The 230,686-nt window shown below is 49.2% G+C and carries 216 protein-coding genes, 1 tRNA gene, 1 pseudogene and 2 riboswitches (2 of these 220 only partly in view); of the genes and pseudogenes, 167 read left to right on the top strand and 51 right to left on the bottom strand.

Annotation, left to right across the window (positions count from 1 at the left end; translation table 11 throughout):
- The 11 genes from H9Q79_RS05650 to H9Q79_RS05600 form a co-directional block, all read left to right on the top strand.
- Positions 1-23, top strand: partial view of an ABC transporter substrate-binding protein gene (locus H9Q79_RS05650; RefSeq protein WP_118643970.1) — the end only. It extends 1,711 nt beyond the left edge of the window; 23 of the gene's 1,734 nt are visible here — the last part of the coding sequence; the start codon falls outside the window, past its left edge; the stop codon is at positions 21-23.
- Between the two features lie 77 nt (positions 24-100).
- Positions 101-1,063, top strand: a complete 963-nt coding sequence (locus H9Q79_RS05645; RefSeq protein ID WP_118643972.1) for an ABC transporter permease — start codon at positions 101-103, stop codon at positions 1,061-1,063.
- A gap of 13 nt (positions 1,064-1,076) precedes the next feature.
- On the top strand, positions 1,077-1,946 hold the full coding sequence (locus H9Q79_RS05640) for an ABC transporter permease (RefSeq protein WP_249329373.1): 870 nt from the start codon (positions 1,077-1,079) through the stop codon (positions 1,944-1,946).
- 15 nt (positions 1,947-1,961) lie between these two features.
- The gene (locus H9Q79_RS05635) at positions 1,962-2,957 is read left to right on the top strand and encodes an ABC transporter ATP-binding protein (RefSeq protein ID WP_249329372.1); all 996 of its coding nucleotides are present in this window, start codon (positions 1,962-1,964) and stop codon (positions 2,955-2,957) included.
- 2 nt (positions 2,958-2,959) lie between these two features.
- Entirely contained in the window at positions 2,960-3,970 is a 1,011-nt protein-coding gene (locus H9Q79_RS05630) for an ABC transporter ATP-binding protein (protein WP_118643976.1), read from the top strand.
- Positions 3,971-3,999: 29 nt separating this feature from the next.
- Positions 4,000-6,111, top strand: a complete 2,112-nt coding sequence (locus tag H9Q79_RS05625; protein WP_249329371.1) for an alpha-L-rhamnosidase — start codon at positions 4,000-4,002, stop codon at positions 6,109-6,111.
- Positions 6,112-6,281: 170 nt separating this feature from the next.
- Positions 6,282-7,631, top strand: a complete 1,350-nt coding sequence (locus H9Q79_RS05620; RefSeq protein WP_249329370.1) for an MATE family efflux transporter — start codon at positions 6,282-6,284, stop codon at positions 7,629-7,631.
- A 143-nt stretch (positions 7,632-7,774) separates the two neighbouring features.
- Positions 7,775-8,041: a 30S ribosomal protein S15 gene (rpsO, locus tag H9Q79_RS05615; protein WP_118643759.1), complete on the top strand. Its 267-nt coding sequence runs from the start codon at positions 7,775-7,777 to the stop codon at positions 8,039-8,041.
- 172 nt (positions 8,042-8,213) lie between these two features.
- Positions 8,214-10,349, top strand: coding sequence for a polyribonucleotide nucleotidyltransferase (locus H9Q79_RS05610; protein ID WP_249329369.1), 2,136 nt, complete (start codon positions 8,214-8,216; stop codon positions 10,347-10,349).
- A 154-nt stretch (positions 10,350-10,503) separates the two neighbouring features.
- On the top strand, positions 10,504-10,992 hold the full coding sequence (nrdG, locus tag H9Q79_RS05605) for an anaerobic ribonucleoside-triphosphate reductase activating protein (protein ID WP_249329694.1): 489 nt from the start codon (positions 10,504-10,506) through the stop codon (positions 10,990-10,992).
- Positions 10,993-11,013: 21 nt separating this feature from the next.
- A complete protein-coding gene (locus H9Q79_RS05600) occupies positions 11,014-11,445 on the top strand; it encodes a dUTP diphosphatase (RefSeq protein WP_118643568.1) in 432 nt (143 codons plus the stop codon).
- Between the two features lie 25 nt (positions 11,446-11,470).
- Here H9Q79_RS05600 and H9Q79_RS05595 read toward each other — a convergent pair whose 3' ends face one another.
- Positions 11,471-12,340 (bottom strand): YitT family protein, encoded by an 870-nt coding sequence (locus H9Q79_RS05595; RefSeq protein ID WP_249329368.1) that lies wholly within the window; start codon positions 12,338-12,340, stop codon positions 11,471-11,473.
- Positions 12,341-12,503: 163 nt separating this feature from the next.
- On the bottom strand, positions 12,504-12,875 hold the full coding sequence (locus H9Q79_RS05590; protein WP_118643572.1) for a DUF1292 domain-containing protein: 372 nt from the start codon (positions 12,873-12,875) through the stop codon (positions 12,504-12,506).
- Positions 12,876-13,110: 235 nt separating this feature from the next.
- Here H9Q79_RS05590 and H9Q79_RS05585 point away from each other — a divergent pair, with 235 nt between their 5' ends.
- From H9Q79_RS05585 to H9Q79_RS05450, 28 genes and pseudogenes are all read left to right on the top strand, one after another.
- Positions 13,111-14,142 carry a branched-chain amino acid aminotransferase gene (locus tag H9Q79_RS05585; RefSeq protein WP_249329367.1) on the top strand — a complete coding sequence of 344 codons (1,032 nt, stop codon included), beginning with the start codon at positions 13,111-13,113 and terminating at the stop codon, positions 14,140-14,142.
- A gap of 445 nt (positions 14,143-14,587) precedes the next feature.
- Positions 14,588-16,036, top strand: coding sequence for an aminotransferase class I/II-fold pyridoxal phosphate-dependent enzyme (locus H9Q79_RS05580; protein WP_249329366.1), 1,449 nt, complete (start codon positions 14,588-14,590; stop codon positions 16,034-16,036).
- 27 nt (positions 16,037-16,063) lie between these two features.
- The gene (locus tag H9Q79_RS05575) at positions 16,064-16,813 is read left to right on the top strand and encodes an exodeoxyribonuclease III (RefSeq protein ID WP_118643578.1); all 750 of its coding nucleotides are present in this window, start codon (positions 16,064-16,066) and stop codon (positions 16,811-16,813) included.
- 107 nt (positions 16,814-16,920) lie between these two features.
- Positions 16,921-18,774 (top strand): alpha-amylase family glycosyl hydrolase, encoded by a 1,854-nt coding sequence (locus tag H9Q79_RS05570; RefSeq protein WP_249329365.1) that lies wholly within the window; start codon positions 16,921-16,923, stop codon positions 18,772-18,774.
- Positions 18,775-18,784: 10 nt separating this feature from the next.
- Complete coding sequence (locus H9Q79_RS05565) at positions 18,785-19,321, top strand: DUF5662 family protein (protein ID WP_118643582.1); 537 nt, start codon at positions 18,785-18,787, stop codon at positions 19,319-19,321.
- Between the two features lie 5 nt (positions 19,322-19,326).
- Positions 19,327-20,496 carry an aminotransferase class I/II-fold pyridoxal phosphate-dependent enzyme gene (locus H9Q79_RS05560; protein WP_249329364.1) on the top strand — a complete coding sequence of 390 codons (1,170 nt, stop codon included), beginning with the start codon at positions 19,327-19,329 and terminating at the stop codon, positions 20,494-20,496.
- Positions 20,497-20,595: 99 nt separating this feature from the next.
- The gene (locus tag H9Q79_RS05555; RefSeq protein WP_118643763.1) at positions 20,596-21,915 is read left to right on the top strand and encodes an aspartate kinase; all 1,320 of its coding nucleotides are present in this window, start codon (positions 20,596-20,598) and stop codon (positions 21,913-21,915) included.
- A gap of 164 nt (positions 21,916-22,079) precedes the next feature.
- Positions 22,080-22,523, top strand: coding sequence for a GNAT family N-acetyltransferase (locus H9Q79_RS05550; protein WP_118643584.1), 444 nt, complete (start codon positions 22,080-22,082; stop codon positions 22,521-22,523).
- A gap of 117 nt (positions 22,524-22,640) precedes the next feature.
- Entirely contained in the window at positions 22,641-23,339 is a 699-nt protein-coding gene (gene pyrH / locus H9Q79_RS05545; protein ID WP_118643586.1) for a UMP kinase, read from the top strand.
- A gap of 48 nt (positions 23,340-23,387) precedes the next feature.
- Positions 23,388-23,939: a ribosome recycling factor gene (gene frr, locus H9Q79_RS05540; protein WP_118643588.1), complete on the top strand. Its 552-nt coding sequence runs from the start codon at positions 23,388-23,390 to the stop codon at positions 23,937-23,939.
- A 69-nt stretch (positions 23,940-24,008) separates the two neighbouring features.
- Complete coding sequence (gene uppS / locus H9Q79_RS05535; RefSeq protein WP_118643590.1) at positions 24,009-24,743, top strand: polyprenyl diphosphate synthase; 735 nt, start codon at positions 24,009-24,011, stop codon at positions 24,741-24,743.
- On the top strand, positions 24,734-25,525 hold the full coding sequence (locus H9Q79_RS05530) for a phosphatidate cytidylyltransferase (RefSeq protein ID WP_118643592.1): 792 nt from the start codon (positions 24,734-24,736) through the stop codon (positions 25,523-25,525). Before uppS ends, H9Q79_RS05530 begins: the two co-directional genes overlap by 10 nt.
- A gap of 126 nt (positions 25,526-25,651) precedes the next feature.
- On the top strand, positions 25,652-26,938 hold the full coding sequence (rseP, locus tag H9Q79_RS05525; RefSeq protein WP_118643594.1) for an RIP metalloprotease RseP: 1,287 nt from the start codon (positions 25,652-25,654) through the stop codon (positions 26,936-26,938).
- 113 nt (positions 26,939-27,051) lie between these two features.
- Positions 27,052-28,326: a peptidoglycan-binding protein gene (locus tag H9Q79_RS05520; protein ID WP_249329363.1), complete on the top strand. Its 1,275-nt coding sequence runs from the start codon at positions 27,052-27,054 to the stop codon at positions 28,324-28,326.
- A 1,543-nt stretch (positions 28,327-29,869) separates the two neighbouring features.
- Positions 29,870-30,100, top strand: a complete 231-nt coding sequence (locus tag H9Q79_RS05515; protein WP_118643608.1) for a hypothetical protein — start codon at positions 29,870-29,872, stop codon at positions 30,098-30,100.
- Positions 30,097-30,717 carry a recombinase family protein gene (locus H9Q79_RS05510; RefSeq protein WP_249329362.1) on the top strand — a complete coding sequence of 207 codons (621 nt, stop codon included), beginning with the start codon at positions 30,097-30,099 and terminating at the stop codon, positions 30,715-30,717. Before H9Q79_RS05515 ends, H9Q79_RS05510 begins: the two co-directional genes overlap by 4 nt.
- 225 nt (positions 30,718-30,942) lie before the next feature.
- Complete coding sequence (locus H9Q79_RS05505) at positions 30,943-31,728, top strand: zinc-ribbon domain-containing protein (protein ID WP_249329361.1); 786 nt, start codon at positions 30,943-30,945, stop codon at positions 31,726-31,728.
- A gap of 121 nt (positions 31,729-31,849) precedes the next feature.
- Positions 31,850-32,431 carry a hypothetical protein gene (locus H9Q79_RS05500; RefSeq protein WP_118643614.1) on the top strand — a complete coding sequence of 194 codons (582 nt, stop codon included), beginning with the start codon at positions 31,850-31,852 and terminating at the stop codon, positions 32,429-32,431.
- Between the two features lie 21 nt (positions 32,432-32,452).
- Positions 32,453-33,688 (top strand): zinc ribbon domain-containing protein, encoded by a 1,236-nt coding sequence (locus H9Q79_RS05495; RefSeq protein ID WP_118643616.1) that lies wholly within the window; start codon positions 32,453-32,455, stop codon positions 33,686-33,688.
- Positions 33,689-33,770: 82 nt separating this feature from the next.
- Positions 33,771-34,838: a zinc ribbon domain-containing protein gene (locus tag H9Q79_RS05490; RefSeq protein WP_118643618.1), complete on the top strand. Its 1,068-nt coding sequence runs from the start codon at positions 33,771-33,773 to the stop codon at positions 34,836-34,838.
- Positions 34,839-35,112: 274 nt separating this feature from the next.
- Positions 35,113-35,505: pseudogene (locus H9Q79_RS05485) on the top strand (peptidoglycan-binding protein); the annotation flags it as partial.
- A 463-nt stretch (positions 35,506-35,968) separates the two neighbouring features.
- On the top strand, positions 35,969-37,129 hold the full coding sequence (locus H9Q79_RS05480) for a 1-deoxy-D-xylulose-5-phosphate reductoisomerase (RefSeq protein ID WP_249329360.1): 1,161 nt from the start codon (positions 35,969-35,971) through the stop codon (positions 37,127-37,129).
- An 822-nt stretch (positions 37,130-37,951) separates the two neighbouring features.
- The gene (locus H9Q79_RS05475) at positions 37,952-38,479 is read left to right on the top strand and encodes a hypothetical protein (RefSeq protein ID WP_118643622.1); all 528 of its coding nucleotides are present in this window, start codon (positions 37,952-37,954) and stop codon (positions 38,477-38,479) included.
- Between the two features lie 19 nt (positions 38,480-38,498).
- On the top strand, positions 38,499-38,996 hold the full coding sequence (locus tag H9Q79_RS05470; RefSeq protein ID WP_249329359.1) for a signal peptidase I: 498 nt from the start codon (positions 38,499-38,501) through the stop codon (positions 38,994-38,996).
- A gap of 39 nt (positions 38,997-39,035) precedes the next feature.
- Positions 39,036-41,762: a SpaA isopeptide-forming pilin-related protein gene (locus tag H9Q79_RS05465; protein WP_249329358.1), complete on the top strand. Its 2,727-nt coding sequence runs from the start codon at positions 39,036-39,038 to the stop codon at positions 41,760-41,762.
- A gap of 251 nt (positions 41,763-42,013) precedes the next feature.
- Positions 42,014-42,496, top strand: a complete 483-nt coding sequence (locus tag H9Q79_RS05460) for an Lrp/AsnC family transcriptional regulator (RefSeq protein WP_456341164.1) — start codon at positions 42,014-42,016, stop codon at positions 42,494-42,496.
- A complete protein-coding gene (locus tag H9Q79_RS05455; RefSeq protein WP_249329357.1) occupies positions 42,493-43,665 on the top strand; it encodes an aminotransferase class I/II-fold pyridoxal phosphate-dependent enzyme in 1,173 nt (390 codons plus the stop codon). The genes H9Q79_RS05460 and H9Q79_RS05455 overlap by 4 nt, the downstream gene beginning before the upstream one ends.
- An 86-nt stretch (positions 43,666-43,751) precedes the next feature.
- Positions 43,752-44,087: a hypothetical protein gene (locus tag H9Q79_RS05450; protein ID WP_118643630.1), complete on the top strand. Its 336-nt coding sequence runs from the start codon at positions 43,752-43,754 to the stop codon at positions 44,085-44,087.
- On the opposite strand, the gene H9Q79_RS05445 is transcribed toward H9Q79_RS05450, so the two are convergent.
- Positions 44,075-45,055, bottom strand: coding sequence for a D-isomer specific 2-hydroxyacid dehydrogenase family protein (locus H9Q79_RS05445; RefSeq protein WP_118643632.1), 981 nt, complete (start codon positions 45,053-45,055; stop codon positions 44,075-44,077). The two genes, H9Q79_RS05450 and H9Q79_RS05445, sit on opposite strands and share 13 nt — an antisense overlap.
- Before the next feature lie 197 nt (positions 45,056-45,252).
- On the opposite strand from H9Q79_RS05445, the gene H9Q79_RS05440 reads away from it, so the two are divergent.
- From H9Q79_RS05440 to H9Q79_RS05430, 3 genes are all read left to right on the top strand, one after another.
- Positions 45,253-45,336 (top strand) — tRNA-Leu (locus H9Q79_RS05440).
- Positions 45,337-45,669: 333 nt separating this feature from the next.
- Positions 45,670-46,026: a hypothetical protein gene (locus H9Q79_RS05435; protein ID WP_118643634.1), complete on the top strand. Its 357-nt coding sequence runs from the start codon at positions 45,670-45,672 to the stop codon at positions 46,024-46,026.
- 233 nt (positions 46,027-46,259) lie between these two features.
- Positions 46,260-46,517: a heavy-metal-associated domain-containing protein gene (locus H9Q79_RS05430; protein ID WP_118643636.1), complete on the top strand. Its 258-nt coding sequence runs from the start codon at positions 46,260-46,262 to the stop codon at positions 46,515-46,517.
- 536 nt (positions 46,518-47,053) lie between these two features.
- Here H9Q79_RS05430 and H9Q79_RS05425 read toward each other — a convergent pair.
- Entirely contained in the window at positions 47,054-48,532 is a 1,479-nt protein-coding gene (locus H9Q79_RS05425) for a PucR family transcriptional regulator (RefSeq protein WP_118643638.1), read from the bottom strand.
- A 133-nt stretch (positions 48,533-48,665) separates the two neighbouring features.
- Between H9Q79_RS05425 and dcuC the strand changes: the two genes are divergently transcribed.
- The 4 genes from dcuC (at position 48,666) to H9Q79_RS05405 (ending at position 53,268) form a co-directional block, all read left to right on the top strand.
- Positions 48,666-50,027, top strand: coding sequence for a C4-dicarboxylate transporter DcuC (gene dcuC, locus H9Q79_RS05420; protein WP_249329356.1), 1,362 nt, complete (start codon positions 48,666-48,668; stop codon positions 50,025-50,027).
- Positions 50,028-50,101: 74 nt separating this feature from the next.
- Positions 50,102-51,112 carry a uroporphyrinogen decarboxylase family protein gene (locus tag H9Q79_RS05415; protein ID WP_249329355.1) on the top strand — a complete coding sequence of 337 codons (1,011 nt, stop codon included), beginning with the start codon at positions 50,102-50,104 and terminating at the stop codon, positions 51,110-51,112.
- A gap of 11 nt (positions 51,113-51,123) precedes the next feature.
- The gene (locus H9Q79_RS05410) at positions 51,124-52,395 is read left to right on the top strand and encodes an SLC13 family permease (RefSeq protein WP_118643648.1); all 1,272 of its coding nucleotides are present in this window, start codon (positions 51,124-51,126) and stop codon (positions 52,393-52,395) included.
- A 27-nt stretch (positions 52,396-52,422) separates the two neighbouring features.
- Complete coding sequence (locus tag H9Q79_RS05405; protein WP_249329354.1) at positions 52,423-53,268, top strand: arylamine N-acetyltransferase family protein; 846 nt, start codon at positions 52,423-52,425, stop codon at positions 53,266-53,268.
- Positions 53,269-53,315: 47 nt separating this feature from the next.
- Here the strand turns inward: H9Q79_RS05405 and buk are convergent, their stop codons facing one another.
- From buk to ptb (H9Q79_RS05390), 3 genes are all read right to left on the bottom strand, one after another.
- The gene (gene buk, locus H9Q79_RS05400) at positions 53,316-54,386 is read right to left on the bottom strand and encodes a butyrate kinase (protein ID WP_118643652.1); all 1,071 of its coding nucleotides are present in this window, start codon (positions 54,384-54,386) and stop codon (positions 53,316-53,318) included.
- Positions 54,387-54,494: 108 nt separating this feature from the next.
- On the bottom strand, positions 54,495-55,406 hold the full coding sequence (ptb, locus tag H9Q79_RS05395; protein WP_249329353.1) for a phosphate butyryltransferase: 912 nt from the start codon (positions 55,404-55,406) through the stop codon (positions 54,495-54,497).
- A gap of 91 nt (positions 55,407-55,497) precedes the next feature.
- Complete coding sequence (gene ptb / locus H9Q79_RS05390; RefSeq protein WP_118643655.1) at positions 55,498-56,394, bottom strand: phosphate butyryltransferase; 897 nt, start codon at positions 56,392-56,394, stop codon at positions 55,498-55,500.
- Between the two features lie 144 nt (positions 56,395-56,538).
- Here ptb (H9Q79_RS05390) and H9Q79_RS05385 point away from each other — a divergent pair, with 144 nt between their 5' ends.
- From H9Q79_RS05385 to H9Q79_RS05275, 23 genes are all read left to right on the top strand, one after another.
- Entirely contained in the window at positions 56,539-57,330 is a 792-nt protein-coding gene (locus H9Q79_RS05385) for an MBL fold metallo-hydrolase (RefSeq protein WP_249329352.1), read from the top strand.
- A gap of 402 nt (positions 57,331-57,732) precedes the next feature.
- The gene (locus H9Q79_RS05380) at positions 57,733-60,210 is read left to right on the top strand and encodes a glycyl radical protein (RefSeq protein WP_249329351.1); all 2,478 of its coding nucleotides are present in this window, start codon (positions 57,733-57,735) and stop codon (positions 60,208-60,210) included.
- Positions 60,211-60,231: 21 nt separating this feature from the next.
- Complete coding sequence (locus tag H9Q79_RS05375) at positions 60,232-61,131, top strand: glycyl-radical enzyme activating protein (RefSeq protein WP_249329350.1); 900 nt, start codon at positions 60,232-60,234, stop codon at positions 61,129-61,131.
- 46 nt (positions 61,132-61,177) lie between these two features.
- Positions 61,178-62,674, top strand: coding sequence for a sugar ABC transporter ATP-binding protein (locus H9Q79_RS05370; protein ID WP_249329349.1), 1,497 nt, complete (start codon positions 61,178-61,180; stop codon positions 62,672-62,674).
- Positions 62,658-63,635, top strand: a complete 978-nt coding sequence (locus H9Q79_RS05365; protein ID WP_249329348.1) for an ABC transporter permease — start codon at positions 62,658-62,660, stop codon at positions 63,633-63,635. Before H9Q79_RS05370 ends, H9Q79_RS05365 begins: the two co-directional genes overlap by 17 nt.
- A gap of 61 nt (positions 63,636-63,696) precedes the next feature.
- Positions 63,697-64,947: a substrate-binding domain-containing protein gene (locus H9Q79_RS05360; protein WP_249329347.1), complete on the top strand. Its 1,251-nt coding sequence runs from the start codon at positions 63,697-63,699 to the stop codon at positions 64,945-64,947.
- A 114-nt stretch (positions 64,948-65,061) separates the two neighbouring features.
- Entirely contained in the window at positions 65,062-66,621 is a 1,560-nt protein-coding gene (gene xylB / locus H9Q79_RS05355) for a xylulokinase (protein WP_249329346.1), read from the top strand.
- A gap of 115 nt (positions 66,622-66,736) precedes the next feature.
- Positions 66,737-67,879: an acyl-CoA dehydrogenase family protein gene (locus H9Q79_RS05350; RefSeq protein WP_118643666.1), complete on the top strand. Its 1,143-nt coding sequence runs from the start codon at positions 66,737-66,739 to the stop codon at positions 67,877-67,879.
- A 17-nt stretch (positions 67,880-67,896) separates the two neighbouring features.
- The gene (locus H9Q79_RS05345) at positions 67,897-68,634 is read left to right on the top strand and encodes a hypothetical protein (protein WP_118643668.1); all 738 of its coding nucleotides are present in this window, start codon (positions 67,897-67,899) and stop codon (positions 68,632-68,634) included.
- Between the two features lie 45 nt (positions 68,635-68,679).
- Positions 68,680-69,660 (top strand): DUF4037 domain-containing protein, encoded by a 981-nt coding sequence (locus H9Q79_RS05340; RefSeq protein WP_118643670.1) that lies wholly within the window; start codon positions 68,680-68,682, stop codon positions 69,658-69,660.
- Between the two features lie 143 nt (positions 69,661-69,803).
- Positions 69,804-70,763: a thiamine pyrophosphate-dependent dehydrogenase E1 component subunit alpha gene (locus H9Q79_RS05335; RefSeq protein ID WP_249329345.1), complete on the top strand. Its 960-nt coding sequence runs from the start codon at positions 69,804-69,806 to the stop codon at positions 70,761-70,763.
- Between the two features lie 14 nt (positions 70,764-70,777).
- A complete protein-coding gene (locus H9Q79_RS05330; RefSeq protein ID WP_118643767.1) occupies positions 70,778-71,752 on the top strand; it encodes an alpha-ketoacid dehydrogenase subunit beta in 975 nt (324 codons plus the stop codon).
- Between the two features lie 13 nt (positions 71,753-71,765).
- Complete coding sequence (locus H9Q79_RS05325) at positions 71,766-73,001, top strand: dihydrolipoamide acetyltransferase family protein (RefSeq protein ID WP_249329344.1); 1,236 nt, start codon at positions 71,766-71,768, stop codon at positions 72,999-73,001.
- 11 nt (positions 73,002-73,012) lie between these two features.
- On the top strand, positions 73,013-74,401 hold the full coding sequence (gene lpdA / locus H9Q79_RS05320) for a dihydrolipoyl dehydrogenase (RefSeq protein WP_249329343.1): 1,389 nt from the start codon (positions 73,013-73,015) through the stop codon (positions 74,399-74,401).
- Between the two features lie 197 nt (positions 74,402-74,598).
- The gene (locus tag H9Q79_RS05315) at positions 74,599-75,594 is read left to right on the top strand and encodes a lipoate--protein ligase (protein WP_118643674.1); all 996 of its coding nucleotides are present in this window, start codon (positions 74,599-74,601) and stop codon (positions 75,592-75,594) included.
- A 43-nt stretch (positions 75,595-75,637) separates the two neighbouring features.
- Complete coding sequence (locus tag H9Q79_RS05310; protein ID WP_118643676.1) at positions 75,638-76,606, top strand: sugar-binding transcriptional regulator; 969 nt, start codon at positions 75,638-75,640, stop codon at positions 76,604-76,606.
- A gap of 181 nt (positions 76,607-76,787) precedes the next feature.
- Positions 76,788-77,279: a pantetheine-phosphate adenylyltransferase gene (coaD, locus tag H9Q79_RS05305; RefSeq protein WP_118643678.1), complete on the top strand. Its 492-nt coding sequence runs from the start codon at positions 76,788-76,790 to the stop codon at positions 77,277-77,279.
- A 57-nt stretch (positions 77,280-77,336) separates the two neighbouring features.
- Positions 77,337-78,518 carry an acetyl-CoA C-acetyltransferase gene (locus H9Q79_RS05300; RefSeq protein ID WP_118643679.1) on the top strand — a complete coding sequence of 394 codons (1,182 nt, stop codon included), beginning with the start codon at positions 77,337-77,339 and terminating at the stop codon, positions 78,516-78,518.
- A 78-nt stretch (positions 78,519-78,596) separates the two neighbouring features.
- Complete coding sequence (locus tag H9Q79_RS05295) at positions 78,597-79,373, top strand: enoyl-CoA hydratase-related protein (RefSeq protein WP_118643681.1); 777 nt, start codon at positions 78,597-78,599, stop codon at positions 79,371-79,373.
- Between the two features lie 52 nt (positions 79,374-79,425).
- Positions 79,426-80,265, top strand: coding sequence for a 3-hydroxyacyl-CoA dehydrogenase NAD-binding domain-containing protein (locus H9Q79_RS05290; RefSeq protein ID WP_118643683.1), 840 nt, complete (start codon positions 79,426-79,428; stop codon positions 80,263-80,265).
- 20 nt (positions 80,266-80,285) lie between these two features.
- Positions 80,286-81,437: an acyl-CoA dehydrogenase gene (locus tag H9Q79_RS05285; RefSeq protein ID WP_249329342.1), complete on the top strand. Its 1,152-nt coding sequence runs from the start codon at positions 80,286-80,288 to the stop codon at positions 81,435-81,437.
- Between the two features lie 15 nt (positions 81,438-81,452).
- Positions 81,453-82,235: an electron transfer flavoprotein subunit beta/FixA family protein gene (locus tag H9Q79_RS05280; protein WP_249329341.1), complete on the top strand. Its 783-nt coding sequence runs from the start codon at positions 81,453-81,455 to the stop codon at positions 82,233-82,235.
- 18 nt (positions 82,236-82,253) lie between these two features.
- Positions 82,254-83,297 carry an electron transfer flavoprotein subunit alpha/FixB family protein gene (locus H9Q79_RS05275; RefSeq protein ID WP_118643685.1) on the top strand — a complete coding sequence of 348 codons (1,044 nt, stop codon included), beginning with the start codon at positions 82,254-82,256 and terminating at the stop codon, positions 83,295-83,297.
- Positions 83,298-83,401: 104 nt separating this feature from the next.
- Here H9Q79_RS05275 and H9Q79_RS05270 read toward each other — a convergent pair whose 3' ends face one another.
- The 6 genes from H9Q79_RS05270 to aroF all read right to left on the bottom strand — a co-directional run bounded on the left by H9Q79_RS05270 (position 83,402) and on the right by aroF (position 89,870).
- Positions 83,402-84,883 carry an L-fucose/L-arabinose isomerase family protein gene (locus H9Q79_RS05270; RefSeq protein ID WP_249329340.1) on the bottom strand — a complete coding sequence of 494 codons (1,482 nt, stop codon included), beginning with the start codon at positions 84,881-84,883 and terminating at the stop codon, positions 83,402-83,404.
- A 15-nt stretch (positions 84,884-84,898) separates the two neighbouring features.
- A complete protein-coding gene (locus tag H9Q79_RS05265; RefSeq protein ID WP_118643689.1) occupies positions 84,899-85,519 on the bottom strand; it encodes a DUF4867 family protein in 621 nt (206 codons plus the stop codon).
- Positions 85,520-85,604: 85 nt separating this feature from the next.
- Positions 85,605-86,444 carry an AraC family transcriptional regulator gene (locus H9Q79_RS05260; RefSeq protein ID WP_249329339.1) on the bottom strand — a complete coding sequence of 280 codons (840 nt, stop codon included), beginning with the start codon at positions 86,442-86,444 and terminating at the stop codon, positions 85,605-85,607.
- Between the two features lie 16 nt (positions 86,445-86,460).
- The gene (gene aroA, locus H9Q79_RS05255) at positions 86,461-87,741 is read right to left on the bottom strand and encodes a 3-phosphoshikimate 1-carboxyvinyltransferase (RefSeq protein WP_118643691.1); all 1,281 of its coding nucleotides are present in this window, start codon (positions 87,739-87,741) and stop codon (positions 86,461-86,463) included.
- A 13-nt stretch (positions 87,742-87,754) separates the two neighbouring features.
- On the bottom strand, positions 87,755-88,855 hold the full coding sequence (locus H9Q79_RS05250) for a prephenate dehydrogenase (protein ID WP_249329338.1): 1,101 nt from the start codon (positions 88,853-88,855) through the stop codon (positions 87,755-87,757).
- 1 nt (position 88,856) lies between these two features.
- Entirely contained in the window at positions 88,857-89,870 is a 1,014-nt protein-coding gene (aroF, locus tag H9Q79_RS05245; protein WP_118643695.1) for a 3-deoxy-7-phosphoheptulonate synthase, read from the bottom strand.
- 243 nt (positions 89,871-90,113) lie between these two features.
- Here aroF and H9Q79_RS05240 point away from each other — a divergent pair, with 243 nt between their 5' ends.
- From H9Q79_RS05240 to leuS, 3 genes are all read left to right on the top strand, one after another.
- The gene (locus H9Q79_RS05240) at positions 90,114-92,204 is read left to right on the top strand and encodes an elongation factor G (protein ID WP_249329337.1); all 2,091 of its coding nucleotides are present in this window, start codon (positions 90,114-90,116) and stop codon (positions 92,202-92,204) included.
- Between the two features lie 27 nt (positions 92,205-92,231).
- A complete protein-coding gene (locus H9Q79_RS05235) occupies positions 92,232-93,134 on the top strand; it encodes a zinc-ribbon domain-containing protein (RefSeq protein WP_118643697.1) in 903 nt (300 codons plus the stop codon).
- Positions 93,135-93,392: 258 nt separating this feature from the next.
- On the top strand, positions 93,393-95,807 hold the full coding sequence (leuS, locus tag H9Q79_RS05230) for a leucine--tRNA ligase (RefSeq protein WP_283245094.1): 2,415 nt from the start codon (positions 93,393-93,395) through the stop codon (positions 95,805-95,807).
- A gap of 216 nt (positions 95,808-96,023) precedes the next feature.
- Here leuS and H9Q79_RS05225 read toward each other — a convergent pair whose 3' ends face one another.
- Positions 96,024-97,277, bottom strand: coding sequence for a glycosyltransferase family 2 protein (locus H9Q79_RS05225; RefSeq protein WP_249329336.1), 1,254 nt, complete (start codon positions 97,275-97,277; stop codon positions 96,024-96,026).
- Between the two features lie 194 nt (positions 97,278-97,471).
- On the opposite strand from H9Q79_RS05225, the gene H9Q79_RS05220 reads away from it, so the two are divergent.
- The gene (locus tag H9Q79_RS05220; protein ID WP_249329335.1) at positions 97,472-99,814 is read left to right on the top strand and encodes a glycoside hydrolase family 3 C-terminal domain-containing protein; all 2,343 of its coding nucleotides are present in this window, start codon (positions 97,472-97,474) and stop codon (positions 99,812-99,814) included.
- A 197-nt stretch (positions 99,815-100,011) separates the two neighbouring features.
- On the opposite strand, the gene H9Q79_RS05215 is transcribed toward H9Q79_RS05220, so the two are convergent.
- A complete protein-coding gene (locus H9Q79_RS05215) occupies positions 100,012-101,079 on the bottom strand; it encodes a uroporphyrinogen decarboxylase family protein (RefSeq protein WP_118643705.1) in 1,068 nt (355 codons plus the stop codon).
- 36 nt (positions 101,080-101,115) lie between these two features.
- Entirely contained in the window at positions 101,116-102,675 is a 1,560-nt protein-coding gene (locus tag H9Q79_RS05210; protein WP_118643707.1) for a xylulokinase, read from the bottom strand.
- A gap of 748 nt (positions 102,676-103,423) precedes the next feature.
- Here H9Q79_RS05210 and H9Q79_RS05205 point away from each other — a divergent pair.
- From H9Q79_RS05205 to rpsA, 13 genes are all read left to right on the top strand, one after another.
- Positions 103,424-104,014 (top strand): glycerol-3-phosphate responsive antiterminator, encoded by a 591-nt coding sequence (locus H9Q79_RS05205; protein ID WP_249329334.1) that lies wholly within the window; start codon positions 103,424-103,426, stop codon positions 104,012-104,014.
- A gap of 143 nt (positions 104,015-104,157) precedes the next feature.
- Positions 104,158-105,267 (top strand): Ldh family oxidoreductase, encoded by a 1,110-nt coding sequence (locus H9Q79_RS05200; RefSeq protein WP_118643709.1) that lies wholly within the window; start codon positions 104,158-104,160, stop codon positions 105,265-105,267.
- Between the two features lie 21 nt (positions 105,268-105,288).
- On the top strand, positions 105,289-106,464 hold the full coding sequence (locus H9Q79_RS05195) for an NAD(P)-dependent malic enzyme (RefSeq protein ID WP_118643711.1): 1,176 nt from the start codon (positions 105,289-105,291) through the stop codon (positions 106,462-106,464).
- Between the two features lie 111 nt (positions 106,465-106,575).
- Positions 106,576-108,048 (top strand): sugar ABC transporter substrate-binding protein, encoded by a 1,473-nt coding sequence (locus H9Q79_RS05190; RefSeq protein WP_249329333.1) that lies wholly within the window; start codon positions 106,576-106,578, stop codon positions 108,046-108,048.
- A gap of 157 nt (positions 108,049-108,205) precedes the next feature.
- Complete coding sequence (locus H9Q79_RS05185) at positions 108,206-109,174, top strand: ABC transporter permease (RefSeq protein WP_118643713.1); 969 nt, start codon at positions 108,206-108,208, stop codon at positions 109,172-109,174.
- A gap of 40 nt (positions 109,175-109,214) precedes the next feature.
- Positions 109,215-110,234 (top strand): ABC transporter permease, encoded by a 1,020-nt coding sequence (locus H9Q79_RS05180; RefSeq protein ID WP_249329332.1) that lies wholly within the window; start codon positions 109,215-109,217, stop codon positions 110,232-110,234.
- Between the two features lie 131 nt (positions 110,235-110,365).
- Positions 110,366-111,883, top strand: coding sequence for a sugar ABC transporter ATP-binding protein (locus H9Q79_RS05175; RefSeq protein WP_249329331.1), 1,518 nt, complete (start codon positions 110,366-110,368; stop codon positions 111,881-111,883).
- Positions 111,884-111,947: 64 nt separating this feature from the next.
- Positions 111,948-112,019: riboswitch (Fluoride riboswitch) on the top strand.
- Positions 112,020-112,067: 48 nt separating this feature from the next.
- A complete protein-coding gene (locus H9Q79_RS05170; RefSeq protein WP_249329330.1) occupies positions 112,068-113,276 on the top strand; it encodes a cation:proton antiporter in 1,209 nt (402 codons plus the stop codon).
- Between the two features lie 183 nt (positions 113,277-113,459).
- The gene (locus H9Q79_RS05165) at positions 113,460-114,386 is read left to right on the top strand and encodes a MurR/RpiR family transcriptional regulator (protein WP_118643721.1); all 927 of its coding nucleotides are present in this window, start codon (positions 113,460-113,462) and stop codon (positions 114,384-114,386) included.
- Positions 114,379-115,665, top strand: coding sequence for a BaiN/RdsA family NAD(P)/FAD-dependent oxidoreductase (locus tag H9Q79_RS05160; RefSeq protein ID WP_249329329.1), 1,287 nt, complete (start codon positions 114,379-114,381; stop codon positions 115,663-115,665). Before H9Q79_RS05165 ends, H9Q79_RS05160 begins: the two co-directional genes overlap by 8 nt.
- Positions 115,643-116,308: a (d)CMP kinase gene (cmk, locus tag H9Q79_RS05155; RefSeq protein ID WP_249329328.1), complete on the top strand. Its 666-nt coding sequence runs from the start codon at positions 115,643-115,645 to the stop codon at positions 116,306-116,308. Before H9Q79_RS05160 ends, cmk begins: the two co-directional genes overlap by 23 nt.
- A gap of 42 nt (positions 116,309-116,350) precedes the next feature.
- Positions 116,351-117,202, top strand: coding sequence for a 4-hydroxy-3-methylbut-2-enyl diphosphate reductase (gene ispH, locus H9Q79_RS05150; protein ID WP_249329327.1), 852 nt, complete (start codon positions 116,351-116,353; stop codon positions 117,200-117,202).
- A complete protein-coding gene (gene rpsA / locus H9Q79_RS05145) occupies positions 117,183-118,268 on the top strand; it encodes a 30S ribosomal protein S1 (protein WP_118643727.1) in 1,086 nt (361 codons plus the stop codon). The genes ispH and rpsA overlap by 20 nt, the downstream gene beginning before the upstream one ends.
- Before the next feature lie 97 nt (positions 118,269-118,365).
- Here rpsA and H9Q79_RS05140 read toward each other — a convergent pair whose 3' ends face one another.
- Positions 118,366-119,442 (bottom strand): ribonuclease H-like domain-containing protein, encoded by a 1,077-nt coding sequence (locus H9Q79_RS05140; RefSeq protein WP_249329326.1) that lies wholly within the window; start codon positions 119,440-119,442, stop codon positions 118,366-118,368.
- A gap of 288 nt (positions 119,443-119,730) precedes the next feature.
- On the opposite strand from H9Q79_RS05140, the gene rsxC reads away from it, so the two are divergent.
- The 20 genes from rsxC to H9Q79_RS05040 all read left to right on the top strand — a co-directional run bounded on the left by rsxC (position 119,731) and on the right by H9Q79_RS05040 (position 137,641).
- Entirely contained in the window at positions 119,731-121,047 is a 1,317-nt protein-coding gene (gene rsxC, locus H9Q79_RS05135; protein WP_118643731.1) for an electron transport complex subunit RsxC, read from the top strand.
- A gap of 15 nt (positions 121,048-121,062) precedes the next feature.
- Complete coding sequence (locus tag H9Q79_RS05130; protein WP_249329325.1) at positions 121,063-122,034, top strand: RnfABCDGE type electron transport complex subunit D; 972 nt, start codon at positions 121,063-121,065, stop codon at positions 122,032-122,034.
- Positions 122,031-122,651, top strand: a complete 621-nt coding sequence (locus tag H9Q79_RS05125; protein ID WP_118643735.1) for an RnfABCDGE type electron transport complex subunit G — start codon at positions 122,031-122,033, stop codon at positions 122,649-122,651. Before H9Q79_RS05130 ends, H9Q79_RS05125 begins: the two co-directional genes overlap by 4 nt.
- On the top strand, positions 122,651-123,337 hold the full coding sequence (locus tag H9Q79_RS05120; protein WP_118643737.1) for an RnfABCDGE type electron transport complex subunit E: 687 nt from the start codon (positions 122,651-122,653) through the stop codon (positions 123,335-123,337). Before H9Q79_RS05125 ends, H9Q79_RS05120 begins: the two co-directional genes overlap by 1 nt.
- Before the next feature lie 12 nt (positions 123,338-123,349).
- The gene (rsxA, locus tag H9Q79_RS05115) at positions 123,350-123,925 is read left to right on the top strand and encodes an electron transport complex subunit RsxA (protein WP_118643739.1); all 576 of its coding nucleotides are present in this window, start codon (positions 123,350-123,352) and stop codon (positions 123,923-123,925) included.
- Between the two features lie 19 nt (positions 123,926-123,944).
- Complete coding sequence (locus H9Q79_RS05110) at positions 123,945-124,745, top strand: RnfABCDGE type electron transport complex subunit B (RefSeq protein ID WP_118643741.1); 801 nt, start codon at positions 123,945-123,947, stop codon at positions 124,743-124,745.
- Positions 124,733-125,680, top strand: a complete 948-nt coding sequence (locus H9Q79_RS05105; RefSeq protein WP_249329324.1) for an FAD:protein FMN transferase — start codon at positions 124,733-124,735, stop codon at positions 125,678-125,680. The genes H9Q79_RS05110 and H9Q79_RS05105 overlap by 13 nt, the downstream gene beginning before the upstream one ends.
- Positions 125,681-126,240: 560 nt before the next feature.
- Complete coding sequence (locus tag H9Q79_RS05100; RefSeq protein ID WP_118643745.1) at positions 126,241-126,597, top strand: NusG domain II-containing protein; 357 nt, start codon at positions 126,241-126,243, stop codon at positions 126,595-126,597.
- A gap of 13 nt (positions 126,598-126,610) precedes the next feature.
- A complete protein-coding gene (locus H9Q79_RS05095; RefSeq protein WP_249329323.1) occupies positions 126,611-127,102 on the top strand; it encodes a Gx transporter family protein in 492 nt (163 codons plus the stop codon).
- Positions 127,103-127,104: 2 nt separating this feature from the next.
- Positions 127,105-127,713: a Holliday junction branch migration protein RuvA gene (ruvA, locus tag H9Q79_RS05090; protein WP_118643747.1), complete on the top strand. Its 609-nt coding sequence runs from the start codon at positions 127,105-127,107 to the stop codon at positions 127,711-127,713.
- 21 nt (positions 127,714-127,734) lie between these two features.
- Positions 127,735-128,739, top strand: a complete 1,005-nt coding sequence (gene ruvB, locus H9Q79_RS05085; protein ID WP_249329322.1) for a Holliday junction branch migration DNA helicase RuvB — start codon at positions 127,735-127,737, stop codon at positions 128,737-128,739.
- A 102-nt stretch (positions 128,740-128,841) separates the two neighbouring features.
- Positions 128,842-129,249, top strand: coding sequence for a cell division protein ZapA (locus H9Q79_RS05080; protein WP_118643749.1), 408 nt, complete (start codon positions 128,842-128,844; stop codon positions 129,247-129,249).
- Positions 129,250-129,323: 74 nt separating this feature from the next.
- Positions 129,324-131,552: a U32 family peptidase gene (locus H9Q79_RS05075; protein WP_249329321.1), complete on the top strand. Its 2,229-nt coding sequence runs from the start codon at positions 129,324-129,326 to the stop codon at positions 131,550-131,552.
- Between the two features lie 9 nt (positions 131,553-131,561).
- Positions 131,562-133,025, top strand: a complete 1,464-nt coding sequence (locus H9Q79_RS05070; RefSeq protein ID WP_249329320.1) for an FtsW/RodA/SpoVE family cell cycle protein — start codon at positions 131,562-131,564, stop codon at positions 133,023-133,025.
- Complete coding sequence (locus H9Q79_RS05065) at positions 132,943-134,421, top strand: peptidoglycan D,D-transpeptidase FtsI family protein (protein ID WP_330596990.1); 1,479 nt, start codon at positions 132,943-132,945, stop codon at positions 134,419-134,421. Before H9Q79_RS05070 ends, H9Q79_RS05065 begins: the two co-directional genes overlap by 83 nt.
- Before the next feature lie 76 nt (positions 134,422-134,497).
- The gene (locus H9Q79_RS05060; RefSeq protein WP_249329319.1) at positions 134,498-134,950 is read left to right on the top strand and encodes an NUDIX hydrolase; all 453 of its coding nucleotides are present in this window, start codon (positions 134,498-134,500) and stop codon (positions 134,948-134,950) included.
- 74 nt (positions 134,951-135,024) lie between these two features.
- Positions 135,025-135,372: a hypothetical protein gene (locus H9Q79_RS05055; protein ID WP_249329318.1), complete on the top strand. Its 348-nt coding sequence runs from the start codon at positions 135,025-135,027 to the stop codon at positions 135,370-135,372.
- A 114-nt stretch (positions 135,373-135,486) separates the two neighbouring features.
- Positions 135,487-136,521 carry a DUF2953 domain-containing protein gene (locus H9Q79_RS05050; RefSeq protein WP_249329317.1) on the top strand — a complete coding sequence of 345 codons (1,035 nt, stop codon included), beginning with the start codon at positions 135,487-135,489 and terminating at the stop codon, positions 136,519-136,521.
- Positions 136,522-136,523: 2 nt separating this feature from the next.
- A complete protein-coding gene (locus H9Q79_RS05045) occupies positions 136,524-136,925 on the top strand; it encodes a GerW family sporulation protein (RefSeq protein ID WP_118643755.1) in 402 nt (133 codons plus the stop codon).
- 254 nt (positions 136,926-137,179) lie between these two features.
- Positions 137,180-137,641 carry a GlcG/HbpS family heme-binding protein gene (locus H9Q79_RS05040; protein ID WP_118643757.1) on the top strand — a complete coding sequence of 154 codons (462 nt, stop codon included), beginning with the start codon at positions 137,180-137,182 and terminating at the stop codon, positions 137,639-137,641.
- Positions 137,642-137,759: 118 nt separating this feature from the next.
- Here H9Q79_RS05040 and H9Q79_RS05035 read toward each other — a convergent pair whose 3' ends face one another.
- Positions 137,760-138,230 carry a methylglyoxal synthase gene (locus tag H9Q79_RS05035; protein WP_249329316.1) on the bottom strand — a complete coding sequence of 157 codons (471 nt, stop codon included), beginning with the start codon at positions 138,228-138,230 and terminating at the stop codon, positions 137,760-137,762.
- Positions 138,231-138,525: 295 nt separating this feature from the next.
- Between H9Q79_RS05035 and H9Q79_RS05030 the strand changes: the two genes are divergently transcribed.
- From H9Q79_RS05030 to H9Q79_RS04975, 12 genes are all read left to right on the top strand, one after another.
- The gene (locus H9Q79_RS05030) at positions 138,526-138,990 is read left to right on the top strand and encodes a prepilin-type N-terminal cleavage/methylation domain-containing protein (RefSeq protein WP_249329315.1); all 465 of its coding nucleotides are present in this window, start codon (positions 138,526-138,528) and stop codon (positions 138,988-138,990) included.
- Between the two features lie 50 nt (positions 138,991-139,040).
- Positions 139,041-139,493, top strand: a complete 453-nt coding sequence (locus H9Q79_RS05025) for a hypothetical protein (RefSeq protein ID WP_147371431.1) — start codon at positions 139,041-139,043, stop codon at positions 139,491-139,493.
- A gap of 109 nt (positions 139,494-139,602) precedes the next feature.
- Positions 139,603-140,367 (top strand): prepilin peptidase, encoded by a 765-nt coding sequence (locus H9Q79_RS05020; RefSeq protein ID WP_249329314.1) that lies wholly within the window; start codon positions 139,603-139,605, stop codon positions 140,365-140,367.
- Positions 140,368-140,393: 26 nt separating this feature from the next.
- Entirely contained in the window at positions 140,394-141,590 is a 1,197-nt protein-coding gene (locus H9Q79_RS05015) for a type II secretion system F family protein (protein ID WP_118644410.1), read from the top strand.
- A gap of 13 nt (positions 141,591-141,603) precedes the next feature.
- On the top strand, positions 141,604-143,064 hold the full coding sequence (locus tag H9Q79_RS05010) for a type IV pilus biogenesis protein PilM (protein ID WP_249329313.1): 1,461 nt from the start codon (positions 141,604-141,606) through the stop codon (positions 143,062-143,064).
- A gap of 5 nt (positions 143,065-143,069) precedes the next feature.
- Positions 143,070-143,777 (top strand): hypothetical protein, encoded by a 708-nt coding sequence (locus tag H9Q79_RS05005; protein ID WP_147371432.1) that lies wholly within the window; start codon positions 143,070-143,072, stop codon positions 143,775-143,777.
- A 9-nt stretch (positions 143,778-143,786) separates the two neighbouring features.
- Complete coding sequence (locus H9Q79_RS05000) at positions 143,787-145,469, top strand: GspE/PulE family protein (RefSeq protein WP_249329312.1); 1,683 nt, start codon at positions 143,787-143,789, stop codon at positions 145,467-145,469.
- 19 nt (positions 145,470-145,488) lie between these two features.
- Positions 145,489-146,538: a type IV pilus twitching motility protein PilT gene (locus H9Q79_RS04995; RefSeq protein ID WP_330596927.1), complete on the top strand. Its 1,050-nt coding sequence runs from the start codon at positions 145,489-145,491 to the stop codon at positions 146,536-146,538.
- Positions 146,539-146,611: 73 nt separating this feature from the next.
- A complete protein-coding gene (locus tag H9Q79_RS04990) occupies positions 146,612-157,885 on the top strand; it encodes a discoidin domain-containing protein (RefSeq protein ID WP_249329311.1) in 11,274 nt (3,757 codons plus the stop codon).
- A gap of 65 nt (positions 157,886-157,950) precedes the next feature.
- Positions 157,951-158,616, top strand: coding sequence for a hypothetical protein (locus H9Q79_RS04985; protein ID WP_118644424.1), 666 nt, complete (start codon positions 157,951-157,953; stop codon positions 158,614-158,616).
- Between the two features lie 13 nt (positions 158,617-158,629).
- Positions 158,630-159,013 carry a type IV pilus modification PilV family protein gene (locus tag H9Q79_RS04980; protein ID WP_249329310.1) on the top strand — a complete coding sequence of 128 codons (384 nt, stop codon included), beginning with the start codon at positions 158,630-158,632 and terminating at the stop codon, positions 159,011-159,013.
- A gap of 68 nt (positions 159,014-159,081) precedes the next feature.
- The gene (locus H9Q79_RS04975; RefSeq protein ID WP_249329309.1) at positions 159,082-159,804 is read left to right on the top strand and encodes a prepilin-type N-terminal cleavage/methylation domain-containing protein; all 723 of its coding nucleotides are present in this window, start codon (positions 159,082-159,084) and stop codon (positions 159,802-159,804) included.
- Positions 159,805-159,879: 75 nt separating this feature from the next.
- Here H9Q79_RS04975 and rpmB read toward each other — a convergent pair whose 3' ends face one another.
- A complete protein-coding gene (gene rpmB / locus H9Q79_RS04970) occupies positions 159,880-160,065 on the bottom strand; it encodes a 50S ribosomal protein L28 (RefSeq protein WP_118644430.1) in 186 nt (61 codons plus the stop codon).
- Between the two features lie 193 nt (positions 160,066-160,258).
- Here rpmB and H9Q79_RS04965 point away from each other — a divergent pair, with 193 nt between their 5' ends.
- From H9Q79_RS04965 to H9Q79_RS04950, 4 genes are all read left to right on the top strand, one after another.
- Positions 160,259-160,615 carry an Asp23/Gls24 family envelope stress response protein gene (locus H9Q79_RS04965; RefSeq protein ID WP_118644432.1) on the top strand — a complete coding sequence of 119 codons (357 nt, stop codon included), beginning with the start codon at positions 160,259-160,261 and terminating at the stop codon, positions 160,613-160,615.
- A gap of 21 nt (positions 160,616-160,636) precedes the next feature.
- The gene (locus tag H9Q79_RS04960) at positions 160,637-162,295 is read left to right on the top strand and encodes a DAK2 domain-containing protein (protein WP_249329308.1); all 1,659 of its coding nucleotides are present in this window, start codon (positions 160,637-160,639) and stop codon (positions 162,293-162,295) included.
- 16 nt (positions 162,296-162,311) lie between these two features.
- The gene (gene recG, locus H9Q79_RS04955; RefSeq protein ID WP_249329307.1) at positions 162,312-164,369 is read left to right on the top strand and encodes an ATP-dependent DNA helicase RecG; all 2,058 of its coding nucleotides are present in this window, start codon (positions 162,312-162,314) and stop codon (positions 164,367-164,369) included.
- A gap of 122 nt (positions 164,370-164,491) precedes the next feature.
- Positions 164,492-164,965, top strand: coding sequence for a DUF6465 family protein (locus H9Q79_RS04950; protein ID WP_118644434.1), 474 nt, complete (start codon positions 164,492-164,494; stop codon positions 164,963-164,965).
- A 104-nt stretch (positions 164,966-165,069) separates the two neighbouring features.
- Here H9Q79_RS04950 and H9Q79_RS04945 read toward each other — a convergent pair whose 3' ends face one another.
- Positions 165,070-165,291 (bottom strand): alpha/beta-type small acid-soluble spore protein, encoded by a 222-nt coding sequence (locus tag H9Q79_RS04945; RefSeq protein WP_118644436.1) that lies wholly within the window; start codon positions 165,289-165,291, stop codon positions 165,070-165,072.
- A 314-nt stretch (positions 165,292-165,605) separates the two neighbouring features.
- On the opposite strand from H9Q79_RS04945, the gene H9Q79_RS04940 reads away from it, so the two are divergent.
- The 4 genes from H9Q79_RS04940 to H9Q79_RS04925 are packed head-to-tail and all read left to right on the top strand — an operon-like array spanning position 165,606 to position 167,706.
- On the top strand, positions 165,606-166,010 hold the full coding sequence (locus H9Q79_RS04940; RefSeq protein WP_118644438.1) for a methylglyoxal synthase: 405 nt from the start codon (positions 165,606-165,608) through the stop codon (positions 166,008-166,010).
- 6 nt (positions 166,011-166,016) lie between these two features.
- The gene (gene rsmD / locus H9Q79_RS04935; protein ID WP_118644440.1) at positions 166,017-166,583 is read left to right on the top strand and encodes a 16S rRNA (guanine(966)-N(2))-methyltransferase RsmD; all 567 of its coding nucleotides are present in this window, start codon (positions 166,017-166,019) and stop codon (positions 166,581-166,583) included.
- Positions 166,583-167,065, top strand: a complete 483-nt coding sequence (gene coaD, locus H9Q79_RS04930) for a pantetheine-phosphate adenylyltransferase (RefSeq protein WP_118644442.1) — start codon at positions 166,583-166,585, stop codon at positions 167,063-167,065. The genes rsmD and coaD (H9Q79_RS04930) overlap by 1 nt, the downstream gene beginning before the upstream one ends.
- Positions 167,066-167,085: 20 nt before the next feature.
- On the top strand, positions 167,086-167,706 hold the full coding sequence (locus tag H9Q79_RS04925) for an ATPase (RefSeq protein ID WP_249329306.1): 621 nt from the start codon (positions 167,086-167,088) through the stop codon (positions 167,704-167,706).
- Here H9Q79_RS04925 and H9Q79_RS04920 read toward each other — a convergent pair.
- The gene (locus H9Q79_RS04920) at positions 167,689-168,621 is read right to left on the bottom strand and encodes a hypothetical protein (RefSeq protein WP_249329305.1); all 933 of its coding nucleotides are present in this window, start codon (positions 168,619-168,621) and stop codon (positions 167,689-167,691) included. The two genes, H9Q79_RS04925 and H9Q79_RS04920, sit on opposite strands and share 18 nt — an antisense overlap.
- A gap of 210 nt (positions 168,622-168,831) precedes the next feature.
- On the opposite strand from H9Q79_RS04920, the gene H9Q79_RS04915 reads away from it, so the two are divergent.
- From H9Q79_RS04915 to hisIE, 15 genes are all read left to right on the top strand, one after another.
- The gene (locus H9Q79_RS04915; protein ID WP_118644448.1) at positions 168,832-170,289 is read left to right on the top strand and encodes an aminoacyl-histidine dipeptidase; all 1,458 of its coding nucleotides are present in this window, start codon (positions 168,832-168,834) and stop codon (positions 170,287-170,289) included.
- A gap of 113 nt (positions 170,290-170,402) precedes the next feature.
- Positions 170,403-171,287: a M23 family metallopeptidase gene (locus H9Q79_RS04910; RefSeq protein ID WP_249329304.1), complete on the top strand. Its 885-nt coding sequence runs from the start codon at positions 170,403-170,405 to the stop codon at positions 171,285-171,287.
- Between the two features lie 163 nt (positions 171,288-171,450).
- Positions 171,451-172,263 carry a GTP pyrophosphokinase gene (locus H9Q79_RS04905; protein ID WP_118644450.1) on the top strand — a complete coding sequence of 271 codons (813 nt, stop codon included), beginning with the start codon at positions 171,451-171,453 and terminating at the stop codon, positions 172,261-172,263.
- 17 nt (positions 172,264-172,280) lie between these two features.
- Positions 172,281-173,642 (top strand): RsmB/NOP family class I SAM-dependent RNA methyltransferase, encoded by a 1,362-nt coding sequence (locus H9Q79_RS04900; RefSeq protein ID WP_249329303.1) that lies wholly within the window; start codon positions 172,281-172,283, stop codon positions 173,640-173,642.
- Positions 173,642-174,355 (top strand): pseudouridine synthase, encoded by a 714-nt coding sequence (locus tag H9Q79_RS04895; protein ID WP_249329302.1) that lies wholly within the window; start codon positions 173,642-173,644, stop codon positions 174,353-174,355. Before H9Q79_RS04900 ends, H9Q79_RS04895 begins: the two co-directional genes overlap by 1 nt.
- Positions 174,356-174,372: 17 nt before the next feature.
- The gene (locus H9Q79_RS04890) at positions 174,373-176,205 is read left to right on the top strand and encodes a YgiQ family radical SAM protein (RefSeq protein ID WP_118644452.1); all 1,833 of its coding nucleotides are present in this window, start codon (positions 174,373-174,375) and stop codon (positions 176,203-176,205) included.
- Between the two features lie 88 nt (positions 176,206-176,293).
- Positions 176,294-176,917, top strand: a complete 624-nt coding sequence (locus tag H9Q79_RS04885; RefSeq protein WP_147371436.1) for a hypothetical protein — start codon at positions 176,294-176,296, stop codon at positions 176,915-176,917.
- Positions 176,918-176,925: 8 nt separating this feature from the next.
- Positions 176,926-177,918 carry an RluA family pseudouridine synthase gene (locus H9Q79_RS04880; RefSeq protein ID WP_249329301.1) on the top strand — a complete coding sequence of 331 codons (993 nt, stop codon included), beginning with the start codon at positions 176,926-176,928 and terminating at the stop codon, positions 177,916-177,918.
- Entirely contained in the window at positions 177,905-178,483 is a 579-nt protein-coding gene (gene lepB, locus H9Q79_RS04875; protein WP_118644456.1) for a signal peptidase I, read from the top strand. The genes H9Q79_RS04880 and lepB overlap by 14 nt, the downstream gene beginning before the upstream one ends.
- A gap of 17 nt (positions 178,484-178,500) precedes the next feature.
- Complete coding sequence (locus tag H9Q79_RS04870; RefSeq protein ID WP_118644458.1) at positions 178,501-179,034, top strand: Holliday junction resolvase RecU; 534 nt, start codon at positions 178,501-178,503, stop codon at positions 179,032-179,034.
- A gap of 59 nt (positions 179,035-179,093) precedes the next feature.
- The gene (gene hisZ, locus H9Q79_RS04865) at positions 179,094-180,350 is read left to right on the top strand and encodes an ATP phosphoribosyltransferase regulatory subunit (RefSeq protein ID WP_118644460.1); all 1,257 of its coding nucleotides are present in this window, start codon (positions 179,094-179,096) and stop codon (positions 180,348-180,350) included.
- Between the two features lie 20 nt (positions 180,351-180,370).
- The gene (gene hisG / locus H9Q79_RS04860; protein WP_249329300.1) at positions 180,371-181,033 is read left to right on the top strand and encodes an ATP phosphoribosyltransferase; all 663 of its coding nucleotides are present in this window, start codon (positions 180,371-180,373) and stop codon (positions 181,031-181,033) included.
- 16 nt (positions 181,034-181,049) lie between these two features.
- Positions 181,050-182,351 (top strand): histidinol dehydrogenase, encoded by a 1,302-nt coding sequence (gene hisD / locus H9Q79_RS04855; RefSeq protein ID WP_118644462.1) that lies wholly within the window; start codon positions 181,050-181,052, stop codon positions 182,349-182,351.
- A gap of 1 nt (position 182,352) precedes the next feature.
- Positions 182,353-182,943 (top strand): imidazoleglycerol-phosphate dehydratase HisB, encoded by a 591-nt coding sequence (hisB, locus tag H9Q79_RS04850; protein ID WP_249329299.1) that lies wholly within the window; start codon positions 182,353-182,355, stop codon positions 182,941-182,943.
- Between the two features lie 14 nt (positions 182,944-182,957).
- Positions 182,958-184,229: a bifunctional phosphoribosyl-AMP cyclohydrolase/phosphoribosyl-ATP diphosphatase HisIE gene (gene hisIE / locus H9Q79_RS04845; RefSeq protein ID WP_118644464.1), complete on the top strand. Its 1,272-nt coding sequence runs from the start codon at positions 182,958-182,960 to the stop codon at positions 184,227-184,229.
- Between the two features lie 24 nt (positions 184,230-184,253).
- Here hisIE and H9Q79_RS04840 read toward each other — a convergent pair whose 3' ends face one another.
- Positions 184,254-184,532 carry a type II toxin-antitoxin system HicB family antitoxin gene (locus H9Q79_RS04840; RefSeq protein WP_118644466.1) on the bottom strand — a complete coding sequence of 93 codons (279 nt, stop codon included), beginning with the start codon at positions 184,530-184,532 and terminating at the stop codon, positions 184,254-184,256.
- Between the two features lie 71 nt (positions 184,533-184,603).
- The gene (locus H9Q79_RS04835; RefSeq protein ID WP_249329298.1) at positions 184,604-185,203 is read right to left on the bottom strand and encodes a PepSY domain-containing protein; all 600 of its coding nucleotides are present in this window, start codon (positions 185,201-185,203) and stop codon (positions 184,604-184,606) included.
- 248 nt (positions 185,204-185,451) lie between these two features.
- On the opposite strand from H9Q79_RS04835, the gene H9Q79_RS04830 reads away from it, so the two are divergent.
- The 15 genes from H9Q79_RS04830 (at position 185,452) to rsfS (ending at position 196,716) form a co-directional block, all read left to right on the top strand.
- Entirely contained in the window at positions 185,452-185,682 is a 231-nt protein-coding gene (locus H9Q79_RS04830) for a hypothetical protein (protein ID WP_249329297.1), read from the top strand.
- Positions 185,683-185,783: 101 nt separating this feature from the next.
- Positions 185,784-187,649: a TIGR03960 family B12-binding radical SAM protein gene (locus tag H9Q79_RS04825; RefSeq protein ID WP_249329296.1), complete on the top strand. Its 1,866-nt coding sequence runs from the start codon at positions 185,784-185,786 to the stop codon at positions 187,647-187,649.
- A complete protein-coding gene (locus tag H9Q79_RS04820; protein ID WP_118644472.1) occupies positions 187,633-188,340 on the top strand; it encodes a TIGR03936 family radical SAM-associated protein in 708 nt (235 codons plus the stop codon). The genes H9Q79_RS04825 and H9Q79_RS04820 overlap by 17 nt, the downstream gene beginning before the upstream one ends.
- Positions 188,333-189,559, top strand: coding sequence for a ribonuclease E/G (locus H9Q79_RS04815; RefSeq protein WP_147371437.1), 1,227 nt, complete (start codon positions 188,333-188,335; stop codon positions 189,557-189,559). The genes H9Q79_RS04820 and H9Q79_RS04815 overlap by 8 nt, the downstream gene beginning before the upstream one ends.
- Positions 189,549-190,562 (top strand): CPBP family intramembrane glutamic endopeptidase, encoded by a 1,014-nt coding sequence (locus H9Q79_RS04810; RefSeq protein ID WP_118644476.1) that lies wholly within the window; start codon positions 189,549-189,551, stop codon positions 190,560-190,562. Before H9Q79_RS04815 ends, H9Q79_RS04810 begins: the two co-directional genes overlap by 11 nt.
- Before the next feature lie 72 nt (positions 190,563-190,634).
- Positions 190,635-191,513 (top strand): DegV family protein, encoded by an 879-nt coding sequence (locus tag H9Q79_RS04805; protein WP_118644478.1) that lies wholly within the window; start codon positions 190,635-190,637, stop codon positions 191,511-191,513.
- Between the two features lie 139 nt (positions 191,514-191,652).
- Positions 191,653-191,961, top strand: a complete 309-nt coding sequence (gene rplU, locus H9Q79_RS04800) for a 50S ribosomal protein L21 (RefSeq protein ID WP_249329295.1) — start codon at positions 191,653-191,655, stop codon at positions 191,959-191,961.
- A 15-nt stretch (positions 191,962-191,976) separates the two neighbouring features.
- Positions 191,977-192,309 (top strand): ribosomal-processing cysteine protease Prp, encoded by a 333-nt coding sequence (locus tag H9Q79_RS04795; protein ID WP_118644482.1) that lies wholly within the window; start codon positions 191,977-191,979, stop codon positions 192,307-192,309.
- Between the two features lie 3 nt (positions 192,310-192,312).
- Positions 192,313-192,597, top strand: a complete 285-nt coding sequence (gene rpmA, locus H9Q79_RS04790; protein ID WP_118644484.1) for a 50S ribosomal protein L27 — start codon at positions 192,313-192,315, stop codon at positions 192,595-192,597.
- 69 nt (positions 192,598-192,666) lie between these two features.
- Positions 192,667-193,965, top strand: a complete 1,299-nt coding sequence (gene obgE, locus H9Q79_RS04785; RefSeq protein WP_118644486.1) for a GTPase ObgE — start codon at positions 192,667-192,669, stop codon at positions 193,963-193,965.
- A gap of 14 nt (positions 193,966-193,979) precedes the next feature.
- Entirely contained in the window at positions 193,980-194,657 is a 678-nt protein-coding gene (locus H9Q79_RS04780; protein ID WP_118644488.1) for a hypothetical protein, read from the top strand.
- A gap of 94 nt (positions 194,658-194,751) precedes the next feature.
- A complete protein-coding gene (gene yhbY / locus H9Q79_RS04775) occupies positions 194,752-195,048 on the top strand; it encodes a ribosome assembly RNA-binding protein YhbY (protein WP_118644490.1) in 297 nt (98 codons plus the stop codon).
- An 11-nt stretch (positions 195,049-195,059) separates the two neighbouring features.
- Complete coding sequence (nadD, locus tag H9Q79_RS04770; protein ID WP_118644492.1) at positions 195,060-195,722, top strand: nicotinate-nucleotide adenylyltransferase; 663 nt, start codon at positions 195,060-195,062, stop codon at positions 195,720-195,722.
- Positions 195,723-195,740: 18 nt separating this feature from the next.
- Positions 195,741-196,352 carry a bis(5'-nucleosyl)-tetraphosphatase (symmetrical) YqeK gene (yqeK, locus tag H9Q79_RS04765; RefSeq protein WP_118644494.1) on the top strand — a complete coding sequence of 204 codons (612 nt, stop codon included), beginning with the start codon at positions 195,741-195,743 and terminating at the stop codon, positions 196,350-196,352.
- Positions 196,339-196,716, top strand: coding sequence for a ribosome silencing factor (gene rsfS / locus H9Q79_RS04760; protein ID WP_118644496.1), 378 nt, complete (start codon positions 196,339-196,341; stop codon positions 196,714-196,716). The genes yqeK and rsfS overlap by 14 nt, the downstream gene beginning before the upstream one ends.
- A gap of 97 nt (positions 196,717-196,813) precedes the next feature.
- Here rsfS and lexA read toward each other — a convergent pair whose 3' ends face one another.
- Positions 196,814-197,473 (bottom strand): transcriptional repressor LexA, encoded by a 660-nt coding sequence (gene lexA / locus H9Q79_RS04755; protein ID WP_118644498.1) that lies wholly within the window; start codon positions 197,471-197,473, stop codon positions 196,814-196,816.
- A gap of 199 nt (positions 197,474-197,672) precedes the next feature.
- Between lexA and H9Q79_RS04750 the strand changes: the two genes are divergently transcribed.
- From H9Q79_RS04750 to H9Q79_RS04715, 8 genes are all read left to right on the top strand, one after another.
- Positions 197,673-198,026: a LysM peptidoglycan-binding domain-containing protein gene (locus tag H9Q79_RS04750; protein ID WP_118644500.1), complete on the top strand. Its 354-nt coding sequence runs from the start codon at positions 197,673-197,675 to the stop codon at positions 198,024-198,026.
- A gap of 353 nt (positions 198,027-198,379) precedes the next feature.
- The gene (locus H9Q79_RS04745; protein ID WP_147371438.1) at positions 198,380-198,625 is read left to right on the top strand and encodes a hypothetical protein; all 246 of its coding nucleotides are present in this window, start codon (positions 198,380-198,382) and stop codon (positions 198,623-198,625) included.
- A gap of 142 nt (positions 198,626-198,767) precedes the next feature.
- Positions 198,768-199,079, top strand: coding sequence for a hypothetical protein (locus H9Q79_RS04740; RefSeq protein WP_118644504.1), 312 nt, complete (start codon positions 198,768-198,770; stop codon positions 199,077-199,079).
- Between the two features lie 167 nt (positions 199,080-199,246).
- On the top strand, positions 199,247-199,411 hold the full coding sequence (locus H9Q79_RS04735; RefSeq protein ID WP_249329294.1) for a major coat protein: 165 nt from the start codon (positions 199,247-199,249) through the stop codon (positions 199,409-199,411).
- Between the two features lie 58 nt (positions 199,412-199,469).
- Positions 199,470-201,038, top strand: coding sequence for a hypothetical protein (locus tag H9Q79_RS04730; RefSeq protein ID WP_118644506.1), 1,569 nt, complete (start codon positions 199,470-199,472; stop codon positions 201,036-201,038).
- 4 nt (positions 201,039-201,042) lie between these two features.
- Positions 201,043-201,264 (top strand): hypothetical protein, encoded by a 222-nt coding sequence (locus tag H9Q79_RS04725; protein WP_118644508.1) that lies wholly within the window; start codon positions 201,043-201,045, stop codon positions 201,262-201,264.
- Positions 201,265-201,277: 13 nt separating this feature from the next.
- Positions 201,278-201,991, top strand: coding sequence for a zonular occludens toxin domain-containing protein (locus tag H9Q79_RS04720; RefSeq protein ID WP_118644510.1), 714 nt, complete (start codon positions 201,278-201,280; stop codon positions 201,989-201,991).
- 93 nt (positions 201,992-202,084) lie between these two features.
- Positions 202,085-202,858 carry a rolling circle replication-associated protein gene (locus tag H9Q79_RS04715; protein ID WP_118644512.1) on the top strand — a complete coding sequence of 258 codons (774 nt, stop codon included), beginning with the start codon at positions 202,085-202,087 and terminating at the stop codon, positions 202,856-202,858.
- A gap of 79 nt (positions 202,859-202,937) precedes the next feature.
- Here H9Q79_RS04715 and H9Q79_RS04710 read toward each other — a convergent pair whose 3' ends face one another.
- Positions 202,938-203,198 carry a hypothetical protein gene (locus H9Q79_RS04710; RefSeq protein ID WP_118644514.1) on the bottom strand — a complete coding sequence of 87 codons (261 nt, stop codon included), beginning with the start codon at positions 203,196-203,198 and terminating at the stop codon, positions 202,938-202,940.
- A 13-nt stretch (positions 203,199-203,211) separates the two neighbouring features.
- Positions 203,212-203,388: a hypothetical protein gene (locus H9Q79_RS04705; protein ID WP_249329293.1), complete on the bottom strand. Its 177-nt coding sequence runs from the start codon at positions 203,386-203,388 to the stop codon at positions 203,212-203,214.
- 159 nt (positions 203,389-203,547) lie between these two features.
- On the opposite strand from H9Q79_RS04705, the gene H9Q79_RS04700 reads away from it, so the two are divergent.
- Positions 203,548-203,733 carry a hypothetical protein gene (locus tag H9Q79_RS04700; protein WP_118644516.1) on the top strand — a complete coding sequence of 62 codons (186 nt, stop codon included), beginning with the start codon at positions 203,548-203,550 and terminating at the stop codon, positions 203,731-203,733.
- 358 nt (positions 203,734-204,091) lie between these two features.
- Positions 204,092-205,159, top strand: coding sequence for a tyrosine-type recombinase/integrase (locus H9Q79_RS04695; protein ID WP_249329292.1), 1,068 nt, complete (start codon positions 204,092-204,094; stop codon positions 205,157-205,159).
- A gap of 169 nt (positions 205,160-205,328) precedes the next feature.
- On the opposite strand, the gene H9Q79_RS04690 is transcribed toward H9Q79_RS04695, so the two are convergent.
- The gene (locus H9Q79_RS04690; RefSeq protein WP_249329291.1) at positions 205,329-206,666 is read right to left on the bottom strand and encodes an AI-2E family transporter; all 1,338 of its coding nucleotides are present in this window, start codon (positions 206,664-206,666) and stop codon (positions 205,329-205,331) included.
- A 178-nt stretch (positions 206,667-206,844) separates the two neighbouring features.
- Here H9Q79_RS04690 and H9Q79_RS04685 point away from each other — a divergent pair, with 178 nt between their 5' ends.
- Positions 206,845-207,579 carry a tRNA 2-thiocytidine biosynthesis TtcA family protein gene (locus H9Q79_RS04685; RefSeq protein ID WP_249329290.1) on the top strand — a complete coding sequence of 245 codons (735 nt, stop codon included), beginning with the start codon at positions 206,845-206,847 and terminating at the stop codon, positions 207,577-207,579.
- Positions 207,580-207,659: 80 nt separating this feature from the next.
- Here the strand turns inward: H9Q79_RS04685 and H9Q79_RS04680 are convergent, their stop codons facing one another.
- The 24 genes from H9Q79_RS04680 to H9Q79_RS04565 form a co-directional block, all read right to left on the bottom strand.
- The gene (locus tag H9Q79_RS04680) at positions 207,660-208,316 is read right to left on the bottom strand and encodes a cytidylate kinase-like family protein (protein WP_118644520.1); all 657 of its coding nucleotides are present in this window, start codon (positions 208,314-208,316) and stop codon (positions 207,660-207,662) included.
- 93 nt (positions 208,317-208,409) lie between these two features.
- A complete protein-coding gene (locus tag H9Q79_RS04675) occupies positions 208,410-209,327 on the bottom strand; it encodes an RluA family pseudouridine synthase (RefSeq protein WP_118644522.1) in 918 nt (305 codons plus the stop codon).
- Between the two features lie 3 nt (positions 209,328-209,330).
- Positions 209,331-209,852, bottom strand: coding sequence for a signal peptidase II (lspA, locus tag H9Q79_RS04670; protein WP_118644524.1), 522 nt, complete (start codon positions 209,850-209,852; stop codon positions 209,331-209,333).
- A 1-nt stretch (position 209,853) separates the two neighbouring features.
- A complete protein-coding gene (aroB, locus tag H9Q79_RS04665) occupies positions 209,854-210,954 on the bottom strand; it encodes a 3-dehydroquinate synthase (RefSeq protein WP_118644526.1) in 1,101 nt (366 codons plus the stop codon).
- Between the two features lie 30 nt (positions 210,955-210,984).
- Positions 210,985-211,737 (bottom strand): YlmH family RNA-binding protein, encoded by a 753-nt coding sequence (locus tag H9Q79_RS04660; RefSeq protein WP_118644528.1) that lies wholly within the window; start codon positions 211,735-211,737, stop codon positions 210,985-210,987.
- A 1-nt stretch (position 211,738) separates the two neighbouring features.
- On the bottom strand, positions 211,739-212,308 hold the full coding sequence (locus tag H9Q79_RS04655) for a cell division protein SepF (protein ID WP_118644530.1): 570 nt from the start codon (positions 212,306-212,308) through the stop codon (positions 211,739-211,741).
- 19 nt (positions 212,309-212,327) lie between these two features.
- The gene (locus H9Q79_RS04650) at positions 212,328-213,026 is read right to left on the bottom strand and encodes a YggS family pyridoxal phosphate-dependent enzyme (RefSeq protein WP_249329289.1); all 699 of its coding nucleotides are present in this window, start codon (positions 213,024-213,026) and stop codon (positions 212,328-212,330) included.
- 14 nt (positions 213,027-213,040) lie between these two features.
- Positions 213,041-214,366 carry a biotin/lipoyl attachment domain-containing protein gene (locus H9Q79_RS04645; RefSeq protein ID WP_118644532.1) on the bottom strand — a complete coding sequence of 442 codons (1,326 nt, stop codon included), beginning with the start codon at positions 214,364-214,366 and terminating at the stop codon, positions 213,041-213,043.
- 161 nt (positions 214,367-214,527) lie between these two features.
- Positions 214,528-216,291: a LysR family transcriptional regulator gene (locus tag H9Q79_RS04640; protein WP_118644534.1), complete on the bottom strand. Its 1,764-nt coding sequence runs from the start codon at positions 216,289-216,291 to the stop codon at positions 214,528-214,530.
- 14 nt (positions 216,292-216,305) lie between these two features.
- The gene (locus H9Q79_RS04635) at positions 216,306-217,073 is read right to left on the bottom strand and encodes an ABC transporter ATP-binding protein (protein WP_249329288.1); all 768 of its coding nucleotides are present in this window, start codon (positions 217,071-217,073) and stop codon (positions 216,306-216,308) included.
- The gene (locus H9Q79_RS04630; RefSeq protein ID WP_249329287.1) at positions 217,060-218,007 is read right to left on the bottom strand and encodes an ABC transporter ATP-binding protein; all 948 of its coding nucleotides are present in this window, start codon (positions 218,005-218,007) and stop codon (positions 217,060-217,062) included. The genes H9Q79_RS04635 and H9Q79_RS04630 overlap by 14 nt, the downstream gene beginning before the upstream one ends.
- A 20-nt stretch (positions 218,008-218,027) precedes the next feature.
- The gene (locus H9Q79_RS04625) at positions 218,028-218,849 is read right to left on the bottom strand and encodes an ABC transporter permease (RefSeq protein ID WP_249329286.1); all 822 of its coding nucleotides are present in this window, start codon (positions 218,847-218,849) and stop codon (positions 218,028-218,030) included.
- Positions 218,846-219,796, bottom strand: coding sequence for an ABC transporter permease (locus H9Q79_RS04620; protein WP_249329285.1), 951 nt, complete (start codon positions 219,794-219,796; stop codon positions 218,846-218,848). Before H9Q79_RS04620 ends, H9Q79_RS04625 begins: the two co-directional genes overlap by 4 nt.
- Positions 219,797-219,798: 2 nt before the next feature.
- A complete protein-coding gene (locus H9Q79_RS04615; RefSeq protein ID WP_249329284.1) occupies positions 219,799-221,487 on the bottom strand; it encodes an ABC transporter substrate-binding protein in 1,689 nt (562 codons plus the stop codon).
- A gap of 146 nt (positions 221,488-221,633) precedes the next feature.
- A riboswitch (cobalamin riboswitch) is annotated at positions 221,634-221,825 on the bottom strand.
- A gap of 179 nt (positions 221,826-222,004) precedes the next feature.
- Positions 222,005-222,430 (bottom strand): twitching motility protein PilT, encoded by a 426-nt coding sequence (locus tag H9Q79_RS04610; RefSeq protein WP_118644538.1) that lies wholly within the window; start codon positions 222,428-222,430, stop codon positions 222,005-222,007.
- A 107-nt stretch (positions 222,431-222,537) separates the two neighbouring features.
- The gene (locus tag H9Q79_RS04605; RefSeq protein ID WP_118644540.1) at positions 222,538-223,563 is read right to left on the bottom strand and encodes a D-alanyl-D-alanine carboxypeptidase family protein; all 1,026 of its coding nucleotides are present in this window, start codon (positions 223,561-223,563) and stop codon (positions 222,538-222,540) included.
- Positions 223,547-223,942 carry a methylglyoxal synthase gene (gene mgsA / locus H9Q79_RS04600; RefSeq protein WP_118644542.1) on the bottom strand — a complete coding sequence of 132 codons (396 nt, stop codon included), beginning with the start codon at positions 223,940-223,942 and terminating at the stop codon, positions 223,547-223,549. The genes H9Q79_RS04605 and mgsA overlap by 17 nt, the downstream gene beginning before the upstream one ends.
- Entirely contained in the window at positions 223,917-225,077 is a 1,161-nt protein-coding gene (locus H9Q79_RS04595) for an FtsW/RodA/SpoVE family cell cycle protein (protein ID WP_118644544.1), read from the bottom strand. The genes mgsA and H9Q79_RS04595 overlap by 26 nt, the downstream gene beginning before the upstream one ends.
- Entirely contained in the window at positions 225,061-225,318 is a 258-nt protein-coding gene (locus H9Q79_RS04590; RefSeq protein WP_118644546.1) for a cell division topological specificity factor MinE, read from the bottom strand. The genes H9Q79_RS04595 and H9Q79_RS04590 overlap by 17 nt, the downstream gene beginning before the upstream one ends.
- A gap of 10 nt (positions 225,319-225,328) precedes the next feature.
- Complete coding sequence (minD, locus tag H9Q79_RS04585; protein ID WP_118644548.1) at positions 225,329-226,108, bottom strand: septum site-determining protein MinD; 780 nt, start codon at positions 226,106-226,108, stop codon at positions 225,329-225,331.
- Positions 226,109-226,171: 63 nt separating this feature from the next.
- The gene (locus H9Q79_RS04580; protein ID WP_118644550.1) at positions 226,172-229,090 is read right to left on the bottom strand and encodes a penicillin-binding transpeptidase domain-containing protein; all 2,919 of its coding nucleotides are present in this window, start codon (positions 229,088-229,090) and stop codon (positions 226,172-226,174) included.
- Positions 229,075-229,602 (bottom strand): rod shape-determining protein MreD, encoded by a 528-nt coding sequence (gene mreD / locus H9Q79_RS04575; protein WP_118644552.1) that lies wholly within the window; start codon positions 229,600-229,602, stop codon positions 229,075-229,077. Before mreD ends, H9Q79_RS04580 begins: the two co-directional genes overlap by 16 nt.
- On the bottom strand, positions 229,603-230,454 hold the full coding sequence (gene mreC / locus H9Q79_RS04570; protein ID WP_118644554.1) for a rod shape-determining protein MreC: 852 nt from the start codon (positions 230,452-230,454) through the stop codon (positions 229,603-229,605). It abuts the gene before it with no gap.
- 17 nt (positions 230,455-230,471) lie between these two features.
- Positions 230,472-230,686: the 3' portion of a rod shape-determining protein gene (locus tag H9Q79_RS04565; RefSeq protein WP_118644556.1), read on the bottom strand. The gene runs 802 nt beyond the window's last position; 215 of the gene's 1,017 nt are visible here — the last part of the coding sequence; its start codon lies off the right edge, out of view; the stop codon is at positions 230,472-230,474.

The raw sequence follows: 230,686 nt of genomic DNA, 5'->3' as shown, positions 1-230,686 counted from the left end.
ACTGGGAGCTGCTCAGAGAATAGTTGAAACATATCAGGTGAAATGCAAAAGGCCTGTGCGGGAGAAGATTTCCGGGCTGTTTCGAGGAAAGGATTGTTGTATGACAAAGTATTTTTTTAAAAGGCTGATTTCTCTGATTCCGAAATTACTGATTATTTCTCTGATAATATTCGTCGGCTTGCAGATGGTTCCCGGGGATCCCATAACTCGGACGATTTCACCGGATGCGTACGCGAATATGTCCCCGGCACAGCTGGAGGAATTGCGTGAGAGTCTGGGACTCAATGACCCTCTGCCGGTGCAGTATCTGACCTGGATGGGAAAGATGCTGCGGGGAGATTTCGGATACAGTCAGGTGAATGGCAGCAGTATTGGCCAGATGTTGGCGCAAAGGCTGCCGGCGACTCTGGAATTGGCAGGTCTGGGGCTTCTGGTCGCTACGGTCTTCGGGCTGGCGTTGGGTTTTCTGGCGGCGGTCAAACAGAATACGGCTTTTGATCATGCCAGCAGCTTTTTGGGGATGATCGGAGTGTCAGTACCGGAATTTTTTCTGGGCATGGCGGCCATCCTGATTTTTGCCATCCATTTGAAATGGTTTCCCACAGGAGGGAGAATGGCTCCGGGACAGGAGGCTTTTTATGAGCGGATCGAATATCTGGTGCTTCCAGTTTTGTGCCTTGGGATTTCCTATACGGCCACGCTCATGCGCTTTACCAGAAGTTCCATGCTGGATGTACTGAATAAGGATTACATAAAAACGGCCAGAAGTAAAGGGCTGTCCGAATTTAGTGTGAATCTCAAGCACGGCTTTCGGAATGCGCTGATTCCGATTATGGTAATCATTGTATTCCGGATCCCAATTCTCGTGAGCGGGACGGTCGTAATAGAAAGTGTGTTTAATTATCCGGGAATGGGCAATATGCTGCTGAGCGCCATATCTGGAGGAGATATGCCGGTGGTCATGATGTCTACCTTCATTATAGCCGCCGTGATCCTCCTGGTAAGCTTTCTGTCGGATATAATTACAGCCCTACTGGATCCCAGAGTACAGTTTGAGGGCTAAGAGGAGGATGAATATGAAGAAGCAGAAGGCCGGAAGAGCAGCTAAATCAGATCTGGCAAAAAGAAATATTTATAAATTTATGACAAACCGTCTCGCCATAATTGGTTTGATATTAATTATTCTGATTCTGGTTGTGTCTCTGCTGGCGCCGGTCCTGACACCTTATGACCCAAATGCGCTGGACACTGCCAACCGGTATCAGGCTCCGTCCGGGGCTCATCTGCTGGGAACCGATCAGCTGGGCCGTGATTTGCTGACCAGGCTGTTTTACGGGGGAAGGGTGTCTATCTTTGTGGGATTTGTAAGCGCTGCGGTTACCGCGGTCATAGGTGTGGTTCTCGGATGCATCTCAGGATATCTTGGCAAAAGGCTAGATGCTGTTATTGTGTATATTTCTGAAATATTTACAGCCTTTCCACAGACCTTGCTGATATTTATACTTGTGGGATTTGTAGGTCAGGGGATTGGAAATCTGATTTTGATTTTCGCCCTGACGGGCTGGACCAGCATCTATCGCCTTGTAAGAAGCCGGATACTTTCACTGAAGGAGGAGCCTTTCATTGAATCCTGTCGTGCTAATGGGATCGGTAACAGTTCTATCATGTTCAGACATATGCTTCCGAATACCATTGGACCGGTGATCGTCAATGTAACACTTTTAACTGCCGGATATCTTCTGCAGGAGTCTGCGCTCAGCTTTCTGAATATCGGGGTACCTGCGGATATTCCCACCTGGGGCAATATTCTGAATGCGGCAAAAAATCTGACAGTGATACAGAATTACCCGGTTATGTGGATCGGGCCGGGTGTGGCAATCTCTCTGTTTGTGCTGGGAGTTAACTTTCTGGGGGATGGACTTCGGGACGTACTGGACCCTACATAAAGGCGGGTGGTGAATATGAATCAGGATGTGATCTTGCAGGTGAAGCATCTGCAGACAAAATTTAGAGTAGGCAGAAAAATCGTTAACGCGGTCAACGATGTGAGCTTTGAATTGAAAAAAGGCAGAACTCTTGGAATTGTCGGAGAATCCGGCTGTGGGAAAAGCGCGAGCGCTCATTCAATTATGCAGCTTCTGCCCAGATCAGGGAATATTACCGGCGGAAGTGTAATTTACCATGGGCCGAAAGGGGATATAAGGCTGGAACAGCTGAAACGGAACGGGAAAATGATGAGGAGTCTGAGGGGCAAGGAAATCTCTATGATTTTTCAGGATCCTATGTCATCTCTGAATCCGGTTTATACTGTGGGGAGGCAGATGGAAGAAAATCTGATCCGCCATGAGAAGCTTACGAAAGGGGAGAGGAAGAAACGGATTGTCGCCATGCTGGAAGAGCTTGGCATTCCGGATGCGGAAAGGAGGTGCGGGGAATATCCACATCAGTTTTCTGGGGGAATGAAACAGAGAGTCATGATCGGCATTGCAATGATCTGCAATCCACGGATCATGATTGCAGATGAGCCGACGACCGCTTTGGATGTTACTATACAGGCCCAGATTTTAGAGCTGATGAAAGATATGCAGAGAAAACACGGGACTTCTATTGTCCTGATCACTCACAATATGGGGATTGTAGCTGAGGCCTGCGAAGAAGTGGCTGTCATGTATCTGGGGAAGGTGGTAGAATATGGCACATTAGAGCAGATTTTCGAAAACCCTCTTCATCCTTACACAAAAGCGTTGATGCGTTCCGTGCCGGTGATCGGCATGGACAGGGACAGAGAGCTGATGACAATACCAGGCGCAACCCCGGACGCATCGACAGTCTTCAGGCACTGTGAATTTGTGGAACGGTGCGGGTCAGCCTGCGGGCGCTGCTGGCAGGAGATGCCAGAGGTTATATGCATGGCGGATGGCCATCAGGTGAGGTGTCTGAGATATAAGGAGAGCTAACTATGATTCAGAAACAGAAGCATCAGGAATTAATGAGGGTGGAGCATCTGAAAAAATATTATCCGATCAGCCGCGGGGCGCTGAAAAAGACTGTCGGTTATGTAAAAGCTGTGGATGATGTCTCTTTTTCCATTTATAAAGGAGAGACGCTGGGGCTGGTGGGTGAATCCGGGTGCGGGAAGAGTACTCTGGGCAAATGTATCGTAAGGCTTCATATACCGACAGAAGGTAAAATATTTTTAAACGAACAGGAAATAGGGATGAAGAATGTTCTGTCTCTGGATAAACGGGAGAGCTTTTCCGCCCGCAGGCGTGTTCAGATGGTTTTTCAGGACCCTTATGCATCTCTGAATCCGAGAATGAATATATATCATGCGTTTGATGAGCCCATGAGGATACATGGGATCGGAGACCGGAGGGAACGAAAAGAAAAAATCGCCCGCGCACTGGAGACTGTGAATCTGCAGCCGGATTACATGTACCGCTATCCACATGAATTTTCGGGAGGCCAAAGGCAAAGGATATGTATCGCGAAGGCTCTGGCGTTAAATCCGGAAATGATGGTATGTGACGAACCTGTTTCGGCGTTGGATGTTTCGATACAGGCTCAGCTCATGAATCTTATGAGAAAGCTGCAGAGAGAATTTCAGCTCACATATATTTTCATCGCACATGATCTCAGCGTAGTCCAGTATATGAGCGACCGTGTGGCTGTTATGTATCTGGGGAAAATTGTGGAGCTGGCAGATTCTGGGGAGCTGTACCGCCGCCAGGTGCATCCATATACCAGAGCGCTGCTATCGGCTGTACCATCTCCGGTGCTGCAGGAACGCCGCGGGCGTATTATTCTGAAAGGGGACGTACCTTCGCCCGCGAATCCGCCTGCCGGGTGCCGGTTCCACACGCGTTGTGAGCAGTGCCGCGAAATCTGTACCCGGCGGGAGCCGGAATTGAAGCCGTTAAAAACTGATGAAAAACATCTGGTGGCCTGTCATTTTGCAGAGCAGCCATGAATGTACAGGAGAAGGAGAAGCAAAGAAATATGCGGAAATTGTGGTTCGGAAAATGGATAGAATGTCCCTGGTGCGGAGAAAATACAGCTCCGGAATTTCTTGGGGAATTTTTGCTGGACCGAATTCCCGGCGGGGCTGTTCTGGAGATTAGCGGCCTGGGATTTTATTCAGCCAGGCTCAACGGGGTGAGGGTGGGAGACGCGCTGCTGCAGCCCGCGTTTTCCAATTATACGAAATCTGTTTATTATAACAGGTATCCAGTATCTGCATTGCTGAAAGAAGGTAGAAATATTTTAGAAGTGACGGTGGGGAACGGCTGGTTTCACGAACCGGGGGAGGACAGCTTTGATTTTGAACATGCGTCCTGGAAAATGCGGCCGGTGCTTCTGTGCCAGCTGCTGACTAAGGAGAAAGTGCTGCTGGCATCAGGTAAGGATTGGAAATGCCGCGGAAGCAGGTGGGTGTTTAACTCTCTGAGGCTGGGAGTGTCCTATGATGCATCCAGAGAAGAAGAGGAATATCTTCCCGCAGTTATTGCCAAGGGACCAGGCGGACAGCTGAAGGAACAGACGATTCCTCCGATCCGGATTGAAGAATATTTGCAGCCGAAGCGCGTGTTGGGCCGGGTGTATGATTTTGGGAAAAATATGGCGGGAGATGTCAGAATCACTGTCAGTGGGGAAAAGGGCAGTAAACTGGCGGTAATATACGGTGAACGTCTGAATGAAGATGGCAAAATTGATCAAAGGTGGATCAAACGTCATCCGGAGATTCCCAGGATACAAGTGGATGAGTACACGCTGTCAGGGGCAGGGCCGGAAGTGTTTCAGAGCGATTTTACATATAAAGGGTTCCGTTATGCAGAAGTCAGAGGGGAATGCAGAATTGAAAACGTAACAGCCCGCAGCTTTCATACTTACGTAAAGGAGAGAGGAGGGTTTCAGTGTTCTGACAGCCGCGTGAACCGAATTATGGAAGCTGTCCGGAATTCGACACTCAGTAATCTGCACCATACGATCACAGACTGTCCCCACAGAGAGAAAAACGGATGGCTGGGAGATGCTCATGCCTCTTGCGAACAGGCTCTGCTGCAGTTTGATATGGAAAAAATCTACAGGCATTATTTGGATGCTGTTGCGGATTGTCAATGGCCCAGCGGACAGCTGCCATGTATAGCGCCTACAAGCGTATACGGCTATAATTTTCAGAGCGGCCCTACCTGGGATGGCGCGTTGTTCCGCATACCATGGGCGCTTTACGTATACACAGGAAAAACAGGATGGCTGAAGCGCTGGTATCCCGCTATGAAAAAATATATGGATTACCTGCCCTGGATTTGTGATGAAAAGGGTATTTGTGAAAGCGGGCTGGGAGATTTTCTGCCGATGGAGGGAGTTCCGGTCTGTCCGGACGGGATGATGCTGACGGGACACCTGAAAGAGATACAACAGCTCATGAGTCAGATCAGCTGTGCATTGGGCAAGTACCGGGAAGCTGAAATATACAAAGAGCAGGCGGAATCTGCCAGGAAAGCTCTCCGAAGGGAATATGGCGTCAGACAGGACAGAAATATCAGCTATTTGGCATCGGCGCTTCATTTTGATCTTGCCGGCTCAAAGGCTGAGGCTAAAAGGTGGGCGGCGGAACTTGCGGCGCTTCTGGGAGAAAATCAGTACAGGGCTGGTACGGGAATTTTCAGTTCTGTCTATATGCTGGAAGAACTCACGCGGTACGGTTATTTTTCAGAAGCCCTGCGTACGGCACTTCAGCCGGAGTGCCCCGGATGGGTGTATATGACTGAACAGGGGGGCGCGACTCTGTGGGAACATTGGGATGGAAAGAGAGGTTCATTAAACCATCATATGAGATCCGGGATCGCAAAATGGTTTTATCAGGCACTGGCAGGGATCTCCCTGGAAGGAGTACAGCCTGGGTTCCGGCATCTGGTTCTGAAACCTAATTTTACAGAGGAAATTGAATGGGTAACAGTATGGCTGGAAAGTCCGAAAGGAAGAATAGAAATATGCAGGCAGGGAGACGAGTACCGGTTAAAGCTGCCGGAAGGGATAGGCGCGACAGTACTGATAGGAAGGCAGTGCTATGAGGCTGAAGGAGAATGCAGGTTCAGAAACAATCTATGAAAAAATGCTTGTAAAATTTGCTGGAGTTTGATATCGTATAAACATACTTTAGTGTTACCGGGTGAGCACCTACCGTATGCAAGGCTATATTTGCATACGGTTTTTTTATTTATGGAGGTAGGCAAACATGGTGCCGTCAAAGTTTAGTTACAGCGGCAGGGGTGAGAAGAATGAGATTTACAAGCAGGGAAGGCTGCTCAGAAAGCATTGCATATATTCTGATAAAGTTCAGCTTACCGCTCATACTGAGCGGAGTGCTGCAACAGCTCTATAACTGGGCGGATGCTTTTATTGTAGGGAATGTGGTGGGCGAGCTGGCATTGGCAGCTGTCGGGGCCACTACTACGGTGATTAATTTTTATCTGATGGCGGTCACTGGATTTACATTGGGGCTATCCATACTGTTCGCGCAGAAATACGGCAGCGGTGAGACAGAACACATTCCTGAGATATTATCTACGTTTTCCATAGTATTTGGCGGTGTATTTATAATACTTTCAGCCCTGGGGATTGCGGCGGCTTTTCCACTTCTCGGCCTGCTCCACACCACTCGGGATACGGTGCTGCTGGCGGGGAGCTATTTGAAGATTATTTTTGCGGGCATCCCTTTTCTTGCTGTGTATAATGTCTATGCCGCCGCGCTTCGCGGGATCGGTGACAGCCGGGCGCCTTTCCTGGCAATCCTTTTTTCCTCAGCCATCAATGTTGGGTTAGACATTTTGTTCGTGGCCTTCCTGCATTGGGGGGTGGAAGGAGCGGCGGCAGCCTCTGTTCTCTCACAGGCGGCCATGGCCGCATTTCTGATCATCTATGCGGTGAAAAAATATCCCTTACTCCGTTATCGTCTGGGAAAACGGGTGATATGCAGAAGAGCGCTGAGGCAGGGCGTCCATTTCGGACTGCCGCCCATGATACAGTCCAGCGTCAGTGCTTTTGGAAGCCTGCTGCTGCAGAATTTTATGAATGGTTTTGGCACGCAGACCGTGGCGGCTGTCACCACGGCGTATCGGGTGGATTCCATCATATTGCTTCCGATCATCAACCTGGGCTCCGGGATTTCTACGATGACTGCCCAGAGCCATGGTGGAGGAGACGGCAAAAAGGCCAGGAAAATATTCGCAGTAGGTACGGCTATGATGACCGTGGTATCGCTGCTGTTAACGCTGCTGATTATTCCGACGGGAGGACATTTAATTGCGCTTTTTGGCGCAGGAGCGGCTGCGGCTGAAATTGGAACACAGTTTTTCCGGCGGATCGCCGGCTTCTATGTGTTCTATGGACTGGCGAATGCCATGCGGGGATATCTGGAGGGGCTGGGGGATGTTCTCTATTCCAGCATTGCCGGAATTCTGTCATTGGGCTTCCGCATCGCTGCATCCTATGCACTTGCAGCCCTGTTTGGAAATATGGTAATCGCTTACGCAGAGGCTTTTTCCTGGGTGCTGCTGCTGTTGCTGTATTTGTTTCGGATGATTTGGAAGAAACGTCAAATAAAAAGGCAGGCGCATGTCGGGATATGAGTGTGGAAACGAAAAAACAGTTTACAATCCTGTCCGCTTATGATATAGTAAAACAGTATGAGATCAGCCTTGATTCAGAATCCGGACACTCCGACCGTTTCTTAATCAATGGCGTTTATAAAATTTTAAGGAGGCAATCAATTATGATCGCAAAGGACAAGAAACAGGCAATTATCCAGGAATACGCAAGAACAGAAGGAGACACTGGTTCACCGGAGGTACAGGTAGCGATCCTGACAGCGAGGATTCAGGAGCTGACCGAGCATCTTAAGACGAATCATAAGGATCATCATTCCAGACGTGGTCTGCTGAAGATGGTTGGTAAGAGACGTGGTCTTCTGGACTTTTTGAAGAAAACAGATATTGAAAGATATCGTGCTTTAATTGAAAAATTAGGCATCCGTAAATAATTGCAAGTTTTCAGGGCGGAGAATTTCCGCCCTGTTTCACTCTGAAAAAGATCATTCTCCTGGCAGGAGTCATATCCGGGACCACTGAAAAGCGCATCCGGCGCGGTGCGTTTTTCAGTTGTTTCGGGTCTCATGCCAGGTGAAAATATATTTATAATTTAAGGAGAAACAGATGGAAGACAACAAAACATTTTCCACGGAACTGGTCAACAATTACAAGACCTATTCGATGGATCTGGCGGGAAGGAAGCTTTCTGTAGACATCGGAAGAGTAGGAAAACAGGCGAACGGCTGCGCGTTCATGCATTACGGGGATACTACCGTTCTGTGTACGGCGACTGCATCCGACAAGCCCAGGGACGGGATCGATTTCTTCCCCCTTTCTGTAGAGTATGAGGAAAAGATGTATGCAGTCGGTAAAATCCCAGGCGGATTTAACAAAAGAGAGGGCAAGGCCAGCGAGCATGCGATTCTGACCTCCCGAGTGATTGACCGCCCGATGCGCCCGCTGTTCCCAAAGGACTACAGGAATGACGTGACTCTGAATAACCTGGTAATGTCTGTAGATCCGGAGTGTAATCCGGAGGTGGTGGCGATGCTGGGGTCTTCTATTGCCACAACGATTTCAGATATTCCTTTTGACGGCCCCTGTGCGGCGACGCTGATCGGTATGATTGACGGTGAGCTGATTGTGAATCCTACGCTGGACCAGAATGCAGTTTCTGATCTGAAGCTGACCGTGGCATCCACAAGGGATAAAGTAATCATGATTGAGGCCGGAGCCAACGAGGTGTCAGAGGACAAGATGATCGAAGCCATCTATATGGCGCATGAGGTCAACAAAGAGATTATCGCATTCATCGATACCATCGTGGCAGAATGCGGCAGGGAGAAGCATTCCTATGAGAGCTGTGCGATTCCGGAAGAGCTGTTTGCAGCTATCAAAGAGATTGTACCGCCCGCCGAGATGGAAGAGGCTGTATTCACCGATGAGAAGCAGGTGAGGGAGGAGAATATCCGCCAGATCACCGCGAAGCTGGAAGAGGCTTTTGCTGAGAATGAAGAATGGCTTGCCGTGCTGGGCGAAGCAATTTATCAATATCAGAAGAAAACAGTCCGGAAGATGATCCTGAAAGATCACAAGCGTCCGGACGGCCGTTCGATCCGCCAGATCCGTCCGCTGGCTGCGGAGGTTGATATCATCCCGAGAGTCCATGGTTCCGCCATGTTCACCCGTGGACAGACTCAGATCTGTACTGTGACAACTTTGGCTCCGCTGTCGGAAGCGCAGAGACTGGACGGGCTGGATGGCAATGAAACAGGAAAGCGGTATATGCATCAGTATAATTTTCCGTCCTATTCCGTAGGAGAGACAAAACCGTCCCGCGGGCCGGGAAGACGTGAGATCGGCCACGGAGCGCTCGCAGAGCGGGCTCTGCTTCCGGTGCTGCCGAGTGAAGCTGAATTCCCCTATGCGATCCGGACAGTATCTGAGACCTTTGAATCAAACGGTTCTACGTCACAGGCTTCTGTCTGCGCATCGTCCATGTCACTGATGGCGGCAGGCGTGCCGGTCAAGAAGGCAGTGGCAGGCATCTCCTGCGGCCTGGTGACCGGAGACAGCGATGATGATTATTTGGTGCTGACGGATATCCAGGGGCTTGAGGATTTCTTCGGTGATATGGACTTTAAGGTGGCCGGTACCCATGAAGGAATCACCGCGATTCAGATGGACATTAAGATCCATGGCCTGACCCGCGCCATTGTGGAAGAGGCCATTGCAAAATGTAAGGAAGCCAGAGAGTATATTCTGACAGAGGTTCTGGAGAAGACAATACCGGCTCCGCGCCCGGCTGTCAACGAATATGCGCCGAAGATTATCCAGATTAAGATTGATCCGGAGAAGATCGGAGATGTGGTCGGACAGAGAGGCAAGACGATTAACGCGATCATCGACCAGACTGGTGTGAAGATTGATATTGATGACACTGGAGCTGTCTCCATCTGCGGTACCGACCAGGCGATGATGGATCAGGCAGTAGAGGATATCCGGATTATTACGACAGATTTTGAGGCAGGTCAGATATTCGTAGGCAAAGTTGTCAGCATTAAAGAATTTGGAGCATTTCTGGAGTTCGCTCCTGGTAAGGAAGGGATGGTTCACATCTCCAAGATCGCCAAAGAGCGGATTAACCGTGTCGAGGATGTGCTGACCCTCGGAGATATTGTGAAAGTGGTCTGCCTGGGCAAGGATAAGATGGGCCGGATCAGCTTCAGTATCAAAGACGTTCCGAAGGAAGAGAAATAAATTCAGGAAATGGAATCCCGGATGGGGCTGCCCGCTGTTACTTATAGGTTTGGGCGGCCCCGTTTTTATTACGCGGAGCCGAATTGCCAAACCGGCCGGCCGCAGGCGTATAAGCTTGCTTTGCAAGCTTTCATCAAATGAAAGGAGTTACATGATGCGGTATCATGACATAACAAAAGACGATATGCTGAACGGGGACGGGCTGCGGACCGTACTCTGGGTGGCGGGCTGTTCCCACCATTGCAGAGGATGTCAGAATCCTGTCACCTGGGCTCCGGACGGAGGCCTGCTTTTTGACGGGCGGGCGAAGGAGGAGCTGTTCGCGCAGCTGGAAAAAGACTATATTGAGGGAGTGACATTTTCTGGAGGGGATCCGTTGTTCGAGAGTAACCGCGGAGAGATAACCAGTCTGGCGAAGGAGATCCGGCAGAAATACCCGGATAAGACGATCTGGCTCTATACAGGGTACCGTTGGGAGGAGATCCGGGATCTGGAGATTGCAGCGTTTGTGGATGTGATCGTAGACGGAAGATATATTCTGGAAGAACGGGACGTGACACTGGAATGGAAGGGCAGCGCGAATCAGAGAGTCATTGATGTGAAGAAGACTCTGCAGTTGGGGCAGATTGTGCTGCATGCGTGATAAGGCTGAAAGGAGAGGCTCATGGAGAAAATAAAAATACAGTATTTGAATGATACAATTGAGAGGCTTTGTTATATTGATGGGAAGTCAGACTGGATCGACCTGCGGGCGGCTGAAGAAGTGGAACTGAAGGCCGGAGAATTCCGCCTGGTTCATCTGGGGGTTGCGATGCAGCTTCCGGAGGGCTATGAAGCGCACATCGTCCCCAGAAGCAGCACGTTTAAGAATTTTGGAATCCTTCAGACCAATCATATGGGCGTGATCGACGAGACGTACTGCGGCCCTGGGGACTGGTGGAGGATGCCTGTATATGCGGTGAGAGATACTGTGATCCATGTGAACGACAGGATCTGCCAGTTCCGCCTGATGAGGCATCAGCCGGTGATCACCTTTGAAGAATGCAGACTTGAGGGTGAGAACCGGGGAGGTTTTGGAAGCACCGGGGTACGCTGAATTCCGCGTATACTGCGTGTCTTCCCTATTGGTACATTTTATTTAGGGAGAATCCCCGTCCCCGCACTTCATTGACATGGCTTATGACCATGAAGCTTTCCGGATCGATAGACCGGATCAGCTTCTCAGCTTTCGGGAGCTCGCGTCTTGATACAATGCTTAATACGATCTGGGTTTTGTTGTGCAGGTAACCGCCTTCTCCGTCTATTACGGTCACGCCCCTGTCAATTTGCTGCAGAATTGCCTGCCGTATTTCATCAGATCTGGCGCTGATGACTTTTATTTCAGTTCTGGCAGTTCCCATTATCAGTACTTTATCCAGCACGATGGTATAGATGAGCACCAGCAGGATGCCGTACAGAATGTTTTCCGCCGGCCGGAAGAGAGCCTGGGCAAGCAAAATACACACGTCAAAGGCATACATGCCGGCGGAAACAGGAACCCGGAAATATTTCTGCAGGATCAGAGGCGGAATATCCATTCCCCCGGTAGAAGACCCCGACCGGATCACCATTCCGAGAGCAATTCCAATGCCCAGCCCGGAAAAAAGAGTGCAAAGCACCGGGTCTTCTGTCAGCACACAGTCACCCAGCAGCCGGGTTAGCAGCTCCAGTGAAAGCGGATAGAGGAACGTGCTGGCAAGCGTTGTGGCGGCGAATTGCCGGCCAAATACAAAGTATCCGATGACCAGCATGCACACATTGAAAAACAGTACAAATTGCGTGACCGGAATGCCCAGAAAATGGTTTACGGTCAGGGCGATGCCGGTTGATCCTCCGGTTCCGAAGCCTACGGGCAGAAGAAATAATTTTACCGCCAGAGCGTATAGAAAATTACCTGCCGCAACCCATAAGAAAGCTGACAGTGCCTGCAATAAATGGTGTTTTCTGTCCATCTCAAAACCTCCCGCTGATTACATATAATTTCACAAAAAAACCACGCTTGCCAGGGATATTTTCCCTAACAAACGTGGATCGAGGCTATGCCTAATACAGAGACACTATACAATATGCTGCTTCAATTGTCAAGCATTGGTTTGTCTCTAAAAGGTAATCGTTTTACTGCTCTGTTTCTTCGATCTCATCGAATTCGGCTGCATCCATCATCTCATCAAATGCTTCCGCTGCCAGTTCATATTCCTCATCCGATTCAATATTTTCCAGGTTGGGGTTGCCCTTATCATCCTCGTAGAAACGGTAGAGATATACTTCCCCCTCTTCGTTCTGGCCATTCTCGTTCAGCGGCAGCAGAGCGATGTATCGTCTGTCACCCGCCGGAAAGATGTTGATGACTGCACAGGTGACTTCTGTGTCGTCGTCCAGTGTCAGGGTTACAGTGGGTTGGTCAAGATCAATATCGCTGCCGCAGTCGCTCCCACAAGAGCTGCAGTCGCCGCTGCAAGAGCCTGTTGCTTTCAGTTCGTCGCTCATAATTTTTTCCTTTCAGTGGATTGTACATCCATTTGTTTGTGATACGCCGGAATCCGGCTATTCCTATTTTATCAGAAGGGCGGGGGAATTGCAACGAACAAAGGAAGTTTCCGGTAAAATTATTGTTTTCTGTAAAAAGCAGGTTGGAAAATGTCCGGAATGGGTGTATAATATACGAAATTTAGTTTTAGGTCCTGCAGCATCAGGGACAGGATAGAAAGAAAGGAGCATTATTATGGAGAAAAAAGACATTGACTGGGGCAACTTGAGCTTTGCATATATGCAGACCGACCAGAGATATGTGTCAAACTACAAAGATGGGGCATGGGATGAGGGCACAATGACCGGAGATGCTAACGTTGTGATGAGTGAATGCGCGGGAGTTCTGCAGTATTCCCAGTCTTGTTTTGAAGGGTTAAAAGCATATACGACAGAAGACGGAAGAATTGTCACCTTCCGGCCGGATCTGAACGCCGAGCGGATGGAGAATTCGGCGGTCAGGCTCCAGATGCCTGTGTTCCCGAAGGAGCGCTTCCTGGATGCGGTGGATCAGGTAGTTGCTGCGAATGCTGCCTATGTTCCGCCTTATGGGTCCGGAGCAACCTTTTATCTGCGTCCCTATATGTTCGGAAGCAACCCGGTAATCGGCGTGAAGCCCGCGGATGAATACCAATTCCGCATGTTCGGCACTCCTGTTGGCCCCTATTTTAAAGGCGGGGCCAAACCGATCACCATTAAAGTCTGTGATTACGACCGGGCGGCGCCTCACGGAACCGGGCACATCAAAGCGGGACTGAATTATGCAATGAGCCTCTATGCGATTACCCTTGCTCATGAAGAGGGCTATGACGAGAACATGTATCTGGACGCGGCCACCAGGACGAAAGTCGAAGAGACCGGAGGAGCAAATTTCCTGTTTGTCACAAAAGACAACCGGGTAGTCACCCCGAAGTCAGACACGATTCTTCCCTCCATCACCCGCCGTTCACTGATGTATGTCGCCAAAGAATACCTGGGGCTGGAGACAGAAGAACGGGAGGTACATGTGGACGAATTAAATGAGTTCGCAGAATGCGGCCTGTGCGGCACGGCAGCCGTCATCTCTCCGGTAGGCAAGATTGTGGATCACGGCAAGGAAATTTGCCTGCCCAGCGGCATGAAGGATATGGGCCCTGTTACCCGGAAGCTGTATGATACACTGACAGGAATCCAGATGGGAAGGCTTGAAGCGCCGAAAGGATGGATTCGTGAAATAAAAGTGAAATAACTGTATGTTTTTAAAGCGGATACCCGGAAAAAAGGTTATGATCTCCGGAGTATCCGCTTTTCAGTCTGGAAAAGAGAACCTTTCTGGTGATCTAAAACGCTTCACCCAGGTTCTCCGAAAGTGTCATCGGTATGGTTACAGACAGTAATCACTGGCTGATTGTGGCCTGGTGGCGCCAGTATTTTTTTATTGCATATCAAAATCTACCGTCTGAGACCATCGGGGTTCCCTCTCTGGCGAGAGCCATTGTACCGTCTGGAACAGCCTGAAAAGCAGCGGGAGGTCTCCCGTTGCTTTTCGTCCAGGTATCCACGCACCCCTCGCCACAAAAACCGTAATTTTATGGCTCTGGATTGACAGGCTAAAAAGGCGGGTGCTACAATGGGGGAAAAAACAGCCGGAGGAGTTGGCGATAGGACCGGCGGGGAAGGCGACAGGAGGAGAGATGGATCAGAATCAGACGCCGCTTCTGGATGCCCTGGAGCGGTTTGAAAGGGATAGGCCTGCTTTTTTCAGAATTCCGGGTCACCGGTATGAGAGGGGCATTAGCGGCAGGCTGCGAAATATGATGGGGGACGGGGTTTTCCGGTTTGACCTTACGGAAGCTGAGGGGCTGGACGATCTCCATCATCCGGAGGGAGCGATCCTGGAGGCACAGCGGCTGGCGGCAGAGCTGTACGGAGCGGATTGGAGCTGGTTTCTTGTGAACGGAACAACCTGCGGGAATGAGGCGATGATCCTTTCGGCGGTGGGGCCTGGGGAGAAGATTATAGTTCCCAGGAATGCCCACAAGTCGGTACTGATGGGACTGATTTTAAGCGGGGCCGTACCCGTATGGGTCACTCCCGGATATCAGGAGGACTGGGGCGTGTTCGGAGATGTTTCTCCGGAGTCGGTAGAGGAGGCGTTTTGCAGAGAGCCGGACAGCAGAGCGGTGTTCCTGGTAAGCCCTACCTATTACGGGATCTGCAGCGATATCCGGCGAATTGCCGGGATTTGTCATGAGAGAGGCGCGCTGCTCCTTGTGGATGAAGCCCACGGCTCTCATCTGTATTTCTCAGACAGGCTGCCCCAGGGCGCCCTGCTCCAGGGTGCGGATCTCTGTGCCCAGAGCACTCATAAGACTGCCGGCAGCATGACCCAGAGTTCTCTTTTACACTGTAAGGGTAATCTTGCAGACAGGGAGCGGATAGATGAGAACCTGAAGCTGGTGATGAGCACCAGCCCTTCTTACGTACTGATGGCATCACTGGACGCCGCCCGGCATGAGCTGGCCATGAACGGCAGGGCAATGATGGAGCGGGCGGTGGAGCTGTCGCTGGATGCTTCTGAAGGGTTAGAGAGGATACCGGGATTTTCTGTCATGAGGGAAGCAGGGGACAGAAGTGCAGAACTTGACCGAACCCGTCTGGTGTTTTCCGGGCGCAGGCTGGGCATTGGCGGCTATGAGTTGCAGGAACGTCTTTATACTAACTCAGGCGTGAGTACGGAGCTGGCGGATTATGAAAATGTCGTGGCGGTGATCACCTGGGCAAATGAGCGCAGCGAAATCGAACGTCTGGTGAGCGCGGCAGGACAGGCTGCACTTCTGGCAGGGAGGAAGCGGGGCAGACTGAAGAAGCTGAATCCGAGGCTTCCGGATATACCGGAAGCGGTGATGACGCCGAGAGAAGCCTATTTCCGCCGAAAAAGGACGGTTCCCTGGGAAGAAATGAAAGGAAAAATAGCCGGTGAGATGGCAGCGCCTTATCCTCCGGGAATACCGCTGATCTATCCTGGGGAGATTATAACAGAAGAAATCTATGATGCCCTGGAAAGGTGCAGACAGGAGAAAATCCCACTGCACGGGCCGGCTTCAGCGGATTTTTCCACGTTCCGGGTGCTGGAGCCTTAATATGCCCGGATTCAGAAAGGAGACAGAATGAAACTGATTTCATGGAATGTCAACGGCCTGCGCGCCTGTGTGACAAAAGGATTTATGGATTATTTTGAAGAGGCGGATGCCGATGTTTTCTGTATACAGGAGAGTAAGCTGCAGGAGGGACAGATCAGCCTGGAGCTTGAGGGATATCATCAGTATTGGAATTATGCGGAGAAAAAGGGATATTCCGGCACGGCTGTCTTTACGAAGGAAAAGCCGCTGTCAGTAGCGTATGGGATGGAAATAGAAAAGCATGACCAGGAAGGGCGCGTGATTACGCTGGAATTTAAAGACTTTTTTCTTGTGACTGTGTATACGCCAAATGCCCAAGAAGGCCTTGCCAGGTTAGACTACCGGATGGAGTGGGAGGACGAATTCCGCGGCTATCTGAAGAAGCTGGATGAGCAGAAGCCTGTGATCGTCTGTGGGGATATGAACGTCGCTCACCAGGAAATTGACCTGAAGAATCCGAAAACTAACCGCAAGAGCGCCGGATTTTCGGATCAGGAAAGAGAAAAATTTGGATGCCTGCTGAATGCGGGATTTATTGATACCTACCGCTACTTGTATCCGGATAAAGTTGAGTATTCCTGGTGGTCCTACCGTTTCAAAGCAAGGGAGAAGAACGCGGGATGGCGGATTGATTATTTCCTAATCTCTGAAGGCCTCAGAGACCGTCTGAAAGACGCGAAAATCCATACATCTGTCATGGGCTCCGACCATTGTCCGGTGGAGCTGGATCTGCAGTAATGAAATCAGCCTTTGTTCCGGCCGCGGTATCGGAAAAGGCTGTTTTTCCGCCGCAAAGTGTGATATGATATACCTGATTGCAAAAAAAGGAGGCGGAGTTGCAGGTGATGACGGACTTTAAAGTATTGACAGGAAACCCCACACAGCTGGGTGTGGATAAGACGCAAAGCGGATATAATTTCGCGGTCTCAGTTCCGGACGGGGCACCTGCTGACCTGCTGATATACAGGTATGGCAGCAGAGAACCGGAGCAGGTGATTCCCTTGCCGGAACCGGAGCGGACAGGGCAGGTGAGCGCTGTCCTTTTGGAGCTTCCTTCCGGACAGAAGTGGGAATATAATTACCGGATCGGAGAGCAGGTGGTGCCGGACCCCTATGCCAGAGAAGTCAGGACTCTGCCTACGGACCATGAAACGGACAGAGGGGAGGAATTCAGATGCAGCCTGGAATGCCCTGCCGGGGCTTCCTCCAGGCCACTGGAAATCGCATATGAGGACAGTGTTATTTACAAAACACATGTCCGCGGCTTCACAAAACAGAGCAGATCAAAAGTGAAACATAAAGGTACTTTTTTAGGTGTTAAGGAAAAAATACCCTATTTAAAAGAGCTGGGCATAACGGCGCTGATGCTGATGCCAGTTTATGAGTTTGAGAAAGTTCCCCGAAACGGCAGGGAATGCCGGCATATCATGGATATAGGGGAGATGTCTGAGACCGGAATCCGGGAAAACTACTGGGGGTATACGGGAGGGCTGTATTTTGCACCCCGCAGGTATTACTGCGCGACGGAACATCCGACGCAGGAATTTGCGGATCTCGTAGACGCTCTCCATGGTGCGGGGATAGAATGCATACTGGAATTTTATTTCGGGGCGGATATGGCGGTGCAGGCCGTTCTGGACGTTCTGCATTACTGGAGGCTGAATTACCAGGTGGACGGTTTTCATCTTCTGGGCCAGGGACAGTGGATCGGCCCGGTCGCTGAAGACGCTTTGCTGAAGAAGAGCAAGCTGCTCTATCTTTCCTTTGACGCAGAGCATCTGTATGAAGGGGGTAAGGTTCCGTATTACAGAAACCTTGCAGAACTGAATCTGGGATATGAGGGAATGATGCGGCGGTTTCTGAAGGGGGACGGTGAATGCCTGGAGGGCGCCGCCTGGTATCTGAGGAAAAATGGAGACGCGGTTGGCTGTGTGAACTATTTTGCCGATCAGGACGGATTTACCATGGCAGATATGGTTTCTTTTGAACAGAAGCACAATGAAAGGAACGGTGAAGGCGGACGGGACGGAAGCAATTATAATTACAGCTGGAACTGCGGTGTTGAAGGGCCGACGAAGAAAATGTCTGTCCGGAAGCTGCGGAGACAACAGCTCTATAATGCGTTTCTGATGCTCTTCACCAGCCAGGGGACGCCCCTGATCTATGGCGGGGATGAGTTTTGCAACAGTCAGTCTGGCAATAATAATGCCTGGTGCCAGGACAACGAGACAGGCTGGCTGAGCTGGGGCAGGACGAAAGACGGGGAACAGTTGAAAAAGGTCGTCCGCCAGGCGATAGAATTCCGCCGCGGGCATCCAATCCTTCACAAAAAAGGGCCTGTGCGCCTGATGGATTATAAAGCCTGTGGCTGTCCGGATCTGTCCTATCACAGCCGCAGGGCCTGGGTATTTCCGGCAGACAGCAGCGGACGGAGCCTCGGAGTCATGTATTGCGGAGCTTATGCCAGGAGAGCTGATGGGAAGGAAGATGATTCCATATATATCGCCTACAATTTGCATTGGGAACCATACACGTTCGCGCTTCCGAACCTGAAAAAAGATATGAAGTGGAGTGTGAAAGCGGATACAAGCCGTGATGAGGTCTTTTATCCTGAGGGAGAGGAAAAAGTGTTGAAAGATTCCGATGAGAAAAGTATTCTGGTGCCGCCCAGAACAGTGATGATTTTAATTGGAAAGTAGGAATTGATACATGTACGGATGGCAGCATTTTAAGACTATTACCAGCCACAGGTTTCGTGTAATGTGTTATTGCTTTCGGATTGGCCTTTATTGGCAGGGCCTGACCCATGACCTGTCGAAATATTCCTGGACGGAATTTTCCAAGGGCAGGAAATACTGGCAGGGGACGAGAAGCCCAAACAATGCGGAGAGAGAGGACACCGGGGTATCCCTGTCCTGGCTGCACCATAAAGGAAGAAACAAGCATCATTTTGAGTATTGGATCGACTATGGGATCAACTGTGATACAGTGATTCAGGGCGTGCCGATGCCCAGAAAATATGTGGCGGAGATGATCATGGACCGGATCAGCGCTTCCAGGACGTACCTGGGAAAGGGGTATACGGATCAGGCACCCTATGAATATTATATGAAGGGTAAAGACCATCTCTGGTTCGTTCACGAACAGACAAAGGCGCAGTTAGAGCAGCTGCTGGGCATGCTGGCCGGCAAAGGGGAAAAAGAAACGCTGCGCTATATAAAAGATACGTTTTTAAAGGAAGGTTAAGTACAATGCGGTTTTCAGAACGAATGAAGCACTTTGGAGAGAATATATTTACCGTCCTGCTGAACATGAAGCGGGATATGGAGAAGGAGGGGAAGCGCGTGATCGATCTGAGCGTAGGTACGCCGAATATCCCTCCATCAGATGCGGTGATCCAGGCTCTGGTTGAGGCCGCCGCCGACAGGAAGAATTATATCTATGCGATTAAAGACATGGATGAGCTTCATCAGGCGGTCGCGGACTGGTACAGGAGGAGATACGGCGTGGAGATCGATCCGGACAGGGAAGTGGTATCACTTCTGGGTTCCCAGGAAGGGCTTGCCCATTTCGCGCTGACGGTCATAGATGAAGGAGATACAGTGCTGGTGCCGGACCCCTGTTATCCGGTGTTCGGCGACGGCCCTGTGATCGCAGGCGCGGAGCTTTATCCGATGCCCCTGCGGAGAGAGAACGATTATCTGATCGATTTCAGCGAAATACCCGATGAGGTGGCAGACCGGGCGAAGCTGATGGTCGTCTCCTATCCGAACAACCCCACAACGGCGATGGCGCCAGACTGGTGGTATGATGAGTGCGTCGCTTTTGCCAAAAAGCATGATATTCTGGTGCTGCATGACAATGCCTACAGTGAGCTGGTCTTTGACCGGGAGCCTGCCGGCAGTTTCCTCGCACATCCGGGCGCTAAGGATGTGGGGGTGGAATTCAATTCACTCTCAAAGACCTACGGCCTGGCCGGGGCCCGGGTGGGATTCTGCATCGGTAATGCGGAGGTGGTGTCTAATCTGGCAAAGCTGAAATCCAATATGGATTATGGGATGTTTCTTCCCGTTCAAAAAGCTGCGATTGCGGCCATCACGGGAGACCAGTCTTGTGTGGAGGCAACCAGGGAAGCTTACCGCAGAAGAAGGGATTGCTTCTGCGACGGCTGTACAGAAATCGGATGGAAGATCGGCAGATGTCCGGCCACGATGTTTGTCTGGGCAAAGATTCCTGACGGCTTCTCTTCCTCTGAAGAATTTGTAAAAACGCTTCTGTCCCGGGCGGGAGTCCTGGTGACGCCCGGCAGCGCCTTCGGCGGCTCTGGTGAAGGTTATGTGCGGATCGCTCTGGTTAAGGATGAGGCCGAGATGAGAGAAGCGATTGAAAATATGCGGAAAAGTGGGATTTTTCAGCAATAAATCGCATATTTCGGGTTGACGGGGCTTCTTTTTTGAGATAAATTAGTAGCAGACCTGTCTGATGGGACGGATTGCGAGATAAGAGGAGATGCGTTTATGATGAAAAAAGTGGTGAAATTTGGCGGAAGTTCCCTCGCCAGCGCAGAACAGTTTCAGAAAGTGGGAAAGATTATCCGCAGCGATGCGGCAAGAAGATATGTGGTGCCTTCCGCGCCGGGCAAACGTTTCGGCGGAGACACGAAGGTGACCGACATGCTGTACGGATGCTACCGTCTGGCAGAGGAAGGGAAAGATTTCAGAGGGGCTTTGGAGAATATCAAAGCGCGTTATATGGAGATTATTGAAGGTTTATCCTTAAATCTTTCCATGGATGAGCAGTTTGAAGAGATTGCGAAGAACTTTCAAAATAAGGCCGGGGAGAACTATGCGGCGTCCCGCGGCGAATATCTGAACGGCATTGTCATGGCGGAGTATCTGGGATTTGAATTCGTGGATGCGGCAGAGGTCATCTGTTTTGACGAGGATGGCAATTTTGACGCGGAGAAGACAGATGAGGTGATGTCAAAGCGTCTGGAGGGGCTTCAACAGGCGGTGATCCCGGGCTTTTACGGGGCGAAGCCGGATGGAAGCGTGAAGACTTTTTCCAGGGGTGGTTCCGACATTACGGGTTCGCTGGTGGCGAAAGCTGTCCATGCGGATCTCTATGAGAATTGGACAGATGTATCCGGATTCCTGGTGACAGATCCCAGAATCGTAAAAGATCCAGCGACTATATCCACAATCACATACCGTGAAATGAGAGAGCTTTCCTATATGGGAGCGACTGTCCTTCACGAGGATGCTATTTTCCCGCTGCGGCGGGAAGGGATTCCGATCAATGTGAGGAATACCAACCGTCCGGAGGATCCGGGAACGATGATTGTAGAGAGCACCTGCAACAAGCCCAAATATACCATCACCGGCATTGGCGGCAAGAAGGGCTTTGCCTCTATAACCATCGAGAAAGCCATGATGAATTCAGAGATCGGGTTTGGGAGAAAGGTTCTGCAGGTATTTGAGGAGAATGGGCTTTCTTTCGAGCATACGCCCTCCGGAATCGATACTTTTACAGTCTATGTGCATCAGAGCGAGTTTGAATCGAAGGAGCAGCAGGTAATTGCTGGCCTGCACCGGGCCGTACAGCCGGATCTGATTGAGCTGGAATCCGATCTGGCTCTGATTGCAGTGGTGGGAAGAGGAATGCGCCGCACCCGAGGTACTGCCGGGAGAATCTTCTCAGCGCTGGCCCACGCCCATGTGAACGTCAAGATGATCGACCAGGGTTCCTCAGAACTGAATATCATTATCGGCGTGGAAAACCGTGATTTTGAGACAGCGATACAGGCAATTTACGATATCTTTGTGACTGCACAGATATAACCGGCGGGTGCAGGATACCCGGACGAAAATCGGCGGTAACCCGGCAGTCTGTCCGGATCGGATGGAAGACTGCCGGGGTGCCGCCGGTTTTCTGTTTGCGGGTCAGGCTGAATGGATACCAGCGTATCCGTCAAATTCAAAACGTAGTATTAAGGAGATTAATCATGTTAACAATAAGGAAAATGACGCCCGATGATGAAGCAGTGATTGTTCCTATGGTATACGGATTTTATCAGAGCGATGCGGTGGATCATCCGGTTCCGATTGAGAATGTGAGACGGAGCTTTCACGCGGCGGTGGAGGACGGCACTCTGCTGGAGGGCTTTGCGCTGGAGGATGAGTCCGGAATTGTGGGATTTGCTTATCTGAGCAAATATTTTGCCTGCGAGGTGGGCGGTGTGAATATGATGCTAGAGGAAATCTATTTTTCACCGGAAGCCAGAGGAAAGGGCTATGGAACGGAGTTCCTGCAGTGGATGGAAAAAGAGTATCCTGAGGTTAGGCGTTTTCGGCTGGAAGTGACGGACAGCAACCAGGCGGCGGCCCGCCTCTATGAGAGAATGGGGTATCATTTTATCAATTACGGGCAAATGGTGAAGGACCTGTGAAATTGCAAAATCCCCCTTACATTTCCAGCAAAATATGATATACTGTTCACGTAAGCAGTGCGAATGCGCAGATGCTGACTGATACGTAATAGAATAAACATGAGTGAGGAAAGCCCGATGAAAAGAGTATTATTAAAACTGAGCGGTGAAGCGCTGGCGGGAGAGAAAAAGACCGGATTCGATGAAGCTGTTGTGACAGAAGTGGCGAAGCAGGTGAAGACTCTGGTGGATGAGGGTATCCAGATCGGAATTGTTATCGGCGGCGGCAATTTCTGGAGAGGCAGAACGAGCAAGAATATTGACCGCACAAAGGCGGACCAGATCGGAATGCTGGCGACGGTCATGAACTGTATCTATGTGTCAGAGATATTCCGTTCACAGGGGATGATGACATCGATTCTGACTCCTTTCGCGTGCGGGGAATTCACGAAGATGTTTTCAAAGGACCGCACGAATAAATATTTCGCTCATAATATGGTGGTGTTTTTCGCGGGTGGTACCGGTCATCCGTATTTTTCAACAGATACCAGCACCGTTCTTCGGGCCATAGAGATCGAGGCTGACACGATTCTGCTGGCGAAGGCTGTGGACGGAGTCTATGACTGTGATCCGAAGGATCATCCTGATGCCAGGAAATATCCGGAGGTATCCATACAGGAAGTCATCGACAGGCAGCTGAAGGTTGTGGATCTGACAGCTTCCATCATGTGCATGGAGAACAAGATGCCAATGATCGTCTTCGGGCTGAATGAGAAGGACAGCATTGTGAATGCCGCACATGGCATCATCACAGGAACCAGGGTAACGGTAGAATAATATACAGAGGCAGATTAAGGGAGAGCGTATAAGGAGGATTTTACAGCAATGAACGAGAGAATTCAGATGTATGACACGAAAATGACGAAAACCATCGCGAACCTGAACAGCGAACTGGGCACGATCCGGGCCGGACGCGCCAATCCTCATGTTCTGGACAGGATCATGGTGGATTATTACGGGGTGGCAACTTCCCTCCAGCAGGTGGCCAATATCACCGTTCCGGAGGCCCGGATGATACAGATCCAGCCCTGGGAGTCTTCATTGATTAAGGAGATCACAAAAGCGATCCAGACGTCGGATCTGGGCATTAATCCCAACACGGACGGCAAGGTCATCCGCCTGGTATTCCCGGAACTGACGGAGGAGCGCAGAAAAGAGCTGGTGAAGGATGTGAAGAAGAAAGGTGAGGCAGCGAAGGTTGCGATCCGCAACATCCGCCGGGATGCCAATGACGCGTTTAAGAAGCTGGAGAAGGAAGACGTATCTGAGGATGAGATCAAGAAGCTTGGCGAGGAAGTCCAGAAGCTGACGGACAAATATATCAAAGATGTGGATAAGACAATAGAAGAGAAATCCAAAGAGATTTTAACGGTATAAAGCCTGAGGGGGCTGTTGCAGGGATTGTAACAGCCTCTCTTTGCGTATCGGGAAATGAGGAGATATTTCATGAAGTTACCAAATCATATTGCGATTATACTGGATGGGAACGGACGCTGGGCGAAAAATAAGGGGATGCCCAGAAGCTATGGCCATGTAGTGGGCTGTGACAATCTGGAGAAGATGTGCAATACTATCTGTGAGATGGGGGTCCGCTATCTGACCGTCTATGCCTTTTCCACGGAGAACTGGAAGAGATCCCAGGAAGAGATTAAGGTATTGATGAACTTATTCCGAAGGTATCTGAAGCGTTGTGAGAGAAGTGCGAAGAAGAACCAGATGCGGGTGAAGATCATAGGTGATCCGGGGGGGCTGGAGCCGGATATACAGAGAAGCATCTGTGAACTGGAGGATATGTCCAGGGATTACGACAAAATGTTTTTTCAGATCGCCCTGAATTATGGAGGCAGGGATGAGATCCTCCGGGCGGTGACCCGGCTGGCGGAGGATGCCCGTCAGGGGAAGGTGCCGGAGGGGAAGGTCAGCGAAGAGACGTTTGACTCCTATCTGGATACGGCCGGGATACCTGACCCTGATCTGCTGATCCGCACCAGCGGGGAGCAGCGGTTGTCGAATTTCCTGCTCTGGCAGCTGGCGTATACGGAATTCTACTTTACGGATGTTCCCTGGCCTGCTTTTGATAAAAAGGAATTGGCCAAGGCTATTGAAAAATATAATGAGAGAGACAGACGGTACGGCGGCGTGAAGGGACAGAAGCCGGAGGAGGGAGCGTCATGTTTGTAACGAGATTAATCAGCGGCGTCATTCTGGTGGCAGTGGCGCTTCTGACCATATGCAGCGGCGGCTGGGTGTTGTATTTTACAATGCTTGCTCTGTCCCTGATCGGAGCCGGGGAACTGTACAGAGCCATGAAGGTCCGTGAAGAGAAGCCCTTTGGGCTTCTGGAGCTGGCGGGCTACATCAGCATTATTCTGTACTATGTGAGCCTTGTCCTGATGTTCGGCGCGTTTCAGATGATGGCTGTGATACTGGGCCTGGTGATTCTGATGTTTGTCTATGTGTTTGCCTATCCGCGTTACCACGCCCATCAGGTGATGGCGGCTTTTTTTGGAATCATATATGTGGGAGTGATGCTGGCCTGCATTTATCAGACGAGAATGCTGCCGGGCGGGACTTTCCATGTATGGCTGATTTTCCTGTGCTCCTGGGGCTGCGATACGTGTGCCTACTGCGCGGGAATGCTTTTTGGAAAACACAAGATGGCGCCTGTCCTGAGCCCTAAGAAATCGGTGGAAGGCGCAGTGGGTGGAGTAACAGGTTCTGTGATTCTGGGGCTGCTGTACGCGTTGATCACCAGGGGGCCGCTTTTGCAGTATGCGGTTATCTGCGGGATCGGGGCTTTGATCTCCATGGTAGGTGATCTTGCGGCTTCAGCGATCAAGAGAAATATGGAAATCAAGGATTACGGAAAGCTGATACCGGGTCACGGTGGGATACTGGACCGGTTTGACAGCGTGATATTTACGGCGCCAGTCATTTATTATCTGTCCGTTATTCTGATGTGAGGAATATTATACAGGATCATTGAAGATGCTATGAATCAGCACTACAATATTCAGCGCCTGGTCCTGGAACAGGTATGAGGCGCAGAGACGGCAACTTATGAATGGATTGAAAGCAGGTGGTAATTATTGAAATTTGTTATCGCGATTCTGATACTGAGCGCAGTGATTATATTTCATGAACTGGGGCATTTTCTGCTGGCGAAGGCAAACCATATTATAGTGACGGAGTTTGCCATCGGTATGGGACCGAAGCTCCTTTCCTTCACGAAGGGAGATACGACTTATGCGCTGAAGCTTTTGCCTTTCGGAGGCTCCTGTTCCATGCTGGGAGAAGATGAAGATGAATCGCAGGAGGGGAGCTTTAACAATGCTTCTGTCTGGCGGCGTATGTCGGTGATCGCAGCGGGGCCGGTCTTCAATTTTATACTGGCATTTCTGGTGGCGGTTGTGGTCATCAGCGTCGTAGGTGCGGACCCGGCCAGAGTCACAGAGGTGACAGAACAGTCTCCGGCGGCAGAGGCCGGCCTGCAGCCGGGAGATATCATCACCCGGTATGAGGGCAACGGTATCGCCAATGGGAGGGAACTGTATACGGACATAGATATGGACGGAGTGCCGCTGGATACGGTAACACTGACCTACAAGCGCGACGGGAAATCTTATACTGTAAGCTATGTTCCAGAGGCTACGACCCGGTGGATGCTGGGTTATTACTATAATCCAGACAGTGATAAGGTGGAGATCACTTCGCTGATGCGGGGATATCCCATGGAGCAGGCCGGATTTCAGGCAGGGGATGTGATCACAGGTGTGAATGGCACTGCGGTTGCCAGCGCTGCCGATCTGGCGGAATATTGGGAGCAGTATCCTATGGATGGAAAGACACTGCGAATTTCCTATGAACGGGATGGGCTGGAGTATGAGGCGGAGGTGACTCCTTCAGAAAAGACGAATGCGTCGCTGGGGTTCAACTTTAACCTGGCCCGTGAGAAGATGTCTCCGGTCAGCACATTAAAATACAGTTTTGGGGAGATGAATTATTGGGTCCATTTGACTGTGAAATCATTGAAAAGTCTGATTACCGGAACATATTCCATCAATGACCTTTCCGGGCCTATTGGAGTGGTGGATACGATCGGCCAGGTCTATGAAGAGACGAAGAGCGAGGGTGGCGTAATCGCCAGCATGACAATGCTGAATATGCTGATACTGCTGTCAGCCAACCTGGGCGTGATGAATCTGCTTCCGCTGCCGGCGCTGGATGGGGGAAGGCTGATCTTCTTGGTGATCGAGGCGGTCAGGCGAAAACCGGTGAAAAGGAATATTGAGGGCATGATCCACTTTGCGGGGCTGGTGCTGCTGATGGTTCTAATGGTGTATGTGGCCTTTAACGATGTGAGACGGATATTTTAAGCTACGCAATCCCGGAAAAATGGGGCTGTTCGGAAGCCTTCTGTTTTTATTTGTGTTATTTCATTGTTTGTCTGCATATAATGGGCAGAAAAGGAATTTAGCAGGTGCAGTGAATGAGTGACGCTTGGATCAGAACAGCGGAGGTAAACCCGTCGGATCAGGTCGACAGAGGAAAACTGCAGATTATAGTAAATACGAGCATACAAAACAGGCCGGTGGCAGACGCCCGGGTTTCCATTTCTTATACCGGGAATCCTGAGCAAACAATCGAAGAACTGAGAACGGACAACAACGGCAGGACGCCGATGGCAGAATTGCCGACCCCACCTCTGGAATACAGCATGGAGCCTGGAATGAACCAGCCTTATTCGGAATATACGGTCAGGATCACCGCATCCGGATTTGCGCCCGTCGAGGTTTCAGGTTCTGAGCTCTTGCCGGGACAGCTGTCCCGGCAGCCGGTGCAGCTGGTTCCTTTGACGCCGGAGGAGCCGTATGAAGATATCGTGATACCTGCGCACACCCTGTATGGGGAATATCCGGAGAAGATACCGGAGGATGAGATCAAGCCCATGGACGAGAGCGGGGAGATCGTGCTGAGCCGGGTGGTGGTTCCGGAATATGTGGTAGTTCATGATGGCGCGCCATCCGATTCAACGGCTCAGGATTATTATGTCCGGTACCGGGATTATATTAAGAATGTTGCTAGCAGCGAGATTTATGCCACATGGCCGCTGGCTACGATTGAGGCCAATGTCCTGGCGATCATGTCGTTTACTCTGAACCGGGTCTATACGGAGTGGTACCGGAACAAAGGGTATGACTTTACGATCACATCTTCCACAGCGTATGATCACAAATGGATGCATGGCAGGAATATCTTTGACAGTATTTCTTATGTGGTTGATGAGATATTCGCCGATTATTTGTCGAGGCCGAATGTGAAACAGCCGATTCTGACCCAATACTGCGACGGTCAGAGGGTGCAGTGCCCGAACTGGATGAGTCAGTGGGGATCGAAGTATCTGGGTGATCAGGGGTACAGCGCGATTCAGATTCTAAGGAATTATTACGGCCAGGATATGTATATCAATACGGCAGAAGAAATATCGGGCATTCCGGCCTCCTGGCCTGGTTATGATCTGGATATCGGAGCTTCCGGGGCGAAGGTGCGCCAGCTGCAGGAGCAGCTGAACACGATTGCGGAGGTTTATTCTTCGATCCCTGCAGTGAATGTGGACGGAGTTTATTCAGAGGCTACCAAGGAGGCGGTCCAGGCATTTCAGGAGGTGTTCGGATTGCCGGCATCCGGAATTGTAGATTATCCGACCTGGTATAAGGTGCAGGAAATCTATGTGGCAGTGACGAGAATTGCGGAGCTGCTGTGATCCGTCTGCCGGATCGACAGCATGTGGCTGAACGGGCATAACATTAAAGACTGTCAATGAGAGGCGGCTCAATAAAACAGCATAGAGTTATTTTTGGGAAGGGGCTGTCGGGATGATATGCTCCCTTCTAGGTAGACAAGTGAAATAATAAAAATACTTGATACTTGGGAGGGAGTATTTTCTATGCTAAAAAGTAAAATATCTGCACATGAAAAGATATCTGCGGTAAAGAGATATTATAGTGTGTCTATAGACGGAGGTTCAGATATCCGAGAGGCACCATGGAGATTAATATTACTGATGAAATAAAGCAAATTATAAGAATAAAAGATCAAATACCAGCTCTGCAGGAGAATGATATGGTTTGGGAAACTTTTATGAAAGTATCTTTTCGATGGAGGCACTCTGCCTTCCCGTTATGACGAGGGGTAAGGGGGCGGATAACCTTGTGGCTGATCCCGTGCGTTTCCAGGTGTTTTTGAAAGAGCGTCGGCTTGTCCCGGTGAGACGTAAAACGATTTGTAAATTCCGCCCCGTTATCTGACAAGGGGGCGCAAAAAATTGGAAACTGTATATCATGACAGGCGGAAAACGCTGTATTTACAAAGCAAACCTGTTTTGACAGGGCGTGATATTTTCTATGCCAATATCACTATGAAAAACTGAATATGGAAGCATGAAAGACAGTTGATTCTTATTGAGTGACTGTCTTTTTTGTGGCTTTATACAGACAATTATCAAAGATGGTAGTTGCCTTTTTGGATTGGAGAAATTGAAGAATGAATAATAAAAACTTTTTGAAATATGACACAAATCGAAGTTTTCATTCCCTGTATGAAGTAAAAAGAAGAAAGTCTCTAAAAATGGTTGTTAAGTGGAAGAAAGAAATTGTTTTAATTATTTTCATCAATGCTTAACAAAATGGTATTTCTTGTCTTATACACAACGGAAAAAGAAATTTCTAAAGTTTTTCTAAAAAATGACACAAATCATGCTTTCGTGTCGAGTGTTGGTTTGAAAGAAAAAAATTGATAATTTTTTTCTTTCGGTGCTCCTTGACAAATGAATAAAGCAGTTTAATACCTTTGGCAGACATCGAGCCGTTGAAGCAGATACGCCATGACCTGTTCTTGGTGATAATGATACTCTCGTATAGCCACGGTTTGAGCGTTTCAAGCGTCGCACGCTATTAAGTAAATCTCAATCATCCTTCTTTGTACAGTTCACCATGACGATATTTAGTTTCGTCATGGTGAACTGTACGAAGAAGGATTAAATGAAAATCCTAAGGAGCGATCCCAGATCCATTGCGTCAAGCTGGGCTTGTATATTGTTCAGCACGTCGGTGGTGGAAAATTGGATAAGCCCCGTGATACACTTAACCAAAAGGAACTTGGGCCATTCCGTGATAGAGTTAGGGATACCTTGCATTGCTTACTTCTTTTGAAAGATTAAAATAGGTCGGTGAGGAGAGGGATCAAGTTCATGCCGAGAAGGGCGATGCTGTTGCACACCATGAAGGGAATGTTTAGCAGATTCATGCATGCAGGCTGCTTATGGCGAGAAATATGATCTGATGATGTTCGACAGCAAACGGGATGTGACAAATCTGCTTCGTGAGGTGATGGAAACACATTCTGCCCGGGAATTTTTGTGCCGGAAAGAGAAAGACGCAGGCACAGCGGCAGAAAAAACAGATATTATGAACAGGATCGGTAAAGCGCCGTTCCCGTTCTCCTTTTATGAATTTAACGGTAAGCGAAAGGGGGAATGAACATGAATATTTATGGTTATGTACGGGTATCCAGTACAGACCAGAATGAGGACCGCCAGATGGTCGCTCTGCGGGAAGTGCCGGTTCCCGAAAAAAATATTTTCGTGGACAAACAGTCCGGCAAGGACTTTGACCGCCTCAGCTACAAAAAGCTGATGAAAAAGCTGAAAGCCGGGGATCTTTTGTATGTTCTCAGCATCGACCGATTGGGGCGGAATTACAAAGAAATCCAGGAACAGTGGAGGCTGCTGGCGCAGGAGAAAGAAATCGACATCTGCGTGCTGGACATGCCGCTATTGGATACTCGGAATGGCAAAGACCTGATGGGAACCTTTATCGCAGACCTTGTGCTGCAGATCCTGTCCTTTGTGGCGCAGAGCGAACGGGAGAATATCAAAAAGCGACAGGCGGAGGGCATTGCTGTCGCAAAGGCAAAGGGTGTGAAGTTCGGCAGGCCGGAAAAGGCTGTGCCGGAGGATTTTGGGAAACTCATCAGAATATGGGAACAAAAGAAGATTTCTTTTTCGGAAGTCCTGAAACGGTGTGATATAAGCGAATCGACCTTTTACCGCAGGCTGCGGGAATACCGGCTTCTACGGGACGGAAAGCAAGGCTGACGCTATAAAATGAGCTGTCAAAAAGTCTACTTTTTGACAGGCCTTTACAATTTTCCATTATACACCAAAACGGCCTTGGATTCAAGGAATTTTACGGATTTCAAGGGCCACTCGGCGAGCTTTTTCTGATGAGAAATGCAGGGCCACTGTCAGATAACTATTATCAAAAAGTAGACCTTTTGACAATAGTCTGGACAATAAATAGCAGAGGGAGGAAGAAAAAGTATGTTTTGCAGAAACTGTGGAAAGGAAATTCCAAACGGCATTAATTTTTGCAATCACTGCGGAGCGGCTCAAAATGTTAGTTCTTCGCAAGATACGCAATCGTTTTATCAGACGAATGAGGCACAGCAATCAACGGTGGATTCACAACCTATGCATGCTGAACCCCGCCCGCCGAAGAAGAAAAGCAAAGGGACTCTTAGATTTATCATCCCTATAGCAGTCGTTGCAGTTGCATTTGTAATCGGTTATTTTGCTACGGGAGCCAATAAACTAAAGCAGCCAACCGCATTTGCCCCCCCTACAATTCATGATCCTGTAGATCTTCCGAGTCCGTCGATTAATGAAGATGCGATGGAAGATTCATCAGAAGATAACATTGTAGGAGCAAAAGAGCTGGCGAAAGAAACATTTCGTTTCAGCAATGAAATTGGAGAAGCGTGGGTAACTTTTCATTATACAGAAGATAATATTGTTGCCTCTATCGTAGGCAGCATAACCTATAATGATCTCTCACTTGTTGATACAAATATGCTTAATGATTTGAAAAGCGATGCAGAAAATGCCCAGTCATATCTAGATGAATTAGGAGCTGGCCCTGCTTCATCTGTTTTTGTGCAGGAATCACCAGAGAAATTCAATCTTACATATAGTTTTACCGGATTAACGTCTGATACGGATATGGCAGAACTGGCAGCAGCATTTATAGGGTTTGAAACTTTAGGTGGGGAAATACCCTTAGAAACTGCTGAAGCGGCAATGACTGGTTTTGGCTATACGCTGGAATGATTTAAGGGAAGGGGGTAAACTATTATGTTTTGTAGAAACAAAAAAGAAAAGGTACAAAACCGATAGTTTGTTTACATACGGTTTGAAAATGATGATCGACTATTTAGAGGAGGGAATATTTATGTACAAAAGGATTTTAGCACTTTTACTTGCGGCTACTATGACCGTTTCTTTAGCGGCCTGCAGTGCTTCCAACGCAGACACAAAGCAGGATTCAAATGCAGCAAATAGTGAAACGATCACCGCCAAAGAAGATGGAGACGATGTAAAGGTATCTGCGGAAGGCAAGGTTAATAAAGAAAAAATATATAAATTGGAACGTGCCGACAATGATGCGATTAGGATTGAATTGTGGTATCGGGACGGTTCGGATTACGTGGCAAAGGTTACTGGAGAAATCGTGATACCGACAGGTTCAACGGAGTATGATGGTATGTTAGCGGACAATATTGCGTTTGATGAAAAGGTTAAAGCTATGAATTTGCCGGAAGATATTATGCAATTTTCCTATGGTGAGGTTAAATTAGATAATGGCTATGTTCGCTGCTATTTTTCATTCGGGGAATTGGATTCGGATAATGCAGATAGTGTTGCTTTGATTGCTGAATTTTTGGGCTTGCCGGCTTCAAATGGCTATTTCAAGTTAAGCGAATGTGAGCAGTATTTATTAGAAAGCGGTATTTCGCTGGATGATTCAAATTAACGTCGGGAGGATCAGCACAAAATGTTTTGCCAAAACTGCGGGAAAGAGATTCCTGAAAATATAAAATTCTGTAATTATTGCGGTTCATCTCAGAGCAGCGATTTCACACGGGATGCGAAATCAGAACAAACGAATGCAGAAACGCACTCGGCAGCAAATCCAAGACCCGTGCAGCAGACTTCACAGCCTCCGAGAATGAAGAAAAGCGGAGCTGCAAAAATTATTATCGGCATTGCTGTTGTAATAGTGGCTTTCGTAATTGGTTATTTTGCCACAGGCGCTAATAAATTAAAGCAACCAACTGCGTTCGATACTCCAGACAATTTTGAATTTGATGAACCCCAGAACCCTTCTATAGAGGATAATGCGGATGATGATTTATCAGAGAGTATTCCAACAGAAAATAGCACAGACGGATATCCAGGTGAGTCAACTGACTGGCTCGTTGGCAGCGCAGGTAAATCCATGATCACTTTTGATTTTAAGAATAGCAAGGTGAATCTGATTCGGGGGCATATTTACAGCGCGGATGTTCCCGGTGGTGATAATTTTGTACAAGCGGCTGAAGAAGCTAGGGTTCAATTGGAAACATTAACCACAGATGGCTTGCTATATCTGGATAATTCTTCACAGGTAAAGATCTCTGAAGAACCGAAATCCGGTGGCTACAGGATCGACTTTGTATTCAGTTGTTTGGACAGAGATCAAAATGTGGCAGAACTGGCAGCAACACTTCTAGGACTGGAAATGGAAGATGGAGAAATTGATTATGTGACAGCGTCTTTTAACGTGACGGATCGTTTCGGTTTTACTGGCGGAGGTGTTTGCGGATCGGGAAATAAACGTTTTGAGTTTAAAGATTCCAATGGAAACTATTGCACAATTGATATGTATCACGAGGAAGATTCTGTTTATGTTAGTAAAGTTAGATTTGAAATGGGCATTGAATCGGATTCAGACAGCTATGCAGATATGACTTCAAAATATATGACGCTGGAGAAGGCAATCAGAGAGAGCGATTCGTCAAAAATCATCAATATTGGGGAAAGACAGGATTATGAGGTGGGCGATTTTTTCTGGACTTATATGGATTTTGGATGTCTGGATGAAGGAAATCCCGATGCAGTTGCTTTTGTTGAGTCATGCATTGGTGTCCCCGTACAAGATGGATTTTTGATGACAGATGAATGTGAGCAGTTTTTGTTAGATAAGGGATTCGAAATAACAGAGCAGGATGAACGCTCGTATATGGATTGATATCTAAAGAAAAAAAGGTAAAAAATCATGTAGATTCTTTCTTGGGGAAAATAAATGAGGTACATAAGGGGCATATAACAAGATGGATGAATTTTTAAAAAACTTAGACGCTATGTCAATTGAGGAGCTTGAGCATGTGATTTCAAGCGCGCAAATGCTGATACAGAAAAAACAGCAGGAAGCAATACGATTGGCAGAGCTTGAAAAGCAGCGCCAGGAGCAGGAACGTTTGGAGGCAGAACGCAAGAAGCAGGAAGAAATTGCTGCATTGCAAAGAAGATTGAAAGAACTGCAGGGCAATACACAAAGCGACAACCAGCCAAAGGTGCAGGAGGATACCACGCATGAAAAGGCTCAGCAGAGTATTCAGCAGGATACATCTGCGGCATTTGCAGCTGCGGAGTCAGAAGAAACGAAAACCGCTCTGGCAAAGGGTCAGGGATATAGTATGATTTCTTGTCCCGAGTGCCATAAATTACTCCCATCCGATAGCCGGTTCTGCTTCTATTGCGGCGGAGACATAGCTCAGAAAAAAGAATCAAAACCAGTAGATTTTGCGGAATCTTTTTCTTCCCAATTTGGATCTTCAAGTTCAGTAAAGACGTTTACGCTCTGCACGAATTGCCGTACGCCGGTACCTTCCGGGAGTCAATTTTGCCAAAATTGCGGCAAACCGATTGGCAGTGCCAGTCAGGATACGAAGCCGCAGCAAAATGTACCTAAAAAGACTACCGTCTATATGGGCGACGACATGAAAAAATGGGATACGCTTGCCGGTGAGAGCGATGTACTTGCATGGAAAGAGACATCTCTTTTATTACCGGAAAAACTGCCGTTTGCACACATAAAAGTAACAACGCAGAGGATTCTGATCTCTTCCGAAAGCAGAATGTCGCGAGGCGCAAGGAACAGCAGCCTGTTAGCATATGCCGCTACCAGTGCCAACGAACATGGAAAACCGTGGGCGATGATACCCCTGGAGTGTGTCAGGTCGTTCAGGCAGAGCGGCAAAACCGAGATCACCATTGACGCTGATAAAACCTTTAAATTTGTTGTTATGGGTTCGAGCTTGACCTTTGGCAAAGCGAAGACATACACAAGCGATATCTATGAAGCGCTTAGAAAAGTTATGCCTGACAAGGCATTATAACAAGTCGGATCCGAGCGGCTCGTAGAGTAGCGGATATGGGATATTTCAGAGAATCAGGTATTAATACGAATTGTCAATACTATCCATTATTGGCATATTAAGACTATGCTTATACGGAATATACATCGGATTTTTATTCGCGGGCAAAGGGGGATAATTTAGAATGTTTTGTCAAAATTGGCTATCACAGGAGAAGGTTCTCTGGTCGCAACAGGCACAACCTATGCCGTACATGTAAAATGATTATGGAATGCCACACTTGTATGTAGATACAAGTTGGATGAGTCAGTGGGGATCGAAGTATCTGGGTGATCAGGGGTACAGCGCGATTCAGATTCTGAGGAATTATTACAGCCAGGATATGTATATCAATACGGCAGAAGAAATATCGGGCATTCCGGCCTCTTGGCCTGGTTATGATCTGGATATCGGAGCTTCCGGGGCGAAGGTGCGCCAGCTGCAGGAGCAGCTGAACACGATTGCGGAGGTTTATTCTTCGATCCCTGCAGTGAATGTGGACGGAGTTTATTCAGAGGCTACCAAGGAGGCGGTCCAGGCATTTCAGGAGGTGTTCGGATTGCCGGTATCCGGAATTGTAGATTATCCGATCTGGTATAAGGTGCAAGAGATCTATGTGGCGGTGACCAGAATCGCGGAATTGCAATAAGAAAATTGTCTGGAATCAGGATTTATCACAAATAAGAGTGAGACGAGCGCGTAATAGAGGAGTCCCGGCAGACGAACGGCTGCCGGGACTCCTCTATTTTCTTGGAGAGCATCAGGCTCTATAACTGCCGGGTGCTTCCAAGGCTCAGGAATCGATATCAGGAAGGCACAGAATTTTTTTCCAATAGTTAATGGTTTCAAGGGGAGGACATGCCTCTTCTGCTGTTCTTGAGATTATGTGGTGTTATTTTGATTTGAACATGATTTTTTAATATGTAAGACTAAACAGAGTATATTCGGATATTATAAATTAATATAAATTTTGCTTAAAATGTTTATGTCAGGCGTATTTTATGCTATCATTGTTACCAGACTGGCTGTTTGACGCCGGAGACAATTGTGAAGAGACAGCGGAAAGCCGTAGTGGCCGTTCTTCCGGCCTTACAGGGTGAAAGGGATATGTGATGAAAAAAATAGTTATTTTAGGATCTACAGGATCTATTGGTACACAAACGTTAGAGGTTGTCAGAGACAGTGGCGATATAGAGGTTGTAGGCCTCAGTGCATACAGCAATATCGGATTGCTTGAGAAGCAAATCCGGGAATTTCGGCCCAAGCTTGCTGTTACCGGGACTAAAGAGCTTGCGGAAGAATTGAAAGTAAAGGCTGCAGATATGGATATAAGGATTGCATACGGCATGGAGGGATTGCTTGAACTGGCACAAATGGAGGAAGCTGGTCTGGTAGTAACGGCGGTTGTCGGAATGATTGGCATCCGTCCGACTGTAGCGGCGATACAAGCCGGAAAAGATATTGCTCTGGCGAATAAAGAGACACTGGTAACGGCTGGTCACCTGATTATGCCCCTAGCCGATAAATATGGCGTGCAGATCCTTCCAGTTGACAGTGAACACAGTGCTGTATTTCAAGTGCTTCATGGAGAAGAAAAAAAAGCGGTCAGTAAGCTTTTAATAACGGCTTCAGGCGGCCCTTTTCGTGGAAAGAGCCGTGCGTTTCTGGAACATGTGACTGCTAAGGACGCGCTAAAGCATCCGAACTGGGCGATGGGAAAAAAAATTACGATTGATTCAGCTACGCTGGTGAACAAAGGCCTTGAGGTGATAGAGGCTAAGTGGCTGTTTGGTGTAGCTATGGATCAGATTGAAGTAGTTATACAGCCGACAAGTATCATTCATTCCATGGTAGAATTTTTGGATGGAGCGGTGATAGCGCAGATGGGTACTCCGGATATGAAGCTTCCGATTCAGTACGCTCTGTATTATCCTGAAAGGAAATATCGGTATGGCGAACGGCTAGACTTTAAGAAGCTCCGAGAAATCACCTTTGATGCTCCGGATATGGAAACTTTCAGAGGGCTTCCTCTGGCGATAGAAGCTTCACGGATCGGTGGCTCAATGCTGACGGTGTTTAACGCAGCTAATGAACGGGCGGTTGACGCCTACCTGAATGGAAAAATCGGTTTTTTAGATATTTACACGCTGATTGAAGAAGCTATGGCGGCCCATAGAGCGATAGACGAGCCCCAATTAGATGAAATTCTGGCGGTAGAGCAGGATACATGGAGGATAACAGAACACTGGATCAGCAGGCATAGTCAGATTTAGGTACCAGTTTTAACGGACCGTAGACGCTTACGGGCATATTACTTATTTTCTTGAGTCAGTGGAGGAGGAAAATTTGATTCTCGTCATCATTTCCTGCCTCCGGGTGGTTGGAACCGGTGAAAGCCTGACAGGCAAGTTTGTTCCCCAAAAGTACAGCTCTATGCTCATATGTGCCTGGTGACTGTCAATTCAATGTTGTAGATTTCATATAACTGGCAGGAGGACCGGGCATAGAACAGATTGAAAAAATAGGTCTGTACAGAAGCCTGGTAATTATGGTATAATAAATTCATATTACACATAAGAGTTATAACTTCAGCAGCAGCTGTTTTCAGACCGGTAAAGTTATGGACTATGTATGTTGCAGCGCATAATTTTATAGCTGAAAATTTACGGACGTCTCTTTTATTCAATTAGTCCTATGATAATAATCTTTTATTTAATCCCCTATTGATTCGTAAATTTTAGGTTCAAATGAATTCTCTGTAAATGAGCAGTATTAAGTCGTTGATTGGCATTAAGCCACTCTGTTTATATGCCGGATACCCCTGCTGGGTCAGGGCATTAGCTTATGGTGTCTCCTGTACCTGTATTTTGTGAGCTTCTATTTTATACTCAATTTCTTCAATAATTATAAATTATACAAATTCCAAATGTAACAATTCGTGTTCTATCTGAGATGTGTGCTATTTCCATATTTCTTGTTCAGGCAAGAGGCACTTAAAATGGAAATTCCACACATTGTCATTCGTTGACGCATCCTCTATAAAAGTCCCCCATCGTTTATCACTCAATTTTACATAAAAACCAGGAGGTATTGAAATGAAAAAAAGAAAATGGCTAACTGCCGCTGTGTTTGTAGCGGCCGTTTTGATGACGGCCGCGAATGCGGCGGCGTATCTGACGGACTTCGATACGGCATCCAACGGGTTTTGTTTCGGAAGCAATATCATTATATCCAAGGAGGAGTTTCAGACTCCGGAAATCGGGGCCGTTACTTCCAAAACGCCCAGAGCTAAAAACACGGGTACTGTGGATAGCTATGTGAGAGCGTACATTGCGCTTTCAGACAGCAGGGCGGGGCAATACCTGGAATACAGAACCGGCGGGAATTCTGGCATTTCAGGAAATGGATGGGAATTGTCAGAGACAGACGGCTATTACTACTATAAGGATGTGTTGCAGCCGGGGGACGAGACAGAACCGCTGTTTACCGGCATTAGGCTTTTGACGGGTCTGCCTGCCGGACTTGCGGATATTACGATAGATATTTATTTTGAGTCAGTACAGGCCGTGGGCCCCGGAGCGGACTGCGCCCAAAATGCCTTTAAAAAGCTGCAGGGAAAATAAAGTTGAAAGGAGAAAAACAATGTTCCGGAAGCTGTGTTCTGCGGCGGGCAATATATTGATAATTGCAGCCGCCCTGTTTTTTTCATTGATGGCTGTCCTGTTACTTATGGGATTTCGGCCTTATGTGGTACGGTCGGGTTCGATGGAACCAGCCCTTCAGACGGGAAGCTTATGTTTCGTCAATGTGCGTGCGTCTTATCAGGATATGAAGCAAGGAGATGTTGCAGCTTTTCGGTTATCCGGAGGAGGCCAGGTTTTACACCGGGTGATTCAGGTAACCGAGGAAGGAATGGAAACGAAAGGGGACGCCAATGATTTAAGCGATGGAATTTCAGTTACCGAAGGAAATTATATCGGAAAAGCAATGTTCTCCGTCCCGGCGCTGGGGTACTTAATCGTGGCCGTGCAGTCGGGAAAGGGTAAAATTTTATGCTTTACGGGGATCGTTTGTCTGCTGATCGCAGGAATGCTTTCAAAGGAAAAAGCGGGTAGCAGGAAGGAAAAACACAATAGATAATAATACGTGATTCGACAAGAAAAATAAGGAGGAATCTATATGAAGTATAAAAGAAAACTTTGGATAGCTGTATCTTTTTTCGCCTTTTTCATATTTGCCGCACTTATGAAGTCTCCAACAGCAATATATGCGGGAGAAGCTGCAGCAAAAATAATTGAATCGGGGCAGGGGGAGGAAACTCTGGCAAAGGAAACTCTAACGGAAGAAGCTTTAGCAGGTGATGATATAACAGAGAGAACAGCTTTCAGCGGTTCCTACAATACGGCAGATGCCTATGACCAGCTCACGTTGGGCCAGTCCGTTCAGATGTGGGGCTTGACGAATGCGTTTGGCTATGGGGAACGGCAATATATCTTTGCGCTGAAAAACGGTGATAATTCGCTTCTGGATTCCTGGAATGAGGGTGTGATGGGCACACAGGATGGCATACCATATTTTTGTATTGAAGCAGACATAGATTATAACAATTCAGTTCTGGCGGAGGTTTATGACGGGTTGAATTATCTGAGCCAGGATGTGATTACTGAATGTGCATTATCGTGCAGGTATATGGAAGAGCATTTTGACGAAATCGGTTATAACAAGACCGATCTGTTTTTCCTCCAGCAATGCGCTGTTTGGACGGTCCGGGAAAATCACGGGTACCGGGCATACAGCTCACAGTCAAACTATGTGGCGCCATATACGGTATCCCATAACGGGGATCTTAATTTTGCCTATGCTTTTGTTCAGAATTCCATTTCCTGGGCGGCTGCGAATAAAGAAAATTATACGGGATACTGCAAGGTGCTGGATAACCATACCGGGCAGAAGTGCGGCGTCTTTAAAGCTGTGGAGCATCCAAAGGGTGTTTTAGAGCTTCAGAAATCCTCTTCTGAACCGCGGATCAGCGGAGATAATTCCTGTTACACGCTGGAAAATGCTGAATATACGATCTACCGGCCAGGGACAGATGAAATTGCCGGTATAATTACAACCAATGCGGATGGATATGGAAAACTGGAGAATCTGGAAGCCGGGAGCTATGAAATTTTGGAAACGAAAGCCCCCAGGGGTTATTTAGGAGACATGAACAGACACACAGTGATGATCCATGCAAATATGGTCACATCGTTTGCAGCCGAGGATATTCCATGCAATGATCCGGTTACCCTCCTGCTGGTGAAAGGGGATTCTGAAACAGGAACGGCGCAGGGCGGTGCAACGCTCGAGGGTGTAGAATATACAGTGAAATACTATGATACGTATACAAAGACCGATCCGGCAGAATCCGGCTGGAATCCTAAATATACATGGGTTTTTAAGACAGATGCTTCGGGCCGGGTGATACTGGATGAACCGCATAGGATCTCGGGCGATGCGCTGCTCACTGAGCCCTCGTCGGGGCAGGCGGCTCTGCCGCTGGGAACTCTCACCATTCAGGAAACGAAGGCTCCGGCGGGATACTTGCTGGATGATGAAATGTATGTTGCCAACACGGTACAGAACTCCGGTTCAACTGTAACGGACGGACTTCCAAATTGTGAAAATTTTATGGCGGAGGATCAGGTCATACGCGGTGATCTGGAGTTTGTAAAGTTAAATGATGACAATGAGGAACCAATGGCGGGGATTGGATTTCGTATTACATCCAGAAGTACAGGTGAAAGCCATAGGTTGATCAGTGATGAACAGGGATCGGTCAGTACGGCTGCCGCCAGGCGCCTGCATACCAGGAATACAAACGAAGGACAGAACAGTACAGACGGTATCTGGTTTGGAGCGTCCGCTCCGGAAGACGCGAAAGGCGCGTTGATTTATGATAGCTATCTGGTAGAAGAATTGCCATGTGAGGAAAATTATGGAAAGGATCTTGCGGAATTTGAAATAACGGTCACAGAGAATGGAATTTCAGTGAACGCCGGAGAGATCAGAAACAGGACAATTCTGACGGATACCAAAGCATCAGCCGGATTGGATGGGTCAAAGACGATAACTGATATAGAGAACCCACTGATCAGAGACGTCTTCTATTACAAAAATCTGACAGCTGGGCGGGAATATACGCTAAAGGGCTATATGCGGAACTCTGAAACGGGGCAGATCATAGAACAGGACGGGAAACTTCTGGCTGTGGAAAAGAGTTTTACGCCGGCAACAGACCAGGGAGAGGTAGAACTGGTTTTTTCACTGAATGCGGCAGAGCTGGAAGGGCTGAATGTTGTGATTACTGAAGAACTATACCGCAAAGGAATTGAGCTGACCCGTCACGAAGAGCTTCAGGATCCTGAACAGACGATTGAAGTTCTGACCGGGGACTTAACGGTATCAAAATCGGTTGCAGCGGATGAAATCCACTGGGATCACGGCAATCCAGTCTTTCTGATTCGGGTAACAGGTACAACTGTGGGAGGGAATATATGTACTTTTACCCACGTTTTTTGTTTTAACAGAGAGGATGTGGAAAGAAACACATTAGATACGGGAGAAGTCATACTTTCTTATACTTTTGAAAGGATTCCGATCAGCAGGAGCTACCGTGTAGAAGAGGTAAAGGTAAGCCGGTATTGTCTGGATTCGATAAGCGGAAACGGTGCCCACGTACAGGTGATGGAAACTGGCGGAGACAGCTGCTGCTATGCAGGCTGTGCGGTAGTAAACCTGGCAGAAAAACCAAGGGGAACAGAAGTTATTTTCAGAAATAAGAAAGTAAATGACGGATGGCTGGGGCACAACAGCCTGGTGCAGAATGTCATAGCCGAGAGTACCCTGCAGAATTACATTTAGCCTGGGGGAAGGCGAAGTGAGCTTTAAAATCGAGGATGTGGCCGGGGGAAAGCAGAAGTAGCACAAGGCGGCGGAAGGGTTGCATTGCGCGGAACCCTGGGGTATAATCAATTTAAGGATGGCTGTGTTCAGGCGGTCTGCCGGGAACGCGGCTATCTTTATATACAGGAAGGCTCTTCGGACAGATGCACCGCAGGGCAGGCACGGCAAAGCGAATCAGAAAGACAGGAGAGATCAGTATGGATGCGAAAATGCGGGAACAATTATTGAAGATTATAGAAACAAACGCCCTTTTGGGCACGGAGGACCTGGCGGTGATGCTGGGTACGGATGAGGCGGATGTCCAGGATACCATTCATGAGCTGGAAGAAAGGCATATTATCTGCGGCTACCGGACTCTGATCAACTGGGGAAGAGAAAAAGAAGATGATATCACAGCTTTGATCGAACTGAGAGTCACTCCCCAGGGAGGTGAAGGATATGAGAAGATCGCTGCGCAGATTTCAGCCTATCCGCAGGTGGAGTCACTCTATCTGCTGTCCGGTTCTTATGATTTTCTGGTGACGGTGCGGGGAAAGACGCTGAAGGAAGTGGCGATGTTCGTTTCTGAAAAGCTGGCTTCCATGCATGAAGTGCAGAGCACGACCACACACTTTACCCTGACAAAGTATAAGGAGCTGGGCGTTATGCTGGATGGTTCTAAAAGAGATGAAAGAATGGTGATCACACCATGAGAGAGAAACTATCCAGAAAAGTATTAAATATCAAGCCGTCAGGCATCCGTAAATTTTTTGATGTGGCGAATGAGATTCCTGACGTAATTTCTCTGGGGGTAGGAGAACCGGATTTTGATACCCCCTGGCACATCAGGGAGGAAGGAATTAGAGCGCTGAAGAACGGCAAGACCTTTTACACCTCCAATTCAGGCCTAATGGAGCTGCGTCAGGAAATCAGTAACTATACGAAAAGGAAGACGGGAATCAGTTATGACCCGGCCAGTGAGATCTTCCTGACAGTGGGAGGAAGTGAGGCGATTGACGCCGCGTTCCGGGCACTGCTGAATCCCGGAGATGAGGTTGCCTATATAGAGCCTAGCTTCGTGTCCTATCTGCCCTGCGTCGTCATGGCCGACGGTGTTCCAGTGCCCATTGAGCTGAAGGAGGAAAATGCCTTCCGGCTTCAGAGAGAAGAGCTGGAAGCGGTGCTGACGGAGAGGACAAAGGTTCTGATGATTTCTTATCCAAACAATCCCACGGGAGCGATTATGGAGCGTGAGGATCTGGAAGCGATAGCAGAGGTGGTGAAAGAACACGATCTGCTGGTTCTCTCAGATGAGATTTACAGCGAGCTGACTTACAAAGAGCCTCATGTGAGCATTGCATCTCTTCCGGATATGAAGGAACGGACAATCGTCATCAACGGATTTTCAAAGGCATTTGCCATGACCGGCTGGAGGCTGGGATATGCGATGGGCAATGCGGAAATCATTGAACAGATGGTGAAGATCCATCAGTTCGGGATCATGTCTGCGCCCACAGTGAGCCAGTATGCGGCTATCGACGCTTTGAAGAATTCAGAAGAGGATGTGCGGGCCATGCGGGATTCTTATAACCAGCGCAGGCGTTTCCTGATGAATTTTTTCCGGAACGTCGGACTGCCATGCTTTGAGCCTTACGGAGCCTTTTACGTATTTCCGAATATCAGTGAATTTGGCATGAGCTCCGAGGAGTTTGCGACTGAGCTGCTCAGGGAGGAGAAGGTAGCAGTTGTCCCGGGCGATGCTTTTGGCGCCTGTGGAGAAGGATATATCCGGGTATCCTACGCGTATTCTATTGAAGAACTGAAGCGCGCTACCAAGCGGCTGGAGCATTTTATTCTGAACCTGAGGAAAAAAAGAAAATAAACATACAGAATCTTTGGTGCATCCACAGCTGTCATCCGGGGCTTTTATAGCAAAATACGAAATGGGGGAGCCGATACCAGACGCGGATGGGAATTATACAATTTATTCTGAGGGAAGAGAGAGCCAGAGACAGGAGTGATTGCAGCTGGATGGAAGCGTATAACGAATACTTTAACATAGTGCCGGGCCAGGTCAAAGAAATGACGGTCAACGGTATGAAGATCTATTGGCTGAAAAATACATATGATTATGGAAGCAGCCAGACGACTCAGCTTGCAGAACTCTATGGCTGGACACAGGTAGGTGACGTCATCTTCGAAATAGAAATCGATAATTATGGCAGTACAGGCATTCGCCTGACTGCCGATGAAACTCTTCTCAAAGAAGCATTTGAAAAGGTCCGCTTTGATCAGTTGATCTGAAAAGGGTTTTTGTCTCCGCGTACGGTGGCCAGACAGCTGGTCATTGAATATTCGATCATGTCACTGACGGCCTCGTCGGTAAAAAAGGCAGTGTGAGGAGTCAGCAGAACATTCGGCATGGAATTTAATATTGCCATTTCATGATGGGCTACGGGGGTATACTTGAAATCTTTATAATAAATATGGCTTTCGTCTTCCAGAACGTCGAGTGCTGCAGCGGCTACCTTGTGATTTTCCAGTGCTTCAATCAGAGCAGTGGTATCAATGAGGGAGCCGCGTGCCATATTGATCAGGATGACCCCGTCCTTCATGCGGCTGAGGGTATCTGCATTGACCATGTGCCAGGTATCCGCAGTTGCCGGAACGTGGAAGGTAATCAGGTCACATTCATTCCAGATGGTGTCCATATCTGTATAAGTCGCAAGTTTTTTTACAGATTCTTTTTCAACCAGATTATTGGCGAGGATTTTACAGCCAAAACCGCTGAGATTTTCTACGACCGCCTCTCCGATTCGCCCGGTACCTACGACGCCGACTGTCATATGGCACAGCTCTCTTCCGCGGATATTGTCCAGAGAATAATCCTGCCCGATATAGCGGATTAAGATCGTTTTCATCCGGCGAATAACCATGAGTATGGCCATGACGGTGTATTCTGCCACGGTGTGGGGAGTATAGCTCACGTTGGATACGGCGATTCCCAGGCTGGCCGCGTACTTGTAATCTACATGTTCATAGCCGACAGTCCGGGTAGAGATTACTTTAACGCCGTAACTGTGCCAGATATCTATGATTTCCGGCGGAACGGCAGTTGTGATGACACAGACTGCCTGGCAGCCTTCCGTCAGGGAAGCGTTTTCCAGGGAAGGTGCTTCCGAGGTCAGAGCAAGCCTGATTTGATATTGCGCCGCGTATTTTTCAAACAGCGGACGCTCATCAGTGCGGCAGCTGTAAACTGCTAATTTCATTATGAATGCCTCCTGTACTAAAATGTGAATAAACAGGACAAAGCCTGCAACACCACAATTATAAAGCGGAGCAAAAGAAAAAACAAGCCCTGCTCCAGGCGGAAATGAAAAAAACTCAGAAAATATGTTGACGGAAATCGTGAGAAATGCTATAATAAATTTTGTCGTCCGGAGTAAAAACCGGATGGCTGAAAAATGCGGAAGTGTCGGAACTGGCAGACGAGCAAGACTAAGGATCTTGTGGCATTCGTGCCGTGTGGGTTCAAGTCCCATCTTCCGCAGGACGAAATGATAATACGGAATGCGAGAGGTCTCAAAAGCCCTGTATTTATGCGGGCTTTGGGGCTTTTTTCGTTTGAGGGGCACACGAGAGATCCTGCACTTTTTTCCTATGAAATATAGAATATGCGCCTGATCCAGCCGAGCGTCATCTTGATCTACGAGTTTTTATGACGTGAGCATATATTTTTCTTGTAACATTGCTTTTGAAGTGTCCCAACCTACGGCCGATTTTATATAGTGCAAACTCTTGTATAAAAGGCAGCGAAGCATGGGCATGCCTTAGCTGTTCACTTATGAAAATTTAGTGCATATTGTAAAAGAAAAGGCCTGCCATGATGACAGAACAATATATTATAAATTTCTATAGCATGCACGGGGAACTGTTTAATAAGGACATAGTCATTGCTCTCTGGAAAGAGGCAGCCGATTGTGAATATAAGCGGAGCAAAATGTACATGAACGCCGTAATTGAAAATACGGATATTATCTGCAGTGAATACGAGGGGTGTAAAGGTATGATGATGGGGGTCAGAGTTACTTCAATAAGAAATCCGGTATACTGCAGCAACGCGGTAGAATATTATGATTCTATGCGGAGGGTGATCCTGGATGTTAAGCAGGCATTGCGTAATCCATATACGAGCATCAGCGTCATCGAGACCAATTATTTCTACTTTGAGGATATATGATACGCAGACACCGGTCAGCAATAGCTGGCCGGAAGACTAGCAGCAGTGGCGAAGTTTATCAGTGAGGTGAGGTTACGGATGAAGACTGCAACAGATGAGAGCATCTTGACGGACAGAAACTTAAGGTGTAAAATTAAATCTAGGTTAGTTAATACAAACCGAAGGGAGATATCACGAGAACGAATTAAAAGAATACACTATCTAACTGAATTGAACCCGAAGGAGGAAGTCTTATGATAAAGATCACGATACAGATAGATGGAATGCAGTGCGGGATGTGTGAAGCCCATATAAATGATGTGATGAGAAGAGAGTTTCCGGTGAAAAAGGTAAGTTCCTCTCATGCCAAAGGGCAGACAGTCATTATCACAGAAGATGAGATTGACGACCAGAGGCTGAAAGAGGCCGTCGAAAAGACAGGTTATGAAGTAATAGCAGTCAAACGGGAACCCTATGAGAAAAGGGGGCTTTTCTCTGTCAGGCATAAATAAGCGAAGCGAGTATCCCTATCGGGTGACTGAGATCCAGCAATAGAAAAATTACGTTGCCGGAAAAAAAGATATATTGTCAAACGGTGCGAGAAGAGAGAGCATTCTTAACCTTTCAGAGTTTTTTATGCTGAAGGAGTGATCCTGACGGATGGATGTGCTGATTCCTCAGCATTTAAACAGAGCATTATAACAGGGAATCGCGCTGATCCACAGAAAGATCATCCAGGGCCAGAAGATATTTTCGCCGGCGGTGTCTGCCAGCTGCTTGCCAATTACAGAAAAAACCAAGAGATAGAGTATAGTGCCCACAAATCCGACCGGAATAACGATGGTTTTCAGCAAATTTGCCAGTCATAGTCAGCCTCCTGCAAGAGCTCCCCTAAGCGGAGCTTTTTTCTGTTATGCCTCAGTTCCTGTAAGTGTGCCCTGTAGTATAAGAAATATGGCTGACTCACTGTGCCAAATGGCACAATGGGCCGGCCATATTTCTATGATCTGTTACATGGTATGAATAAGAATATTGTGCTAAAATGTTTTTAATTTAAGAAAAAGCCTGAAAATACAAGAGAAATGAATAAAATTTGTCTGTTTTGCAAGTTGTCCAGGGATAATGTGCAAAATGTACGGATTTTGTCCATCCGATACAAAAGTGTGTTGCGGTGTATAGACAGAATTCTGGCTGTTTCTCTGGAATTGCATCCGCAGAGCAGATATACATACAAGGTCGTGGCATAATCAGTAGAGTTTTTTCTGTCCATGGACAAGAGCAGCAGGATATCAGGATGCACCATGGCGGATAATCCTGAATTGGTTGGCAGGTTTTTACGGAGGGCGGAGGAAAATATTTCTTCAAAGTCCATGAGAGTTTTCTTCTGTGATTTGGCTGTCTGCATGGAAAGCAGTGCCTGTTGGTAATAAAGTTTGAGGTTGGCAAAATCCAAAAAAGGATAACTGATACCAAAGATCAACTTGTTTTTGGTCAGTGTCTGCATATCTGATATGACTGTATGGTAGTCATTCCTCAGGTTCAGATTAATGATAACCAGAAGGTTGCCGTCATACAGGACGGTACAGATACCATTATATTTACTCTTGATGATATCACGCAGGCGCCCGATAATTACGGAATCAATGCCCGAAGGGGAACTGGAGCAGATGACCAGAAAGCGGTGGTCGTATTTCCAGCGATAGGCGCGCAGTGTATTGTAGGCAGTTTCCCAGTTTGTGTCTTTTTCATCCAGCAGATGGAACGCCAGATTCTCCAGCTCTGACAGAGAGAAATACTGAGTAGGATGCAGGGCCAGCGCTTTCTCGATGATTTTTGCGTAAACATGAAGAAGATGGACATCGCCCTGATGAAATTTGTGGCCGTATTCATAGATAATGACGGAGCCTATCCGTTCATTCCTGGTCCGCAGGTTAGAAAATAATATTTCCCCTCCCCAGATCGGCGAGACGGATATCTGGGGGTAAGTGCTTGAATACATTTCCTGAAAATAATCGCCTTCATGGTACTGGTTGATGAAGTCAAAGGATAAATTCCCGTTCTCCAGACGTTGTTTCCAGATCGGATGGATGCTGGGGTCATACTGAGAAGTGATGGCATAGGTCTGGCCGTTAGCGCCGCTTATGAACATGGGCGACTGAAAAACCTGATGTCCCAGGGTGATGAAGGTGTTTAAATTGCTGTCCTGAATCACAGCTTCCAGCAAAGCGATTTCCCATTGATTGAAAAATTCAAAGGCGCGGATACATTCATTAAAGATCAGTTCCGTGTCGATCTCGTCGATATAGATAATATCATTTTTGCAGCAGACGATAGTGCCTGGTGAAGGAGAATTCATAAAATCCTCTGATGGGCCAATAAAGGCCACATCGTCCTGATCCTGTTCCGGATAATAATTGTTCAGCAGGCGGACGCCGCTTAATATGGGCGGCCCGGTATGGATGTCGGATCGGACATTATATCCTTTCCTGCTCAACCAGTCAAACAGATTGCAGATACTTAATAACATTATTTGGGCTCCTCATGGCAATAAATGCTGCATTACGGGTTGTTCTGAGAGAGAGTATAACATCACAATATGGATTTTTCAAGCCGGCTTTGGAAGATAAAAAAATGAGGTAGAGAAAAGAGAGGTAGAATCTATGGATGTATTATTAACGGTTGCGGTTATCGTTCTTCTGGCAGTGATTGTCATGAAGAAAAACTATCCCGTTATCTCGTTGATGGGCATAGGCATTGCAGTGCTTCTGCTGTACAGCATGATCACGGGACAGAGCGTGATGGGGGACGCCAGCGCGGGAAATCGGTTTGTGGATGTATTTGAGTTTGTGAAAGACAAGTTTCTGAGCACTTTTACGACCCATGGGCTGGTGCTAATGCCGGTGGTTGGGTATGCAGCGTATATGAATTATATCGGCGCCTCCAAGCTGCTGGCGCTGCAGGCAATCCGACCGTTTCGGAAGGTAAAATCACCGTATTTCCTGATCCTGATCGTGGTGATCCTGGGGGGCATCATGCGCCTGGCAATCCCATCCCAGACCGGCCTGATTGCACTTCTGATGGTGACAGTTTACCCAGTGCTGTTGGGAGCGGGTATGAGCAAGGTGGCTGCCGCTTCCACCTGTGTGGTGGCCAGCGCCTTTGACTGGGGCCCCGCCTGCCCAACTACTGCTATGGTGATTCAGCTGTCGGAAACAAATCTGGATCAGTCTGAGTTGTTCGTCAATTATCAGCTGGGTATCTTTTTCGCGGGTTTGGCTGTAACTGCAGTTCTGGCATTCATTGTAAACCAGGTCTTAGATAAAAAGGATAAATTTGTGCTGGGCAGTGACGCGGAGGAGGTAAAGGAAGAAGAGGTAAAAGGCCTTCCGGCATTTTACTGCGTGCTTCCGATGCTGCCCCTGATCATCATGATTATCTGCAGTAAAGCAGTATTAGGAAATGTGGTCGTGACTGCCTTTGGGGCATCGGTCATGTCCCTTTTCGTGACGCTGATCTGTGAATTTATCCGCCACCGGAGTGTGAAGCCGGCTCTAGACGGGACAAAAGAGATGTTTAAGGGGATGGGGAACTGTTTTTGTGACATGATTACACTGATCGCCGCCGCCACGGTATTCGCGGGCGGAGTTCAGAAGATCGGAGGGTTTCAGACGATCTCCGGCTGGTTGGTGCATATGCAGATGCCTGGTATCATCATGATTCTTGCGATCTGCGCAATGGCAATTATCATGACGATCTGCATCGCCAGCAATGTGCCCAGTTCCACGACATTTTCACCTTTCGTTAAAAGTATTGCTCAGGCAGGCGGACTGGAAAACCAGAGCGTGCTGCTGCCTTTGGAGCTGGCCAGTGGTCTTTCAAGATCTTTTTCACCGATATCAGCGGCCAATGTATTTACGTCAAAATATGTGAATATACCGGCTCTGCAGTTAATTAAAAGAAACGCGGTACCCCTTCTGGGAGGACTTCTTACAGTAATTATTATCAGTGTGACAGTCATCTAGGAAAGTAGCTAAATAGAGGTTCGTAAGCTCCTGCGATCCTGAATGGAATAGAAGAAAGAAAAGAGGTATAAAGGATGTTAACTGAGAAAGAAAACTATATGATGGCGGTAAACGGAGAGATTCCGGAATGGATTCCGAGGCACAGAGTGCCCGGGCCGGGAGGGAGGCCCCCGGCAACAACCGTGCTCACTCCATCCATATTGAAAGAGAAACGGACCTTTGAAGGAGGGTTTGATGTATGGGGAGTGGAATATGTAACTACGAGGGAGACAGGCTGGATGGCGCTGCCAAAACCGAACCAGTTTATATTGAAGGACATCCGCCGATGGCGGGAGGTCATTAAAGCCCCGGACCTGTCTGGGGTCGACTGGGAGGCAATGGCTAAGAAGGATCTGTCCAATATTGACAGAGAAAAAACTGCCGTGCTGGGGCAAGTACATATGGGATATTTCCAGAACCTGATGAATTTCATGGGATTCGAAGAGGGGTTGTGCGCGATGTATGAAGAGCCGGAGGAGTGTATGGCACTACTGGAATATCTCTCTGATTTTTACACGCAGGTATCGGAAAAGATGGTAGAATTCTACCATCCAGACCTGATGTATTGTTGGGACGATACAGCGACAGCCAGAAATCCGTTTATTTCGGTCAGCATGTTTCGGGAGATGATCAAACCCTGGTATGTGCGGGAGCTGAAAACTGCCAATGAACAGAATATACCTGTCACGATGCATAATTGCGGAAGGTGTGAGGATATGATTGAGGACTGGTTCGACTTCGGTGTGAGGGTGTGGGAGCCGGCTCAGGTCGTGAATAATCTCATGGCGATCAAGAAAAAATACGGAAGGCGGCTGGTGCTGAATGGTTGTTGGGATTCCCAGGGGGTTGTGGGAAGGCCTGATGCTTCGGAAGAGTTGATCCGTGAAGAGGTGAGAAAGTGCATTAATACTTATGCTCCGGATGGAGGATTCGTATTCTGGGCCAGCGTCTATGGAGATCCTGAAGACACAGATGTACAGAACGCAAAACGCTGGGTAGCTGATGAATATGAACAGTATGGAAGAAATTTTTATAAAACACATTAAAGGAGTAGGTGATGGATAAAGCGGTTGTGGCTCTCATTATCCTGGCAGTAGTCATTGTGTTTTTAATATTGGAATTTGTACCAAGCGCGGCTACGGTAATCTGTGGCTGTGTGGCTATGGTGATCTTTGGCGTCTGTGATGTGGAAACCGTTGCAGGCGGGCTGAGCAACGATCTGGTACTGATTATTTTCGGTATGGGCATCATCGGAGCGGCCGTGCAGGCGTCCGGCGCTGCGGAATTTGTCGGGAAGACAGTGGCCAGGCTTGCAAGGGGCAATGAGAGACTCATGATAGTGGGATTGGCATTGATTGCAGCCGCTTTCTCGGCATTCATGAACAGTACCATTGTCAGTGCTATGATGCTGACAATCTGTATGGGGGTTGCATCGGGAAATTCATCCACCCGCCTGCGTAATCTTTCTATGCCTGTGATCATCGGTACGATCATGGGCGGGACCTGCACAGTGGTGGGAGCGGCGCCACAGATTTTCGCCTCTGGCTATCTGGCGGAAGCGGAGGGCATAAGTCTGGGATTTTTTTCCACAACCCTGATTGGCATTCCGGTGCTTCTTGCAGGTTTGCTGTACATGGCATTTATCGGATATCCCCTGGGGCGGAGAATATGGGGCGGACGTCCGGAGGAGGAAATAGAGCGGCAGGCCGGAGAACCTGGACAGAAGCTTTTTAAAAAAGCAGACTTTTGGAAGACGGTTGCCATACTCAGCCTTGTGGTGGGACTGTCAGTAAGCAGAGTTTGTTCCGTTGGAAGCGCGGCTGTCCTGGGAGGGATGCTGTGTATCCTGACGGGTGTGATTACTCAAAAGGAAGCATTCCGACAGATGAGCTGGAATACATTGTTCTGGATGGCCGGAAGCATGGGAATTACAGCCGCTTTGACGGCCAGCGGCGCGAATGAATTGGCGGCCGGCGCTTTGAAACGGCTGCTGAGGGGCTTTCTTGACCCCTGGATTCTGCTGGCTCTAGTCACCTTGGCCGCAATGGCAGTGAGTATTTTCATCGCGGATGTCACTACGGTTATCATTATGCTTCCGATTGTATTGTCAGTCATATCTGGAATGGGACTAAATCCGGTGCCCTATACCATGGGGGTTGTTTTCGGGGCTTCCATAGGGTTCGCTACGCCGTTGTCCAACGGATTTTTGGGGATGGCAATGTCATCGGGTTATCGGTTTAAAGATTATATCTGGTATGGGCTTCCGGTCAGTATCCTCAGCTATCTCGTATGTATCGTGATGATACCGGTGGTATACCCTCTGATGTGAGCGTTAAAAATTATTGAGTGAATAATAATGAAAAGACAGAAAAGATTTTTTACAGACACTTATGAAAAACTGCCGGATACCGGAAAATACCTGGAGCGGATTGGCTGCACGGAGAAAATTACTCTGGATCTCAAAGGGTTAGATTCGCTGATCTATGCCCATCAGCTGTCAGTTCCTTATGAAAATACAGATATCTATGAATATGGACTTCCCATCCGTCTGGAAGCAGACGCACTCAGTCGGAAAATTATAGAAGAAAGGCGGGGAGGTTATTGCTTTGAGCTGAACGGTTTGTTCTTCTCACTGCTGTACACGCTGGGATTTGACGCCTATCCCTGCTCCTGCCGCGTCATGAAAAATTCCGGCAGTCTGGCGCCTATCCGACACAGGGGCACCATTGTCCGGCTGGATAAACAGTTATATTATTGTGACGTGGGATATGGAGGAAGGATGTATCCGGGCGCGGTTCTGATCCGGGAGAAGAACCGCCAGGAACGGATGGGAGAGGAATTCTGGATGGAGCAGTATGATGAATCCTGGTGGATGCTGAAGAGAAAGGAAACAAGGGAAGGGAATGAAGAGGGGTTCTGTGAACTGATGGTGGGAACTTTTCAGAACTCGCCATTGGATTATTGTGCGCTGAATGAATTCTGCTGGAACAGCCCTGATTCGCCTTTCCGCAGACACTTGAGGGCCCATATCAGGACGGAGACAGGCTACTGCGGTCTGATCGACAGGAAACTGACCACGATCCGTGAAGGGCGCGAAGAAATCCGCATTCTGGACAGTGAACTGGAAATTGCAAAGGCCCTGGAACTGCATTTTCACCTTCCTGTACGCCGTGACACAAAAAGAAATAGCTTTTCAATATAAAAGAAAGAGCATGACATCCAATCAAATGTCATGCTCTTTTTGTATAATTAATATTCCAGAGCCTTTTCTTCACCCTTTAACACACGGAGGCCGCCCTGTGCCAGAGCCAGAAGCTCGTCCTCGCCGGCATATACGGTGATGCCGCTGATAAAGCCGACACGCGCCTTGATTTCCTCGACCACTTTTTCGCCATAGGCGATTCCGCCGGTCAGGATGATCTGATCCACTTTTCCGCTCAGGACAGCAGCCATGGAGCCGATTTCCTTGGAAACCTGATAGGTAAATGCGTGGAACACATGTTCAGCCTCCTGATTGCCGTCTTCAAAGGCCATCTTTGTCACCTGGCGCATGTCATTAGTTCCCAGATATGCGTTCAGGCCACCCTTGCCATTCAGCAGCTTGGCGATCTCAGCCTGGCTGTACTGGCCGGAGAAGCAGAGCTTCACAAGGCCTCCGGTAGGCAAGGAACCCGCCCGCTCAGGTGAGAAGGGGCCGTCTCCGTCCAAGGTGTTGTTCACGTCGATCACCTTGCCGTTCTGATGGGCACCGACAGATACGCCGCCGCCCATATGAGCGACAATCAGATTCAGAGAGTCGTAAGGAACTCCCTGTTCTTTTGCATACCGTTTTGCAACTGCTTTTTGGTTCAGCGCGTGGAAAATGCTGATCCGCGGAATCTGAGGCAGCCCGGAATAGCGTGCGACCGGTGCGAGCTCATCCACTACCACCGGATCGACGATGAAAGAGGGGATGCCCAGAGGATCGGCGATCTCTCGCGCGAGCAGGCCGCCCAGATTGGAAGCGTGCTGTCCCTGGCGTCCGATCCGGAGATCCTCCAGAAGTGCGTCGCTGGTGGCATAGGTGCCGCCTGGAATCGGTTTTAACAATCCGCCCCGTCCGATGACTGCGGAGAGTTCCTTGATATCAAAATTTTTGCTGGTGAGGAAATCCAGAATCAACTGTTTCCGGAAGTCCTTCTGATCCACGATCAGGTTATATTTCGCAATCTCTTCTGTGGGATGGCGCAGCGTTTCTTCAAAAAGAAGAGTTTCGTCATCAAAAATGCCGATTTTTGTAGAAGTAGAGCCTGGATTGATGATCAATAATTTATATCCCATAATTTCATACCTCCTAAATATGTACAAGTCTGTGTCCGCTGACATCGCGGTCAGTGAAAGCTGTCTTACAGAGCTTTCAGAGTGAACGCGCTCAGACAGGCGTCAGGCTCAGTTGGTGATGGCTTTGGAAATGACGGCGGCGAATGCGATGGAATTCACCTTGGTTTCAACGTCATCGGAGCGAGAGGTTAAGATGACCGGGGCGGCCGCGCCCAGGAGCACGTTGCCGTTCTTCACCTTCGCCGTGCGGATCAGGATCTTGTAAGTGATATTGCCGGCGTCAATGTTGGGGAACAGCAGGACGTCTGCATGTCCGGCCACGGGATTGTCCACCTTTTTGTGGCGGGCGGCTTCTTCGTCGATGGCCAGATCCATGGACAGGGGGCCGTATACCTGACAGCCCTTGATCTCACCGCGTTCGCACATTTCAGTCAGCGCCTGCGCATCCACAGTGGGCTGCATCTTGGGATTCACCACTTCAACGGCACAGAGAGGGGCAACCTTCGGGCATTCGATGCCACAGGCTTTGGCGACCTCAACGGTATTCTCAATGATATGTACCTTTTCTTCCAGCGTCGGGTATGTATTGAATGCGACGTCGGTGAAGAAAAGCAGACGGTCGATGCCCTCGATTTCAAAAACGCAGACGTGGGACATCATTTTACCGGTCCGCAGCCCTACTTCCTTGTTCAGGACGCTCTTCAGGAAAAGCTTGGTATCCAGGTAGCCCTTCAGAAGGATATCAGCTTGTTTGTTGTGAACCAGCTCCACAGCCTTCAAAGCGGCGGCGGCCACATCTGGTTCATTGACGATTTCAAAATCGTTCAGATTCATGTGGATGGAAGCGGCAATTTCCCGGATTTGAGCCTCATCGCCCACCAGAACAGCGTCGGCAATTCCGCGTTCTTTTGCAATTTTGACAGCTTCCAGCACGGCATCATCCTGAGCGACGGCAACGGACAGCTTTTTTAAAGTTCCGGAGCCGGCTTTGGAAATGATATCATCAAAACTCTTACTCATTTTGTTGCACCTCTCAATATAAATATTTATTTAACAATCCTAGTCTATCACTGATTTCCGGGAAGGTCAATAAGTATTAGACAGGACTTTTTCAGGCAATTACCGCCGCAAAAGCGATGGAATTGATTTTCGTTTCAGCGCTGTCAGAACGGGAGGTGAGGATTACAGGCGCGGATGTCCCTACGAGCACACAGCCGTTTCGCGTCTTAGGAGTGCGTACCAGAAGCTTATAGGTGATATTGCCCGCGTCGATGTCGGGAAACAGCAGAATATCAGCGTGTCCTGCCACCGGGCTGTCCGCTTTTTTGTGGCGGGCGGCTTCCGGATCTATGGCCATGTCCATGGACAGAGGGCCGTAGATCTCGCAGCCTTTGAATTCTCCGCGTTCGTACATTTCGGTCAGTGCCCGGGCGTCCACAGTGGGCTGCATTTTAGGGTTTACGACTTCAACGGCGCAGAGCGGGGCGACCTTCGGGCAATCGATTCCACAGGCGTGAGCCACTTCAACGGCGTTGCGTATGATCTGAGTTTTTTCGTCAAGGGTAGGATAGGTGTTGAAGGCAATATCTGTCAGAAAGAGCAGATGGTCGATGCCGTCTACTTCAAAAACGCTCACATGAGACATCTGCCGTCCGGTTCTCAGGCCCACGTCTTTATTCAGGACGCTTTTCAGAAAAAGCTTGGTGGATAGAAATCCCTTCAGCAGAATATCGGCCTGTTGATTATGAACCAGCTCCACCGCTTTTAAAGCTGCGGCGGGAACGTCAGGCTCGTGGATGATTGTAAACCCGCCCAGATCCAGGCCGATGGAGGCGGCTGTCTGGCAGATCTGCGTCTTGTCGCCTACAAGTATGGCATCGGCGATGCCGCGGCTTCTGGCTTCGCTGACAGCTTCCAGCACGGCGGCGTCCTGGGCGACGGCAACTGCGATTTTTTTCAGCGGGCCTGAGCCTGCGTTTGACAATAGGTCATTAAAATTTTTGCTCATAAGTAGATACCTCGCATTGTATTTTGAATGAGTTTAACATATGTTATGACGAATGTCAACAATCCAAAGAGATGGATAATATTGTTTGTTGACAAATGTTATAACGTATGCTAATATATCCAGCAAATGGAAGGGGGGCAGGAAATGATTTCTTGCAGACTGATTGCTAACGCAGGAGTGTTAATAGAAACGGAAGGCATCCGTATTCTGCTGGACGGGCTGCAGGATGCGGGGAATTACCCTTTCAGCAGGACACCTGATTCGATCCTGGAGCAGATGATGTCTCAGGATGCTGGGTCTGCAGACTTTTCGGAGAGTTGTGCAAATGAGTATAAACATATTGATTTTCTAATATTTACCCATACACATCCGGATCATTTTTCGGCAGAACTGCTGGCAGAGTATCTGGAATGCAATCATGTCAGGAGAGTGCTGTGTCCGATTGAAGAAAATGCCCAGTTCCGTCCCATGAGACAGGCGCTCCAGAAAGCACGGGTGCCGGTATGGCCTCTGAAGATGAAGCATGGGGCGGCCCATCAGTACAGGCTGACAGAAGAAATCTGTATCTATTCCCTGTGTGTGAGACATATGCCGCAGATATTTCCCAAAGACCTCTGCAGCTGTCTGTTGGTACAGGCGGATGGTAAAAATGTTCTTTTTTTGGCAGATTGCAGCTATGAGGAAGAAGGGCTGCTTAAAGCATACGCCGGTGTGAAGATAGATGCAGTTTTCCTGAACCCTTATTTTTATTACGACGAGAGGGGAAGGCATATCATAAATGAGTACCTGCAGCCGGAACGGATCGTGATTTATCATCTGCCCTTTGAATCTGACGATCAGATCCATCTCCGTTCCCTGGCGCGCCAGGCCCTGAAAAAATATCCTGACAGCCGGGCAGTTCTGCTGGAAGAACCACTGCAGGCGGTTAATCTATAAACTGTATGAATAATCAGTTTTCTGTAATTAAATAAGTATCCTATTGCTATTTACGGGCAAGGATGCTTATTTTTTATATATTTTAGCAGGTTAACCGGAAACGGTCTGAATGAAAAAGAGATATCTTTATTTACCATAATCAATATTGAACGTTTAACCACTGTTGGTGATTTTTTATAGAGCATTTCACGGGGTTTTGCATGGAATTGGCAAAATATCCGAAAATGAATCGTTTGGGGTCAATTGTTTAGTAAATTTTGCTTGACAAGGCGCATGTTTTGCTGTATATTCTAGCTATACTAAGTTTGACAAATGTTGTGACATTTGTTCAGAGAGCGGAAAGAGTTGAAAGTATGCGGAAAATAAGCTTAGATCCCAGATTAAGAACAGGAGGAAGAGAGGATGCTACACTATGGAAATTTGAATGCTCCAGATGCTGTAAAAGCCGGGGCAGTGTTTGAAGGGCGGGAGATTTACCGCAGCGCCAGGCTGGATGCATTGAGAACCAGAGTTTTTGATGCAGTTCCGCAGATAGATTCATCAAGGGCTAAAGCGGTAACTGAGAGTTACCGGGAGACGGAAGGGGAACCGGTGCCGATCCGCAGGGCCAAAGCGCTGCGGAAAACCCTGGAGAGCCTGCCCATCCGGATTAACGAAGGGGAATTGGTAGTAGGAGAAATCGCCCCCTACGACAGATGTGCGCAGGTTTATCCGGATTATGGGATCGACTGGTTTATTGAAGAGCTGGACGGGAAGCCCTTCCGGTTCGAGGACAGGCCGGGTGACAAGTTTATGATCAGCCCGGAAGATGAACAGGTGATACGGGAGATTGCCCCCTATTGGAAAGGCAAGACACATAAAGATCAGGTATACGCCCGGATACCCAGGGACGCCTGGGACGCGTTTCAGATCGGGATGATTGATACGGATTATCTGGTGATCTGTGCAGAGGGCCATGTGATTGTTAACCTGCAGAGAGTCCTCAGAGAAGGAATTGAAGGCTTCCGCAGAAGAGCGGAGAAAGTGCTTGAAAGCCTGGATCTGACGGAACCTGACAATCTGAAGAAGCTTCCGTTTTTACAGTCTGTACTGATTAACTGCGACAGTGTAGAGCTGTTCGCAAAGAGGTATGCCGATCTGGCCGATGCGATGGCTGCGGAGGAGCGAGATGAACAGCGCAGGCAGGAGCTGGAAAAAATCAGCCAGGTCTGCAGGCATGTGCCCATGCATCCGGCCCGGGATATGCACGAGGCCATACAATCCATGTACTTTACAAACCTGATCCTGAATATTGAAGGGAACGGAAGCGCTTTTTCCTACGGGAGAATGGATCAGAAACTATATCCCTATTATAAAAAGGCATTAGAGGACGGATGGACAGAGGATGATATCAAGGAGCTGTTTTCTAATCTGATGCTGAAGCTGTTTCAGGTTACGCGGGTGCTGGACTGGCACAGCACATCCACCTTCCGCGGATATGTGGTGGCGCAGAATATAACCATCGGCGGACAGGATCGTCTGGGAAGAGACGCGACCAACGAAATGACATACCTGATCCTGGAATGCCAGGCCATCATGCAGCTGAACAACCCGCTGTCTGCCCGGTACCATGACCGCTGCACGAACCGTTATATGAATGCGGTGCTGGATGTACAGAAGCTGGGCGGCGGACAGCCGGCATACTACAGCGATGAGAATTACGTGCTGGGCCTGGTAAACAGAGGCGTGAAGCTGGAGGACGCCTATGACTATGCCAATGTGGGCTGCGGGGAACCACTGATTGAGGGCAAGCAGAGCAACAGGCCGGACGGGGCGGCGTTCATTAATATCACCAAGGCGCTGGAAATGGCTATGAACGGGGGGACGGACCCCCGGACAGGAAGGTGCCTGCATAAGAGTAACGGAGATCTGACCACGTTCCAGAGCTATGAAGAGCTATATGACGCATTTATGGACCAGATCAGATATTATATACGAATGCATGTGATCTATGATAATTCTCTTGACCTGGCGTCAGAAGAGGGAATCACAGATCCTTATATGTCCATGCTGATTGATGACTGCATCGAGAGAGGCAAGACTGTGAAAGAAGGAGGCGCTGTCTATGATTACTGCGGCCCGCTGTATATGGGAATTGCCAATACCGGCAACTGCCTGGCGGCAGTCAAGAAGCTGGTTTTTGAAGATCATGTGATTACGGCGGCCGAACTGAAACATGCGCTGGAGACGGATTTTGAAGATATGACTACAGCCCCGACAGGGGAGGAAATCCGGCAATTGTGTCTGAGAGCTCCCAAATATGGAAATGACGATGATTATGTGGACAAAATCATGACACAGTATCTCTACGATATATTTGAAGAGGAAGCGAAATACCATACCACCCGGTATGGAAGGGGGCCTGTCGGCGGCCTGTGGGTTCCCTCATGCAATACGGTGTCCTCGAATGTGCCGCTGGGAAAAATCATCGGAGCCACGCCGGACGGAAGAAAAGCGGGCGAGGCGCTGGCGGATACCACGTCTCCGATGCATGGAAGTGATACGAACGGTCCGACCGCCGCACTGAATTCTGTTGGAAAGCTGCCGAACGTGCTGCTTTCAGGAGGAACCCTTTACAATATGAGAGTGGACCCTAAAACGGTGGAGACCCCGGAAGCCCGTGAGCGGTTTATTGATATGCTGAGGACCTATCTGGGAGATTACAAGGGCCAGCACATTCAATTTAACATGGTGGATTCCAAGATCCTGATGGATGCGAAGGAGCATCCGCAGAATTATAAGGACCTGATGGTTCGGGTTGCCGGTTACAGCGCGCTGTTCACGGCCATAGATTCCGACCTGCAGGACGACATTATTGACCGGACGGTTCATAAAATCTAAAGCGAAAGTGAAACAAAACCTATGTATGGAAAAGTATTCAATATTGAGCGCTACCACTATACGGACGGAACAGGTATCCGGATTCTGGTTTTCTTAAAGGGATGTACTCTTAGCTGCCCCTGGTGCAGCAATCCGGAGTCTCAGTCTCCGCGAAATGAGATGGCCTTTAACGCAAATAAATGCCTGAAATGCGGAAGATGCATACCGGCCTGTCCCAATGGGGCGATTTCCCTGAAGGATGGAGAGATCGTCACTGACCGGAAGCTTTGCACGAGCTGCGGCGCCTGTGTGGACAGATGCTTCTATGACGCCCGGACGCTTTTTGGCAGGGATATGACCGTCGACCAGGTGATGACAGAGGTTTTAAAGGATAAAAACTATTTTGTCAGATCCAAGGGAGGGGTGACTTTTTCCGGCGGTGAAGCGGCCCTGCAGCCAGAATTCGTGAGAGAGTGTATCCGCAGGTGCAGGCTGGAATTTATTGATACCGCAATTGAGACTGCCGGAGCCGTGCCCTGGGAGATGTTGTACCGGGCTGTAGAACATGCCGGAGAAATCCTGTTTGATCTGAAGACACTGGACGACAGAAGATTTAAGGAGTTTTCCAGCTATCCGACGGCTCATATCCTGGAAAATCTGCAGAAGCTGTGTTCGGCGGGGAAGAAGGTCCGCATCCGCTGTCCGATCATTCCGGGAGTTAATAAGGATCAGGAATTCATCAGCCAGGTGATCGGGATAGCGAAGGAAAACCACATCCGGCAGATTGACCTGCTGCCGTTTCATCAGCTGGGAAGCTACAAGTACCGGACAATCGGGCGTGAATACACGTTTGGAGATCTGAAGACAATGAATAAAGAGGAGGTCTCCGATCTGGAAATGCTGGTCAGAAACGCAGGGCTGGATTGTGTGGTGGGAGGCTGACAGGCCAAAGGAGAATTGGTTGAAGATATGAATTAGGAGGGACAGAATGGAAAGGCCAATTATAAAATTGGAAAACATTTCAAAAAGCTTTTTCGGCGTCACTGTGCTGAAGGATGTGAAATTTGAAGTGTTTCCCGGGCAGGTGAATGCCCTGGTCGGAGGCAACGGCGCCGGTAAAAGCACGCTGATGAAGATTCTGACCGGCGTTTACACAAAAGACAGCGGAACGATCTGGTTCAATGGAAAGGAAACGACGTTCAATAATTACAAGGATGCGTTTCAGCATGGGATCGCCATGATTTTTCAGGAGATGAGCAGTGTTCCCACATTGACAGTAACGGAAAATATATTTCTGAACAATGAGCTGCTTAAGAAAAACCGGTTCCTGGACCGGCCCGCCATGAGGAAAAAGGCTGTTGAATTGTTGGACCGGCTGGGAGTGGACATCAATCCGGATGCGGTGGTCGGAGAGCTGACCGTCGGTGAAAAACAGATGGTTGAAATTGTGAAGGCGCTGTCCAGCGACGCCAGGATACTGGTTATGGATGAGCCGACGGCGTCCCTGTCCGCAAAGGAAGTGGATAAGCTGTTTCAGATTGTGGAGAATCTGAAGAAACAGGGAATCGCGATCATTTATATTTCCCACCGCATGAATGAGATTTTGTCCATAGCGGACAAGGTGACTGTGCTGCGGGACGGCAGGATCGTCGGTGAGCTGGATAATCAGGATCTGAAGGTTGAAGCGATCATCAGCTATATGATGGGAGATAGAGGAGGAACTTCTTTTGAATGGATGCCTCCGGAGAAAGAGATTTCAGATCAGGTGGTTTTGAACGTGGAGCACCTGGATATCAATGAAAGGGTCAGGGATATTTCCTTCAACCTCCATAAAGGAGAGGTAATCGGGTTTGCGGGTCTTTTGAGCAGCGGAAGAACGGAGATTCTGGAGACTCTGTTCGGAATACGAAAGCCCAGGGGAGGCTTGATCCGGATCGATGGCAAACCGGTGCCGGTCCGTTCCGTGCAGGACGCGATCCGTTCTGGATTCGGTCTGGTGCCGGAAGACAGGAGGACACAGGGCCTGGTGCTGATTCATTCGGTAAAACAGAACCTGATATTACCCATACTGAAGAAAATGCAGAAGGGCCTATTTTTAAATAAGAAGAAAATCAATGAGACCGCGGATTTCAGCATCAAGGAGTTAAGCGTAAAAACAGATTCGCCCAATAAGATTATCAACCTGTTATCCGGAGGCAACCAGCAGAAAATTGTAATTTCCAAATGGCTGCGGTCAGACATGAAGATTTTGCTGTTGGACGAACCGACTGCGGGCGTGGATATCGGTTCCAAAAAGGAGTTAATCGCAACCGTTCGCAAATTTACAGACCAGGGGAATGCTGCGATCTTTGTATCATCTGAATTGCAGGAAATGATGGCAGTATGTGACCGCATCTATGTGTTGCAGCGCGGAAAAATAATTAATGAATTACGACATGATGAAATTGATTCTGAGGAGGTACTGCAAAATGCAATCCAGCAATAGTGCTGTCAAAACAGCGGGTAGAAAATTAGACTTATCGAAAATAATTGTGTACATAGCGATTGTTGTGGCATTCCTTGTGTTTTCCATCACCCTAGGTTCTTCAGGCTTCCTGACGGCAAAAAACCAGATTAATATTTTGCGGCAGATGACCACCATCGGAATCATGAGTTTTGGTATGACCTTCGTGATCGGCTGTGGGGAAATAGACCTGACAGTCGGAGCCAATATCGCGACTTCAGGCATTGTTGCGGCTATTGTGATGCGTGCCGGGGGCAACGCGTTCGTAGCGCTGCTGGCCGCCCTGGCGACAGGGCTGATCATCGGAGGGGTCAACGGGCTGATCTTGATCTACACTGGTCTGCCGTCTTTTCTGATTACTATCGGCACACTGACGATCCTGAAGGGCCTGTCCATGGAGCTGGCCAATTCAAATTCAATACCGATCTATGACAGGGCCTTCACCCAGGTGTTTGGCAATGGGAAGGTACTGGGGATACCCGTTATGATTCTGTGGTGTATCCTGTGCATGATCATCGCCTATATCCTGCTGAGAAAAGTCTCTTTTGGATCAAAAGTCCTCGCGGTAGGAGGTAACAGCCAGGCTGCCACTTATTCTGGTATCAATGTGCCGAAGATCCGCCTGATGGTCATGGTTCTGAGCGGGGTTATGTCTGCTTTTGCAGGTGTACTGTATTGTGCCCGCCTGCAGGCAGCCAACTATGTATATGGCGATGGCGCGGAAATGAATGTAATCGCTTCGGTTGTGCTGGGCGGGACCAGCATGAATGGAGGAGTCGCCTCTGTGGTAGGCACCTTTGTAGGCGCCTGGTTAATGGCAATGATTGATAACGGTACCGTTATTGCAGGCATGACGGCTTCGCAGCAGAACATCGTCCGCGGCATCGTGGTGATTGCCGCAACAGCACTCGGGTCTATCAGCGCAAGGAAAAACAAAAAATGATACCGGGCAATCAAAAGTCTTTTCATAATATTTATATAACTAAATCAAAGGAGGAAGAAAAATGAAAAGAAGAAAAGTGAAAGAAACACTGGGGATTTTACTGGCACTGACATTTGCCGTGTCAACACTGGCAGGCTGCGGCAGTGGGAAAGAGGCTGGCAGCTCCGCTGCCGGTTCGTCATCGGCAGCATCATCAGTAGCATCATCAGCGTCATCCAGCCCTGAGGATCAGTCACAGACATCATCCAGCGCATCCAGCGCGTCGAAAGAGACAGGCTCAGCGGAAGTGGAGCTGCCAGAGATGGCCACTCCCGATGAATGGGTTTCCCGCTTTGAGGGAATCAGCCCGACTGCCTATACGGATTTCTCAGCTACGGACGAGCAGGTTGAAAAAATTAAGGACGCCGGCCTGAAAGTGGGCCTGGTTATGCACACAGGCGGCGAGTCATTCTCTGAAGCAGTTATCTCCGGAGTGACAAAAGCCGCGGAAGAACTGAATATTGAGATTGTCGCTCAGACAGACGCTCAATGGGATGCTGCCCAGCAGTCCACCAACCTGGAAAGCGTTCTGGCAAAAGACCCGGATATCGTCATTCTGTGCCAGATCGACGTAGACGCGATGACCGACCAGTTGCAGGAAGCAGCTGCCAACGGAACGAAGCTGGTATTCTTTGACAACATCAACGCACATCTGGAAGAAGATGACTATGTGAGCCTTGTGACGACGGATACCTATGCGGCAGGCGTGGAATGTGCGAAAGATATGGCTTCTGAGCTTGGCGGTTCCGGCCGGATTGCGATGTTTACCTGGTCGGCTCCGAACCTGGGCAACCGGGCGAGATCTCAGGGATTCCGCGATTATATCGAGGCGAACTTCCCGGATATCGAAATTGTGACAGAAGAGTTCTATGATGACGCCAGTGACTGCGCAGCTCTGGCAGATGCGGTATTCGCTAAATACCCGGATCTGGACGGCGCGTTTGGCCAGTGGGATATCCCGCTTGAGGGCGTGATCTCTTCCGCCCAGGGCAACGATATTTCCAATGATTTCGTTGGAACCTGCGTGGATCTCGGATACAATGTGGCGAGAATTATGGCTGAAGACGGCATGTGCAAGGGAATCGGCGCACAGCAGCCGTATAAGGACGGATACTATTCTTTGTATGCAGGGGCTTTGGGCGCTATCGGTGAAGAGGTTCCGAAGATGATTTTGATCGATCCTGTCAATGTAACAAAAGAAAATCTGGAAGAATCCTGGCCGGTGATTTATGATCAGCCGCTGCCGGATGATATTCAATCACTTTTAGGTTGATACAGTAACTAGATATGAATTGGGTGGATGCTACAGGAAATGCAATTCATTTCTCTGTAGCATCTGCTATTTACGCGGGCAGCAGGCTGAACTGCAGGGGAAAGGGGCGCGATCATGAGCTGTTGGTTGGGAATTGATGCAGGGACGAGCGGCATTAAGGCGATTATAGTCGATGAGACAGGCAAGGTGCTGAGTGAGGGATACTCAGAGGAGGATATAACCGTACCGGGGCCGGGTTTCGCAGAACAGGCCCCGGAGATCTGGTGGCAGGCCTGCGGGGCGGCGGTAAAACAGGCGGTTGGGAACTGCGGGGCCGGAATGCAGGTCAGTGCCATCGGTTTTTCCGGGCAGATGCAGGGTACCGTATTTTTGGATAAAAACTTCCAGCCTGTCCGCAATTGTATGATCTGGATGGATCAGAGAGCTGTAGAAGAGGTGGGTGAGATTGAACGCCGGATTGAGGAGGCCGGAACCGATATCATGGCTGTTACGGCCAATCACTGCCTGAACAGCTTCTGGGCTCCCAAGATCCTGTGGCTGAAAAAGCACGAGCCGGAGAATTATGAAAAGATAGAAAAAATCGTATTTACAAAAGATTATTTAGCCTGCCGCATGACCGGGGAACTTGCCACGGAAGTCAGCGACGCATCCCTGTCTTTTCTTCTGGATATACCCGGAAGAAAATGGTCGGACGAAATGTTCCGAATCACTGGAATCCCCAGAAGCTTTGTGCCGGAGAGGCTGCTGGAGTCCTGTGACGTGGTGGGAGGCCTTCGGAAAGCAGTAGCCGAAGACTGGGGACTGAGGCCGGGCATTCCTGTGATTGCGGGCGGCGGGGACCAGACGGCTAACGGTATCGGAACAGGAATCATAGAAGAAAGCATGCTGGGTGCTTCCATCGGAACCTCGGCGGTCGTATTCGGGTGCAGTAAAACTCCCTTTGTAGACAGAAAAAAACGGGCAATGCAAAGCCTCTGCCATTCCGTACAGGATCTGTGGGCTTATCTGGGACTGTCCCTCACAGCGGGGGCTTCGCTGAAGTGGGTCAGAGACGTGATGTTTGCGGAAAAGAAGCAGGAATTTCAAGCATCCGGGAAAGACATCTACGATCACATCACCGGAATTGCGTCTGAGGCTGTGCCGGGCTGCGGTGGGGTAATTTTCCTTCCTTACTTTAACGGAGATTCCGCGCCCAATCACGACGCGGACGCGCGCGCCTGTTATTTCGGCATGTCCCTGAATACCGGCATGCCGGAGATGTGCCGCAGCGTTATGGAGGGAGTCGCCTATTCTCTGAGAGAAACTGTAGAGATATGCCGGGAGCTGGGCAAGGATATCCGAACCATCCGTGTCTCAGGAGGAGGTTCCAAAAGCAGGCTGTGGCGGCAGATACAGGCAGATGTGTTTGATACATCTGTTGTGACGATGAATATAGAAGAAGGCCCGGCTGCGGGAGCGGTCATCATGGCGGCCGTGGGCAGCGGGCACTTTCATTCAGTTGCCGAGGGCTGCCGCGCCATGCTGAAGACTGCTGAAGAAGTGGAACCGGTCCGGGAAAATGTGAAAAGATACGATGAGTATTTCCAGATTTACCACGGCTTGTACGGCCATTTAAAAGAACCGTTTTCAGAAAGAGCGAGATTATATAAAAGCCCCGGACGGCAGCCGGTCTGAGGGCATGTTCGCATGCGCCGAGGCACAGATATCGGACGGGAGAAGAAGTATGAGCAAGCAGGCCGACAGGCCGGAGCCTTTATTATGCAGAATAAAATACCAGGAGGTATGAAGAATGGACTTTACATTGAATGAATCGCAGATAGGAATTCAGAAACTGGCACGGGAGTTTGCGGAAAACGAACTGGCAAAGGAGATACTGGTCAGAGATGAAACAAGGGTATTCCCGCTGGACCTGTATGGCAAAATGGCAGAGTTGGGACTGATGGGACTGCCGTATTCGACCGAATATGGCGGCCAGGGGGCGGATTATTTGTCCTATATCCTGGCTCTGGAGGAAATTTCCAAGGTGGACGCTTCCATGGGAATTGCATATTCAGTATGCACCTCCCTGTATTGCGCTAGCTTCGATAACGCAGATGCGCCGGATGAAATGAAGAAAAAGTATCTGACGCCAGTTGCCAGCGGCAAAGCGCTGGGGTCCTTCGCCCTCACAGAGCCGACAGCCGGATCGGATGCCAGCGGCTGCAGGACGGTAGCTGTGAAAGACGGGGATTCCTATGTGATTAACGGCTCGAAATGTTTTATCACGAACGGCCCTGTATCTGACTATTTCGTAGTATTTACACTGACGGATCCGGAGCTGGGGTCTAAGGGAATGGCTGCTTTTATCATAGAAAAGGGGACGCCGGGCTTCACAGTGGGAGAACGCCACAACACCATGGGAATCCGCAGTGCGGCAGTCAGCGAGCTGTTTTTTACTGATTGCAGGGTTCCTGAGGAACAGATGATTGCCGCTCCCGGGCAGGGCTTTAAGCTTGCAATGAAGAATCTGGACGGCGGACGGATCGGCGTGGCGGCGCAGGCACTGGGAATCGCAGAAGGCGCCTTCGAGATCGCTAAAAACTATTTAAAGGAGCGGGAGCAATTCCACAAACCGCTTTATAAACAGGAATATCTGGCCTTTAAGATGGCTGAGCTGGATGTGGAAATAGAGCAGGCAAAATATCTGTTGTACAAAGCAGCCATGGACAAAGCCAGCCACAAACCCTATACACTTTCAGCCGGCAAGGCGAAGCTGGTCTGCACCAACATAGCCATGAAAATGACTACTGAAGCGGTTCAGATGCTCGGAGGAAACGGGTACATGAAGGAATATCATGTGGAGCGGATGATGCGCGACGCAAAGATCACCCAGATCTATGAAGGGACGAATGAGATTCAGAAGCTGATCATATCTGGCCAGCTGTTCCGCTGAGGCGGACCAGAAGGGGTATGAGGATCTTAGTGTACCTGCAGAGCTTTCAAGCGGGTGACAGGCACGCTCTGGAAACGGCGGCCGCCATCAGGGACGCGCAGAAGGGGACAGAAATCACTGTTTTGGCCGCAGGGGGATGGCGGAAGAAAAGGATGCTGAAGGAGGCTTTGGCAATTTCCGGCGGCCGCGCATGGTTTGCCCCAGCAGGCATTGAAGATGAAGCTGGGGCAGAGCCGCAGGATGAAATGTTGTATGCGGCAGTCAGAAAAATTGAAGAAACCGAAGGAAAATTTGATCTGATCCTGATCGGGGAACAGCCGGAAGAAACCGGACTATTTCCGGCAGGCCCCGGCTTTGCGGAAGCGATGGGCTATAGCCAGATGAGCGGCGTGGAAACAGCCTCAGCCGGCTGCAAGACGGTGACGGCCGTCACGGTTTTCTACGGCCGTCAAAGGATTCTGTCTGCCGGCCTTCCCTGCGTGCTGTTTTTCGGGAAAAGCGGAGCCAGCCTCCGCCATCCGACAGTGGCGGGAATCCTGGGGGCGACAGACAATAAAATTGATATGCTGCAATGCCTGTCCCTGCGGCCGCTCCCATTGAAGGTCTGCCGGACGTCAAAGAACGGCGGTATCGGGAGGAAGGACGGAATTCTGCGGAGGGATTGTCAGACGCAGCAGGCACTGGAGGATCTGTGCCTGTTTCTGGAAGCTCATGAGGTGTTTCATCGGGAGGCGGACCATGGAGAACAGCAGTAAAAAATTTTATGAGGAACTGAATCGCTTATATTCAGGTAAGAAAATATGAAAGGACTGGAGCTGTCTTATCAGTATTATCTGGAAATCGGCAGGCCGATGCTCCGGGAAAAGTTTCCGGAATACAGTGGAAGGATAGCCGCAGGGCTGGCCGGGGAAGGATCAGAATGCCTGGGGTTTGATGATGAGATTTCCAGGGATCATGATTTCGGACCCGGATTTTGCATCTGGCTGACGGAGAGTGATAATGAGAGGACGGGCAGGCAAATGCAGGCGGCCTATGAGGAACTGCCGGGTTATTTCGGGGGATTTCCCCCGAGAAAATTTACGCCACACGGCCGTGGCAGAACGGGCGTGACGGAGATATCAGAATTCTATGCCCGTTTTATAGGACGGGAGCAGCCTCCGGGCTCCCTGCGGAGGTGGCTGCATCTGCCGGAAGCGGGGCTGGCGGCGGCTGTCAGCGGCAGAGTGTTTGAAGATCCCCTGGGGGAATTTACGGCCATACGGACCAGGCTGAAAGAATACTATCCAGAGGATGTGAGGATTAAAAAAATAGCCGCCTGTGCGGCGCGGATGACCCAGACAGGCCAGTATAATTATGGACGGTGCATGCAGAGGAGAGATGTGGTTGCCGCAGGAATTGCATTGTCAGAGTTTATCAGAAATGCTATGGCTATGATATACCTTTTGAACCGGGTCTATGCGCCATACTACAAATGGATGTTCCGGGGCCTCAGAGAGCTTTCCGTCCTTCAGGAAGCCCGGCCGTTGCTTGAAGAATTATCGGCTGCAGCCGGCCAGGAGGACCGGTGGGGCAGGGATGCCTTAACAGAGCATAGCCCATATATAAACCTGAGGGATGAGAAGGTGGTTTTAATTGAAAAGATCTGCAGAATGGTGGTAAACGAGTGGAACAGGCAAGGCTTGAGCAGCAGGACTGACGCTTTTCTGGAGCTTCACCTGGAAGGGATACTGAGCCGTGTGGAGTCTCCGGAATTGAGAAATCTGCATGTTCTGGAAGGGTGAAAACGAAGGAATTGAATGAAAAAAGAAATTTACGCATGGATCTTGACATATGTTATAACGTTTGTTAAAGTATAAGTGCAATCAGATATAAGCTTATTTTATTCCGGATTTTAAATAATCAATTAAGGAGGAAAGGTTTGGACATGCAGTACGAGAAAGAGTTGTTGGAAGAGATGTGGCGAAAGATGAACCTGTCGCGGGAATTTGAGGAACGGGTACAGTGGCTGTTCTCTATGGGCCTGGTTCATGGTACCACCCATCTGGGGGTGGGGGAAGAGGCGACTGCCGTCGGTTCAATCCTGGCATTAAAGCCGGAAGATTATGTGTTCGGGACACACAGGGGGCATAATCAGGCGATTACTAAAGGCGTAGATATCAACCATATGATGGCTGAGATTCTGGCAAGGGAAACGGGCGTATGTAAGGGGAGGGGCGGCTCCATGCATATTGCGGATCCGGATATCCATTATTTTGGGGCGGACGGAGTCCTGGGAACCAGCGCGGTGATGTGCTGCGGCGCCGGCCTTTCCATTAAGAAAAAGCAGGAGAAAGACAGGATCGCCGCCGTATTCTTCGGGGATGGTTCTTCCAATGAGGGCGCCGTATTCGAGGCGTTCAATCTGGCCGCCGTGTGGAATCTTCCCGTGCTGTTTGTCTGTGTGAACAATACTTATGGAATGTCCACCCCAATTGCCAAAGTCATGAAGGACACGGATATTTCAAAGCGGGCGCTTCCGTTCGGAATGCCGTCCAGGACGGTTGACGGCAATCATATCCTGGAAGTCTACGACGCGGTAAAGGAGGCCCGGCAGTATGTGCTGGAGAACGGCCCGATGCTTGTGGTGGAAAATACTTACAGGATCTCCGGACATTCTAAAAGCGACGGCAACCTGTACCGTTCCAAGGAAGAGATTAATGCCTGGAAGAAAAAGTGCCCGATCAAATATTTACGGAAATATCTGACGGAAAATGGAATTTTCAATGAAAAGGAACTGGACGCGATTGCGGAGCAGGCGAAACAGACCATAGAAAACGCGGTTGAATATGCGAAAAACAGCCCGGAACCATCCGTGGAGGATGTTCTTGATGATGTATATGCGTGAGAGGAGCAGAGAAAATGAGCGAGATAACTTATGCGCAGGCGATCAATGATGCGATTTCAGAGGAAATGCGCAAAGATGAAACTGTATTTATGATGGGAGAGGATATCGGTCTCTATTGCGGAGCCTTTGGAGTCTCCAAGGGAATGATCCAGGAATTTGGTGAGGAACGGATTATGGATACGCCGATTGCGGAGCAGGCATACGTGGGAGCGGCAGTCGGCGCGGCCATGACCGGGCTGCGGCCGGTGGTTGAATTGATGTTCTCTGATTTCATGTGCGTGTGTTTTGATGAACTGGTCAATGAGGCTGCCAAGCTGAGATTCATGTTCGGCGGCAAAGTCAAGGTTCCGATGGTCATGCGCGCGGCGGCTGGAGCGGGAACAGGAGCTGCCGCCCAGCATTCTCAGAGCCTGGAAGCATGCCTGGCCCATTTCCCGGGATTAAAAGTTGTGATACCTTCTACGCCCTATGATGCGAAGGGACTTCTGAAAACAGCGATCCGTGATGATAACCCAGTCATGTTCCTGGAACAGAAAAAGCTGTACAGGACAAAAGGAGAGGTGCCGGAAGAGGAATATTCTATTCCGTTAGGGGTGGCGGATATTAAAAAAGCAGGGAGCGACTGCACGATCGTTACATACGGCAGGATGGTTCAGGTCAGCCTGGAAGCTGCCGCAGTTCTTGAAAAAGAAAACATTCATGCAGAAGTCATAGATATCAGAAGCCTGCTTCCACTGGATACCGGGACAATCATTGAGTCGGTGAAAAAGACCAAACATGTGTTAATCGTTCATGAGGCAGTGCAGTTCGGAGGTTTTGGCGGAGAAATCAGCGGCCAGATTGCCGACAGCGAGGCTTTCTATTACCTGGATGCTCCGATTAAGAGACTTGGAGCCAAGAGCACGCCGATCCCCTTTAACCCCACGTTAGAGGCTGATACCTTCCCGACGGTTGATAAGGTTGTCAATGCGGTCAGGGAATTGCTGTAAGGAGGATGAAGAAATGATAGAGATTTTCATGCCTAAGGCGGGGATGGACATGACAGAAGGAACACTGATCCGCTGGCTGAAAGAGGTGGGCGATCCGGTGGAGAAGGATGAGCCTGTCATGGAGATTGAGACAGATAAAATTACCATGGAGGCAGAAGCCCCCGGCAGCGGTTTTCTGTTAAGTAAAGTAGTGGAAGAAGGGGCAGTAGTCCCTGTGCTCACCGTACTGGGCTATATCGGTGAAAAAGGGGAAAAGGCGCCGGAAGGCAAAAAGGCAGAGGTGCTGGCGACTCCTTATGCTAAAAAGATCGCCGCTGAGCAGAAGATTGACCTGGCGGAGGTGAAAGGCGGCGGGGACGGGATCATCCGGGCAGCGGATGTGCTGGCGACTCCCCTTGCGGCGCGGGTAGCAGAAGAAAAACAAATTGATCTGACTGAGGTGACCGGAAGCGGATATAATGGAAAAATCACAATGGAGGATGTGGAGCGCTGCGCGGCGGAGCCGTACAAAGCGGAACCATGCAAAGCAGAGCCGTGCAAAGCGGAGCCGGCCGTGAAGGATTACCGGACAGTTGAATCCCGGCAGCAGCTGAAGGGAGTCCGCAAAGTGGTCGGCAGGAGGATGTTTGAGAGCTACAGCCAGGTGCCGACTGTGATGCAGAGCATGAAAGTGGATATGACTGAGCTGATCCGGTTCAGAAAGAAGATAAACGAGGGACGTGAAACAAGGATCTCGATCAATGATTTTATAATCAAAGCGACGGCTATCGCTGTGAAGGAACTGCCTCACGTCAGGACTATGATAGAAGGTGATGAGCTGGTCACCTACGCGGAGGCCAATATCGGGTTCGCAGTGGCGGTAGACGGAGGGCTTTTTGTGCCGGTCATCAGGAATGCGGATCTGCTGTCTGTCGGGGAGATTTCCCGCCAGGCCAGGAAACTTGCGGAGTCAGCGCGAAAGGGTACGATTCAGCCGGATGACTGCAAGGGAGGAACCTTCACGATTTCCAATATGGGAATGTACGATGTATTTACGTTCAATCCGATCATCAATCAGCCGGAAAGCGGCATTCTGGGCATAACAGGCACTGAAGATGTGCTCCGGATGGTAGATGGAAAGGTTGTCGTTCGCCAGGAAGCCGTATTATGCATGAGCTATGACCACAGGGTGATGGATGGGGTCGGCTCAGCCAGGCTGAAAAAGCGAGTGAAGGAACTGATTGAACATCCCATGGAGATTCTCATATAAAGGAGGCCCTTATGAAGCAGTATGACATTGCGGTGATCGGAGGCGGGCCGGCGGGATATATCGCGGCGATTAAAGGCGCGCAGCTGGGCGCAGAGGTCATTTTATTTGAAAAAGATGTGCTGGGAGGGACCTGCCTGAACAGGGGCTGTATACCGACGAAGACGTATCTAAAGGGCGCGGAGGCGATCCATCAGATACGGTCGGCCTCCGGCTACGGAATTATGAATGACAGCAACATAACGGTAGATATGAAAAAAGCGGTACTTCATAAAAATTCAGTCGTAAAACAGCTGACCCAGGGAGTCGGGGGACTGCTGAAGTCCAACCGCGTCAGAGTAGTGTACGGGGAAGCACAGATGGCCGGAGAGAATACCATAACATGCGGGGGAGAGGTATACAGCGCTAACAGCATTATTTTATGCGGAGGGTCAAAAACACACCGCATACCGATACCGGGGATTGACGACGGGAACGTTTTGACCAGCGATGAAATCCTGGATCTTCAGGAAGTGCCGGAAAAGCTGGCGATCATCGGCGGCGGAGTGATCGGCTGTGAAATGGCGGCCGTGTTCAGCCATTATGGTAGCAGCGTTACTGTGATAGAGGCCGAAAGCAGGATTTTGCCTCAGATGGACGCAGAGCTGTCGGAGGCGCTGAGTGATTCCTTCCGGAAGCAGAAGGTGGAGATCCTGACCTCCCACGCAGTGGAGAAAATCACCAGAAGCGGCAGCAGAAGCGTAATCTGCTGCGCGGGAGGAAAGGCGGTAGAAGCTGATAAAATTCTTCTGTCCATAGGCCGTGTTTCCGATCTTAACTGTCTGGGGGCGCTGAAGGACAGAATCTCTCAGGAGCGTGGCAAGGTAATTGTTGATGAATATATGAAGACAAATATTCCGAATATTTATGCCGCAGGCGATATTAATGGTAAAAGTATGCTGGCCCATTCAGCCTTTAAGATGGGAGAAGCGGCCGCTGAGAATGCCATGGGGGGGCATGTGAAATGTTCGCTGAAATATGTTCCCGGCTGTGTGTATACTCTGCCTGAATGCGCGGGGGCGGGTCTGACAGAAGAGGCTGCCTGTGAGAAATATGGCAGTGAGAATATATCCGTCGGGAAATTCCCCTTTTCAGCCAACGGCCGCGCCCTGGCGTCCGGCGCTCCGGAGGGTTTTGTGAAAGTGATTGCCGAAAAGCGGTACGGGGAGCTGCTGGGCGTGCATATTTTCGGGACAGATGCTGCTGAGATGATTGCTGAAGCCGTTTCCCTGATGACGGCTGAGATTCCGGCGGATGAAATCGCCGGGATGATTCATGCCCACCCCACCTATTCTGAAGCATTTATGGAAGCGTGCGCCGATTCGGCTGGCCGGTGTATGCACCTTCCGGCAAGAGGAAAATAACAGAAAAAATGGCCTGCTGGTCAGCGACGGATCAGCGGGCATTTCCATTCGTACAATTAATTGACTTTTCAGTTTTTTAGGCCTTGTCTCATTGACTAATAAAACCAAATAGAATATACTTTAAATAATTTGGGAAATTGTGGCGGATATCGCGAGACAGGGCTGTGGACTCTTAATATATGGAGGTGTTTGGTCTTATGGCCCTGGTTTTTATAGAATCGACGAGCACAGACCCTGCTTTTAACCTGGCTCTGGAACAGTATCTGTTTGATCATATGAACCCCGGGAACGACTATTTCTTTCTCTGGCAGAACGACAATTCGATTATCATAGGGAAAAACCAGAATACGGTAGAGGAGATCAATTCCTCTTATGTCAGCGCCCATGGGATCAAAGTGGTCCGGAGGCTTTCAGGCGGCGGTGCGGTATATCATGACCTGGGAAACGTCAATTTTACGTTTATTGTGAACAGCAAGTCATATTCCGGAATTGATTTCGGAGCGTTCACATCGCTCATAGCAGGCGCACTGAAGAAGCTGAAGGTACCGGCCTGCGTCAATGGGCGGAATGATATCCTGGCAGATGGGAAGAAAATATCAGGCAATGCCCAGTATGTGAAGCAGAACAGGATCATGCACCACGGCACTTTAATGTTCCGGTCAGATCTGGAAACGCTTACGCATGCCCTGAATGCTTCAGAGTCTAAAATACAGTCTAAGGGCATCAAATCCATAAAAAGCCGGGTGGCAAACATCAGCGATTACATTGAGGAATCCATGGGCATTGAGGAGTTTAAAAGCTTTCTGGTGTCTTATCTGTCGGAGATGGCAGCGCTGGTTCCGTATACTCTGTCTGAGCAAGAGGTGGAAGGAGTCATGGAATTAAAGCGCCGCGTTTATGATACATGGGACTGGAATTACGGACGTTCTCCCCGGTACAATACGGTTAAGGAGCGGCGTTTTGAGGGCTGCGGGGAGATCCGGCTGTACCTCTACGTCAGCCAGGGGGCCATTGAGGAGTTTCACGCCTATGGCGATTATTTCGGCGTGAAGGATGCGGCAGAGCTGTCGGCCCTGCTGTCGGGGGTAAAGCTTTCACTGCCGGATCTGGCAGAAGCCCTGAAGACGATTGACGTCGGCCAGTATTTCCATAATCTAACCAGAGAAGAGCTGATGGAATTCCTTCTCGAGTAAGGCAGAAGTCTGGAATGAGTCTTGATAGAAAGGAAAATGAGTAATGGACAATTCGGATATTCAGAAGTTAGTCGAAATTGCAAAGATGTATTATAACGATCATATGACGCAGGAGATGATTTCAAAGGTTTTTTCTATTTCGAGATCGGCTGTTTCCATGTGTCTGACGGAGGCCAAGAATATTGGGATTGTTCAGGTGCAGATTAATGACCCGTCGCAGAATAATGAGGATCTGGCCGGACGCATGGAACGGGAGTTCGGGCTGAGAAAATGTATCGTGGTCCCGAGCGGCACTTATAATGAGAAGGCGCTGGTACATATCGTTACCTCGCAGGCGGTGCGTTTCGCTCTGGGGCTGCTGCAGAGCCATTCCTGTATTGGGACCTCCTGGGGCAATGCCTGCTATGAGTTCATGCATTCCTTTCCTGCTGATACAAATCTCTGTGATATCAGTGTAGTTCCCCTGATCGGTATTTCGCCGCTGCTAACACAGGAGTATCAGTTGAATGAAAGTGTCCGCATGTTTGCGGAAAAACTGCACGGCAATCCGTTATTTATCTATTCGCCGGGATATGTGGACAATTTTGAAGATAAGAAGCGGGTCATGGAAAGCAGCTATATGCAGCCTATTTTTAAACGCTGGCACGATCTGGATTTTGCCATTCTGGGAATCGGCAGGGCTCAGGAGAGGAGCGAGCTGCGCCAGTACCGCTGTGAAGGGGACAATATGTTCCAGGAGATCTGTTCAGATCCGGATATGGCCGTAGGCGATATCTGCGCCCGCCGTTTTAATATACACGGCGAATTCATTAACTGTGAATATAACGAAAAGCTGATTGGAGTCGATAAGAAGATCCTGAGTGAAGCAAAGCATGTGATGGCCATTGCGGCCGGAAGCTCCAAGGTCATCCCGATCATCGGCGCTCTCCGGACAGGCATCATCCATTATCTGGCCACGGATGAGAACACGATCTTCCAGATCCTGGATCTTCTGTCACTGGGCCGGATGTGAATCCTGTGTGAATTTCATCATCTATTTTTCTTGCCTATTTGCTCTGAAATAGGCTTGTATAAAATCGTGAAAAATTGATTGATAAATATTTGACATATCGTGAAATCAGGAGTATAGTAAGAGCATAGAGTGTAGAGAGCAGTTAAGGGAAAAATAACATAATGGGGGCCAGGCAGCTATTATGTCAAGAGCAATATATCCCGGCATCTTTGATCCGGTTACATATGCCCACCTGGATATTATCCGCAGAGCCTGCGCGATGACCGATGAACTGATCATCGGTGTTTTGTGTGAGCCTGAGATTTCACCCCTGTTCACCTGTGAGGAACGGCTGCATATGATGCGGGAAGCCGTGAAGGATTTTGACCGCGTCGCGGTGCTCAGCTATCAGAAGCTGACGATAGATCTGGCCAGGGAACTGGGAGTGGATTTTATTATACGGGATTTGAAGATTGGAATTCATTTTGAAGCAGAGATGAAGCATGCCCAGACGAACAGTAAGATGGACCCGGAAATCGAAACGGTTTTCCTGGCTAACTCTTTAGAACTCGGATTTCTGGCTTCTGGCAATGTGAAGAACATTGCGTCTTATGGGACAGATGTGTCCTGCTTCGTACCGGGTTTCGTCAATGAGAGGCTAAAGGCGAAATATCAGATACCCGTTTATCCCTGATACAATTAAATTGTATATAAATATTAAAATGAATGTGTAGGTTGAAGGAGGTAAAACATGGCAAAAAAAGTTGTTTTGGCTGGAGCATGCCGTACGGCAGTTGGCAGTATGGGAGGTTCTTTAAGTACGACGCCGGCAGCTGACCTGGGAGCAATCGTAATCAAAGAGGCATTAAAGCGCACAGGCATACCGGCCGACCAGGTGGATACGGTATATATGGGATGCGTCATCCAGGCAGGCCTGGGTCAGAACGTTGCGAGACAGGCGTCCATCAAAGCCGGACTTCCGGTTGAGGTACCGGCCATGACCATTAATATTGTCTGTGGATCCGGACTGAACTGTGTGAACATGGCTGCTGCCATGATTCAGGCAGGAGAGGCTGATATCGTGGTTGCCGGCGGTATGGAGAATATGTCCATGGCGCCCTATGCCCTGAAGAATGCCCGTTACGGCTATCGTATGGGGAATGCACCGATGGTGGATACCATGGTCAATGATGCGCTGTGGGACGCTTTCAATGATTATCATATGGGAATCACCGCTGAGAATGTTGCAGAGCAGTGGGGACTGACCAGAGAGCAGCTGGACGAATTCGCAGCATCCAGCCAGCAGAAGGCATGCGCCGCAATCGAAGCAGGCAAATTCAAAGACGAAATTGTTCCGGTTGAGATTAAGAAGAAAAAAGAGACAGTTATTTTTGATACAGATGAGGGTCCGCGTCCGGGAACGACGGCAGAAGGCATTGCAAGACTCCGCCCGGCGTTCAAGAAGGACGGCATCGTGACCGCGGCCAACGCTTCCAGCATCAATGACGGAGCGGCTGCAATCATCGTCATGAGTGAGGAAAAGGCAAAAGAACTGGGTGTAACCCCGATGGCCACCTGGGTAGCAGGCGCGCTAGGCGGCGTAGATCCTTCCATCATGGGTGTGGGGCCTGTTGCGGCCACTAAGAAAGTTATGGCGAAGACGGGCCTGTCTGTTGCAGATATGGATCTGATTGAAGCCAATGAGGCGTTTGCCGCGCAGTCTCTGGCAGTAGCCCATGACCTGGAATTCGATATGGACAAGGTAAATGTCAACGGCGGAGCGATCGCGCTGGGCCATCCGGTAGGCGCTTCCGGCTGCCGGATCCTGGTTACCCTGCTCCATGAGATGCAGAAGAGAGACGCTAAGAAAGGTCTTGCAACCCTCTGCATCGGCGGCGGCATGGGATGCGCTACGATTGTAGAGCGCGACTAATGAGTTAATTTGAATGATACAGCTGCGGGACAAGTTTCCGCAGCTGCCTCAGAATACAAAGAAGAAGGGAGTTATCTTATGGAATTCATTACGTATGAGACAGAGGGTGCGATAGGTGTCCTCACGATTAACCGGCCTAAAGCATTGAATGCATTGAACAGCCAGGTGCTGGAAGATCTGGATGCCGCTCTGGACGCGGTGGATCTGAACGAAATTCGCGTGCTGATCCTGACGGGCGCCGGAGAAAAATCCTTTGTGGCAGGAGCTGATATCGGAGAGATGAGCAGCCTGACAAAAGAAGAAGGAGAGGCCTTCGGGAAGAAAGGAAACGACGTTTTCCGCAAAATCGAGACCTTCCCGATTCCGGTCATCGCTGCGGTCAACGGATTCGCTCTTGGCGGCGGCTGCGAAATTTCCATGAGCTGTGATATTCGTATCTGTTCAGAAAATGCAGTGTTCGGACAGCCGGAAGTAGGCCTTGGAATTACGCCTGGCTTCGGCGGAACCCAGAGACTGGCCAGAATCGTAGGTGTTGGGAAGGCAAAAGAGATGATCTACGGAGCCAGGAATATCAAAGCGGATGAGGCATACCGCATCGGCCTTGTGAACAGTGTATATCCTCTGGAAGAGCTGATGCCCGCAGCCAGGAAGCTGGCGTCTACCATCGCCAGGAATGCCCCGATTGCGGTGCGCAACAGCAAGAAAGCCATCAATGACGGTCTTCAGACCGACATGGATCAGGCGATTGTGATCGAAGAGAAGATGTTCGGCGATTGTTTTGAGTCTTACGATCAGAAAGAGGGCATGGCTGCGTTTCTGGAGAAAAGAAAAGTTGAAGCATTTCTGAATAAATAAGACAAACCATCACTTTCAGTTTGTACAATTAAAATTAATGGAGGAAAGGGACATGAAAGTAGGTATTATTGGGGCGGGAACTATGGGTTCCGGAATCGCTCAGGCATTTGCCCAGACAGAGGGATATGAAGTATGCCTGTGCGATATCAACGACGAGCTGGCGGCAAACGGCAAGAAAAAGATTGCCAAAGGCTTTGAAAAGCGTGTTGCCAAGGGCAAGATGGACCAGGCAGCGGCGGATGCCATTCTGGCAAAGATCACCACAGGTGTGAAAGATATCTGTACGGATTGTGATCTGGTTGTGGAAGCTGCGCTGGAGGTCATGGCAATCAAAAAACAGACGTTCAAAGAGCTGCAGGATATCTGCAAAGCAGACTGCATCTTCGCGACTAACACGTCTTCTCTGTCCATCACAGAGATCGGCGCAGGACTGGACAGACCGGTCATCGGCATGCATTTCTTCAATCCGGCGCCTGTTATGAAGTTGGTTGAGGTCATTGCGGGACTGAACACACCGGCTGAGCTGGTCGAGAGAATTAAGGCTATTTCCGCTGAAATCGGCAAGACTCCGGTTCAGGTAGAAGAGGCTGCTGGATTTGTTGTGAACCGTATCCTTGTGCCGATGATCAACGAGGCAGTCGGCATCTATGCAGACGGCGTCGCTTCTGTAGCGGACATTGATACAGCCATGAAGCTGGGCGCCAACCATCCGATGGGCCCCCTGGAGCTGGGCGACCTGATCGGCCTGGACATCTGTCTGGCAATTATGGAAGTCCTGTACAATGAGACAGGAGATTCCAAATACCGTCCCCATCCGCTGCTTCGCAAAATGGTTCGCGGCGGCAAGCTGGGACGCAAAACCGGCATCGGTTTCTATGATTACAGCAAGTAAGGAATAATGGAGGAAAAGACATGGATTTCGCATTAGATAAGAAACATGAAATGGCGAGAACTCTGTTCAGAGAGTTCGCCGAAAAAGAAGTAAAGCCTCTTGCGCAGGAAGTAGACGAAACAGAAGCATTTCCGCGTGCGACGGTAGATAAGCTGGCGAAATACGGATTTCTGGGAATTCCGGTGCCGAAAGAGTACGGCGGACAGGGTTGCGATCCCCTGACCTACGCCATGTGTGTGGAAGAACTGGCTAAGGTCTGCGGCACTACTTCAGTTATCGTATCCGCGCATACATCCCTGTGTATCGATCCGATTCTGACCTACGGAACCGAAGAGCAGAAGCAGAAATACGTTCCGGCGCTGGCACGCGGCGAGAAGCTGGGTGCATTCGGACTGACAGAGCCCGGTGCGGGAACCGATGCCCAGGGACAGCAGACAAAGGCTGTTCTGGACGGAGACGAGTGGGTGCTGAATGGTTCAAAATGTTTCATTACCAATGGCAAGGAAGCAGATGTATACATAGTGATCGCCGTTACAGGAGTCATTGAAAAAAGAGGTAAAAAACTTAAAGAGATCTCCTCTTTCATCGTTGAAAAAGGGACTCCCGGCTTCACCTTTGGCACAAAGGAGAAGAAGATGGGTATCCGCGGTTCCTCTACCTATGAGCTGATTTTTACAGACTGCCGCATTCCGAAGGAAAACCTTCTGGGACAGCAGGGCAAGGGCTTTAATATCGCCATGCACACGCTGGACGGCGGCCGTATCGGTATCGCTGCTCAGGCACTGGGCCTGGCAGAGGGCGCTCTGGATGTTACGATCAAATATGTAAAAGAAAGAAAACAGTTCGGCCGTTCTATCTCCCAGTTCCAGAATACTCAGTTCCAGCTGGCTGATATGGCAACAAAGGTAGAGGCTGCCCAGATGCTGGTATACAAAGCTGCCATGGCGAAAGCCACACAGAAGGTATACAGCGTAGAAGCTGCCAAGGCAAAATTATATGCGGCAGAGGTTGCTATGGAAGTGACCACCAAGGCTGTCCAGTTACACGGAGGCTACGGCTACATCAGAGAGTACGATGTAGAGCGTATGATGCGTGATGCGAAGATTACTGAGATCTACGAAGGAACTTCTGAAGTTCAGCGTATGGTAATTTCCGGAAACTTATTGAAATAACAGGAGGTACGAACCGTGAAGATAGTTGTTTGTGTAAAACAGGTACCGGATACCAAGGGTGGAGTTCAGTTCAACCCGGACGGTACATTGAATCGAGCTGCAATGCTTGCAATCATGAACCCGGATGACAAGGCTGGCCTGGAGGCCGCACTGAGACTGAAAGACGAATATGGAGCTGAAGTCACTGTCATCACCATGGGTCTTCCCAAGGCTACAGACGTTCTTCGTGAAGCGCTGGCCATGGGAGCAGATAAGGGAATTCTGGTCACTGACCGCGTGCTGGGCGGCGCCGATACCTGGGCAACCTCTCAGACTCTGGCGGCGGCCATCAGGAACCTGGAGTATGATCTGATCATCACCGGACGTCAGGCGATTGACGGCGATACCGCACAGGTAGGGCCGCAGATCTCCGAGCATCTGGGAATTCCGGTAATTTCCTATGCGCAGAATCTGAAAATTGAAGGCGACAGCGTGATTGTTGAGCGCCAGTATGAAGACAGATATCATGTGGTAAAGGCACAGATGCCCTGCCTGATCACCGCTCTTTCAGAATTAAATGAGCCGCGTTACATGACTCCGGGCGGAATCTTCGATGCATGCGATGCAGAGATCACGACCTGGGGAAGAGCAGACCTGAAGGATCTGGATGACGCCAATATCGGACTGAAGGGTTCTCCGACTAAGATCGCAAAAGCTTCTGACAAAGTCAGAAAAGGCGCGGGAGAGCAGGTTACTTTAGATCCGGAAGCCGGCGCAGCTTACCTCTTGGAAAAACTGCAAGAGAAACATATCATTTAATAAAGGTGGTGAAAAGGAATGAATTTGGAAGAATATAAAGGCGTATTTGTCTTTGCGCAGCAGGTGGACAACAAATTAAGCGGCATCGCTTTTGAATTACTGGGCAAAGCAAAAGACCTGGCAAAAGACCTGAATACAGATGTAGCCGCAGTCCTTCTCGGAAGCGGAGTAAAAGATCTGGCTGATGAGCTGGCAGCTTACGGCGCAGACCGTGTAATCGTTGTAGACGATCCGGAGCTGAAGGATTACAGAACAGAGCCGTATACCCATGCTCTGTCATCCGTCATCAATGAATTCAAACCGGAAATCATGCTGGTGGGAGCGACAGCTATCGGACGCGACCTGGGACCTAGAGTATCCGCAAGGGTTGCAACCGGCCTTACAGCAGACTGTACACAGCTGGATATCGGTGATTTCCCGCTGGTAGCTAAAGAGGGACAGGAACAGAAGCACAATCAGCTGCTGATGACCCGTCCGGCTTTCGGCGGCAACACGATTGCTACGATCGCGTGTCCGAATAACCGTCCTCAGATGGCTACCGTACGTCCGGGTGTTATGCAGAAGATCGAGCGCATTGAGGGCGCTAAAGCCAATGTGGTAGAGTACAACCCGGGCTTCACCCCGAATAATAAATACGTAGAGATCCTGGATGTAGTAAAGGCTGTAACAGATACGGTGGATATTATGGATGCAAAGATCCTGGTATCCGGCGGCCGTGGTCTCGGCGGCCCGGAGAACTTCAAGATCCTGGAGGATCTGGCAGAAGCGCTGGGCGGAGAAGTGAGCTGTTCCCGTGCAGTAGTAGATTCCGGCTGGAAGCCGAAAGACCTGCAGGTAGGACAGACCGGCAAGACCGTACGTCCCCAGGTATATTTTGCAATCGGTATCTCCGGAGCGATCCAGCACGTAGCAGGCATGGAAGAATCCGATCTGATCATCGCCATCAACAAGGATGAGACTGCTCCGATCTTTGACGTTGCAGATTACGGTCTGGTTGGCGATCTGAACAAGGTCGTACCGAAACTGACTGAGATGATCAAGGCAAACAAAAAGGCTGATTAAATCTGGGTAATTGAATCATAGCACTCACGGCAGGTGAGTGAGAAGAAAACTGCCTCAACAGGAAGGAAGGAAGGAATTCCCGAATGGAGAGGCAGTTTTTTGTTTTAGAAGGGATTCTCTGTGGGATAACGATCTCCGGCCGGGCGGTTGTATCCGATTTCCTCAACGGGTACCCCAATATACTTGAATACCTCATACAGCGCCTTGCCATAATGTCCGAAGGCAACGGCCCCATGATGCGGATAATTGCCCTCTATGAGCACATGGCGGTAAAAACGGCCCATTTCAGGTATTGCGAATACCCCGATGGAGCCAAAGGAACGGGTGGCAACCGGAAGAACTTCGCCTTGCGTCACATAGGCGCGGAGAATATTATCCGCGGTGCTCTGAAGCCGGAAAAAAGTGATATCTCCAGGCACGATGTCGCCTTCCAGCGTGCCCTGGGTCACTTCTTCCGGGAGAGATCTGGCCATAATGAACTGATATTTCATCTCGCATCTGTTGAGCTTTTGGATGGCAGTGTTTCCGCAGTGGAAGCCCATGAAGGTATCCTTTTGAGTATAGTTGAATTTTCCACGGATATCAGCTTCATACAGATCCCTTGGAACGGTATTGTTGATATCCAGCAGGGTGACGATATCCTGGCTGACAGCCATACCTATGTATTCGCTGAGAGCCCCGTAGATGTCTACCTCACAGGATACAGGAATTCCCTGGGCGGTCAGGCGGCTGTTGACATAACAGGGGACAAAGCCGAACTGAGTCTGGAACGCCGGCCAGCATTTTCCGGCGATGGTGGCATATTTGCGGCAGCCCTTATGTTCATTAACCCAGTCCTTTAAAGTCAACTCATATTGCGCCAGCTTCGGCAAAATGTTCGGTTTTTTATTGCCTTCACCCAATTCGGCTGTCATTTCCTCCACCAGGGAGGGAATGCGTGGGTCATTGTCATGCTTATGAAATGCTTCAAAAAGATCCAGCTCTGAATTTTCTTCGATTTCGACGCCCAGGTTGTATAACTGCTTGATGGGGGCGTTGCAGGCGAGGAAGTTCAGAGGACGGGGGCCGAAGCTGATGATTTTCAGCTCGGATAATCCCACAACCGCACGGGCGACGGGCAGGAACTCATGAATCATATCTGCACATTGTTCAGCATCTCCTACGGGGTATTCCGGTATAAAGGCTTTAATATTCCGGAGCTTCAGGTTATAACTGGCGTTCAGCATGCCGCAGTAAGCGTCCCCACGGCCGCTAACCAGGTTGCTGCCGGTTTCTTCTGCGGCGGCGAGGAACATTTTCGGACCGGAAAAGTGTTTGGCGAGCAGTGTTTCTGAAATTTCAGGGCCAAAATTGCCTAAATAGACGGCCAGGGCATTGCAGCCGGCTTTTTTTATGTTCTCCAAAGCCTGTACCATATGGAGTTCGCTCTCTACGATACAGACCGGGCATTCATAAATGTCCTTGTGACCATATTTTTTCGTATAAGCGTCAATCAGGGATTTCCGGCGGCTGACAGACAGGCTTTCCGGGAAACAGTCTCTGCTGACGGCCACGATGCCGATTTTAATTTCAGGTATATGATTCATGGTTCTCCTCCAATTCTATCCAATATAAATATTTTCACCAGTGAGCCCGCAGAACGCTCCCGCTATCTGTGCATCTCTGTGGGCGATCAGCCATTTGTTCCTTGCTGCGAGCAGGCAGTCTTCCCCTTCTTGGAGAGGCATCGAAATCAGCGGTTCATTGGTGCCTTTGGGCAGGATGACAATACAGCGAAAATTACTGTCCGATACGGAGACAGGAGCATAGTGAAGAGTGGTCGCGTACAGCTCTGCAGCAGTTCCGGCAGGCACAAGAAATCCCTCTATTTTAGCTGTGTCATAGGTGAAGCCATCTGATAGGTCCTGTCTCAGGCCGAGCAGCAGTATCAGATCATCAGCGGCAATATTGATTTCTGAGCTCCGATGGTATTCCAGAGCATTTAGAAAATGATTATTGCCGTTACAGTAGCCAATCTGAACAGGAAGCCCGCCGAATGCCCGATCCTGAAACACACTGGCACTATCCAGGCGTTCCAGATCAGGATCAGATGGGACGTAAACGACTTCTTGATCCGGAAGCGGGGTGTGGTTCAGCTCTTCCAGCAAGGGTCCTGTACAATCATACGTCAGCACTCTGCCATAACGTCGGAAAGAGGGAGCAGTGAGTTGCTGTATTCTCATAAAAATACCTCCTTTATGAGAATATTATAACAGTCAAAAAATGCTGTCACGACCTTAAACTTATTCTGTTTATGGCAATTTCTTGTCATTTTAGGGGATGGTGAGTAGCGGAAGCTCTGCGAAATTCGCTGGGCAGCATTCCGTATCGCTTGAAAAAGACATGAGAAAAGGACTTGCTGTTGGCAAATCCATGATTCAGAGCGATCTCTCCGATGGGTGTCCTCGTGTTGGCCAGTTGGCGGTAGGCGTATTCCAGCCGGAGGTTCTGAAGATAGGTTTTGAAAGTTGTCTGGGCATATTTCTGGAACATGTGAGAAATATAGGTCGGGGAATAGCTGAAGGTCTTCGCGAGGCTCTCCAGAGTCAGAGTCTGAGCATAGTTTTCCTTTATGTAGGAAGTGATTTTGGATAATTGGTTGAGATTCCGGTTGATCTGTACCAGATCAGGGCTTATATCCAGCTTCCGGTATTTTGTGACCAGCAGGTAGACCAGCATATAAAACTGGCTCAGAACCTTCAGTTCGTAGCCGCACTCTGAACGGCTATAGGTATCATAGAGATCCCTCAGCAGCCCCATCACCTGTTCATCCTGATTTCTGGAGCTGTGAGAGAAGTAAATAAATTTGTCATCTGTATAATAATTGGCGAAGGTGGCCAGGGGAATCTGGACGACCAGCGTCAGGTTTGGGCGGGGAGCGGAGATGGAATGAACTTCATTGGAATTCACCAGCATGAACTCACCGGGAGAGAGAGGATACTCTCTGTTATCGATAAAAAAACTAAGACTTCCCTCAAACAGGGCAAAAATCTCCACAGAACGGTGCCAGTGCTTATCACGGCTATAGCTGCCGTTCCGCCCTTCAAAGACAAACATTTTAAAGGGAATGTCGTCGTTTGGCATAATCAGTTCATGAGAAAAGTCCATAAGCCCCTCCTTGCTTTTAAAGCATGAGTCCGGCCAGATCTTCGTAAAATGCCGGATATGAGATGTTCACACATTCTGCATTGGTAATATCTGTCTCGCCGTCCGCCGTCAGGGACGCGACAGCAAAGGACATGGCGATCCGGTGATCCAGGTGGCTGTCGATCACCGTGCCGTGCAGAGGGCGGCCTCCCCGTATGATCATTCCGTCCACTGTACCTTCAATGTCAGCTCCCATGCGTGAAAGGCTATCCACCATGAGATCCAGACGGTTGGATTCCTTCACCTTCAATTCCTCCGCATTGCGGATCACAGTGGTTCCCTCGGCGGCCGCTGCTAAGACTGCCAGCACTGGTATTTCATCTATCAGCGTGGGGATCAGAGACCCCTCGATGACCGTACCGTGCAGGCTGCTGCTGTGAACCAACAGATCGGCAGTAGGTTCCCCGCCGGCGGTGGTTTCATTCAAAATGTCCACCTGGCCGCCCATGGAACGGATGACTCTCAGAATCCCGTCTCTGGTAGGATTGATGCCCACGTTCCGGAGAAGGACTTCTGAACCGGGAACCATGAGAGCAGCCGCCAGAAAATAAGCGGCTGAGGAGATGTCGCCGGGCACCTTTACAGAAGCGCCGCAGAGAACGGGATCTGGGGCGATGGAAGCCGTAGTGCCTTCTGCCGTCACTCGGGCTCCGAAATAACTCAGCATTAGTTCGGTGTGGTTCCTGGAAAGTGCCGGTTCCGTAACACTGGTAACCCCGTCACTGTACAGCCCGGCCAGCAGGACGCAGGATTTTACCTGGGCGGAGGCGACAGGTGACTGATAGTGAATCCCCTTTAAGGAGCGGCCCTGGATTCTCAGAGGAACACAGCCGTTGCCTCTCAGGCTTTCCACGGAAGCCCCCATTTGAAGAAGAGGAGTGATGATACGACCCATAGGGCGCTTCTGGATGGAAGCGTCCCCGGTGAGCTCACTGGAAAAAGCCTGTCCGGCCAGAATGCCGGAAATCAGACGGGTGGTGGTTCCGCTGTTGCCGCAGTCTAAAATAGAAGCAGGGGCATGGAGTCCGTGGAGGCCCTTTCCATGCACGAGTATCCTGTCCTGGAATTCCTGTATCTCCACTCCCATTTTCCGGAAACAGTCAATCGTCGAGAGACAGTCGGCTCCCCGGAGAAAATGAGTGATCTCCGTAGTGCCCTCTGCCAGAGAACCGAACATGACTGCCCGGTGGGAGATGGATTTATCGCCGGGAACGGTAAGTTCCCCTTTCAGACTTCTGGTAGTGTGTGTGAATTTCATAGCTTGCCTCCGGTCACTGTCGTTGGTGTACTTTGTAATTTCTGTTTTTAAGGGCGGTCAGCGCTTTGCTGCAGGCTTCCTCTTCATAGAACTCGATGCGGAGCACGCCTTCTTCAAACTCGCGGTTGTGAATGATGCCGATATTCTTGATACTGATGCCGTTCATAGCCAGAAGAGTGGTGATGGTGGCAATTCCTCCGGCTTCGTCGTAGATATCGCAGTACAGTACATACTGTTTTGGGGTTGGGCCGGAAACTGTGTCGGAGAGGGAATCCCTGTAATTTTTTGAGGACTCGAACATCTGGTAAAGGGCATCTCCGTCTCCCTGATCCACCAGATATTTTGCCTGAATCAGCAGCCGGATAAATTCATCCAGTACCCTGGAAATCTGTTTCTTATTCGTGAGGCAGATTTGCTGCCACATGACTGGGGAGGAGGAAGCGATCCGTGTGATATCTTTAAATCCTCCGGCGGCGACCAGCTTCATACGTTCTTTTTCTGTATCCAGCCTGGCGATAGCGTTGACCAGGCAGGAGGCGACGATATGAGGCAGATGGCTGACGCCGGCCACCACATAGTCATGTTCCTCATAAGAGAGAACCAGCGGAATGGCTCCCAGAGAAGCCACCAGATCCACATAGGCGGAGATTTTGGAAAGTTCTGCCTGGTCAGAAGGCGTGATGACATAATAGGCGTTTTCCAGCAGATAATCGGTAGAATTGGAAAAACCTGTTTTTTCAGACCCCGCCATGGGGTGGCCGCCGATGAAATTGGCGGAGAGGCCTGCTGCGGCCACGGCATCGTGCATCTCACCCTTCACGCTGCCCACATCCGTCAGAACACAGCGGGAACTGATGGTCTGCTTCAGAAAAGGCAGATAGGAAATATTCGTCTGTACGGGAGCGCACAGAAATATGTAATCACAGGTTGCAAAAAGAGGATCCTCCTCAGAACAGGGAATGTCGATCACTCCTTCTGCCACCGCTTCGTCCAGCGTGCTTCTGGTATGGGAATAGGCCAACAGTTCGTACTCCGGGTGAAATTTCCGGATGGCTCTAGCGATGGAACCGCCGATCAGCCCCAGGCCGATAAATCCGATACGAGTCTTATCCATGTTACAAAGTCCTTCCTGCCAGGCGTGTATATGCCTGCAATTCATTCATGAGCTGGTCAAAATTAGAAAATGTCAGAGACTGTGGGCCGTCTGACAGAGCGTGTTCCGGGTCGTTATGAACCTCGATCATCAGTCCGTCCGCGCCGCATGCGACTGCGGCCTTGGCCAGGGGCGGAACATAGGAGAATACGCCTGTGGCGTGGCTGGGATCGACGATGATGGGCAGATGAGATTTTTCACGGATCACAGGAATTGCGCTCAGATCCAGCGTGTTGCGGGTGGCTGTCTCGTAGGTTCGGATTCCCCGTTCACAGAGGACGACACGCGGGTTCCCCTCTGAAATAATGTATTCCGCCGCGTTCAGCCATTCATCCACGGTGGCCGCCAGCCCGCGTTTTAAGAGAACCGGCATCCCGGAACGTCCGGCTTCCCGGAGAAGCTGGAAATTCTGCATATTGCGGGCGCCGATCTGAAGCATATCCACGTATTTGGCGGCAGCTTCAATGGCAGCCTCGCTGATTACCTCACAGATGGTATTCAGGCCAAATTCCTTCTTTGCCTCGGCCATATAGCGCAGCCCCTCTTCCTCAAGTCCCTGGAAAGAGTAAGGAGACGTCCGCGGCTTATAGGCGCCGCCCCGGACGAACTGAGCGCCGGCCTTTTTCACAGCCCTGGCGATGGTCATGAGCTGTTCTTCGGTCTCGACCGCACATGGGCCTGCCATGATCGTGAGAGTGTCCGGACCGATCTCATGATTTCCAACTTTCACGCGGGTGGGTTCCGGATGGAATTTTTTGTTGCTGAGCTTATAGCTCTCAGTGATCGGAACCAGCTTATCAACATAGGGAAGGAGCGTCAGGTTCTCATTGCATAATTTATTCTTATCTCCAACAACGCCGATAATCGTGACCTGGCGGCCCTCCGAGAGATGTGTTTCCAGCCCTTTCTCCTGAATTAAATCAGTAACCTGTTTTACAGCTTCTTTTGGAGCGTTGGGTTTCATAACAATAATCATAGTGTTCTACCTCATGCCTTTCGTTTCATATGTTTAACCGTCTATCATTGTACTTGAAATATGGAGAAAAGTCAACGATTTACCGGTTTAAAGTGCAACACTTTAACTTGAGAAAATCACAAAAACAAGTATTTTGAATCATCCAAATTTTATTGGTTAAAATTCATAAAATACTTGAAAAATTGTAAAAATTTTAGTAAAATGTACCCATAGCAAGAAACTACAATCAGGAGGTATTACAATATGGACGTTTATAGAACTGACAGAATCAGAAATGTGGTGTTGCTTGGACACGGCGGATCAGGAAAGACTTCACTGGTAGAGGCCATGGCATATCTTTCCGGGATTACAAATCGTCTGGGAAAAGTAGCTGACGGAAACACTATCAGCGATTTTGATAAGGAAGAGATTAGACGTAAATTTTCAATTTCCACATCCTTAGTGCCTGTTGAGTGGGGAAAAGAGAAAATCAACGTATTGGATACACCGGGATTTTTTGATTTTGCAGGCGAAGCAGAGGAAGCTGCATCAGCTGCCGACGCCGCTGTGATCGTCATTTCCGGCAAGGCGGGCGTACAGGTGGGAACCCAGAAGGCATGGGATCTGTGTGAACGCTTCCAGCTGCCGCGCATGATTTTTGTAACAGATATGGATATCGATAATGTTAGCTACCGTAAGGTTGTGGAAGACCTGCAGGAGCTGTATGGCAAGAGGATTGCCCCCCTCCACATGCCGATTCGTGAAAATGAAAAATTCGTCGGCTATATCAATATCGTTAAGAATAAAGGCCGCCGTTACATAGAGAGAGACAAAAAAGAAGAGTGTGAGATTCCTGAATACTCTAAGGAGTACCTGGAGAAATACAGAGAGACGCTGATGGAATCCGTGGCAGAGACCAGCGAGGAGTTCATGGACCGCTATTTCGGCGGAGAAGAATTCTCTGTTGCAGAGATATCGGCGGCATTGGCTGCGAATGTGGGCGATGGAAGCCTGGTGCCTGTATGCATGGGTTCACCGGTGAACCTGCAGGGTGTTTCTAATCTGTTGGATGATATCGTTGGTTATTTCCCGAATCCCTCGCAGAGAAAACGTGCAGGCCTGGACAAAAACAGCAATGCGGTATTTGATGCGGATTATGATTTCCAGAAGCCGAAGAGTGCAACGATTTTTAAGACGATTGTAGACCCATTCCTGGGCAAATATTCACTGATTAAGGTATGCTCAGGCGTCATCAAGAATGACGATGTGCTGTACAATGTGGATCAGGACAGCGAGGAGAAGCTGAATAAGCTCTACATCCTCCAGGGCTCCAAGCCGATTGAGATTCCTGAGCTGCATGCGGGAGATATCGGGGCAATTGCCAAACTGGGCGATGCGAAGACTGGAGATTCTCTGGCGACGAAGGCCCATCCGGTGGTCTACGGGCAAGTGGCTGTTTCCAAACCCTATACGTCAAAGCGGTATAAACCGAAGAACAAAGGTGATGTGGATAAGATCTCCCAGGCATTTTCCAAGATGATGCAGGAAGATCTGACCATGAAGGTGGTCAATGACTCGGCAAATCATCAGACACTGATCTGCGGCCTCGGCGACCAGCATATTGACATCATTGTCAGCAAGCTTCAGGAGCGCTATAAGGTGGAAGTGGAGCTTTCCAGGCCAAAGGTAGCATTCCGTGAGACAATCCGGAAAAAATCCGATGTGGAAGCGAAATATAAAAAACAATCCGGCGGCCATGGTCAGTACGGCCACGTTAAGATGCGCTTTGAGCCTTCAGGGGATATGGAGAAATCCTTTATATTCGCGGAAGAGGTTGTGGGAGGCGCCGTGCCGAAGAATTATTTCCCGGCGGTAGAAAAGGGCATGCAGGAATCCGTTCAGGCAGGTCCGCTGGCTGCTTATCCGGTAGTAGGTGTGAAGGCGATTCTCTATGATGGTTCCTATCATCCGGTAGATTCCTCTGAAATGGCTTTCAAGACGGCGACAGTTATGGCCTTCAAAAAGGGCTTTATGGAAGCGGGGCCGGTTCTGCTGGAGCCGATTGTGACTATGAAGGTGACAGTGCCGGATAAATATACCGGAGATATTATGGGCGATCTGAACAAACGCCGCGGCCGTGTGCTGGGGATGAATCCGGACCACAGCGGCAACACGGTTGTTGAGGCAGAAGTGCCGGAGCTGGAAATCTACGGATATTCCACTACCCTTCGCTCCATGACCGGAGGCAGCGGTACTTTCGAGTACGAATTTGCACGTTATGAGCAGGCACCCAGTGATGTACAGGAAAAGGAAATTGCGGCCAGGGCGAGCAAATTGACGAAAGACGAGGAATAAGTTCATACTGGTGGGGGGAGGAAGGCCATGAGGTGCCAGAAATGTGGAAATGAAGTGACAGAGGGCGTCAGATTCTGTACGAAGTGCGGAGCACAGATGGAGCAGCCTGCCAGTGGCTCCGTCCCGGGAGAAAAAACGGGAAAAAGCAAAAAAATACCGACAGGGACTTTGGTGGCCTCAATCCTGGCGGCTGCTCTGGCAGTGATCCTGATCCTGCAGAACTTCTTCAGCCTTCCTCTGGCGGGAGGAAAGGGCGGTTCCACTGCAGATGTCGGTTATAGCACGCCGGAGAGGCTGATGGAGGAATTTGGAAAATCGATTGCTGCCAATGACCTGAACGGCGCAGTGGCCATGTTTGGGTGCGGACTGCGGGCAGAAAACTACGACTGTGGGGCTATGATTGAACGGGTCAGAGCATGGATGGTAAACTTTCCGATGCCCTTCGCCTCCACTGATACAATTTTTACCGACGCGAACCGGGAACAGCTCAGAGGAAATGCCGCCAGCCAGATTGGAAGCATGTGTTTCAGCCTGCAGGCTGACGAGGCGATGCTCACAGGCAATCCGCTATACGAGGGCGATTCCGATCTGGATGATATTTCAGATGGCATTGTGGATGCATCCAAGCTGGATGAACTGAAAACTTTTCGGGTTTTAAGAATCGATTACGCAATGCCGGATATGCAGGACAGCGAAACCCATCAGAAAAATCTAAAAAGTAACTGCGATATTTATGGCTGCGATGAGATTGAGGATTACGGCGTACTTTACGAATATGACGGGGAGACTTATGCAGGCAGTGTGTCTCTCATGCGTTACGGAGATAAGTGGTATATCTGCGGACTGAGCAGCGCCCTTATCGGCACGGCCAGTTTCGGTTTCCTGACGCCTGCTGATGAAGATGAATATCTCCAAATGACGGAGGGATAGATGAATTCAGGAGGCTCATAGGGGTCAGACGGGGCGAGGGTTCTCCATAAGTGAGAACCTTCGCCCCGTCCGTCCCCTCCGGGGTTTTATACGGATATCCCATGTAAACCAGACCCCGCAAATCCGGAATTGCGCCTTGACATTTCCTGCTGCGGAAAATATAATGTTTTTATACTCGCGGGGTGCCCTGTGGGTATGAGTTTTTGGCCCCAAGGGGGCTTTTTGCGCTTGACGCAGAACTGCGAGGAGGAAAATACAATGGCAATACCATTTAATCACAAAGCGATTGAAAAAAAGTGGCGTGAGAACTGGGAAAAGAACCCAATTAATGTGAATGACGGAAAAAAGCCGAAATATTACTGTCTGGATATGTTTCCATACCCTTCAGGCAACGGCCTTCATGTAGGCCACTGGAGAGGTTATGTGATTTCTGATGTGTGGAGCCGCTACAAGCTGATGCAGGGGCATTACGTAATCCATCCCATGGGTTGGGATGCCTTCGGACTGCCGGCTGAGAATTACGCCATCAAGATGGGCGTCCATCCGGCGAAATCCACCGCTGAAAATGTATCGAATATTAAACGCCAGATCAACGATATAGCAGCTATTTATGACTGGGATATGGAAGTGAATACGACCGATCCCCAATTCTATAAATGGACGCAGTGGATTTTTGTACAGATGTTCAAAAAGGGCCTGGCCTACGAGAAGGAATTTCCCATTAACTGGTGTCCTTCCTGTAAGACAGGGCTGGCCAATGAAGAGGTCGTGAACGGAAGATGTGAGCGCTGCGGCGCGGAGGTGACTAAGAAAAACCTTCGTCAGTGGATGCTGAGAATCACAAAATATGCCGACCGCCTTCTGGATGACCTGGACAAGCTGGACTGGCCGGAAAAGGTCAAGAAGATGCAGACAGACTGGATCGGGAAGTCCTATGGCGCGGAAGTGGAATTCCCGGTTGAGGGAAGGGATGAGAGTATCACTGTCTACACCACACGGCCGGATACCCTTTACGGCGCCACCTTCATGGTGCTTTCGCCGGAGCATGCGCTTGCGGCAGGGCTGGCCACAGAGGACAACCGGGAAGCCGTTGAAAAATATATCTTTGATGCGTCGATGAAATCCAACGTAGACCGCATGCAGGCTAAAGAAAAGACAGGCGTATTTACCGGAAGCTATGCGATTAACCCGCTGAATCAGGAGAAGGTTCCGATCTGGCTGTCCGATTATGTTCTGGCGGACTACGGAACCGGAGCGATCATGTGCGTGCCTGCCCACGACGACCGTGATTTTGAATTTGCGAAGAAATTTAATTTGCCGATCATACAGGTGATCGCCAAGGACGGCAAAGAAATTGAGAACATGACGGAAGCCTATACCGATGCGTCCGGCACCATGATCAATTCCGGTGAATGGAATGGAATGGAATCAGCCGTGCTGAAGAAAGAGGCTCCGATGATGATTGAGAAGAGAGGCCTGGGAAGGAAGACGGTGAATTACAAGCTTCGTGACTGGGTATTTTCCCGTCAGCGTTACTGGGGTGAGCCGATTCCCATCATCCACTGCCCTCATTGCGGAAACGTCCCGGTACCGGAGGAAGAGCTTCCGCTGATGCTTCCGGAGGTGGAGAGCTATCAGCCGACAGGAACCGGCGAGTCGCCTCTGGCTGGCATAGATGAATGGGTGAACTGTAAATGCCCGGTCTGCGGTGCCGACGCGAAAAGAGAGACCAATACCATGCCCCAGTGGGCAGGGTCCTCCTGGTATTTCCTGCGTTATGTGGACAGTCATAACGATGCAGAGCTTGTATCCAGGGAAAAAGCGGACCAGTACCTTCCGGTTGACATGTATATCGGTGGCGTAGAGCACGCGGTGCTGCATCTGTTGTATTCCAGGTTTTATACAAAGTTTCTGTGCGACATCGGCGTCATAGACTTTGATGAACCTTTCCAGAAGCTGTTTAATCAGGGCATGATTACTGGCAAGAACGGCATTAAGATGAGTAAATCCAAGGGGAACGTGGTTTCACCGGATGATCTCGTGAGAGATTACGGATGCGATTCCCTCCGTATGTATGAATTGTTTGTAGGTCCGCCGGAACTGGATGCGGAATGGGATGACCGGGGAATCGACGGAGTTAACAGGTTCATCAAACGTTTCTGGAACCTGGCTCTGGACAGCAGGGATGCCAATGTTCCGGCCACTCCGGAGATGATCAAGATCAGACACCGCCTGATCCATGACGTCACTCAGCGTCTGGAAAGCTTCAGCTTGAATACGGTTATATCAGCGTTTATGGAGTACAATAACAAGCTGATTGACCTGTCCAAAAAGACGGGAGGCATCGACCGGGAAACGATTGAAGCATTTACGAAGCTGCTGGCTCCCTTTGTACCCCATGTGGCGGAAGAAATCTGGGAACAGTACGGACACACAGAGACTGTTTTTCATGAAAAATGGCCGGAACACAGCGAAGAAGCCATGAAAGATGATGAAGTGGAAATTCCTGTGCAGATTAACGGGAAGACAAGAGCCGTCATTTCCATTGCAAGTGATATCAGTAAAGAAGATGCCCTGGCGAAAGGGAGGGATGTGATAGCAGACCGTCTGACGGGAAATGTGGTGAAAGAGATCTATGTTCCGGGTAAAATTGTCAATTTTGTTATGAAATAAGTCGGGAGGAAAACTCACAACAGAATAACAACCTAGGGCAGTTCTTGACGAAACGGACGAAAAGAAAACACCAAGGTTTGTTCCCCGCATCCAGTTTCCTTCAGATTCCACCTCACGATGGTCGGCTATATCCTTCCCACCACCGGGCGGGTTTGGGACTTGCACCCCTCAGAAACGTGCGCCGCCAGGTGCACAATGAAAAGAACAGGTGAAAAATTAATTTTTCACCTGTTCAGCGTTGATGGATACTGCGTGCAGTATCGGTTTCCATTTGATTTTCACAAACAGTGCGATTACGGATAACGGCACATATGTAAACATAAATATAGGAAAAGTAAACATGTATAAAATCTTCTTCCTGTTCGGGCAGTAAATCCGTTTCCATTCCGCCAGCGTGGTTGACATACCCAGTAAAAAGAAAAGCAGGTATGATGTGGCGCAGGCCAGCAGGAAGGTATGGAGGATCTGGGCGAAATAGACGCTCATCACCATAGCTGAATTGATCGCGGTAATAACGCCGATCAGGAGAACCGAAGCCAGGAATACAAAGCCGGGCGTCAACGTTATCAGCACATCGTAGCAGGTAAAACTGGCGGTTGTAAAGAACCGTTTTAAGAGCTGGCTGCCATATTCATAGAATACCTGGTAAAATCCTTTGGTCCACCGCAGCCGCTGATTCCAGGAATCTGTGAACCGGAGCGGCTGTTCATCATAGAATACCGCGTCGCCGCAATAGCCGATTTTTTCACCCTTTAAAATGCTGTTGACGGAGAATTGCACGTCTTCGGTCAAAAGGAAGAAGTTCCACCCGTCGTTGGATTTGACGATATCCCTGTGCATCAGGAATCCGGTGCCGGACACCAGGCAGCTGACTCCCAACTGCATACGGGCATTGTTGATAAATTTCGCTTCTCGGAGGAACCACAGGCCTGTGCCTGCGCTGATCCAGTTGGAACCGTAATTCTTGGAATTCCGATAGCTGGTGATAATCCGGTAACCGTTATCGAACACTTTGTTAATTTCCTGTATGTAATTCTTCTCCAGCAGGTTGTCTGCGTCAAATACGAGATAACCTTCAAACGTATCCAGCCCGTAATCCTTGTCAATCTGGCGGAGCAGATACTGAAGGGCATATCCCTTGCCAAGCTGCTGGGAATCATACCGCTCGTAGACGGTTGCCCCGGCGCCGCGCGATACGTCGGCGGTCTGGTCAGAGCAGTTGTCTGCAACGACGAACACCTGAATGAGCTCCTTTGGATACTCCTGGTTCAGAATGCTGTGAATCAAATGAGCGATAACATTTTCCTCATTCTTTGCCGAAATCAGTATCGCATACCGGTGCTGCTTTTTAGCCTCGAAAAGCATGGGTTTTTTAAACAGGCCGACCAGCAGATAGATGAACTGATATAAAAACAAAAGTATAAATATATTCGGAAGAATCTTTAAAAGAATTTCCAGAAATAATTTCATAGCGCACCCCTTATTTTCAATTGTAAATAGGTATTAGGTAAATCTTTAATTAACTATACCAGACGGAAGAGCATTTGACAAATGGAAAAATGTAATCGAAATAGAAAATTAAGAGAAATTAAAGGATTCGTCTGGTTTTTCCTCTGGATTTCTGTATAATGATAAGATATCAAGGCGTTTGGAGGAAACTGACAATGGTGAAAAAAGCAGAACTGGTCAGGCAGCTGACGAAGCGTGAAAAGGTGGGTTTCTGCGCGGGAAGAAGTTTCTGGAGCCTGGGAGGGGCAGAGCGCCTCGGACTGCCTGTTCTGGCAGTCGCTGACGGACCTCACGGGCTGAGAAAACAGAAACGGGATGAGGGGTATCAGAGCCCTTTGGGCAGCATACCGGCGGTATGTTATCCCACAGCCAGCGCATTTGCGTGCAGCTTCGATGAAGACCTCATTTTCCGCATGGGGCAGGCTCTGGGAGAAGAATGCCGGGAGGAAAATGTGGCCGTCCTGCTGGGACCGGGAGTTAATATTAAGAGAAGCCCTCTCTGCGGAAGGAATTTTGAGTACCTGAGTGAAGATCCGCTGCTGGCCGGTAAGCTGGCGGCGGCGTTGATTAAAGGCGTGCAGAGCAAAGGGGTGGGCACCTCGCTGAAGCATTTCGCGGCGAACAGCCAGGAGACGAAGCGTGCCAAAAGTGATTCCAGGATAGACGCGCGCACCCTTTGGGAGATCTATCTGAAGCCATTTGAGATTGCTGTGCGGGAAGGGCGGCCCTGGACCGTGATGCCGGCTTATAATCTCCTGAATGGAACCTATTGCTGTGAAAACAGCTGGCTGCTGCAGGATGTTCTCAGGCGCCAGTGGGGATTTGAAGGGACGGTTATTTCAGACTGGGGCGCCATGAACCGTTGCGCTTCCAGCTTCCGCTCCGGGCTGGATGTGGAGATGCCGGGGGGAGTCAATCATGATGAAGAATATCTCATGGCAGCAGTGGAAGATGGCAGGCTTCCGGAAAAGCGTCTGGATGAGATTGCCGGTCATATAATCGATCTGACGCTGAAGCATCAGGAGGGGCAGAAGATCCCATACACCAGCGACCGGAAAGCCCATCTTGCCCTGGCCAGGGAGGTGGCGGAGAATTCAGCGGTATTGCTGAAGAATGAAGGAGTGCTTCCTGTGAAATCAAGCGAGGAGATCGCGGTGATCGGTGCTCTGGCCAAGTTTCCCAGATATCAGGGGGCGGGCAGCAGCAAGGTAAATGCGGTGCAGAGGGACAGTCCCCTGGCAGCGCTGAAGGAGGCAGGCTGTAAGGTGACTTATGCCTGCGGTTACAGCCTGAAGGCAGGGGCGGATGAAGAACAGCTTCTGGAAGAGGCCCGCAGAGCCTGTGAGGGCCGGGATACGGTCCTGATATTCGCCGGGCTTCCGGAAGACTATGAATCGGAAGGATTTGACAGGGAGAATCTGGAGCTGCCTGCGAACCAGAACCGGCTGATCCGGGAAATCTGCGGGATTCACGATAAAGTGGCCGTGATCCTGCAGGGCGGCGGGCCGGTGGAGATGCCCTGGATCAGTCAGGCAGGAGCTGTTATGATGTGTTATCTCGGCGGCTGCCAGGGCGGCCATGCCGCTGCTGCAATTCTGACCGGAACGGTTAACCCTTCTGGAAAGCTGGCCGAGACCTTTCCGGTAAAGCTTTCCGACACGCCCTGCTTTGGCCGCTATCCGGGGCTGGAGGAGAAGGTCTGTTATCAGGAGGGAATTTACGTGGGATACCGGTATTATGATAGTGCTGACCGGGAAGTCCTGTTTCCCTTTGGGCACGGGCTGTCCTATACTTCTTTCATATATGAAGACATCCATCAGGAAGACGGAGCCATATCCTTTGCTCTGAAGAACTCAGGAAGCCGGCCGGGCAAGGAGGCTGTCCAGCTGTATCTGTCATCCCGGAAGAATCCATATTATAAAGAGCTGATAGGTTTCCAGAAAGTTGAACTGCAGGCCGGAGAGAAGCGGCAGGTGGTTTTCCGGCTGGCAGACAGGGATTTTGCCCGTTTTCATGAGCCGGACTGCGCATGGGTGACAGCTCCGGGGGAATATCAGCTTTTGGTGGGCAGCTCCAGCCGGGACATCCGGCTGGAAGCTATTGTGGAAATCACGGAAAGGCAGAGCTGGCCCCTGGACATTCCGGCTGTTGCCGTTGAAACGCCGGAAGCTGCCGGCGGAGAGAAAAAACCACGTTTCACCATGAATTCCACACTCCGGGAGTTTCAGTCAATTCCGCTGCTGCGCCCGGTGCTGGCGCTGGTGAGGAGGATTGCCGCGAAGACCTCCGGGGAATTTGTGAGCGGTGAGAGGATGGCCGACATGATTATGGATATGCCGATCCGGCAGCTTCCCATGGGGACAAATGGGAAAATCAATGCCGGGCAGGTGAAGGGAATCATAGAACTGCTGAATGGGAAGCCGGGAAGCGGCCTTAAAAAGATGGTTCTGGGGGCAGGGAAGAAAAAGCCGGGAAGGAAGAAAGACATTTCACAATGAGAAAAAGGCTGCCGCAACAGCAAAACTGAGCTGGGCGGCGGCCTCTATTCTCCGGGGGAATACCACTTGGAACAACGCGGGCTGTTCCCACGCTCCGTGAGGAGCATGCGTTCCGGGATGACGCCCGCAAGACATTGGTTAACATGCCTTCCCCCTACGCCTCATGAGGAGCATGCGTTCAGGAATGATATCGGCAGTTAATAATCGTTCCAGTTGCGGACCGTGTCGTACATGGCCACAATCGTTTCGATAGGCGTATCCTGCTGGATCCGGTGGGAAGGGCTGAAGAAATAGCCCCCGTCTTTTCCGAGCACGGACAGAGTGTGTTTTACAATATCAATGATTTCCTCAGGGCTGCTGTTGGGGAGCACCTGCTGGGTATCGATGGCGCCGTGGAACGTCACCTTGTCTCCGAAAGAATCTTTCAGATCCCGGATATCCATATCCTTCGCTGAAGTCTGGATCGGATCCAGCACTTTTACGCCCGCGTCGATGAAGTCGGAAATCAGAGGCTTGACGCTTCCGCAGGTATGGTAAATCATGGCGGCGCCGTAGCTGTCCGCCAGATCGCATAGCTCCTTGAGGCTGGGCTTGAAAAATTTTCTGAATACATCCTGGCTCACCAGAAGGCTGTTCTGGGAACCCATGTCGTCTTTATAGAAGATAAAATCCAGCTTCCCCTTGCAGGCGGTGAACATTCTGTCGAAATAGCCGGTCCAGTAGGCAGTGATGTGTTTAATCGTCTCTTTAACCAGCTCTTCTTCTGTGAGAAGGTTCATCATCGCCTGTTCCATGCCGAACAGGTAAGTCAGTTGGTGGAAAACGCCGTGGTAGCCTTCGGCGAAAAGCCCGGGACCGGAGATCGCATAGCCGTCAAATCCCCTGCACATGGTTTCCAGGCAGGAATAATCGTAGGCGTCCACATCCGGCCAGGGATAATTCCTGATTTCATCCAGGTCTTCCACATCCGCCAGCGGGCTGTAATCAACGAAAACATCGCGGCTGCGGTCTGTGACAACCTCCTTCCGCCGGACTCCCCATTCATCGAAGAAATTGCCGTTGGAGTCTTTGGGGAAGGCCGGGCCGGTATAAGGGGGGATTACCTCCCGGAAATCTACCTGCAGGTATTCTAATAATTCCTGGTGGGATTTGCTGTAATAGTGTTCCATGCGGTCTGCGACGGTGTCGACAGAACGGAAATTGATGGGCACTCGGTCAGGCCTCACATGGTTCATAGCGGTAAGCACTCGTTCTCTGGAATTCATAATGGTTCTGGCTCCTTTTTGGGTTATAGTTTTTTCTCAGCTCTTTTTCCCCATGTTGTACTTGAACAGTAATTTGTGATGATCGTCCAGTTCGCTTTTCAGATTTTGATATACCCGTTCCCAGATAGTGTAAAAATCCATATACATTTCATGGACGGCGGGGTCTGGCTCGATCGAGCCGGTCACTTTCACCAGATGGCTGAGAGGTTCGGTCAGTGACTGGTAGATTCCTGCTCCCTTTGCCGCGAGGATCGCATCGCCCAGGGGCGCCGCCTCATCTACATTTGTGGTTTCCAGGGGGATGCCGGTCACGTCGGCGGTAATCCTGTTCCAGAAAGAACTCTTGGTCGGCCCGCCGTTCAAGGTCAGCTTATCGATCTTGGCCCCGCTGGCCAGAGCGATCTTTATGTTGCTGAAGAGGTCAAAAGCGACTCCCTCCATCAGCGCGCGCAGCCAGTCAGCCTTCGTAGTTCCGATGCTGGCGCCGAAGAAGATCCCCTTTGAGCTGGGATTCCAGTTGGGCGACAGCGTGTTGCCCATATAGGGCAGGTAGAGGAGGCCTCCGGCGCCGGGATCAGAAGCGGAGGCGTATTTGTCAAATAGTGAAAAGACATTCAGGCCTGCCTGCTTCGCCATCAGGACCTCGTGTTCTGCGAAGGTGTCCCGGTACCAGTTCAGGGAAGCGCCGGTAAAAGCCATGGGCGCGTCGAACATAGTCAGACCGTTCAGCACATGGGGCCATTTGAGAATGCGGTATTCATCCTTGCGGTCTTCCGTGGGAATCATAATTCCCAGATTAGATCCGGTGCCCATGGAATAATAGGCCTGGCCCGCTTTTGTAACACCGCAGCCGAGAGCCGCGGAGCTGATATCGGTGCCGCCGGCGACTACGACAGTTCCCTTGCGGAGCCCGGTTTCCTGGGCGGCACGCTCTGTAACGGTGCCGATCACATCGTCACTGTTATAAATTTTCGGATATTTATCAATGGGGATTCCGATCTTTTCCGCCAGTTCAGGGTTCCATTCGCCTTCCTGATAATTGTAAGGATAGAAGAGGCCGGCATCGCCTTTGTTGATGGTGAACGCGCTGCTCAGGCGGTATGTACAGTAGCCGGCAGGGGACAGGAATTTGTAGGTTTTTTCAAAAAGCTCAGGTTCATGCTTTTTCATCCACAGGGCTTTAGGTTCTACGAACCAGCAGGCGATGCGGTTACCGTTATTATCATTAATAGCTTTTTCGCCGACAGATCTGCGGATATCTTCGCATTCTTCCTCGGCGCGGGCGTCCATCCAGATCATTCCCGGGCGGATGGGTTTTCCGTTGGTATCGATGGGAAGGGCCACGCCCACCAGGCCAGAGATACCCACACCGGCGATGTCATTGGCGAAATCCCCGCAGGCCAGGCACTGGCGGATGGCAGAAACAACCGCATTCCAATAGCTGTCCCCCTCTTGCTCCGCATAGCCAGGTTTGGATAAGATCAGAGGGTGGGCCTGCTGACCGGCAGCGACCACCTGGTTTGTTGCAGTATTCAGAATTCTGGCTTTTACACTGGATGTCCCAATGTCGATTCCTAATGTTAAATGTCTGCTCATAGTTTTCCCTCTCCTGTTCATTTGATTTTTCTTTTGCTTTCCGTGCCGGGGCTCTTAGCTCTGAATGCTCCACCTTCCTTTCCCGCTGAAAATATAACTTGTACAACAAAAAAAGAGCCGGCACATAACAAAAGAATGTTATGTATGCATAGCTCTTTTTTACTCTTAGCATAGCGCACAAAATTGTTAAATTTGTATGCTTTTATGATAAATGATTTCTCAACACTTGTCAACTATTTTTTGATAATTGAACGGTGAATAAGATACAAAAATAAAAATGATTAAAAATGCAAAAAATATTCTTGACAATTTATTAAAAATGTTTATAATAAAACATAACAGCGCAGGAGAACCGGCTGTACCAATTCAACTGAATACTTGTTATCGCAGAGAATAAGAGATAAAAAATGACTTGTCATGATATCTTTTGTTCTTTTTTTGTGTACAGGGAAAGTAGGTGATGAATTGTACGGATAAAATATCGCAAAAAGGCGCAGAGCGCAGGAGCAGAGGGAGCTGATTAAAGAAAGAGGCAGGGGAAAACTTCATAAATGCAATCAATGCTGTTAGAAAAATCAGAGTATAATTTGTCGAATGTTTGGCCGAACGAGAATACATAGGTAAAGATACTAAAAACAAACAATTATTGACAAGAGTATTGTGAAAATGCTATAATTATTTAGAGATTTTCGAGAACAGTATTTGGGATTTTCTCCTGTTTTGTTAAGGAAGAAAAGGAGAAGAATTCATGGAGTTTGAGAAAATCGTAAGAGAGAACCCGGTTCTGGCAGCAGTGAAAGATGAGGCAGAACTGGAAGAGGTTCTGAAGTCTGATGGGGTGCAGATTATATTTGTATTATTTGGAGATGTCTGTATTATCCCGGGGATTGTGGAACGGATCAAGGATCGCGGCAAATTTGCCATCGTACACGCAGATCTGGTCGAAGGACTGAGCAGCAAGGAGGTCGTGGTCGATTACCTGAAGAGCAATACCAGGCTTGACGGTATTATTTCCACCAAACAGAGCATCATACGGCGAGGCATCGAATTGGGCTTGTTTACGGTTCTGAGGTGTTTTGTCCTGGATACGAAGTCTCTGATCAATCTGCAGAGGTGGCTGGATTCAGGGGTGAAGCCGGATGTGGTGGAGCTGATGCCCGGCATCGCACCGAAGATCATCCGGCTGATCCGGAAGACTGGCAAGGGAATACCCGTTATAGCAGGCGGGCTGATCACGGAGGAATGGGAAGTCAGGGAGGCGCTGGTCGCGGGTGCGGTCGCGGTTTCCACAACCAATTCAAAGCTTTGGTTTATGTATGAAAAGAACAGTTTAAATTGAATAATGGAATAACTTTTTTTCAAGAGTAAAACGAGATGAAAAAAATAAGACATGCTTATTTTTTTCGTCTTATTTTTTGTCCAAATGTACATGGCGCCTGGCGGCGTTATTACCCTTTAAGAAAGTAATCGGGAGGATATCGGATGGAAACGAGACCATATGTTTCTTGGGAATTGATAGGTAATTTTATGACAGATACTTTTCAGGCTGTCGGAGTACCGGAGGAGGACGCAAAACTCTGTGCAGACGTTCTGATGGAGAGTGACAGAAGAGGGATTGAAAGCCATGGCTGCAACCGGTTCAAACCAATTTATATCGACCGGATCATTGCGGGGATTCAGAAGCCGGTGACGGAGTATGAGATCCTGAAGGAGACAGAGACGACGGCAGTTGCGGACGCACATGACGGGATGGGCATGGTGGCATCCCATAAGGCGATGTCTGCGGCAATTGAAAAGGCCAAAAAGCATGGAATGGGCATGGTGGCTGTCCGGAATTCCACGCATTACGGGATCGCGGGTTATTGGGCCACGATGGCCTCCAAAGAAGGGCTGATCGGGATCACGGGTACCAATGCGAGACCCTCTATCGCGCCCACCTTCGGCGTGGAAAACATGCTGGGAACCAACCCGCTGACCGTGGCTTTTCCGACCGATGAAGAATTCCCCTTCGTGCTGGACTGTGCCACGTCCATCACACAGAGAGGGAAGATTGAATACTTTGCCAGGAGCGGAAAGGACACGCCCGCCGGGATGGTGATCGGGCAGGATGGGAGCGCCATGACAGACAGTCAGAGGATACTCACGGCCCTCACCAGGGGAGAAGCCGCATTGGCGCCGCTGGGCGGTATCGGTGAAGAACTGGCAGGTTATAAGGGGTATGGATACGCGACGATTGTGGAAATCCTTTCGGCAGCACTGCAGGGGGGAAGTTATCTGAAGATGCTGACAGGCAGTGATGAAAAGGGCAATAAATGCCCGTACCGACTGGGACATTTCTTCATCGCCATAGATCCGGAGGCATTCATGGGAAGAGAGACTTTCAGAAGTATTTGCGGAAAGATCTTAAGAGAGCTGAGAAACTCCAAAAAAGCGCCGGGGCAGGAGCGGATCTATACGGCGGGAGAGAAAGAATATCAGGCCTGGCAGGAGAGAAAGGATAAAGGAGTTCCGGTAGGAGAAGCAGTTCAGAAGGAATTTGTGGAAATCAGAGACCGATACGGGCTTCCCTATAAATTCCCCTTCGAATCATAAAAGCAAAGGAGAGTGCGAGAGATGGATTATGCAAAAGAGTCGCTAAGGCTCCACAGAGAGTGGAAAGGTAAAATCGAGGTGATTGCCACTGTTCCGGTGGAATCTAAGGAGGATCTGTCCCTGGCTTATACGCCGGGCGTCGCGCAGCCCTGCCTGGAGATCCAGAAGGATATCGAACAGTCCTATGAGCTGACGAGACGCTGGAACACCTGCCTGGTAGTCACAGACGGGACGGCCGTCCTGGGGCTGGGCGATATCGGGCCGGAAGCGGGCATGCCGGTTATGGAAGGCAAATGTGTGTTGTTTAAGGCTTTTGGGAATGTGGACGCGTTTCCTCTCTGCATCAAAAGCAAGGATGTGGATGAGATTGTCAATACTATTTACCTGATTTCCGGAAGCTTCGGCGGCGTAAACCTGGAAGATATCGCGGCTCCCAGATGCTTTGAAATTGAGAAAAGGCTGAAGGAGAAGTGTGATATTCCTATTTTCCACGATGACCAGCACGGAACGGCAGTTATTACTCTGGCAGGCTTGAAAAATGCCCTGAAGGTGGTGGGAAAGGAGCTGACGGGCATCCGCATTGCGGTAAACGGGGCCGGTGCGGCTGCGATTTCCATTACCAGGCTGCTGCTGTCGGCCGGGGTTAGGGACGTTACCCTCTGCGATAGAAGCGGAATTATTTACAAGGGCCGCGCGGAAGGGATGAACGAGATCAAGAAGGAGATGGCGGAAGTCACAAATCCTCGCGGGCTTAAAGGCACTTTGGCGGATGCCGTCGCAGGAGCAGATGTGTTCATCGGAGTCAGCGCTCCGGGAGTTCTGACCCAGGAAATGGTAAAGGCCATGGCAAGAGATGCGGTCATCTTCGCCTGTGCGAATCCGACGCCGGAGATTTTCCCGGACGAGGCCAGGACGGCAGGTGCCAGGGTGATCGCTACAGGGCGCAGCGACTTCCCGAACCAGATCAACAATGTGCTGGCATTTCCCGGAATATTCCGCGGAACCTTTGACGTGAGGGCGTCGGATATTAATGATGAGATGAAAATAGCGGCGGCAGAGGCGCTGGCAGGTTTGATTTCTGAAGAAGAGCTGAATGAGGATTATATCATTCCGGCAGCCTTTGATCCCAGGGTGGGACAGGCGGTGGCTGAGGCGGTGGCTGAAGCGGCCCGCAAATCAGGTGTAGCGCGTAGGTAATTATCCTATGTTCTATATTCTTGCAAGGCTGCGCCGGAGCCTCCGGGCGAAGGCGCGGCTCCTGTAAGGTAACAAGGAGGCATTAAACGATTGTAAGAATGGAGGAAGAAAATGAAAAAAGCGGAGAAGGTATTAGCATTAACGATGGCGGCAGTATTGGGGATTGCCCCATTAGCGGCGGGCTGCGGTGACAGCAAAAGTACCTCGGCATCAGGTACGGATTCATCGTCCAAACCGGTGTCAAGCAGCAGCAAACCGGCTGAGACAGAACCAAAGGATGAGACAAAGAGCGAAAGCTCAAAGGCCACGGAGGAATCCGGAGCGGTTGCGGATCTGGTGGCTGAGGCTTCCGGCCTGTCCGGAATGGAAGCCTACGAGTATTTTGAATCGCTGGCAGATAAGGGGCTCAGCAATGATGAAATTATTCAGTTCTTCATTGACCTTCCGATCTCCGAGGCGAATGCGGAAATCTATCAGCTGTATCAGGATGAAGGCTTTGAGATGTACGGCGAGGCTTATCCGGTCGGCGCCACCTACGATAACTTTGAGTGGAGTAATGGAATGGGTACGGAGATCACCGGGCCTTACAGCGGCAACAGCCTGAAGCTTCCGTTTACGGATTACATCGCGGAAGCGGATAAAGATGTCAGCTTCAATATCGGCGTGGTGTTCCATGGCTTCAGCCATCCCTGGCTGGTGAACTGGGTGGATTCGGCACGGTGGGAGCTGGACAAATATCCCAACGTGAAATACACAGTTCTGGACGGAGAATTTGATGACAACAAGATGGCGGAGCAGATTGACAGCCTGATCGCCCAGGGCGTGGACGGCATCATCGTCTGGCCGCAGACAGAGGCTGGGACCACTGCGGCGGTAAAACGTATTGTAGACGCGGGGATACCGGTTGTCACTGTAGACCGGCTGAGCGGGTGCAAGGATGTGGACGTCAAGGTAGCCGGAAATTTCCCGGCAAACGGCGCGCAGAACGGAATGTATCTGGTCTGGAAGCTGGCACAGGAGAGCGGCGGCAAGGAAATCGCCGGAAATATGGTCATGCTGAGGAAACCCCTCGGAAGTACGGCGGATGCGGTGAGAACCGGATATATGCTGAAGGTTCTCAGCTATTTCCCGGATATCCACATACTGCAGTCCTATTTTGACAGCGACAGCCGTGAAGAGGCGTACGTAAACGCCGAGACAGCCCTCAACGCGTTTGATAACATTGATATTTTCTACGGTACTGGTGATCACGAGGCGCTGGCGGCCCTGGAGGCTGTCAACGCGGCGGGACGCATGGACAGCCGTGAGGGCGGTAAGAAAATCATCTTCCTGAGCATCGATGATTCCAAGGAAGCCATCACCTGTGTGAAGAACGGCGACATTGAAGTGAATACACCGTACACGCCTCTGATTGCAGATGTGGGCGTGCGGGTAATGCTTCAGCTTCTGTCAGGGGCGGATCTTCCCAGCAACATCATCACACCGAATATCCCGATGGTTACCACGGAGGGAGAGGTTATCTTCGGCCTGCAGACTCAGAAGCCGGATGAATGGTATCAGTACACCTTCGGGCCGGATGTGTAACGGAACAGCCGTATTGGCGGCATAGATAGAATTACAGGGATGCCTCAGGACCTGGAGAGCCGGCATAAGTTCAAAATGCGCGGATCTTCCAGGGCTTGAGGCATCTGCCGAAAAAATCCGGAAGGGCAAGAATATAAGAATTGAAAGGATAGTTGCGATGAAAAATGAGCTGGAGAAGAAAGTAAAGATTTCAGATATCATCCTCAGCAATAACATATATATTTCTCTGATTATTTTTGCTGTGGCCTTTATTATATGTGCGGTCTGCGTCCCGAACATCCTGCTTCCATCCAATATCATCAGCGTGCTGAGAATGAATTCGATCAGTGGCATCGTTGCGATCGGTATGACGCTGGTCATGCTCACGGGTGAGATTGATCTTTCGGTGGGAGCGATCATGTCCCTGTCGCTGGCGGTGGGGTCCAAAGTGATCGAGGCGGGACAGCCTGGCGCTGCTCTGCTGGTGACGATTCTGACCGGCGGTCTGGCAGGAGGAATTAACGGTTTTATTATTGCCAAAAGCCGTGTGGCTTCACTGATGATCACACTGGGAATGTCCATGGTGTATGGAGGAATCGCGAATATTGTTGCGAATGGCCAGGCCACCTATCTGTATAACGCTCAGCTCTGGCTGGATCTCGGCAAAGGAAATGTGCTGGGGATACCGGGGCCTGTGGTGATATTTATTGCGTTAATTATTGTGTTCTCGATTATAATGGCAAAGACTGAATTCGGCAGGCAGGTGTATTTTACGGGTGCCAACAGCAATGCCGGATGGCTCTCAGGTATTAATATAGATGTGATAAAAATAGTAATTTTCATACTCTGCGGATGCATGGCTGCCCTGGCAGGGCCGCTGCTGTCTGCGCAGGTAAACCGTACAATTCCCACGCTGGGTGACGGCTATGAGGTGACGGCGATTGCGATTGCCGTGCTGGGCGGCACATCACTGGACGGCGGCAAGGGTTCCATCGGAGGGACGCTTCTGGGCGTGCTGACGCTGGGATTTTTGACTAATGCGCTGTCGCTGTCAGGTATGGGGACTTATGTGGAAAAAGTTTTAAGGGGTATTATCATTATCGTTATTGTAGTGGTTTATGAGTTTGCCAAACGGCGGGCACGCTGAAGCAGCCCGATCAGATATTTCAGACAGGAGTGAAAATTACATGATTAAGAAAAAGAGTATTTTTTCCAAAGATAATATCTTGATATTTATTCTGATTATTGCGCTGATCGCCGGAGCTTTTGCATCCCCGACGTTTTTGAAGCTGAACAACATCAAAAATATTCTGTTCAGCTGCTGCGTTTATGGAATTCTGGCGGTGGGACAGGCCTGTGTGATGATTACGAAGGAGATTGATCTTTCTATCGGCGCGATGATTGCTTTTCTTCCCACACTCTCCATTCAGATCATTGACAGGCTGACAAAGCTGGCACAGGGGAAGAGCATCATTGTGGGAGGCAATTATGTGATGACAAACTGGATGCTCATCGTGCTGCTGACCATGGCCGGAGGCATCCTGATGGGGATGGTCACCGGGTTGATCGTAGTAAAGCTGAAGGTTCCTTCCCTGATCGTGACACTGGGCACGATGACGGCCCTGTCAGGGCTGGTGTATGTGTTGTCAGGAGGTTACGACCTCTATCTGACGAACATGGAAGGCGTGAACTGGGTGGGAACCAAAGCCGCAGGCAATGTGATACCGGTTAATTTCATCATCTTCCTGTCCATCGGTATCGTCATGGCAGTTCTGATGAAATATACTAAATTCGGCATGCGCATGTATTCTACCGGAGGAAAAGAAAAGGCGGCGGCCATTTCCGGCATCAACACAGGCAGGTGGAAGATCATCGCGTTTATGATCAGCGGCCTTTGCGCCGGAATTGCCGCAATCATCTATTGCTCCAGGATGGAAACCGTGGGGGCGAGCCAGGGCAGCGGCTATGAGATGACGGCCATCGCCATGGCGGTAGTCGGCGGCGTGACGCTGGAGGGCGGAAAGGGAACAATTATGGGAACCGTGCTTTCCACCGTGCTGCTGACAGTTGTGCTGAATATCCAGCAGCTCCTGGGGCTGGTCTCCTGGTACCAGAACCTGACGATCGGCATCATTATTGTGTTTGCCGCCCTTCTGCATAACTATAAGGGGAAACGTTTTAAAACAACACTGCAGACAACAACTTGAAAATATGGGCTGAGGCACAGCTCACGCTGTTCCACAAAGTATACTCCAGAGTATCCCGTAACTCATGCCCCTGGCGGGGCAGGGGGAACAGTTTGCACTGTTCCACAACGTATAAAAAGGCGGTACATAATATGAAAGAAAAATTACTGTTAAAAATGGAAGATATCCGAAAGAGTTTTTTAGGGGTTGAAGTGTTAAAGGGCATTCATTTTGAACTGAAGTCAGGAGAGATCGTTTCTCTGGCAGGGACAAATGGGGCCGGAAAATCTACGCTTTCCAATGTGATCATGGGCATCTACACGAAGGACAGCGGGGAGATGTGGATCAATGGAAAAGAGGTTAATTTTGAAAGTCCGAAGGATGCGGAAAAGTGCGGCGTTGGGATGGTACATCAGGAACCTACACTTGTGAACAACATGAAGGTATATGAAAATATTTTCCTGAATAATGAGCTGATCAGGAAGGGGCTGTGGCTGGATGCGGAGAAGATGAGGCAGGAAAGCCGCAGAATCCTGGATTTTATCGGATTTGACATTGATCCCAATGAAAAGGTTGAGAATCTGACGCTGGTTCAGAAAGAGGTTGTGGAAATCGCGAAGGCCATGCTATTGAATCCCTCCATACTGATTCTGGACGAAGTGACGGCGCCCCTGAATCTGGCGGAGGTGGAGCATCTTTTCCAGATCATCCGGGATTTGAAGAAAAAGGGAATTGGCATTATCTTCATCGGCCACAAGATTAAAGAGCTGACTCAGATCTCTGACCGGGTCGTAATCATACGTGACGGCTGCAACGCAGGAGAAATTGACAATTCTGAAGGGAATGTTGAAGAACGGGTGATCATCCATTCCATGCTGGGCGAGACTGAGGGATGGCAGGAAGAGTACAGTGAGAAGAAGGTTGAAGAGAGCAGGGAGGAAGTCCTTTTGTCCCTGGAGAGCTTCGGGCGGAAGGGCGCCTTTGAAGATGTCACCTTTGACCTTCATAAAGGAGAGATTATCGGTCTGGCAGGGCTGAAAGGGTCAGGTATCACCGAGCTAATGTTTTCTATCTATGGAGCTGCTCCGGGAGATACCGGAGTGATGAAGCTGGAGAACCGTGAAATATCCCCCAGAAGTCCCCACCAGGCCATACGTCTTGGGATTGGCATGATTACCAATGACCGGCAAAAGGAGAATATCGCCATGACCCAGTCGGTGAAGGATAATATTATCATCACTTCCCTGAATGAGTTTAAGACAAGATTCCGCACACTGAAGGGCAAGAAGCTGAAAAAGGTTTCTGACCAGTATATCGAGAAGCTGTCGGTAAAAACCACGGGCGGCAGCCAGCTGATTCAGTTCCTGTCGGGCGGCAACCAGCAGAAGGTTGTCGTGGCCAAATGGATGCTCAGGGATATGAAGGTGCTTCTGATTGATGAACCGACGCGCGGCGTGGACGTCAAAGCCAAGAATGAAATTTATGATCTGCTGATCGAGCAGAAGCGTCAGGGAAAAGCTGTGATGGTCAGTTCCCCGGAAGAACGGGAACTTTTAAATATTTCCGATCGGATACTTGTAGTATCTCACGGAAGAATTCGGAAAGAAATCCGGAAGGGCGATCCGGAATTTTCCGAAGCAGGTCTGATGGAGGCGGTGCATGCTTCCTGAACGGGGGGAAAGGAAGTTTTAGGCTAAACACTGCGGGTTTACAAATCCAATGCAGTGATGTATAATAAATCACGGGAATGAAGTTCTCCCCTGGGAAACCAAAACCGCTTATTAAGCTGATGACTTCTGTGATTAAATTGTCGCAGAAGTCATCAGCTTTTTTGCGCCCAAAGGAGGAAATTTTATGTTAACATCACTTGCACTTATCTTTCTCGCAGGCCTGTCTGTTGCTGCAATTTGCCACAGGCTGAAATTGCCGCGCATTGTCGGGATGCTGATTACAGGTATCCTATTGGGTCCTTACGTTCTGGACCTGCTCGATCCGTCGATCCTGTCAATTTCTTCGGAGCTGCGGCAGATTGCGCTGATCATTATTCTGCTTAAGGCCGGGCTGTCATTGGACCTGGCAGATCTCAGGAAGGTGGGGCGTCCGGCTATTCTGATGTCCTGTGTGCCGGCAAGCTTCGAAATACTTGCCTTTTTCCTGTTCGCGCCCGCTGTTCTCGGAGTTACACGAATTGAGGCGGCCGTAATGGGAGCTGTTCTTGGGGCTGTGTCCCCGGCGATCGTTGTGCCGCGCATGGTCCAGCTCATGGATAGGAAATACGGGACGGCTAAAGGGATTCCGCAGCTTATTCTGGCGGGGGCCTCCTGTGACGACGTTTTTGTGATCGTCCTGTTTACTACCTTCATCAGCATGGCTCAGGGAGGCAGCGCACATCTCCTGGATTTTATGAACATTCCGGTTTCCATTGTTTTGGGAATCGCGTTAGGGGTTTTTGCCGGATACTTACTCAGCCGGTTTTTTGAGACAGCTTATGCGCACAAACATTATGTCAGGAATAGTATGAAGGCCATTATTGTTCTAGGCAGTTCTTTTCTACTGATTGCGGCAGAGGGCTGGCTGAAAGGGATTATATCCATTTCCGGGCTTCTGGCGGTTGTGAGCATGGCCTGTGTTCTTAAAATAAAAAGTACCGTCTTTGTGTCGAAAAGGCTGTCGGAAAAATTTGGAAAACTGTGGCTTGCCGCGGAAGTTATATTGTTTGTGCTGGTAGGGGCCGCGGTGGATATCCGTTATACCCTGGGCGCGGGCGCAGCCGCCATTGGTATGATATTTATTGCTCTCATATTCCGGGCTTCCGGCGTATTTCTCTGCCTTCTAAAGACCAGCCTCAACGCCGGAGAACGGCTTTTCTGCGTGATCGCGTATCTGCCCAAAGCGACAGTACAGGCAGCGATCGGTTCTGTCCCGCTTGCGGTGGGTCTGCCATGCGGCCAGATCATTCTTTCAGTGGCTGTTCTGGCCATTCTGATCACGGCACCCCTGGGGGCAATTGGAATTGACATTGGATATAAAAAGCTGCTTACTAAGGAAGAAAAAAACAGTTAAGAGTGAACATGCAATATGATTTCAGACATACAAGGCCAGGCAGTAGTTAAATGCAACTGATGTGAATGTGTTTGGATGCGAAGCGGGAGGAAAAGGCTGTTATAAATAATGGAAAGTGTTTTCTCTGCTCCTTGCGGCGTTTTTTCTTTTGTGCTATACTAAATCGATGCAGGAGGGGAACTGATGATACAGAGAGACAATCTGCTTGGCAGGTTAAATAAACAGTACAGCACGATGAGCAAAGGCCAGAAGCGGCTGGCCGATTATATTTCCGATCACTATGACAAAGCTGTTTTTATGACGGCGGCAAGACTGGGCAGTGAGGTAGGAGTCAGTGAATCCACAACAGTCCGGTTTGCTGTACAGATGGGCTATGACGGTTTTCCGGAATTTCACCGTGCGCTGGAGGAACTGGTGATGAATAAGCTGAATTCCATCCAGAGAATGGAAGTCACTTACGGCAGGATTCCCCAGTCGAAGATTCTGGACACGGTGCTTCAGGCGGATATTGATAAGATCAAGTTAACGCTGGAGCAGACGGACAGGGAGGCTTTTAACCTGGCGGTAGAGACAATTCTGAAGGCGGAGACGATCTATGTGGTGGGGATTCGGAGCTGCGCGCCTCTGGCCAGCTTCCTTAGCTTCTATCTGAATCAGATTTTCCAGAGCGTGAAGCTGGTGACGACTAACAGCGCCAGCGAGCTATTTGAGCAGATGATTCGCATTAATGAGAAGGACGTGATCATCGGCATCAGCTTTCCAAGGTATTCCATGCGGACACTGAAGGCGATGGAATTTGCCAACAACCGAAACGCGAAGGTTATTACGATTACCGACAGCGTGCATTCGCCGATGAACCTGTATTCTTCCTGTAACCTGATTGCCAGAAGTGATATGGCCTCTATCGTGGATTCACTTGTTGCGCCGCTGAGCGTTATTAATGCGCTGATCGTCGCACTCTGTATGAACCGGCAGAAGGAAGTCATGAACACCCTGGAGACTATGGAGAAGATCTGGGATGAGTATCAGGTATACAGCAGCGATGAAATCAATTATCTGGATGATAAACTGAAGCTGCATCTGCAGAAGCCGGGAGAGAAGTATGACTAAGGTTTTAATCATAGGAGGAGGCGCCGCCGGAATGGCTGCAGCAATATTTGCAGCGGAGCGGGGGTGCGGCGTGCATCTGTTCGAACAGAATGAAAAGCTGGGAAAAAAGCTGTTTATTACAGGCAAAGGCCGGTGCAATTTTACCAACGTCTGTGAGATGGATCAGCTTTTTGCAGGGATTGTGAGCAATCCCAAATTTTTGTACAGCTCTTTTTATGGATTTACGAATCAGCAGGCAATTGAATTTTTCGAGGGCCTGGGGGTGAGTACCAAAGTGGAACGAGGCGGCAGGGCTTTTCCGTCCTCGGATCATTCCTCTGATATCATCCGCGCCATGGAGCGCAGGCTGAAGGAGCTGGATGTGAAGATCCACCTGAACAGCCGCGTCAAATCCCTGATTACTGAACCGGCAGAGGATGCGGCTTCCGGAAAAGGCCGGGTTACCGGGTGCGTACTGGAGAATGGCGCGTCCATATCCGGCGGCTGTGTGGTTGTGGCGACAGGAGGCTTTTCCTATCAGTCCACAGGTTCCACAGGGGACGGATACCGGTTTGCGGAGGCAGCGGGCCATACTCTGAGAGAAATCAGGCCTGCGCTGGTGCCCTTTGTGACTAAGGAGGAGTACATCACCCGGCTGCAGGGGCTTTCTCTTAAAAATGTTACCCTAACAATCAGCGATGGCAAGAAAAAAAGGTTTGAAGAGTTCGGGGAGCTTCTGTTTACTCATTTCGGGATCAGCGGGCCTCTGGCCCTGTCGGCCAGCTCTTATGTGGGCAGGTATCTGAAGGACGGGGAACTGTCCGCATGCATAGACCTGAAGCCGGCGCTGACAGAAGATCAGCTGGACGCCCGGCTTCTCCGGGAATTTGGAGGTGCGAAGAACCGCCGGTTCAAGAATGTGATCCCGTCTCTGTTTCCGTCCCGGCTTGTACCGGTGATGCTTGAGCTGGGAGGCATTCCGGGGGAGCAGCCTATTCATGAAATTACGCGGGAAGAGCGGATGGCGTTTGTATGCAGAGTAAAAGCCTTTCCTTTTACCATCACAGGTACGAGAGATTATCAGGAAGCGATTATCACTCAGGGCGGCGTTTCCATTAAGGAAATCAATCCATCGTCGATGGAATCTAAACGAATAGAAAATCTGTATTTTATCGGTGAGGTGTTGGATCTGGACGGGGTGACCGGAGGATTCAACCTGCAGATTGCCTGGTCCACAGCCCATACAGCGGCAAAGGCAATCGCCGGAAAGGAGTCATATGAGTTTTCAGATCGCAATTGATGGTCCGGCGGGCGCCGGAAAAAGCACAATCGCGAAAGAGGTGGCCAGGCGCCTTCAATATGTCTACATTGATACCGGAGCCATGTACCGGGCCATGGGACTCTATTTTGCAGGCTGCGGCATAGATTTAGATTCAGAAGAGGAAATCGGCAGAGCCTGCGGCGGAGCCGAAATCACGATCCGCCATGTGGACGGCCGCCAGCAGGTCTACCTGAACGGGGAAAATGTGACTGAACAAGTGCGCACAGAAAAGGCCGGAATGCTGGCTTCTAAGACCAGCGCATACCCAGAGGTGCGCCGGAAGCTGGTGCAGCTGCAGCAGGAGATGGCCAGGATACAGGATGTGGTCATGGATGGCCGGGATATCGGGACGGCAGTACTGCCTGAAGCGCCGCTGAAAATATACCTGACAGCCAGTGTGGAGACCAGGGCCAGGCGCCGCTTTCTGGAACTGGAGGCCAAGGGGTCGCCGGCGGACCTGGCAGAGATTGAGGCAGACATAGAGAAAAGGGATTATCAGGATATGCACCGTGAAATGTCGCCTCTGCGCCAGGCGGAGGACGCAGTTTATCTGGATTCCTCAGATATGACGGTAGAGGAAGTCGTGGATGAGATATTAAAGCTCCGCAGACAGTCGGAGTAAGCTTAGATCTAAGATAAGAGGATAAGACACAGGAGAGATTGTATGGAAGTGACCGTTGCAAAAAGCGCCGGATTCTGTTTTGGAGTCCGGCGGGCGGTAGAGCAGGTCTACCGGCAGGTCCGGGAAGGCAGGAAGCCGGTCTACACCTACGGGCCGATCATCCACAATGACCAGGTCGTCAGGGATCTGGAGGCCCAGGGAGTGCAGGTGATTCATTCGGAAGAGGAGCTGGAGGCTATCAGAGAAGGGACGGTGGTCATCCGTTCTCATGGAGTGCCCAGAAGAATTCAGGAAAAGATCGAGAGCCAGGGGCTGGCATGTGTGGACGCCACCTGTCCGTTTGTAAAGAAAATACATAAAATCGTAGCCGAGGAAAGCAGGAGGGGGGCAGTCATCGTAATAGCAGGAGACGACTCCCATCCGGAGGTGGACGGCATCAAAGGATGGGCGGAAGGGCCTGTCTATGTGGTGGAAACACCCGAGGATGTGGACAAATTGGCGATTCCTGATGAAAAAAGGGCGGTTTTGGTGGCTCAGACGACATTTAATTACATCAAATTTGAAGATTTAGTTGAAATTTTTTCTAAAAAGCGTTATGATAGTAATGTTATAAATACAGTCTGTAATGCGACAGAAGAAAGGCAGTCAGAAGCGCGGCAGATTGCGCAAAAGGTAGATGCTATGATTGTCATCGGTGGCAGACATAGTTCTAATACACAGAAGTTGTACAATATTTGCAAAAAGAAATGCAAGAATACTTACTTTATTGAGACACTCGTTGATTTGGATGTTAAGCCTTTTCAATCATTTCGTCACGTAGGTATTACAGCAGGGGCATCTACCCCAAATAAAATAATTGAGGAGGTTCAAAAACATGTCAGAATTAAGTTTTGAACAAATGCTGGATGAATCATTTAAGACAATCAGGAACGGAGAAGTAGTTGAGGGCACAGTAATCGATGTGAAAGAGGATCAGATCATTCTCAATATCGGTTATAAGGCCGACGGTATCCTGACCAAGAATGAGTATTCCAATGACTCTTCCGTTGACCTGACTACCGTGGCGAAAACCGGTGATAAGATGGAAGTAAAAGTCCTGAAGGTGAATGACGGAGAGGGCCAGGTTCTTTTAACATATAAGAGACTCGCGGCAGAGAAGGGCAATAAGAGACTGGAAGAGGCCTTTGAGAACCATGAGGTCCTGAAGGCGAAGGTGACTCAGGTACTCAATGGAGGTCTCAGCGTGGTTGTGGAAGAGACAAGGGTCTTCATCCCGGCCAGCCTGGTTTCGGATGTATATGAGAAGGATCTGAGCAAATATGCGGATCAGGAGATTGAATTCGTAATCACTGAGTTCAATCCGAGAAGAAGAAGAATCATTGGTGACAGGAAGCAGCTGATTATGGCTGAGAAGGCGAAGCTCCAGGAAGAGCTGTTCGCACGCATTCAGCCGGGCGACGTTGTGGAAGGAACCGTTAAGAACGTGACAGATTTCGGTGCGTTTATTGATCTGGGCGGCGCGGATGGCCTGCTTCACATCTCAGAGATGTCCTGGGGACGTGTGGACAACCCGAAGAAGGTGTTCAAGGTTGGCGAGCCGATCAGAGTCCTGATTAAGGATATCAACGGGGACAAGATCGCCCTGAGCCTGAAGTTTGAAGAGGAGAATCCCTGGCTGGACGCTGCTGATAAGTATGCGGTCGGCAACATTGTAGAAGGTAGGGTAGCGCGTATGACAGATTTCGGCGCGTTCGTTGAGCTGGAGCCTGGTGTGGATGCATTGCTCCATGTTTCCCAGATTTCCAGAGATCATGTGGAGAAGCCTTCAGATATTCTCTCTGTAGGGCAGATCATTGAGGCGAAGGTTGTGGATTTCAACGGTGAGGACAAGAAGATTTCCCTGAGCATGAAGGCTCTTGAGAATTCCGCGCCGGTGGAAGAAGAAGCTCCGGAAGAATAATTTTATAGAATAAGCCAGAAATCAGAGGATGACGGTAAAGCTGAAAGGCGGCTCCGACATCCTCTTTTTGACGGGTTGACAGGAACAGGCCTGTTTATCATCTGGCTTGAGTGATGATTTCCTCCAGAAGATCACTGGCATAATCCTTCAGCTTCTGCCCGCTGTCCGGCCAGCAGTCATCCGGTAAAAAATAAGCTGGTCTTTGGCGGTATCCGGCGTAGAAGGCAGGGCTGAAGCGTGGGTACGGCTGCGGGAAGAAAAGCCCGGCGGCTTTCTGATAGCAGTTGGACGGCCTGGCCTTCTGACGGTGAGCGGGGTCCACATAGACGCCGACACTCTTATGTATGGCTTCATCCTCCAGAGGTAGATAGTAATAGTCCTTGTAATTATCATAAAAATGTTTCATGGTTCCTTCTTTGCCGCAGACTGTGAGAGCAGCTTTGCAACCTTTGGCTTCCAGAGCATAGCGCTCATGTCCTGCAAACAGCGGCCGGGGCAGAGGTATGATGAGCTGCAGCGGCAAAATCAGCCGTTGTTCTTCAAAAACAGGATTGGACACTGTGAATCCGCCGCTTCTCAGAGAAGAATAAGCTGTCACAGAATACAACGGCAGAAGTCCACATACGTCGTCGTGATTGTGAAGGAGAAGGAGTCTCAGGAGCTCCTCTGATCCACTGCCCAGATATTCCTGATAGCGGCTGATCAGCTCTTTGCCGCTGCAGCAGTCTTTTCTGGGGATTTCCAGCAGCCTTTCCACATCCTTTTGTTTCAGGGAGGACAGAGAAAGCAGGCTGCGGAAAGGCCGGACCATGCGGTACAGATCCAGGCTTTCCATATGGGCAAAGGGATCGGGCAGCCGGTAATCTTCATATTTGTGAGCAAGATAGGGCAGGTCAAAGCCCTGTCCGTTGTAATGGATGACCTGTGTGAAGCCAGAAAGAAAGGATGAAAACTGCAGGAGCAGTTCCTTCTCTTCTGAAGGCTTCTGCAGGAACCATTGCTGGAGAGTCCAGCAGCCGTTTTCCATGAATGCCGCCCCGATCAGATATAAATGGGAAGTTCTCCAGGACAGCCCTGTAGTTTCAATATCAAAAAACACGGAATGGTTCAGTTGTTCCAATAATACATGGAATTTAATATTTTCAGGGAATATCAGTTCTTTTTGAATGACCATTTAACAATTCTCCTTATTGTGCTATAATAACATACGTTGTGGAACAGTGCAAACTGTTCCCCCGCCCCGCCAGGGGCATGAGTTACGGGATACTCTGGAGTATACGTTGTGGAACAGTGCAAACTGTTCCCCCGCCCCGCCAGGGGCATGAGTTGCAACATGCTTTGGAGTGTACATTGCAGAACAACGCTAGCTTTGTTCTTTTTCCCGTCAGTGGCATAGATTGCAGTGTACTCTGGAGTGTTGATTTTATAAGAATGAATACAAAAGTATCAAGGAGGGAAAAGGATGGGATTGTTGACGTTTAAAGGCGGCATCCATCCAGATGATGGAAAGGCTCTGTCCAAGGATAAACCGATTGTCCCGGTGCGGGCGGGAGACATGCTGTATTTTTCTTTGTCTCAGCATATCGGGGCGCCGGCCAGGCCGCTGGTAGAGAAGGGCGACCGGGTTTTAAGGGGACAGATGATTGCAGAAGCGGGCGGTTTTGTGTCCGCACCGGTGTATTCCAGCGTTTCTGGTACCGTAACAGGTATGGAACGGATGAGGATGCCGGCGGGTAATCTGGCAGACTGCATCGCAGTGGAGAATGACCACCAGCTGGAAGAGATGGATTATGAGCCGGCGGAATGGCAGAAGCTTTCCGGGGAAGAGATTCTGGAACGGATTAAGAAGGGCGGCATTGTAGGCATGGGCGGCGCGGGTTTTCCGACACATGTGAAAATGTCCCCGAAGGAACCGGACAAAATTGATTACATATTGGTAAACGGAGCGGAGTGTGAGCCTTACCTGACCAGCGATTACCGGAGGATGATGGAAGAACCGGAGAAGATCGCCGAGGGCCTGCGCATCATATTGAAGCTGTTTCCGGGAGCGAAGGGCTATATCTGTGTGGAGGACAATAAGCGCGACTGCGCAGACCTGCTGCGTGAGTGCTGCAGAGCGGACTCGAATATAGAAGTAAAGCTGTTGAAGACCAAATATCCACAGGGCGCAGAACGTATGCTGATTTACGCGGCGACAGGCAGGAAAATCAATTCCTCCATGCTCCCCGCAGATGTGGGATGCATCGTGGATAATATAGACACAGTCGTGGGAATATACAAGGCTGTGGCTCTGGGGGAACCCCTTATGAACCGTATCATTACGGTGACGGGTAATGCGGTGGCCAATCCCCAGAACTTTTATGCGCCTACGGGTATTCTGTTCACGGAGCTTTTGGAGGCCGCAGGCGGCCTGGCCGCGGAGGCGGAAAAGCTGATTATCGGAGGGCCGATGATGGGAAACGCCCTCTTTGATCTGAAAATACCTGTCATTAAGACTTCGTCGGCACTGTTGGCTTTGACAAAGGACGAAGTTTCGGCGATGGAGCCTACTGCCTGCATCAATTGCGGACGGTGTGCGAGCGTGTGCCCCGGCCAGGTGGTTCCGGCCAGGCTGGCTGTGTTTGCGGATCATGGGGAAGAGAGCAAGTTCCTGCAGTACAACGGTATGGAATGCTGTGAGTGCGGATGCTGCAGCTTCGTCTGTCCGGCCAAGCGCCAGCTGACACAATCCATCAAATCCATGAGAAAAATCATACTGGCAAAAAGGAAAAAGGGTTAAGGGGAGGAACATACAATGGAAAAGTTATTACATGTGTCATCTTCGCCGCATATCCGTTCAAAGGCGAAGACAAGCTCTATCATGTTCCTGGTTGTGGTCGCCCTGCTTCCGGCCGCCTGTTTCGGCATCTGGCTGAACGGTCCTTACGCAGGGGCGGTGCTTGCGGTATCAATTGCGGCCAGCGTGCTGACTGAATATATCTATGAAAAATTAATGCGCCGGGCAGTCACAGTCAGTGACGGGAGCGCAGTAGTGACGGGCCTGCTTCTTGGCATGAACCTGCCGCCGCAGGTGCCGCTGTGGATGCCTGTGCTGGGCAGCGTGTTTGCAATTCTCATTGTAAAGCAGCTGTTCGGGGGACTGGGACAGAATTTCATGAATCCGGCCCTGGCAGGAAGATGTTTTCTGATGATTTCATTTGCCGCCCGCATGACTGACTTCGCAGTGTCGGACGGTACGGTGGGGAAGATTGTGGATACGGTCTCTGGAGCTACGCCGCTGGCCGAGCTGAAAGTAACGGGGGCGGCGGATACTCTCTCTATGTTTCTTGGGAATACAAAGGGGACTATCGGCGAGACGTCTGCGCTGCTGCTGCTGATCGGAGGAATCTTCCTGGTGGCGGTGGGGATCATCGACCTGATTATTCCCCTCACCTATATCGGGAGCTTCGCGGCGTTTGCCCTGATCTTCAGCGGACACGGACTGGATTTCTCTTTCCTGGCGGCGGAGCTGTGCGGCGGCGGGTTGATGCTGGGCGCCTGGTTTATGGCTACAGATTACGTCACACGGCCCATTACGAAGAAAGGGCAGTATGTCTATGGAATTATATTGGGCATCCTGACGGGATTATTCCGGATCTTCGGAGGCTCTGCGGAAGGGGTTTCCTACGCGATCATATTCTCCAATCTGCTGGTTCCGCTGATTGAGCGGCTGACGCTGCCCGGAGGTTTTGGAATTGTGAAGAAGAAGGGAGGGAACAGGCCATGAATAAAATTGTTAAGAACACCCTTTCCCTCACGCTGATTACGGTAGTTCTGGGCGTCGTCCTGGGGCTGGTGCATTCTGTAACCGCGGAACCCATAGCGCGTCAGGAGGAGCAGAAGAAACAAGAGGCCTGCGCGGATGTGTTTGAGGACGCACAGACATTTGAAGCGGTGGAACTGGAAACTTCCGGCCTGGAGGAGAAATTTACTTCAGCTCTGGCTGATGCAGGTCTGGAAGAAGAGCACATTGATGAGCTTTATAACGCGCTGGACGGATCTGGCAATACGCTGGGCTATGTGTTTACTGTTACGACAGGGGAAGGCTACGGCGGCGATATTCAGTTTACGCTGGGTGTGGCCGCAGACGGCACCATGCAGGGCATTTCCTTTCTGAGCATCAGCGAAACGGCAGGCCTGGGCATGCGGGCAAATACCGATGATTTTAAAAGTCAATTTGCGGGAAAGAACGTGGAATCCATCGCGTATTCTAAGACCGGAGCCACAGCTGACAATGAGATTGACGCCCTGAGCGGGGCGACAGTTACAACGAACGCGGTGACAAATGGCGTGAATGCCGGACTCTGTGCGTTCCGGATTCTGACGGAAGGAGGTCAGTCCTGATGAAAACAAATTCTCCAATTGAACGTCTGTACAACGGTGTGGTGAAAGAAAACCCTACCTTTGTCATGATGATCGGTATGTGCCCGACGCTGGCCGTGACTACGGCGGTGATTAACGGCATTGGGATGGGGCTTACAACCATGGTGATCCTGACGGCCTCTAATGTGATGATTTCTGCTCTACGGAAGTTTATTCCGGACGGGGTGCGCATGCCGGCATACATCGGCATTGTGGCGTCCTTCGTCACAATTGTACAGTTTTTGCTGCAGGCATATATTCCGACACTGTATGACGCGCTGGGCATCTATATTCCGCTGATTGTTGTAAACTGTATTATTCTGGGCCGCGCGGAGGCTTTTGCCGGGAAGAATCAGGTACTGCCCTCGATGTTTGATGGTATTGGGATGGGGTTTGGTTTTACGATCGGGCTGACCAGTATCAGTGCGGTCAGGGAGTTGATCGGTGCGGGTACACTGCTCGGTTTCCAGGTACTTCCTTCCGGATACGAGCCGGTTAACATTTTCATCCTGGCACCGGGGGCCTTCCTGGTACTGGCGATGCTGACGGCGCTTCTGAATAAGATCCGGAGCGGCAAACCGAAAAAATCGGGTGCGCCGTCCGGTGGCTGCGGGGAAGCGGGCTGCGGTGGCTGCGGGAATTCTTCCTGTGCAGGGAAAGGTTTATAAGGGGGTGCGCATATGAGAGAATTATTAATCATCGCCGTAGGCGCGGCTCTTGTGAACAACGTGGTTCTGAGCCAATTTCTGGGACTTTGCCCGTTTCTGGGCGTATCCAAGAAAATGTCCACTGCCGGAGGCATGGGCGGGGCTGTTATATTTGTCCTGACTTTGTCGTCGCTCTGTACCAGTTTAATCTATAAATTTATTCTGATTCCCACGGGAATGGAGTATCTTCAGACGATTGTATTTATATTAGTGATTGCCGCCCTGGTCCAGCTGGTGGAAATGTTTCTCAAAAAAAGCATTCCTTCCCTCTACAAGGCTTTGGGCGTCTACCTGCCGCTGATCACCACCAACTGTGCGGTACTGGGTGTTGCTTTGATTAATGTGCAGAAGGATTATTCCATTCTGCAGGGTACGGTGAATGGATTTGCTACGGCCGTGGGCTTTACGCTCGCGATTGTTCTGATGGCGGGCCTGAGAGAAAAGATGGAACATAACGATGTTCCGAAAGCTTTTCAGGGGATGCCGATTGTCCTGCTGACCGCCATGCTGATGTCAATGGCATTTTTCGGTTTTTCCGGAATCATATAGAAAGGGGAGGACAGAAGAGATGAATTCAATTGTACTTTCCGTCCTGGTAGTGGGAGGAGCCGGCCTTTTGATCGGTCTGCTCCTCGGGATCGCCGGAAAAAAATTTGAAGTAAAGACGGATGAACGTATCACAGCAGTCCGGGAGGCTCTTCCGGGGAACAACTGCGGCGGCTGTGGGTATCCGGGGTGCGACGGCGTAGCCGAGGCCATTGTGAATGGACAGGCTCCGGTGACGGCCTGTCCTGTCGGAGGCGCGGAGGTTGCGAAAAAGATAGGGAAGATCATGGGAGAAGAGGTGGCCGATGCGGCGCGGATGACCGCTTTTGTGAAATGCGGGGGAAGCTGTGATAAGACCCGAAGGGACTACGAATATACGGGGGTAGAGGATTGCACTATGATGGCCTTTGTGCCAAACGGCGGTCCGAAGCACTGTAATTACGGCTGTCTGGGATATGGCTCCTGCGTGAAGGCTTGCCAGTTTGACGCCATTCATATTGTTGACGGAGTGGCAGTCGTAGACAAAGAGTTGTGCAAGGCCTGTGGGGCCTGTGCCAAGGTGTGCCCGAATAACCTGATCGAGCTAGTGCCTTACGAAGGTTCTGATTATCATGTGCGCTGTGCTAACAGGGACAGGGGAAAGGCTGTGATGGAAGGCTGTGACGCCGGATGCATCAGCTGTCGGAAATGCGAGAAAAATTGTCCCGCGGGAGCTATTAAGGTAGTTGACAATATTGCGCATATAGATTATGAGCTCTGTGTTAATTGTGGAAAATGTATGGAGGAATGTCCAAAGGGATGTATCGCCGAATGGGAAAACTGACCAGCCTGATCTGCTGCCTGTGCATCCTGTCGCAAATGACAGGCTGCGCAGGCAGCAGTCCTTCTATGGTCACAAAAAACGGAATTTATTTTGATACGGCCATCACCATTACCCTGGCGGCAGATAACACCAGGGCAGGTGAAGAAATCCTGAATGGTTGTATGGAGCTATGTCAGAAGCTGGAAGGCATTTTCAGCCGGACGCTGGAGGGCAGTGAACTGTATCAGGTAAACCACAGAGACAGCAGCACGGTTACGGTGTCAAAAGAGCTGGCGGCAGTGATCGGATGCGGCCTGGAATATTACCGGCTGTCAGAGGGAAAGCTGGATATCACCATCGCGCCCGTTTTGGAGCTCTGGGATTTCAAAAACGGAATGGACAGACTGCCCGGACAGGAAGAACTGGACGCGGCCCTGGAACGGGTAGACGCCTCTGCCGTGCATCTGTCCGGAAACCAGGTGGTTTTTGACCGCCCGGATACAGAAATCGATCTGGGAGCTTTGGTAAAGGGATATGCGGCGGATGAATTAAAAGCTTATCTCCGGAAACGGGGTGTGAGCCAGGCTGTCATCAATCTGGGAGGTAACGTAAACACGCTGGGCAGCCGTCCTGGTGGGACTGGCTGGCGCGTGGGCATCCAAAAGCCCTTCGCTGACCGTGGCGTCACCGGACAAATACTGGAAGTGACGGACCGTTCGGTGGTGTCTTCCGGGACCTATGAGCGCTATTTTGAAAAAGACGGGACCCGCTACCATCACATCCTGGACCCTGACACCGGTTATCCGGCAGACACCGATCTGTCGCAGGTGACAATCGTTAGCGACCGCTCCCTGACAGGAGACGCGCTCAGCACGGTATGCATGTTGCTGGGAGAAGAAAAAGCCAGGGAACTGCTGAAAGAGTATCCGGATGTAGAAGCATACTTTGTGCCATAAAATTACGGTTTTTATGGCGAGGGGTGTGGATACCCGGACGAAAAGCAGCGGGAGAGCTCCGGCGGTTGCGGCCTGCCGGGCAGACTGGGCTTCGGGTTGAAGTGATTCTAAGACTTCCGGAGGCCACTCTCCAGGGGTACCGGGGAAAGTCCGGTGGAAGGCTTGATGCCTTCCATCCTCCGTTCCCCTCGCCCGCCGTGTTTGAAGCACAGCGGACGCCCCCTGGAGAGCGGCCTTCGGAAGTCAAGAATCACTAACAACCCTGCAGAGGTCTGCCCGGCAGGCCGCAACCGCCGGAGCTTTCCCGCTGCTTTTCTGGCTGTTCCAGACGGTACAATGGCTCTCGCCAGAGGTGGGAACCCCGATGGTCTCAGGCGGTAGATTTCTGTCTTCAATAAATACTGGCGCCAGTCGGCCGCAACTAGACAGTAATTACTGTCTAAAACCGTCCCGCCTCCCCCACCCTTTCGTCCGGGTATCCAAAACGCTCCCCCTTCCCCGGCCAATTGGAAGCAACTTCTCTTGTCAAAGGAGTTGTATGTGTGGTATGATTAATCATTATGAGGAAAAATGATTTCATTTTAATAGGGATTGTTCTGGGGGCTGCCGCGCTGTTTTTTCTGTTTCGCGGTTTTTTTGCTACAGGTGGTGGGATGTTGGAGATCACCGTCGGAGGAGAATTGTACGGGACATACAGTCTGTCGGAGGATCAGACCATTGAGATCGGGGAAGGGAATACCTGCAGGATTGAGGATGGAAGGGCTTCTATGATCTGGGCGGATTGTCCGGATCAGATCTGTGTACACCACAGCTCCATTGGTAAGGACGGAGGGAACATTGTCTGCCTGCCGAACCAAGTATTTCTTTCGGTAACGGATGGACAGAAGGATGCTCCGGTGGATTCGGTTGCGTCCTGACGAGGGCAGGGGTATGATGAAAAAGGTAGCTTATCTGGGTATATTTGCCGCAGCGGCCATGCTGCTTTCTTATGTGGAAAGCCTGATCCCTGTATTTGTGACGGTTCCTGGAATGAAGCTGGGGCTTGCGAATTTGGTGACGGTTCTTGTTCTCTGCCTGTACGGATGGAGAGAAGCGGCCGGAGTGATGGCGGTCCGGGTGCTGCTGACTGGGTTTCTCTTCGGCAATTTATTCAGCATTGCTTTTTCAGCGGCCGGAGGTGTACTGAGCCTGACGGTCATGGGCCTGTTGAAGAAAACAGGAAAATTTAGCCTGACAGGAGTCAGCATAGCAGGCGGCGTTTTTCACAACGTGGGACAGCTATTTGTGGCGTCTTTCGTGGTTAGTAATTTTAGGATATTCTATTATCTCACGGCGCTGCTGGTCTCCGGACTGGCGACAGGGGCGCTGATCGGGATTTTGGCGGGTGAGATCAGGAAGAGGCTGCCGCATATAAAGGAGTAGACATGATTGGATACATAAAAGGAGTAATTGAAGAGATTGAAGAGGCCAGCCTTCTTCTGGATCACGGCGGCATGGGCTTCCGGATCTATGTGCCGGCAGCGCTGCTGGGACAGGGAATTCACACGGGAGATCAGGTGAAAATCTATACCTATCTTCATGTAAAGGAAGACGCCATGCAGCTATATGGCTTTTTCACCAGAGATGATCTGGAGGTTTTCCGGCTGCTGCTGAATGTGAACGGCATCGGTCCGAAAGCGGCGATGGGGATTTTGTCAGCGTTGTCAGCGGATGACCTGCGGTTTGCGGTGCTGTCGGATGACGCGGCTTTTATCGCGAAAGCCCCGGGGATCGGGAAAAAGACCGCTCAAAAGCTGATTCTGGAGCTGAAGGATAAGTTTCAGCTGGAGGATGCCTTTGATAAGAAGATGTCTCATGTCCAGGAAGAGGCTGCGGCTAAGGGAGACGGCGGCGCCGGGGCGGAGGCGGTCCAGGCCCTGGTGGCTTTGGGGTATTCCGGTACGGAGGCTCTGCAGGCTGTCAAGAAGGTTGAGGGAGCGGACCAGATGGATGCAGAAGCAGTTCTGAAGGCGGCTCTGAAATTTATCTTTTAACCGGAGCTGTTGGAGGAGAACATGGAAAAGAGAATTATTGAGACGGATGTTACAGAAGAAGATCGGAGGATCGAGGGCGGGCTGCGCCCCCAGACTCTGGATGATTATATCGGCCAGGAGAAGGCCAAGAAAAATCTGAAAATTTATATAGAAGCGGCGAAGCAGAGAGGTGATGTCCTGGATCATGTGTTGTTTTACGGACCTCCGGGCTTGGGTAAGACTACGCTGGCCGGCATTATTGCCAATGAGATGGACGTGCACATGAAGGTGACTTCAGGACCGGCTATTGAAAAGCCGGGTGAGATGGCGGCTATATTGAATAACCTCCAGGAGGGCGACGTGCTGTTTGTCGATGAGATACACAGGCTGAACCGGCAGGTGGAGGAGGTACTCTACCCGGCTATGGAGGACTTTGCCATTGATATTATGATCGGGAAAGGGTCTTCCGCAAGATCCATCCGCCTGGATCTTCCCAGGTTCACGCTGGTGGGGGCTACCACCAGGGCGGGGCTTCTGACTGCGCCGTTGAGAGACCGGTTCGGGGTGATCCACCACCTGGAATTTTATACGGAGGCTGAGCTGCAGAAAATTATTCTCCATTCCGCGCGGATATTGAATGTGAAGATTGAGCCGGAGGGAGCCATGGAGATGGCCAGAAGATCCAGGGGGACCCCGCGTCTCGCCAACAGGCTGCTGAAACGGGTACGGGATTTTGCCCAGGTACAGTATGACGGGAAGATCACAGAAGAAGTGGCCTCCCTGGCGCTGGATCTGCTGGAAGTGGACCGGTACGGCCTGGACCAGACCGACCGTCTGCTGCTGATTACGGTGATAGAGAAATTTGCCGGAGGCCCGGTGGGGCTGGATACGCTGGCCGCGGCCATCGGGGAGGACAGCGGGACTATTGAAGATGTCTACGAACCATACCTGATTAAGAACGGATTTCTGAACCGGACGCCCCGGGGAAGAACGGCCTCTGAGGCGGCTTATCGCCATCTGAGGCTGCCCTGTCCGGAAGAATCCTAGAAAAAGGTTGTTTTTCGCCAAATTTCGAGTTAATATTATGGAAAAGGCCGGGCGCATGGAATGCGCACCGGATGAAATGATGAATGGAGGAGAATACTTTCGATGGCATCAAAAAATACGGTCAAAGTTTTGATAGATGGGAAAATCATTACCCTGAGCGGGTATGAGAGTGAAGAGTATCTGCAGAGAGTAGCTTCATATCTGAATAACAAGCTGACAGAGCTGGGTTCCCTTCCGGGGTATAACCGCCAGCCACCGGATACCAGGAGCACGCTGCTGGCATTGAATATTGCGGATGACTACTTCAAGGCTAAAGCCCAGGCGGATGCCATGGAAGATGACATGGAGTCCAAGGACAGGGAGGCTTACGATGTGAAGCATGACCTGATCGCTGCCCAGATCCAGATTGATAAGATGAAGCAGGAAATGGAACAGCTCCAAAAAGACAAGTCCGAGCTGAGTCTTCAGGTAGAGAAGCTGAATACGGAGCTGGAAGATTTACTGAAATAATGGATGAATGGGGGTGCTGCAAGTCCTGCAGTGCCCCTTTTATCCTTGAGGCAAAAAAATCAGGGAGAATCATAATGGATATGGATATTGAATTACTGGCCCCCGCGGGCTCTTATGAAGCTCTGGAGGCAGCCTTTTCAGCGGGAGCAGATGCGGTATATATCGGCGGCTCTCAGTTTGGAGCCAGGGCCTATGCGGACAATCTGGATGAGGAGAAGATGTGCCGGGCGATTGATCTGGCGCACTTGCAGGGGAAAAAGCTGTATCTGACAGTCAATACCCTTCTGAAGGACAGCGAAATAGAGGAGCAGCTCTTCCGGTACTTGCTGCCCTATTACCGGGAAGGGCTGGATGGAGTGATCGTTCAGGATTTCGGGGTGTTAGAGCTGATACGGGAGGCCTTTCCGCTGCTGCACATCCATGCCAGCACGCAGATGGCCGTTACCGGCGCATCAGGCGCGCGCGTGCTGGAAGAGCTGGGGGTGAAGAGAGTCGTCACTGCCAGAGAGCTATCGCTGGCAGAAATTTCAGATATCCGTAAGCAGACGAACATTGAGATCGAGAGCTTTGTGCATGGTGCCCTGTGCTACTGTTATTCCGGGCAGTGCCTCATGAGCAGCCTCATCGGAGGCAGGAGCGGCAACAGAGGAAGATGTGCCCAGCCCTGCCGGCTGCCCTACGAAGTTTTTGAAAAAGGAAAACGTTTAAACAGTGATAAAACAGCCTATCCTTTAAATACAAAGGATATGTGCACCCTGGAGCTGCTGCCGGAAATCATACGGGCCGGAGTAACCTCTCTGAAAATTGAAGGGAGGATGAAAAAACCGGAGTATACGGCAGGGGTAGTGAGCGTTTACAGAAAATACCTGGATCTTTATCGGGAAAACCCTGAGAATTATCAGGTACAAAAGGCAGATCTGAAGCTGCTTTTTGACCTGTTTAACAGGGATGGGTTTAACCAAAGCTATTACCTGGAACGGAACGGCAGAGATATGATGGCTTTGAGGAACGAGAAGCTGACATCCGACAGACAGGATCATATACAGCCGCTCTATCAGAAAATCCGGGATAGATGGATCTCAGAGAAACTTCAGACGGGGATTGACGGCCGGCTTAAGCTGGAAGAGGGGCGTCCTGCGCGTCTCACGCTGGTATATGGAAGCTTTGCCGCTGAAGTGGAAAAAGAGGGAATCCAGGCGGCTAAAAACCAGCCGGTCACTGAGGAGCGTGTCAGAGTCCAGATGGAGAAGACAGGCAACAGCCCGTTTTGTTTCCAGAAGCTGGAGATAGAGATGGAAGACCGGTTGTTCATCCCCATGCAGGTGCTGAATGAACTACGCAGAGAAGCCCTTGGACGTTTGGAGAAAGCTGTGCTGGACGCATACCGGAGGGATGTTCCCGCGCCTGAGAGAAAAGCAGGCAGCCGGATGAGAGGCAGAGCCGCGGGAACAGGACAGGAGCAGGATTCCGGAGAAAAACGGAGAGAGCTGTGGGGGTCTGTAGAGACGTTCGCTCAACTGCGGGTGTTGGAAGAGATGCCGGGGATTTACGGCATCTATCTGCCGGTGAGCCTGTTTGCAGGGGTGCGTTTTTACGAAGAAACGTCCAAAACGACTGCGGATCTTCTGAAAAAAGGAAAAGGCGTTCGTCTGGCCTTACCCCATATCACCAGGGCAGGGGAGGACGGTTATTATATGGAAAACCTGAAGAAGCTGGCGGAAGATGGGGTGGACGGTTTTCTGGTACGGAATCTGGAGGATTTCGGCCTCCTGAAGGAGCGGGGGCTGGAGGACAAAGTGATTCTGGACGCCGGCATGTACACGATGAATGGCTGCGCCCTGCAGTTCTGGGAAAAACAGGGAGTTTTCCACGATACCGTGCCGCTGGAATTAAACCAGAAAGAGATCCGCCGCAGGGAAAATGCCGGAAGTGAGATGATCCTGTACGGCCGCGCTCCCATGATGATTTCCGCCCAGTGCCTGAAGAAGAATCTGGACCGCTGCACACACAGCCATGCCATGCTGAGCCTCAGGGACCGCATGGGAAAGCAGTTTCCTGTGGCATGCTGCTGTGATTCCTGCTATAATGTTATCTATAACAGCCTGCCTACAAGCCTTCTGACTGAGGCGGAGGCTGTGCAGAAGGCCGGCTGCGCTTCCTACAGGCTCTGTTTTACCGTGGAAGACGAAAAGGAAACCCGTTCTGCGGCACTTCGGTTCGTGGATGCTTATGTATACGGGAAAAAAGCAGATGAAGAAATATCAGAATATACGAGGGGCCATTACAAACGCGGCGTGGAATAAGGGGTAGCTATGATTAAGATAATTGTTGAAATTTCCAAATATTTGCTGTTATTTCTGATGATCTTTTTTACCATGGAGACCTTTATGGTACTGAAGAAAAGGAATGAAGACGCGAGAAGGCGCATCATGCGGAAGCAGATTCTGCTTCTGCTGCTGTTTAATTTTGCTGCCTATCTGGTCATGTTCCTGCAGACGAACGATATTTATATGATCCTGCTGTACGCAGGCGTGGTTTTGTATGTGCTGCTGGTACAGGGTCTGTACCGTCTGATCTATAAGAAGGCGTCACTGGTACTGGTGAACACCATGTGTATGCTGTTGTCTATAGGCTTTATCATTCAGGCCAGGCTGGGCGTATCAACGGCGGTTAAACAGCTCATCATCGTGGCGGCGTCCACCGCCCTTTCCTTCATAATCCCTGTGATTGTGAAGAAGGTAAAGCTGGTGAAGGATCTGACATGGGTCTATGGCATCCTGGGTGTGCTGCTGCTGGCGGCAGTCTTTCTGTTCGCGCAGGTCAGCGGCGGAGGCAAACTGTCCATTGATATTGGCGGGATTACCTTTCAGTTTTCTGAATTTGTTAAGATCACCTTTGTATTTTTCATTGCGGGCATGCTTCAGGAGGTTACCACCTTCAGGCAGGTTTTCCGGGTGACAGTGGTTGCCGGCATCCATGTGGTGATTCTCGTGCTGTCAAAAGATCTGGGAGCGGCGCTGATCTATTTCGTCGCTTATATCGTGATGGTATATGTGGCTACCCGGAAGGCCAGATATGCGCTGCTGGGGCTGGGCGGCATGAGCCTGGCTTCAGTCGTGGCCTATCAGCTGTTTTCTCATGTGCGCGTGAGGGTTAATGTCTGGCAGGACCCCTTTGCCGATTATCAGAACACAGGGTATCAGATCGTGCAGGCGCTGTTTGGCGTCTGCGCGGGCGGCTGGTTTGGCACGGGATTATTCGGCGGTTCACCGGGGATGATCCCCCTGGCAAAGGAGGATTTCACGTTTGCTGCCATCTGTGAGGAGATGGGGATTCTTTTCGCCATCTGTCTGATCCTTCTCTGCATGGGAACCTATCTGCTGATTGTAAATATCGCCATGAAGATGAGCAAGCCTTTTTATAAGCTGATTGCCATCGGCCTCGGTACGGAATACGCGTTTCAGGTATTTCTGACCATAGGCGGGACGACAAAGTTCATTCCGATGACTGGCATCACACTGCCGCTGGTCAGCTATGGAGGCAGCTCGGTCATGTGTACGATTATGATGCTTGCCATCATACAGGGATTATATATCTTAAGAAAAGACGAGGATGAGCAGCTTGAAGAAGAAAAAAGACAAAAAACTCCAAAACGACCCAAGAAGAAAGACGGCCCGTCCGACCGGGAAGGAAATGGAACGGGAAGAGAGCCGGAGGAAGCAGACGATCTCGAAAGAAGAATCGAAGAACAGACGGAGAAAAGCCTCAACTGGTAAGCCCTATGTAATCGTATCGTATCTGTTTCTGGGACTGTTTCTGGGAATGATCGGCTATATGATCTATTTCCAGGTATATAAAAGTGAAGATTTTTTGAATAGTCCTTACAATAAGAGGCAGGATAAATATGAAGAGCATATTGTAAGAGGGTCAATTCTGGCTTCAGACGGGACGGTTCTGGCGAGAACAGATGTGGATGAAGAAGGCAATGAATCCAGGGTTTATCCGTATAACAACCTGTTTGCCCAGGTGGTCGGCTATTCTGACTATGGCAGCAGTGGTCTGGAGGCCTCTGAGAATTATACGCTGCTCTCCTCACATGCAGATATTCTGGAGCAGTTGCAGAAAGATTTTTCCAGTGAAAAAAACATAGGCGACAATCTGGTGACCAGTCTGGATATGAGGCTTCAGCAGGCGGCCAGCGATGCCCTGGGCGGCAACCGGGGGGCTGTGATCGTCATGAATACGGAGACAGGGAAGGTCCTGGCAGATGTCAGCAAGCCAGATTTCAACCCGAATACTATAGCAGCGGACTGGGAAGCCCTGAACAGCGAAGGGAGCGGAAGCCCGTTCCTGAACCGCGCGCTTCAGGGCCAGTATCCTCCGGGGTCTACTTTTAAAATTGTAACTTCCCTTGCTTATCTGAGGGAACGCGGAACCTTTGATGATTTTTCCTTTAACTGTACGGGAGAGTATACCCAGGGCGGTTATACGATTCACTGCAGTGGGAACACTGCTCACGGGCAGGAGAATTTTGCAGACGCCTTTGCAAATTCCTGTAACTGCGCCTTTTCAGAGATCGGTACGCAGCTGCTGGGGAAAACCTCACTCAAATCAGCAGCGGATGAACTGCGTTTTAATGAGGCATTTTCGCTGGGGCTGCCTTCTGTGAAAAGTTCCTTCAGCCTGGAGAACAGCACGGCTGACGGGCTGACTATGCAGACTTCCATCGGACAGGGAGATACGCTGGTGTCGCCAGTTCATATGGCGATGATTGCCGGGGCGGTGGCCAATGGCGGCAGGATGATGGAGCCTTCTTTTGTAGAGCGTGTGGAGAGCTATACCGGAACGATTGTTAAAGAGATAGCGCCGGAATCTCTGGGCCAGGTCATGACGGCTGAGGAAGCTTACCAGCTGACGGAACTGATGAAGGGAGTCGTTCAGCGAGGTACGGCGGCGGGCGAATTAGCGGGTCTTCCCTATGATATTGCCGGAAAAACTGGAACGGCAGAATACGGCAGCACGGCGGACGGAACGGCTCATTCCTGGTTTGTCGGCTTTTCCAACACGGGCAATTCGGATATTGTGGTAGCAGTGATTGTGGAGGGCGGCGGTGACGGGAGCGCTCCGGCAACTCCGGTAGCCAGGTCAATTTTTGAAACTTATTTCGGCTGATGGTTGCGTGAAAACACAAAAAGAGGTATACTGATAGCAGTCCAAATAGACACTACGCATTACAGGAGGAATTGCAATGATTGAGGCAACGAGCTGTGGCGGGGTGGTAATATATCGGGGCAAGATTCTGACCTTATACAAGAGCTACAAGAATAAGTATGAGGGATGGGTTTTGCCGAAAGGTACCGTAGAGGCGGGAGAGGAGTACAAGGATACCGCCATACGGGAGGTTTTGGAAGAATCAGGTGTTCAGGCGTCCATCATCAAATATATCGGCAAGAGCCAGTATAGCTTCAATGTCCCGGAGGACACGGTAGAGAAGGAAGTACACTGGTATCTGATGATGGCCGGCAGCTATTACAGCAAGCCGCAGAGGGAAGAGTATTTCGTGGATTCCGGTTATTACAAATATCATGAGGCCTACCATCTGCTGAAGTTTTCCAATGAAAGGCAGATTCTGGAGAGGGCCTATAACGAATATCTGGATTTGAAAAAAGCCAATTTATGGGGGAACCGAAAATATTACTAAACTTAAAAAAGGGGTAGCTGTCCGCAGAGCTGCGGCAGTACCCCTGTCTTTTTAAAACGGAGTGTTATAAATTCATGGCGAACTGGTATAAAAATCTTTATGTCGGAGAAACTGCTAAAGGAAGAGAGAGAAAGATTAGGCATCAGGTGAACAGAGGACGTTTTCTGCCTGGGCTTTATCTGATTACCTACGCTGCCAATGAGAAAGACCAGCTGGACATCATAGAGTCCAGATATCTGGTACAAAAGCGGGTTCGGAACACGCTGCCGGAGATTATCGGCGTTGCCTTCGGATATCAGGAGGCGCTGGAAATTGTCCGGGAAATAGCGGAAGAAGCCTTTGAAAATACCGGAGACTGTGATTTCCGGCATTTTCTTCAATCAAACACCCCGCGGCAGTCCAGCGGGGCGTCAAATCTGTAACCTGGAGATGCTGCAGGGTATTTGCCCCTCGCGGCAGCGGCCAAGGGAATGCGCAATTGCTTCCGGCTGGCTGTTCGCGGGTATAAAAGCAGCGATGAGCGTGAGTGAGGGAATATGCTACATATATTGTTGACCATACTATCCACAATCGGTATCATCCTTCTGGTCATACTGGGAATTGTAGTTGTCCTGATCCTGTGCCTGCTGTTTACACCGATCTGTTATCGGGGAGCAGTCAGGAAGCAGGCAGACGGCATATCCGGACAGGCGGGGATCTCCTGGCTGTGCCGTCTGGTATATGTCAGGGTTTCGTATGCGGGCGAGAAGGTTTCCTACGAGATTTATATCCTCGGAATCCCAGTTATGAAACTGAGGGATTACCTGAGGCGCAGAAAGGCAGCTAAGGCGGGAAAGGCCGCTGCTGCCGGCTATACAGGCGCGAAGAAGAAGCCCACGAGGCCTCCCGGCCAGCGGTCCGGGAATCCGGAAGCGGAAGAGCAGCGGAGGGCGGAGGAACAACGGCTGGCTGCGGAGCGGCGGCTGAGAGAGGAAGAGCGTCAGAGAGAAGAACGCTTGCGTTCTGAGAAGGAGCTGGGGCCGCAGCATGGCCAGGAGTCGACAGATCTTTTATGGGAGAAGGCAGAACGCCTGATCGGGAAGATCATTCGGGTGATAGCAAAAGTGATTGGGAAGATTGTACAGGCACTGCGTTTCCTGCTATCCCTTCCGGGAAAGATCTGGGAAGGCCTGAAAAAAATCTGTTTCACAATCCGCCGCATCTGTGGTAAAATCAAAGAATGGTATGGGTTTTTAACGTCCAGAACTTTTAAAGAGGCTTTTCGCGTGATCAAGACCGAGGGTCTGGTCATTTTAAAGCATATACGTCCTAAGAAGATTACCGGCTATGTGAAATTTGGCTTTGATGATCCTGCGTTGACGGGACAGGTTCTGGGTGTTGCCGGCATGTTTTATCCGGTGCTCCCGAAGAAGCTGGCCGTGATTCCGGATTTTGAAGAAGCCAGGCTGGAGGCGGACGTTAAGGTAAAGGGAAGGATCTTCCTGATCGTGCTGATCGTGCATGGCCTGAAGATTTACCGGGATAAGTATGTGAAAAGAGTGATTAAAAAGTTTCAGCATAAGGAGGCTTAGAGATGGCAGATAACAACAATTTCCAGTCAACTGTGGAGTCGCTGTTCAAAGGAATGGACAGTTTTCTTACGACAAAGACGGTGATCGGTGATGCGATTCACATCGGTGAAAATATTTTGCTCCCGCTGGCAGACGTATCCTTCGGGATAGCGGCCGGAGCGTTTGCGGAGAATGCCAAGAACAACGGCGGAGGCGGTATGGGCGCCAAAATCACGCCGAGCGCCATTCTGGTAATCAACAAGAACGGCACCAAGCTGGTCAATGTCAAGAATCAGGATGCAATTACGAAGATTCTGGACATGATACCGGACATCGCAGCGAAATTCACAAAAAAAGACGGCGATGAGTGTTCTGAGGAGGAATTGGAGCATATATTAAACCAAGAGGATGAAAATCAGGAGTAACAGATGGGCCGTTTGCTGGGGTTTCTTTTGTTCTGGGTTGGAATCGGTATTCTGCTGGGAATTTTGATCCCCAACGCATTTTGCGCAGTGATACTAGCGCTTCTACTGCTTCTGATTGGTTATAATCTTTTTTGTTCCTGTTAAAGGAAAACCAACAAAACCAACAATATTTCTTGTTGGTTTTGTTGACATTTGAGGCGGAGAGGTCTATAATACAAATAGAAACGAAACAAACAAACCATGAGGTTGATGAGATGAACGAACAGGAAATTGTAAAAAGTGTTTTGAACCGGATTAAGGGAGCCGGGAGCATTTCCCTGGACACGGCGAAGAAACTGATGGATAAAATTGAAGACTATGCCAGAACCAAGGGATTGAACTGTGTGATTGCTGTCTATGATCCCCATGGGAATCCTGTGGCGGTGCATGTGATGGAAGACGCCTTTCTGGCCAGCTATGCGGTAGCCACTCAGAAGGCTTATACCGCAGTTGCCCTGAAGATGTCAACGAAAGAGCTGAACGGCCTTGTGCAGCCGGGCGGTCAGTTTTATGGCCTGGAGAGCCTGAAGGGCGGCGATCTGGTGGCCTTTGGAGGCGGGGTGCCACTGAAATATGGCGGAAGAATTGTAGGCGGACTGGGAATCAGCGGCGGAACCGCCGATGAAGATCATGACGTGGCTGAATATGGGCTGAAAGCTTTCGCTGAATTAATGTGAAGATGCCGGCCGCCGGCCTTTATCAATGTTACATAGATTTCAGAGATCATTAGAAACGGTGCCTTACTGAGATGTAGGGCACCGTTTTCATATCTCCGGAAATGAGGAAGCCTCAGGATCAAAGACTCTTTGCGCGTTCCTGGACATTTTTCTGGAAGTTAATGACTTCATGGTCGTAAGTATCAGACATCAGTCTGGAATTCAGCATGAAATCCGCCGTCGCCTTATTGATGGCCATGGGAATGTCGTATACCTGGGCAATCCGCATCAGCGCCTTGACGTCCGGGTCATGGGGCTGTGCAGTCAGCGGATCGGAAAAGAATACGACGAAATCAATCTGTCCTTCCACGATTTTAGCGCCGATCTGCTGGTCGCCTCCGAGGGGGCCGCTGTTGTAAGCCTTCACCCGAAGCCCGGCCTGGTCGGCGATCATCCGGGCCGTAGTGCCCGTTCCGCAGAGGTTATGCCTGCTTAAAATTTCTTTATTTTCCTGACACCAGCTGATGAGTTTTGGCTTTTCGTTGTCGTGGGCGATCAGTGCGATATTCTTCTTTTTGCCGATTGTAAAAGTGATGTAGTCAGATGACATGTAATATTCCTCCTTTTTTTCATCATATACTGATAGATGAAGTCTGTAAAGTTTTTCTTGCTTTTTTATAGGATTCAATTGATACTCGGATACACAGAACATGTACTAGTGGAAGCGCTTTTTTATTCCGTTGATTACGCTAAATCCGGGGGCAAACAAGGAGGCTGGGAAGGAGAAGAATCCGTTGACAAAGTGACAAAATGAGCGTATAGTCATAATATAATAATTAAAGTGCTCTTTCAGTCGAAAGTTTGTGACCAGATGTGAAAAACCGGGATTTCTGGCTGGAGGAAATATGGGAGGAGAAAATAACGTGCTAAAGAAATTAAGAGAGAAATCAAAGAGCAAAAAGGGGTTCACACTGGTTGAACTGATCGTAGTTATTGTAATCATTCTGATACTGGCGGCAGTTATGGTGCCGAGCTTAATGAAGTACATAGAAAAGGCAAAAGAAGCAAATTGTAAGGCAGACGCAGCAACAATTATGTCACAGTTGCAGGCAGATTATGCAGACAGCCAGATCAGTCAAACAACAGTTGATTGGGGCAGTGGTGTGCCAGTTGCAGGAAAGACCGTGAAGTTATCTAGTGCATCTCCAACAAAGGGTGAAGCAACATTTACTGTAGATACTAGTACGAAGAACATAAATCAATTTATTTATAATGATGGTAATTATACAGCAACCTGGACATTGGATGCTGGTTGGGTAATGGCTAAAGTTACAGGCGGTTCAAGCAGTTCGTCGACGTCAACACCGTAATAATTAATTGAATATGCTTTAGATTATTAAGTGAGAGGGGGTTATGTCAGATGTCTAGTGATTATAACTCCCTCTCTTATTATCAAAAGTTCTGGAGGGCGGTGCGTACAGCATTGATTACGCTGGCCGTCGTATTGGCCGCAGGCCTTCCTGCAATTTGGTGCTGGGAGCAGTCTGTTTTACAGCGCCAGGCTCTTCGGGAGGCAAAAAATATTTTGGATAATCTGGAATTTATGTCCATAGAGTATCTGGGAAGCGGAGAGCAGATCTCCGATTCTGGAAGGCTGAACGGACTGAGCCGTCAGGCGGAAGCGGAGGTGCTCAGTTTTTCAGGCGCTGAAGGCGAGATTCGTCAGGTCGCCTGGCTCCGGGCCGGAACAGATCAATCTGTGTGCGGCCTGATCTATCAGACGGCAGGCTGCCAGATTCAGTACCGGCGCGACAGGGCGGCTGATGACGGCGTCTGGGAAGTCTACAGATGCGTTCATCAATATAAGCAATGAGAACAGAGGATTCCATCCAGTAGGTTTTGGACGGAGTCCTAATTCCTGTATAAAAGGGATAAATAGCTTTAGATGAATTACAGGGTCTCCGGGCCGGAAAGAGTAAATTGTGCTGATTTTATTGGAATGTTTGTTGGGGCTTCTGATTTTCTTAGCAGGAGCCAGCGTGTTTTCATTTTTGAATGTAATCGTATACCGGGTGCCCCGGCATATGTCTTTTATAAAAGGGTTTTCGGCCTGCCCTTCCTGCGGCCACCGTTTAGGGGCGGCAGATCTGGTTCCGGTATTTGGTTACCTGTTCCTGAAGGGCAGGTGCAGATATTGCGGACAGAAAATCGGGATTCGTGATACTCTTACAGAGCTGTTGGGCGGAGGTGCGGCACTTCTCTGCGCCTCATGGTTTCCGGAGCCTGCCGCTGCGTTCACTGCTTTTGGATTTTTCAGTGTTCTTGTTGTCACAGCGCTGCTGGATGCGGACACTATGGAGATACCGGACGGCTGTTGGAGCGCGCTGGCGGCGCTGGCTGTGGTGTCTTATTTTACCATGGATGGGGAACCGCTGGTGTCCCGCCTGATTGGAATGGCCTGCATCAGTGTGCCGATGTTCCTCATGGCTTTATTGATTGATGGGGCCTTTGGGGGCGGGGATATAAAGCTGACGGCCGCCGCGGGGCTGTTTCTGGGCTGGAAACTTATGCTGGTATCAGGGGCAGTTGCCATATTGCTGGGCGGCGGATATGGGATTTATTTGCTGCTGACAGGGAAAAAGGGACGGAAAGAGCATTTCGCTTTTGGGCCGTTTTTGTGTATGGGAATGGCTGTAGGGCTTTTGTGGGGACAGCAGCTGATTGATTGGTATCTGGGATTTCTGTAAATGGTAGTGACAGGGGGGAAGAGTTCATGCCACAATATAAATACAAGGCACAGACTTATGAGGGAGAGAAAAAGAACGGCCAGCTGGCTGCCGCAGATGAAACAGAGCTGCAGCAGATTTTGCGGGGTGAGGGACTGTTCATGCTCTCGGCTAGTCTGGCAGAACGTAAGAAGATGGAACGGCCCCTGAACGATAAGGTACTCGCTGAGTTTTCCAGACAGCTGGGGACGCTGGTTGCGGCCGGAGTCACGTTGGTCCGTGCTCTTAATATCATCTCTAATGCAGAGTCTATTAAGCCGAGAGAAAAAAGAATCTACGAGGAAATGCTTCGTCAGATCCGCCAGGGCCGGGCGCTGTCTGAAGCCATGGAGGACGCCAACGGGGCTTTTCCGCCTTTAATTGTCTATATGTACCGGTCTGCGGAGAGCAGCGGTAATCTGGATCACGTAGCCATCAAGATGGCTGAGCATTATGAAAAAGGCCATCGTCTGAATACGAAGATTTCCACTTCCATGATGTATCCGAAAATACTGGCGGTTATGATCGTCGCTGTCGTCCTGATTCTCACGAAATTTGTTATGCCGCAGCTGCAGGAATTATTTGATCAGATGCCAAGCCTGCCGCTTCCCACCCAGATTCTGAATGTGATCAGCAATTTTCTGCAGGAATACTGGGTATTGGCGATTATCCTGATTCTGGGCGCCTGGGTCGGGGCTCGTGGACTGATGCGGATCAGAAAGGTTCGTATCTGGTGGCATAAATGCAAGCTGCATATGCCACTGGTCGGAATCCTCTGGAAGACGATTTATACCTCGCGGTTTGCGGGGACACTCAGCTCTCTCTATTCTGCAGGCGTGCCGATTGTCTCGGCGTTACAGATCGCCCGGAAGACCATCGGGAATGATTATATCGACGTGCAGTTTGACGATGTGATTCCCTTCGTGCGGGCAGGCAATAACCTGAGCGACGGCCTGGACATGATTGATGGTTTTATGAAGAAGCTGCCGGATTCCATACGGGTCGGGGAAGAGACGGGCAGTCTGGATTCCATGCTGACGTCCACATCGAACGCGATGGAGTATGATGCAGATGTTGCCATCACCAAAATGGTCGGATATGTGGAACCGATGATGCTGATTATTATGGGAGCCATAGTCGCCTTTGTAATGATAGCGGTGTTCAGCGCGCTTTATGGCTCGTACGATGCCATTGCGGGCATGTGATAAGGAGGAATTTATGATCATCATCTATTTGTCTAACCGGTACATCCGGGTCCTGTCAGGAGATGCCGCCGGAGAACGGATTTCTGTTCATAAGGTGTATCATGCTGTGGATACGGCCGGCTGCATCCTGAACGGAACGGTGACGGATGAGGAAGGGTTCCTGGAAATCATAAAGGGAATCTGGGAGAGCAATAATCTTCCGAGAACAGGGATCGGCCTGGTCATCGACAGCAGCCAGTTCATTTCCCGTGTGGTGGATGTGCCCCTTCAGAAGCCGGCGCAGACGCTGGAATATCTGAGCCGAGAATTCGCGGATGCGGACAGAATCTCAGACCCGCTTTATGGTTATTTCCCCATGCCGGGATCAGCAGGGCATAAGGCGAAGATGCAGACCGTATATGCGGCCGTCGTTCAAAGAGAGTTCATACAGGCGTACCTGAATCTGTTTGGAAAGCTGGGAATCACTGTTTCCAGTGTGGAGAACGGCGTCGGCACCATGATCCGGCTTCTGGCCAGCCTGCCTCAGATGAAAGAGGCGACGGGGATTGTCCAGTTCGTGGATGACATGATACTGGTGAATATCTTATTAGTAAATGGCAAATATGAATACTCCAACAGAACGAGGCTCTTTTCAGATCCCGGGACACCTGGTTTTACAGAAGAAGCGGCCAGAGCGGTGGGCAGCATCAGGCAGTTCGCCAGCGCCCAGCATATTACGGAGGGCCTGGAGTCTGTCTATATTGCCGGTTTCAGCCGGGAAGATGCGGAGCGTTATAAAACCGGCTCCGGCCAGGGGGGTAATTTACGGATCGTAGAACTGGATGGCGGGACGGTCATGAAGGAAACTGAAGCAGGAGGGCGTTTTTCTGATTATGCCCTGGCCGCGGGCGGTCTGGTAAAGACGGACGCCAGGACGAATCTCATGAGCCAGATGAGCAAAGGGCGCGGCAAGCAGAATTCGTTGTCAAAGAGTGCAAAAAAGTGGCTGCTGCCGGTTATCCTGGGCGGCGTGCTGGCGGCGGCGGCGGCCGCCGCAGGCATACATACCTTCTTTCTTTCCCTGAAGCTGGCTGAAGTGCAGGAATATAATGAAAGCGCAGAGGTATTGGAGGCCTGCGAGAGATATGACAGCCTGACCCATGCGATACAGTCTGCCGGAGGGCTGAAGCAAAATCTTCAAGAGCTGCGTGCAGGGATTCTGGAATATCCGCTGGTGGACAGCACAGTCAACAATGTACTGTCTTCCTGTGCGGCGGGCCTGGTTACTGCCGAGGTCAGCAGTTATGATGCGTCCACAGGGGTAATCACTTTTAATACCAGTGCTGCCAATGTTGACCAGATCCATCAGTTTGCAACCCTTCTGAGCCAGCAGCAGATCTTTGCAGCGGTGGATTACAGCGGGTACAGCCAGGATTCTGAAGGAACCTGGCGCGTGAAGGTGAACTGCATATTGGCGCCGAGACAGGGGGAATGATTCCTATGACATTTGAAATTACAGAAAGAGATAAAAAGCTTCTCTATTTTCTTGTGGTATTTGCCATTGTGATTGGGCTGGGCTTCGGAGTGCTGAGGCCGCTTCTCGAGAAAAATCAGGAGGTTTCCCAGCAGCTGGCGGATGCGAGAATAGAAAAGATGGATAAAGAAACGAAGATCGCCAAGATTCCGCTGCTGGAACAGAGTGTTGCCTCTCTGGAAGAAGAGCTGGCAGACATTCAGAGCAGTTTTTATGAGGAGACTTCCAGCATGGAAATTGACCGGACTTTGACCGGCATGGCGCTGGCCTGCGGGCTGGGAGTTAAGGATTTGGACATTGATATGCCGCAGCCGGGAGGCTATGTGTCGCTGGTGGGTTACAGAGCCATGCTGGACAGCTATGATTCGGAGCAGAAAGCGTCCGGCATAGATTTTCCCGGCGCATATGCTGCTAAGATAACAATGATCCTCAACGGGAGCAGAAGCAGCCTGCAGTCCATGATGGATTCCTGTGCATCGCTGGAGCCAAAGCTGCGCGTCACAGAACTCAGCTGGCAGAAGGGGAAAACGGAGGATTCTTATACATTGTCCCTTTCCATGGAATTCTATATGTATGAGAATGTTACGGAATATATGGCAGGCCAGGCCGCCGCGGCGGAAGCGGCGGCTGCTGAGGCTGAAAAACAGCCGGAAGACAGTCTGACGGAAGAATAAGAGGGAAACATGGAGAAAAATATCAGGAATCTTCGGATCGGCGATGTATTAAAAGAATATGGGTATATCAACGAGGCACAGGTAGAGGCGGCCCTTGCTTATCAGAAGACACACCAGAATGTCCGTATGGGCGGCGCCCTGGTAGAGCTCGGATATATTACAGAGCAGCAGGTGATGGAGGCGCTGGCGCAATGCCTGAGCCTGAAGCTGGCGGATGTGTCCGGAATTGATGTGGAAATAGAGGCGGTGGAGAAGATCCCTCGTCCTCTGGCTGAAAAATATGAGATGCTGGCAGTGCAGCAGGCCGAGAATGTGCTGACAGTGCTGCTGAATGATCCGCTGAATTTTTACGGGATCGAGGATATTAAGCAGCTGACAGGCATGCAGCTGGAGATCCAGCTCTGTGAGTCGGCCCCGCTGAAAAATGCAATCCGCTATTATTATGCGGAAGTAGAGGCCAGGAATGCTGCTAAAATAGCAAACAAGAGCTTCGACAACCAGGAGATCGAGGAGCTGGATTTTCAGGAAGAGGGTGATGACGAAACGCCGGTTATAAACTTGCTGAACCGTCTGGTCAAGCGGGCCTACAGCACAAACGCGTCGGATATTCATATTGAACCCTTTGAGGATCAGACAGTGGTGCGTATGCGCATTGACGGTGTGATCGTGGATTATGTGACGCTTCAGAAAAGTCTGCATAGTTCTTTGATCGCCCGCATTAAAATCCTGGGAGATATGGACATTGCTGAGCGGAGGATTCCTCAGGACGGACACTTCCGGCAGAAGATAGAGGGTGAATATGTAAACATCCGTGTATCTATGATCCCAACGGTTTTCGGAGAAAAAGCGGTTTTGCGGCTGCTGAGCGGCAATGCGAAAATCGATTATCCGTCCACCTTCGGCATGCATGAGACGGATTTTCATAAGATGCAGGCGATGCTCAATTCCCCGAATGGGATTATCTATTTTACAGGTCCCACAGGTTCCGGCAAGACTACGACTCTCTACATGATCCTGGAGGAGCTGTCAAAGCGTTCAGTGAATATTTCCACGATCGAAGATCCCGTGGAAAAAAATCTGGCCAAGGTGAATCAGATGCAGGTTAATAATCAGGCAGGCCTGACCTTTGAAGCGGGCCTGAGAGCCCTGCTGCGCCAAGATCCGGATATTATCATGGTCGGGGAGACGCGTGACGTGGAGACGGCGTCCATCTCTGTCCGGGCAGCAATTACCGGGCACCTGGTATTTTCCACTCTTCATACGAATAATGCGGCTTCTTCGGTGATCCGTCTGGAGGATATGGGGCTGGAGCCCTATCTGATTGCCAGCTCAGTGGTTGGGATTATCGCACAGCGCCTGGTGAGAAAGCTGTGCCCGGATTGTGAAGAGGTGGCAGAGACTACAGAGGATGAGAAGCAAATGCTCGGTGAACATGTAAAAATGGTGCATAAGGCCAAGGGATGTCCGCTGTGTAATTATACCGGATACCGGGGGCGGATGGCCATACATGAAATCATTCAGATAGACAAACAGGTACGGAAAATGATACAAAACGGCGCTTCTTCAGAGGAGATTGAAGAATATGCCGTTGCGAACCAGGGGATGAGGACGCTGAAGGAATGCAGCCTGCAGCTGGTTCAGGAGGGAATCACGACAGTTGAGGAGCTGCGCAAGATCGCTTATTACTCATAAACGGGAGGATGGAAAGCGGATGATGGATTTTGAACGCATATTATATATGGGGCGTGAGCTGGAGGCATCGGATATTCATATGACGGCCGGCCAGCCGCTTCTGATCAGACAGCAGGGACGGCTCTGCGAAGCACCTCTGCAGCCTTCTCAGGAGGAAACAGAGGAGATGCTCTACGAGCTGTTAAATGAGGAGCAGAAGGAACAGCTCCGCCGGGGTTCAGATGTGGACTTTGCCTTCCAGACAGAGGACGGCAACAGACACAGGATTAACATCTTCCGTGAGCAGGATCACATTGCAGCGGCTGTCCGTCTGCTGAACAGCCATATTCCCACCCTTGCGGAACTGCACCTGCCGGAAAAACTCTATGAACTGGCATCAGAGCCGAGAGGGCTAATTTTGGTGACAGGGCCAACCGGAAGCGGAAAATCAACGACGCTGGCCGCCATGATTGATTATATCAACCAAAGGGAAGCCGTCCATATCCTGACGATTGAAGATCCCGTTGAGTATGTCTATACCAGGAAGCGGGCGCTGATTCACCAGAGAGAGGCCGGAAGGGACACGACAGATTTTGCCTCTGCACTCCGCAGCGCTCTGAGGGAGGATCCGGACATTATCCTGGTGGGTGAGATGAGAGATTATGAAACGATACAGGCCGCACTGACGGCTGCGGAGACCGGCCATCTCGTGCTGTCTACGCTGCATACCACGGGAGCGGCCCAGACAATTGACAGGATTATCGATGCCTGTCCAGTGGGCTCCAAGGATCAGGTGCGAATCCAGCTGTCAGGAGTGCTGAAGGGGGTAATCACACAATGCCTGATGCCTGTGGCCGGCAGCTCCGGGCGGATTGCGGCTACGGAGATACTGGTCGGGAACGACGCGGTAGCCAATCTGATCCGGGAGGGCAAGACTCATCAGATCGGCAACGTCATGCAGTCCGGCGGAGGGTTAGGCATGCATACGCTGAACGCGGATCTGGCAAGGCTGGAGGCTCAGGGATTTATCACAAAGGAAACCGCATTCCAGTACACAAATGACCGCAAAGAGCTGGAACAATATTTTTAACCGCAAAAAGAAACGGAACAGCATGAGCTGTTCCCAGGCCCTGAGGGGTATGAATTAAGGGATGAGCAAAGGTATGAGGACTGAGAAGCAAAGATCAGACAGAAAAATGAGCAGACTGGCAGGCAGTGGCCGCCGGGGGGGATTTACCCTGGTGGAACTGGTTGTCGTCATTGTGATCTTATTAATTTTGACTGGGGGCATTGTCATCGGTGTTATGAAATGGATCAACTGGTCGAATTTCAAACGTCAGAATGAATATGCCCAGACCATCTTTGTGGCCGCTCAGAACCAGCTGACGGAATACAGCGTTAACGGCCAGCTTCCCAGCCTGCAGGCCGCGCTTTCTGACGGGGGTGACGCGTACCGCAACACATTGGATGTCACGGCTCTTAAAGACTCCGACGGAAACAGCTATCAAATGTCTGAGGTATGGCCGGAGAGCAGCAAGGACACCACCAGGCCCAATGCATCCCGTTATCAGGGGACTATCTGTTCACTGATCGGGACCAGTGAGGATTATCAGGCGTATCTGGAAGGAACTGCAGGAGAAGATGCAACGCTTCTGTATGACCTGCTGTCTTCTTATCTGTATGACGTTTCCATTTTAAACGCCACTGTCTGCCTGGAATTCACTCCTGAGGACGGCCAGGTTTTTGCCGTGTTGTACAGCGATATCAGCACGGGATTTGAATATAATTCCGGAAATACCGGAACAAAGGGTAAGGTGGATATATCCAACAGAGAGACAGAATACCGGAAGGACAGGATGGTGGGCTACTACGGGGTGGATACTCTTTCCAGGGCAACCAGCACCCGGACGGAAAAACCATCGATCAGTGAAGTAAAACTGAACAACGGCGATACGCTGAACCTGTCATTTAAATTGAACAAGGTAAAAGCGGCCACCCAGGAATTGACCTATGAGGTCATTGTCTATGCCAAGGGAAGCAAGACTCCGCTGTTGGTACTTACGGTAGACGGGACACATTTGAAGAACGAGCTCTTTAAATCAGAAGTCTCCTGTGGTGTGACCAGATATAATTATGATGAAAACATGAAGAATCCGAGGGCTCAGAAGCTGGGGAATTATGATATTCCAGCCTGGGTGGAGCAGGACGGGACCATCCGCCTGATTCTGGACGCGGCAGATCTGGGAGCGACCAGTTCTCTCTATTATGACGCCTATACTGCACTCATGGATGATTCAGAAGATATCAGCCGGGAAGAGGGGCTGTCCCTTGATCTGCGTATGCTTCGGAGTACCTACAGTTTCCGGCGGTTCGGAGTGAGGACAGAGGATATTTACTGTACGGTACAGGGGTCCGGCACCTATTATAAGACTACGGCTAAAAAGCAGAGCAATGTTGAAAATACGTATTTTGGAAGCGCTCACATTTCGACTGCCGGCGGGCAGTCGGCGGCAGTTTATGCGGTCGAGAACGGACGTCATCTCTACAATGTCCGGTATATGGAAGATTATACGGATGATCAGCGGAGCCAGAAAGGGTATGAAGGTTTGAAAACATCAGACCAGATTACCTATCAGCTCACGGCCAATGTCGACTGGAAAGCATTTTCTGAAAGCGGAAGTCTCTATGAGACGAATGAATATTATGAAACCCATCCGGCGGCAGACAACAATTTTCCGTCCATCAGGCAGCTGCGGAGCTGTGCAGTCTTTGAGGGAAATGCCAAGGAGCGCGTAATCAGCGGGCTGTCGGTTACAGAATCGGCGAACAAGAAAGCAGGCCTTTACGGAGAGAAGAGCACGGGTGCAACCGGAGTATTTTTGGAGAATAAAGGCACCCTGAGAGAGTTTTCTCTGGACTGTATTCAGGTGGCGGGGACAGAGAAAACAGGCGCGTTCTGCGGTGTGAACAGCGGAAAGCTGGAAGGGCTGCAGACGCTCAGTTCAAAGCCTGATGAAAGTCCCAGCATCGTCACAGGAACCCTGGATGTGGGCGGTATTACCGGTGCACAGTCAGGAGAAGAAGAGGGGGATGAAGTCGTCTATGAAAGCCTTGTGAATAGGGCCTCTGTAATAGGTAACACCTATGTGGGAGGTATCATAGGCAGGATGGAAACCCTGGAGGATAAAGAGTTTCAGATAAAAGCCTGTAAGAACTATGGCCGCGTGGAGGCTGTCCGCGGCAGCTCAGATGCGCCTGACAGCGGCCGTTATATCGGCGGAATTGCCGGATACTGCAAGAATACGTCCGGGGAGACTTCCAGAGTGGAGATACGGGACTGCGTCAGCTCCCCCCAGTATACGGATGCAGAATTGAAAGCCTGGCTGGCGGAACCGGAAGGATTGGAACCAAAACTGAACGGCGTATATGTGGGCGGCATCGTGGGATATAACGATGGAGCTTCTGTCGCAGTGTGCCGGACGGAGAATGAAGAGGGGAAATCCGGCTATGTATTCGGCTATCAGTATGTTGGAGGAATCGCAGGTTTCAGTGAAGGCACGGAAGAGGGGATAGACGGAACCCTTTCCGGAGGCAAGAGCGGCGTTAATGAAGCGCATGTAATCGGTAATTCTTACGTGGGCGGTATTGTAGGCTGCAGTGCCGCTGTGGGAGGGACGGATCAAAACGGGATTGTCATTCCGGACCAGAGAGCCGATTATACCCTTCAGGTGAACCGCTGGATCAATAAAGGCATGGTGGCGGCGACAGGCAGTTATGCAGGCGGGATCACCGGCTATAATACCGGAAGAATTTTCGGCTGCAGCAGCGACGTAGACAGGAGCGGCATCATGGCAGAGCTGGCAGATCTGGCGGCAGGAGGCAATTATGCAGGCGGCATTGCCGGCTATAACAATGGGAGCCTGGGGAATACGCCGAGAAATTCATCCGGCATACGGGAATCCGGAAGCAAGGGGATTCTCTCAGCGGTCTGCTACGTGAACGGCGGCAGTTATGCTGGAGGGATTGTAGGATATAATGATGTGAATGCGGTCGTTGAGGATTATGAAGTGGCAGGAGGCTATATCCGCAGCAGCGGAAGCTATGTGGGCGGTTATGCAGGTTTCAATGCTTCGCTGGCATTTTTCATGGACGAAGACACCAGGGAAAGATCACTTCATTCGAATCCTAATGAGGTGAAGGGGAGATACTGCGTCGGAGGAACCATCGGCGGAAATGTAATTGCAGTCGGCGGCACGGACATATCAGCAGATTTCAAAACAGATAACTTCCTGGGCAAGCTGTCTGCCGACGCTTTCGCAGGGGGCTTTATCGGCTATAATTGTATTGTGAGCGGCGGAACCGGACGTGAAGCAATTCATGCTGCTGCTGACGCCAACATACAGGCATTTGCGGCTGCAGGGCTGGAGGAAGCTGCCGGATTACTGGCAGATCATCGGCTGGCAGGCGGAGACGGATGCCTGGTGATCCATGGACGGGAATCCTCTTCGGGAACACATACGAAGCTGGGAGAAATCACGGCTCGGATTTATGCAGGCGGCGTGGTGGGCTACAATGATGAAAATACGGCTCTTCATATACAGGATGTGACGAACCTGACCCCTGTGACGGCTACAAATTCTATAGTAAATGAGAAGGAACAGCCTGGTAGGCTCACATATACGGGCGAGAGCTTCCGCTATTCTTACGCGGGAGGAATGATCGGAAAAGTCGGACGCAAAGTGACTTTGGAGAACTGCCGGAATCAGGATGTGGGCGACGTGGTCTCGAGCGGGACCTACGAGGGCGGACTGTGCGAGGTCAATGAGGGCACGATTTTCAATTGTGCGGTATCCAGCATAGGAAGCGGAAATTCTGACTACGTGGGAGGTATTTCCGGCGTCAATAAAGCGGACGGAGTGATTAAACAGTCGTCTTTTGAAAAGGTGACGGTTACCGGAAGAAACTACGTGGGCGGCATTACGGCGGAAAATTTTGGAAGCATACAAAATATTTCTATGAAAAATTCTATCGTACACGCGCAGGGAACGGTGGGAAACGCCGGAGGTATTGCCGGGTATAATTACAGCGGCGCTCATCTGACTCTCAGTGAAGATATTCAGGGCATCATAGCCGGTTCCGGACAGAATATCGGAGGAGTTGCCGGGACGACAGAGGAAAACCTGGGTCTTTCAGAAAATGTGAATCAGGTGACGTTCAACGGCACTGTTACTGGAACCGGAAATGTCGGAGGAATTGCAGGAAACAGCCAGGCTCAGGAGGTGGCAGGTTTCTGTAACAAAGCGATCATATATGCCGAAGACGGCGACGCCGGAGGTATTATCGGGATTGACAGCAGCCAGAACGGAGAAATCCTGAACTGTGAAAACCACGGAAGTGTCTCCGCCGCCAGAAGCGGCAATGCAGGCGGAATTATTGGAGTAAATCAGGGAACTGTCAGCCGCTGCACGGATTATGGCTCTGTTTCTGCAGCTAACGGCATCAGCGGTGGAATCGCCGGTGTCAATGGCGGGAACGTCCGGGAATGTGCCGTCCAGGCGGAAAAGGAAACGCTCAGTTTTATGGGAAGAGATTTTGCCGGCGGCATCAGCGGAGTGAACAACGGCATCATTCAGGACAGCACTGCCGTGGGAATACAGATTACGAATCCGTCTGGAAGCGTCGGAGGCGCCCTGGGAGGAATAGCCGGGATCAATACAGGAACTCTCTCAGGCTGCCAGGCGGGAGGGCCGGGAAAGGAACTTTCCCTGGTTTCCAACGGTACGGATGTTTCTCTGGGAGGGATGGCCGGAAGCAACAGCGGTTCTATTTCAGGGACGGCTGCTGAATACAGCCGTGTCTACGCCACCCTTGCTTTTGTGCAGACAAATATGTCTTATTATGGGAATTTGGGCGGAATTGCAGGCAAAAATGAAGGCTCCATCAGTTATTGTGAATTTAACGGCAGCGTAGAAGGCACGGCGAATAATCCACAGAATGCTCCGGAGTACAACCCAAATACCGATTTCGAGACAAACGGGTCAGTAATCTACGGATATGGTGGGATCGTGGGTATCAATGGGGATTCAGAGGCCCCCAGTATGGCAGCCGTTACAGACTGTCTGGTTAATGCCGCCCGGATCACCGGCATGGGTGATCCGAACAATGTGGCGAATATCGGAGGCGCCGCCGGCGTGAACGGGCAGGGTGCGTCGTTGAGAGGAATCACTTTCGGCACAGGGGAAAAGACATATTCCCCGTTTAAAAAGAACAGCAGTAAACTCGATGAAATCAAAAAAGCGTCGGCCTGTGTATATATTGGAACAGAAAATAATACGGCTGCCTATGCACATACGGGAGGTATTGCCGGTCTGAACAGCGGGACGATTGAGGATATCGGCTATGACCACGCCGGTAACACCTGGTCCGCGGGCTGGGATGAAACCAGCTTGATTATAGAAAATTACAGAGGCCATGTGGGCGGTATTGCCGGCTATAACAGGAAGACCGGCAGGATATCCTGTGCGGTAACGGGAAGGGGCTGGGTGGTCTTCGCGCCCCAGAATGCCCAGGATAACGGCTGCGGAGGCATTATCGGATACAGCGCTTCAGAAAATGACACCTCCTATTGTATTAACCGTGCTACTGTTGAGAAGACAGTCTCTTCCTCCAATGGCGTGGGAGGTATTGTGGGCCGTCTGGAGTGTGCCACAGGCAGTGCATGGCAGATCAGCAACTGCCAGAATTACGGGAAAATACGTGGAACCGCCCGTGTGGGCGGCATGGTCGGGATCTGGAAGTATTACGGGGGCACTATTTCTGACTGCCAGAATTACGGGGAAATTTACACCGATGACACGGCGGGCTCCGCAGGTATCACGGGCATGCTGTATGACATCCGGTCGACCCCGGCGCGCATGGTGCGCTGTGAGAATCACGGGCTGATCCGAGGAAAACATGTGGGCGGCATTGTGGGCGGTTCTTATGGCGGAAGCAGCGTATATCTGCAGATAGAAGACTGCGTCAATACAGGCCTGATCCAGGCTGGCGGCCAGAGCGCCGGAATTGCCGGCGAGATCAGTAAATTTTCTGCCGGCTCCTATATCAGGAGCTGCAGGAACTATGGCTATGGGATGAATGGCGAAAGTATCAGCGGCATCACAGTGAACAGTGAAAATAACCTGACGGTCTCCAAATGTTTTGGAATAGCGGATACCGATTATCCGATTTCCGGAAAAGCGGGAGATGAAAGCAATTACTACCTCTCAGACGACGCGTCAGGCTCGACGGTGGTTTATTATGATAAAGACGGCAAGGAAACGGACCTGGAACCTGACGGCTTCTATGTCAGAAAAATAGAGGCGGCAGGCATTCAGAAACCGGAATACCTGAAGAAAATTGTCTGGGACACCAAGGGGCTGAACGACGGAGACAGAGCCTATTTCTCTAACAGCCAGTCGGGAACGGTTTCCATGTCTTATATCTTTACGTTCAATACAGCGATTGACCTGTCGGGTATGGATCTGTATTGGAACCGTGGAACGGATTACCGGGTGACTGATTATACAGTTTATTACAGCCCTTATACAGAGGGTGGGAGCTGGACGGCGGCTTCTTCCATGTCCAACGCTTCAACAGGCAATTTTGCTGCAGATTCCCAAGAAGTAATCAGCCTGGAGAAGACGGTAAAAGCCCGGAGAATCAGGATAGAGGTGACAAAATCCATCCGCAGGGGCGGAGCGGGTACGAACGCTTGTCTGATCCGCGCGCATTTCCGGGGGCAGGTGCTGGGAATAGACTATGATGGAAACCTGGGATATTTATCTGCCGATGGAGGTTCTCTCAGCTACGGAAAGTACGACGGGGCGGGAAGCAGCCTCACTGGCAGCAACAGCGGCACCGTCTGTACTTATAGGGGGATGGCATATGAGAGCTGTAAATATTCCGCTTCCTCAGGGAAGGATAAAGGCCGGGGGATGGCAGCGCGTGTGGAGCGGATGGGCTCCGGCGGCGGCTATCGGCTGGTATCCGGTTCCGAGAGCGACCAGATCACGATCGGCCTTCCTGGATTTTCCATAAATCCTCGGACGGCATTTGCTTCAGGTGACATAACTTCCGGAAAACTGGCTGCATTAGGAGATGGAGAGGATAATATACGCTATCAGGTTTTTATGGCGGATGATCCGTATTTTAACGTGGATGCCCATGAATCTGTTACGAGCCTTGGGACTCCTGCCGGAATAGTTATGAAGGATGCCGGGGGAGCCGTATACCAGGCAGAATGGGGAAGCGTTGCCGGCGCCGGTTTCTATGAATATCAGGCAGCCTATTATGGGGCGGACGGCACAAAGCTGGCGGAAAAACAAGACAGGGTATATACCACCCAGGCCCAGCTTCCTGTTACGGCAATCGGCGGCCAGGCGGTGAAGCAGATTATTTTCCAGGTGAGAGCTGGAGTTTCGACGCTGGATGAAGGCGGCAGGCTGACGGAAGTCTGGTCACCGTATTCCGCGCCTGCTGACCAGGCGGTTTTGGATGTGCTGCCTACGCCTCAGTATCATCTGGAGCTGGTGAGAGACAATGATACATTGAAATATCAGGCGTTTCTGGATAACCAGGAGGAATACAGGACATTCCTGGCATCCTGTGGTGCCGCGGACACAGAAGCTGTGCTGGAAAGCATTATGATTTCCATAAAGGCGGGGAATAAAGATATGTCCTTTAATGCAAAATCCGGAAAATCTGCCGCTTATTTTGACGGCAGTGAGAGCAACTGCCTGTTTTCAGCGGAAGCTGTCCACAGCGGGGGGAGCTACACAGGATCAGTGCGCCAGCTCCGGGAATCCATGGCTCCTGTTTCATCCAGCTATAAAAGTGCGGATGTTAATTTTGCCCAGGTGAGCCTGAAGCCGGATGCTGGGAACGGCATCGGCTTCAGGGGAATCACCTCGGATACTCTCAGCTATCAGCTGAAGATAAAGTTCACGAAATATGTACTGTATATGCGGTCTGAGCTGACAGCGCTGGATAAAGAGCTGGGAGTCCGGGTGATGCTGAGCAGTTCCAGCCTGCGGACTTCAGATACTACGACAGACACGGTGGCGACTTCCCTGAGCTCCCTGCCTGCACAGCTTCTTGATGATTCTGTCTATGCAGATCTGATGGTGAGAAGTTATCCGGCTATGATGTCCAATAATATCGTATATACCGGGCATGCCGTAGATATCAGTGGATTAAAATCAGAAGCCGGGGCAAAGGGGCTGTCCGGAGAGGAACTGAAAGAGCTGTATGTGTCAGCGGACGGTACCCTGACCAGGGAACCGACGGCGGAGCGGCTCATTCATAACGGCACTTTGGCTGATGGATATGTAATTGAACTGGCCTCAGATGGAAGCTATACGATCTACTACAACGCGCTGCTGGAGTACAACGGGTACAAAAATTATGATTATTCCGAAAGCGGGCAGAGCAAGCAGACACAGGTTATATATTACCGCCTGGCAGAGGAGAAGAAACTGGTAAAGGCTCCTCAGATTCATATTAACGATCATGCCGGAAACGGGATTGACGGAGATCCTAATGAAGATCTATTGAAAATCACCTGGGATCTGGAAAAACAGGGCTATGAAAATGAAGACGGCAGTTATAACTATCAGAAGGGGGCCGTGTACGATTATCTGTTAACAGGCTATACGGCAGACGGAACAGCGGTCCAGGCAGGCAGCGGTACCTATGTCACTGGCACGGATGGAGATAATGAATTATCTTATGATATTTCTGCCTGGAATTATAAGCGGGTGACAATCTCCATCAGCAGGCGGGGAGAAGCGGGCCAGAATGATATGACTCTGGTATTTCCGGCAGGTTCTGTTAAAGTCTGTGAATTGAAGCTGCGTTTCTCACAGATTGCGAAACCGGTGGTGTCTCTGCATAGAAATGAAGCCGGAATAGTTGAAAAGAATTCCCTGATCTACGACATTACCTGGGACGGAATCCCGGAGGGTGAGAGGAGCGAGCTGTCTGCCTATCAGGTGCTGGTAAACCGTTCCGATGCAGATACCGTTGCTGAAGTTGAATATGCTGACCAGGCTTCATTTGAAGCTGCGCTGCAGAAGCTGCGGACATTATACGGCAGCAAACCAGGCGTAGAGCTTGAAGAAACTCCGGATCAGGCAGTTTACAGATGGCAGGAGGAGGCTGACGGAAATTCTGTTCTGAAAACCATGACCATACGCTGGGAAGCTTCTGCAGAGGCGGGGAACTGGAAGCTTGTGAGAAATCTGGAAGAAATCTGGGAATTCCCGGCGTCCGGCGAGGCGGGAGATGTGATGACCCGCATGCTGGATCTGAATGATTACGCCCGGGGAGAAATGATCGATATCTCTGTCAGGGCGATTGCGGCAGATCAGGCGGCAGTGTACCGTGACGGGTCTGAGGGAGTAGTGCGGACCATGACGCTGCCCAGCCGGTTGGATGTGCCGGATGTGGAGGAATTGACGGGGAGTCCGTCTTATTACCTTCATGATGAAACGACGGCCGGACAGGAAGAGACATATGTAACCCAGGAATCGCTGGCGGCCGACGGCATTTTGCTGCAATATACGCCATTCGGTGAGAGCGGCGTGCTCCAGGGCAAATATGAGCTGGCGGCAGCGGTATTTGAGAACCGGGAAGAGCCTTCCTCTGAAAAAGTATCCTGCGGCGGTGACGGTGACGGGACGCTTCAGGGGTGCTGGGATGACGGAGCGCTGGTAACGCTGGTTTCTAAGGCGGACAGCGCTGCCATGAGCGGTAATTTCCTGTCGGCGGAATACAGCCTGAGGGGGATCTCTGCCGATTATGCGGGAAAATGGCTGAAAATTGCCATGAGGAGCGTATCTGACAGCAATGTGAGTTCCCTGTGGTCCGATGAGGATGAGACGGAGGAGGGAACGGTTAACTACCGCTGGATACAGATACCAAGAGTGCAGACGGAAACGCCGGAATTTGCTGAAGAGACAAAAACTCTGTATTACCGAGACGGCCAGTGGAACGGCGATTATTTCCAGACCGGAGCGGGAACGGACGACCTACCTGTGATACAGACTGCTCTGCGCTTTGCGGAACAGTTATATGCAGACAATTACCGAATACGGCTGGTGCGTTCGGCGGTCATTGCAGAGGGCTTAAATCTGCCGGAGCAATACACTGTCAGCGATGCGGACTGGATATATCTTGAAAAAACCGGATCAGGGAGTTACCGGGTATATTACGACTCCAGCTATGAAGGTTTCCATCCTGAGGAATGGCAGAACGCATCCGTTCCGGCTTGTTCTATGGATGATCTTGCCGTCTTCCTGGGAGATATAGGGCCGGGAGCCTCTTCTTATGTGGTTCTGCCCTACACAGGAACGGCAGACGAGTCGGCAGCAGATGACACAGCAAAAGTAAATACTGTGTCTGTACTGCAATGGGAGGACGGCGGATTCCGCCTGGTGCTGCCAGATGCGGAATCTGTGAGTGAGAGCGGTTACTATGATCCGGCGTTCCTGTTTACTGCATCAGTCTCAGTCCGGTCAGAGGTTACGGATGAGAACCTGTTGAGATACGAATATTCAGAAATAGAAAACTGGTACCGGAGCAGAAATTCTTCAGGAACCATAGAAACCGGGACAACGAGGCAGGAAGAGTATGCCGGCGCCCCGGCCGTAAGCCTCTGGCTGGAAACCTCAGGGCAGGTTCAGACGGCCTACGAGGTAAAAGCGGTATCCAACCATTGGCTGGTATGGGAGGTGGCTGTCACCGACGGGGCCGGAGGGATTTATACCCGAAGACGTCTTGGCGCTGCAGGAACCGGAACGAGTGATATTACCTCAGTGCTGTCACTGAGTGACGAGGAGTACGCGCTCTGGCAGGGCCATGTGCTGGAAGTTCGGGCAGCGTCCATTGAAATAGGGAACGGCGGAATCAGCCAATGGACGGATTGGATCAGTCTGGGTACGTTTCCGGAACTGGTGCTGAGGGCGCCGGTGGTAAACAGCACGCAGACAAATGAAGCTGTTGGCGTGCTGCAGGCTGCCGGAGGGGGAGAGCAGGCTTTGCCGGGTCTTTCAGGCAGACGGTACAGCTGGACAGCGGATCCGAAGGCATCCGGATACCATCTCTGGTTTGGCAGCCAGGAAGCATCGGTGGCCAGAATTCCCGGCGTGTATGAGCTGGGGATCTTGACGGCTGAAAATATAGACGGCGGTGAGATTTCTCTGCTCACGGTGTCTGTGACCCTTACGGTCACACAGACGGCGGAAGGGCTTAAATATGAGCTGACCATGCCGGCGGAGGAAATCTCTGTGGGCGAATCAGAGAACGTGAAGATTTTCCGTTTTACAGATGGAGTGAAGGTCCAGACGCTTCCGGAAAATGGTTTATACCATGGGGATATCTATGACAGCGATGCCGGATGAGATTATATGGACCACCTACGGGGCATAGAATGAGGGAGAGCAGGGCAGAGGAAAGGAGACAGGCGATGAAGGTAAATATCCGAAAGCAGAAAGATGGTTCGGCACTTCTCGGTGCGATCATCATTATGGCGGTAGTGATGCTGCTCAGCCTGTCTCTTCTGATGATCTCTTATTCCCTGTTCCATACGGCCGGGAAGCGGCAGGATGCATCCCAGTGCCGGGAACTGGCTCAGAGCCTGAGCAAGGCATTGGAAGAGGAGATCACGATTCCACCCTTTCAGTCTTACCAGGAACAGGAGGCTGCGCTGAACGAAGGAAAATATCCCCTCTGGTTCTATCTGCGCTATAATGTATGGCAGAGCAGCTGGCCTTATTATAATACGGAAGAAAGAGGACATACGGCCTCCTATGCCTGCAGGTATTTTACAATCACCCCGTCAGACGCAGGTATAGAGGGAGCGGAGCTTCTGGACGGCATTTCGGTGATGATTTACTGGGAAAGTGAATCAGGGGCTGAAGAAGCGGGTACGCCCCTGGTCATACAGGTGACCTGTGAAAAGGGCAGACAGAAGACGACCGTTACCTCTACCTATGAACTGATTGTGGGAAGTACAGATTATACAGACGCCCCCGGACCGGATGCAGGGACTGCCGGCGCAGAAGTGAATCCAAACGGGAATTCCATAGAAAATGAGAAGGCATGGAGCTGGAGCTTGAATATGCGGGAGTAGAAGGAGGAACATCATGAAAATAACAGCAAAAAAAAGAAGAAAAAATTCTACATCCGGATCTACAATGGTTGAGGTCCTGATTGCCTTTCTCGTTGTGATGGTCATGATTGTCATGTTTTCAAGAGTGGTGCTGACATCATCGAAAATGCTGGTAACTTCGCAGAAAATGATTGAAAAGAATGAGAGCTTTAACGCCGGTTATTATAAAACAGCCAACCAGGCGGGGAGGCAGAAGCTGGAAGGCCTCAGCCTGAGCCTGGCTGTGGATGTGGAAAAGACTGCGGCGGGGAATAAGGCTAAGGAAATCAGCATCGGTTTGCAAAGTACAGGGCTTCAGCTCTATGAAGATGATGAAACCGGTTATCAGCTGTATTCCTTTTTTTCAGAAATTCATTGATGCGGCCGCAAAAAAGAGGCGGCAGTGAAATAGTTCAGATCAGCATAGGGATTGCGGAGCAGGGTGATATGAGGATAAACAGAGAAGGCAGAAAAGTGAGGAAACATCTATTAAAAAACAGGCAGGGCGTCACTTTGGTGGAGCTGATAGTGGCGTTTGCTCTTTTATGCCTGTTTTTAACTGCTCTCAGTCAGGTGATTTTTTCCTGTATGAAAGTCTATTATCAGATTAAGGGGGTTACCTATGGATGCCAGGTGTCGGATACGCTTCTGGAGAAGATAACCGGTGAAATCGGGGGCGCACAGGTGAGTATTGCCCAGGGAGGCGCAAGCCAGGATAAAACGCTGAAGATCTATGAGAGCGGGCAGGTGATTGAACTGTATGACCGGACCGGCAGCCATATCTGTATCACGACTACGGGGGCTAAGGGAAAGATCCGGGATGACAGCGGAGACAATCTCTCAGGAAACCAGTATCAGGATACAGAAGACCAGCTGCTTCTATATTATTATGCGGTTCAGAGCAGTGCTCCGGGCTCTGCTTTGGGCACGGTGACCCGTTATGAAGCGGTGGACTGGAGTTTTGACCAGGCGGCATATATGGGATATTATATTGAAGAATTAAAGTTTTCCCAGGCGGATCCTTCAGGAGCTGAATATCCACCCAATATCATCCGGGTGGATCTGACGATCAATCATGACCGCTATGGCTCCTATAAGGCCGTCAGCTATATCGAATGCTATAATTTCTCGGAACCTTCTGATTATGACAAGATTCAGGAAGAAGCATAAAATGACAGAAGAAGAGGCGGCATCCGGAAGGATGGCCGCCTCTGAAAAATCCCTGTTAAGATTCCAAAACGATACTTAAGCGCGTTCTACTTTTCCGCTTCTTAAGCAGGAAGTACAAACGTACATTCTTTTGTTTCCATTCTCAGTCTTCACACGAACTGACTTGACGTTTGATTTCCACATCTTGTTGGATCTTCTATGAGAATGGCTTACACTGTTACCAAAGTAAACGCCCTTTTCGCAGATTGCACATTTTGCCATGATTGCACCTCCTTGACAATAAACTTGAGCCAGTCATTATATGGGCTCACAACATAAGTTATTCTACCAGATATAGACGTGTTTTGCAAGTACAAAAAATAAATTTTACAAGGTTTTTCATTTTCTTATTTCATTTTCCGCCATAATCGGTTATACTTAGATAGAGAAAAAAGCAGTGAAGGGAGCGTAAGACATGAAAGGTCGAATGAATACGGGATTGGGAGAAGTTGTCATTAATCCGGATGTCATCGCTACTTATGCCGGGACTGTCGCCGTGGAGTGCTTTGGAATAGTAGGCATGGCAGCGGTCAATATGAAGGACGGCCTGGTTAAATTACTTAGAAAAGACAGCATCAAGCACGGCATTAATGTTGTAATCAACGATAATAAGATTTCGCTGGATTTCCATGTTATCGTGGCGTATGGCGTCAGCATTTCCGCAGTGGCAGATAACTTGATTGGAAATGTAAAGTATAAAGTGGAAGAATTCACCGGAATGGAGACGGAGCATGTCCGTATTCTGGTTGAAGGCGTACGCGTCATAGATTGAGGTAAGAGGAGGAAACTTGTTGTGTCTGCAAATACAATAGATGCCAAATTGCTTGCGAAAATGTTTTTGGCAGGAGCTAAGAATCTGGAAGCTAAAAAGGAGTGGATTAATGAGCTGAACGTTTTTCCAGTTCCTGACGGGGATACGGGGACGAATATGACGATGACAATCATGTCGGCAGTCAAAGAGGTCAGCGCGCTGGAGAAGGCCACGATGCCGGACCTGGCCAAGGCAATCTCTTCAGGCTCCCTGCGGGGCGCCCGCGGGAATTCGGGCGTTATCTTATCCCAGCTGCTGCGTGGTTTTACGAAGGGTATCCGTAATTATGAAGAAGCGGACGCGCCTGTGCTGGCGGCAGCGCTGGTAAAGGCCGTGGAGACAGCTTACAAGGCAGTCATGAAGCCGAAGGAAGGGACGATCCTGACCGTTGCCAGAGGTATTGCTGACAAAGCAGTGGAACTTTCTGAGGAAAGCCTGCCTCTTTCCGACTTCATGAAGGAGATTCTGACACATGGAGAATACGTCCTGTCCCAGACTCCTGAGATGCTTCCGGTGTTGAAGGAGGCGGGAGTTGTGGATTCCGGCGGACAGGGCCTGATGACTGTGCTGCAGGGTGCCTATGATGCATTTATGGGCAAGGAGATCCGGTTGGATTTTCAGCCGGCTTCCGGCGGGTCAGAATTTGTGAAGGTCTCCAGAGAGACCGAAGAGGAGATTAAATTCGGCTACTGCACCGAGTTTATCCTCGTATTGAACAAACCGCTCAACCGCACAGAAGAGCTGGACTTCAAAGCCTACCTTTCATCAATCGGAGATTCGATAGTCGTGGTGGCTGATGAGGAGATTGTGAAAGTCCATGTTCATACCAACGATCCGGGTCTGGCCCTTCAGCGGGCGCTGCTGTACGGATCGCTGACCCGGATGAAGATTGACAATATGAGAGAAGAGCATCAGGAAAGAGTGATTAAGGATGCGGAGAAGCTGGCACAGCAGCAGGCTGCCCCGGTTCAGAAGCCGGAGAAGGAAGTCGGGTTTATCGCCGTATCCATTGGGGACGGCTTCGGAGAGATTTTCCGGGGGCTGGATGTGGACTACCTGATTGAGGGCGGACAGACCATGAATCCCAGTACGGAAGATATGCTGAATGCCATTGCTCAGGTCAATGCCAGGAATATATTTATTTATCCCAACAATAAGAACATCATTCTGGCGGCCAATCAGGCCAGGGAGCTGACCAAGGATAAGAACATCATTGTTATCCCTACGAAGACGGTTCCCCAGGGGATTACAGCCATCATCAATTTCGCTCCGGAAAAATCTGTGGAAGAGAACACGGAGATCATGAATGAGATGATCCAGACAGTACGTACCGGGCAGGTCACATATGCGGTAAGGGATACGCGGATTGAGGATAAAGAGATCCATCAGGGCGATATTATGGCGATCGGCGACCATGGCATCCTGGCTGTGGGAAAAGAAGTGGCTGAAGTGGCCAGAGAGACGGTGGACGCCATGATGGAGGAAGGCGCGGAGCTTATCAGCATTTATTATGGTGAGGATTTTTCAGAAGAAGAAGCAGAAAAGCTGGCTCAGGAAGTTTCTGAAAAATATTCTGACTGTGATGTGGAAGTGAACGCCGGCGGACAGCCTATTTACTATTGTATTATTTCAGTAGAATAACAGTCCGGTAAATGATATGAAGGAAGAATCTTTGAGAACCCTGAAGGGAATCGGAGAGAAAACAGAAAAGCTGTTTGAGAGAGCCGGAGTAGGCAATCTCAACCAGCTTCTTCATTATTATCCGCGGGATTATGATTCCTATGAACAGACAGTGCCTCTCGGCATGGTCAGGGATAACGAAAAAAATGCCGTCTGCGGAAGAATTCTTCGTCAGCCCAGCGTTAAAAACTACAATCATAAATCTGTCACCATCCTCCAGCTAGAGGATGAGACCGGTAAGCTGCAGATCACCTGGTTTCACATGCCCTTTTTAAAAAGCACGCTGAAAAGGGGCGGCAGCTATATTTTCCGTGGCCGTGTTTCGATGAAGAACGGAAGAAAGACCATGGAACATCCGGAGATATTTACAATCGCAGGATATGATGAGATACAGGGGCAGCTCCGGCCGATCTATCCGCTGACCACAGGACTGACCAATAAAATGGTCATCAAAGCTGTCAGCCAGTTGTTGGAGGAGCGAAGCCTGGAGCCGGAATATCTGCCGGAAGAACAACGTGAGAGATTAAGGCTCTGTGAGATCAATTACGCGATAGCGGAGATCCATTTTCCCTCTGACCGGAATTCCCTGGCCGAAGCCCGCCGCAGGCTGGTGTTCGATGAGTTTTTCTTTTTTATCCTGGCTCTCAGCAGGCTGAAGGAAAAGACGGAAACTGTGGAGAATCATTTTCCAATGAGAGCGGTCTGGAGGACAGAGGAAGTGATTGAGAATCTGCCCTACCGCCTGACCGACGCGCAGATGGGCGTCTGGAATGAACTGGAACGGGATATGACGGGGCGGCTACTGATGAATCGATTGATTCAGGGAGATGTGGGAAGCGGCAAGACGATTCTGGCGTTTCTCTCAATGATTATGTGCTGTGAGAACGGATACCAGAGCGCCCTGATGGTTCCTACCGAAGTGCTGGCTGTCCAGCACTATGAATCACTGTGCCGCCTGCTGGAAGAAAATCAGATCACAGACGCCCGTCCTGTGCTGCTGAAGGGCAGCTGTACGCAGAAGGAGAAGCGGGAGATCTATGAGAAGATTGCTTCCGGAGAGACAAAGATGATCGTTGGAACTCACGCGCTGATCCAGGAAAAGGTCGTATACCGGGATCTGGCTCTGGTAATCACTGATGAGCAGCATAGGTTCGGTGTGCGTCAGAGAACGCTTCTGACTGAGAAAGGGTATCCTCCCAATGTTCTCGTCATGAGCGCTACCCCGATTCCCCGCACATTGGCGATTATCCTGTACGGCGATCTGGACATATCTGTTTTGAATGAGCTGCCGGCCCGCCGCCTTCCGATCAAGAATTGTGTGGTAGGCACCTCCTGGCGGCCGAACGCCTATCAGTTCATGGAACGGGAAATAACGGCCGGCCATCAGGTATATGTGATCTGTCCCATGGTAGAAGAGAATGAAGAGCTGAATTGTGAGAATGTGATGGATTACAGCAGCCGCCTGAGGGAACGGATGCCTGCCGGCATCCGTGTGGAGCCGCTGCACGGCCAGATGAAGGCGCAGAAAAAAAATGAGATCATGGAAGCTTTTGCGGCGAATGAGATCCAGATCCTTGTTTCCACAACAGTTGTGGAAGTGGGCGTCAATGTGCCCAACGCCACAGTCATGCTGATTGAGAATGCCGAACGCTTCGGGCTGGCACAGCTTCATCAGCTCCGCGGCCGGGTAGGGCGGGGTGAGGCACAGTCTTACTGTATTTTCATGCAGGGTGATGAGAAGGAAGAAACATCCCGGCGTCTGGACATCCTGAATAGATCAAACGATGGCTTTTACATCGCCGAAGAGGATTTGAAGCTTCGGGGACCGGGGGATCTCTTCGGAATCCGGCAGAGCGGAATTGCGGACTTCCAGATCGCGGATATCTATCAGGATGCGGATATATTAAAAGAATCCAGCGCCGCGGTGCGTGAGATTCTGGAGCTGGATCCTGAGCTGAAACTGCCTCAGAACAGGCTGCTGAGTGAGGCTTTGGAGCATTATCTTGAACGTCAAAATGCTGACATTTTGCTATGAAAACTATGGAATTTGGTCGTTACTGACAAACTTGCGGCGCTTCTCTTGAAAATGCCCAAAAAAAACGTTATGATAAGCAGGAAAAGATGTGGTTATTATACGAAACGTGGGAGGAATGTGAAATGGCAGAAAAAAAAGCACCAGTTGCCGCAGTAAAAGCTGAAGTAAAGAAGACATCCACGAATGCTGTAAAGACAACAGAAGAACCAAAACAGACAGTTGCAACAAAAGAACCTACAAAAGAAACTGCAGAGCCTGTTAAGGAGTCTGCAAAGAATACAGTAAAAGAAAATAAGAAAGCCCCGGCCAGGAAAGCGCCCGCTGCTAAGAAAGCCCCGGCTAAAAAAACAGTTTCGCGTAAGACGGCTTCCAAGAAGGAAGCGGTTAAAAAAGAGCCATCCACCTCTCTGATCCTTCAGTTTAGCGGAAAGGAACTGGCGTCTGCGGATCTGTTTGCCAGGGTGAAGGAAATATGGACTGCTGAACTGGGAAGAGACGCAGGAGATTTAAAAGATGTGAAGCTTTATGTGAAGCCGGAAGAGACTACTGCATATTACGTGATCAACGAGAATATTACCGGAAGCTTCGAGCTATAACCAGCCGCCCTGAGGCACGCTAAGAGAGACCGTCGTATTCTGGAATACGGCAGTCTCTCTTTTTAGATCTCAGTCAACTGAGATCCTGTTTCATGATGAAATGATTAGAACTGCTGACCGGAACCGCCAGACATCTGACGCTCCTGAGCTTCGATCATTTTCTTCACCATATAGCCACCTACAGATCCGTTCTGCTTGGAAGTCAGGTTTCCGTTATATCCTTCAGAAAGGGGAACACCCAGTTCATTTGCCACCTCGAATTTGAAACGGTCCAGTGCGCCTTTTGCTTCCGGTACTGCAGTCGTATTAGATGAACGATTAGCCATTGTTCATACGCCTCCTTTGTTTTTTGATTTTTTGTTTTTAATTTTCTGAGATAATGTAACGTTAATTCGTTACGCTGGTAGTATATGTGTTTACAGATAAAATAAACTGGCAGTTTTTTCAAGCGTATGGAAGCTGCTGTTCACGGAGCGAACAATAACTTTTGGATGGTGATTCCGTATAAAATTGCAAAAATAATTGCGAATTTTTTAGTTATTTGTTATAATATCCATGAGCATCAAGGGTTGCTGATGGCAGACCGGCGCTTTCTGGCCTGGCTGCGGACAGTGACCGTCGAGGAGAGGAGTATGGAACCATGAATATTGGTATCATCGCGCACAACAGCAAAAAGAGTTTGATAGAAGACTTTTGCATCGCTTATAAAGGTATATTGATGAAACACGAGGTGTATGCCACAGGCACAACAGGCAGAAGAATTGAAGAAGTGACGAATCTGAGAGTACACAAATTTCTGGCAGGCAGCGTCGGAGGAGACAAGCAGTTCACGGAGATGATCGAGCGGGAAGATATGGATATGGTGATCTTTTTTTATAACCCGGTCATGATTGATCCCAAGGAGCCAGATGTGTACCAGATCGTGCGAAGCTGTGACAGGTACAATATTCCGGTGGCGACGAACATCGCTACTGCGGAGTCCCTGATCCTGGGGCTGGCAAGAGGAGATCTGGACTGGAGGGAGCAGTTCAGGGATGAGGATTGAGAAAACATGAGAGTTATAGCAGGTAAATGCAGGAGCCTTCCGCTGAAGACAGTGCCTGGAACGGACACAAGGCCTACAACGGACCGTGTGAAAGAGACGTTATTTAATATGCTGCAGCCCTATCTGCCGGACTGCCGTTTCCTTGACCTGTTTGGAGGGAGCGGAGCAATCGGCATTGAGGCGTTAAGCCGCGGAGCGGCTTTTTGCTGTTTTGTGGAGCAGAACCGGCGGGCAGCCGCCTGTATCAGGGAGAACCTCCAGTTCACCAGACTTTCCGAATCCGCATTGCTGCTGGTGGCTGATGCCAGACAGGCCGTGGAACAGCTGAGGAGTGAAGAGCCGTTTGACGTGGTTTTTATGGACCCTCCGTATTTGAAGGGGCTGGAACGGGAGCTTTTGGAACGGTTTGAAGGAGCAGGCTGCATTACAGACCGGACTTTATTTGTCATCGAAGCTTCATTGAAGACAGACTTTTCCTGGCTGAACCATTCAGGATACGAAATTATAAAAGAAAAGAAATACAAGACGAACGCCCACATATTTATGCGGCGCACAGGGGAGAGAGAAGAGTGATGAGAACAGCAGTATATCCTGGAACCTTTGATCCGGTAACAAACGGGCATCTGGATGTTGTCCGGAGAGCCAGTGAACTGTTCGACGAGGTAATCATTGGTGTTTTGCATAATTCTGCAAAAACGCCGTTGTTTTCTGTCGAAGAACGTGTTAATATACTAGAGAAAGCAACAGAGAATATCCCGAATGTGAAGGTAAAACCCTTCTGCGGGTTGTCGGTAGATTTTGCAAGGGCCTGCAATGCCAAAGTGATTGTCAGAGGATTACGCGCGATCACTGATTTTGAATATGAATTGCAGATGGCACAGACTAACCGTATATTAGCACCTGATATAGATACAACATTTTTGATTACATCTCTGGAATATGCATATCTGAGCTCCACTACGGTCAAAGAGGTTGCCGCTTTTGACGGGGATATCAGCAAATTTGTTCCGGAATTCGTTGCAGAGGAGATTCGCAAAAAGACTTCGCGAGAATAATGTGATAAGGAGAAAAAAGTATGAGCAGCAGCAGAATTGAGCAGATCATTGAAGAAATTGAAGAATATGTCGAGAGCTGTAGATATCAGCCTTTATCCACTACGAAGATCGTAGTTAATAAAGAAGAACTGGAAGAATTACTGAGGGAGCTTCGCCTGAAGACTCCGGATGAGATCAAGAGATATCAGAAAATCATCAGCAATAAGGATGCCATCCTGGCCGATGCCCAGTCCAAGGCGGATAATATCATAGCGGAGGCTCAGGCCCATGCGAAGGAGCTTGTTGCGCAGACTGAGATCATGCAGCAGGCTTATGCCCAGGCCAACGAGACAGTTAACACGGCGAATCAGCAGGCTCAGGGGATTTTGGATTCTGCACAGCAGGACGCTAATAATATCCGGATGAGCGCTATTTCCTATACAGACGACATGCTGGCAAACCTGTCCCAGATCATGGGCAACGCCCTGGCAGATGTAGGCGAGAGATATAGCAATTTCGTTGGTTCTCTGCAAAGCTGTTATGATATCGTCAACAAGAACAGAAGCGAGCTATCTCCCCAGGGTTCCGTCGATCTTCCGTCAGAAGAACCGGTGGATATTTCGGATATGTCCTTTGATGAGGATTTAGACGAGGAAGAATAAAAATACCCACGCTGCCAGAAAGGTGACAAGACCTTGAAGCAGCTTGGCTTTTACATAGGCTGCAGCAGACAGTCCGCTACCCCGGATCATACTGCTGGTCTGAGCGACGGTGGACAGGCCGCCGAATGCAATGCCCGCGAGGATGAAGGCGAATTTAAGCTTTCCGCTCCAGGCAGAAGCCAGCACGGTGCCTGTACCTGTAGTGATTTCCAGAAGCATGGCCAATACCGGGTGAAGAAAAGGGATCGGTTTGCACAGCTTAGCAAGCATGCTTGAATAGATAGTGAACAAGATGATATAACCACCCAGGCGTGCGATTACGTCAAAACCGTCCATAATAGAGACATCCATCAGTTCTCCCAGAGAGAGCGGATGAGAGGTCTCTTTTTTTGCAGGAGCCTGGCTGTGAACCTTAAAGCGCCGGCACCGGATACGAAAAATAAACATGGTGATAAAAGAGGCTCCATAATATACCAGACAAACCGGCAGCATCAGAGAAGCACTCTGGAATTTTTGCAGCACAAGAAAACCCGATAAGAACATGGGGCTGGCATTGTTACAGAAACATAGGAGGAAAATCCCCTCTTCCCTGGAAATCTCCCCATCCCGGCAGAGATTGGCCGTCAGCCGGGCACCCATGGGATAACCGCAGAGCAGCCCCAGTATCCAGGCATAGGCTCCTCCGGAAGAAATTCCCAGAAGCCGGTTCCAGAGCGGATTCAACCTGGCAAGCAGCGGCAGTATGAATCCAGAGCGGACCAGAATGTTAGAGAGGATGATGAAAGGAAGCAGGGTGGGCAGAACCGTATGAAACCAGAGATCAACCCCCTGGCCGGAGGCTTGAAGGCTCTCTTTTGGAAAAAGAAAAAGGAAGAGTAGCAGGGGGAGAAACAGGAGAAGGTATTTTTTCTTCATAATCCTCCAAATATTTTGGTTTTGCGGAGAAGTGATGTTGGATACCCGGACGAACACACCGGGGAGGCTGCCCGCTGCTTTTCGTCAGGTATCCACTTCTTTGCCACAAAACCATAATTTTAAATTAGTATATGTATATGCCTTGCTTTTTTGGATTAGTTGTGTAAGAATTAACTTTTAGATATAATCATGGACAAAGAAGGTGACAGTATGGAAGCGTTGAAGGGGCTACAGCCGGAAAGGGTTTTTTACTATTTTGAAGAGATCAGCAGGATTCCCAGAGGGTCCGGTAATACGGATGGAATCAGCAGTTATCTGATGGGGTTTGCTGAAAAGCATGGGTTATGGGCTCACAGGGATGATGCCAATAACGTGATCATCCGTAAGGATGCATCTGCAGGGTGTGAAAAAGCGGCCGCTGTAATTTTGCAGGGGCATTGTGATATGGTCTGTGAGAAGAAGCCGGGATCAAGGCATAATTTCCTGAGGGATCCGCTGAAGCTGCGGGTTGACGGAGATCTGGTATATGCTGAGGATACGACCCTGGGAGGAGATGACGGGATTGCTTTGGCCTATATTCTGGCTATTCTGGAGGATGATTCAATCGTCCATCCGGCGCTGGAGGCGGTGATTACGACAGATGAAGAAATTGGGCTTCTGGGGGCGGCGGCTCTGGACTATTCTCTTCTGAAAGGCAGGCTCATGCTGAATCTGGATTCAGAAGAGGAAGGGATTCTTCTGGCAGGCTGTGCCGGAGGTATGACCGGAAAGACTAGAATACCGGTGCATTACGGGGAGGTATCAGCTGAGTGGTTTGAAGTACAGATATGTGGTCTGACTGGCGGCCATTCAGGAAGTGAAATTGATAAGAACCGCGCGAATTCCAATTTGCTGGCGGGACGTCTTCTCTATTGCCTGGATCAGCAGTTTGAATATGTTCTGGGAGAGCTGGAAGGTGGAACAAAGGATAATGCGATACCGAGGGAGACTGCCTTACTGGTGGGCATTGACGGTGAGAATGAGGATGAGCTTTTGGCGGCGGTCAGACGCCTGGATGCAGAATTGAAAAGAGAGTACCGGGGATGTGACGGGAATGTAGAGCTGTCGGTTCAGAAGAAAGGCGGTGGCGTGAAGCCAGGTTTGAATCCCATCAGCCTTCAGAAAGTCATTTTTTATCTGATGAACGTCCCAAATGGAGTGATCAAAATGAGCGGGGAAATTCAGGGGCTTGTGGAGACTTCCTGTAATCTGGGGATTATGAAGCTTCAGCCGGAGGAGTTTTACTGCTGCTCCAGCGTGCGCAGTTCAGTTGGCAGTGCAAAAGAGGCAGTGTCAGACAGAATCTGCTATCTGACAGAATTTCTGGGCGGTGATTATGAGGTTGAGGGGGCTTATCCCGCATGGGAGTATCAGGAGAAGTCTCCTTTCCGGGACCGGGTGGCTGCAGTCTGTGAGAAGCTGAGCGGCCGCAGGCCTGAAATTGAAGTAATCCACGCAGGCTTGGAATGCGGGCTGTTCTATGAGAATCTGCCGGGTCTGGAATGTGTGTCCATGGGACCAGATCTCCGGGATATTCATACGACAGAAGAGACGATGTCTGTCTCATCCGTTCAGAGAGTTTATGAGCTGGTGCTTGAAATTCTGAAAGAACAGGCTGCGGCCATATAATTTTTTAAAACCGGAGGCTGTCGTATCAGAGACTCAAGACACAGCAGGAGACATATTTCTCCGGGGCCATGCATATAATAGAAGGATTCCTGACAGATTCCGGGGGCATTGCCATGAAAACAAACCGTTATCTCAAATGGAGCCTTCTATTTTTTGCGCTGTGGTTTCTGAACCTGCTGCTGATTCACCGGCTGCAGATCACCGCAGTGACAGGGGATTTGAATTTATATTCGGCGGAAAGCGAGGAGTTCCGTGAGCAGGCAGTTTCAGTTAAAGCATATGGGAAACTTCTGGAATTTTCAGGCCGGTATCAGATTGATCAGGCAGATGCGATGACAGTTTTCATGGTCATGAACCGCTTTAAGCTGACTGATCATACGAAAATGACAGAAGGAGAGTTCAGACGGGGATACAGGATTCTGATGAAGTATAAGCCGGAGGAATATGCCCTTTTGAGAGAAGCATATTCTGCGGTCTGGAAAGGAATCTCCTGGTTTCCGGTAGCCGCCGACAGCAATGGAACTACGGTCACTGAATTTGAGGACTCCTGGATGAGTGAGCGGAGTTATCAGGGAGAGAGGCGCCATGAGGGCTGCGATGTATTTTGCGCGGAACAGGGGCAGGAGGGCGAAACGCCGCGGGGGTATTATCCGGTTGTCAGTGCGACCGACGGTTTTGTGGAAAAGATCGGATGGCTGCCGCTGGGGGGGTACCGGATTGGGATACGAAGCATGAACGGAGGCTACTTCTACTATGCCCATCTCTATACATATGAACGAGATTTCCAGGTGGGCGACGCTGTGAAGGCAGGAGAGGTACTGGGGCTGATGGGTGACAGCGGCTATGGGGACGAAGGAACGACGGGACAGTTTCCGGTCCATTTGCATTTTGGGATTTATTTCAACACTGAGGACGGAAGAGAGATCAGCGTCAACCCGTATTCAGTGCTGCGCGTATTGGAAGGGAACAGGAAGGTGCACGCCCTGGCGGAGAGCTGAATGCCTATGCAGGCAGGGGGAACAGTTTGCACTGTTCCACAACGTATACTCCAGAGTATCCCGTAACGCATGCCCCTGACGGGGCGGGGAACAGTTTGCACTGTTCCACAACGTATGTTATACTGTAACTATTAACAGAGAATAGGGAGAGCAATGAAATACGATGGATATCTTGTTATGGCATAAGATATTGAGTCCATATGAGCTGGCTGTAAATGAGCTGGTCCTGAAGTTTAGTCATATGAAAAAAGAGCACCGGGAGCGTGGTGTTTACTGCCCGATTGAACATGTCAGCGGCAGGGTGAAAACTATTTCCAGTATTCTGGAAAAAATGCAGAAAAAAGAAATACCGATGGAGCGTATGGAGGAACTGGTGGAGGATATTGCAGGCATCCGGATTATCTGCCAGTTTGTCGAGGACATCAGGAAGGTGGCGCAGCTCATTGAAGCACGTTCTGATATTAAAATTCTTTACGAAAAAGACTATGTGAAGAAGCAGAAGCAGAGTGGCTACAGAAGCTATCATCTGATCGCTCTCTATACGGTTCAGACCATCGACGGGCCGAAGGAACTGCAGGTCGAGATCCAGATCCGGACCATGGCCATGGATTTCTGGGCGACGGTAGAACATTCGCTTCAATATAAATATAAGACGAACATCCCCGAGCATATCAAGGCAAGACTGAGCAATGCGGCAGATGCTATTATTTCTCTGGACAATGAGATGTCGTCCGTGCGCAGTGAGATCATGGACGCGCAGCTTTCGTCTCAGCTTCAGCACCGGCTGGTGGCGGATATCCTGAATACGATTGAGAATCTGTACCGGATTGCGAACAAACGGGAAGTGGAGAAGATCCAGGAAGAATTTTACCGGGTGTATTCGCTGAACGATCTGGATGAGCTGAGGCGTTTTCATCAGCAGCTGGATATCATCGCGGAGGGATACCGGGCTCAGAGCGTTACCGAAGAACAGTAGGAGGGAACAGACTGCAGATGAAGTTGCCTGAACGTTATTGTGAAGCAATGAAAGAACTTCTGGGAGATGAATACAGCGAATATCTGGAGAGCTTTCAGAAGCCGGCGGCCCATGGCCTGCGGGTGAATTCCATGAAGCTCCGTTCGTCGGATTTTTGCCGGATTTCCGGATGTTCTCTGGAACAGATTCCCTGGATAGAGAATGGTTTTTATTATGAGGATGCTTGCGCTCCGGCCCGGCATCCTCATTACTATGCGGGTCTTTACTATCTTCAGGAGCCCAGCGCTATGACTCCGGCCAGCAGGCTTCCGGTTGTTCCGGGGGACCGGGTGCTGGATCTCTGTGCGGCTCCCGGAGGGAAGGCGACGGAGCTGGGAGCGCGCCTGGCAGGAGAGGGATTTCTGCTGGCCAATGATATTAGTGTTTCCAGGGCTAAAGCTCTTGTAAAGAATCTGGAGCTGGCCGGGATTCCCAATCTGTTCGTTACGGGTGAACGTCCGGAGCGGCTGGCAGAGGCCTACCCGGGTTACTTTGATAAAATACTGATAGACGCGCCCTGCTCCGGCGAGGGGATGTTCCGCCGTGACAGCCGGATGGCCGTCCATTGGGAGACTGCGCCTCCTGGAAGTTATCTGGAAATACAGAGGAGTCTGGCAGAGCATGGGTTTCAGATGCTCCGGCCCGGCGGTATGATGCTATATTCCACCTGCACGTTTTCCAGAGAAGAGGATGAGGAATGTATCCTTCAGCTTCTGGACCGCCATCCGGAGCTGGAAACTGTTCCGGTCAGGCCTTACGAAGGGTTTGTGCCGGGTTTCTGCGGGCTTTCTGACGCAGTCAGGATTTTCCCTCACAAGATGAAGGGAGAAGGCCATTTCCTTGTCCTGCTGAGGAAACGGGAGGATGGCGCGGCCCCGGCAGCGCGGGAGGAGGCGGAGGAGCCAATCATTTCCGGCGGGCAGCTTCCGGAAGGAATCAGAGATTTTCTGGCCCATATCAGAAAAGACTTTTCAGAGGGCGGTTTTCTGCTGGAAAGGGATCAGCTTTATTACCTGACACCGGGCATGCGCAGGAAGAAGGGTCTTCGATATCTGAGAAGCGGCCTGTTGATGGGTACCTGGAATAAGAACCGCTTTGAACCGTCCCAGGCACTGGCAATGGCGCTGAGAAAAGAGGAGTTTGGGGAGACTGTGGATTTGTTGTCGGATGACCCAAGAACAGTAAAATACCTGAAGGGAGAAACTCTGGAAATTGACAGCCGGACAGCTTCGGGCTTTCCCTGGCGTCTGGTGTGCACAGACGGCTATCCGCTGGGCTGGGCCAAGGCCTCGGGCGCTGTGTTGAAGAATAAATACTGCCCGGGATGGAGGTGGCAGTGATGAAACAGCTTCGTCTGGACAAATATTTATCAGATATGAATGTGGAAACCAGATCCAGGCTGAAACAGATGATCCGGAAGGGACAAGTCACAGTGAACGGAGAGGCGGCCACACGGCCGGAGATGAAAGTGGTTCCTGGCTCCGACCGGATCTGTGTCCTGGGGAATCCGGTGGGCTACAGGGAACTGGAATATTACTTGCTGCATAAGCCTGCGGGCGTTGTAAGTGCTACGGAGGACCGCCGTGACAGGACAGTCCTGGATCTGCTCCCTGATATCCGCAGGGATGACCTGTTTCCGGTGGGACGGCTGGACAAGGATACGGAAGGGCTGCTGCTCATTACCAACGACGGCTCTCTGGCCCACAAACTCCTTTCACCGAAGCACCATGTGGAAAAGGTCTATTACGCAGAGATTGATGGCCCGGTGACTGAGGAGGACCAAAAGAGGTTTAAAGAAGGAATCGATATCGGAGATCCCACAAACACGCTTCCGGCCGGTTTGGACATCCTTTCGTCAGGTGAGACCAGCAGGGTCCGCGTCACACTGACGGAAGGCCGGTATCATCAGATAAAACGGATGTTTGAGGCGTCGGGAAAGCGGGTGGTCTATCTGAAACGGCTTTCTATGGGGCCGCTTGCCTTGGATGAAAATCTGCGAAAAGGGGAGTGGCGCAGTCTGACGCCTGAAGAAATACAGTTAATTACAAATTGAAAGAAAGAGTGACGAACATGGGATTTTTGCCGACAACCAGAGAAGAGATGGAACAGAGGGGAATCAGCCAGCTGGATTTTGTATATGTGATTGGAGACGCCTATGTGGATCATTCCTCCTTTGGTCCGGCCGTAATCAGCCGGGTGCTGGAATCTCACGGCTATTCTGTGGGCTTGATCGCGCAGCCGGATTGGAAAAAGGACGAGAGCATTTCTCTTCTGGGAGAACCAAGGCTGGCGTTCCTGGTCTCCTCCGGAAATATGGATTCCATGGTGAACCATTACACGGCCGCAAAAAAGCGCCGGAGGGAGGATGCCTATTCTCCGGGCGGGAAAATGGGACTGAGGCCTGACCGGGCAGTTACGGTATACGGCAACCTGATCCGCAGAACCTATAAGCATACGCCGGTTATTCTGGGAGGCATTGAAGCGAGCCTCAGAAGGCTTGCCCACTATGACTATTGGTCGGACAGCGTAAAGCGCTCTGTGCTTCTGGATTCCGGCGCAGATCTTATTTCCTATGGAATGGGAGAGCATTCCATCGTGGAGATCGCCGACGCCCTGGACAGCGGCCTGACCGTCCGGGAGCTGACCTTCATAGCCGGCACCGTTTACCGGACAAAAGAGCTTCCGCCCATGCCGGACAGTATTCGACTGCCGGATTATGAAGAAACGTCCGCCAGCAAAGGTGCCTATTCCAGGAGCTTTCAGATCCAGTACGAAAATACTGATGCGGTCACGGGAAAAGTGTTAGTGGAATCCTATGGCAGCAGAGGCTATGTGGTACAGAATCCTCCGGCGCTTCCCCTGACGGAACAGGAGCTGGACGACGTCTATGAGCTTCCCTATATGCGGACTTGGCACCCAAAATACGACAGGGAGGGAGGCATTCCGGCGTTTTCAGAGATTAAATTTTCGCTCACCAGCAACCGGGGATGCTTCGGTGGCTGCAATTTCTGCGCACTGACCTTTCATCAGGGAAGGGTGGTGCAGGCCCGGAGTGAAGATTCTCTGTCGCGGGAAGCTAAGATTCTGATACAGGAAAAGGATTTTAAGGGATATATCCACGACGTTGGGGGACCGACCGCTGATTTCACCGGTCCTGCCTGCGGAAAACAGCTGAAGAAAGGCGTATGCAGCCATCGCCAGTGCCTTTTTCCGGAACCCTGCCCGAATCTGAAAGCAGATCATACCAAATATATCCGGATTCTGAAGACTCTGAGGAGCCTTCCGGGAGTAAAGAAGGTTTTCATCCGTTCGGGGATCCGTTTCGACTATGTGATGGCTGACCACAGCGATGCTTTTCTGAGAGAATTGGTTGCCCATCACGTCAGCGGCCAGCTGCGGGTGGCACCGGAACACGTGTCGGAACGAGTGCTGGCCTGTATGGGGAAGCCGGCGCATGCTGTCTACGAGAAATTTGTCGGGAAATTTAATGAATGCAACCGGAAGTCTGGGCATGAACAGTTTATACTGCCTTATTTTATGTCTTCCCATCCGGGAAGTACGCTGTCCGACGCAGTGAAGCTGGCCGAGTACATCCGCGACATGGGCTTCATTCCGGAACAGGCTCAGGATTTTTATCCGACGCCATCCACAGTGTCAACCTGCATGTATTATACCGGCAAGAATCCCTTAACCGGCAAAACGCTGCATGTTCCGAGGGGAGTTCACGAAAAAGCCATGCAGCGGGCCCTGATCCAGTACCGTCTGCCCCAGAATTACGATCTGGTGCGGGAAGCGCTCCTGGCCTGCGGAAGAAAAGACTTGATCGGTTATGGCCCCAAATGCCTGATCCGGCCGCGGAGGGGTTCGGAAAAGCGTGATCTCCCACGGAAGCGGGGGAAATAATAGTTACTCTTGTACTATTGTGTTTTTTTTGGTAAAATTGGCGGTATGGAGACGGCCCCGCCGTTTCGGGATGGAAAGGACGAACAGAATGAAAATACGGAAAGGTGATTACGGGTACATCAAGAGACAGAAGGTTACCCGTTTATTGAAAACACTTGCTTTTTTTCTTCTGCCCATGGCGTTTTTTATCATAGGCCTGGTGCTGAACAAGGGAGACCGGATGAACATTTATACGGTCATTGCCATGGTTGGCTGTATTCCGGCCTGTATGTCTGCTGTTGGAATGATCATGATGTGGATGCGTAAGCCCATGAGCGCCGAGCTGTATCAGGAGATTTCGTCAAGGGCGGGGAGCCTGCTTATGGTGTACGAACTGTTTCTGACGACTCAGGAGAAGAATCTGTTTCTGGATGCGACGGCTGTCTGCGGGGATTATGTGACCGCTTATACAGACAGGGAGATAAAACACAAGGATCTGGAATTTATGGAGGAACATATCCGCAAGACGCTTCGCGCCGACCACTACAAGGCCACGGTAAAAATTTTTGACCGTACCCAGAAAAAGGCTTTTCTGGAACGGCTGGATACCCTGAGGAACAGGCAGACTGAATTTGAAGCGGCTGCCAATGAGAATTTTAAACCTTATGAAAAATATCCTGATCTGTCCAGAAATGAAGTTGTCAAGCATATTCTCATGGCAATCGCCCTGTAGGGAGGAATATGAAGGAAATCATCATAAGGGAAACGGAAGCCGGACAGAGGCTGGATAAATTCCTGAACCGCTGCCTGCCAGAGGCCGGCAAGAGCTTCCTGTATAAAATGCTGCGAAAGAAGAACATCGTCCTGAATGGTAAAAAAGCCGAGGGAAAGGAACTGCTGAAGTGCGGAGACAGTCTGAAGTTTTTTTTCTCAGAGGAGACGATGCGGAAATTTTCAGCGGCGCCTGCCGGAGAATACCCGGTATTGGACCAGAAATATGTGCTATATGAGGACGAAGATGTCCTGATCGTCAATAAGCCTGCGGGAATGCTCTCTCAGAAGGCGGAGCAGTCGGATGTCTCGCTGGCGGAATATCTGACGGGATATCTGCTGAAGGAGGGGGCTGTCACTTCTGAGGGGCTCAGAGTATTTCAGCCAGGCGTGTGCAACCGTCTGGACCGGAATACGAGCGGCATTGTGCTGTCGGGAAAGCATCTGGCTGCGGCCAGGGAACTTTCACTGATGCTGAAGCAGCGCACGATGAAAAAGTATTATCTCTGTCTGGTTCAGGGAACCGTACAGGAGACCAGGAGGATCGCAGGCTATCTGCGGAAGAACCCTAAGACGAACAAGGTTACCGTCTCCGATCTCCCGGCAGAGCATGCGTCTTACATAGAGACTTGTTACGAGCCGGCTGCCTGGTATGAGGAAGGCACTCTGCTGAAGGTGGAGCTGATCACGGGGAGAACCCACCAGATCCGCAGCCATCTGGCCTATACAGGCCATCCCATCGCCGGAGACGTGAAATATGGGAACCGGAAATATAATCAGAGATTCGAGAAGGCATATGGCCTGCGGCGCCAGTTCCTGCACGCCTGGCAGGTAGTGTTTCCAGAGATGGAAGGCATCTTTAAGAATCTGTCATCAAAGACAATAACAGCACCTCTTCCGGATCAGTTGGAGAGGCTTCTGGAACAATTGCATCGACAGGAGAGTTTACATGAAAAAAGCTGAAAGAGAGCAAGGGGAAATTCAGGAGAAGGAAGAGAAAAGAAGCATTGGAAGAGAAGTCTGGGAATACGTGCGCATGATATTAATCGTTGTTGTGGCAGTCGTCCTGGTTCAGAGCTTTCTGATTATCAACGCCAGGATTCCGTCTGAGTCAATGGAAAACACAATCATGGTGGGCGACCAGATTTTTGGGAACCGGCTGGCGTATAAATTTGGAGATCCCCAGCGGTTTGATATTGTGATTTTCCGGTATCCGGATGATGAAAAGCAGTTGTTTATCAAACGGGTGATCGGCCTGCCCGGCGAGACTGTGACCATCAAGGACGGAAAGGTATATATTAACGATTCGGAAGAGCCTCTGGATGACAGTTTCTGCCCGGAGACCCCGCTTAGTGATGGAGACGGAGTTTATCAGGTGCCGGAAGACAGCTATTTCATGATGGGAGATAACCGGAATCTGTCCAGGGATTCCCGGTTCTGGATCAATAAATATGTGAGCAGGGATAAGATACTGGGCAAGGCGGTGCTGCGTTACTGGCCTCTGAACAAAATCAAGCTATTGAACTGAGAAGGAGGGCGGCTCAGATGAGTACCTGGAATTCCAGAGGGCTGAGAGGCTCGACGCTGGAGGAACTAGTGAATAGGACGAATGAACAGTACCGGGAAAAGGGCCTGGCTCTGATCCAGAAGGTTCCTACGCCGATCACACCGATTAAGATTGACAAAGAACACCGCCATATCACATTGGCGTATTTTGAACAGAAAAGCACCGTGGATTACATAGGCGCTGTACAGGGGATTCCTGTCTGTTTTGACGCAAAGGAGTGTAAGACGGATACTTTTCCTCTGGCAAATGTACATCAGCATCAGATACAGTTCATGGCTGACTTTGAACGGCAGAAGGGCATTGCTTTCCTTCTGCTGTATTTCTCAGCCAGGGATTTCTTTTACTATCTGCGTTTTTCCGAGCTCTGCCGATATGTGGACCGGGCGGACAGAGGGGGGCTGAAACGCTTCAGGCTTCAGGAATTGGACCCCGCCTATGAACTGAAACAGGAGCATGGAATTTTTGTGCCTTATCTGGAAGGCGTGCAAAAAGATTTGCTGGAGAGGGATTGACAAAATGATTTCATGTGGTAATATGGTAGCAGACTAAAGTATTTTAGGGAGAACAGAAAATGAAACGTTTGATACATACGCCGGAAGGAGTCCGGGACATCTATGGCCAGGAATGTGATAAAAAGAGGTATCTTCAGCGGCAGATTGAGAAGCTGCTCCGTTCCTATGGCTATCAGTCCATCGAGACGCCTTCTTTTGAATTTTTTGATGTGTTCAGCAAGGAGGTCGGCACGATTGCCTCTAAAAACCTCTATAAATTTTTTGACCGCGAAGGCAATACGCTGGTACTGCGCCCGGATTTTACACCGTCCATAGCCAGGGCGGCGTCCATGTATTTTTCGGAAGAGACAATGCCTGTCAGGCTCTGTTACGAAGGAAGCGTATTTATTAATAATTCCAGCTATCAGGGCAGGCTGAAGGAAAGCACCCAGATGGGCGTGGAATTTCTAAATGAAGACAGCCCTGAGGCAGACGCTGAGATTATTGCGCTGGTGGTTTCCATTATGAAAAGGGCGGGGCTTTCCGAATTCCAGGTCAGCATCGGGTCTGCAGACTTCTTCCGTTCTCTGGTAGAGGAAGCAATGATGGAAGAGGATACAATCCTGGAGCTGAGGAAGCTGCTGACGATCAAGAACCGGTTCGGAGCCCAGGAGCTGGTTGAGAAGCTGAAGCTGCGAAAAGATCTGGAGGAAGCATTCCGGCAGATACCGGATCTGTTCGGCAACGCGGAGGTGCTGGCCAGGGCCAGGAAGCTGACGGAGAACGACCGGGCCCGCGCAGCGGTCTGCCGTCTGGAAAAGATCCATGAGATCCTGACTGCCTATGGCTGCGAAAAGTTTATTTCTTATGATTTGAGCCTGCTGAGCAATTACGAATACTATACAGGAATCATCTTTCAGGCATACACCTACGGATCGGGCGATGCAGTCATAAAAGGCGGCCGCTATAACAATCTCCTTGAAAAGTTCGGGAAAAAGGCCCCGGCCGTTGGATTCGCCACGGAGGTGGATTCCCTTCTGAATGCGATTGAACGCCAGAATATCCGCCTGCCAATTGCTGATATTAAAACCATGGTGCTTTATCCGGAACGGCTGGAAAAGCTGGCAATTCGTTTCGCCCGGTCGCACCGGGAGCAGAAGCTGGATGTGGCCTGCGTCCGGTTTGAGCAGGGGAAGGTGCTGGATGATTACCGGGCCTATGGCAAGAGAAACCAGTTCGGAGGAATCATTTATTTCCGTTCCGAGACGGAGGTTTATGCCATCAATCTGTCTTCCGGAGAGGTGGCGCCTGTGGATGCCAGCAGCTACTGCGATTAATTAAAGAGAGGATAACGGCCATGAGATATTTGACCTTCGCCCTGGCAAAAGGGCGTCTGGCGTTCAAAACGCTGGATCTGTTGGAAAAAGTAGGGATAACCTGTGAAGAAATGAAGGATAAGGACTCCCGGAAGCTGATCTTTGTAAATGAGGAAAAAAAGCTGCGTTTCTTTCTGGCTAAGGGGCCTGATGTTCCGACCTATGTGGAATACGGCGCCGCCGACATCGGAATTGTCGGCAAGGATACGATCATGGAAGAGGGCCGGAAGTTGTATGAAGTCCTGGATCTGGGCTTCGGCGCCTGTAAAATGTGCGTCTGTGGTCCGGAAGCTGCCAGAGGATATTTAAACCACAACCAGTTAATCCGGGTGGCTACCAAATATCCCAATATTGCGAAGGATTATTTCTATAACCAGAAGAACCAGACCGTCGAGCTGATTAAGCTGAATGGATCGATTGAACTGGCGCCTATTGTGGGGCTGGCTGAAGTGATTGTTGACATCGTTGAGACGGGAGGAACTCTTAAAGAAAACGGACTGAGGGTCCTGGAAGAGATCTGTCCTCTTTCCGCCCGCATGGTTGTCAACCCCGTCAGCATGAAAATGGAAAATGAGCGGATCACCAGGCTGATTCAAAGTCTAAAACAGAAAATTTCCAATACTGCGGGAAGTGCCGGTATATAAAGGAGTGTGGAACAAAATGAGGATTGTGAAACTGACAGAAGAGACAAAGAAGAATATACTGGAGAATCTGCTGAAGCGCAGCCCGAACCAGTATGGCGCTTATGAGGCGGCTGTCAATGAAATTATAGAGAATGTCAGACAAAAAGGAGACGCCGCACTGTTTGAATATACTGAGAAATTTGACAAGGCCCGCCTGACGCCTGAGACGATCCAGGTTAAAGAGGAGGAAATAGAGAAAGCCTATCAGTTAGTGGATGAAAAGCTGCTGGAGGTGATCCGCAAGGCTCTGGTCAATATCCGGTCTTATCATGAGAAGCAGCGCCAGAACAGTTGGTTCAACAGTGAAGAGAATGGGACGCTGCTGGGACAGAAAATCACTCCGATGGCCCGTGTGGGCGTCTATGTTCCCGGTGGAAAGGCTGTCTATCCGTCCTCCGTGCTGATGAATGTCATGCCGGCTAAAGTGGCGGGAGTGTCAGAGATCATCATGACCACGCCCTGCAATGCAGATGGCAGGGTGAATCCGGCAGTGCTTGTAGCCGCCCATGAGGCAGGCGCGGACAGAGTGTATAAGGCAGGAGGCGCTCAGGCAATAGCGGCGCTGGCCTATGGTACGGAAAGCATTCCGAAGGTGGATAAAATTGTCGGCCCTGGCAATATTTACGTGGCGCTGGCCAAAAAAGCAGTCTATGGAAATGTGAGCATAGACTCCATCGCCGGACCCAGCGAGATTCTCGTTCTGGCCGACAGATCTGCAAACCCCCGTTATGTGGCGGCGGATCTGCTCTCCCAGGCAGAACATGATGAAATGGCCTCCGCGATCCTGATCACCACCAGCCAGGAACTGGCGGAAAAGGTCAGCGTGGAAGTGGACCGTTTTCTGGAGCATCTGTCCAGGCGGCCAATCATTGAAAAATCCCTGGATAATTTTGGGTATATCCTGGTTGCGGATGCAAAGGCGGATGCCATAGAAGCGGCCAATGCCATTGCTTCTGAACATCTGGAGATTGTGATGGAAAATCCATTTGAAGTGATGACTAAGATAAAGAACGCCGGGGCAATTTTTATCGGAGAATACAGCTGTGAACCGCTGGGCGATTATTTTGCCGGGCCGAACCACATCCTGCCTACCAACGGGACGGCAAAGTTTTTCTCCCCATTGTCTGTAGATGATTTTGTGAAGAAATCCAGCGTCATTTATTACTCCCGGGAAGCTCTGGAAGCCATTCACAATGATATTGAACAGTTTGCGGCCTGTGAGCAGCTGACAGCTCATGCGAATTCTATCGCGGTGCGCTTTGAAGAAAAGGAGTCTTGATATGACCGAAAGAATTGCCAGGGAAACAAGAAGTACCAGAGAGACGGATATTTCACTGGAGCTTTGTCTGGACGGCAGCGGAAGCTATGAGGCCGAGACAGGCATCGGCTTCTTTGATCACATGCTGTCCGGTTTTGCGCGTCACGGCCTGTTTGATCTCAAGGTAAAGGTAAAGGGAGATCTGGAGGTGGATGACCACCACACCATAGAGGATACAGGGATCGTCCTGGGGACTGCTATCAGGCACGCTCTGGGCGACAAGAGGGGAATCCGCCGCTATGGAAGCAGCATTCTTCCCATGGATGAGTGCCTGGTGATGACAGCCATAGATCTGGGCGGACGCCCATATTTTGTATTTGACGGCGCATTCACCTCCGAAAAGGTGGGGGATATGGGCACTGAGATGATCCGGGAGTTTTTCTATGCGGTTTCTTACAGCTGTGGAATGAATCTGCACATGAGGATTTTGCAGCCAGGCAATAATCATCATATGGCGGAGGCGCTGTTCAAATCCTTTGCGAAATCTCTGGATGAAGCGACAGCCTTCGACCCCAGAATCACCGACGTGCTTTCCACCAAGGGAAGCCTGTAGACAGGAGGAAAGACTTGGATAAATTACTGATTCCATGTATCTATTTAAAAGACGGACGGGCAGTGTCCGGATTCGGTTCAGAGGAAGCGGCCTGGGAGACAGATCCGGAGGCGCTCGCGAGGGCATTTGGGAATTCCGGGGCGGATGAAATCCTGGTTTTCGATTTTTCCGGGGCGGACGCGGAACATGACAGGGCCATCGGAGACATTAAAAAAATCTGCGGTGCGGCGGAAGTGCCCGTGATCGGCGCGGGGAATGTGAAACGGATGGAGGACGTTAAGAAGCTCCTCTATGCAGGCTGCCGCCGGGCAGTACTCAATTTTGCCAAACCAGAAAACCGCGGGCTGCTGGAGGAGGTTTCCAAAAAATTTGGAAAAGAGAAAATCGTGGTATACCTTCCGGACATTGCCGTCTATGAGGTATGCCGGGAAGCTGTTGAGGAATTGGCAGGAATGGTGCTATGCGCTCAGGGGATGGAACAGAGTCTTCACGGACGGACGGAGCTTCCGGTTCTGGTGCTGGCAGATACAGGATGTGCATGGGAACTGCTGGGCTCTCAAAATATCCAGGCTCTGACAGGAGCCGCAGTGAGCGGAAAGAATATTGACCTTATGGAAGTGAAGTCCCGGTGCAGGGCCAGAGGGATTCCGGTAAATACATTTGAAAGCAAAATTGCCTGGGAAGACTTCAAGCTGAACAGCGACGGGCTGGTCCCATGCATTGTGCAGGATTACCAGACAGGAGAGGTGCTGATGCTCGCTTATATGAATCAGGAATCCTTTCAGATGACCCTTGATACCGGCAAAATGACCTATTGGAGCCGCAGCCGCCAGGAATTGTGGACAAAAGGGCTGACCTCCGGACATTTTCAGTATGTAAAATCCCTGACCCTGGACTGTGACAACGATACCATTCTGGCTAAGGTATCCCAGTTGGGAGCAGCCTGCCATACGGGAAACCGGACCTGTTTTTTCCAGGAACTGATGAAAAAAGAGTATGATGATAAGAACCCTCTACAGGTGTTTGAAAATGTTTTTTCTGTCATTAAGGACCGGAAAATCCATCCGAAAGAAGGGTCCTATACGAATTATCTGTTTGATAAGGGAATTGATAAAATCCTGAAGAAAGTCGGAGAGGAGTGCACAGAGATCGTCATAGCGGCGAAGAATCCAGATAAGGAAGAGATTAAATACGAAATCTCAGATTTTCTGTACCATGTAATGGTGCTGATGGCGGAGAAGGACGTCACCTGGGATGAAATCACACGGGAGCTGGCCAGGAGATAGGCCAGCTCCAGCTTTATGATCCCGTCACTCGTCCCAGCCCTCATAAAAACGGATATTTACAGAAACGTTTCTGACAATATCTCCTGGCCTAAGATCCATATCCGCTTCGTCGGATACAGGTGGAAGCTGGCCGTCCTCCTCAGATAATTCCAGGCTGATCCAGTCATAAGCAGCCGCGTTGGCGTTCTCCACAGCCTCATCGACCGTATCACCCTGCGCATAACAGTGTGCCAGATCCGGAAAGAATGCCTGGTATTTATCATCTGCTGTTTTACGGATCACAGTGGGATAAATAAATTTCATGAGTTTTCCTCCAATTTACAATTAAAATAATATTCAGCTCCAGTTTATCATAAAACAGGACGGGAAACAACTCAATCGTGATCAATCTCCGAACTGATGATTTCTCCTGTGGCGGCGTCGATCTCGTAGTTGTATTCCGTTCTTCCGGAATAGAACTCAACCTCATATTCAGCTCTGCCATGCTCGTGATCAAATTTAACAGACAGATGGGAAATATCACTTTCTGACAGTCCTGCTTCCGCCAGCGCTTTTTCCTTTGCGCCGGCTTCGCCGATGTAATTTTCTGAGGTTCCGGAGCCGGGGTCCTGCCTCAGATCATATTCCGCATCGTGATCCCAGGACAGGATTTCACCTGTTGATGCGTCAATTTCATAATCATATTCCATATTTCCGGAATAAAATTCCACCTCATAGATAGTTCTGCCATGTTCGTAGTCCAGATTTGTTTTAACAAAGCTGACGTCTTCAGCAGCAATTCCGGCATGGTCATATGCTGCTGCCTTTACTTCGTCTTCTGTAATCAGAGCTGCCTCAGGAGCAGCAGAACCTTGCGCTGCCGCCGAACGGAAATTGGTGTCAGAAACGTCCAGAGCAGAAGCGCCCGAACAGCCTGAGAGCAGAAGCACAGTGAGAATTAAGGAAAAATATAAGAGAATCCGTTTGTTTTTCATAGCTATCTTCCTTTCTGTTATTATTTTATGATGTCATCTTTTGAGCCTTTCTATGATTTTATCCACACTGTATTTTACAGGATTTTAATTGATTTTTTATGGTAATTATAAAACATCATGCATAAAAAATAAAGTTAAAAAATATGCAGACAGGTATTTTCAGATTGACATATTGATTCTACAAGCGTAGAATGACTCCATTGTGAGTGAAGGAATAAGGTCAGGATTACAGTGAGGAGACAGCCGGTATGAATATATTATATCTTGTAATACCCTGCTATAATGATTATCAGGCTCAGGGGAGATATTTCTATCCGGCATTTATTTCACTGATGACAATCTGTGGATTCGGAATAGCATGGCTGCTTCAAAGAATTAATTCTAACAAAGTCGGGAGCCTCCTTGTGGTTTTGCTGTGCGGTTGTCTGCTGGCGCTTTCGTCATATGTTTTTCAGAATATCTATCTGCCATCCGCCTGACAGACCGGAATCGCTGAAACATTTCCTTGAATTCTTTTGGGAAGGTAGTTATAATAGTACGGATAAGAACTATATTAATTACAGATATTCAGGGAGAATTCATGAGAAAACTTGCTTTAGACGATACCATATTATTAAAGATAGAAAAACCGGAGAGATATGTCGGCAATGAAGTCAATTCTGTGATGAAAAATCCGGATGAAATTGACATAAGATTTGCGTTTGCGTTTCCTGATGTTTACGAAATCGGCATGTCACATCTTGGCCTGCAGATTTTATATCATATGTTTAATGAAAGACCCGATGTCTGGTGTGAACGGGTGTATTCCCCATGGAACGATCTGGATCAGGTTATGCGCGAGAAGCAGATCCCGTTATTTGCTCTGGAATCCCAGGAGCCTGTCAGGAATTTCGACTTTTTAGGAATGACGCTTCAGTATGAGATGTGTTATACCAATATTTTGCAGATATTGGAGCTGAGCGGTATAGCCCTTCACTCTGAACAGCGGTCGGAAGATGAACCAATTGTAATCGGCGGAGGCCCCTGTACCTACAATCCGGAGCCTCTGGCGGATTTTTTTGATCTGTTCTATATCGGCGAAGGCGAAATGGTCTATGACCGGCTTTTTGACGCCTATAAGGCGAATAAAAAAGCGGGTGGGTCGCGCCGGGATTTTTTGCTGCTGGCGGCGGGGATTCCTGGCATTTATGTGCCGTCCCTGTACCGGGCAGAGTATCATGCCGATGGAACGCTGGCTTCCTTTCTTCCCTTATGTGAGGAAGCTCCTGAAAAAGTGGAAAAACAGCTAGTCATGGATTTTGACGCCGCACCTTATCCGGAAGCGCCTGTTGTACCCTATCTGAAGGCGACTCAGGATCGCGTGGTGCTGGAGATCCAGAGGGGGTGCATCCGCGGATGCCGTTTCTGTCAGGCCGGTATGGTTTACAGGCCGCTTCGGGAAAAGAGCCTTAAAACTCTGGAGCAAGCGGCGTCAGCACTTTTAAAAAACACTGGATATGAGGAAATCTCGCTGAGCTCTCTGAGCTCCAGCGATTACCGGGAGCTTCCCGAGCTGATGGATTATCTCATGGAAATCTGCCCCGGAAGCGGTGTTAATATTTCACTTCCTTCCCTGCGGATTGATGCCTTTTCTCTGGATGTGATGTCCAAGGTTCAGGATGTGAAGAAGAGCAGCCTGACCTTTGCGCCGGAAGCCGGTTCACAGCGGATGCGGGATGTGATTAATAAAGGGCTGACGGAGGAGGATATCCTGGAGGGAGCGGGGAAGGCTTTTGAAGGCGGCTGGAATAAGGTGAAGTTATATTTCATGCTGGGACTGCCCGGTGAAACTGAAGAAGATATCAAAGGGATCGCCTGGCTCTGTGAAAAAGTTGCCGAGCGCTATTATGAAATTCCGAAGGAACAGCGGAATGGAAAATGCCAGATTACAGCCAGCAGCTCCTTCTTTGTTCCAAAACCCTTCACGCCTTTCCAGTGGGCTTCCATGAACAGCCGCGAAGAGTTTTTGGCCAAGGCCAGAATTGTCAAAGAAGAAGTCAAGGCGCAGCTGAACCAGAAGAGTATCCGATACAATTACCATGAAGCGGATGTGTCGGTGCTGGAGGGCGTTCTCGCAAGAGGGGACAGGCGGCTGGCTCCTGTAATTGAAACGGCATATAAGAACGGTGCATTGTTTGACGCCTGGTCGGAGAGTTTCCGGCCCGAAGCCTGGTCCCAGGCTTTTGTGTCCTGTGGCATAGATCCGGATTTCTATACATCCCGTTCCAGAAACACTGATGAACTGCTGCCCTGGGATTTCATATCTGCCGGAGTCTCAAAAGATTTCTTGATCCGGGAATGGGAGATGGCCAAGAAGGAAAAGGTAACGCCGAACTGCCGCCAGAAATGTGCCGGCTGCGGTGCGAGAGCTTACGGAGGAGGTGTCTGTCATGAGAGTCAGGGTTAAATTTGCAAAAACCGGGGCCATGAAATTTATAGGCCACCTGGATGTGATGCGGTATTTTCAAAAAGCTCTCCGGAGGGCCGGGATGGATGTGGCTTTTTCTGAAGGCTTCAGCCCTCATATGATCATGTCCTTTGCCGCCCCGCTGGGTGTGGGAATCACCAGCAGCGGAGAATATTTTGATCTGGATCTGAAATCTGCGTCCAGTTCGGCTTCCATGGTGGAACGTCTGAACAGGCAGATGGCCGGTGGAATAGAAGTGTTCAGTGTCCGCCGCATTCCGGAGGATAAAGCTTCAAAGTGCATGACGCTCGTGGCGGCGGCAGATTACAGAGTCACTTTTCGTGAGGGCATGGCAAAACTGCCGGAGAATTGGAAGGAACAGCTGGGAAACTTTCTGGATCAGGAGACGATATATATTCTGAGGAAAACAAAGCGGAGTGAAAAAGATGTGGATATACGTCCCTGGATCTATTCTATGAGAGCTGACGGAGAAGCAGTTGCCATGTGCCTTTCTGCAGGGAGTGTCAGTAATCTGAAGCCAGAGCTGGTCATGCAGGCTTTTGGAAGTTTTATGGGGATTGAATTCCCTGAGTTTTCTCTGCTAACCCACCGGGAAGAGCTGTATGCAAATACCGGGGAGGACGGATTGGATTTGGTGCCTCTGGAAGCATTAGGTGAAGAAATTGAGTGAAAAATTAATTATTGCGTCTGCGGCCGTACAGGGCCGGGAATGTCTGGCAACAGTCCTGTATGATGGACAGAGAGCCGTAGAGTTTTCAATCTGCGCGGAACAGGAAAACAGAATTCTGGGTAATATATATGTGGCCAAAGTAGAAAAAATACAGAAAAATATTAATGGTGCGTTCGTTCTTTTCCAGCCGGACAGGAGAGGATATCTTTCTCTGGATGAATTTGAACATGCCGTCATGAAGACCCGCAAGAAAACCGGGGAATTAAAACCTGGGGATGAACTGCTGGTGCAGGTGGACAAGGAAGCCATAAAACAGAAGCTGCCGCGCCTTACAACGAATCTGACATTATCCGGAAAATATCTGGTTATGAGCACCGGACGGAAGTCCTTGAATTTTTCCAGAAAGCTTTCTGCAGATGAGAGGAGCCGCCTGAAGAAGTTATTTCCTCCGGCGGGCGAGGAAGATTTTGGAATGATTATACGTACCAATGCGCGGGAAACATCAGAAGAGGAAATATTGCGGGAATACGAGACATTAAAAGGTCAGATGGAGCGGATCTGCAGGTATGGAACCTCCAGGAATTGCTTCAGCTGCCTGTTTCAAGCGCCGGGGGATTGGATTATAGAGCTAAAACAGCGGTCCTTCCACACGTTATCTCAGATCATCACAGACCACCCGGGGGTTCATCAGGAGATTGAAGAATATCTGAGAGAAACAGACCGTAAAGGGCGGGTTGCCCTGAAGCTTTATCAGGATCCGTTGCTTCCCCTGCGCAATTTATACAGCTTGGATTCGCTGATGAATGAACTGAAGCAGCAGAAAGTGTGGCTGAAATCAGGCGGGTTTCTTGTGATTCAGCAGACGGAAGCTTTTGTAGCGATTGATGTGAACACGGGAAAATACGGCGGTAAAAAAACTTCTGACGAGACTTTTCATCTGATAAACCTGGAGGCCGCCGGGGAAATTGCCCTGCAGCTCCGGCTGAGGCAGCTGTCGGGCATTATTCTGATTGATTTCATCAATATGAATAACCCGGCCTTTCAAAAAGAGCTGATGGATTATCTGCAGGAGCTGGTCAGCCGGGATTCTGTAAAAACACAAGTGATTGATATTACGCCCCTCCATATTGTGGAATTAACCAGACGTAAGGAAAAGAAATCTTTCCAGGAACAGCTTCAGTCTATTATGGGAAAGGAGAACAGAGCAGATGACCTATGATCAGATCAGGAATACAGCTCCCTGTGGATTTGAGCATTGCAGAAAGAAAAGAAAGTTAAAAGCATGGCACGTTCTGCTGTTTTTTGTGGCAGATATGACTATATTTTTGTTTGCCGGGAGTTATGTCCAGTATTATCTCGGCATGGCTGGGGTTGCGATCACAGAGCTCTGGCTTCTGGCCAGCTCGCTGGTATTCGTATGGCTGATGGGAGCGGATTTTAGAATGACATTCCCAATCAGGAAACCGAGGCCTCTGGCTCTGGCCGGTACACTGGTCATTTGGGTCGGGGGATTCTTCAGCGTTTTGATCTGCAATCTGGTCCTGTTGGTTCTATTCCCTCAGGGAATGGTGAGTAATGGAGAAACTTTTTCCGTTATCTTAAATTCTGTGCCCTGGCCGGCTGCATTTCTGGTTATCGCTGTTTTACCGGCAATATGCGAGGAAGCGATGCACCGGGGAGTTATCCAGTGCGGGATACAGAACAGTATCCACAGTAAATGGGCGGTCGTGCTGATTATGGGATTGCTGTTCGGAGCTTTTCATCTGAGCCCTGTCAAGTTTCTGGGGACAGGGATTCTGGGAGCGGTGATGTCCTGGATTCTGCTGTCGACGGATAGTATGGTGTATTCCAGCTTTTTCCATTTCTTTCATAATGGGCTTCAGCTGGTGCTTTTGATGATCCTGCCCGGCGTCCTGGAAACCTCATTTTTCGGCGCTTCGGCGTTTCAGGATGACCTGATGAAGATGGGTTCTGCGCTGCCGGTATATGCCCTGGGACTTTATATGGCCATCTTTGGTACGGCGGTTCCGATCCTGATCTATGTGGGAAACTGGTTGATCAGGAAATCGCTGGCGCCGGTAAAACCGGCTTTCCTTCCAAAGGGGAAAGAAAAAATCACATTATGTAAGATCCTGATCCCGACGGCTGCGATTTTAGTGACCGGGATCTTAATCACAGGGTACGGCTTTTCCCAGATGCTGGCTTCGATGATTGCAAAATAAGTTTTGTATTGCTTAACTTTTTGTGTTATACTCACAGGGTAGCCAAATACAAGCTTCAGAAGGAGGACAGCGATGCCTAAAATCGCAATTGTTACAGACAGTAACAGCGGCATTACTCAGGAAAGAGGGAAGGAGTTGGGAATTACCGTCGTTCCCATGCCTTTTTTTATAAATGAAAAATTGTATTACGAAGACATTGACCTGAGCCAGGAAGATTTCTACAGGCTTCTGGCTGACGATAAAGTGACCGTCTCCACATCCCAGCCTTCACCAGGAGACGTGATAGCGCTCTGGAATGAACTGCTGAAGGTGTACGATGAAATTGTGTATATTCCCATGTCCAGCGGCCTGAGTGCTTCCTGCAGCACAGCCATTTCTCTCGCTGAGGATTTCGGCGGTAGGGTTCAGGTTGTTAATAACCAGAGAATCTCCGTTACGCAGTATCAGTCTGTTATGGACGCTATCGCCCTGAAAAAAGCCGGATATGACGCTGCCGGGATCTGTGGCGTATTAGAAAAGGAAAAGATGGAATCCAGTATCTATATCATGGTAGATACCCTGAAATATTTGAAAAAGGGCGGAAGAATCACTCCGGCAGTGGCCCTGATCGGTACAGTGCTGAATCTGAAGCCTGTTCTGCAAATACAGGGTGAGCGTCTGGATTCCTATGCCAAGGTGCGCGGACTGAAGGCAGCAAAAAAGGCTATGCTGGAAGCCATGCATAATGATTTTGACAACCGTTTCGCTCAATATGCGGCAGACGGAGATATGGCACTTCAGGTGGCATATTGTTATGGTCAGGATGACGTGGTAGAAGAGTGGATAACCGATGTAAAAGCTTCATTCCCAGGAATGGAGATCCATGGAGATCTGCTTTCTCTGAGCATAGTCTGTCACACAGGACCGGGCTGTCTGGCAATCGCAAGCGCGAAAAAAGTCCGAAAAAACTAGCAAAATCCATCGGAATACCTGGAAACAGTTGACAAAACAGTTGTTCTGTGCTAAGATATTTCAGTGTGCCGCACAGAGAGGTTAAAGCGTTAGAAGATAACCACCAAATCTGGCGAGTAATGATAATAGGAGGTGCCATATGTACGCAATTATTGCAACAGGTGGTAAACAGTACAAAGTAGCCGAAGGCGATATCATTAGAGTGGAAAAGCTTGGTGTAGAAGCTGGCGAGACTGTTACATTTGATCAGGTACTTGCAGTAAGAGATGACGCAGCGCTGAAGGTTGGCGACGATGCGGCGAAAGCCAGCGTTACCGCTTCCGTTCTTGAGAACGGCAAAGCAAAAAAAGTCATTGTCTACAAGTATAAGAGAAAAACCGGATACCACAAGAAAAACGGTCATAGACAGCAGTACACGAAGGTTAAGATTGAAAAAATCAATGCGTAAGCAGCTGGTGACTTTATGACAAAAATTACGTTTTATCAGAACCATGCAGGACAGTATACGGGCTTTGAATTGAAGGGACATGCAGGCTATGCGGAAGCAGGCGCCGATATCATATGCGCGGCTATTTCGGCATTGGCGATTAACACGATTAATTCTCTGGAGAGATTGACAGATGATGATTTCACGGTGAACAGCGATGAGGATCATGCATGTATACGGCTTTCCATTCAGGGGAACCATAGTAAGGAAGCAGATCTCCTGCTCCGCTCACTTGCCCTGGGACTTGCTGATATGGAGTCTGATGAAACCAACCAAGAGTATATGGATCTCATTTTCGAGGAGGTGTAGGATATGTTGAAGATGAACCTTCAGTTCTTCGCTCATAAAAAGGGAGTTGGTTCCACAAAGAACGGACGTGACTCCGAGTCCAAGAGACTGGGTGCGAAGAGAGCGGACGGACAGTTTGTAAAAGCTGGTAATATTCTTTACAGACAGCGTGGTACCAAGATTCATCCTGGTGTGAACGTTGGCATTGGAAAAGATGATACTCTGTATGCAAAAGCAGACGGTGTTGTCAGATTCCAGAGAAAAGGAAGAGATAAGAAACAGGTTTCTGTTCTTCCGGTAGCTGAATAAGAAGCGAGCGGGGCTGTTGCAGACTTTGTAATAGCTCCGTTTTTTTCTCATCGATTGTGGAGGAAAACTATGTTTGCGGACAGAGCAAAGATTATCATAAAATCCGGAAAAGGCGGCGACGGCCATGTGAGCTTCCGGCGTGAAAAATATGTGGCAGCAGGCGGGCCGGACGGCGGTGACGGCGGAAAAGGCGGCGACGTTATTTTCCAGGTGGATGAGGGTTTGAATACCCTGGTAGAATACCGCCACAGCAGGAAATTCTCCGCCCAGAACGGTGAAGAGGGCGGCAAACGCCGGTGTCATGGCAAGGATGGGGCAGATGTGATCCTGAAGGTACCTGAGGGCACAGTTATATTGGACAGCCAGACAGGTAAGGTGATCGCTGATATGTCCGGAGACAACAGAAGACAGATCGTGTTAAAAGGAGGCCGCGGAGGAAAGGGCAATATGAATTATGCCACTCCGACTATGCAGGTGCCAAAATACGCCCAGCCCGGGCAACCGGCCCAGGAGCTTGAAGTGAGGCTGGAGCTGAAAGTGATTGCGGATGTAGGTCTGGTGGGATTTCCGAATGTGGGTAAATCCACTCTTTTGTCCAGAGTCAGCAATGCAGAACCTAAGATCGCCAATTATCATTTTACAACTCTGAACCCTAATCTGGGCGTTGTGGATCTGGAGGGCTGCAGAGGATTTGTCATCGCGGATATTCCTGGCCTGATTGAAGGGGCCTCGGAGGGAGCCGGGCTGGGATATGAATTTCTGCGTCATATTGAGCGTACAAGAATGATGATCCACATGGTGGATGCCGCCTCTACGGAGGGACGGGACCCGGTGGAAGATATTTATAAAATTAATCAGGAGCTTGAGAATTATAATGCAGAAATAGCCGCCAGGCCGCAGGTAATCGCCGCGAATAAAATTGATTCTATCTATGTGGAAGAGGGCGGAGAGGATCCGGTTCAGCGTCTTAAAGACGAATTTGAACCAAAGGGTATCCAAGTGTTTCCTATATCTGCGGTAACGGGTCAGGGCATAAAAGAGCTTCTATATTATGTACAGGACCAGCTGGATCATCTTCCCAAGGATACGGTGGTCTTTGAACCGGAATTTTTTCCGGAAGACATGCTGGCCAGGGAGAATCTGCCATATACTGTGTCACGGGATGAAGAAGCTCCCAATACCTTTGTAGTGGAAGGGCCCAAGATTGAAAAAATGCTGGGCTATACCAATCTGGACTCAGAAAAAGGGTTTGCGTTTTTCCAGAAGTTTCTGAGTGAATCAGGAATTCTGAAGGAGCTGGAAGAAGCCGGGATACAGGAGGGCGATACCGTTCGTATGTACGGACTGGCTTTTGATTATTACAAATGACGGAGGACATTTGAATGGAATGGATCGCAGGAACCACATCGGATCAACGTCTGCATTTCTGGATTCCGGAAGGAGGGAAAATGCTTCCGAATCCACTACTGACAGGTTTCCAATATGAGGGGCATCAGGATCAGGAATCTGATTACGGTCCTTACCGTTATCTGGAAGCAGAAAGGCTGTACAGGAGAGCGGCGGCCTTCCGATGGGAAGATATCACTTTCCAGTGTATACAGGAGTGGTTTATTGTTCCGTCTAATCGGAATCTTCTGGCATTCCGTCAGACTCTGGAATCCTCCGGAGACTGCTGTTACCACCTGGAGACATGGGTGGAAGAGCCTGATGGCACTGAAATCTGGAGCAGTTGTTTGCTGATTGACCAGGAAGATAATTCCTGCGGGCTTTTGCTGGAGGAGTATGCCAGACCGGGGATTGCGCTCTGTGAAACAACGCAGCTTGTGTCTGCTTCCGTGCGGATCAGTGAGAGCAGGCATGGCTGCAGTCGCAGCTATGATGTCACTGCGTGGAAGGAGACTCCTGTGAAGCTTGAAAAATACATTTCCCTGCGCCGGGAAGATAACGAAAATTTCCGGGAACTGGCTTTTGCGGAATGCAGGCAAGCCTCAAAGCTTCGGTTTGATGCTCTTTTGAAGGGTGCGGCTGTCAGTGTTACGAAACCGAATGGAATGAATTAACTGCGCCTGTTTTTGTTATGGCGTGGATTCAGGTCTGACAGAAAAGAGTTTTAACATCATAGTTGCAGGAGAATATACCGGGAGGAATGAAATTATGACAAGTAAGCAGCGATCTTACTTAAAAAGTATAGCAATGACCACAGAGCCCATTTTACAGATTGGGAAATCCAGCCTGACGCCGGAATTTACCCAATCTGTCAGCGAAGCCCTGGAAGCCAGGGAACTGATTAAAATCAGCGTCCTGCAGAATTGTCTCGATGATCCGAAGAGCATAGCCCAGACGCTGGCTGAGCGGACTAATTCAGAGGTTGTGCAGGTGATTGGTAAAAAGATCGTTTTGTACAGAGAAGGCAAGAAAGATAAGAAAAAAATTTTACTACCCAGGGCATAGGTGCTTGATACATGACAACTATAATGAAAAAGATTGGCATAATGGGAGGCACTTTTGATCCCATTCATATTGGACATCTGATCCTGGGTGAAGCGGCGTATCAGCAGTTTCAGCTGGACAGGGTCTGGTTCATGCCGGCAGGGAATCCACCGCACAAGCAGAACCGGAAGGGACGTGCCAGTGATGAAGAACGGGTGGAGATGGTTCGGCGTGCGATTGCCTCAAATCCGCATTTTGATGTTTCAATGATTGAGATGAATGAAGATGGTTACACCTATACCTACCGGACGCTGGAAACCTTGCGGAGCCAGAATCCGGATACGGATTATTATTTCATCATAGGGGCTGATTCCTTGTTTGATCTGGATCAATGGAGGGAACCTCAGAGAATTCTGGAGGCCTGTCATATGGTTGTAGCCACAAGGAACCAGATACCCGAGGAACAATTCAACCAGATATTAGCCAGACGAAGAGAACAATATCAGGGGGACTTTTTTCAGCTTGATACACCGAATCTGGACATTTCATCAAAACATCTCAGAAAAATGATCAGAGGTGGTGAATCAGTAAAATATTATTTGCCTGATCCAGTCATTGAGTATATTAATCAAAAACAGTTATATATGGATAAAAGTGATGGCGGACAACGCTGTGATATGCAGTATCAGGAATGACGGCAGGAGAGTACACCAATGGAAATACAATGGAACAAAATCAAGAACAAGCTTAAAAAGGAGCTGGACGCGAACCGCTTTGAGCATACCCAGGGAGTGATGTATACAGCCTCTTGCCTGGCCATGGCCCATGGAATTGATATGGAAAGAGCCAGAATAGCAGGCCTGCTTCATGACTGCGCAAAATGCATCCCAAATCGGAGAAAAATAGATTTGTGTGAAAAAGCTAAACTTCCGGTGTCTGAATTTGAAAAGGAATATCCTTTTCTTCTTCACGCTAAACTGGGAGCTTACCTGGCGGAAAAGGAATATGGTGTCCGGGACAGGGAGGTATTGAGCTCAATTCTCTGGCATACGACAGGAAAGCCAGCTATGTCTGATCTGGAGAAGATCATTTATATTGCAGATTATATTGAACCCAACCGGAATAAGGCACCGCATCTGGAACAGGTCAGAAGACTGGCCTTTGATGACCTGGACAGCTGTATGTGTGAGATTCTAGAGGACACAGTCAGCTATTTGAGCGCAAATCCCAAATCTATGGATAAAACTACGTTAGATGCCTATGACTATTATAAAACCATATGCGGTAAAAGAACAGGAGTGAAGGAAAAAGATGACAGAGGCTAAGAAAATGGCAAGGCTTGCGATTGAGGGACTGGAAGACAAAAAAGCTAATGATATACGGATCTTGGATATTGAAGAAATATCAACAATAGCGGACTATTTCATTATTGCCAGCGGAACAAACAGAAACCAGGTACAGGCAATGGCAGATAATGCGGAGGAATTCCTGGGGAAATCAGGATACAGCCCAAAACATATCGAAGGCTACCAGAACGCAAACTGGATTCTGATGGATTATGGGGATATTGTGCTGCACCTATTTGATGAAGAAAACCGTTTGTTCTATGATCTGGAAAGAATCTGGCGCGATGGAACAGTAATTGAAAAAGAGGCTTTTCTGGAGCCAGTGGGACATAAAGCAGAATAAAATAATTGAAGTGCGGGTAAAAAAGATATCAGATGGAAACCAATGCGGGATAAAACGCAGGATGGTTTCCATCTTTTATTTTTGTATAGGATTGTGCTTATTGCATAAAACGGAAAACGCCGATCACCTTGCCTAGGATCTGAAGCGCACCTCTTACTATAATAGGCTCCATAGTGTCATTTTCCGGCTGGAGACGGAAATATCCGTTCTCCCTGTAAAATGTTTTCACAGTTGCGGAATCCTCAACCAGGGCGACTACCATTTCACCGTCTCTGGCTGTGCTCTGTTTTTCAACAAGCACATAGTCACCATTTAAGATGCCGGCGTTAATCATACTTTCGCCTTTTACCTTCAGCATAAAAGTCTCAGTGTTTGGCAGACGGTCTACCGGGATGGGAAAATAGGATTCAATCTGCTCAACGGCAAGAAGGGGCTGACCGGCAGCTACATTGCCGATTACAGGAACGCTGGCAAATTCTGAAGAATCCACCTCACCGGCTGCAGCTCCCAGGCGGCTGATTCTGGTATCCTGGAAGTCGTCATCGAGAATTTCTATTGCCCTCGGCTTGGTGGCATCTTTCTTTATGTAGCCATGTTTCTCCAGCGCCTCCAAATGGGCATGTACGGAAGATGTGGATTTGAGCTGAACTGCTTCACAAATTTCACGAACGGCAGGAGGAAAGCCCCTTTCAAGAATTTCCTTCTTTATATATTCTAGTATTTCTTTTTGCTTTTTGCTGATAGGACCTTTTTCCATTATTCAACCTCCGTTTTTTCATACGTTAATCATACCACAAGTGCTTTTAAAATGCAAACATATTTTCCGAACATCTGTTCAAAAAATCTCTTGACAGAAGGCGCATAATGTAATATACTTGTAACAAATAGAACAGTTGTTCGGAACACGGGTTCTGACCATCACATATTTACAAATGATTAATGGAGGGGATTACATCATGAACAACCGAAAGAGAAAAGGCAACAGCAAATCCAGAAACAATGGACTCAAGAATTTTGCAGTGATTTTAGTTCTCGCGGCTGTAGTCGGACTGATCATATTCCGGATTACAGCCCAGCCAGCCAATGCGGACAGCAACGATACGTCCAGCCGTTACAAATATTACACAAGCGTCTGCGTGGAATCAGGTGACAGTCTTTGGTCTATTGCCGAAGAATATATAACTGTTGACTATGAAAATATTTATGAATATATTGAAGAAGTAAAAGAAATGAATCATCTGCACAGTGATTTTTTGAAATCGGGAACCAGGCTCTGTATTCCCTATTATTCATCAGATTATAAAGCATAGGTAAGTTTTATTATGCCTTTGTGTATTTAAACAGTCCAAAACAACCTACAGGACCCTTAGAGAAGGGCCCTTCAGAAAAGTCTTCCAATTGCCTTGCGGTAAGAAACAATTGGCTATTTGTCTTAGAGTAGTTTAAAGAAACTGGATGGAGTTGTTATAAAAGCGGCGATCTGAAAGTTACAATTGACGATTGAGGCGTGATTGTGTTATGATTATTAATCATCGGCTCAACTATTCGAAAAACCTGTGTTTTCCGAATAGTTGTATTAATATTTAGAGACATAGATGTGACTATATGTTATATCTATGTCTCTTTTATTATATCAAAAATCAAAAAGAAAGAAGGAAAAATTATGAAGTTAACCATGAATGCAAACTATTTAAACAGAGAATCGAAGCCGGGAATTAAAGACCCGAATAAAATCAATTATACTGTCCTGTTTATGCAGGGGACAGATACAGTCACTTTATACACGACTGAGCAGGTTTTTAACAATCTGGAAATCGTACCGCCAATGACAGAATGCAAGGTGTCATTGGATTATAATTCTCAGTACAGGTCATTGCGTCTAATGGATGTACAGCCTATTAAAAAGTAGTCTTCTCCCGCTGTCAGGGGCTTGCAAATTTGGCACAAATTTGTGCGTAGCACCCTTGACAGCTTCCACTAATAAAGATACTGGTTCATTGCAGGAATCAGCACTCTGGGCGATTCCTGCTTGATTACAAGGGGGTTTGGTTTTGGATGATGAAAATATTGTTAAGGATCAATCTGTTCTTTCTTCCTCTTCTGCTTCGGACGATGGGGACGCTTTAAAAACTACTGGTGCCACTACTGACACTAAGGATACATCAGATGTAACAGATACACCTGATCTTCAGGAACTTCTAGAAGAGATTCATAAACATGATGTTGTAATTGAAACTGCCGTGATTCACATGGATAACATGGTGAGCAATATTCAGACGTTGGGCATCTGCTCTTCTGTTCTTCTGGCGGTTTTGATCGGTTGCATCCTCTCTTCTATCCTATCTAGGTTTTTTAGGGGGTGACAAGGTGCAGGAACTATATTCTTTATCTGATTTAATGTCTTACATATTATCGTTTATTCCCATTGGCTTTTTGCTGGGTTGTTTTCCCTTTGTGGTTGGTCTTGCGGTCAATGGAATAATAAAAATCTTTAAACAGGTAGCTTAAATAAACGAAAGGAGAAAAAGGTATGGAAGCAATCTCAACGGCTCTCACAACTTCCTTTACATCTGTAGGAAGTGAACTGACTGGAATTATCTCCAGTGTACTGCCTATTGCCCTTCCGATTGTCGGCGGCGTTATGGTCGTGGTTATCGGTATCAAGATCTTTAAGAAGATTACTGGCAAAGCCTAAGCGTTTCTCGCTTAAGGGGGGGAGAAATCCCCCCTTTATTTTTTTAGGAGGTATGGCAATGAAAAAACGCATAATTGCAATGTTTTTAGCATGTTTTATTGGTGTTACTGCTGTTTTTGGTACTGCTGTTAAAACAAAAGCTTTTGTTGTTACTGCGACAGTCTCAGCGATAGAAATTATATGGTCGATCCTGATAGCCAGCGGCGTTGTTATGACTACCGATTATCTTGTAAATGATCTTGGAGCTTTTGATGATGCTATTGCGGAACAGCAATTATACTGGTTAAGCCAGGAACAATATATCAGGGAGTATACAGAAGAAGGTGGCGTTTTGAAACCTGTTGAAGCTCCCTCCAAAGAAGATGGTGGAACGCTTACAGAAGATATGGACGCGATACAAGCTCAGATTGATGCTACGGGAAAGATTGATCTTAAATCTGCACCTGTTGCGAATGTAACAAGTGCACTGAAACGGGCAATAAATATGATTTATCAAGGTGGCGGTATTTTGCCGAATGATGCTTTACTTAATGATACAGTATCGTCTTTCTTTCAAGCTACTAAGAATAATTCTTATTTTCTTCCGTTTTCAGAGTGTCCTTATTATTATTTGTCTTTAAGCTCTGATGGTTCTTATTCTTTTGTACAGTCTTCTAAAGGAGTGCCGTATTATGGTAATAATAGCATTACTGGTGTTTATTATCCTGCTGGTACTACCGTAAATATGCTTAGTGGTACATTTTATGGCGGAAAAATTAGTGTTAAACGCATAAATAAAAAAACATATGAATCTGTCATTACATCTGATTACAATACTTATGTTTTAAAGTATGGGAATTATTATGTTACTGATTCTGGGAATACATATGTACACAATTTTAATATGGATTCTTTTTGTGCAAATAGTATGATTGCTGGTCAATATGCGAGTGCATGGACAGGCTCTAGTGTGCTTGTACCTGATATCCCCGATGGTTATGACGATTTACCACGCCTTATAAATCCTGATGCATTATCAGGCGATAATTTTATTCCGGGAACGAATTTGTGGGAACGATTAATAAGTGGTGGTGCCTATGATATTCCAATCGGTTTGGATATTACTGACGAAGATCGTTACTTGTATCCTTTTGAACTTACAAAAATACGTCAGTTATTGGGTGAATTAACTGGAACTTTAGAAGGTGCGAAAGAAAATGTTGGATATGGGGAAGGTGCGATTGCTGGGGAAGCTGGTCAGACAATTGCTGGAACGGCTGACAAAGTAATTGCAGATGCGCTTGAACAGGCTCAGGCTGGTGCCGGAGAAGCCGAGGGCGAAGGCGAAGCGGGCGGAGAAGCCAGTAAGGAGGAAGCTGAAAAGTATACGGCTGACTGGACAGGGCTTTTTCCATTTTGCATCCCATTTGACTTGATTGATATGCTCAAAGCTATGCAGTCGAATCGGGTGGCTCCTGTGATCGATATCCCCGTAAAATTCCATTTTGGTAACGCTGTAAATTACGATCATACGTTTACAGTTGATTTTGATGATTATTCGGAATTTATTGAGATTTTCAGAGTTTTACAGATCGTTGGTTTCTCAGTTGGTTTGATACTGATTACACGTCAGATTATTAAGGGGTGATTGCATGGAAATTGTTGGGAAATTTTTAAATTTGATTTTGTCGGTTCTTCCGGGTAGTCCATTCCGGCAGTTTATCCCGGCCATTGCGGAAAATAAATACATCGGCTGGCTTAACTTTTTTGTACCGATCTCTGAATTTATCACGATTGGTCTTGCCTGGTTGGGAGCCATTGGTATCTTCTATCTTTGGCAGATTATCTTACGTTGGATTCGAGCGATTGAGTAAAGGGGGAATAACTATGATCTATCTGTACAGTGGCACTCCGGGAAGCGGAAAGTCTTTGCATATCGCACGTATGATCTATAACTCTTTGGGCGCTGGATATGCCTGTATATGCAACTTTCAAATTGATCTTAATAAAATTCATCGTAACAATGGAAAATTCTGTTATAGGGACAATGAAGAGCTTACGCCTTCTTTTCTTCGTGCCTATTCGGATTCCTATTTTTCGGAGCTTAATTTAACTGTTCGTAAAAAAGAAGGTCGGCTTCGGCTTTTTATTGATGAAGCACAGCTTCTTTTTAATGCTCGTGACTGGGGCCAGAAAGGCCGTAATGACTGGCTCTCCTTTTTTACGCAGCATAGACATTTAGGCTATGATATTTTTCTTGTAGCTCAGTTTGACCGGATGCTGGACAGGCAGATTAGGAGTCTCATTGAATATGAATACATTCATCGGAAAGTGAACAATTTTGGAAAGGCTGGGAAAATTCTAGGCATTCTGACACTTGGGCAACTCTTCTGCTGTGTTAAGGTTTGGTATCCGATGAAAGAAAAAGTGGGAAGTGAATTTTTCAAGTGTCATAAGAAATATTACTCTCTCTACGATACGCATATTATTTTTGGGCAGGAATTACAAAAGCCAGCACCTCCAGAGACGGACGCCACGCAGGACGGGGACATGGGGACCCCGCCGAGTAGCGGCCGGCCGGAAGGTGTTGCCTATACTTGACTATGGCAACACTTAAGACTCAGGTCTTAAAATCTTTGTGGATAACTTATTTAATAGTTTAGTGTATTAAAGTAAACTACATAGGGGTGCTGTATGGTATATAACGTGAAATGTCTGCATTATGTGGACGGGGAAACAGAAACACGTATCTACTCACACCCTGTATATACTGGTGGAAAAAAAGAAGAAGAGAAGAAAAAACTGAATACAGAACCAGATATAGAACGCAGTATTAGGAATAGTCAAAATAGGACAATCCAGTCTATATACAGTGTGTCAAAGTCTAATCATTGGGAATGGTTTATCACTCTTACTTTAGACGCAAAACAAGTCAATCGGTATGATTATGCGGAATGCTCTAAAAAAGTTTCAAAATGGTTTAAGAACCTTAAATTGAGAAAATGCCCGGATATGAAATACTTGATCGTTCCGGAACTGCATAAGGACGGGGCATATCATTTTCATGGACTACTCTCCTGCTGTCCAGAACTACAGATGCAGTTCAGCGGACACTTCACGAAAGAGGGGGAACCGATTTATAACATCACAGATTACGGCTTTGGATGGACAACTGCTACAGAAGTTCAAAATAATCAAGCGGTAGCTAAGTATGTTACTAAGTACATTACAAAAGAGCTTTGCACAAGCACATCCGGTAAGAAGCGTTTCTGGTGCTCTCGGAACGTTCAGAAGCCTATTGAACAGTTGTATTTCTTAGAAGGGGCAGAGGTCGAGCTTCTCCGTTATGAGATGCAGGAAGAGCATGAACATTTCAAGCGGGTGACCTGTGACTTGGGATTGACGAAGCGAATTGTGGAATACTATCAAAATCATGGTCTTATACTAGCTGCAGAGGAAATAGAATAAAAGAGGTTCCGGCTGATCGGGAGCGTATGCAATAGCGACCGCTTGGCTGGAATCTCTTTTATTCTGTTTCCTCTTTTATTTATGCTATTTTAGATTCTAATTCTGTGACTCTCTTCTGTAATTCAGTAATCATTTGAATTAACAGAGATGTATTATCACTTTCCAGTCTTGTGATTTTATAATACTGTTTTAATTCATCAATATTTTTTTGTACAGTATTGATTTTTTCTTCTAGTATGTTTTGGGTTCTCACAATTTCATCTAATAGTATTCTTTCGGTCTTTTCTAATTTTACATCAATTAATTTTGCTATTGCTTCTAAATCCTTTCTTTCTAACATATAAGATCCTCCTTTATTCTTTTTCTACTTTAATTTCACCATGTTCATATTCAAATGCTTGAATATGTTTGTCCACAATAAGTCTAAATTCATCATTTAGTTTTCTGTGGTTAAAATCAGCTATATATCTGATTTTAGCATTTTGGTCATTTGATAGTCTAATTCCTGTCATTTTTTCTTTCGATGCCATAAGATCAACTCACATTCAAATTGGTGTTGACAAGTGTTAACATATGTGGTATCTTATAAGTATAACAAGTGTTAACACTTGTTATTAAACAGTTTCTATATATATTGTACCATGAAAACTTTTTTTAATCAAACAAAAGGTAGAAAGGGAGAAGAAAGAATGGATAAGATTTATTATTATAAGCTTGTTCGTGTAGATATACGCGGTAAAGTCGGTAAACGGTCTAAAACTTTTTTTAGCTTTGAGAATGATTTAGAAGTGGGACATACCTATTTACATTTGGGTTCAGGTTTTCCAGGTTTGCAACTTGTTTTAAGTGTAACTGTTGAAGAATTGGGTAATTAAGATTTGGATAATTATATATGGTAAAATGGATAGTTTGACAATCTATTTTTAAGCGTTTATACTGAATAGTAAATTTAACTATTCAGGAAGACGCTTGCCAGAATATATGTTCTGGTTGTGAGCAACTACCGCTCCGCTTTCGGAAAACAAGGATTTTTCAAATAGTTCTGACCGCCGTGCTCCCATGGGAAATAAAGGTCGCACGTCAGAACTACCGCTTCGGGAATCCTTCGCTTTCGAAAAATGCCACACTGTGTTTTCCGAATAGTTTTGTGGTGGAATAATATAACCTATATAACACTGAGCTTTATATATTGTAATATGCTTTCTTCTATTCTAACGGTTTGGAGGTTTAACCATGGATAAACGCGTCACCTATCACGAACAGACAGATATGGAAAACACTCTGAAGCTTCGGGAAGTTTTGAAGACTCTTCCTGAATTTTCAAAAGATTTTTTCCGGGCCATCAGCACAACCACATCCACCAGTACGCGTATTAAATACGCCTATGATATCCGTATCTTTTTTCAGTTTCTTCTGGAGGAAAATCCTGTTTTCAGGAATTCATCAGCAGATACGCTTACTCCTGATGTCCTGGACCAGATTACAGCGCTTGATCTGGAGGAATATATTGAATATCTGAAGGCGTACCAGCCTCCAGAATCTGATGAGTATATAACAAACGGCGAAAAAGGCATTAAACGTAAATTATCAGCACTGCGTACCTTTTATGCATATTATTACAAACACGAACTAATCCAAACTAACCCTACGCTCTTGATTGATATGCCCAAACTTCATCAAAAGGAAATTATCCGTCTCGAAGCGGATGAGGTTGCCAAGCTGCTGGATTTTGTAGAGTCCTGCGGAAGTACCATGACGCCGCATCAGAGAAAATATTATGAAAAGACAAAATACAGAGATCTTGCGATTATCACTCTCCTGCTCGGAACGGGCGTTCGAGTTTCAGAATGTGTCGGCCTGGATCTGGAAGATGTAGATTTCAGGAATAATGGGATCCGCGTTGTACGTAAAGGCGGAAATGAAATGATTGTTTATTTTGGGCCTGAGGTTGAGAAGGCTTTGAAGGATTACATGGAAATCCGTTCTGGAATCACTCCTGTGGCCGGCCATGAACACGCACTCTTCTACTCCTCGCAGAAGAAACGGATTAATGTGAAAACCGTAGAAAATCTGGTCAAAAAATATGCCAGCCGAGTGACTACGGCTAAAAAGATTACCCCGCATAAGCTGCGCAGCACTTACGGCACAGCGTTGTATGAGGAAACAGGCGATATCTATCTGGTTGCTGATGTACTTGGACATAAGGATGTAAATACGACAAAGAAACACTATGCAGCTATGAATGAATCAAGACGGCGAAAAGCTGCAACAGCAGTCCAGCTCAGAGAAGCAGAAAAATAAGGGTTAAAGTGAATGACCATAAAGCAGCCGAAAGGATTACATAATATATTTATGTAATCCTTTCGGCTGGATTCTCCGATTAGTTACTATATATTATGGTCTTTATGGATATAAATCACTCAATCAGATATTAAAAGAGTTTACAGCAGCAAAATTATTTTTTACTGCTTCACTCTTTCCCGTTTTTGTCAATTTTAGAGCTGGAAGATGTTTCTTCGTCAAAGTCAAAGCAGAATACCTCATCTGATGTTACGTCTTTTTTTGTATTAGAATATATAATTTCATTCGTGTCAGAATCCACATGATCGACATTCGTATAGAGGGAATGATCGGTCGGTAGTTTTTTCTTCCTGAGCAGGCTCCCTACATAATTACGTATGATTGTGCAGATGATCGCAAATACAGGAACACCGATTACCATTCCGGGTATGCCGAACATTCCACCGCCGATCATGATTGCAGCGAGAACCATCAGAGGGCTCATGCCTGTGGAGTCCCCGATAATTCTGGGTGCGATAAAATTCCCGTCGATCTGCTGCAGGATGAAAATAAATATGATAAAGTACAGTGCCTGAATCGGATCGACCATAAAAATTAATATGGCACTGGGAATAGCGCCCAGGTAGGGTCCAAAAAATGGGATTACGTTCGTCACTCCGACAATTACACTGATAAAGATTGAATAGGGCATTCCCAGCAGCGTTGTCCCAATATAACAGAGGACCGCAATATTCAGTGAATCCAGTAGCATTCCTATAATATAGCCGCCAAAGGTCTTATCAATGTAACGGATATCTTTGATGATATGATTGGCGCGTTCTGGTTTAAAAAGTGCGTAAAGGCCTTTCTTGATATTTCCCGTGATTGATTCCTTGCTGAGCAGGATATAGATGGAAACGATCAGGCCCAGTATTAAATTCTTCAGAAAATTAACAATTCCCATCAGGCCTGAAGACAGATCCTTCAGCAGACTGTTCAACTGTGGGACGAGATCATGCGTCATCCAGTCTTCGGCCTTTACGGAAAGGCTGTTGATCATGTCATTCACGCTTGTCTGCATGTCTGGATGCTCTTTCAGCATATCGGACAGCCAGGTCTGGATATTGTCTATATAGCGCGGAAAATTATCAGCTATGTTCATGATGCTGTTAATGATCTGAGGAATCAGCATGGCCATTAAAATATAGATACCGAGTATTATGAGAAAAAGAGTCAGCAGAATGCTGACGAGCCGGATGACCTTCTGCCCTTTTTTCTTAAAGGTAACCTTCATTTTAGAGAAAAGAGGAAAAAACACTTTTCGCTCAAACAATTTTACAAGAGGCCAGAATAAATAAGCGATCACCGCGCCGTATATCAAAGGCGTCAGGATACTGAACAGAAGGCTGATTCCGCTTTTCAAAGAGCCCATATGAAATATGACATAGTAAAATAAAATAGCTGCGGCAATCACTAAAAATGCCGTTATTCCCCATTGTAAGTGTTTTCTTTCAGGTTTAAACTTCATGTTCTGTCTCCCCGGTTGATTTATAAAATATGCTGGCTTGCTTTAACCCGCTAACGCCCATTATACCACAAACTCCTCCGCGAATTATGTCCTAAGTATGAATAATTATGAAACTCAATTTACAAATTAGATAAAATCTTATATAATAAGTATCGTCTTTATTTCGGAGGTTTAAAATATGAAATTGCAGCAATTATTGAGCCTGACCAGGAAGGCTGTAGATGAATATCAGATGATAGAGGAAGGGGATCAGATTGCGGTCGGGGTATCCGGCGGAAAAGACAGTCTGACACTGCTCTATGCGCTTCACGGTCTGAAGCGTTTTTATCCAAAATCCTTTTTACTTCGTGCCGTTACAGTGGATCTTGGATTTCAGGAATCGGATTTCGAAGAGATAGCAAAAGTCTGTGATACACTGGGAGTGCCGTATACCGTGGTCCGGACTGAGATTGCCAGGATCATCTTTCAGGAACGAAAAGAGGAAAACCCCTGCTCTCTCTGCGCCAAAATGCGCAAAGGAGCCCTGAACCAGGCGGTAAAGGAGCTGGGCTGCAATAAGGTTGCTTATGCCCATCACCGAGATGATCTTGTGGAAACAATGCTGCTTTCGCTGATCTATGAGGGACGTTTCCACTGCTTTTCTCCCAGGACCTATCTGGATCGGATGGATCTGACAGTCATACGCCCGATGATGTTTGTCAGTGAAGCAGATGTGATTGGTTTTAAAAACCGATATGAACTGCCCATACAGAAAAATCCCTGCCCGGCAGACGGCTATACAAAACGCCAGTATGCCAAAGAACTTCTGGCCTCACTTAATCAAAGGGACCCTGGAGTAAAAGACCGGATGTTTTCTGCCATACTGAATGGAAATATATCCGGATGGCCGGAACGCGTTCCGCGCAGGCGCTGACCGGAAAGTGCAATAAAAGGACCGCCGCTTATCACAGTAAATGATTCGCAGCAGTCCTTGGATACGAACTGAGCTCTTTCTCAGACTTTAGGTTCACAGTCAAATATTTTTTTCTTACAGTTTTTTTCTTTCAGGTCTATAGCGTATTTCAGCATGGAGACTGTTCCGTCAATACCGAGAAGGCCGCTGTCCAGCGACAGATTATAGCTATCCAGATCGCCCCATTTTTTGCTTGTATAATAGTTATAGTAGCTGGCCCGGCGTTTGTCAGTCTTGATGATTTTATCCTTTGCCTTGGCATCGGTCAGGCTGTAAAGCCTTGCGATCCTCCGTATTCGTTTATCGAGATCAGCATGAATAAAAACACTGAGGCAGTTAGGATTATCCTCCAATGCATAATCTGCGCATCTTCCTATGATCACACAAGGCCCCTCTTGCGCCAGCTTTTTAATGCTGTCAAACTGAGCCAGAAAAACCTTCTGGTTCAGGGGCATATCTGATAAGACACTGGAAGAATAGCCGTAAGAATAAGTATCCATTACCAGTGAATAGAGGAAACTGTTCGTGGGTTTCTCGTCATGGTTCTCAAAAACTTCCTTGCACAGGCCACTGTCCTTTGCCGCCCGGTCCAGAAGCTCTTTGTCATAGCAGGGTATATTCAGCTGTTTTGCAAGTTCTTGTCCGATCTGATGTCCTGCACTTCCATATTGCCGTCCGATCGTTAATATAGTATTCATAAAGACGCCTCCCTTCTATATACATTTGTCTTGTTTTCATTATAATACAAAATCAGAAAATTGTACAGTAATAGAAAAATCATGAATGTTTTTTCAGCAGCCTAATTTTATCAGCAATTTCTGAAAATATTCTGGAAGCGGTGCTGTGAATTCCATGTAGTTTCCGCTCACAGGGTGCTGGAAGCCTAACACCATCGCGTGGAGGGTCTGGCCCTGAAGGCCGGAAAATGGGCACTTTTTCGGCCCATATAGCACGTCTCCCAGAAGCGGATGGCCGATACTTGCCAGATGAACCCGTATCTGATGGGTTCTACCAGTCTCCAGGACACATTCGATGTAAGAATAGCCTTTGAAATGCCCGAGGACGCTTACGTGTGTTACCGCCGGTTTTCCGTTTTTTAAATTAACAGCCATTTTCTTTCGTTCCGTCGGATGACGGCCGATGGGCCCCTCTATGGTAAGCTGGTCTTCGGAAAGAGTTCCATGGATAATTGCCCGGTATTTCCGGGTAATGCTGTGAACAGCCAGCTGTGAAGCCAGCGCCTGGTGCGCTCTGTCAGTCTTACAGACAACCAGAGTTCCTGTGGTGTCTTTGTCAATCCGGTGCACAATGCCTGGTCGGAGCATACCGTTGATTCCGGACAGCCTTCCCTTACAATAGAACATCAACGCATTTACCAGCGTGTGCTGGTAATGCCCGGCCGCGGGATGGACAACCATATCTTTCGGTTTATTGACTACCAGAAGTTCTTCATCTTCATATAAAATATCCAGAGGAATATTTTCCGGGAGTATATCCGGCTCCTGTTCCTCTGGAATCATGAGAATGATCTGTTCATCTTCCCGGACGCGGTAATTGGCTTTCACCTGTTGCCCGTCTGCGGTCACACCGCCGCCCTTCAGTATTTTCTGTAGATAAGAACGAGAAAGGGAATTAAGCTCCTGAGCGAGATAGCTGTCAATCCGCGTCCCCTCATCACTCGCCTCTACTGTAAATGTAACGACTTCCATATATTATTCTCCGGATTTCTTTTTCATGATAAATTTAAAATCTTCTTCTTTATAATAAAAGAATATCAGTATCAAAAGTACGATCACCGAAAGCGTCACATAAATATCCGCTGTGTTAAAGATCGGAAAATCAATCAGTGAAAAATAGACGAAATCTACCACATATTGATTGGCCAGGCGGTCGATAAAATTGCCGACAGCACCTGCCACCAGGACAACTGCAGTGGTAATGAGCGGTACATACCGTTTTGTTTTCGGTATTTTTATATAGAATATAACCGCAACAACCAGAAAAGCGGCGGTCAGGATCCAGAAAATCCACTGCTTGTTCTGCAGCATTCCAAAAGCCGCGCCGCGGTTCTCCAGATATTGAAGCTGAAGGACTCCGGGAATCAGAATTACAGGATCTTTTCCTTTCAGAAAAAGAACTGCCAGATGCTTTGTCCACTGGTCCAGGCCGATCAGTGCGGCGAGCCCTGCTAACACTAATGATGCACTGATGAATGTGTTTTTGTTTTTTTCCATATTATGCTTCCTCATTCAGTATAGCGATGGTATCAAGTAATTCCTGATCGGTAACCGACCGGTCCAGGACTGCTTCCCCGATATTTTTTAACAGAACGAATTTTATCTTGCCCTCTTCCATTTTTTTGTCGGATTTCGTTGCCCCCAGGATATCTTCCTGTTTCAATCCCCGGACTGACACAGGAAGCCGGAATGCAAGATTTGTACGGACGATCTGAAGGTATTCTTCCTCAGTCAGGTACCCCCGCCTGTATGAGAGGTAGGCGGCTCCTACGGTTCCTACCGCCACACACTGACCGTGCAGCATCTGGAAATTCATCAGCTTTTCTATGGCGTGCCCGAGTGTATGGCCCAGGTTCAAGATTGCCCGCACCCCCTGTTCTTTAGGGTCCTCTTCTACCACGGCAGCTTTCACTCTGCAGCATTCCCGGATCAGATGATCCATCGTTTCCGGATTTCGCAGCTCAATCTGCGCCTGCTGTTCAATGATCCAGCCATAAAAGTCACGATTACGTATAAGTCCCGTTTTCAGCACTTCCCCCATTCCAGAAGCGAACTGATCGCAAGGCAAAGTTTTCAGAGTTTCGCTGTTCATATAGACTAGTCTCGGCTGATAAAACGCGCCCACCATATTCTTATATTTATCGAAATCCACGCCCGTCTTTCCTCCGACGCTGCTGTCCACCTGAGCCAGCAATGTGGTTGGGACCTGGATGAAAGCAATTCCACGTAAATAAGTAGCAGCCGCAAATCCAGTCAAATCCCCTACGACGCCGCCGCCCAGGGCGACAAGGAGATCCTTGCGTTCAAATCTGTTTTCAATCAGGTATCGATACAGTTCTTGCACTGTACTAAGATTTTTATGCTCCTCTCCTGCGGGAAAAACAAAGGCACTTACCGGGCAGCCTGTTGACGAAAGCGCCCGCTCTACATCTTTTAAATAAAGCTCCGCCACATTGTGGTCTGAGACAATACAGATTTTCCTGTATGGCAGCCGCAGCCTGTCCAGCGCCCCGGAAAGCCCATCAAAACCACGTTCCCAAATGATCTCATAGGAAAACTCAAGACCTTCATGTTCACGCTGTACAATTAGAGACTCCATGCTCTTCTCCTCCTTATTACACGTTGAAAACTAAATATAGCGGAATAAATTGATCAGCTTTCTGCCCTTTTTTGTCTGATTCATCATGGAACCATAACGGAATTTGCCCTGTCCGCGGACAGAGATGAGATCTCCTTCATTCAAATGGTAGCCATTTGATGTGATGAGCTTTCCGTTCACAAATACCTTCCCCCCTTCAATCAGTGGCGCGGTGGAAGAGCGGGATATGCTAAACGCCAGGGAAATCACTGAATCTAGCCGAACAGAGGCGACTGTTCCCGTAATCTCTTCCTCTTCGGGCCGAAAGCCCTGTTCCTGGAAATCGCAAGCTTCTACGGTAACAGACGTATGCCGGACGGTCCTCAGCTCTTGCAGCAGAAAATCAGCCATTCTTTCCTGACAGAAAAAGCAGGCTTCATTTCCTTTCACTAAGATATCACCGATTTTGCAGCGTTCAATACCGAGACCCAGGATGGATCCCAGATAGTCTCTATGGGTCAGAGTCTCTGCAAACTTAGGCGCAGCCGGCAATACTTTCAGACACTTCCAGGGATATTGCCACTCAAAGAGCAGAGCATCAGGAAGAAATGCTGCTATCTGACGCTCTGCCGAATCATAGCCTCCAGAGTGAGCGACAGTGACGCCGTGTCCCCTCCAGTCTATGCCATGTATCATATGAAGTTCATATAAATCCAGAAAATCGCTGAAAGTTACAATGCCCCTGCTGTAAGCGGCATCTGCCAGTTCTTCCATTCTTCTGCAAAACAGTTCTTCACGTTCCATGTCAAAACTCTGTACGGATCGACGGTATCGCGCCGTTCAGAATATCCTGGATATCGCCGGATATCTCAACGCTGGCAGGGGTCAGAATAAAGATATAGCTGGAAACCTTCTGCAGGCTTCCGTTGATGGAGTAACAGGCACCGGAAGAGAAATCAATAATTCTCTGAGCCACTTCCACGTCTATTCCCTCCAGATTCAGCACAACCGTACAATTAGCCAGCAGTGTGTCGGCGATCTCCCGGGTATCTTCCATTGAGGAAGGTTTGATCACACAGACCTCCATTCCGCTGTTGGAAGCCCGCTTGCGCATGGGTGTAACTTTGGAAGAAACGGCGGTTTTTGGCTGCTTCACCTGCTTGACGGGGGTGGAAGCGACCTTGGACGCCTGTTTCTTAGGCCTGTATTCTTCATCATCATCCAGATCATCGTCGGCCATCTTTTTGAAAAAACGTTTCTTAGGCTTTGGAGCTTCATCCATTTCATCTATATCATCGTCATCAAAAAACTCATCATCTTCATCGTAGTCATCATTCAAACGGATTGCATCTAAAAACTTGTCCAAAACACTCATGATTTCTCTCCTATTGATTTTATTTCTGAATGCTGTAATCGCGTTCACCGAAAATGCCTGTCCCTACACGGACCATGGTGGCACCTTCCTCGATAGCAACTTCGTAATCACCAGTCATTCCCATACTCAAAACACTCATAGTAACATTATTAATGTTTTTGTTCTCAATGTCAACACTTAATTCCTTTAATTTTTTGAAAACAGGCCGATTTTCTTCCGGATCGGTAACATATGGTGCTATTGTCATCAGGCCCTGGACAGATATTCCAGGAAGCAATGAAATCGCCTCTATGAGAGGCAGTGTCTCAGATACTTTTACCCCGAATTTGCTTTCCTCTTCAGCTACATTGACTTCTATCAGCACAGGGACTGTACAGTTGTGCTTGCCGGCTTCCTTATTGATGGTTTCGGCCAGACGGAGAGAATCCACGGAATGGATCAGACAGGCTTTATCTACAATATATTTTACTTTGTTCTGTTGAAGATGTCCGATCAGATGCCAGCGGATATCTTTTGGCATCACTTCGTATTTTCCAGTCAGCTCCTGTACTTTGTTCTCTCCAAAGTCCCGCTGGTTCAAATCATAGATTTCCTGAAGCATCTCTACCGGTTTGGTCTTGCTGACTGCAATCAGCGTTACCTCGCTGCGTTCTCTGCCGCATCTGTCGCAAGCTTCCCGGATCTTTTGTTCAACTGTTTCATAATTTTCCTGCAGCATGTTCAATTCCTCCTTTAATACAGGATATCTTCTTCTTTTACACTGTTGCCGTTGCGGACAATGTAATCGTATTGCGAAATTCCAAATGTAGTTCCTGAGTCTACGATGCAATATTCCTCATTCTGGTCTATTATAGAAATTTTACGGAAAACAGCATACCCCTTGTTAATGCAGTACACTCCGTCCAGCGTGGCGGTCGCCCCGATGGTAAAGCGGGTGTTGGAATCCGGCTGAACCAGGACGTCCCCATCATGAAACACATCTTTATCCACATAATATACAGCTTCAGTGCTGCCGTCTCCCGCGTCTTCCGCATAGAGAGTAGTTTCGATGAAACTGGTGGTGATTTTACCGTCTTCATCAATGATCTCCTGCAAGAAACCGACTTCACCATTCTCTCCGCTGGTGGTCTTCAGAGAGACTGGGACAGTATAAAATTCCTTAGTGACGATTGAGGATACGGGTATTTTCAGTCCGCTTTTCGTATTTGTCACCAGCTCTACGTCCAGAAAACGTTCATTGCAGTAGCGCAGCATCCCACTTGTGAAGGTTATCCTGACGTATCTCTGATCCCCGGCGACGAATAGATTCAGCTGCCCGGTTTCGCTGTGCCCGTCCTTTAAAAATTTGACCTTAATCCGGTCATGGGAGGCCAGGCGGACTGTCTGCTTGTCCGTCACCGGTATGACGATAGACCATGTCTCGCTCTTGATCAGTCGGTACAGCGGGTCGCCTGCACTGATCTGGTCATTCGTTCTCAGCTTGTTTTTCTTATAGGACTTTGTGCGGAAATTGTCGGCTGTCAGTTCTTCCGGTGTCAGATATTCATACCCGTCACAGGAATAAGCGACGATTCCATCACTGTCCGCCGTACACATAGTTCCGGCGATTGTGGATGAATCACCTGTATTCAGAACAGCTCCGTCCAGAGAATATTTGAGATCATAGACAGAGTTGAAATCATTACCATCAAAAGATTTGGAATACCGGGAAACAATGGAACGCAGCTCAGCCAGATCCGAGGAGGTTAAGGTTTTATTCTCCAGGAGATTCTGTGTGTCGCTGATTCCGCAAATAGTACCATTTTTCGCAACCTTTGAGCTGTCGGCCAGAAAATAACTGACATAGCCTCCCGTTGTGGCATTTACCACTTCCTCTGATCTCATGGCAAGGGCCGTATATGTTTCATTTTTGGATAAGGGTCCTGATGTCACCTGATAAGATGAAATATGGTCCGCCGTCAGATAAATGATGACGGTTATGACTAAATAGAGGAACAATGCTCCAAAGATCACTGTCCCGATATTTATGTTGATATGCTTATTCTTTTTATTGAACAACTTTTATGCTCCTTAATTAATAATCCCCAGATTACACTCCATTTGTATTTTACCATCATCCCCACCATTACTCAAGGAAAAGTTTCAGAGACATTCCGAAGAATGTCTCTGAACAGAAATAATTTAAATTATGTATCATGCCGGGACGAATCTGATTGCCGTCATCCAGCTGGCTTCCAATAGATCAGTGTCCCTCTGTAGTCATATCGGTAGTGATAACTGCCATCCCGTTTTCTGAGGAAATATTTCTTCAGTATATTCTCTATCTCCGGTCCGTGACTGTTCATCTCAGCCTGGCGTTCATAGAGGCAGGAGGTTCCATATTGCACCACCTGCTCCCAGGTCTGGAACGTAATATCTTTTGAGAGAGGTATGATCTGTATGTTGGCATCAATTCCCATCTGATATAGAATGTTGATAAAATAGATATAATCTTTTTTATCATATGCCAGACGCACCTGCAGGGCTTTTTCCATTTCCCTGTAATAATTCTCCACCTCCCCTAGACCCATGCCGATGATGCACAGCTTCCCAGCCATGCGGTTCATTTTCTCCAGGCACTCCCGCAGATGCAGCATTCTGTAAAAACAGTTGTAAGCAAAAATAATGTCATAGGTCCGATCCTCTTCATAATCCTCCCATTTGCTCAAAATTGTCCGTATTTCCGGCTTATTGAGCTTTTTCGCCCATAGTTTGATATAGTCCAGCACATCCGGTGAGAGATCCAGGCAATACATTTCTTCGCAGATTGAGGCGAGATCCATCGTATAATTCCCCCAGCCAGGTCCTATTTCCAGAATGCTTTCCGGGCGCATGTCCCGAATCAGCTCCGTGACCACGCCGGACATGCGTACCGCCCAGGGATCTTGCCGGTAGATGCTCTTCTTCTCCATAAAGCGATGCCAGAAATCAATTTCTGCCGTATCATCCAGGAGACGTCGGCTATAAGAGCCGTCTTCCTGCTTCAGCGCCTCTTTCCAGAGAACCCCGAAATCAGATTTCAGATCTGCACGTCCGATCTTTTGGTGACTCCGCTCTGCCCCCGACAAATATTTCAGCAGGCGCAGCAGGTCCGGATTTTCTTCTTTTCTTCGGTGGATTAGGAACTTTTGCATGCAAACGGATACCTTTAGCTGCCTGATCTTTCTGAAGGGACTTTCCCTGTATCTGCCGGATATATCCTCCATATATACAACCACGCCTTTTCCCTCATCTGCGAGAATAACTGCTTCTAAAAAGCTGGCCGCATGGCCGGATACCTCTGGCACAAAACCGGCGCTCCGGCAAAACCGGTAAAACTCAAAATCGCACCACTCTGTATCACGTCTTTCAGCTTCGGCCAAGATCAGCGGTATGCCCTTCAAATCTTCAATACCGATCTCCTCTTTATCAAACAGCGGACTTCCCGTCCCCGCAATGATGCTGATACCGGTACAATAGGCAGGCAGTGCTTCCAGCCCGTCTTCCTCAGCAAATATAGGATTATCTGATAAAAAGAAAGAAAGCTTGCCATTCTTCAGCATATCCCGGAGCTGTCCGGGAGAGCCTGCTCTTACCTGGAAGCCGGTCCTTTTATCTGTTTCGCTGAATTTCTTCAGGCAGGGGATTAACCATTCATATTCCTGGAGTGTTGATACGCCGATCAGCAGAGTCTCCGGCTTTTCTTCCCGGAAACGGCGGAGATTACCGGATATCTCTCTGTATTCTTCCAACAGTTTTTTTATTTTTTCATAAAAATACAGTCCTGCCTCTGTCACCTCAATCCCATTGTTTTTCCTTATAAACAGGACTGTTTGAAGCTCTTTTTCAATGGAGGCGATCTGCTGAGTTACCGCGGCCTGGCTGACAAAGTATTTCCTGGCTGTCCTGCTGAAGCTCTGCTCTTCCACAGCCGTTAAGAAATATTGAATATTATGCTGATTCATTCACTGTCTCCTTTTTAAAATTCAGAGAAACTTTCCACCAGTTCACGGGTAAACGGGTGTCCGGGATGATGAATAATTTCCTCGGTTTTTCCGGTTTCCACAAATGTCCCCTGGTTCATGATGCAGATATGGCTGCAAAACCAGCTCAGGACTTCAAGGTCATGTGAAATAAACAGATAGGTTAAATTCATTTTGTGTCCCAGATCTTTTAATAGATTCATCATATGAGCCTGAATGGACACATCCAGCATGGAAGTGGGTTCGTCCAGAATCAGGACTTTGGGTTCCAGCGTCAGTGCTCTTGCAATCATTATTCTCTGGGCTTCACCGCCGCTGATCTGATGAGGATATCTGGAAAAAAGGCTTTCAGAAATTCCCACCAGTTCAAAGAGTTCACGGATTCGCTCTTTTCGTCCCCGGGTGCTTTCACACATTTTATGGATAACCATAGGCTCCATCATGCTGGAAAGAATGGTCTTCTGTGGGTCCAGGGAGGCTTCCGGATGCTGAAATATCATTTGCATTTTTTTCTTTCTGATCCTGACCGCCGAGGCAGACAGGGCGTCCTGGCGTTCTCCGTCCAGATAGATAGTTCCGCAGTCCGGCTCTTCAAGGCCCATGAGGATACGGGCGATCGTAGATTTTCCACATCCGCTGTTCCCCGCTATTCCCAGGCTGCCTCCTTCTGGGATTTCAAAGGAAACGCCTTTGACTGCGTCCACACGGTGCTTTCTGATTACACCAATGACAAAATGTTTTTTTAGATTCTCAACTCTGAGCATACCGGAAACACCTGACCTTTCTGCCGTCCGGAACGGTGTAATCGCAGGGCTTTTCACTTCCGCAGCGCTCTGTTCCGTACGGGCATCTGGGATAAAACACACAGCCGGGCCTGCCGGACCGTTCCGCCATGGGAAACGGAATTGGAACCATTCCATGAGACGGCAGGGATGCGATCAATCCTGTTGTATAAGGATGAAGAGGGCTTTCCAGAACCAGTTCCGCACTGCCCTGCTCCAGAACCTCACCCTGGTAGAGAACCAGAATATTGTCACACAGCCGTCTTGCCAGTATTATGTCATGAGTGATGACTATCATGCTCTCTGTATCACGCTTTAATACCTCTCTGAGGACCCCATAGACCTGCTTTCGTAAAATCGCATCCAGACCTTTTGTAGGCTCATCCGCCAGCATCCAGCCGGGGCTGCACATCAGGCCGAGTACCGATATGATTCTCTGATTCATGCCTCCGCTCAACTGAAAGGAGTATTTGCGTCCGATTGATTCCGGGTCTTTAAAACCAAATCTTTTCATTAATAGACAATACCTGTCTTCAGCTTCCTTCTTTCGGGAACGGTCATGAGTGGTTACAGCCTCAATCAGCTGCTTTTTAATGCGGATCACCGGATCAAGGGATTCCGCAGGATTTTGTGGGATCAGGCCAATTTTCAAGCCTCTGAAAGAGGTCATCTGCTTTTCTGTGTAGGCGCTGATTTCTTCATCTCCGTAATAACACTGTCCGCTGATCCTGGCGTTTGCAGCAAGCAGTTTGAGAATCCCCATTCCCAGCACAGATTTACCGCTCCCGCTTTCACCGATCATTCCCGTTACCTTTCCGGACTCGAACACAGTATTTACCCCGCGGACAGCTTTTACCTCCCCCTGGGAGGTCTGAAAGCTGACGCTGAAATCTTTAAGTATAATATTTTCTCCCATAGCCAATCCTTTCTTACCAATTAATCCGGTATACTGTCTCTGCGCACATCAAAACGGTCCCGGAGTCCGTCTGCAATGACATTGATGCTGAAAGACAGGCAGACGATGCAAATGCCCGGCGCGATTGCCAGAAGGGGATTGGTCCGGTAATAGGCTCTCGCCTCATTGATCATGATACTCCAGTCAGGCGTGGGCGGCTGAAGGCCCAGCCCCAGGAAACTCAGCGCAGCTACCGATAAAATGGAACCTGCAATTCGGGTTGCAAAAATGATCAGTATACTGCTCAGCAGATTAGGCGCTATGTGCAGGAAGAGTATCCGGCCGTTTCCCGCCCCTATGCTTCTCAGTCCATCAATAAAAGCTTCCTGTTTCACCTTCATGACTTCACCCCGTACAAGTCTGGAGAATCCGACCCAGGAGGTCAGTACCAGGGCAAGGAGCATGCTGTGTACCCCGGAGCCCATAATACCCGCAATTGCGATCATCATAGTCATTCCGGGAAGTCCCTGAAAGATGTTTGATACGGAAGTGATGACCAGGTCAAGTATGCCGCCGAAATAGCCGGCGATCAGTCCGATCACACAGCCCAGGCCCATGGACAGGCTGGTAGCCGCCAGCGCCAGCAGTATAGACTGACGTCCCCCATACATCACGCGGCTGAAAAAATCTCTGCCTATGTTGTCTGTTCCCAGCCAATGAGCGGCAGAAGGCCCGGCCAGCGCATTTTTCATATCGATCTGATTGGGGTCGTATGGCGCAAGTAAAGGGGCCAGGACACTCATCAGCAGAATAGCTCCCAAAAGCACACACGCTGCGGTAAAACCGATATTTCTCTTTTTCACCCTACCTTCTCACCTACCCTTATCTTAGGATTCAGCACCAGATATAAAAGATCGATGACAATATTTATCACCACATAGACCAGGCCGCTAAACAGCACATATGCCTGAACCACATAATAGTCTCTGGATTTTACCGCGGAGATCGCATAGTTCCCGATGCCCGGTATGTTGAAAATAACTTCAGCGATTGTCGATCCCCCCAGGATACCTGCAAAATAATTTCCCAGAAAAGTTGTAATTGGAATCAGCGAATTCCGGAATGCATGGCGGAATGTGACTGTTTTCGCCTTCATTCCTTTAGCGCTGGCGACCGTCACATACTGGCGGCCCAGCTCGTCCAAAACTGCGGTTCTGGTCAGACGAGCACACACGCCGATTGTGGAGAACGCGACCGTGATCCCCGGCATAATATAGGAGGAAAAACCATTGAGACCGCTGGTTGGCAGAAGGTGCAGCTGTTCTACCAAAACCAGGATCAGCAGGATCGCCAGCCAGAAGCCGGGTACCGACAGCATGAGTGTCGTAATCAATCGAAGGAGCCTGTCCGGCCATTTGTCTCTATAGCGGGCCATCAGGATACCGAAGCCAAGTCCGAACACCACTGTCAGGCACATGCCGAAGCAGGCCAGACGGATTGTATAGGGAAGACGGTAAGCGAGCTGATCCCTAATTTCCTTGTTGGTAAAAAAGGATCTGCCCAAATCACCTGTCAGAGCATTTTTCAACCATTTTACATACTGAACAGGGACCGGATCATCCAGTCCCATTCGTTCCCTCATAATCGCATATTCTTCGTCGCTCACGATCTGTGTGCCGTCCGGATTCAGAACGGCTTCCACTGGGTCGCCCGGGGATAGGACGCCCAGCAGAAACGCCAGAACTGTAATGCCGAAAAGCACAGGAATCAGCATAATCAATTTTTTACCAATATACTTTGCAATTCCCATTTTTATCGGTTCGCGGCCCATTCCAGAGTCGGGATGCTGACGCCGTCAAACAGCTCTGAAGTATAGCCTGTGATTTCTTTATTATGAATATTTACGTTGACATAGTAAAGGATCGGGATCACCGGAAGCTCCTCAGCAGAGATTTCCTGCAGCCGCCCATATATCTCAGCCCGCTTGTCGGCATCCTTTTCATTCAACACGGATGCCAGAAGCTTGTCCACCTCCGTATTGGAATAATTCCAGTGGTAATCCACATTGTAAGAGCCTTCGGAATCCATCCAGCTGTAGAGCGTGGAATAGGGGTCTGCGCTGTTCAGCCCGGTCACGTTGATGCAAAAATCATAATCTCCGGATTTCAGGCGCTCTGTGGTAACTTCATTGTCCAACAGTTCAATGCTGATATCAATTCCTATTTCGGAGAGAGCTGACTGCATATATTCCGCCATTGCTTTCGCAGGATAACCGTCAACCACACGCTGTCCGATGATCAGTGTTGCCTGAAGCCTCTGTCCCTGGAGCACTTCATCCGCCAGCTCCTTGGCCCGGTCCAGATCATATGTTCCCTGAATTTCCTTGTAAAGAGGCGTCTGATTACTCAGCGCGCTGTAAGCGGGATAACATAGCCCCTGGTACAGTGTTTCGTTCAGCTGATCCCGGTCGATGGCACAGCTGATGGCCTGGCGGAGTTTAACATCTCCCAGATATTCTTTGGAACCATTGACATAGAGGTAATGAGTCATATGGCTTTTTGTAGGTTCAATCTCGAATCGGTCGTCGCTTTCTGCCAGCTTAGCGGCTGCGTCTACCATAATTGCGCCGTTATCCATGAGACCCATGATTTCTCCTGAAACAAGCGCGGAATAGCGGGTTTCCGAATCGGGGATACAGTTCACGCGGTAGCGTTTTACTTTTCCTGGATTATCACCCCAGTAATTATCATTTCTTACAAAGACCGCGTACTGGTCCTGTACATGCTCTTCGATCATATAACGGCCGGTCCCGACAACCTGAGAAGTGATTTCCCCTGTCTGTGGGTCAAAGCAATTGGGGCTGATCATTGGACTTCCGTAGTCACCGAGAAGTGCGTCCAGAGTGGTAATCGGCTCATTGAAGACGAACTTTACAGTATAATCATCCACCTTTACAATTTCCTTCAGATTGGGAAAGGACTTATCAATGCTGAGGGAAGTATAGGTAGAGGTCAGTGGACCTGTCTTATAGCGTTCAATATTCTGGATGCATACATCCGCATCAAACTTTACCCCATCGGTGAAGACAGCGTTTTCTGCCAGATGAAATGTCCACTCTGTGCAGTCATCGTTGAATTCCCACGATTCTGCAAGTCCAGGCTCCAGCGCATGGTTGTTATTAATGACCAGAGGTTCCCAGACCTGAGCGGAAAGATTTACATAAAACGCATCTCCCTCTCCGGGAATCATATCCCTGACAGAGCCCAGAACAATTTCTTCGGTCTCATTTTTGACTTCTGCCGTTTCCTGACCGGAACTGCTGACCGCAGCAGAAGAAGCGCTGCCGGCCGGGGCGGAAATTGAGCTTGTGGCCGGACTGCCGCCGGAAGGCTGGCTGCCGGAAGCAGACGTATCAGCGGTCCCCCCGCAGCCAGCCAGCAATCCAGCGGCAAGTACCGCGCCCAGCAAAACGCCTGAGAGTTTTTTCCAATTTTGTTTCATAAGTTCCTCCTTTTCTTCTGTGTCTCTGAGTCGGGTCATAAAATTTAAACGTTCTGATACAACAAAAATAGCACCGCCGTGAGGCAGTGCCATATGTAAATATCCAAATTTCTTCTTCAATTTACCTGTTTTTCCCCACCGAAAACACGTTGATACGATGCAGGGCAGGTCTCCTGGCTTAAATCGTCACGGTCTTCGCCTTCCCAGCCTGTAACCGGCCAGTGGCATTCAGAAGATCGCATAATTATCACAGTAAAGCGGGCTGCTACAGATTCTACACTGTATTCCCTATTAAACGCCGGCATTTCTCCGGCGTACCGCTGCATGCTGGTTATTAAATTGTCCAGAGTTATTTTAACATAACCCTAATGAAAATCAACTCATTTTTTTCTTAACGAGGATATAAGAAAAAACTTATACCTCCGTTTCGTGGCTGCCGTCCGGGGTTTCATAGTAAATAAATCAGGAACAATTCCGCCGGGCAGAATTATTCCTGATTTATGCTTATGGTATGTATTTATAAAGCCAGAATAACCTTTTCCTGAAGACTGGCACTCAATTCCTCTTTATCCATGGAAACGCTGAGAATAAAATCAACATTGAAAATTTTGCTGACATTCTCCAGCTGGCTGACACAATCGTCGATCATAGACTCGTTGCCTTCCAGTCTGGATAAACGCAGAAAACTGTCCAGATACATCTGCTCCAGATCATGATCCTGAGAAAGGATACCGCAAATGAAACCGATAAACTCATCGCTGTTTTTCAGCGGGTAGATAGAAACATCAATCAGACGGACTTTATTGTTTAACTCATACATGTGTTTGGAACTCTTGTCTAGATAGACAATGTTGCCGTTGGCAGCTTTAATCGCTGTATTTACCTTATCCAGAAGGTATTTGGTCTTTCCCTTTCCTTTTTTACCGACAATTAATTGAACCATAGCAGTTTCCTCCTTGGACTAATATTAGTAATTTGACTAAAAACTTCTTAGTTCATGCTCTAATTATAGTGTATTTGAACAAAAAATACAAGCAGAATTCAAAAAATTTAGGAATTAATTTGCATCAATAGTTTATTCATATCCTCATAGAGAATAGACCTGTTATCTGCATTTAATATGACTGCCATATATGGGACGCCATAGGCGTTCTGGGCGATAATTGCCAGGCATGCTCCCGCTTCACTGGTAGTCCCTGTTTTGCCTCCCAGCAAATTTACATTTTTGGGGGCAGTCTTCTCACCTGTCAGGTATTTATCCGTTGAATCCAGACGGAAAGAAACCTGGCTTCCGTCCCCCCGGGTGACCTTCAGATGATACATATTCATCTGTATGGCATCTGTAAAAGCACTGTAGCGGAAAGCTTCGTTCAGCATCAGATATACGTCATATGCCGTCGTATAGTGACTGCCGTCGTGCAGGCCGTGAGGATTGATAAAATGAGTCCCTGTCATGCCCAGTGCCAGGGCTTCCTCATTCATCATTTCAACAAAATGATCGACAGTCCCTCCAATCTGGCGGGCAATTGCCATGGCCGCATCGTTGGCCGAATAGACCACAAGGGCATGGAAAAGCTGATCCATCGTTACAATATCGCCTGCAGCCATACCACTGACCTGAGAGCCCTCTTCCAGAGCAAAATCTCCTTCAGCCATGACAACCTGGTCTTCCATCGTACCATATTTTACGGCAAGTATCGCAGTCATAATTTTGGTAATGCTGGCAGGATATGCCTGGTCATAGATCCCCTGGGCAAAAAGCGCTTCTCCCGTGTCCAGATTAAACAGCAGCCCTTTTTCCGTGTTGCCCTGCAGCATCACATCAGGCAGTACAACTGCTCCCTCTGATACACAGAGGCCGGAAGCGAACGCCGGCGCCTTCTGCAGAGAAAACTCAGAGCCTTTCCCGGAGTTCTCCGCTGCCTGTGGTGAATAGGACTGGGAGAGATCCATTTCCCTGTCCTGTTTGATCAGCAGGATAACAAAAATGGCGAACAAAACCACGATGCAGATCACTGTGCCGATCAGCACCCGGTTCAGGATATGAATATTCTTCCGATTATCTGTAGATTTCACGCCACTCCATCTCTCCCCGGTCTAATGATTTCACCAGCATCTCGGCTGTCGCCAGATTAGTCGCCAGCGGAATGCTGTGTATGTCACAGATACGAATTAAATGTTTGGCATCCGGTTCGTGGCTTTTAGGGCTCTGCGGGTCACGCAGAAAGATCAGCAGGTCGATATCGTTCTGTTCGATCTGTACTGCCAGCTGCTGAACGCCGCCCACATGGCCGGCCAGATATTTGTGAATGCTCAGCCCGCAGGCCTCTTCGATCATCCGTCCGGTTGTGCCTGTAGCGTAGAGCTCATGCTTTGACAGAATGGACCGGTATGCGATACAGAAATTCTGCATCAATATCTTTTTTTCATCATGCGCGATGAATCCGATGTTCATAGGCTTTTTCACCTCCGTAATAATTTCGGTTCTGAAGTCCGACATTGAGTACCAGCCCCATTCCAATGAACAGGCTGAACAGGGAAGTCAGCCCATAGCTGACAAAAGGCAGTGGTGTTCCTGTATTGGGCAGAAGGCCGGTCGCGACACAGATATTGATAAAGCTCTGGACGGCAACCAGCGAAGCTACCCCGCAGCAGATCGTATGCCCTGCTGAATCCTTTGCCCGCCTTCCCATTCGGATACATTCATATACAATGAAGAAAAGCAACAGAAGTATGGCAAAACAGCCCACAAATCCCAGCTCCTCTCCTGCTACCGCAAAGATAAAATCATTCTGTATTTCAGCTACAAAATTCCCTTTGTTGGAAGAGGAAACCTTGTTATTATTCAGGCCCTTTCCCGTCAGCTGACCGCTTCCTATGGCTGTAATAGAGTTATTCTGCTGTATGGCAGATTCTGAATACTCCTCGTTCTCCGGGTCCAGAAAGGTCATGATCCGCTCTTTCTGATAGGAGTCGATGATTTCAAGATCGGTCTGTGTGATCAGGAAAAATGCGATCAGGATCAGCGGAATCACTACCAGGAGGATTCCTCCGATGATTTTATAGCTCAGCCCCGCCACATACATCAGGATACAGAAAATAATCCCTATGGTGATGGTGTTTTTCAAATCCGGCTGCCGGATTACCAGCGCCAGAGGTATGGCCAGTAAAATCACCGCTTTTACAATCGTCTTCAGCGTGTTCAGATCCTCTTCGTGTTTCATCAGGAACATCGCAAAGAACAAAATCAGCATGATTTTGGCCACTTCCGTAGGCTGGAACTGGAAGCCGTTATCCCCGCCGATCTGTATCCAGCGGGATGCCCCCTTTTTGGTATCCCCGGTCACCAGGACCAGCAACAGCAGCCCCAGATTCAGGATATAGATCAACCAGTAAAAGTTAAGGATCCAGCTGTAGTCCATCAGAGATACGATGAACATCAGGATCAGGCCGCCGATTACCCCGACCATCTGCCTCTTCTGCAGTGCCGGATCGGCGGAACCCACCAGCAGAATGCCAAAGATACTGATAGCCACCAACAGTAGTATCAGTCTGAAATTGTAGTCTTTAAGCTTATATTGTTTTAGCATGCGTATCCTCTGTCTTCTGTATCGGTACCTTGATTGTCATGACGGCCGGCGAATAATCGATCTGAATCGTTATAGCCGCTTCATCTGCCGGTAAATACCGGTTGATCGTCATTGTCAGGTCATTTTTCAGCATTTGTATATTTCGGGGAGAACAGGCCAGCCGTTCAGCGCTCAGCAGGGTTGCCAGCCGTTCCCGGGCTACCGTACCGGAAAATTGTTTCCGTTCATGAAACATACCCATGAAATGCCTCCTATTTTTTGAAAATGCGCCGGAAGAAGCCTTTTTTTGCCGTCAGCTCCAGGTATGGCACTTCTTCCCCGTTGATCCGGCGGCTGATATTCTGGTAGGCAGTTCCCGCGGCTGAAGCCGAGCCTGTGATGGGTTCGCCCTGGTTCGTGGCAACAACCACATGCTCATCGTCCGGAATGACCCCGATCAGCGGTACAGCCAGGATCTCTTCCACATCCTCCACCGACATCATTTCCCCCCGTTTCACCATATCCGGGCGGATGCGGTTGATGACCAGAGAAATATCTCTCAGATCGGAGGCCTCCAGAATACCGATAATTCTGTCTGCGTCACGGATGGATGAAACCTCAGGCGTGGTAACTACTACAGCCCGGTTGGCTCCGGCAATGGCATTCTGGAATCCCTGTTCAATCCCGGCCGGGCAATCCAGGATCACATAATCGAATTCCGTCTTCAATTCTTCACAGAGCTTGCACATCTGTTCCGGAGTCACCGCAGTCTTGTCCCGGGTCTGGGCGGATGGCAGCAAATAAAGATCCTTCTGGCGCTTGTCCCGGATCAGCGCCTGTTTGAGGCGGCAGCGGCCTTCGATCACGTCCACCAGATTATAGACAATCCTGTTCTCCAGTCCCAAAACCACATCCAGATTCCGGAGGCCGATATCGGTATCCACCATCACAACCTTTTTTTGAAGGGCTGCGAGCCCTATGCCCAGATTGGCGGCTGTGGTAGTCTTTCCCACACCGCCTTTTCCAGATGTTACTACAATTACGTCGTTCATACTGTTCCTCCTCATTTCCGTTCTACTTTTTTTCTCTTTTGTAGATTGCCAGGTAAAACGGAATTAATCCGTTACAGTATTGGAAATTCCCTCCTGCGCGGATGTTCCGGTCAGAACTTCTGTTTCATCCTCCAGATTATAGTAATATTGAAGCATATCTTTTGCTACCATTTTGGCGTTGGTGGAAGAATAACCATAGGCAATACGTATTGCAAAAGCAATATCTTCTTCCTCGCCATAATGGGAATAACCGATAAATAAGGCATGGTTTGGACGGGTTTTTGATTCCTGCGCAGTACCGGTTTTGCCGTACAGCTCCACTGGAAAATCCGCAAATTCGCTGCTGATCTGAATCACGCCGCGCATGCCCTCGTGAATATCATCCCAGACCACCTGAGAAAGCTGCGTCTGCTTGGAAATCTGCGGCGAGAATTCTTCCAGGAGATTCCCAGAGGAATCCGTCACCTTATCCAGCAGGTTCAGGTCATAGCTGACCCCGTTATTCCTTATGGTCAAGGCATAACGCGCCAGCTGGGAGGTTGTATAGGAATGGGTACCCTGCCCGATCGCAGACGGGATCGCCAGTTCATCCGAAATATGCGGAGTGGATTCCGGGATCTGCAGATTGGTTTTCTGATCCAGATTGAACATCTGCGCATATGTCTGAATCTTGCTCAGGGCGTCTTTCTGGACAAATTCATTCGCCCCGTTCAGCCCCAGCCTGTAGGCGATAGTACAGAAAAATACGTTGCAGGAATTCTGAATTCCTCCAATGATGTTCAAGTCCCCGTGGCCGGGCGCATACCAGCAGTGGATCTGGTCACCCTTATCCACAAGCCCCTCTCCAAACAGGCCGTTGCAGTTAATGATTGTGCTGTTGTCAACGATTCCTTCGTTCAGGGCGGCTGCAGCCATGACCGGCTTAAAAGTAGAACCGGGCGCCGTCAGCTGCTGGGTCGCTTTGTTATAAAATGGTGTAGACAGGTCATTGTACAACTGATTGTAGTATCCTGTATCCATCTGATTCGCTAAACGGTTGTTGTCATAGCCCGGATAGGTTACCAGCGCTCTCACTTCCCCGGTATCAGGTTCCGTCACTACAATTGATCCGGAACATGGGTCCAGAGCCAATTGCTTGGGTTTGATCTCCAGAGACTGGATCTTCTGGAGAATCAGATCTGCCGGTGACAGAGTTCCAGCCTGGAAACTGCTGTATGCCTCGTCGTCTTTGGTCAGAATATTCTGGTCATACAGAAGCTGGCAAACTTCTTCCGGATATAACCGGTCCTGCAGCAGCATATATTTATAGAGCAGCTTGCTGAACCAGGTATCTTCTGCCAGATAAGAAGAAATATAATAAGTCAGCGCCTGATAGACCTCATCTGAGTTCAGGTAAGCACTGTCGGCAGAAAGTTTGGAAATATCAATCCAGTTCTGGCTGGCGGCATATGAGAGATACTCTTTCAGGCTGATGCTCTCATCGCGCGTCCATGCCTTATACACGGCGTCTGCAGTATCAATCGCGCTGGAATCCAGAATCCCGGTATCCTGCGTCAGCATGTCGTCCACAATATAGTCCATGTATTCTTTCATCTCACCGCTGAGATCTTTATAAGCGGACGGCTGATCCCCGGTCAGTTCCCCGCTGATCCAGTTGAACACCTGCTGCTGCTTCTCCAGGAACTTCTGATACACCTGCTGCTCCAGAGCCGTGGCATCGCTTTCGGTAAAATGTTCGATATCAATCACACTGTTCTCGATCAGAGCGTTATACACATCATAAATCGGGATCGGAATCGCATCTGCGTCATTGGGATCTACCGTAGCTTCTTCCACGGTCTTGACCTTCTGGATATTGGAAACCAGTATTCCGGCCAGCCGCTGTTCCAGGATCTGATAACAGGCCACCTGCAGTTCGCTGTCAATGGTCAGATAGACATCGTTGCCCTGAAGAGGCTCTACCCGCGAATCCTCATGGATCGCAAGCACCTTCCCCAGATTATCGACAGTGACCTCTTCGGAGCCATCCGTTCCCTGAAGGGTGGTCTCCATAAACTGTTCAATTCCGGTCTTACCGATAATGGAGGCGCTGGTATAATCATCCCGCTGCTCCTGAAGGGTTTCCAGCTCTTCAGAAGACGGACGCCCTGTATAGCCGATGATCGGAGCAAGAGCCTCTGCATCATTGTATACCCGGATGGAATCTTCCGCAATATCCACACCCTGAAGACTGTCCGCATTTTCCTTAACGGCCGCGACAGTCTCCGCGCTGACATTGGTAGCGATGGTAACCTGCATATACTTCTGATATCCCGTCAGAGAAAGCTGATAGCGTACGATGACTATTTTCAGCTGTTCATCCTTTGTGAGCTCCGCCGGAAGGCCATGGGAAACCAGCTCTGCTTCTGTATACGGACGATCCGCGTTAAACAGCGCAAAGCGTTCCGAACTGCTCAGATAATCCATGATCTGGTCTGCGGTAGCGTTCGCCTCGTCTGCTTTCAGCTGTTCAATCTTCTGGTGGCCGTAGACATCTGCCCGGAAACGGTTCCGGGTGATTCCCTCGTCCACATCGAAGGCAAAGTTACCGCTTTCGTCCAGAATAATGTGAAAATCGTCTGTGATCGAATCGCCGTTTGCCTCAATCAGCTTGACCAGTCGGTAAATCTCTCCGTTCAGGGAAAGCTGTTTTTCTCTGGTGGTCGCGTAGGTTCCGTTATCCTCCAGCGTGACAGAATTGGAAAGCTCGTTGTAAGCCAGCAATCTGCCGTTTACATCGTAAATGTTACCTCTGGTGCTTTTCAGATTCCGTTCTTTTGTGGTTGCAACCGTAAAGTTCTCAGCATAATCTTCGCCGTGCACGATTTGAAGCTGGAAGATTCTGGTGATGAGTATCACTGTCATGACCAGAAAAATGGCCAGCAGGATCAACGAACGCTGAGAAAATATTTTATTCAGTAGTTTCTTTATTTTCTTAACCAAGGTGATTGCTGTCCCTCCAATTCATCTGCCACAAGTTTCTTGTTGATAAAAAAATAAATTCTGTAGAAAATAATCGTCAGCAATACAGTATACACCATTTCCGGAAGAATTGTATGTTGAAAATAGGCGCCGAAATCAAAACGCATCCGGAATGCAAACTGTATCACATAAAAAAGCAGATTATAGCCCAGATCACTGACTGCAACCAGGATCATCGGAACTTTGATATCCTCATCAAAAAACACCTTATACAAGAGCCCGTTCAAATAGCCGATATACATATACACAAGGGCATAAAACCCGAACAGGTTGCTGTAGAACAGATCAATGGAAAGCCCGCAGAGGAAACCAACCCACAGCCCTGTCCGCTTGCCGTGCATGAACCCGAAGGAAACCGTCAGTATCAGAAGTAAATTCGGCGTCACATAAGAAATCGGCAGGGCCTGCATCAGTGTGCTCTGCAGCAAAAAGGTCGCTAAAATCACAAGCAGCGTCACAATTTTTCTGCGCATTTACTCCCCTCCTGCTGATTTCAGTTCTTTGATCACCAGCACCTCCTGAATGTGCTGGAAATCCACGGCCGGAATGATATAACCGGTCTTGGTCAAATGGTTGGAATCCTCGGTCACTTCTTCCACATATCCGATCAAAATCCCTTTTAAGTATTTATCGCTGATATTAGACGTGACAATTTTCTCACCGGCCGTAATTACATTATCTGTGTTCATCTGCCCGAAGGCCAGTTTACCCTCGTCCAGCAGGCGGAGGTCCCCGGAAACAATACAGGTGTCTGATGTGGATACTGTCATGGCGCTGACGCTGCTGGCGTCGTCGATGATGGAACGAACCGTCGCCCAGTCCTGTCCCACCTCCGTCACGATTCCCACCAGGCCTCCTCCGCTGATGACGTTCATGTCCACAGCTATGCCGTCGTTGGTTCCGCGGTTGATGATGAAAGTGCTGTACCAGTTGCCAGGATCCTTGGAGATCACCTGGGCGGCCACTTTATCATATTCTGAATAGTCTCCGTCCAGCTGGTAGAGGTCACGGAGACGCTTTAACTCTTCCTGGTTCTGGCTTAAAATGCTGTTCTCTTCTGTCAGCTGGTCTACCTTATCCTGCAGAGCGCTGTTTTCCCCGGCAAGCTTTTCCACGTTCTGGAAGCCGCTCTGCTTCTCAGAGAGCCAGCTGCCGACAGAATTGATTCCATTCTGAAATGGGACAATCAGCATGCCCGCCGCTTCTCTGACCGGCGAGATAGAAACCGTCTTCGTCACCGTCAATGCGATGGCACTGATACATACAAAGGTCATGATGACCAGAAGATGTCTGCTTTTTATGTGAAATTTCTTTTTTTTCTTCATGGCTGCCTCTCATCCTGTCAATAATGTCGTTTTTTCGGAGTAAAAGCCCAGCGATGCAGTGCCGGATGGTTGATCAGTTCCTTCAGCCCGCAGATTGTGCACAGGTCAAAATACTGAGACAGCTGAACCGGGCATCCCAGGTAACCGCTTAGAAAACGGTCCAGCCCGGGAAGCTGTGTGCTGCCTCCCGTCAGATAGATTCCCTCGGACATGATATTTGCCCGCACCTGGG

The sequence above is a fragment of the Wansuia hejianensis genome (assembly GCF_014337215.1).
Lineage (GTDB): Bacteria > Bacillota > Clostridia > Lachnospirales > Lachnospiraceae > Scatomonas > Scatomonas hejianensis.
Note: the sequence above shows the minus strand (reverse complement) of the source record. Positions and strands in the feature narration are given on the sequence as shown.

Excerpts from the sequence above, each read along its gene's own strand:
- H9Q79_RS05610 (WP_249329369.1), top strand. The coding sequence starts at position 8,214 with ATGGAAGACAACAAAACATTTTCCACGGAACTGGTCAACAATTACAAG.
- coaD (WP_118644442.1), top strand. The coding sequence starts at position 166,583 with ATGAGAACAGCAGTATATCCTGGAACCTTTGATCCGGTAACAAACGGG.
- H9Q79_RS05015 (WP_118644410.1), top strand. The coding sequence starts at position 140,394 with ATGCCACAATATAAATACAAGGCACAGACTTATGAGGGAGAGAAAAAG.
- H9Q79_RS05000 (WP_249329312.1), top strand. The coding sequence starts at position 143,787 with ATGGAGAAAAATATCAGGAATCTTCGGATCGGCGATGTATTAAAAGAA.
- H9Q79_RS04920 (WP_249329305.1), bottom strand. The coding sequence starts at position 168,621 with ATGAAGAAAAAATACCTTCTCCTGTTTCTCCCCCTGCTACTCTTCCTT.
- rsmD (WP_118644440.1), top strand. The coding sequence starts at position 166,017 with ATGAGAGTTATAGCAGGTAAATGCAGGAGCCTTCCGCTGAAGACAGTG.
- H9Q79_RS04940 (WP_118644438.1), top strand. The coding sequence starts at position 165,606 with ATGAATATTGGTATCATCGCGCACAACAGCAAAAAGAGTTTGATAGAA.
- H9Q79_RS05480 (WP_249329360.1), top strand. The coding sequence starts at position 35,969 with ATGAAAAAAATAGTTATTTTAGGATCTACAGGATCTATTGGTACACAA.
- H9Q79_RS05600 (WP_118643568.1), top strand. The coding sequence starts at position 11,014 with ATGGAGAAAATAAAAATACAGTATTTGAATGATACAATTGAGAGGCTT.
- H9Q79_RS05430 (WP_118643636.1), top strand. The coding sequence starts at position 46,260 with ATGATAAAGATCACGATACAGATAGATGGAATGCAGTGCGGGATGTGT.
- H9Q79_RS05095 (WP_249329323.1), top strand. The coding sequence starts at position 126,611 with ATGATGAAAAAGGTAGCTTATCTGGGTATATTTGCCGCAGCGGCCATG.
- H9Q79_RS05415 (WP_249329355.1), top strand. The coding sequence starts at position 50,102 with ATGTTAACTGAGAAAGAAAACTATATGATGGCGGTAAACGGAGAGATT.
- uppS (WP_118643590.1), top strand. The coding sequence starts at position 24,009 with ATGAAGTTACCAAATCATATTGCGATTATACTGGATGGGAACGGACGC.
- ruvA (WP_118643747.1), top strand. The coding sequence starts at position 127,105 with ATGATTGGATACATAAAAGGAGTAATTGAAGAGATTGAAGAGGCCAGC.
- H9Q79_RS05465 (WP_249329358.1), top strand. The coding sequence starts at position 39,036 with ATGAAGTATAAAAGAAAACTTTGGATAGCTGTATCTTTTTTCGCCTTT.
- rpsO (WP_118643759.1), top strand. The coding sequence starts at position 7,775 with ATGATCGCAAAGGACAAGAAACAGGCAATTATCCAGGAATACGCAAGA.
- H9Q79_RS04840 (WP_118644466.1), bottom strand. The coding sequence starts at position 184,532 with ATGAAATTTATTTATCCCACTGTGATCCGTAAAACAGCAGATGATAAA.
- H9Q79_RS04980 (WP_249329310.1), top strand. The coding sequence starts at position 158,630 with ATGAAAATAACAGCAAAAAAAAGAAGAAAAAATTCTACATCCGGATCT.
- H9Q79_RS04710 (WP_118644514.1), bottom strand. The coding sequence starts at position 203,198 with ATGTTAGAAAGAAAGGATTTAGAAGCAATAGCAAAATTAATTGATGTA.
- H9Q79_RS05455 (WP_249329357.1), top strand. The coding sequence starts at position 42,493 with ATGAGAGAGAAACTATCCAGAAAAGTATTAAATATCAAGCCGTCAGGC.
- H9Q79_RS05040 (WP_118643757.1), top strand. The coding sequence starts at position 137,180 with ATGAACGAACAGGAAATTGTAAAAAGTGTTTTGAACCGGATTAAGGGA.
- aroF (WP_118643695.1), bottom strand. The coding sequence starts at position 89,870 with ATGATTATTGTTATGAAACCCAACGCTCCAAAAGAAGCTGTAAAACAG.
- H9Q79_RS05205 (WP_249329334.1), top strand. The coding sequence starts at position 103,424 with ATGGAGTTTGAGAAAATCGTAAGAGAGAACCCGGTTCTGGCAGCAGTG.
- H9Q79_RS05120 (WP_118643737.1), top strand. The coding sequence starts at position 122,651 with ATGAAAACAAATTCTCCAATTGAACGTCTGTACAACGGTGTGGTGAAA.
- dcuC (WP_249329356.1), top strand. The coding sequence starts at position 48,666 with ATGGATGTATTATTAACGGTTGCGGTTATCGTTCTTCTGGCAGTGATT.
- H9Q79_RS04610 (WP_118644538.1), bottom strand. The coding sequence starts at position 222,430 with ATGGTTCAATTAATTGTCGGTAAAAAAGGAAAGGGAAAGACCAAATAC.
- nadD (WP_118644492.1), top strand. The coding sequence starts at position 195,060 with ATGACAACTATAATGAAAAAGATTGGCATAATGGGAGGCACTTTTGAT.
- lspA (WP_118644524.1), bottom strand. The coding sequence starts at position 209,852 with ATGGAAAAAAACAAAAACACATTCATCAGTGCATCATTAGTGTTAGCA.
- H9Q79_RS05065 (WP_330596990.1), top strand. The coding sequence starts at position 132,943 with ATGGAACGGGAAGAGAGCCGGAGGAAGCAGACGATCTCGAAAGAAGAA.
- H9Q79_RS04820 (WP_118644472.1), top strand. The coding sequence starts at position 187,633 with ATGAGAGTCAGGGTTAAATTTGCAAAAACCGGGGCCATGAAATTTATA.
- H9Q79_RS05645 (WP_118643972.1), top strand. The coding sequence starts at position 101 with ATGACAAAGTATTTTTTTAAAAGGCTGATTTCTCTGATTCCGAAATTA.
- hisG (WP_249329300.1), top strand. The coding sequence starts at position 180,371 with ATGAGATATTTGACCTTCGCCCTGGCAAAAGGGCGTCTGGCGTTCAAA.
- H9Q79_RS05025 (WP_147371431.1), top strand. The coding sequence starts at position 139,041 with ATGTCTAGTGATTATAACTCCCTCTCTTATTATCAAAAGTTCTGGAGG.
- H9Q79_RS05490 (WP_118643618.1), top strand. The coding sequence starts at position 33,771 with ATGGATGAATTTTTAAAAAACTTAGACGCTATGTCAATTGAGGAGCTT.
- H9Q79_RS05195 (WP_118643711.1), top strand. The coding sequence starts at position 105,289 with ATGGATTATGCAAAAGAGTCGCTAAGGCTCCACAGAGAGTGGAAAGGT.
- H9Q79_RS05060 (WP_249329319.1), top strand. The coding sequence starts at position 134,498 with ATGATTGAGGCAACGAGCTGTGGCGGGGTGGTAATATATCGGGGCAAG.
- H9Q79_RS04735 (WP_249329294.1), top strand. The coding sequence starts at position 199,247 with ATGGAAGCAATCTCAACGGCTCTCACAACTTCCTTTACATCTGTAGGA.
- H9Q79_RS05265 (WP_118643689.1), bottom strand. The coding sequence starts at position 85,519 with ATGAGAATACAGCAACTCACTGCTCCCTCTTTCCGACGTTATGGCAGA.
- H9Q79_RS04650 (WP_249329289.1), bottom strand. The coding sequence starts at position 213,026 with ATGCTGCAGGAAAATTATGAAACAGTTGAACAAAAGATCCGGGAAGCT.
- H9Q79_RS04880 (WP_249329301.1), top strand. The coding sequence starts at position 176,926 with ATGAAGGAAATCATCATAAGGGAAACGGAAGCCGGACAGAGGCTGGAT.
- lepB (WP_118644456.1), top strand. The coding sequence starts at position 177,905 with ATGAAAAAAGCTGAAAGAGAGCAAGGGGAAATTCAGGAGAAGGAAGAG.
- H9Q79_RS04750 (WP_118644500.1), top strand. The coding sequence starts at position 197,673 with ATGAACAACCGAAAGAGAAAAGGCAACAGCAAATCCAGAAACAATGGA.
- H9Q79_RS05005 (WP_147371432.1), top strand. The coding sequence starts at position 143,070 with ATGACATTTGAAATTACAGAAAGAGATAAAAAGCTTCTCTATTTTCTT.
- H9Q79_RS05075 (WP_249329321.1), top strand. The coding sequence starts at position 129,324 with ATGGATATGGATATTGAATTACTGGCCCCCGCGGGCTCTTATGAAGCT.
- H9Q79_RS05575 (WP_118643578.1), top strand. The coding sequence starts at position 16,064 with ATGAAACTGATTTCATGGAATGTCAACGGCCTGCGCGCCTGTGTGACA.
- H9Q79_RS05625 (WP_249329371.1), top strand. The coding sequence starts at position 4,000 with ATGCGGAAATTGTGGTTCGGAAAATGGATAGAATGTCCCTGGTGCGGA.
- H9Q79_RS04830 (WP_249329297.1), top strand. The coding sequence starts at position 185,452 with ATGAATATATTATATCTTGTAATACCCTGCTATAATGATTATCAGGCT.
- ptb (WP_249329353.1), bottom strand. The coding sequence starts at position 55,406 with ATGAGTAAGAGTTTTGATGATATCATTTCCAAAGCCGGCTCCGGAACT.
- H9Q79_RS05270 (WP_249329340.1), bottom strand. The coding sequence starts at position 84,883 with ATGAATCATATACCTGAAATTAAAATCGGCATCGTGGCCGTCAGCAGA.
- H9Q79_RS05110 (WP_118643741.1), top strand. The coding sequence starts at position 123,945 with ATGAATTCAATTGTACTTTCCGTCCTGGTAGTGGGAGGAGCCGGCCTT.
- mreC (WP_118644554.1), bottom strand. The coding sequence starts at position 230,454 with ATGAAGAAAAAAAAGAAATTTCACATAAAAAGCAGACATCTTCTGGTC.
- lpdA (WP_249329343.1), top strand. The coding sequence starts at position 73,013 with ATGAAGCAGTATGACATTGCGGTGATCGGAGGCGGGCCGGCGGGATAT.
- H9Q79_RS05250 (WP_249329338.1), bottom strand. The coding sequence starts at position 88,855 with ATGGATAAGACTCGTATCGGATTTATCGGCCTGGGGCTGATCGGCGGT.
- H9Q79_RS05520 (WP_249329363.1), top strand. The coding sequence starts at position 27,052 with ATGAGTGACGCTTGGATCAGAACAGCGGAGGTAAACCCGTCGGATCAG.
- H9Q79_RS04655 (WP_118644530.1), bottom strand. The coding sequence starts at position 212,308 with ATGAGTGTTTTGGACAAGTTTTTAGATGCAATCCGTTTGAATGATGAC.
- H9Q79_RS05445 (WP_118643632.1), bottom strand. The coding sequence starts at position 45,055 with ATGAAATTAGCAGTTTACAGCTGCCGCACTGATGAGCGTCCGCTGTTT.
- H9Q79_RS04835 (WP_249329298.1), bottom strand. The coding sequence starts at position 185,203 with ATGAAAAACAAACGGATTCTCTTATATTTTTCCTTAATTCTCACTGTG.
- minD (WP_118644548.1), bottom strand. The coding sequence starts at position 226,108 with ATGAACGACGTAATTGTAGTAACATCTGGAAAAGGCGGTGTGGGAAAG.
- H9Q79_RS05450 (WP_118643630.1), top strand. The coding sequence starts at position 43,752 with ATGGGAATTATACAATTTATTCTGAGGGAAGAGAGAGCCAGAGACAGG.
- xylB (WP_249329346.1), top strand. The coding sequence starts at position 65,062 with ATGAGCTGTTGGTTGGGAATTGATGCAGGGACGAGCGGCATTAAGGCG.
- H9Q79_RS05340 (WP_118643670.1), top strand. The coding sequence starts at position 68,680 with ATGAAAGGACTGGAGCTGTCTTATCAGTATTATCTGGAAATCGGCAGG.
- H9Q79_RS05225 (WP_249329336.1), bottom strand. The coding sequence starts at position 97,277 with ATGAAATTATTTCTGGAAATTCTTTTAAAGATTCTTCCGAATATATTT.
- H9Q79_RS04905 (WP_118644450.1), top strand. The coding sequence starts at position 171,451 with ATGGATATCTTGTTATGGCATAAGATATTGAGTCCATATGAGCTGGCT.
- H9Q79_RS04950 (WP_118644434.1), top strand. The coding sequence starts at position 164,492 with ATGGCAGAAAAAAAAGCACCAGTTGCCGCAGTAAAAGCTGAAGTAAAG.
- H9Q79_RS05240 (WP_249329337.1), top strand. The coding sequence starts at position 90,114 with ATGGACGTTTATAGAACTGACAGAATCAGAAATGTGGTGTTGCTTGGA.
- H9Q79_RS05260 (WP_249329339.1), bottom strand. The coding sequence starts at position 86,444 with ATGGACTTTTCTCATGAACTGATTATGCCAAACGACGACATTCCCTTT.
- H9Q79_RS05505 (WP_249329361.1), top strand. The coding sequence starts at position 30,943 with ATGTTTTGCAGAAACTGTGGAAAGGAAATTCCAAACGGCATTAATTTT.
- H9Q79_RS05500 (WP_118643614.1), top strand. The coding sequence starts at position 31,850 with ATGTACAAAAGGATTTTAGCACTTTTACTTGCGGCTACTATGACCGTT.
- H9Q79_RS04730 (WP_118644506.1), top strand. The coding sequence starts at position 199,470 with ATGAAAAAACGCATAATTGCAATGTTTTTAGCATGTTTTATTGGTGTT.
- H9Q79_RS05370 (WP_249329349.1), top strand. The coding sequence starts at position 61,178 with ATGGAAAGGCCAATTATAAAATTGGAAAACATTTCAAAAAGCTTTTTC.
- H9Q79_RS04680 (WP_118644520.1), bottom strand. The coding sequence starts at position 208,316 with ATGAATACTATATTAACGATCGGACGGCAATATGGAAGTGCAGGACAT.
- ruvB (WP_249329322.1), top strand. The coding sequence starts at position 127,735 with ATGGAAAAGAGAATTATTGAGACGGATGTTACAGAAGAAGATCGGAGG.
- cmk (WP_249329328.1), top strand. The coding sequence starts at position 115,643 with ATGAGTTTTCAGATCGCAATTGATGGTCCGGCGGGCGCCGGAAAAAGC.
- H9Q79_RS05185 (WP_118643713.1), top strand. The coding sequence starts at position 108,206 with ATGAAAAATGAGCTGGAGAAGAAAGTAAAGATTTCAGATATCATCCTC.
- H9Q79_RS04660 (WP_118644528.1), bottom strand. The coding sequence starts at position 211,737 with ATGGAACGTGAAGAACTGTTTTGCAGAAGAATGGAAGAACTGGCAGAT.
- H9Q79_RS05375 (WP_249329350.1), top strand. The coding sequence starts at position 60,232 with ATGTATGGAAAAGTATTCAATATTGAGCGCTACCACTATACGGACGGA.
- H9Q79_RS05550 (WP_118643584.1), top strand. The coding sequence starts at position 22,080 with ATGTTAACAATAAGGAAAATGACGCCCGATGATGAAGCAGTGATTGTT.
- H9Q79_RS05235 (WP_118643697.1), top strand. The coding sequence starts at position 92,232 with ATGAGGTGCCAGAAATGTGGAAATGAAGTGACAGAGGGCGTCAGATTC.
- H9Q79_RS05335 (WP_249329345.1), top strand. The coding sequence starts at position 69,804 with ATGCAGTACGAGAAAGAGTTGTTGGAAGAGATGTGGCGAAAGATGAAC.
- H9Q79_RS05300 (WP_118643679.1), top strand. The coding sequence starts at position 77,337 with ATGGCAAAAAAAGTTGTTTTGGCTGGAGCATGCCGTACGGCAGTTGGC.
- H9Q79_RS05470 (WP_249329359.1), top strand. The coding sequence starts at position 38,499 with ATGTTCCGGAAGCTGTGTTCTGCGGCGGGCAATATATTGATAATTGCA.
- H9Q79_RS05215 (WP_118643705.1), bottom strand. The coding sequence starts at position 101,079 with ATGAATTCCAGAGAACGAGTGCTTACCGCTATGAACCATGTGAGGCCT.
- H9Q79_RS04675 (WP_118644522.1), bottom strand. The coding sequence starts at position 209,327 with ATGGAAGTCGTTACATTTACAGTAGAGGCGAGTGATGAGGGGACGCGG.
- H9Q79_RS05055 (WP_249329318.1), top strand. The coding sequence starts at position 135,025 with ATGGCGAACTGGTATAAAAATCTTTATGTCGGAGAAACTGCTAAAGGA.
- H9Q79_RS04825 (WP_249329296.1), top strand. The coding sequence starts at position 185,784 with ATGAGAAAACTTGCTTTAGACGATACCATATTATTAAAGATAGAAAAA.
- H9Q79_RS04810 (WP_118644476.1), top strand. The coding sequence starts at position 189,549 with ATGACCTATGATCAGATCAGGAATACAGCTCCCTGTGGATTTGAGCAT.
- H9Q79_RS04595 (WP_118644544.1), bottom strand. The coding sequence starts at position 225,077 with ATGCTAAAACAATATAAGCTTAAAGACTACAATTTCAGACTGATACTA.
- H9Q79_RS05630 (WP_118643976.1), top strand. The coding sequence starts at position 2,960 with ATGATTCAGAAACAGAAGCATCAGGAATTAATGAGGGTGGAGCATCTG.
- H9Q79_RS05515 (WP_118643608.1), top strand. The coding sequence starts at position 29,870 with ATGCAGGCTGCTTATGGCGAGAAATATGATCTGATGATGTTCGACAGC.
- H9Q79_RS05180 (WP_249329332.1), top strand. The coding sequence starts at position 109,215 with ATGATTAAGAAAAAGAGTATTTTTTCCAAAGATAATATCTTGATATTT.
- H9Q79_RS05360 (WP_249329347.1), top strand. The coding sequence starts at position 63,697 with ATGAAAAGAAGAAAAGTGAAAGAAACACTGGGGATTTTACTGGCACTG.
- H9Q79_RS05385 (WP_249329352.1), top strand. The coding sequence starts at position 56,539 with ATGATTTCTTGCAGACTGATTGCTAACGCAGGAGTGTTAATAGAAACG.
- H9Q79_RS04985 (WP_118644424.1), top strand. The coding sequence starts at position 157,951 with ATGAAGGTAAATATCCGAAAGCAGAAAGATGGTTCGGCACTTCTCGGT.
- H9Q79_RS04990 (WP_249329311.1), top strand. The coding sequence starts at position 146,612 with ATGAGGACTGAGAAGCAAAGATCAGACAGAAAAATGAGCAGACTGGCA.
- H9Q79_RS05380 (WP_249329351.1), top strand. The coding sequence starts at position 57,733 with ATGCTACACTATGGAAATTTGAATGCTCCAGATGCTGTAAAAGCCGGG.
- H9Q79_RS04620 (WP_249329285.1), bottom strand. The coding sequence starts at position 219,796 with ATGGGAATTGCAAAGTATATTGGTAAAAAATTGATTATGCTGATTCCT.
- H9Q79_RS05285 (WP_249329342.1), top strand. The coding sequence starts at position 80,286 with ATGGATTTCGCATTAGATAAGAAACATGAAATGGCGAGAACTCTGTTC.
- H9Q79_RS04945 (WP_118644436.1), bottom strand. The coding sequence starts at position 165,291 with ATGGCTAATCGTTCATCTAATACGACTGCAGTACCGGAAGCAAAAGGC.
- aroA (WP_118643691.1), bottom strand. The coding sequence starts at position 87,741 with ATGAAATTCACACACACTACCAGAAGTCTGAAAGGGGAACTTACCGTT.
- H9Q79_RS05080 (WP_118643749.1), top strand. The coding sequence starts at position 128,842 with ATGGCATCAAAAAATACGGTCAAAGTTTTGATAGATGGGAAAATCATT.
- H9Q79_RS05640 (WP_249329373.1), top strand. The coding sequence starts at position 1,077 with ATGAAGAAGCAGAAGGCCGGAAGAGCAGCTAAATCAGATCTGGCAAAA.
- hisZ (WP_118644460.1), top strand. The coding sequence starts at position 179,094 with ATGAAACGTTTGATACATACGCCGGAAGGAGTCCGGGACATCTATGGC.
- yqeK (WP_118644494.1), top strand. The coding sequence starts at position 195,741 with ATGGAAATACAATGGAACAAAATCAAGAACAAGCTTAAAAAGGAGCTG.
- H9Q79_RS05130 (WP_249329325.1), top strand. The coding sequence starts at position 121,063 with ATGGAAAAGTTATTACATGTGTCATCTTCGCCGCATATCCGTTCAAAG.
- H9Q79_RS04705 (WP_249329293.1), bottom strand. The coding sequence starts at position 203,388 with ATGGCATCGAAAGAAAAAATGACAGGAATTAGACTATCAAATGACCAA.
- H9Q79_RS04910 (WP_249329304.1), top strand. The coding sequence starts at position 170,403 with ATGAAAACAAACCGTTATCTCAAATGGAGCCTTCTATTTTTTGCGCTG.
- H9Q79_RS05410 (WP_118643648.1), top strand. The coding sequence starts at position 51,124 with ATGGATAAAGCGGTTGTGGCTCTCATTATCCTGGCAGTAGTCATTGTG.
- H9Q79_RS04700 (WP_118644516.1), top strand. The coding sequence starts at position 203,548 with ATGGATAAGATTTATTATTATAAGCTTGTTCGTGTAGATATACGCGGT.
- lexA (WP_118644498.1), bottom strand. The coding sequence starts at position 197,473 with ATGGAAAAAGGTCCTATCAGCAAAAAGCAAAAAGAAATACTAGAATAT.
- H9Q79_RS05330 (WP_118643767.1), top strand. The coding sequence starts at position 70,778 with ATGAGCGAGATAACTTATGCGCAGGCGATCAATGATGCGATTTCAGAG.
- H9Q79_RS04725 (WP_118644508.1), top strand. The coding sequence starts at position 201,043 with ATGGAAATTGTTGGGAAATTTTTAAATTTGATTTTGTCGGTTCTTCCG.
- yhbY (WP_118644490.1), top strand. The coding sequence starts at position 194,752 with ATGACAAGTAAGCAGCGATCTTACTTAAAAAGTATAGCAATGACCACA.
- H9Q79_RS05190 (WP_249329333.1), top strand. The coding sequence starts at position 106,576 with ATGAAAAAAGCGGAGAAGGTATTAGCATTAACGATGGCGGCAGTATTG.
- recG (WP_249329307.1), top strand. The coding sequence starts at position 162,312 with ATGAAGGAAGAATCTTTGAGAACCCTGAAGGGAATCGGAGAGAAAACA.
- H9Q79_RS05125 (WP_118643735.1), top strand. The coding sequence starts at position 122,031 with ATGAATAAAATTGTTAAGAACACCCTTTCCCTCACGCTGATTACGGTA.
- H9Q79_RS04745 (WP_147371438.1), top strand. The coding sequence starts at position 198,380 with ATGAAGTTAACCATGAATGCAAACTATTTAAACAGAGAATCGAAGCCG.
- rpmB (WP_118644430.1), bottom strand. The coding sequence starts at position 160,065 with ATGGCAAAATGTGCAATCTGCGAAAAGGGCGTTTACTTTGGTAACAGT.
- H9Q79_RS05010 (WP_249329313.1), top strand. The coding sequence starts at position 141,604 with ATGATCATCATCTATTTGTCTAACCGGTACATCCGGGTCCTGTCAGGA.
- H9Q79_RS05350 (WP_118643666.1), top strand. The coding sequence starts at position 66,737 with ATGGACTTTACATTGAATGAATCGCAGATAGGAATTCAGAAACTGGCA.
- H9Q79_RS04895 (WP_249329302.1), top strand. The coding sequence starts at position 173,642 with ATGAAACAGCTTCGTCTGGACAAATATTTATCAGATATGAATGTGGAA.
- pyrH (WP_118643586.1), top strand. The coding sequence starts at position 22,641 with ATGAAAAGAGTATTATTAAAACTGAGCGGTGAAGCGCTGGCGGGAGAG.
- H9Q79_RS05530 (WP_118643592.1), top strand. The coding sequence starts at position 24,734 with ATGTTTGTAACGAGATTAATCAGCGGCGTCATTCTGGTGGCAGTGGCG.
- H9Q79_RS05290 (WP_118643683.1), top strand. The coding sequence starts at position 79,426 with ATGAAAGTAGGTATTATTGGGGCGGGAACTATGGGTTCCGGAATCGCT.
- H9Q79_RS05460 (WP_456341164.1), top strand. The coding sequence starts at position 42,014 with ATGCGGGAACAATTATTGAAGATTATAGAAACAAACGCCCTTTTGGGC.
- H9Q79_RS05425 (WP_118643638.1), bottom strand. The coding sequence starts at position 48,532 with ATGTTATTAAGTATCTGCAATCTGTTTGACTGGTTGAGCAGGAAAGGA.
- H9Q79_RS04925 (WP_249329306.1), top strand. The coding sequence starts at position 167,086 with ATGAGCAGCAGCAGAATTGAGCAGATCATTGAAGAAATTGAAGAATAT.
- rsxA (WP_118643739.1), top strand. The coding sequence starts at position 123,350 with ATGAGAGAATTATTAATCATCGCCGTAGGCGCGGCTCTTGTGAACAAC.
- H9Q79_RS04720 (WP_118644510.1), top strand. The coding sequence starts at position 201,278 with ATGATCTATCTGTACAGTGGCACTCCGGGAAGCGGAAAGTCTTTGCAT.
- H9Q79_RS05210 (WP_118643707.1), bottom strand. The coding sequence starts at position 102,675 with ATGAGCAGACATTTAACATTAGGAATCGACATTGGGACATCCAGTGTA.
- H9Q79_RS04640 (WP_118644534.1), bottom strand. The coding sequence starts at position 216,291 with ATGAATCAGCATAATATTCAATATTTCTTAACGGCTGTGGAAGAGCAG.
- H9Q79_RS05345 (WP_118643668.1), top strand. The coding sequence starts at position 67,897 with ATGAGGATCTTAGTGTACCTGCAGAGCTTTCAAGCGGGTGACAGGCAC.
- H9Q79_RS04635 (WP_249329288.1), bottom strand. The coding sequence starts at position 217,073 with ATGCTCAGAGTTGAGAATCTAAAAAAACATTTTGTCATTGGTGTAATC.
- H9Q79_RS05175 (WP_249329331.1), top strand. The coding sequence starts at position 110,366 with ATGAAAGAAAAATTACTGTTAAAAATGGAAGATATCCGAAAGAGTTTT.
- H9Q79_RS04590 (WP_118644546.1), bottom strand. The coding sequence starts at position 225,318 with ATGGGTATGTTTCATGAACGGAAACAATTTTCCGGTACGGTAGCCCGG.
- H9Q79_RS04695 (WP_249329292.1), top strand. The coding sequence starts at position 204,092 with ATGGATAAACGCGTCACCTATCACGAACAGACAGATATGGAAAACACT.
- H9Q79_RS04915 (WP_118644448.1), top strand. The coding sequence starts at position 168,832 with ATGGAAGCGTTGAAGGGGCTACAGCCGGAAAGGGTTTTTTACTATTTT.
- H9Q79_RS04615 (WP_249329284.1), bottom strand. The coding sequence starts at position 221,487 with ATGAAACAAAATTGGAAAAAACTCTCAGGCGTTTTGCTGGGCGCGGTA.
- H9Q79_RS05050 (WP_249329317.1), top strand. The coding sequence starts at position 135,487 with ATGCTACATATATTGTTGACCATACTATCCACAATCGGTATCATCCTT.
- H9Q79_RS04885 (WP_147371436.1), top strand. The coding sequence starts at position 176,294 with ATGAAAATACGGAAAGGTGATTACGGGTACATCAAGAGACAGAAGGTT.
- H9Q79_RS04975 (WP_249329309.1), top strand. The coding sequence starts at position 159,082 with ATGAGGATAAACAGAGAAGGCAGAAAAGTGAGGAAACATCTATTAAAA.
- rplU (WP_249329295.1), top strand. The coding sequence starts at position 191,653 with ATGTACGCAATTATTGCAACAGGTGGTAAACAGTACAAAGTAGCCGAA.
- H9Q79_RS05560 (WP_249329364.1), top strand. The coding sequence starts at position 19,327 with ATGCGGTTTTCAGAACGAATGAAGCACTTTGGAGAGAATATATTTACC.
- H9Q79_RS05100 (WP_118643745.1), top strand. The coding sequence starts at position 126,241 with ATGAGGAAAAATGATTTCATTTTAATAGGGATTGTTCTGGGGGCTGCC.
- nrdG (WP_249329694.1), top strand. The coding sequence starts at position 10,504 with ATGCGGTATCATGACATAACAAAAGACGATATGCTGAACGGGGACGGG.
- H9Q79_RS05510 (WP_249329362.1), top strand. The coding sequence starts at position 30,097 with ATGAACATGAATATTTATGGTTATGTACGGGTATCCAGTACAGACCAG.
- H9Q79_RS05595 (WP_249329368.1), bottom strand. The coding sequence starts at position 12,340 with ATGGACAGAAAACACCATTTATTGCAGGCACTGTCAGCTTTCTTATGG.
- H9Q79_RS05310 (WP_118643676.1), top strand. The coding sequence starts at position 75,638 with ATGGACAATTCGGATATTCAGAAGTTAGTCGAAATTGCAAAGATGTAT.
- H9Q79_RS04630 (WP_249329287.1), bottom strand. The coding sequence starts at position 218,007 with ATGGGAGAAAATATTATACTTAAAGATTTCAGCGTCAGCTTTCAGACC.
- ptb (WP_118643655.1), bottom strand. The coding sequence starts at position 56,394 with ATGAGCAAAAATTTTAATGACCTATTGTCAAACGCAGGCTCAGGCCCG.
- H9Q79_RS04795 (WP_118644482.1), top strand. The coding sequence starts at position 191,977 with ATGACAAAAATTACGTTTTATCAGAACCATGCAGGACAGTATACGGGC.
- H9Q79_RS04780 (WP_118644488.1), top strand. The coding sequence starts at position 193,980 with ATGGAATGGATCGCAGGAACCACATCGGATCAACGTCTGCATTTCTGG.
- coaD (WP_118643678.1), top strand. The coding sequence starts at position 76,788 with ATGTCAAGAGCAATATATCCCGGCATCTTTGATCCGGTTACATATGCC.
- H9Q79_RS05475 (WP_118643622.1), top strand. The coding sequence starts at position 37,952 with ATGAAAAAAAGAAAATGGCTAACTGCCGCTGTGTTTGTAGCGGCCGTT.
- H9Q79_RS04685 (WP_249329290.1), top strand. The coding sequence starts at position 206,845 with ATGAAATTGCAGCAATTATTGAGCCTGACCAGGAAGGCTGTAGATGAA.
- H9Q79_RS04995 (WP_330596927.1), top strand. The coding sequence starts at position 145,489 with ATGATGGATTTTGAACGCATATTATATATGGGGCGTGAGCTGGAGGCA.
- hisB (WP_249329299.1), top strand. The coding sequence starts at position 182,353 with ATGACCGAAAGAATTGCCAGGGAAACAAGAAGTACCAGAGAGACGGAT.
- H9Q79_RS04715 (WP_118644512.1), top strand. The coding sequence starts at position 202,085 with ATGGTATATAACGTGAAATGTCTGCATTATGTGGACGGGGAAACAGAA.
- H9Q79_RS05035 (WP_249329316.1), bottom strand. The coding sequence starts at position 138,230 with ATGTCATCTGACTACATCACTTTTACAATCGGCAAAAAGAAGAATATC.
- H9Q79_RS05365 (WP_249329348.1), top strand. The coding sequence starts at position 62,658 with ATGCAATCCAGCAATAGTGCTGTCAAAACAGCGGGTAGAAAATTAGAC.
- H9Q79_RS05495 (WP_118643616.1), top strand. The coding sequence starts at position 32,453 with ATGTTTTGCCAAAACTGCGGGAAAGAGATTCCTGAAAATATAAAATTC.
- aroB (WP_118644526.1), bottom strand. The coding sequence starts at position 210,954 with ATGGAGTCTCTAATTGTACAGCGTGAACATGAAGGTCTTGAGTTTTCC.
- H9Q79_RS05405 (WP_249329354.1), top strand. The coding sequence starts at position 52,423 with ATGAAAAGACAGAAAAGATTTTTTACAGACACTTATGAAAAACTGCCG.
- H9Q79_RS05435 (WP_118643634.1), top strand. The coding sequence starts at position 45,670 with ATGATGACAGAACAATATATTATAAATTTCTATAGCATGCACGGGGAA.
- H9Q79_RS05565 (WP_118643582.1), top strand. The coding sequence starts at position 18,785 with ATGTACGGATGGCAGCATTTTAAGACTATTACCAGCCACAGGTTTCGT.
- mreD (WP_118644552.1), bottom strand. The coding sequence starts at position 229,602 with ATGCGCAGAAAAATTGTGACGCTGCTTGTGATTTTAGCGACCTTTTTG.
- H9Q79_RS05200 (WP_118643709.1), top strand. The coding sequence starts at position 104,158 with ATGGAAACGAGACCATATGTTTCTTGGGAATTGATAGGTAATTTTATG.
- H9Q79_RS04690 (WP_249329291.1), bottom strand. The coding sequence starts at position 206,666 with ATGAAGTTTAAACCTGAAAGAAAACACTTACAATGGGGAATAACGGCA.
- obgE (WP_118644486.1), top strand. The coding sequence starts at position 192,667 with ATGTTTGCGGACAGAGCAAAGATTATCATAAAATCCGGAAAAGGCGGC.
- H9Q79_RS05315 (WP_118643674.1), top strand. The coding sequence starts at position 74,599 with ATGGCCCTGGTTTTTATAGAATCGACGAGCACAGACCCTGCTTTTAAC.
- H9Q79_RS05295 (WP_118643681.1), top strand. The coding sequence starts at position 78,597 with ATGGAATTCATTACGTATGAGACAGAGGGTGCGATAGGTGTCCTCACG.
- H9Q79_RS05570 (WP_249329365.1), top strand. The coding sequence starts at position 16,921 with ATGACGGACTTTAAAGTATTGACAGGAAACCCCACACAGCTGGGTGTG.
- mgsA (WP_118644542.1), bottom strand. The coding sequence starts at position 223,942 with ATGAACATCGGATTCATCGCGCATGATGAAAAAAAGATATTGATGCAG.
- H9Q79_RS05160 (WP_249329329.1), top strand. The coding sequence starts at position 114,379 with ATGACTAAGGTTTTAATCATAGGAGGAGGCGCCGCCGGAATGGCTGCA.
- frr (WP_118643588.1), top strand. The coding sequence starts at position 23,388 with ATGAACGAGAGAATTCAGATGTATGACACGAAAATGACGAAAACCATC.
- ispH (WP_249329327.1), top strand. The coding sequence starts at position 116,351 with ATGGAAGTGACCGTTGCAAAAAGCGCCGGATTCTGTTTTGGAGTCCGG.
- H9Q79_RS05140 (WP_249329326.1), bottom strand. The coding sequence starts at position 119,442 with ATGGTCATTCAAAAAGAACTGATATTCCCTGAAAATATTAAATTCCAT.
- H9Q79_RS05030 (WP_249329315.1), top strand. The coding sequence starts at position 138,526 with ATGGGAGGAGAAAATAACGTGCTAAAGAAATTAAGAGAGAAATCAAAG.
- rpsA (WP_118643727.1), top strand. The coding sequence starts at position 117,183 with ATGTCAGAATTAAGTTTTGAACAAATGCTGGATGAATCATTTAAGACA.
- H9Q79_RS05580 (WP_249329366.1), top strand. The coding sequence starts at position 14,588 with ATGGATCAGAATCAGACGCCGCTTCTGGATGCCCTGGAGCGGTTTGAA.
- rsfS (WP_118644496.1), top strand. The coding sequence starts at position 196,339 with ATGACAGAGGCTAAGAAAATGGCAAGGCTTGCGATTGAGGGACTGGAA.
- H9Q79_RS04965 (WP_118644432.1), top strand. The coding sequence starts at position 160,259 with ATGAAAGGTCGAATGAATACGGGATTGGGAGAAGTTGTCATTAATCCG.
- hisD (WP_118644462.1), top strand. The coding sequence starts at position 181,050 with ATGAGGATTGTGAAACTGACAGAAGAGACAAAGAAGAATATACTGGAG.
- H9Q79_RS05170 (WP_249329330.1), top strand. The coding sequence starts at position 112,068 with ATGTTAACATCACTTGCACTTATCTTTCTCGCAGGCCTGTCTGTTGCT.
- H9Q79_RS05325 (WP_249329344.1), top strand. The coding sequence starts at position 71,766 with ATGATAGAGATTTTCATGCCTAAGGCGGGGATGGACATGACAGAAGGA.
- H9Q79_RS05165 (WP_118643721.1), top strand. The coding sequence starts at position 113,460 with ATGATACAGAGAGACAATCTGCTTGGCAGGTTAAATAAACAGTACAGC.
- H9Q79_RS05635 (WP_249329372.1), top strand. The coding sequence starts at position 1,962 with ATGAATCAGGATGTGATCTTGCAGGTGAAGCATCTGCAGACAAAATTT.
- rpmA (WP_118644484.1), top strand. The coding sequence starts at position 192,313 with ATGTTGAAGATGAACCTTCAGTTCTTCGCTCATAAAAAGGGAGTTGGT.
- H9Q79_RS04890 (WP_118644452.1), top strand. The coding sequence starts at position 174,373 with ATGGGATTTTTGCCGACAACCAGAGAAGAGATGGAACAGAGGGGAATC.
- H9Q79_RS04900 (WP_249329303.1), top strand. The coding sequence starts at position 172,281 with ATGAAGTTGCCTGAACGTTATTGTGAAGCAATGAAAGAACTTCTGGGA.
- H9Q79_RS05045 (WP_118643755.1), top strand. The coding sequence starts at position 136,524 with ATGGCAGATAACAACAATTTCCAGTCAACTGTGGAGTCGCTGTTCAAA.
- H9Q79_RS05105 (WP_249329324.1), top strand. The coding sequence starts at position 124,733 with ATGGGAAAACTGACCAGCCTGATCTGCTGCCTGTGCATCCTGTCGCAA.
- H9Q79_RS05585 (WP_249329367.1), top strand. The coding sequence starts at position 13,111 with ATGGAGAAAAAAGACATTGACTGGGGCAACTTGAGCTTTGCATATATG.
- leuS (WP_283245094.1), top strand. The coding sequence starts at position 93,393 with ATGGCAATACCATTTAATCACAAAGCGATTGAAAAAAAGTGGCGTGAG.
- H9Q79_RS05590 (WP_118643572.1), bottom strand. The coding sequence starts at position 12,875 with ATGAGCGACGAACTGAAAGCAACAGGCTCTTGCAGCGGCGACTGCAGC.
- rsxC (WP_118643731.1), top strand. The coding sequence starts at position 119,731 with ATGGGATTGTTGACGTTTAAAGGCGGCATCCATCCAGATGATGGAAAG.
- H9Q79_RS04805 (WP_118644478.1), top strand. The coding sequence starts at position 190,635 with ATGCCTAAAATCGCAATTGTTACAGACAGTAACAGCGGCATTACTCAG.
- H9Q79_RS05275 (WP_118643685.1), top strand. The coding sequence starts at position 82,254 with ATGAATTTGGAAGAATATAAAGGCGTATTTGTCTTTGCGCAGCAGGTG.
- H9Q79_RS05220 (WP_249329335.1), top strand. The coding sequence starts at position 97,472 with ATGGTGAAAAAAGCAGAACTGGTCAGGCAGCTGACGAAGCGTGAAAAG.
- H9Q79_RS05555 (WP_118643763.1), top strand. The coding sequence starts at position 20,596 with ATGAAAAAAGTGGTGAAATTTGGCGGAAGTTCCCTCGCCAGCGCAGAA.
- buk (WP_118643652.1), bottom strand. The coding sequence starts at position 54,386 with ATGGGATATAAATTATTGATCATCAATCCAGGCTCTACTTCTACAAAA.
- H9Q79_RS05070 (WP_249329320.1), top strand. The coding sequence starts at position 131,562 with ATGATTAAGATAATTGTTGAAATTTCCAAATATTTGCTGTTATTTCTG.
- H9Q79_RS04870 (WP_118644458.1), top strand. The coding sequence starts at position 178,501 with ATGAGTACCTGGAATTCCAGAGGGCTGAGAGGCTCGACGCTGGAGGAA.
- H9Q79_RS05620 (WP_249329370.1), top strand. The coding sequence starts at position 6,282 with ATGAGATTTACAAGCAGGGAAGGCTGCTCAGAAAGCATTGCATATATT.